This is a genomic window from Robertkochia aurantiaca (assembly GCF_020166495.1).
Taxonomy (GTDB): Bacteria; Bacteroidota; Bacteroidia; order Flavobacteriales; family Flavobacteriaceae; genus Robertkochia; species Robertkochia aurantiaca.
Genome location: NZ_JAINZS010000006.1, coordinates 173014 through 403699 on the forward strand (window position 1 = coordinate 173014; position 230686 = coordinate 403699).

General features: G+C 46.1%; 193 protein-coding genes, 4 tRNA genes and 1 riboswitch (2 of these 198 running past the window's edge). Of the genes, 94 read left to right on the forward strand and 103 right to left on the reverse strand.

The window, feature by feature from the left end:
* The 6 genes in view from K7R10_RS12000 to K7R10_RS12025 are tightly spaced (at most 31 nt apart) and all read right to left on the reverse strand, a layout consistent with a single transcriptional unit that may run on beyond the window.
* A protein-coding gene (locus tag K7R10_RS12000; protein WP_224484961.1) for a 3-keto-disaccharide hydrolase crosses the window boundary here: on the reverse strand, positions 1 to 5 show its 5' portion. 802 nt of this gene lie to the left of the window's left edge; only the first 5 of its 807 coding nucleotides appear in the window; it begins with the start codon at positions 3 to 5; its stop codon lies beyond the left edge, outside the window.
* Positions 6 to 7: 2 nt separating this feature from the next.
* Positions 8 to 766 carry a 3-keto-disaccharide hydrolase gene (locus K7R10_RS12005; RefSeq protein WP_224484962.1) on the reverse strand — a complete coding sequence of 253 codons (759 nt, stop codon included), beginning with the start codon at positions 764 to 766 and terminating at the stop codon, positions 8 to 10.
* Between the two features lies 1 nt (position 767).
* Entirely contained in the window at positions 768 to 1820 is a 1053-nt protein-coding gene (locus K7R10_RS12010) for a sugar phosphate isomerase/epimerase family protein (RefSeq protein WP_224484963.1), read from the reverse strand.
* A gap of 18 nt (positions 1821 to 1838) precedes the next feature.
* Positions 1839 to 2978: a Gfo/Idh/MocA family protein gene (locus K7R10_RS12015; protein WP_224484964.1), complete on the reverse strand. Its 1140-nt coding sequence runs from the start codon at positions 2976 to 2978 to the stop codon at positions 1839 to 1841.
* A 3-nt stretch (positions 2979 to 2981) separates the two neighbouring features.
* A complete protein-coding gene (locus tag K7R10_RS12020; protein WP_224484965.1) occupies positions 2982 to 4217 on the reverse strand; it encodes a nucleoside permease in 1236 nt (411 codons plus the stop codon).
* Positions 4218 to 4248: 31 nt separating this feature from the next.
* A complete protein-coding gene (locus tag K7R10_RS12025; protein ID WP_224484966.1) occupies positions 4249 to 5262 on the reverse strand; it encodes a sugar phosphate isomerase/epimerase family protein in 1014 nt (337 codons plus the stop codon).
* A gap of 140 nt (positions 5263 to 5402) precedes the next feature.
* Between K7R10_RS12025 and K7R10_RS12030 the strand changes: the two genes are divergently transcribed.
* From K7R10_RS12030 to K7R10_RS12055, 6 genes are all read left to right on the forward strand, one after another.
* On the forward strand, positions 5403 to 7118 hold the full coding sequence (locus K7R10_RS12030) for a GMC oxidoreductase (RefSeq protein ID WP_224484967.1): 1716 nt from the start codon (positions 5403 to 5405) through the stop codon (positions 7116 to 7118).
* Positions 7119 to 7130: 12 nt separating this feature from the next.
* Positions 7131 to 7772: a gluconate 2-dehydrogenase subunit 3 family protein gene (locus tag K7R10_RS12035; protein WP_224484968.1), complete on the forward strand. Its 642-nt coding sequence runs from the start codon at positions 7131 to 7133 to the stop codon at positions 7770 to 7772.
* A gap of 223 nt (positions 7773 to 7995) precedes the next feature.
* Positions 7996 to 10809, forward strand: a complete 2814-nt coding sequence (gene leuS / locus K7R10_RS12040; RefSeq protein ID WP_224484969.1) for a leucine--tRNA ligase — start codon at positions 7996 to 7998, stop codon at positions 10807 to 10809.
* Entirely contained in the window at positions 10810 to 11079 is a 270-nt protein-coding gene (locus tag K7R10_RS12045; protein WP_370631312.1) for a SemiSWEET family sugar transporter, read from the forward strand.
* 118 nt (positions 11080 to 11197) lie between these two features.
* Complete coding sequence (ald, locus tag K7R10_RS12050; protein ID WP_224484971.1) at positions 11198 to 12298, forward strand: alanine dehydrogenase; 1101 nt, start codon at positions 11198 to 11200, stop codon at positions 12296 to 12298.
* A gap of 96 nt (positions 12299 to 12394) precedes the next feature.
* Positions 12395 to 13087, forward strand: a complete 693-nt coding sequence (locus K7R10_RS12055; protein ID WP_224485276.1) for a zinc metallopeptidase — start codon at positions 12395 to 12397, stop codon at positions 13085 to 13087.
* Between the two features lie 51 nt (positions 13088 to 13138).
* On the opposite strand, the gene K7R10_RS12060 is transcribed toward K7R10_RS12055, so the two are convergent.
* Positions 13139 to 13609, reverse strand: a complete 471-nt coding sequence (locus K7R10_RS12060) for an Lrp/AsnC ligand binding domain-containing protein (protein ID WP_224484972.1) — start codon at positions 13607 to 13609, stop codon at positions 13139 to 13141.
* 57 nt (positions 13610 to 13666) lie between these two features.
* On the reverse strand, positions 13667 to 15037 hold the full coding sequence (locus K7R10_RS12065) for a saccharopine dehydrogenase family protein (protein ID WP_224484973.1): 1371 nt from the start codon (positions 15035 to 15037) through the stop codon (positions 13667 to 13669).
* 65 nt (positions 15038 to 15102) lie between these two features.
* Between K7R10_RS12065 and K7R10_RS12070 the strand changes: the two genes are divergently transcribed.
* The 3 genes from K7R10_RS12070 to K7R10_RS12080 all read left to right on the forward strand — a co-directional run bounded on the left by K7R10_RS12070 (position 15103) and on the right by K7R10_RS12080 (position 18305).
* Positions 15103 to 15489: a DUF423 domain-containing protein gene (locus K7R10_RS12070; RefSeq protein ID WP_224484974.1), complete on the forward strand. Its 387-nt coding sequence runs from the start codon at positions 15103 to 15105 to the stop codon at positions 15487 to 15489.
* A 72-nt stretch (positions 15490 to 15561) separates the two neighbouring features.
* Positions 15562 to 17169, forward strand: a complete 1608-nt coding sequence (gene pckA / locus K7R10_RS12075; RefSeq protein ID WP_224484975.1) for a phosphoenolpyruvate carboxykinase (ATP) — start codon at positions 15562 to 15564, stop codon at positions 17167 to 17169.
* 50 nt (positions 17170 to 17219) lie between these two features.
* The gene (locus tag K7R10_RS12080; protein ID WP_224484976.1) at positions 17220 to 18305 is read left to right on the forward strand and encodes an L-threonylcarbamoyladenylate synthase; all 1086 of its coding nucleotides are present in this window, start codon (positions 17220 to 17222) and stop codon (positions 18303 to 18305) included.
* A gap of 70 nt (positions 18306 to 18375) precedes the next feature.
* Here K7R10_RS12080 and K7R10_RS12085 read toward each other — a convergent pair whose 3' ends face one another.
* From K7R10_RS12085 to K7R10_RS12095, 3 genes are read right to left on the reverse strand one after another with little or no spacing between them, the layout of a single operon-like run.
* Positions 18376 to 19122 carry a uroporphyrinogen-III synthase gene (locus K7R10_RS12085; RefSeq protein ID WP_224484977.1) on the reverse strand — a complete coding sequence of 249 codons (747 nt, stop codon included), beginning with the start codon at positions 19120 to 19122 and terminating at the stop codon, positions 18376 to 18378.
* Between the two features lie 14 nt (positions 19123 to 19136).
* A complete protein-coding gene (locus tag K7R10_RS12090) occupies positions 19137 to 19793 on the reverse strand; it encodes a DUF4271 domain-containing protein (RefSeq protein ID WP_224484978.1) in 657 nt (218 codons plus the stop codon).
* The gene (locus tag K7R10_RS12095; protein WP_224484979.1) at positions 19790 to 21472 is read right to left on the reverse strand and encodes an ArnT family glycosyltransferase; all 1683 of its coding nucleotides are present in this window, start codon (positions 21470 to 21472) and stop codon (positions 19790 to 19792) included. Before K7R10_RS12095 ends, K7R10_RS12090 begins: the two co-directional genes overlap by 4 nt.
* A 129-nt stretch (positions 21473 to 21601) precedes the next feature.
* Between K7R10_RS12095 and K7R10_RS12100 the strand changes: the two genes are divergently transcribed.
* The 3 genes from K7R10_RS12100 to K7R10_RS12110 are packed head-to-tail and all read left to right on the forward strand — an operon-like array spanning position 21602 to position 24099.
* The gene (locus K7R10_RS12100) at positions 21602 to 22384 is read left to right on the forward strand and encodes a polyprenol monophosphomannose synthase (RefSeq protein ID WP_224484980.1); all 783 of its coding nucleotides are present in this window, start codon (positions 21602 to 21604) and stop codon (positions 22382 to 22384) included.
* On the forward strand, positions 22344 to 23681 hold the full coding sequence (locus K7R10_RS12105) for a dihydroorotase (RefSeq protein ID WP_224484981.1): 1338 nt from the start codon (positions 22344 to 22346) through the stop codon (positions 23679 to 23681). Before K7R10_RS12100 ends, K7R10_RS12105 begins: the two co-directional genes overlap by 41 nt.
* 4 nt (positions 23682 to 23685) lie before the next feature.
* The gene (locus K7R10_RS12110; RefSeq protein WP_224484982.1) at positions 23686 to 24099 is read left to right on the forward strand and encodes a DUF4296 domain-containing protein; all 414 of its coding nucleotides are present in this window, start codon (positions 23686 to 23688) and stop codon (positions 24097 to 24099) included.
* 1 nt (position 24100) lies between these two features.
* Here the strand turns inward: K7R10_RS12110 and K7R10_RS12115 are convergent, their stop codons facing one another.
* Positions 24101 to 25159: an NAD-dependent epimerase/dehydratase family protein gene (locus tag K7R10_RS12115; protein WP_224484983.1), complete on the reverse strand. Its 1059-nt coding sequence runs from the start codon at positions 25157 to 25159 to the stop codon at positions 24101 to 24103.
* 49 nt (positions 25160 to 25208) lie between these two features.
* Here K7R10_RS12115 and tyrS point away from each other — a divergent pair, with 49 nt between their 5' ends.
* Entirely contained in the window at positions 25209 to 26525 is a 1317-nt protein-coding gene (gene tyrS, locus K7R10_RS12120; protein WP_224484984.1) for a tyrosine--tRNA ligase, read from the forward strand.
* A gap of 252 nt (positions 26526 to 26777) precedes the next feature.
* On the opposite strand, the gene K7R10_RS12125 is transcribed toward tyrS, so the two are convergent.
* The 8 genes from K7R10_RS12125 to K7R10_RS12160 form a co-directional block, all read right to left on the reverse strand.
* Positions 26778 to 28544, reverse strand: a complete 1767-nt coding sequence (locus tag K7R10_RS12125) for a MutS-related protein (RefSeq protein WP_224484985.1) — start codon at positions 28542 to 28544, stop codon at positions 26778 to 26780.
* A gap of 66 nt (positions 28545 to 28610) precedes the next feature.
* A complete protein-coding gene (gene rpsU / locus K7R10_RS12130; protein ID WP_224484986.1) occupies positions 28611 to 28805 on the reverse strand; it encodes a 30S ribosomal protein S21 in 195 nt (64 codons plus the stop codon).
* A 116-nt stretch (positions 28806 to 28921) separates the two neighbouring features.
* On the reverse strand, positions 28922 to 29764 hold the full coding sequence (locus tag K7R10_RS12135) for a hypothetical protein (RefSeq protein ID WP_224484987.1): 843 nt from the start codon (positions 29762 to 29764) through the stop codon (positions 28922 to 28924).
* A 134-nt stretch (positions 29765 to 29898) separates the two neighbouring features.
* Entirely contained in the window at positions 29899 to 31155 is a 1257-nt protein-coding gene (locus K7R10_RS12140) for an NAD(P)/FAD-dependent oxidoreductase (RefSeq protein ID WP_224484988.1), read from the reverse strand.
* Positions 31156 to 31157: 2 nt separating this feature from the next.
* A complete protein-coding gene (locus K7R10_RS12145) occupies positions 31158 to 32168 on the reverse strand; it encodes a 4-hydroxyproline epimerase (RefSeq protein WP_224484989.1) in 1011 nt (336 codons plus the stop codon).
* Between the two features lies 1 nt (position 32169).
* Positions 32170 to 33912, reverse strand: coding sequence for a DUF885 domain-containing protein (locus K7R10_RS12150; protein WP_224484990.1), 1743 nt, complete (start codon positions 33910 to 33912; stop codon positions 32170 to 32172).
* Between the two features lie 2 nt (positions 33913 to 33914).
* On the reverse strand, positions 33915 to 35480 hold the full coding sequence (locus K7R10_RS12155; RefSeq protein WP_224484991.1) for an aldehyde dehydrogenase (NADP(+)): 1566 nt from the start codon (positions 35478 to 35480) through the stop codon (positions 33915 to 33917).
* A gap of 11 nt (positions 35481 to 35491) precedes the next feature.
* Positions 35492 to 36412, reverse strand: a complete 921-nt coding sequence (locus K7R10_RS12160; protein ID WP_224484992.1) for a dihydrodipicolinate synthase family protein — start codon at positions 36410 to 36412, stop codon at positions 35492 to 35494.
* 136 nt (positions 36413 to 36548) lie between these two features.
* On the opposite strand from K7R10_RS12160, the gene K7R10_RS12165 reads away from it, so the two are divergent.
* Complete coding sequence (locus K7R10_RS12165; RefSeq protein WP_224484993.1) at positions 36549 to 37412, forward strand: AraC family transcriptional regulator; 864 nt, start codon at positions 36549 to 36551, stop codon at positions 37410 to 37412.
* A 90-nt stretch (positions 37413 to 37502) separates the two neighbouring features.
* Here K7R10_RS12165 and K7R10_RS12170 read toward each other — a convergent pair whose 3' ends face one another.
* From K7R10_RS12170 to K7R10_RS12215, 10 genes are all read right to left on the reverse strand, one after another.
* Positions 37503 to 37871, reverse strand: coding sequence for an MmcQ/YjbR family DNA-binding protein (locus tag K7R10_RS12170; protein ID WP_224484994.1), 369 nt, complete (start codon positions 37869 to 37871; stop codon positions 37503 to 37505).
* Positions 37872 to 37874: 3 nt separating this feature from the next.
* The gene (locus K7R10_RS12175; RefSeq protein ID WP_224484995.1) at positions 37875 to 38531 is read right to left on the reverse strand and encodes a DUF4230 domain-containing protein; all 657 of its coding nucleotides are present in this window, start codon (positions 38529 to 38531) and stop codon (positions 37875 to 37877) included.
* Positions 38528 to 38881 (reverse strand): DUF4260 domain-containing protein, encoded by a 354-nt coding sequence (locus K7R10_RS12180; protein ID WP_224484996.1) that lies wholly within the window; start codon positions 38879 to 38881, stop codon positions 38528 to 38530. The genes K7R10_RS12175 and K7R10_RS12180 overlap by 4 nt, the downstream gene beginning before the upstream one ends.
* Positions 38865 to 39629: a cyclase family protein gene (locus tag K7R10_RS12185; protein WP_224484997.1), complete on the reverse strand. Its 765-nt coding sequence runs from the start codon at positions 39627 to 39629 to the stop codon at positions 38865 to 38867. Before K7R10_RS12185 ends, K7R10_RS12180 begins: the two co-directional genes overlap by 17 nt.
* Before the next feature lie 14 nt (positions 39630 to 39643).
* Entirely contained in the window at positions 39644 to 40801 is a 1158-nt protein-coding gene (gene hemW, locus K7R10_RS12190) for a radical SAM family heme chaperone HemW (protein WP_224484998.1), read from the reverse strand.
* Positions 40802 to 41157: 356 nt separating this feature from the next.
* A complete protein-coding gene (pdeM, locus tag K7R10_RS12195; protein WP_224484999.1) occupies positions 41158 to 41808 on the reverse strand; it encodes a ligase-associated DNA damage response endonuclease PdeM in 651 nt (216 codons plus the stop codon).
* A gap of 26 nt (positions 41809 to 41834) precedes the next feature.
* Positions 41835 to 44288, reverse strand: a complete 2454-nt coding sequence (locus K7R10_RS12200) for a ligase-associated DNA damage response DEXH box helicase (protein ID WP_224485000.1) — start codon at positions 44286 to 44288, stop codon at positions 41835 to 41837.
* A 9-nt stretch (positions 44289 to 44297) separates the two neighbouring features.
* The gene (locus tag K7R10_RS12205; RefSeq protein ID WP_224485001.1) at positions 44298 to 45887 is read right to left on the reverse strand and encodes an ATP-dependent DNA ligase; all 1590 of its coding nucleotides are present in this window, start codon (positions 45885 to 45887) and stop codon (positions 44298 to 44300) included.
* Positions 45884 to 46891 carry a ligase-associated DNA damage response exonuclease gene (locus K7R10_RS12210; RefSeq protein WP_224485002.1) on the reverse strand — a complete coding sequence of 336 codons (1008 nt, stop codon included), beginning with the start codon at positions 46889 to 46891 and terminating at the stop codon, positions 45884 to 45886. Before K7R10_RS12210 ends, K7R10_RS12205 begins: the two co-directional genes overlap by 4 nt.
* 77 nt (positions 46892 to 46968) lie before the next feature.
* Complete coding sequence (locus K7R10_RS12215) at positions 46969 to 47436, reverse strand: ferritin-like domain-containing protein (RefSeq protein ID WP_224485003.1); 468 nt, start codon at positions 47434 to 47436, stop codon at positions 46969 to 46971.
* A gap of 314 nt (positions 47437 to 47750) precedes the next feature.
* Between K7R10_RS12215 and K7R10_RS12220 the strand changes: the two genes are divergently transcribed.
* The 10 genes from K7R10_RS12220 to K7R10_RS12265 all read left to right on the forward strand — a co-directional run bounded on the left by K7R10_RS12220 (position 47751) and on the right by K7R10_RS12265 (position 60624).
* Positions 47751 to 48326: a 30S ribosomal protein S16 gene (locus tag K7R10_RS12220; RefSeq protein WP_224485004.1), complete on the forward strand. Its 576-nt coding sequence runs from the start codon at positions 47751 to 47753 to the stop codon at positions 48324 to 48326.
* A gap of 12 nt (positions 48327 to 48338) precedes the next feature.
* On the forward strand, positions 48339 to 48863 hold the full coding sequence (gene rimM / locus K7R10_RS12225) for a ribosome maturation factor RimM (protein WP_224485005.1): 525 nt from the start codon (positions 48339 to 48341) through the stop codon (positions 48861 to 48863).
* Between the two features lie 89 nt (positions 48864 to 48952).
* On the forward strand, positions 48953 to 49678 hold the full coding sequence (locus tag K7R10_RS12230) for a tRNA1(Val) (adenine(37)-N6)-methyltransferase (RefSeq protein WP_224485006.1): 726 nt from the start codon (positions 48953 to 48955) through the stop codon (positions 49676 to 49678).
* A gap of 124 nt (positions 49679 to 49802) precedes the next feature.
* Entirely contained in the window at positions 49803 to 51545 is a 1743-nt protein-coding gene (locus tag K7R10_RS12235; protein WP_224485007.1) for a GMC oxidoreductase, read from the forward strand.
* Between the two features lie 11 nt (positions 51546 to 51556).
* The gene (locus tag K7R10_RS12240) at positions 51557 to 52258 is read left to right on the forward strand and encodes a gluconate 2-dehydrogenase subunit 3 family protein (RefSeq protein ID WP_224485008.1); all 702 of its coding nucleotides are present in this window, start codon (positions 51557 to 51559) and stop codon (positions 52256 to 52258) included.
* Between the two features lie 78 nt (positions 52259 to 52336).
* Entirely contained in the window at positions 52337 to 53515 is a 1179-nt protein-coding gene (locus K7R10_RS12245) for an acyl-CoA dehydrogenase family protein (RefSeq protein ID WP_224485009.1), read from the forward strand.
* 360 nt (positions 53516 to 53875) lie between these two features.
* Complete coding sequence (locus K7R10_RS12250) at positions 53876 to 54727, forward strand: superoxide dismutase family protein (protein WP_224485010.1); 852 nt, start codon at positions 53876 to 53878, stop codon at positions 54725 to 54727.
* Between the two features lie 405 nt (positions 54728 to 55132).
* A complete protein-coding gene (locus K7R10_RS12255; protein ID WP_224485011.1) occupies positions 55133 to 55495 on the forward strand; it encodes a VOC family protein in 363 nt (120 codons plus the stop codon).
* A gap of 96 nt (positions 55496 to 55591) precedes the next feature.
* Positions 55592 to 56806 carry a DNA polymerase IV gene (gene dinB / locus K7R10_RS12260; RefSeq protein WP_224485012.1) on the forward strand — a complete coding sequence of 405 codons (1215 nt, stop codon included), beginning with the start codon at positions 55592 to 55594 and terminating at the stop codon, positions 56804 to 56806.
* Between the two features lie 854 nt (positions 56807 to 57660).
* The gene (locus K7R10_RS12265) at positions 57661 to 60624 is read left to right on the forward strand and encodes a DNA polymerase III subunit alpha (RefSeq protein WP_224485013.1); all 2964 of its coding nucleotides are present in this window, start codon (positions 57661 to 57663) and stop codon (positions 60622 to 60624) included.
* A gap of 1354 nt (positions 60625 to 61978) precedes the next feature.
* Here K7R10_RS12265 and K7R10_RS12270 read toward each other — a convergent pair.
* Positions 61979 to 62488 (reverse strand): DUF456 domain-containing protein, encoded by a 510-nt coding sequence (locus tag K7R10_RS12270; protein ID WP_224485014.1) that lies wholly within the window; start codon positions 62486 to 62488, stop codon positions 61979 to 61981.
* A 141-nt stretch (positions 62489 to 62629) separates the two neighbouring features.
* Between K7R10_RS12270 and K7R10_RS12275 the strand changes: the two genes are divergently transcribed.
* From K7R10_RS12275 to K7R10_RS12305, 7 genes are all read left to right on the forward strand, one after another.
* A complete protein-coding gene (locus K7R10_RS12275; protein ID WP_224485015.1) occupies positions 62630 to 63967 on the forward strand; it encodes an SgcJ/EcaC family oxidoreductase in 1338 nt (445 codons plus the stop codon).
* A 1-nt stretch (position 63968) separates the two neighbouring features.
* Positions 63969 to 64334: a BlaI/MecI/CopY family transcriptional regulator gene (locus tag K7R10_RS12280; RefSeq protein WP_224485016.1), complete on the forward strand. Its 366-nt coding sequence runs from the start codon at positions 63969 to 63971 to the stop codon at positions 64332 to 64334.
* The gene (locus K7R10_RS12285; protein ID WP_224485017.1) at positions 64331 to 65623 is read left to right on the forward strand and encodes a M56 family metallopeptidase; all 1293 of its coding nucleotides are present in this window, start codon (positions 64331 to 64333) and stop codon (positions 65621 to 65623) included. Before K7R10_RS12280 ends, K7R10_RS12285 begins: the two co-directional genes overlap by 4 nt.
* Before the next feature lie 33 nt (positions 65624 to 65656).
* Positions 65657 to 66814 (forward strand): tetratricopeptide repeat protein, encoded by a 1158-nt coding sequence (locus tag K7R10_RS12290; RefSeq protein ID WP_224485018.1) that lies wholly within the window; start codon positions 65657 to 65659, stop codon positions 66812 to 66814.
* Positions 66815 to 66870: 56 nt separating this feature from the next.
* Positions 66871 to 67347 (forward strand): hypothetical protein, encoded by a 477-nt coding sequence (locus K7R10_RS12295; RefSeq protein WP_224485019.1) that lies wholly within the window; start codon positions 66871 to 66873, stop codon positions 67345 to 67347.
* A 75-nt stretch (positions 67348 to 67422) separates the two neighbouring features.
* A complete protein-coding gene (gene ruvC, locus K7R10_RS12300; protein ID WP_224485020.1) occupies positions 67423 to 67977 on the forward strand; it encodes a crossover junction endodeoxyribonuclease RuvC in 555 nt (184 codons plus the stop codon).
* Positions 67974 to 68330, forward strand: coding sequence for a hypothetical protein (locus K7R10_RS12305; protein ID WP_224485021.1), 357 nt, complete (start codon positions 67974 to 67976; stop codon positions 68328 to 68330). Before ruvC ends, K7R10_RS12305 begins: the two co-directional genes overlap by 4 nt.
* On the opposite strand, the gene K7R10_RS12310 is transcribed toward K7R10_RS12305, so the two are convergent.
* Positions 68314 to 68847, reverse strand: a complete 534-nt coding sequence (locus K7R10_RS12310) for an outer membrane protein transport protein (RefSeq protein ID WP_224485022.1) — start codon at positions 68845 to 68847, stop codon at positions 68314 to 68316. The genes K7R10_RS12305 and K7R10_RS12310 overlap by 17 nt on opposite strands.
* A 106-nt stretch (positions 68848 to 68953) precedes the next feature.
* On the opposite strand from K7R10_RS12310, the gene K7R10_RS12315 reads away from it, so the two are divergent.
* Positions 68954 to 71758, forward strand: a complete 2805-nt coding sequence (locus K7R10_RS12315; protein WP_224485023.1) for a 2-oxoglutarate dehydrogenase E1 component — start codon at positions 68954 to 68956, stop codon at positions 71756 to 71758.
* An 82-nt stretch (positions 71759 to 71840) separates the two neighbouring features.
* Complete coding sequence (odhB, locus tag K7R10_RS12320; RefSeq protein WP_224485024.1) at positions 71841 to 73100, forward strand: 2-oxoglutarate dehydrogenase complex dihydrolipoyllysine-residue succinyltransferase; 1260 nt, start codon at positions 71841 to 71843, stop codon at positions 73098 to 73100.
* A gap of 236 nt (positions 73101 to 73336) precedes the next feature.
* Here the strand turns inward: odhB and K7R10_RS12325 are convergent, their stop codons facing one another.
* A complete protein-coding gene (locus K7R10_RS12325) occupies positions 73337 to 73792 on the reverse strand; it encodes a retropepsin-like aspartic protease family protein (RefSeq protein ID WP_224485025.1) in 456 nt (151 codons plus the stop codon).
* 52 nt (positions 73793 to 73844) lie between these two features.
* On the opposite strand from K7R10_RS12325, the gene K7R10_RS12330 reads away from it, so the two are divergent.
* The 9 genes from K7R10_RS12330 to K7R10_RS12370 all read left to right on the forward strand — a co-directional run bounded on the left by K7R10_RS12330 (position 73845) and on the right by K7R10_RS12370 (position 80228).
* Entirely contained in the window at positions 73845 to 74612 is a 768-nt protein-coding gene (locus K7R10_RS12330; protein WP_224485026.1) for a TatD family hydrolase, read from the forward strand.
* A 35-nt stretch (positions 74613 to 74647) separates the two neighbouring features.
* Positions 74648 to 75775 (forward strand): 1-acyl-sn-glycerol-3-phosphate acyltransferase, encoded by a 1128-nt coding sequence (locus tag K7R10_RS12335; protein WP_255610511.1) that lies wholly within the window; start codon positions 74648 to 74650, stop codon positions 75773 to 75775.
* A gap of 2 nt (positions 75776 to 75777) precedes the next feature.
* Positions 75778 to 76797: an asparaginase gene (locus K7R10_RS12340; protein WP_224485027.1), complete on the forward strand. Its 1020-nt coding sequence runs from the start codon at positions 75778 to 75780 to the stop codon at positions 76795 to 76797.
* 68 nt (positions 76798 to 76865) lie between these two features.
* Positions 76866 to 76953 (forward strand) — tRNA-Ser (locus K7R10_RS12345).
* Between the two features lie 75 nt (positions 76954 to 77028).
* Positions 77029 to 77829 carry a MotA/TolQ/ExbB proton channel family protein gene (locus tag K7R10_RS12350; protein WP_224485028.1) on the forward strand — a complete coding sequence of 267 codons (801 nt, stop codon included), beginning with the start codon at positions 77029 to 77031 and terminating at the stop codon, positions 77827 to 77829.
* 32 nt (positions 77830 to 77861) lie between these two features.
* Positions 77862 to 78290 (forward strand): hypothetical protein, encoded by a 429-nt coding sequence (locus tag K7R10_RS12355; protein ID WP_224485029.1) that lies wholly within the window; start codon positions 77862 to 77864, stop codon positions 78288 to 78290.
* Positions 78291 to 78297: 7 nt separating this feature from the next.
* Positions 78298 to 78918, forward strand: coding sequence for an ExbD/TolR family protein (locus tag K7R10_RS12360; RefSeq protein WP_224485030.1), 621 nt, complete (start codon positions 78298 to 78300; stop codon positions 78916 to 78918).
* 17 nt (positions 78919 to 78935) lie between these two features.
* The gene (locus K7R10_RS12365) at positions 78936 to 79418 is read left to right on the forward strand and encodes an ExbD/TolR family protein (RefSeq protein WP_224485031.1); all 483 of its coding nucleotides are present in this window, start codon (positions 78936 to 78938) and stop codon (positions 79416 to 79418) included.
* Between the two features lie 135 nt (positions 79419 to 79553).
* Positions 79554 to 80228 (forward strand): porin family protein, encoded by a 675-nt coding sequence (locus tag K7R10_RS12370; protein ID WP_224485032.1) that lies wholly within the window; start codon positions 79554 to 79556, stop codon positions 80226 to 80228.
* Here K7R10_RS12370 and K7R10_RS12375 read toward each other — a convergent pair.
* From K7R10_RS12375 to polA, 12 genes are all read right to left on the reverse strand, one after another.
* Complete coding sequence (locus K7R10_RS12375; protein WP_224485033.1) at positions 80223 to 80828, reverse strand: hypothetical protein; 606 nt, start codon at positions 80826 to 80828, stop codon at positions 80223 to 80225. The two genes, K7R10_RS12370 and K7R10_RS12375, sit on opposite strands and share 6 nt — an antisense overlap.
* A complete protein-coding gene (rpoN, locus tag K7R10_RS12380) occupies positions 80829 to 82289 on the reverse strand; it encodes an RNA polymerase factor sigma-54 (protein WP_224485034.1) in 1461 nt (486 codons plus the stop codon).
* Between the two features lie 94 nt (positions 82290 to 82383).
* Positions 82384 to 83817: an asparagine--tRNA ligase gene (asnS, locus tag K7R10_RS12385; RefSeq protein ID WP_224485035.1), complete on the reverse strand. Its 1434-nt coding sequence runs from the start codon at positions 83815 to 83817 to the stop codon at positions 82384 to 82386.
* A gap of 336 nt (positions 83818 to 84153) precedes the next feature.
* Positions 84154 to 86544 (reverse strand): efflux RND transporter permease subunit, encoded by a 2391-nt coding sequence (locus K7R10_RS12390; RefSeq protein ID WP_224485036.1) that lies wholly within the window; start codon positions 86542 to 86544, stop codon positions 84154 to 84156.
* 45 nt (positions 86545 to 86589) lie between these two features.
* Positions 86590 to 89106, reverse strand: coding sequence for a DUF5686 family protein (locus tag K7R10_RS12395; protein WP_224485037.1), 2517 nt, complete (start codon positions 89104 to 89106; stop codon positions 86590 to 86592).
* Between the two features lie 57 nt (positions 89107 to 89163).
* Positions 89164 to 89718, reverse strand: coding sequence for a ribosome recycling factor (frr, locus tag K7R10_RS12400; protein WP_224485038.1), 555 nt, complete (start codon positions 89716 to 89718; stop codon positions 89164 to 89166).
* A gap of 47 nt (positions 89719 to 89765) precedes the next feature.
* Complete coding sequence (gene pyrH / locus K7R10_RS12405) at positions 89766 to 90473, reverse strand: UMP kinase (protein WP_224485039.1); 708 nt, start codon at positions 90471 to 90473, stop codon at positions 89766 to 89768.
* A 145-nt stretch (positions 90474 to 90618) separates the two neighbouring features.
* Complete coding sequence (tsf, locus tag K7R10_RS12410) at positions 90619 to 91443, reverse strand: translation elongation factor Ts (protein WP_224485040.1); 825 nt, start codon at positions 91441 to 91443, stop codon at positions 90619 to 90621.
* A gap of 86 nt (positions 91444 to 91529) precedes the next feature.
* Positions 91530 to 92312, reverse strand: a complete 783-nt coding sequence (rpsB, locus tag K7R10_RS12415) for a 30S ribosomal protein S2 (RefSeq protein WP_224485041.1) — start codon at positions 92310 to 92312, stop codon at positions 91530 to 91532.
* 170 nt (positions 92313 to 92482) lie between these two features.
* The gene (gene rpsI / locus K7R10_RS12420) at positions 92483 to 92869 is read right to left on the reverse strand and encodes a 30S ribosomal protein S9 (RefSeq protein WP_224485042.1); all 387 of its coding nucleotides are present in this window, start codon (positions 92867 to 92869) and stop codon (positions 92483 to 92485) included.
* Positions 92869 to 93324 carry a 50S ribosomal protein L13 gene (rplM, locus tag K7R10_RS12425; RefSeq protein WP_224485043.1) on the reverse strand — a complete coding sequence of 152 codons (456 nt, stop codon included), beginning with the start codon at positions 93322 to 93324 and terminating at the stop codon, positions 92869 to 92871. The genes rpsI and rplM overlap by 1 nt, the downstream gene beginning before the upstream one ends.
* A 248-nt stretch (positions 93325 to 93572) precedes the next feature.
* Positions 93573 to 96398 carry a DNA polymerase I gene (polA, locus tag K7R10_RS12430; RefSeq protein ID WP_224485044.1) on the reverse strand — a complete coding sequence of 942 codons (2826 nt, stop codon included), beginning with the start codon at positions 96396 to 96398 and terminating at the stop codon, positions 93573 to 93575.
* 245 nt (positions 96399 to 96643) lie between these two features.
* On the opposite strand from polA, the gene K7R10_RS12435 reads away from it, so the two are divergent.
* Both K7R10_RS12435 and K7R10_RS12440 read left to right on the forward strand, forming a co-directional pair.
* Complete coding sequence (locus K7R10_RS12435; protein WP_224485045.1) at positions 96644 to 97876, forward strand: metallophosphoesterase; 1233 nt, start codon at positions 96644 to 96646, stop codon at positions 97874 to 97876.
* 98 nt (positions 97877 to 97974) lie between these two features.
* Positions 97975 to 98271: a thioredoxin family protein gene (locus K7R10_RS12440; RefSeq protein ID WP_224485046.1), complete on the forward strand. Its 297-nt coding sequence runs from the start codon at positions 97975 to 97977 to the stop codon at positions 98269 to 98271.
* Here the strand turns inward: K7R10_RS12440 and K7R10_RS12445 are convergent.
* Together K7R10_RS12445 and K7R10_RS12450 are read right to left on the reverse strand one after the other, a co-directional pair.
* On the reverse strand, positions 98268 to 98885 hold the full coding sequence (locus K7R10_RS12445) for a polysaccharide deacetylase family protein (protein ID WP_224485047.1): 618 nt from the start codon (positions 98883 to 98885) through the stop codon (positions 98268 to 98270). The genes K7R10_RS12440 and K7R10_RS12445 overlap by 4 nt on opposite strands.
* Before the next feature lie 72 nt (positions 98886 to 98957).
* Positions 98958 to 102284: a glycosyltransferase family 117 protein gene (locus K7R10_RS12450; protein ID WP_224485048.1), complete on the reverse strand. Its 3327-nt coding sequence runs from the start codon at positions 102282 to 102284 to the stop codon at positions 98958 to 98960.
* 188 nt (positions 102285 to 102472) lie between these two features.
* Here K7R10_RS12450 and K7R10_RS12455 point away from each other — a divergent pair.
* The 4 genes from K7R10_RS12455 (at position 102473) to infB (ending at position 107244) form a co-directional block, all read left to right on the forward strand.
* Positions 102473 to 102544 (forward strand) — tRNA-Gln (locus K7R10_RS12455).
* Between the two features lie 165 nt (positions 102545 to 102709).
* Positions 102710 to 103174, forward strand: a complete 465-nt coding sequence (rimP, locus tag K7R10_RS12460; RefSeq protein ID WP_224485049.1) for a ribosome assembly cofactor RimP — start codon at positions 102710 to 102712, stop codon at positions 103172 to 103174.
* Between the two features lie 9 nt (positions 103175 to 103183).
* Entirely contained in the window at positions 103184 to 104416 is a 1233-nt protein-coding gene (gene nusA, locus K7R10_RS12465) for a transcription termination factor NusA (RefSeq protein WP_224485050.1), read from the forward strand.
* A 29-nt stretch (positions 104417 to 104445) separates the two neighbouring features.
* Positions 104446 to 107244, forward strand: a complete 2799-nt coding sequence (infB, locus tag K7R10_RS12470) for a translation initiation factor IF-2 (protein WP_224485051.1) — start codon at positions 104446 to 104448, stop codon at positions 107242 to 107244.
* Between the two features lie 729 nt (positions 107245 to 107973).
* Here the strand turns inward: infB and K7R10_RS12475 are convergent.
* A complete protein-coding gene (locus tag K7R10_RS12475; RefSeq protein WP_224485052.1) occupies positions 107974 to 108375 on the reverse strand; it encodes an SPOR domain-containing protein in 402 nt (133 codons plus the stop codon).
* 213 nt (positions 108376 to 108588) lie between these two features.
* Between K7R10_RS12475 and K7R10_RS12480 the strand changes: the two genes are divergently transcribed.
* The 8 genes from K7R10_RS12480 to K7R10_RS12515 all read left to right on the forward strand — a co-directional run bounded on the left by K7R10_RS12480 (position 108589) and on the right by K7R10_RS12515 (position 120373).
* The gene (locus K7R10_RS12480) at positions 108589 to 109932 is read left to right on the forward strand and encodes a c-type cytochrome (protein ID WP_224485053.1); all 1344 of its coding nucleotides are present in this window, start codon (positions 108589 to 108591) and stop codon (positions 109930 to 109932) included.
* A 78-nt stretch (positions 109933 to 110010) separates the two neighbouring features.
* Positions 110011 to 113133, forward strand: coding sequence for a TAT-variant-translocated molybdopterin oxidoreductase (locus tag K7R10_RS12485; protein WP_224485054.1), 3123 nt, complete (start codon positions 110011 to 110013; stop codon positions 113131 to 113133).
* Between the two features lie 34 nt (positions 113134 to 113167).
* Positions 113168 to 114904 (forward strand): NrfD/PsrC family molybdoenzyme membrane anchor subunit, encoded by a 1737-nt coding sequence (gene nrfD / locus K7R10_RS12490; protein WP_224485055.1) that lies wholly within the window; start codon positions 113168 to 113170, stop codon positions 114902 to 114904.
* A 2-nt stretch (positions 114905 to 114906) separates the two neighbouring features.
* Positions 114907 to 115431, forward strand: a complete 525-nt coding sequence (locus K7R10_RS12495) for a DUF3341 domain-containing protein (protein ID WP_224485056.1) — start codon at positions 114907 to 114909, stop codon at positions 115429 to 115431.
* A gap of 8 nt (positions 115432 to 115439) precedes the next feature.
* A complete protein-coding gene (locus K7R10_RS12500) occupies positions 115440 to 116003 on the forward strand; it encodes a c-type cytochrome (protein ID WP_224485057.1) in 564 nt (187 codons plus the stop codon).
* A gap of 36 nt (positions 116004 to 116039) precedes the next feature.
* The gene (locus K7R10_RS12505; RefSeq protein ID WP_224485058.1) at positions 116040 to 117416 is read left to right on the forward strand and encodes a quinol:cytochrome C oxidoreductase; all 1377 of its coding nucleotides are present in this window, start codon (positions 116040 to 116042) and stop codon (positions 117414 to 117416) included.
* 31 nt (positions 117417 to 117447) lie between these two features.
* A complete protein-coding gene (locus tag K7R10_RS12510; protein ID WP_224485059.1) occupies positions 117448 to 118509 on the forward strand; it encodes a cytochrome c oxidase subunit II in 1062 nt (353 codons plus the stop codon).
* Positions 118510 to 118546: 37 nt separating this feature from the next.
* Positions 118547 to 120373 carry a cytochrome c oxidase subunit I gene (locus K7R10_RS12515; protein ID WP_224485060.1) on the forward strand — a complete coding sequence of 609 codons (1827 nt, stop codon included), beginning with the start codon at positions 118547 to 118549 and terminating at the stop codon, positions 120371 to 120373.
* 378 nt (positions 120374 to 120751) lie between these two features.
* Here the strand turns inward: K7R10_RS12515 and K7R10_RS12520 are convergent, their stop codons facing one another.
* From K7R10_RS12520 to ahcY, 3 genes are all read right to left on the reverse strand, one after another.
* Complete coding sequence (locus tag K7R10_RS12520) at positions 120752 to 121486, reverse strand: hypothetical protein (protein WP_224485061.1); 735 nt, start codon at positions 121484 to 121486, stop codon at positions 120752 to 120754.
* A 223-nt stretch (positions 121487 to 121709) separates the two neighbouring features.
* Positions 121710 to 123008: an O-acetylhomoserine aminocarboxypropyltransferase/cysteine synthase family protein gene (locus K7R10_RS12525; RefSeq protein ID WP_224485062.1), complete on the reverse strand. Its 1299-nt coding sequence runs from the start codon at positions 123006 to 123008 to the stop codon at positions 121710 to 121712.
* A gap of 119 nt (positions 123009 to 123127) precedes the next feature.
* Positions 123128 to 123253, reverse strand: a riboswitch (SAM riboswitch).
* A gap of 249 nt (positions 123254 to 123502) precedes the next feature.
* Positions 123503 to 124819, reverse strand: coding sequence for an adenosylhomocysteinase (ahcY, locus tag K7R10_RS12530; RefSeq protein WP_224485063.1), 1317 nt, complete (start codon positions 124817 to 124819; stop codon positions 123503 to 123505).
* Positions 124820 to 124926: 107 nt separating this feature from the next.
* Between ahcY and K7R10_RS12535 the strand changes: the two genes are divergently transcribed.
* Genes K7R10_RS12535 through K7R10_RS12555 form a run of 5 tightly spaced genes read left to right on the forward strand, consistent with a single transcriptional unit; the run spans position 124927 to position 128532 of the window.
* On the forward strand, positions 124927 to 125550 hold the full coding sequence (locus K7R10_RS12535; protein WP_224485064.1) for a 4'-phosphopantetheinyl transferase family protein: 624 nt from the start codon (positions 124927 to 124929) through the stop codon (positions 125548 to 125550).
* 19 nt (positions 125551 to 125569) lie between these two features.
* Positions 125570 to 125830 (forward strand): thiamine-binding protein, encoded by a 261-nt coding sequence (locus K7R10_RS12540; protein ID WP_224485065.1) that lies wholly within the window; start codon positions 125570 to 125572, stop codon positions 125828 to 125830.
* Positions 125814 to 126452, forward strand: a complete 639-nt coding sequence (gene pnuC / locus K7R10_RS12545) for a nicotinamide riboside transporter PnuC (RefSeq protein ID WP_224485066.1) — start codon at positions 125814 to 125816, stop codon at positions 126450 to 126452. Before K7R10_RS12540 ends, pnuC begins: the two co-directional genes overlap by 17 nt.
* Positions 126407 to 126976, forward strand: coding sequence for an AAA family ATPase (locus tag K7R10_RS12550; RefSeq protein ID WP_224485067.1), 570 nt, complete (start codon positions 126407 to 126409; stop codon positions 126974 to 126976). Before pnuC ends, K7R10_RS12550 begins: the two co-directional genes overlap by 46 nt.
* Positions 126973 to 128532, forward strand: a complete 1560-nt coding sequence (locus tag K7R10_RS12555) for a DUF4301 family protein (protein WP_224485068.1) — start codon at positions 126973 to 126975, stop codon at positions 128530 to 128532. Before K7R10_RS12550 ends, K7R10_RS12555 begins: the two co-directional genes overlap by 4 nt.
* Before the next feature lie 386 nt (positions 128533 to 128918).
* Here K7R10_RS12555 and K7R10_RS12560 read toward each other — a convergent pair whose 3' ends face one another.
* From K7R10_RS12560 to K7R10_RS12615, 12 genes are all read right to left on the reverse strand, one after another.
* Positions 128919 to 130070: a 1-acyl-sn-glycerol-3-phosphate acyltransferase gene (locus K7R10_RS12560; RefSeq protein WP_224485069.1), complete on the reverse strand. Its 1152-nt coding sequence runs from the start codon at positions 130068 to 130070 to the stop codon at positions 128919 to 128921.
* Between the two features lie 10 nt (positions 130071 to 130080).
* Positions 130081 to 131007 (reverse strand): bile acid:sodium symporter family protein, encoded by a 927-nt coding sequence (locus tag K7R10_RS12565; protein WP_224485070.1) that lies wholly within the window; start codon positions 131005 to 131007, stop codon positions 130081 to 130083.
* 138 nt (positions 131008 to 131145) lie between these two features.
* Positions 131146 to 131514: a VOC family protein gene (locus tag K7R10_RS12570; protein ID WP_224485071.1), complete on the reverse strand. Its 369-nt coding sequence runs from the start codon at positions 131512 to 131514 to the stop codon at positions 131146 to 131148.
* 3 nt (positions 131515 to 131517) lie between these two features.
* Entirely contained in the window at positions 131518 to 131826 is a 309-nt protein-coding gene (locus K7R10_RS12575; protein WP_224485072.1) for a DUF3784 domain-containing protein, read from the reverse strand.
* 183 nt (positions 131827 to 132009) lie between these two features.
* Positions 132010 to 133152 carry an alpha/beta hydrolase gene (locus tag K7R10_RS12580; protein WP_224485073.1) on the reverse strand — a complete coding sequence of 381 codons (1143 nt, stop codon included), beginning with the start codon at positions 133150 to 133152 and terminating at the stop codon, positions 132010 to 132012.
* 46 nt (positions 133153 to 133198) lie between these two features.
* Positions 133199 to 133405, reverse strand: a complete 207-nt coding sequence (locus tag K7R10_RS12585; protein WP_224485074.1) for a GDCCVxC domain-containing (seleno)protein — start codon at positions 133403 to 133405, stop codon at positions 133199 to 133201.
* Positions 133406 to 133415: 10 nt separating this feature from the next.
* Positions 133416 to 134762, reverse strand: coding sequence for a dihydrolipoyl dehydrogenase family protein (locus K7R10_RS12590; RefSeq protein WP_224485075.1), 1347 nt, complete (start codon positions 134760 to 134762; stop codon positions 133416 to 133418).
* A 199-nt stretch (positions 134763 to 134961) separates the two neighbouring features.
* On the reverse strand, positions 134962 to 135438 hold the full coding sequence (locus K7R10_RS12595; protein ID WP_255610512.1) for a GNAT family N-acetyltransferase: 477 nt from the start codon (positions 135436 to 135438) through the stop codon (positions 134962 to 134964).
* 71 nt (positions 135439 to 135509) lie between these two features.
* Positions 135510 to 135875, reverse strand: a complete 366-nt coding sequence (locus K7R10_RS12600) for a DUF2200 domain-containing protein (protein ID WP_224485077.1) — start codon at positions 135873 to 135875, stop codon at positions 135510 to 135512.
* A gap of 134 nt (positions 135876 to 136009) precedes the next feature.
* Positions 136010 to 136519: a hypothetical protein gene (locus K7R10_RS12605; RefSeq protein WP_224485078.1), complete on the reverse strand. Its 510-nt coding sequence runs from the start codon at positions 136517 to 136519 to the stop codon at positions 136010 to 136012.
* Positions 136516 to 138012: a YfcC family protein gene (locus K7R10_RS12610; RefSeq protein WP_224485079.1), complete on the reverse strand. Its 1497-nt coding sequence runs from the start codon at positions 138010 to 138012 to the stop codon at positions 136516 to 136518. Before K7R10_RS12610 ends, K7R10_RS12605 begins: the two co-directional genes overlap by 4 nt.
* 280 nt (positions 138013 to 138292) lie before the next feature.
* Positions 138293 to 138724: a hypothetical protein gene (locus tag K7R10_RS12615; protein ID WP_224485080.1), complete on the reverse strand. Its 432-nt coding sequence runs from the start codon at positions 138722 to 138724 to the stop codon at positions 138293 to 138295.
* A 463-nt stretch (positions 138725 to 139187) separates the two neighbouring features.
* Here K7R10_RS12615 and K7R10_RS12620 point away from each other — a divergent pair, with 463 nt between their 5' ends.
* Positions 139188 to 139502: a PepSY-like domain-containing protein gene (locus tag K7R10_RS12620; RefSeq protein ID WP_224485081.1), complete on the forward strand. Its 315-nt coding sequence runs from the start codon at positions 139188 to 139190 to the stop codon at positions 139500 to 139502.
* Between the two features lie 114 nt (positions 139503 to 139616).
* Entirely contained in the window at positions 139617 to 140981 is a 1365-nt protein-coding gene (locus K7R10_RS12625; protein ID WP_224485082.1) for a sigma-54-dependent transcriptional regulator, read from the forward strand.
* Positions 140982 to 140995: 14 nt separating this feature from the next.
* Here K7R10_RS12625 and K7R10_RS12630 read toward each other — a convergent pair whose 3' ends face one another.
* Positions 140996 to 143458 carry an ATP-binding protein gene (locus K7R10_RS12630; RefSeq protein ID WP_224485083.1) on the reverse strand — a complete coding sequence of 821 codons (2463 nt, stop codon included), beginning with the start codon at positions 143456 to 143458 and terminating at the stop codon, positions 140996 to 140998.
* A gap of 291 nt (positions 143459 to 143749) precedes the next feature.
* On the opposite strand from K7R10_RS12630, the gene K7R10_RS12635 reads away from it, so the two are divergent.
* Positions 143750 to 146131, forward strand: a complete 2382-nt coding sequence (locus tag K7R10_RS12635; protein ID WP_224485084.1) for a TonB-dependent receptor — start codon at positions 143750 to 143752, stop codon at positions 146129 to 146131.
* Between the two features lie 40 nt (positions 146132 to 146171).
* Here K7R10_RS12635 and K7R10_RS12640 read toward each other — a convergent pair whose 3' ends face one another.
* Positions 146172 to 146615, reverse strand: a complete 444-nt coding sequence (locus tag K7R10_RS12640) for a Rieske (2Fe-2S) protein (protein WP_224485085.1) — start codon at positions 146613 to 146615, stop codon at positions 146172 to 146174.
* Positions 146616 to 146734: 119 nt separating this feature from the next.
* Here K7R10_RS12640 and greA point away from each other — a divergent pair, with 119 nt between their 5' ends.
* The gene (gene greA, locus K7R10_RS12645; RefSeq protein ID WP_224485086.1) at positions 146735 to 147211 is read left to right on the forward strand and encodes a transcription elongation factor GreA; all 477 of its coding nucleotides are present in this window, start codon (positions 146735 to 146737) and stop codon (positions 147209 to 147211) included.
* A gap of 79 nt (positions 147212 to 147290) precedes the next feature.
* Complete coding sequence (locus tag K7R10_RS12650) at positions 147291 to 148211, forward strand: hydroxypyruvate isomerase family protein (protein ID WP_224485087.1); 921 nt, start codon at positions 147291 to 147293, stop codon at positions 148209 to 148211.
* A gap of 3 nt (positions 148212 to 148214) precedes the next feature.
* Here K7R10_RS12650 and K7R10_RS12655 read toward each other — a convergent pair whose 3' ends face one another.
* The 4 genes from K7R10_RS12655 to K7R10_RS12670 are packed head-to-tail and all read right to left on the reverse strand — an operon-like array spanning position 148215 to position 150263.
* Positions 148215 to 148709, reverse strand: a complete 495-nt coding sequence (locus tag K7R10_RS12655) for a YciI family protein (protein WP_224485088.1) — start codon at positions 148707 to 148709, stop codon at positions 148215 to 148217.
* A gap of 26 nt (positions 148710 to 148735) precedes the next feature.
* A complete protein-coding gene (locus K7R10_RS12660) occupies positions 148736 to 149203 on the reverse strand; it encodes a CYTH domain-containing protein (RefSeq protein WP_224485089.1) in 468 nt (155 codons plus the stop codon).
* Positions 149204 to 149208: 5 nt separating this feature from the next.
* Entirely contained in the window at positions 149209 to 149592 is a 384-nt protein-coding gene (locus K7R10_RS12665) for a VOC family protein (RefSeq protein ID WP_224485090.1), read from the reverse strand.
* Positions 149589 to 150263: an NAD(P)H-binding protein gene (locus K7R10_RS12670; RefSeq protein ID WP_224485091.1), complete on the reverse strand. Its 675-nt coding sequence runs from the start codon at positions 150261 to 150263 to the stop codon at positions 149589 to 149591. The genes K7R10_RS12665 and K7R10_RS12670 overlap by 4 nt, the downstream gene beginning before the upstream one ends.
* Positions 150264 to 150312: 49 nt before the next feature.
* Here K7R10_RS12670 and dinB (K7R10_RS12675) point away from each other — a divergent pair, with 49 nt between their 5' ends.
* The 7 genes from dinB (K7R10_RS12675) (at position 150313) to K7R10_RS12705 (ending at position 158188) form a co-directional block, all read left to right on the forward strand.
* Positions 150313 to 151413 (forward strand): DNA polymerase IV, encoded by a 1101-nt coding sequence (gene dinB / locus K7R10_RS12675; RefSeq protein WP_224485092.1) that lies wholly within the window; start codon positions 150313 to 150315, stop codon positions 151411 to 151413.
* Positions 151414 to 151542: 129 nt separating this feature from the next.
* Positions 151543 to 152058 (forward strand): PAS domain-containing protein, encoded by a 516-nt coding sequence (locus K7R10_RS12680; protein ID WP_224485093.1) that lies wholly within the window; start codon positions 151543 to 151545, stop codon positions 152056 to 152058.
* A 50-nt stretch (positions 152059 to 152108) separates the two neighbouring features.
* Complete coding sequence (locus tag K7R10_RS12685; RefSeq protein WP_224485094.1) at positions 152109 to 153521, forward strand: 3'-5' exonuclease family protein; 1413 nt, start codon at positions 152109 to 152111, stop codon at positions 153519 to 153521.
* 46 nt (positions 153522 to 153567) lie between these two features.
* Positions 153568 to 154812, forward strand: coding sequence for an MFS transporter (locus K7R10_RS12690; protein ID WP_224485095.1), 1245 nt, complete (start codon positions 153568 to 153570; stop codon positions 154810 to 154812).
* A 66-nt stretch (positions 154813 to 154878) separates the two neighbouring features.
* Positions 154879 to 154950 (forward strand) — tRNA-Arg (locus tag K7R10_RS12695).
* Between the two features lie 445 nt (positions 154951 to 155395).
* A complete protein-coding gene (locus tag K7R10_RS12700; protein WP_224485096.1) occupies positions 155396 to 155962 on the forward strand; it encodes a hypothetical protein in 567 nt (188 codons plus the stop codon).
* 153 nt (positions 155963 to 156115) lie between these two features.
* Entirely contained in the window at positions 156116 to 158188 is a 2073-nt protein-coding gene (locus K7R10_RS12705; protein ID WP_224485097.1) for a M13 family metallopeptidase, read from the forward strand.
* A gap of 512 nt (positions 158189 to 158700) precedes the next feature.
* Here the strand turns inward: K7R10_RS12705 and K7R10_RS12710 are convergent.
* The 3 genes from K7R10_RS12710 to K7R10_RS12720 form a co-directional block, all read right to left on the reverse strand.
* The gene (locus tag K7R10_RS12710; protein ID WP_224485098.1) at positions 158701 to 159417 is read right to left on the reverse strand and encodes a tetratricopeptide repeat protein; all 717 of its coding nucleotides are present in this window, start codon (positions 159415 to 159417) and stop codon (positions 158701 to 158703) included.
* Between the two features lie 106 nt (positions 159418 to 159523).
* A complete protein-coding gene (locus tag K7R10_RS12715; protein WP_224485099.1) occupies positions 159524 to 160366 on the reverse strand; it encodes a Rossmann-fold NAD(P)-binding domain-containing protein in 843 nt (280 codons plus the stop codon).
* Complete coding sequence (locus tag K7R10_RS12720; RefSeq protein WP_224485100.1) at positions 160363 to 162645, reverse strand: M28 family peptidase; 2283 nt, start codon at positions 162643 to 162645, stop codon at positions 160363 to 160365. Before K7R10_RS12720 ends, K7R10_RS12715 begins: the two co-directional genes overlap by 4 nt.
* A gap of 121 nt (positions 162646 to 162766) precedes the next feature.
* Between K7R10_RS12720 and K7R10_RS12725 the strand changes: the two genes are divergently transcribed.
* Positions 162767 to 163234, forward strand: coding sequence for a CBS domain-containing protein (locus K7R10_RS12725; RefSeq protein ID WP_224485101.1), 468 nt, complete (start codon positions 162767 to 162769; stop codon positions 163232 to 163234).
* On the opposite strand, the gene K7R10_RS12730 is transcribed toward K7R10_RS12725, so the two are convergent.
* The 4 genes from K7R10_RS12730 to K7R10_RS12745 all read right to left on the reverse strand — a co-directional run bounded on the left by K7R10_RS12730 (position 163231) and on the right by K7R10_RS12745 (position 168968).
* Positions 163231 to 163581, reverse strand: coding sequence for a hypothetical protein (locus tag K7R10_RS12730; protein ID WP_224485102.1), 351 nt, complete (start codon positions 163579 to 163581; stop codon positions 163231 to 163233). The genes K7R10_RS12725 and K7R10_RS12730 overlap by 4 nt on opposite strands.
* An 11-nt stretch (positions 163582 to 163592) precedes the next feature.
* On the reverse strand, positions 163593 to 166733 hold the full coding sequence (locus K7R10_RS12735) for a VPS10 domain-containing protein (protein WP_224485103.1): 3141 nt from the start codon (positions 166731 to 166733) through the stop codon (positions 163593 to 163595).
* 118 nt (positions 166734 to 166851) lie between these two features.
* Positions 166852 to 167397 (reverse strand): NUMOD4 domain-containing protein, encoded by a 546-nt coding sequence (locus K7R10_RS12740; protein WP_370631313.1) that lies wholly within the window; start codon positions 167395 to 167397, stop codon positions 166852 to 166854.
* Positions 167398 to 167441: 44 nt separating this feature from the next.
* Positions 167442 to 168968, reverse strand: a complete 1527-nt coding sequence (locus K7R10_RS12745) for a bifunctional GNAT family N-acetyltransferase/carbon-nitrogen hydrolase family protein (protein WP_224485105.1) — start codon at positions 168966 to 168968, stop codon at positions 167442 to 167444.
* A 192-nt stretch (positions 168969 to 169160) separates the two neighbouring features.
* Here K7R10_RS12745 and K7R10_RS12750 point away from each other — a divergent pair, with 192 nt between their 5' ends.
* Positions 169161 to 169502 carry a single-stranded DNA-binding protein gene (locus tag K7R10_RS12750; protein WP_224485106.1) on the forward strand — a complete coding sequence of 114 codons (342 nt, stop codon included), beginning with the start codon at positions 169161 to 169163 and terminating at the stop codon, positions 169500 to 169502.
* A 265-nt stretch (positions 169503 to 169767) separates the two neighbouring features.
* Here K7R10_RS12750 and K7R10_RS12755 read toward each other — a convergent pair whose 3' ends face one another.
* The 6 genes from K7R10_RS12755 to K7R10_RS12780 form a co-directional block, all read right to left on the reverse strand.
* A complete protein-coding gene (locus K7R10_RS12755) occupies positions 169768 to 170286 on the reverse strand; it encodes a ferritin (RefSeq protein WP_224485107.1) in 519 nt (172 codons plus the stop codon).
* Positions 170287 to 170344: 58 nt separating this feature from the next.
* On the reverse strand, positions 170345 to 172474 hold the full coding sequence (locus K7R10_RS12760; protein ID WP_224485108.1) for a Tex family protein: 2130 nt from the start codon (positions 172472 to 172474) through the stop codon (positions 170345 to 170347).
* A 10-nt stretch (positions 172475 to 172484) separates the two neighbouring features.
* Complete coding sequence (locus K7R10_RS12765) at positions 172485 to 173387, reverse strand: histone deacetylase family protein (protein WP_224485109.1); 903 nt, start codon at positions 173385 to 173387, stop codon at positions 172485 to 172487.
* Between the two features lie 449 nt (positions 173388 to 173836).
* The gene (gene metG, locus K7R10_RS12770; RefSeq protein WP_224485110.1) at positions 173837 to 175915 is read right to left on the reverse strand and encodes a methionine--tRNA ligase; all 2079 of its coding nucleotides are present in this window, start codon (positions 175913 to 175915) and stop codon (positions 173837 to 173839) included.
* A gap of 96 nt (positions 175916 to 176011) precedes the next feature.
* Positions 176012 to 177682, reverse strand: coding sequence for a DUF1501 domain-containing protein (locus K7R10_RS12775; RefSeq protein ID WP_224485111.1), 1671 nt, complete (start codon positions 177680 to 177682; stop codon positions 176012 to 176014).
* 6 nt (positions 177683 to 177688) lie between these two features.
* A complete protein-coding gene (locus tag K7R10_RS12780; protein ID WP_224485112.1) occupies positions 177689 to 179134 on the reverse strand; it encodes a DUF1800 domain-containing protein in 1446 nt (481 codons plus the stop codon).
* Between the two features lie 237 nt (positions 179135 to 179371).
* Here K7R10_RS12780 and K7R10_RS12785 point away from each other — a divergent pair, with 237 nt between their 5' ends.
* Complete coding sequence (locus K7R10_RS12785; protein ID WP_224485113.1) at positions 179372 to 179731, forward strand: YraN family protein; 360 nt, start codon at positions 179372 to 179374, stop codon at positions 179729 to 179731.
* A 74-nt stretch (positions 179732 to 179805) separates the two neighbouring features.
* Positions 179806 to 180462, forward strand: a complete 657-nt coding sequence (locus K7R10_RS12790; protein WP_224485114.1) for an aspartate kinase — start codon at positions 179806 to 179808, stop codon at positions 180460 to 180462.
* A gap of 11 nt (positions 180463 to 180473) precedes the next feature.
* Here the strand turns inward: K7R10_RS12790 and mfd are convergent, their stop codons facing one another.
* From mfd to K7R10_RS12810, 4 genes are all read right to left on the reverse strand, one after another.
* Entirely contained in the window at positions 180474 to 183788 is a 3315-nt protein-coding gene (gene mfd / locus K7R10_RS12795) for a transcription-repair coupling factor (RefSeq protein ID WP_370631317.1), read from the reverse strand.
* 185 nt (positions 183789 to 183973) lie between these two features.
* A complete protein-coding gene (locus K7R10_RS12800; RefSeq protein ID WP_224485116.1) occupies positions 183974 to 185245 on the reverse strand; it encodes a metal-dependent hydrolase family protein in 1272 nt (423 codons plus the stop codon).
* A gap of 30 nt (positions 185246 to 185275) precedes the next feature.
* Positions 185276 to 186292, reverse strand: a complete 1017-nt coding sequence (gene galE, locus K7R10_RS12805) for a UDP-glucose 4-epimerase GalE (protein WP_224485117.1) — start codon at positions 186290 to 186292, stop codon at positions 185276 to 185278.
* Positions 186293 to 186296: 4 nt separating this feature from the next.
* Positions 186297 to 187448: a DegT/DnrJ/EryC1/StrS family aminotransferase gene (locus K7R10_RS12810; RefSeq protein ID WP_224485118.1), complete on the reverse strand. Its 1152-nt coding sequence runs from the start codon at positions 187446 to 187448 to the stop codon at positions 186297 to 186299.
* A gap of 98 nt (positions 187449 to 187546) precedes the next feature.
* Here K7R10_RS12810 and K7R10_RS12815 point away from each other — a divergent pair, with 98 nt between their 5' ends.
* From K7R10_RS12815 to K7R10_RS12860, 10 genes are all read left to right on the forward strand, one after another.
* Positions 187547 to 188797 carry a 3-deoxy-D-manno-octulosonic acid transferase gene (locus K7R10_RS12815; protein ID WP_224485119.1) on the forward strand — a complete coding sequence of 417 codons (1251 nt, stop codon included), beginning with the start codon at positions 187547 to 187549 and terminating at the stop codon, positions 188795 to 188797.
* A gap of 107 nt (positions 188798 to 188904) precedes the next feature.
* The gene (locus K7R10_RS12820; protein WP_224485120.1) at positions 188905 to 189174 is read left to right on the forward strand and encodes a hypothetical protein; all 270 of its coding nucleotides are present in this window, start codon (positions 188905 to 188907) and stop codon (positions 189172 to 189174) included.
* A 105-nt stretch (positions 189175 to 189279) separates the two neighbouring features.
* A complete protein-coding gene (locus K7R10_RS12825; protein ID WP_224485121.1) occupies positions 189280 to 189921 on the forward strand; it encodes a hypothetical protein in 642 nt (213 codons plus the stop codon).
* A gap of 201 nt (positions 189922 to 190122) precedes the next feature.
* The gene (locus K7R10_RS12830) at positions 190123 to 190539 is read left to right on the forward strand and encodes a hypothetical protein (RefSeq protein WP_224485122.1); all 417 of its coding nucleotides are present in this window, start codon (positions 190123 to 190125) and stop codon (positions 190537 to 190539) included.
* A 325-nt stretch (positions 190540 to 190864) separates the two neighbouring features.
* Positions 190865 to 191056, forward strand: a complete 192-nt coding sequence (locus tag K7R10_RS12835) for a hypothetical protein (protein WP_224485123.1) — start codon at positions 190865 to 190867, stop codon at positions 191054 to 191056.
* A gap of 167 nt (positions 191057 to 191223) precedes the next feature.
* Positions 191224 to 191721 (forward strand): TlpA family protein disulfide reductase, encoded by a 498-nt coding sequence (locus K7R10_RS12840; protein ID WP_224485124.1) that lies wholly within the window; start codon positions 191224 to 191226, stop codon positions 191719 to 191721.
* Positions 191722 to 191943: 222 nt separating this feature from the next.
* A complete protein-coding gene (locus K7R10_RS12845; protein WP_224485125.1) occupies positions 191944 to 192384 on the forward strand; it encodes a hypothetical protein in 441 nt (146 codons plus the stop codon).
* A 208-nt stretch (positions 192385 to 192592) separates the two neighbouring features.
* Positions 192593 to 193153 carry a hypothetical protein gene (locus K7R10_RS12850; RefSeq protein WP_224485126.1) on the forward strand — a complete coding sequence of 187 codons (561 nt, stop codon included), beginning with the start codon at positions 192593 to 192595 and terminating at the stop codon, positions 193151 to 193153.
* Positions 193154 to 193285: 132 nt separating this feature from the next.
* Positions 193286 to 193504 carry a hypothetical protein gene (locus K7R10_RS12855; RefSeq protein WP_224485127.1) on the forward strand — a complete coding sequence of 73 codons (219 nt, stop codon included), beginning with the start codon at positions 193286 to 193288 and terminating at the stop codon, positions 193502 to 193504.
* A gap of 138 nt (positions 193505 to 193642) precedes the next feature.
* Positions 193643 to 194383, forward strand: a complete 741-nt coding sequence (locus K7R10_RS12860; RefSeq protein WP_224485128.1) for an SOS response-associated peptidase — start codon at positions 193643 to 193645, stop codon at positions 194381 to 194383.
* Here the strand turns inward: K7R10_RS12860 and K7R10_RS12865 are convergent.
* The 7 genes from K7R10_RS12865 to K7R10_RS12895 form a co-directional block, all read right to left on the reverse strand.
* Positions 194367 to 195152 (reverse strand): glycoside hydrolase family 16 protein, encoded by a 786-nt coding sequence (locus K7R10_RS12865; protein WP_224485129.1) that lies wholly within the window; start codon positions 195150 to 195152, stop codon positions 194367 to 194369. The genes K7R10_RS12860 and K7R10_RS12865 overlap by 17 nt on opposite strands.
* On the reverse strand, positions 195149 to 197422 hold the full coding sequence (gene bglX / locus K7R10_RS12870; protein WP_370631314.1) for a beta-glucosidase BglX: 2274 nt from the start codon (positions 197420 to 197422) through the stop codon (positions 195149 to 195151). Before bglX ends, K7R10_RS12865 begins: the two co-directional genes overlap by 4 nt.
* Before the next feature lie 45 nt (positions 197423 to 197467).
* Positions 197468 to 199120, reverse strand: a complete 1653-nt coding sequence (locus tag K7R10_RS12875; protein WP_224485130.1) for a glycoside hydrolase family 16 protein — start codon at positions 199118 to 199120, stop codon at positions 197468 to 197470.
* Between the two features lie 4 nt (positions 199121 to 199124).
* On the reverse strand, positions 199125 to 201263 hold the full coding sequence (locus K7R10_RS12880) for a hypothetical protein (RefSeq protein WP_224485131.1): 2139 nt from the start codon (positions 201261 to 201263) through the stop codon (positions 199125 to 199127).
* A gap of 22 nt (positions 201264 to 201285) precedes the next feature.
* Positions 201286 to 202749: a RagB/SusD family nutrient uptake outer membrane protein gene (locus K7R10_RS12885; RefSeq protein ID WP_224485132.1), complete on the reverse strand. Its 1464-nt coding sequence runs from the start codon at positions 202747 to 202749 to the stop codon at positions 201286 to 201288.
* A gap of 12 nt (positions 202750 to 202761) precedes the next feature.
* Positions 202762 to 205785, reverse strand: coding sequence for a SusC/RagA family TonB-linked outer membrane protein (locus K7R10_RS12890; protein WP_224485133.1), 3024 nt, complete (start codon positions 205783 to 205785; stop codon positions 202762 to 202764).
* Positions 205786 to 206407: 622 nt separating this feature from the next.
* A complete protein-coding gene (locus tag K7R10_RS12895) occupies positions 206408 to 209215 on the reverse strand; it encodes a triple tyrosine motif-containing protein (protein WP_224485134.1) in 2808 nt (935 codons plus the stop codon).
* Between the two features lie 164 nt (positions 209216 to 209379).
* On the opposite strand from K7R10_RS12895, the gene K7R10_RS12900 reads away from it, so the two are divergent.
* The gene (locus tag K7R10_RS12900) at positions 209380 to 211575 is read left to right on the forward strand and encodes a DUF5916 domain-containing protein (protein WP_224485135.1); all 2196 of its coding nucleotides are present in this window, start codon (positions 209380 to 209382) and stop codon (positions 211573 to 211575) included.
* A gap of 10 nt (positions 211576 to 211585) precedes the next feature.
* Here K7R10_RS12900 and K7R10_RS12905 read toward each other — a convergent pair whose 3' ends face one another.
* From K7R10_RS12905 to K7R10_RS12915, 3 genes are all read right to left on the reverse strand, one after another.
* Positions 211586 to 211966: a hypothetical protein gene (locus tag K7R10_RS12905; RefSeq protein ID WP_224485136.1), complete on the reverse strand. Its 381-nt coding sequence runs from the start codon at positions 211964 to 211966 to the stop codon at positions 211586 to 211588.
* A gap of 305 nt (positions 211967 to 212271) precedes the next feature.
* Positions 212272 to 212472 carry a hypothetical protein gene (locus K7R10_RS12910; RefSeq protein ID WP_224485137.1) on the reverse strand — a complete coding sequence of 67 codons (201 nt, stop codon included), beginning with the start codon at positions 212470 to 212472 and terminating at the stop codon, positions 212272 to 212274.
* A 194-nt stretch (positions 212473 to 212666) separates the two neighbouring features.
* Positions 212667 to 213725 (reverse strand): porin, encoded by a 1059-nt coding sequence (locus K7R10_RS12915; protein WP_224485138.1) that lies wholly within the window; start codon positions 213723 to 213725, stop codon positions 212667 to 212669.
* A gap of 293 nt (positions 213726 to 214018) precedes the next feature.
* On the opposite strand from K7R10_RS12915, the gene K7R10_RS12920 reads away from it, so the two are divergent.
* The gene (locus K7R10_RS12920; protein ID WP_224485139.1) at positions 214019 to 215440 is read left to right on the forward strand and encodes a hypothetical protein; all 1422 of its coding nucleotides are present in this window, start codon (positions 214019 to 214021) and stop codon (positions 215438 to 215440) included.
* 21 nt (positions 215441 to 215461) lie between these two features.
* Entirely contained in the window at positions 215462 to 215839 is a 378-nt protein-coding gene (locus K7R10_RS12925; protein WP_224485140.1) for a DUF2237 family protein, read from the forward strand.
* Between the two features lies 1 nt (position 215840).
* Here the strand turns inward: K7R10_RS12925 and K7R10_RS12930 are convergent, their stop codons facing one another.
* The 6 genes from K7R10_RS12930 to K7R10_RS12955 form a co-directional block, all read right to left on the reverse strand.
* On the reverse strand, positions 215841 to 217046 hold the full coding sequence (locus tag K7R10_RS12930; protein WP_224485141.1) for an FAD-dependent oxidoreductase: 1206 nt from the start codon (positions 217044 to 217046) through the stop codon (positions 215841 to 215843).
* Positions 217047 to 217053: 7 nt separating this feature from the next.
* Positions 217054 to 218193 (reverse strand): porin, encoded by a 1140-nt coding sequence (locus tag K7R10_RS12935; RefSeq protein WP_224485142.1) that lies wholly within the window; start codon positions 218191 to 218193, stop codon positions 217054 to 217056.
* Between the two features lie 908 nt (positions 218194 to 219101).
* Positions 219102 to 220022 carry an alpha/beta fold hydrolase gene (locus K7R10_RS12940; protein ID WP_224485143.1) on the reverse strand — a complete coding sequence of 307 codons (921 nt, stop codon included), beginning with the start codon at positions 220020 to 220022 and terminating at the stop codon, positions 219102 to 219104.
* A 690-nt stretch (positions 220023 to 220712) separates the two neighbouring features.
* Positions 220713 to 221069, reverse strand: a complete 357-nt coding sequence (locus tag K7R10_RS12945; protein ID WP_224485144.1) for a SpoIIAA family protein — start codon at positions 221067 to 221069, stop codon at positions 220713 to 220715.
* 57 nt (positions 221070 to 221126) lie between these two features.
* Positions 221127 to 221600: an ester cyclase gene (locus K7R10_RS12950; RefSeq protein WP_224485145.1), complete on the reverse strand. Its 474-nt coding sequence runs from the start codon at positions 221598 to 221600 to the stop codon at positions 221127 to 221129.
* Between the two features lie 803 nt (positions 221601 to 222403).
* Positions 222404 to 222485, reverse strand: a tRNA-Leu gene (locus K7R10_RS12955).
* Between the two features lie 96 nt (positions 222486 to 222581).
* On the opposite strand from K7R10_RS12955, the gene K7R10_RS12960 reads away from it, so the two are divergent.
* From K7R10_RS12960 to K7R10_RS12970, 3 genes are all read left to right on the forward strand, one after another.
* Positions 222582 to 223973, forward strand: coding sequence for a dipeptidase (locus K7R10_RS12960; RefSeq protein ID WP_224485146.1), 1392 nt, complete (start codon positions 222582 to 222584; stop codon positions 223971 to 223973).
* 145 nt (positions 223974 to 224118) lie between these two features.
* Positions 224119 to 225219 (forward strand): DUF4407 domain-containing protein, encoded by a 1101-nt coding sequence (locus tag K7R10_RS12965; RefSeq protein WP_224485147.1) that lies wholly within the window; start codon positions 224119 to 224121, stop codon positions 225217 to 225219.
* Between the two features lie 34 nt (positions 225220 to 225253).
* Positions 225254 to 225802, forward strand: coding sequence for a pyridoxamine 5'-phosphate oxidase family protein (locus K7R10_RS12970; protein WP_224485148.1), 549 nt, complete (start codon positions 225254 to 225256; stop codon positions 225800 to 225802).
* Here the strand turns inward: K7R10_RS12970 and K7R10_RS12975 are convergent.
* Complete coding sequence (locus tag K7R10_RS12975) at positions 225792 to 229484, reverse strand: BamA/TamA family outer membrane protein (RefSeq protein ID WP_224485149.1); 3693 nt, start codon at positions 229482 to 229484, stop codon at positions 225792 to 225794. The genes K7R10_RS12970 and K7R10_RS12975 overlap by 11 nt on opposite strands.
* A gap of 64 nt (positions 229485 to 229548) precedes the next feature.
* Here K7R10_RS12975 and K7R10_RS12980 point away from each other — a divergent pair, with 64 nt between their 5' ends.
* A protein-coding gene (locus K7R10_RS12980) for a Pycsar system effector family protein (protein ID WP_224485150.1) crosses the window boundary here: on the forward strand, positions 229549 to 230686 show its 5' portion. It continues 38 nt past the right edge of the window; the window shows 1138 of its 1176 coding nt (coding positions 1–1138); its start codon is at positions 229549 to 229551; the stop codon falls past the right edge of the window.

Sequence of the window (230686 nt, forward strand, 5' to 3'; positions counted from 1 at the left end):
TTCACGTTTATAGTTTTTTTATCTTGATATTTCTGTATGCTACTTTGTCATCATGGTCCTGTAAGGCAATTTTGCCGGTCCAGTCGCCTGCAAAGTCTTTCCAGTCGGCGAATTTTGAGTTAGCCACCATCGCTTTCCATGCTTCCTCATCTAACGGAAATTCGGTCACCACCACTCCGTTATGGGTAACCCGGCCTTCTTTGGTATTGTGATTGATTTCTATTTCATAAGTATTCCAGGATCCTAAGGGGCTGCTTACGTCTTCCGAGGGCGGAACCATATCGTAAAGGGCTCCGGCCTGGTGGGTTTTACCACCTACATTGGCATCGGGGTGCTTTTGATTGTCCAATACCTGTATTTCAGGACCGGTATAATAGGCTCGGTTATATTCCGGCATTTCCTGAACAGCCCACATAATTCCGCTGTTGCCACCTTCAGAGATCTTCCATTCGAGGCTCAGAATAAAACTGGTAAATTCTTCATCGGTTACGATGGTGTGATTTTCACCTTCCTTCGGATAAAAGACAAGGGCATCGCCCTCGACTTTCCAGTTTTCCGGGAACGTATCTTCCGGTTCATTGTATCCATGCCAGGCGTCGGTGCTGCTTCCATCGAAAAGCACCAGCCATTCATCGGTGTCTTCTGAAATCATTTCGGTCTTAGTATCTGCTGTGGCCGGGCTCTCTTTGACTTCTTTTTTTTCTTCCTTACAGGAAATGAATGCCATAAAAGAAAATATGGCAAGGGTGAAGGTTCTTGTTTTCATATTAGAGGTTGAGTATTTTTTTCAGTTTTTCTTCATCTGTGTCATCCCCGGCAAAATCGTCAAAAGCCTTTTCTGTGGCTTCTATGATATGCCGCTGAATAAAAGGTGCGCCCTCCCGGGCTCCCTGTTCGGGGCTTTTTATGCAGCACTCCCATTCCATCACAGCCCAAACGTCACACCCATACTGGGTGAGTTTCGAGAAGATGGTCTTAAAGTCGATCTGACCGTCGCCGAGGGAACGGTATCGTCCGGCCCGGTCTCTCCAGTCGTTGTAGCCACCGAAAGCTCCTTTTTTTCCCGTTGGGTTGAATTCTGAATCCTTAACATGAAATGATTTGATGAATTCATGATAGTGATCGATATAAGTGATATAATCAAGTTGTTGCAAAACAAAATGAGAGGGATCGTATAAAATGTTCACCCTTTTGTGATTTCCGGTGGCTTCGAGAAATCTCTCGAAGGTGTCACCATCATGAATATCTTCACCGGGGTGTACCTCGTAGCACACATCTACCCCCTGTTCGTCGAACTCGTTAAGAATGGGCAGCCATCTTTTGGCCAGTTCTTCAAAGCCCATTTCGACAAGTCCCGGAGGTCGCTGAGGCCATGGGTGCCAGGTGTGCCAGAGCAGGGCTCCAGAAAAGGTAGCATGAGCATTCAGGCCGAGACGACGGCTGGCCTTAGCTGCTTTTTTCACCGTCTCCACCGCCCATTCGGTACGGGCTTTCGGGTTGCCTTTCAGGTGGTCCGGAGCAAAATTATCGAACATGATATCATAGGCAGGATGTACCGCCACCAATTGTCCCTGGAGGTGAGTCGATAATTCGGTGATCTCGAGCCCGAATGAGTTGATCCTCCCTTTCAGGTCATCACAATAGGCCTGGCTCTCTGCAGCCTTATCAAGGTCAATCAGAAAATCGACCCAGGTCGGTATTTGTATTCCTTTATAGCCAAGATCGGCGGCCCATTTACACATTCCGTCAAGGGAATTGAAGGGCGCTTTATCGTCTACGAACTGCGCCAGAAACACGGCGGGTCCTTTGATGGTTTTCATAACGATGTTGTTTTATGGTTACAGGCTGACCCAGGAAGCGTTGTTCTTATCGCTTTCCACGGCAGCATAGATAAATTGTACTCCTCTCAGTCCGTCTTTGACGGTAGGGAATTCTGCTTCTTTCTCTTTTCCCTCTAACCGGGCCTGCAATACACCGGCAAAACTGCGGTAAACGGTTGCGAAAGCCTCCAGGTATCCCTCGGGGTGTCCGGCCGGTATTCTTGAGCTTTCGGCTGCTTCAGGGTAGAGATTATTCCCTCCCGGAGTGTAAACAGTCAGGCTCTTATCGAGCCAGCGGCTGTAAAGTTTGTTGGGTTCTTCCTGGTACCATTCAAGGCTTCCCCTGGTACCGTAAATTTTGATGCCAAGGTCGTTTTCTTCCCCGGTGGCGATCTGTGAGAATGACATGGTTCCTTTGGCGCCATTGCTCATACGCAGCAAGACATTGCCGTCGTCGTCGAGAAGTCTGCCTTCCCCGAAACGCCCCAGGTCTGCAGCCAGTTCTTTGATCTGTAAGCCGCTGATGAATTCCAGCAGGTTTTCGGCATGGGTGCCGATATCGCCAAGAGCACCGCCTACACCTGAACGGCTCGGGTCTGTTCTCCAGGCGGCTTGTTTGTTTTCGGTTTTTTCGACCTCTGTGGCCAGCCAACCCTGGTGATAGGTTACCTGCACCTTCCTGATCTCTCCGATATCACCTTCCCGTACCATTGCTCTTGCCTGTTTCACCATTGGGTAACCCGTATAGTTATGGGTGAGGGCAAAAATAAGCCCGGTCTTTTCAACCAGATCAACCAGGGTTTGTGATTCTTCCGGGGTCAGGGTCATAGGTTTGTCGCAAACCACATGAAATCCATTTTCAAGGGCCAATTTGGCGGGCTCGAAATGCATGTGATTAGGCGTCACTATAGAAACAAAATCCATTCGTTCTCCTTCGGGTAATTTTTGTTCCTGTTCGATCATTTCAGCAAAGCTGCCGTAACAGCGATCTTCCGGCAGATAGAGTTCCTTGCCTGATCGTTTGGACTTTTCAGCACTGCTGCTGAAGGCTCCGCAAACCAATTCGATCTGCCCGTCAATGGACGAGGCTTTGCGGTGAACATCGCCTATAAAAGAACCGATGCCGCCACCGACCATCCCCATTCGTAATTTTCTCATATACTAGATCTCTTCTTTATATTCCACTTTTTCATTCTTAAACAAAATAGCAAATATAATCATGACCACAAAGGCAAAACCGGCAGGGTACATCCATATGTCTTTCCATTGATGCGTTCCGTCTTCAAGAAGGAAGCTGTCTGCTACCTGTCCGGCGACCCAGAACCCGATAAGCATTCCCACTCCGTATGTTGCGAGGGTTATAAGTCCCTGTGCGGCACTCTTATATTTTTTACCCGCTTTCGAATCGGTATAGATCTGTCCGGATACGAAAAAGAAATCATAGCATATCCCGTGTAGTGCGATCCCGATAATGAGCATAAAGGCGAGTTCTCCGGCATCTCCGAAGGCGAACAGAAGGTATCTTACAGTCCACGCCAGCATACCGGCCAGAATGGTCAGTTTAAATCCAAAGCGCTTGAAGAAGAAAGGAAGCAGTAGCATAAAAAGTACTTCTGAGGCCTGTCCGATAGTCATCTTCCCGGTCGGATTGTTCACTCCAATCTCTGCGAGAAAAGGGTTCGTATACTGGTAATAGAAGGCCAGAGGGATACAGATCAGTACCGAAGCGATGAAAAATACCAGGAAATTTTTGTCTTTCAGAAGCTTCAGGGCTTCCAGTCCGAGAATGTCAGAAAGGCTTACCTTTTCATCTTTATCAACTTTCGGTGGTGTTTTCGGTAGGGTAAAGCTGAAAAGTCCCAGAACGGCTGAGGCTACGGCGACCATGAGAAAGGTGTTTCGAAGCATCCCTTGTTCCCTTGCCTCAGGAGCATCCCAAAGAAATACATAACTGATAGTAAGACCGGCTACGATCCAGCCGATGGTTCCGAATACCCGAACAAAGGAAAACTCCTTGGCCGGATCTTTCATCTGGTTGAAAGATACAGAGTTCACCAGAGCCAGTGTAGGCATATAGGCGATCATATAACCAAGCACGAGCGGATAAAAGGCGGTGAAATCGGTGCTTTGGTACATCAGATACATCAGTACCGCTCCGGTCAGGTGTAAGAAGCCCAGGATGCGTTCTGCATTAAAATAACGGTCAGCGATGAGACCTATAATGAAAGGTGCCACGATCGCGCCCCATGATTGGGTGGAAAAGGCCATGGCGGTTTGAGCTCCTGTTGCGTTAAGGTTGTCTCCCAGATAGGTTCCGAGGGTAACAAACCAGCCTCCCCAGATGAAGAATTCGAGGAACATCATCAGAGACAACTGGAATTGAACTTTTTTAGTCATAGTATGTAGCTTGTTAGTTAGGGTTTTGTGATTAAGATAGTTTTTCTGCCAGGGAAAGAAGCAGGTCTTTGGTCGCGAGAATGCCTTGTTCTTCCGAAACACCGGAGCCTTCGAACTCAACGCCTATGTATCCCGAATACCCGGAATCCTTGACGATCTTCAGCATACGCTCAAAATCGATAGTAGTCTCTCGTCCGGAAGTGTCGAATTCATATGATTTGGCACTGACACCTTTTGCCAGTGGCATTAGTTCTTTAACGCCTTTATACATGTCGTATTCCTCGATACACTCGCCACCCCAGTTTCCTTCTCCATCTCGCCTGGTACAGAAATTCCCGAAGTCAGGAAGCGTGCCTGCGTTGGGTTGGTCTACCGATTCGATCACCTCTGCGAGCAGTGCTGCATCAGAAGAAAGCCAGCCGTGATTTTCAACAATGATATTGATTCCCTGCTGATCGGCGTATTCACAAAGTTTATTGAGGGATTCGACCGAATATTCTTTCCAGGCCTCAGGTTCTCTGGAGCCGAACAGGTTTACCCTCATAGAGTGGCAGCCAAGGCCTGCGGTGGCATCTGCCCATATGTGGTGATTTTCAATGGCCTTGTTCCTGATGGCAGCATCGGGATGTGACAGGGCTCCTGAATCTCCCGGAAGGTCAACCATCATGATGACATTCTCCATTCCATGGTCTTTACTGCGCATGTTGAGCTCACTGACCATTTTTTGGATGCCTTCAGCCTGGTTGTCAAACTTGCCCAGGTAATCGTTATACAATTGACTCACGTATTCAAGACCGCTGAATCCCCATGAATTTGCCTTTTCAGCAAAGGCAAAAGGGTCCAAGCCCTGTTCCTGTATCATTCGGTGAATGGACCACTGCGCGAGGGACAATTTGAAGAAAGCTGCCGTTGAAGCAACCATTTCTGCCGCCTTCTCATCAGCATTTTCATTTTTGGAAGCATCGTTTTTACAGGCAGCCAGCCCGAGTATCGACAGGGCAACCCCTGCCTGTGAACTGTTTTTTATGAAAGATCGTCTTTTCATGTGTAGGTGTTTGCTTTAAATATTGCAGTAACTGTAATAATACAGCCCGGTTTATGTAATACCGGCAAAAAAAATGGTCAACTAATGTAGAAAATTAATTTATATATTTGAAAAACTACTATCTAAACAAGCGAGAATTAATGAGCACATTTTATTACAGCTCCCCCCAGGAAGAATACGATGCCATTGTTGTGGGTACAGGTATTTCCGGTGGATGGGCCGCAAAGGAACTTTGTGAGAAAGGATTGAAGACCCTGGTACTTGAAAGGGGTCGAATGGTGAAACATATCGAAGATTACCCAACAGCGAATCTTGATCCGTGGGACATGCCCAACGGTGGGGCGCCGACCCGGGAAACCAAAAGACGAAAATTCAAACAGCACCGAACAGGATATACCACCAATGAGGCGCATCAGCATTTCTTTGTAGATGATCTGAAGCACCCTTATAATGAAGAACGCAGGTTTGACTGGATGCGTGGGTACCACGTGGGAGGTCGTTCCCTGATGTGGGGGCGTCAAAGCTACCGTATGGGAGATGTTGATTTTGAGGCGAATGCCCGTGACGGGATCGCAGTCGACTGGCCGGTACGATATAATGAAATGGAAAAGTGGTATGATTATGTAGAGCAATATATCGGCGTAAGTGGCGTGAACCTCGGGCTACCACAACTTCCCGACGGGAAGTTTTTAAAGCCTATGGAGCTCAATTGTGTAGAGCAACATCTGCAGAAATCAATAGCCGGTAAATACAGTGATCGTGTATTGACGATCGGAAGAACGGCTCATATTACCGAAGGAACCAAACCGGGCTTAGGTCGAAGCCAGTGTCAGTACAGAAACCGTTGTATGAGAGGATGTCCGTTCGGAGCTTACTTCAGCAGTAATTCATCGACCCTGCCCGCAGCAGAAGCTACCGGCAATATGACCCTCAGACCCAACTCTATCGTGCACGAGGTGCTCTATGATGAAGATACGCAGAGAGCTACCGGAGTGCGCATCATCGACGCCGAAACCAAAGAGTCGATCGAGTTCAAGGCTAAAGTGATCTTTTTATGTGCTTCAGCCATTGCCTCGACCAGTATACTGTTGCAATCTAAATCTGACCGTTTCCCTGACGGAATGGGGAATGACAGCGGGGAGCTCGGGCATAACCTGATGGATCACCATTTCAGGGTGGGTGCGAATGCAAAGGTCGACGGCTTCGACGATATGTATTATAAAGGTCGCCGTGCTAACGGAATCTATATTCCGCGTTTCAGGAACCTGGGCGGCAGCACCGATTCTAAAGATTTTATCAGAGGTTACGGTTACCAGGGAGGCGGAAGCCGTGGAGACTGGACCGAGATGATCAAGGAAATGGGATACGGAAAAGACCTGAAGAAAGCCTTGCTGCAACCGGGAGGCTGGACCATGGGACTGCTTGGTTTTGGAGAAACCCTTCCCGATCACAGTAATCGTATGTTCATGGATTATGAGAAGTTAGATGAATGGGGTCTGCCTACGGTAACCTTTGATGCTGATTTCGGCGAAAATGAAAAGGCGATGAGGGAAGATATGAAGCAACAGGCAGCAGAAATGCTTGAAAGCGCCGGCTTTAAGAACGTGCAGACCTATGACGACATAGGAGGCATGGGGCTCGGAATTCATGAAATGGGTACCGCCCGTATGGGAAGAGATCCTAAAACCTCTGTGCTGAATAAATATAACCAGGTTCATGCCGTACCAAACGTATATGTGACCGATGGGTCGTTCATGACCTCTTCAGCCTGCCAGAATCCTTCGTTGTCATATATGGCTTTTACAGCTCGGGCAGCTGATCATGCGGTAAGTGAACTCAAAAAGATGAACCTGTAAAAAATTAAAGAAATGGACAGACGAAAAGCGTTAAAGAACATAGGTCTATCTGCCGGTTTTATGGCAGCCACTCCATCGATCTTCAGCCTGTTGCAAAGCTGTACTACTGAAGCTGAGAGCTGGGCTCCGGTTTTCTTCACCGAAGAACAGGGAATAGCAGTGAAAAAGATAGTCGACATTATTCTCCCTAAAACAGATACACCTTCGGCTACCGAAGTGAATGTGCCTGAATTTATCGATCGTTATGCAGATGAGGTTTTTCTTTTGAAAGAACAGGAAAATTTCAGAGAGTCGGTGCAGGGAATGGTTGATAAACTGAAATCGAGTTACGATGAAGACCTGAACGATATAAAACCAGAGCAATACGAAGAGCTGGTTGCCATGAATCTGAAGGCGACTCCCGAGCACGAAGAGAAGATGAACAAGCTCATTCGTTCTTACCAGGGGTCGATCGAAAAAGAAGAACAGATCACCAAAGATATAGATGCCCTGACCTTTTCTGCCATGGGCAGTTTACGGTCGATGGCAATCAATGCCTACAAGATCAGTGAGATGGTAGGTGAGAACGTACTGGCCTATGACCCGGTACCGGGAGGTTATACCGGCTGTGGTTCCCTTGAGGAGCTGTCTGGCGGGAAAGCCTGGTCACTGTAGTAGTTACTTAAATTTGCTGGTTAAGCCTCTTTAAGCGTCATTCCCGTGAAAGTTATCGCCGGACTGTCGATTAAAGAGGTTTTTTTATGCGTACTGTCTCTCCTGATTTAGCGTTTGGCAGCTTTCCTCTTTCGCTGAAGTACCGTATTTTTGCGCCATTGATCACAGGATCTTAAGACATGAAGTCATCACCTGTAAGCAGCAATAACCCTATTTTAGAAAGATGAAGTACAATTTCAACGAGATCGAAGCCAAGTGGCAGGAATACTGGGCAAAAAATCAAACCTTTAAAGCGGAGAATCATTCAGATAAACCCAAGTTCTATGTGCTCGATATGTTCCCTTACCCATCAGGAGCTGGACTGCACGTAGGGCATCCCCTGGGCTATATCGCCAGTGATATCTACGCGCGTTACAAACGTCATAAAGGCTTTAATGTACTTCATCCCATGGGATATGACAGTTTTGGTCTGCCGGCTGAGCAATATGCGATTCAAACCGGGCAACATCCTGCGATCACGACCGAAGCGAATATTAAAAGATACCGGGAGCAGCTGGATCAGATAGGCTTTTCATTTGACTGGAGCCGTGAAGTGCGCACCTCTGACCCTGATTTTTACCGTTGGACTCAGTGGATCTTCATTCAATTGTTCGATTCCTGGTATAACAAGGAATCAGATAAGGCAGAACCGATCAGCAGTCTTACGCAAAAGTTTGAAAAGGAAGGAAACGAAGCGGTGCAGGCTGCCTGTGATGAAAATACTCCGGTATTTACAGCTGAGCAGTGGCATGCATTCACTTCTGAGGAAAAGGAGGAACTCCTGCTGAAGTACAGGCTGACATATCTGGCTGATACCGAAGTGAACTGGTGCCCCGCCCTGGGAACCGTTCTGGCCAATGATGAAATCGTTAACGGAGTTTCTGAAAGAGGCGGGCATCCGGTCGAGCGTAAAAAGATGAAGCAGTGGAATATGCGTATCTCGGCCTATGCCGAAAGGTTGTTGCAGGGGCTTGATAAGCTTGACTGGCCTGAACCCTTGAAAGAAATACAGCGAAACTGGATCGGGAAATCGATAGGGGCACAGGTCACCTTCGACCTCAAAGATTATGATGAGACCATCTCTGTCTTTACCACCCGACCTGATACTATTTTCGGAGTCTCATTCATGACCCTGGCACCTGAACATGAATTGGTTGAAAAGATAACCACCCCTGCCCAGAAAGAGGCGGTTGATGCTTATGTGAAAGCCACCGCAAAGCGCAGTGAGCGCGAAAGAATGGCTGATGTAAAGACCATCACCGGTGTGTTCACAGGTGCTTATGCCGAACACCCGTTTACCAAAGAGCCTGTTCCTGTTTGGATTGGTGATTATGTCCTGGCGGGCTACGGAACCGGCGCTGTAATGGCCGTTCCCTGCGGTGACCAGAGAGATCATGATTTTGCCAGACACTTCAATTTGCCCGTGCCCAATATATTCGAGGGCGTAGACACTTCTGAAGAGGCGTTTGCAGATAAGGAAAATACGGTGATCACCAACTCCATGTTCCTGAACGGGATGGATCACAAGTCGGCCACCAAAAGAGTGATCAAGGCATTGGAAGAGATCGGGAAAGGATACGGGAAGATCAATTACCGGCTTCGCGATGCCGTTTTCTCCAGACAGCGCTACTGGGGGGAACCTTTTCCTGTTTATTATGTCAATGGCATGCCGCGAATGATTGATGAAAAGCACCTTCCGCTTCAGTTGCCGGAGGTCGAAAAATATTTGCCTACGGAAAGCGGAGAGCCGCCACTGGGGAACGCTGCCGAATGGGCCTGGGATACTACCAAAAACGAGGTGGTCTCTAATAGCCTGGTCGATAATGAACAGGTGTTTCCTTTGGAGTTGAATACCATGCCCGGATGGGCGGGAAGCTCCTGGTATTTTAACCGCTACATGGATGCCGGTAATTCAGAGACATTTGCCTCACAGGAAGCTTTGAACTACTGGAAGGATGTTGATCTGTATATAGGCGGAAGTGAGCACGCCACCGGGCATTTGCTTTACAGTCGCTTCTGGCAAAAATTCATGTTCGACAGGAACTGGCTTCCGGTAGATGAATATGCCCGCAAACTAATCAACCAGGGAATGATATTGGGTACCAGTGCTTTTGTCTACAGGCTCCCTGAGCAGAACGTATTCGTTTCAAAGAATCTGGTAGCAGAAAGAGAAGTACAGCCCATACATGTCGATGTTTCAATGGTCAATGCTTCTGATGAACTGGATATCGAGGCTTTCAGATCATGGAGGCCGGAATTTGCCGAGGCAGACTTTGAACTCGAAGATGGAAAATACGTGGTAGGCAGAGAAGTGGAAAAGATGTCAAAATCGAAATACAATGTGGTGAATCCTGATGATATCTGCCGCCAGTATGGTGCCGATACCCTTAGGTTATACGAGATGTTTCTCGGGCCTCTTGAGCAGGCCAAGCCATGGAACACTGCAGGAATTTCAGGGGTGCATAACTTCCTGAAAAAGCTCTGGAGATTATACTTCAAAGGCGATGAAATGATCGTTACCGACGAAAAGGCTTCTAAAGAGAATCTTAAGTCACTGCATAAAGCGATTAAAAAGGCAGAAGATGATATTGAGAACTTTTCGTTCAATACCACCGTTTCAAACTTCATGATCTGTGTGAATGAGCTGAGCGCACAGGACTGTCACAGCAGGGAAGTGCTGGAGCCGTTATCGGTGATCATCGCGCCTTATGCTCCTCATATCGCCGAAGAATTATGGGCCGCATTGGGCCATGACACTTCGGTGGCACATGCAGCTTTTCCTGAATTCAAGGCTGAGTACCTGGTGGAGGATACCAAGAACTATCCCATTTCATTTAACGGGAAGATGCGATTTACCCTTGAGTTGCCCCTCGATATGAGTCGGGAAGAGATTGAAAAGACCGTTCTGGAAAATGAAAAAACACAGGCTCAGCTCGAGGGCAGAACACCTGAGAAAGTGATCGTGGTTCCCGGGAAGATCGTTAATATCGTGGGATAAGTGGAGGTCGACGGTATAGAAATAATTGGATTAATGGCGGCTTGTCTAACGACAGCCGCCTTTGTGCCTCAGGTCTATAAGACCTGGCGTACCCGTGATGTTCAGGGAATTTCCCTGACTATGTACCTCGCTTTCTTTATCGGGGTGCTGCTTTGGTTTATCTATGGCTGGTATATCGACAGCCTGTCTATTTTGCTGGCGAACGGGATCACCGCCATACTGGTCCTGGTACAATTGATATTGCGCATCCGGTATCGAATAAAGCGCTGATATTCAGGGTTTGTTTCGCAAACGTTTGCGGTTTTTTTATCTGTGCTTTCCGGTGATTACCAGGAAAAATTTCAGAAATTGTGAGGGAAGACGCAAATCATAACCAAACCAGCACAGTATGATCATAGGAATTCCTCAGGAAATTAAGAACAATGAAAACCGGGTAGGGATGACTCCTGCCGGGGTATTCGAACTCACCAAACGCGGTCATCGCGTGAACTTTCAGAAAGGTGCCGGAAAAGGCAGCGGGTTTTCAGATAAGGATTACGAAAAAACAGGCGCCACCATTCTGCCTGATATTGAGAGTGTCTACGAAAGCAGTGAGCTGATTGTGAAGGTGAAAGAACCCATTGAAAAGGAATATGAACTGATCCGGCCGCAGCATACCGTTTTCACATATTTCCATTTTGCTTCAAGCGAAAAATTAACCCGTGCCATGCAGAATTCAGGTGCGGTTTGTATCGCCTATGAAACGGTTGAGGAAGAAGATGGCAGCCTGCCACTCCTGATACCCATGTCTGAGGTGGCGGGAAGAATGGCGATACAGCAAGGAGCCAAGTACCTTGAAAAACCTATCAAGGGGAAGGGAGTATTGCTCGGGGGTGTTCCGGGGGTGGCACCCGGAAAGGTGATGATACTCGGTGCCGGTACCGTGGGTATTCAGGCAGCCAAAATGGCCTCCGGTCTCGGCGCTCATGTCACTATTATGGACATCAGCATGAAACGCTTGCGCTATGTGAATGATATCATGCCCAGCCATGTGGTTACAGAATTCTCAAACGAATACAACATCAGGAAACACATCAAAACCCACGACCTTATAATAGGCGGGGTGCTTATTCCGGGCGCTAAGGCGCCCAGTCTGATAACAAGAGATATGCTGAAAGATATGCATCCCGGTACGGTGATCGTCGATGTTGCAGTAGACCAGGGAGGATGTATAGAAACCACCAGGCCCACCACGCACGAAGACCCCACGTATATCATAGACGATGTGGTACATTACTGTGTAAGCAATATGCCGGGGGCTGTACCTTATACTTCCACAGTGGCCCTGACCAACGTAACCCTTCCTTACGTGCTGCAGCTGGCAGACAAAGGCTGGGAAAAAGCATGTTCAGAAAGCAAGGCGCTGAAAAAAGGACTCAACATAGTAGGGGGAGAGATCGTTTACGAGGAGATCGCTGAAAGTTTCGACCTGTCAGCCTCTGCTTCCTGATGCCAAAAAGGCATCGGTATGACACCGGTGACCGGGCTGCATAATTTGGCCGGATTTTTGCTTATTATTGATGAATTAAAAGAAAATCACGAAAGAATGGGAATTGGATATTGGATAATTATTATTGGGATCGGACTGATAAGTATGCTGGTCAGCCAGCGTCTTAAGAGTAAGTTTAAGCATTACTCCAAGGTTCACCTGAGAAACGGGATGAGCGGGGCTGAGATAGCCAGGAAGATGCTCGAAGATAACGGTATCAATGATGTAAAGGTTATTTCCACACCCGGAATGCTGACCGATCACTATAACCCACAGAAAAAGACAGTGAACCTCAGCGAGGCGGTTTACAGTCAGCGCAATGCCGCAGCCGCTGCCGTGGCTGCACATGAGTGCGGCCATGCCGTGCAACATGCCAAAGGCTATGAGTGGCTTCAGATGCGTTCGAAACTTGTTCCTGTGGTTAGTGTTGCCTCCAGCATGTCTGTGTGGGTGATTTTCGGCGGACTGGTACTGGGAGCCTCTACAGGCCTGGGATATACAGTTGCGGTAATCGGGTTGATTATGTTTGCCCTGGGTACCTTATTCAGTTTTATCACCCTGCCGGTGGAATACGACGCGAGTAACAGGGCTCTTGTATGGCTCAAGAACAGGAATATGGTTTCACAACAGGAATATGATGCAGCCGAAGATTCATTGAAGTGGGCTGCCCGCACCTATGTGGTAGCCGCTATTGGTTCTTTAGCGACACTGCTTTACTGGGCCATGGCTGTTTTTGGTGGCAGAGAGTAATTCAGGATTATAAAATATATTGAAACCGGTAAATTGAATTTACCGGTTTTTTTATACACTGATCTGTCGGTCGATCTGCTGGTTGAGAGATATGAAGGTCTCCGTGCGGGAAACGCCGTCAATGGTCTGTATCTTATGGTTGAGCAGGTTCATCAAATGTTCATTGTCTTTACATAAGATCTTGATCAGAATTGACCAGTTTCCGGTGGTGTAGTGACATTCGAGTACCTCCGGAATCTCCTTGAGCTGTTTCACGGCTTCGGGATTCCGCATGGCCTTATCCAGGTAGATGCCGATAAAGGCCATAGTTGTATAACCCAGCAATCTCGGATTGATCATGAATTTAGAGCCTGTGATCAGGCCGGCCCCCTCAAGCTTTCTCAGACGCTGGTGAATCGCAGCCCCGGAAATACCGATCTTACGCGCTATTTCAAGTATGGGCTTTCGGGCATCGTCCATCAGGTTTCTTAAGATCTCTTTGTCGATACCGTCGATCTCAACTGTTTCGTTGACAAATTTCATATGTTGATAACGTATTGTAAGTAAAAGTAAGGAAAAAGCTTGAATAATGTTAGCATGCTATCCTGCTACGAAATCGGGATTATAGCCGAGATATGGCATTTCTTTTTCAACAAAACGAATCCCATGTTCCTCCAATTCATCTAATATGGGGTCATAAAGTTCTTTAATGATCGGAATATGTACTCCGCTGAGGTCGATCTCCTGGTTGAGGATCTTCAGGGCAGCGATAGCTACAGGTAGTCCCACTGTTTTTGCCATGGCCGTATAGGTGCGGTCTTCACCTATAACCACCAGGCTTGAATCGATCTGCCGTCTTTCGCTCCCGTTCTTGTACCCGAATTTGTGATACATGACGATCATGTCTTTATCGTGATCCTTTAACGTCCACTTGTCTTCCAGTATCTTTTGAAGGGCCTGGGCGGGGGTGGCATTCGGTATTTCGATTTTCTTTTCTGCGTTGAACAGGTCAAGTTCCTCCAGTTTTTCCCACATGATATCATCCTGGTCGATCTTCAGGTAATGCCTGAGTTTGAGTTCGACTGAGTCGGTAGGATGGTATGGAAGGAAGGCATTGATAAAATCACGGTAGCTCATGTTTTCAGAGTCTTCCAGTTCAAAGCTGTCATCGGTCATTCCCAGTTGCACAAACATATTCCAGGCCTTTGAAAAACCGATGCGTCTCATGGTTCCCCTGTAAAGGGTAAGCGCATCCTGCAATCCGTAAGCTTCCCGGTATTTAAGGGAGTCTCTGTTTGCATAGCCTTCAAACCGCCCATATCCCTCTATTTCGAGGAACTCGGTTCTTCTAAACAGCTTGTGATAGGGTATGTATTTGTATTTTCCTTCCTGAATGAACTTAGCCGTTCCGCCTTGTCCGGCTACAACCACGTTGCGCGGATTCCAGGTGAATTTATAGTTCCATAGGTTATCATCGCTCTCCGGTGCGACCAGCCCACCGGTGAATGATTCGAAAAGCAGCATCTTTCCTCCTTTTTCCCTGACCTGATCGATCACCCTCATGGCACTCATGTGATCGATTCCCGGGTCTACGCCCATTTCGTTCAGGAATAGTAAGCCTTTCTCCTTTACCTGTTTGTCAAGAGCAGCCATCTCCGGGCTTACGTAAGAAGCAGTTACCAGGTTCTTATTCAGTTCCAGGCAGTCTTCTGCTATATTGATGTGCAGGCGGGCAGGAAGCATTGAGATCACGATGTCGGCCTTTTCTATGATCTTTCTGCGACCTTCCAGATCGAAAATATCGATTTCCTGCAGGGATACATGTTTGTTTTGGGCAGCAAGGGAACGTGCGTTTTCCAGGTTTTTGTCGGCCAGAATGAGATGTAATTGTTCTTTTTCTGCCTTTTCGGTAAGATATTGAATAAGATAAGAGGTAGATTTGCCGGTACCAATGATCAGTATGTGTCGCATAAATAGATTTATTTAACACGAATGTATAAAAATGTTATTTCTATAACAATAATTCTTTATTTACTATGGAAAGATCACTCTTAATCGCCGGGGGTATACTCGGTATGCTATCGGTTATCATCGGGGCTTTTGGAGCACATGCCCTTAAGGCAGCTCTTGATACAGAGGCACTCAAAAGTTTTGAAACGGGAGTAAAGTATCAGATGTATCATGCTCTTTTTCTGATGCTGGTAGCACAGGTGCAGTTGCTGACTCCCGGGGCCAAACAATGGATTTTTTACCTGGTCATTATCGGAGTGCTCTTGTTTTCAGGATCTATTTACCTGCTCACCACCACGCCTGTAACGGGTATCAACATTAAAAAATTCGGTTTTATAACCCCTATTGGAGGAACCATGTTGATCGTTGCCTGGGGGGTATTCCTTTTTCAGTTATTCACCGGGAAAAAATAATCTACTCAAACGTTGTAGTTCTGAATTTTTCATACATTTGCTTCAAGAAATTCTAGCACTAAAAGCAAATTTATGTTGGACAAAACCATAAGTACGAAAACGATTTCGTTAAAAGATTATGGAATTCTCGATGCTGAGGTCAAATATCAGTTGGATCCTCAGGAATTACACGAAATTACAGTGAGTAAGGGGATGGGTGAAACGGTATCGTCAGGTGCCCTTGCGATTAACACGGGTGAATTTACAGGACGGTCTCCAAAAGACCGTTTCATCGTAAAAGATGATGTAACCAAAGACCAGGTTTGGTGGGGAAATATCAATATCCCCTTCGACCCTCAAAAGTTTGATGATCTGTATGACAAGGTAGTCGCCTACCTGAGTGGTAAGGAGCTCTTTGTAAGAGATTGTTATGCCTGTGCTCATGAAGATTATCGCATGAACATCAGGGTGGTCAATGAATACCCCTGGAGTAACCTCTTTGCGTATAACATGTTTCTCAGGCCTGATGAGTCTGAACTGGAAGATTTTGATCCGGAGTGGACGGTGATCAATGCCCCCGGATTTATGGCAGACCCTGAAACCGATGGTACCCGCCAGCACAACTTTGCCATTCTTAACTTCAGCAGGAAGATTGCGCTTATTGGTGGAACCGGGTATACCGGTGAGATCAAAAAGGGTATATTCTCAGCGCTGAACTTTATACTCCCCGTAGATAAGAACACCCTTCCTATGCATTGCAGTGCCAATGTAGGTGAAGAAGGTGATACTTCGATTTTCTTCGGACTATCGGGTACGGGAAAGACGACCCTCTCTGCAGATCCGGACCGCAAGCTTATCGGCGATGATGAACACGGTTGGACGGCAGATGATGAGATCTTCAATTTCGAAGGTGGTTGCTATGCAAAAGTGATCAACCTTAGCAGGGAAAATGAGCCTGATATCTACGACGCCATAAAACCCGGTGCCATTCTGGAGAACGTCATCACTAACGAAGACGGAGAAGTTGATTTTACTGATACTTCCATCACACAAAATACAAGGGTTAGTTATCCGATCTATCATATCAATAATATCAAGGAACCCAGTGTCGGAAAGGATCCGAAGAATATATTTTTCCTTACCGCTGATGCGTTTGGGGTTTTACCTCCCATTTCGAAGCTGACGCCCGGCCAGGCAGCTTATCATTTTATTTCGGGTTATACCGCAAAGGTGGCTGGTACTGAAGCCGGAGTCGATGAGCCCGTGCCTTCTTTTTCAGCTTGTTTTGGTGCGCCTTTCATGCCATTGCACCCTACACGGTACGCAGAAATGCTCAGTAAGAAGATGAAAGAAGCCAATGTAAACGTATGGCTGGTCAATACCGGTTGGACCGGAGGGCCTTATGGGGTAGGAAGCCGCATGAAGCTGAAGTACACCCGGGCGATGATCGCTGCAGCCATGGAGGGTAAACTGGGAGAGTATTCGAAGGAAGATTATCATATACATTCGGTTTTTGGTGTGGCTCAACCACGAACCTGCCCGAATGTTCCTACCGAAGTACTCAGTCCGCGACAAACCTGGAACAATGATGAGGCTTATTATAAAAAAGCACATCAGCTGGCTGATGCCTTTAAAGAGAATTTCAAAAAGTTCGAAGATTACGCTAATGATGAAATACGGGCCGGAGGTCCGTTGGTGTAACAATAAAGGAGGAGCAAACAGCCTCCTGCGCTTGCCAAATAGTTAGTTAAATGAAAGAGCCGCTCTGTTTCCTGCAGAGTGGCTTCTTCTTTTTAAGAACTGCTGAGGGACAGGGAATTTTGGCTAATTTTGCGATGGCCGTCCTGCACGGCACAGAAATAAGTCATATGGCCATTATAGATAAGGATATTGAAAAGGCGGCAGCCTTACTGCTACAGAACCAGGTGGTGGCGATTCCCACTGAAACGGTATACGGACTCGCAGGAAACGCCCTGAATGAAGAAGCCGTTTCACGTATTTACCAGGTAAAGAACCGCCCGGCTACCAATCCGCTTATCATGCATATCAAGGGCAAGGAAGAAATAGATACCTATGCTCATGATGTACCACAGGTAATATATGACCTCGCCGACCGGTTCTGGCCGGGACCTCTAACTGTGCTATTGCCCAAAAGATCGGTGGTTCCCGATACAACCACTTCCGGATCAGATAAGGTAGCTTTGCGAATGCCGGGTCATCCGTTGACTTTGGAACTGTTGAAAAGCCTGCCTTTTCCCCTGGCCGCTCCAAGTGCAAATCCTTTTGGATACATCAGTCCTACACGCCCGGAACATGTACAACAACAAATAGGAGAGCGTATCGAGATGATACTCGATGGAGGTGCTTGTGAAAGTGGAGTCGAATCTACCATAGTCGGCGTGGAAGGTGATACGGTTCTTATTTACAGGCTTGGCTATATTACTGCTGACGATATAAAGCGCGTGTTGCCTGAAGGGTATCAGGTGGCCCTGAATACCGATAGCAAACCGGTAGCTCCCGGGATGCTTCCTTATCATTATTCGCCCAATACGCCTTTGTTTCTTTTTGATGATATAGCAGAGGTGCGCAACAAGCTTACCAATGACCGCACAGGGCTTATCAGGTTTTCACATGCCACCGCGGGTCATCAGCCTCAGGTGGTGCTCAGTCAGAAGGGTGATCTGAAAGAGGCGGCAAGAAAGCTTTATGCCAGCCTGATCGATCTCGATGACCGTAAACTTGCGGCCATTTACTGCGAACGATTTCCTGAGACCGGCCTGGGACATACCCTTAATGAAAGACTTCAGAAGGCCTCCAGCAAGAAGCCTGATTCCTGATGGTTGGTTCTCGTATATAAAAAAAGGCCGCTGAATGCGGCCATTTTCTTTATGTGTAAGTGTATGTGATTTATTTTTTGTTCACTTTGGCGATATACTTTTCCAATGCCATTGTCATGGAAGGTGTATCGGGGGTCGGAGCTTCGATATCGATTCGCAGACCCGCCTGAGTGGCAGCCTTCACAGTGGTATTCCCGAAAACAGCGATACGGGTATCATTCTGTTCGAAATCAGGGAAATTCTTCATGAGCGACTCTATTCCTGACGGACTGAAAAACACAAGTATATCATAATATACGTTTCTCAGGTCAGACAGGTCGCTGATCACGGTTTTATAAAGAATGGCTCTTTTCCAATCAACCTTGAGTTCATTAAGAATTTCCGGTACTGAAGGCTTCAGCACATCTGATGAAGGTAAAAGAAATTTCTCGTCCTTATATTTTTTGATCAGTGGAGCCAGGTCCTGGAATGTGCGTTTCCCTACATAGATCTTACGCTTGCGGTATACTACATATTTCTGCAGGTAATAGGCGACAGCCTCAGACTGGCAAAAGTATTTCATGGTATCAGGAACCTTGAAGCGCATTTCTTCGGCTATCCTGAAAAAGTGATCGACCGCATTTCTGCTGGTCAGAATGATAGCAGTGTACTGATTGAGGTCGATCTTTTGTTGCCTCACCTCTTTTGCTTCCACGCCTTCGACATGAATAAATGGACGAAAATCAACTTTAATCTTTTGTTTTTCAACAAGTCTTGAATAAGGTGAATTTTCCACTTTAGGCTCGGGCTGGGAAACTAAGATGGTCTTAACTTTCATAGGGTTCTATTAGTTTAAGCCTTATCTAAAAATAAAAATTTGATCAAAATTAAATAAGGGGCTATTTCTAGCGCGCAAAGATACAAAATAAAATAAAAAACGTGCCTGGAAATTGATTTTTGATGATTTCGTAAAGTGAGTCCTAAAGTCAAGATATTTAGGCAGATAAATGCAATAATCCCTCCTGAAATTATGAATTTATCATTCAGCTCGCTATACAGATAAAAGGCTGAAAATGGGAGCATGATCAGGGCCAGAAGATTGCGATAAGTAAGCTTGTGAAACTGATAGCTCTCTGCAAATGAGCTGATACTGAAGATGGCTGCAATGGTCTTTTCAAGGTAGGTTTTAAACAGGATGAAAAGCATCAGAAATGCGATGATCATGAGCGGACCGTAGGCAATGCTGATATCGAAATAATCAAGGCAGCAATAGAAAAAGAGGCCGAAACTGACCACCTGTGCCAGGAAAAGCAGGAGATTGAACCGATCGCTTACGGTAGAGCTTTCCTTGCTGTACAATTTCAAAAAACGATAGGAAAGAAAAAGGCCTATGAATGAATTGAACTTGCTTTCGTTACTGCTCTTGGCAACTGCTATCAGGACCAGAGCTCCAACCAGAAGCAGGGTTTCAAGGGTGTGTGGTTCTATGTGCCGTATTGCCGGATTCATCTTACGGTATACTTTATGAGATTACCCTGAAAGCCTGCAGGAAACCCTAACTCTGCGATGCCAAATCTGAGAAATGCCGTTTCTTCGGGTACAGTTGATCCCTTAGGAAGCAGTGTAAAGGCTTTGCTTTCGCCGGGATTTAGTATGCCATCTCCTTCCGGGCTGACCGGGATAGACCGTATCGGGGTCTGGTACTGATTCAGGGCAACGAGCTGAATGTTGAGATCGCTGAGATTTACGGAGCGGTCGTACGGATTGGATACCACTGCCTCAAAGCTTTCAGGCAGGGATCCATTCGACCCTTCTGCCTCTTTGCTTTCGGTTACGAACTGAATTTTTTTATGGCTCTTAAAGTTAGTTATGACGGGGCCCTTCCAAATCGCATTTCTGAAATCTCTTTTCACGCCTATCATGCTGTCAAGAGACACGCGTCGGCTCAGGAGTACCACCTCACGTCCCTGCAATGCGAATTCACTGCTGTCAAGGTCATACTGGTTTTTTCTGAAGTGCATATCATTGAAAGAGACCGCCTCGGCTTGTGCGTAATAACCATACATGCTGGCATCACGGTATGAATTATGAAAGATGACCGGCAGCTCACCTGCCTGAGCTTTCAGTTCGCCGGTCCATTCTTTATTATGATGTGTTTCGAATGGGAAGAAGGATAAAGAAGGGAAGGCGATGGCTAGTCGTACGTAAAATAATATGATGACCGCTGCCAGACTGGTTCTCCAGAGCCATTTTCGATATCTGAGATGATCATAGGCATATCTGAAGCCAAAATAAATAAGGGGAAAGTACAACAGGTTCACCCATTGGGCCTGGGTTCTTCTTGAGAAGCTGGAGATCAGGAAAAAGACAAAGACCCCGTACCCCAGAAACCTCAGAGCTCTGTCGAATGCTTCTTTTCCCGGTTTTTTGAAAAACGCCCAGTATACCAAAGGAAAACTGAGACCGCCTATCGCGATGCAGTTCAACAGGTAATGCAGGGTATATTCGACTTTATAGCGGTTATTGGCGCGTTCTATGAGATGGTAGCGTACAGGGGCGAAATCATTTTCTATCAGCCACCAGAGATGGGGCAGATAGAGGGCAAGTGAAAGTGCTATGGCTGCCCAGAATTTGGACTTCCCAAGTATTTTAAGGTTTGAAAGTATCACCAGGCCTATCAACAAAACTCCGTGATATTTGCTGTACATCACCCCGGCCATGGCAATGGCGAGACAGATAACAGCTATTCGGTCTTCGGTTTGCAGGAACCTTTTGTAGCCGTACAGGAAAAGTGCGGCAAAGAATAATAATGGGGTATCGGGAACCATAAAGAAGCCGTAGGCAGCAAGCAACGCCTGACTGCTAATAAAAAAGACGAACAGCCAGATATATTTGTATTTTCGTTCGTCATCAAAGAGTTTCCAGATCAGAAATACAGTGGCGCTGTAGAGAAAAGGAGCCAGTAGCCTGATGCCTGTTTCTGCTTCAGAGAAAAGCCTTCCCAGCCATACCATAAAAGCGGTCATGGGAGGGTGATCAAAATACCCCCAGCTGAGGTTTTCAGAGAAATACCAGTAGTAGGCTTCATCGAACAAAAGTTCTGTGATGCCTGTTTGTACCAGGTTAACCAGGGTGGCAATCATCAGGAAGCCGTAGAGAATGAATTCGGCAGATTTCTTCGTGGGCATTTAACGCTTTTTAAGGGCAAAAGTACTCATTCTGACGTAATGGAAATCAGCTGAGGCTGTTGAAATTTTTAATTATGTAAGCCTTTACAGTGTATTAATGTTATTTTTGTGACGCAAATAATAACCGGAATGTCATCAGATAGTTTAGTCATTATTCCCACCTATAACGAAATTGAAAACGCCGAGGATATTATCCGGGCGGTGTTTAAGTTGAAGAAAGACTTCCATATTCTTATAGTCGATGACAATTCGCCTGACGGGACCGCCGCTAAGGTCAGAGAACTGCAGGAAGAGTTTGCAGGGCGTCTTCACCTGGAGGTTCGCATGAAAAAGGAAGGCCTGGGTAAGGCTTATATTCATGGATTCAAATGGGCGCTTGAGCGGGATTATGAATACATCTTTGAGATGGATGCAGATTTCTCGCACAACCCCGGAGATCTTCTGAGGCTATACCGGGCGATCATACAGCAGGAAGCGCATGTTGCCGTTGGCTCCAGGTATCTGAAAGGCGTGATCAATGTGGTCAACTGGCCTTTAAAAAGGGTTTTGTTATCTTATGGAGCCTCCTTCTATGTGCGAACCCTGACCGGTATGCCTGTTTACGATCCTACAGCCGGTTTTATTTGTTATCACAGAGATGTGATCGCTTCACTTGATCTTGATAGTATTCAATTCGTTGGGTATGCCTTTCAGATCGAGATGAAGTTCAGGGCCTATAAGAAGGGCTTCAAGATAATCGAGATCCCCATCATCTTTAAAGACCGCGAAAAAGGGCGTTCCAAAATGAGTGGGAAGATAATCAACGAGGCCATTTTCGGAGTGATCTCGATGAAATGGCATAGTATAATCGGTAAAAAATACAGTTGGAATCATGAGCAGCGTGCTGATAAAGAATGCGATCCTCATCAATGAGGGAGAAAAAAAGGAAGCTGACCTTCTCATTAAAGGTGAATATATCGAAAAAATTGGTTTGGGTCTCTCGGCAGAATCTGCCGACCGGGTGATCGATGCAGCGGGTTCTTACCTGATGCCCGGAATTATCGATGACCAGGTGCATTTCAGGGAACCGGGACTGACCCATAAGGGAAATATAGCCACTGAGAGCCGCGCCGCGGTGGGTGGAGGGGTAACCTCGTTTATGGAACAACCCAATACCAACCCCCAAACGGTAACCATTGAACGTCTGGAAGAAAAAATGGCCATTGCTGCCCGCACTTCCTTTGCCAACTATTCCTTCAAGTTCGGCGGAACGAACGATAATCTGGAAGAGTTAAAGCGCCTTGATCCTAAAGCCTGTTCAGGGGTGAAGCTTTTTTTGGGGTCTTCAACCGGAAATATGCTGGTCGACGATGAAAAGGTGATAGAAAGTATTTTCAGCAATACCAATATGGTGATTTCGGCTCACTGTGAAGATGAAGAAACCATCAGGAAGAATCTGGAATATTATAAGGAGAAATATGGAGATGACATCCCGATCGGGCTCCACCCGGTTATAAGAAGTCATGAGGCTTGTTACCTTTCTTCTTCAAGAGCCATTGCCCTGGCAAAAAAGACCGGAGCGAGATTACATGTATTCCATCTTTCCACGGCTGTGGAGACCGGTCTTTTTGACAACAGTATTCCACTGAAAGATAAAAAGATCACAGCCGAAGTATGCACCCATCATTTATGGTTCAATGACCAGGATTACGCTGATAAAGGCACCCTTATTAAATGGAACCCGGCAGTCAAGGGGGAAAAAGACCGCCTGGCCTTGTGGGCGGCTCTGTTAGATGACCGTATCGATGTGCTGGCGACCGATCACGCGCCCCATACCCTGGAAGAAAAACAGAATCCCTATACCAAGGCTCCTTCAGGCGGACCCCTCGTTCAGCATACGCTCAATGCGATGATTCAGAAGCATAAGGAAGGAGTGATCTCAATGGAGAAACTGGTTGAAAAAATGTGTCATAGCCCGGCTATCTTATTCGATGTTGAAAAGAGAGGGTATTTGCGGGAAGGGTATTTTGCCGACCTGGTGCTGGTAGATCCGAACAAAAGCTATACGGTTAGCAAAGATAATATCGCCTATAAATGCGGATGGTCACCTTTTGAAGGGGTCACCTTCGACTCTGTGGTTACACATACTTTTGTGAACGGACACCTGGCCTATGAAAACGGAAAATTCTCTGAAGAGCAGCATGGTAAACGACTAACCTTTGAACGTTAAGCTGATGAAACGATCGATCCTTTTAGGTCTGACGCTGATATTCGCCGCCTGTTCAGAACCTTTGGTGGAGAAACCGGAAAACCTGATTCCCCCCGATAAAATGACCGACATCCTGTACGACGTAGCCATACTCGATGCAGCAAAGGGTACAGGGCTTACCACTCTGGAAGAAAACAATATTGTACCTGATACCTATATCTATACGAAATACGATATAGACAGTCTGCAGTTTTCCAACAGCAGTGTTTATTACGCTTCGGTAAAACCTACCTTGTACGCCGGGATGTTCGAATCGGTCGAAAAACGGCTGGTTACTCTCAAAGACAGTATCGACCAGGCATCGGTGCAAAAAAGAGAAGAGAATCTTAAAAAGCGGGAAGAAGTGGATTTGCCCGAAATAAAAGATTCTTTACAATAAGCTAAGAATGGCCTGCGATACGACGCAGGGTAAATGACAGGGGATTAAAAACGATCCCCGTCGCTTTTTTGAGTTTGAGGGAATCGTAGGCACTGGTAGTACTGAGGGCTTTAGCAGTATTACTGCTTATTTTGCGTTTGGTTCCGGTGAGTTTACTTCGCAGCCAGTCCAGTCGCCACATTATTGATAACAGCCAGTCTGGCAAAGGTTTTTCAGGGGCAGGTTTCTCATATATTTCGGCTGCAAGGCTGAGGAATTCTTCGTAAGTACGGTTTTCACCAACAGCGATAAAGCGTTCATTTTTGATCTCAGATTCGGTACAGTTCACCATAGCCCAGACCACATCTTTCACATCGACAAAGCCGGTGCCTCCTTTTGGATAGTACCGAATTCTTTTGTGTATTACATTTAAAATTCTATCAGTGCTGCTGTGTTTTCTGAAACTTTCTCCCAATACCACCCCGGGATTGATGATCACTGCGGGCAGACCTTCCTGGGTACCGCGCCACACTTCCATTTCGGCGCCGTATTTTGTAATGGCATAGACGTTGTTTTCCTCCTCGGAGTTCCAATGCGATGACTCATCGATAAAATCGCGGTTGGCAAGCTTGCCGAGGGTGGCGATCGAACTTACAAAACAGAGTTTCTTCACCCCGGCATCGAGGCAGCAATTCACAATATTCGCAGTACCTTCGATATTGATCTTCCTAAGGGTATGATAGTCACCGGGATCAAAAGAAACAAGTGCGGCGCAATGGTAGCAATGGGTGACTCCCTGCAAGGCTTCCTGGAGGGTGATAATATCATTGAGATCAGCCCTGAACCATTCTACTTGTTGCAGGCTGGCTGTCTTTCCTTCTTTTTCGAACAAACGTTCTGTGTAGCTGATATGTTCGCTGTTGCGGTAGATCGCCCTGACAGGGATCGATTTCTCTGTAAGTTCCAACAGCAGATGCGAGCCAATAAGCCCGGTTCCTCCGGTCACTAGAATCATAGGAGCGAAAATACGAATATTTGTACGCATACCCAGCTCTAAAGGGAAGAAGTGAAACTTCTTCAATTGAGCAATTGTTTTATCTTTGCCCAAATTCAAAAAATCGATCGTATTCATGGCAGAAAATCTAGTAGAAGAATTGCGTTGGAGGGGACTGATTCACGATATCATGCCCGGAACTGAAGAATTGTTGAAATCGGAAGCAACGACCGCCTATATCGGTTTTGACCCCACCTCAGATTCTCTGCACATAGGGAGCCTGGTTCCAATTATTTTACTGGTGCACCTGAGAAAATTCGGCCATAAGCCTATCGCCCTGGTTGGTGGCGCTACCGGAATGATCGGAGATCCAACCGGCAAATCTGATGAACGTCAGCTGCTGGATGAAGCGACCCTTGCCAACAATGTAGAAGGTATTAAGGGCGTGCTTTCGCGCTACCTCGATTTTCAGGCTGAAGACGCCCAGGCGCCTGTGCTGGTGAATAACTATGACTGGATGAAGGAGTTCAGTTTCATAGACTTTGTGAGAGATGTAGGAAAGCGCATCACCGTAAACTACATGATGGCCAAAGATTCAGTCAAAAAACGTCTTAGTGCCGATTCCGGGGTGGGCATGTCGTTCACAGAATTCACCTATCAGTTGATTCAGGGGTACGATTTCTACCACCTGTACAAGGAATATGATTGTAAGCTCCAGATGGGAGGAAGCGATCAGTGGGGCAATATCACCACCGGGACCGAACTGATAAGAAGGATGACGGCTGCGGAAGAAGGAGAAGAGTCTGCCAAGGCTTTTGCCATGACCTGTCCGCTGATCACCAAGGCAGACGGATCGAAGTTCGGGAAGTCTGAGGGAGGTAACGTCTGGCTGGATTCCGAAAAGACCTCTCCCTACAAATTCTACCAGTTCTGGTTGAATACTTCTGATGAAGATGCAGAGAAGTACATTAAAATATTCACCTTTCTCGATCAGAAAACCGTTGAATCGCTTATTGAAGCTCACAGGGCAGAGCCGCACCTGAGACAATTACAACGCAGACTGGCCGAAGAGGTGACCACCTTCGTGCATTCGGAAGCCGATCTTGAGAATGCTGTCAAAGCCTCAAATATTCTTTTCGGAAAATCGACCTCCGAAGAATTAAAGACTCTGGATGAAAAGACCTTCCTCGATGTTTTTGAAGGAGTACCGCAAGCCGATATTGACCGTTCAGAGCTGGAAGAGGGGATCGATATGATCGCCGCTCTTGCGGTTAAAAGCGATTTTCTGAAATCGAATGGTGAGGCGCGAAGAGCTTTGAAAGAGAACTCTATTTCGGTCAATAAGGAAAAGGTGAAGGAAGATAAGATGCTTACGCCAACCGACCTGATCAACGATAAATTCATACTGCTGCAACGCGGGAAGAAGAACTATTTTGTACTTAGAACAGTTTAATGTTGCTGAGTGAGGTAGTAGGGTAGATACGTCTTTGCGAGCCCCGGACTTCCGGGGCGAAGCAATCTTTTTGAAGAATAACGATACTCCGCTCCTGCAGAGCTTTTGCTCCGTGGTAAGCTAAGCACAAAAGAGTTGTTCTAATCCAATTAAGCTTTCCTTACCGGTCGGAAGACAGGTTCCGGTATCCTATTCCTCATGGTATGCTGAGGCTGCGAAGTCGGAGACTTCGTTGAGCGAAAAGACGAATGATCAAACGATACCCATCTTACTGAGCAGAAAAGAGGCATTCATGTTGGTACAGATGCCTTTTCGCAATTTATAATCAAAAGACAGCTCGTCGTTCTTGATAGTGGCATCAAAGAAATAATTCTTTACTTCTTCCCGGTCTTTTTCGATCTCGCACAGGCTCAGATCATGAGTGGCGATGATACCTGTTGAATGCGTATCGGAAAGATACTCGACGAACTTGCGGGAGCCGATCGCCTTGTCCTTACTGTTGGTACCCTTCAGGATTTCATCGAGTATTACGAAATAATCCTGATCCTTCAGTTTTTCACGTATGCGTTTCAGGCGTTTGAGCTCGGCAAAGAAATAGGAGGCTTCGTCGCTGAGCGAATCACTGGTGCGCATACTTGTGATCAGTCTGATCGGATTATAGCTGAAGGAGCTGGCAAATACCGGCAGGCCTGTGTTAGCCATCACAATGGAAAGGGAGACGGTTCGCAGAAAGGTGCTTTTACCGGCCATATTGGCTCCTGTGATCACAAAGAATTCCCCGCGTTGAATCTCAATATCGTTCATTATCATTTTAGCTTCTGCTATCAGGGGATGTCCTAAAGTCGATGCACTTAATGTTATGGGTTCTCCGGTCAGTTCCGGAAAATGATAATGCTGATGGTTAAAAGCAAAGTTTCCAAAGCTGGAGTAGGTGTCGAACTCAGATACAGCTTCGAACCAGTTCAGTATCTCTTTCTGATGTTGCGATAGCCAGGACTCTATCCGGTAACCATTATAAAGGTCCATCTGGAAAAAAGCATTCCCAATGATTCCTACCAGCAGGTTGTTTCGCTGGTCAAGTGCATCAATGTATCGGGAGAGCTTTTTTAATAATATCCCGGCAGGATCACTTGCGTTCAGTTTTGCCTTCATTACAGTTAGTTTCTCAGCTTGGAAGCCGGTTTCTTCTATAAGGTTCAGCAGTTTGTAATACTGTGCAAAAATCTCCTGAGCAGCCGATACACGAAGGGATAAGGCAGTAATACGTCTGAAAAAGCTTCCTGAGATGAGGATACCAAAAATGAACCAGTAAACGACATAACTAGCAGGAAGAACGCTTGATATGGCGAGACTCAGCATCACGATACTTGCGATCGAGAATACCAGGGGAAGCCATTTGAGATTACCGGGCAGGGAAGGACTAAAACTTTTGATGCGCTCCAGAACTGCTTTCAGTTGCTCCTTGTTTTCCACCATCAGAGCAGTGGCCTGGAACTCTTGTCTCCAGTCTGATTTTTCTGAAAGTTCTTTTATGGCCTCCTGTCGATCAGCGATACCTGAGGGGTCATTCTTCAGTAAAAGTTCAGCCAGCCCTGATCTGCCGCTCAGGGTTGCGGTACGATTGAGATATTGAAAGAAGGAGGCTTTTCCGAAAAGATCGATATCATGACTGAAGTCATGAGAGGGGTCAATAAATTCCTCCCCGGCATCCAGATGGTGAAAGTTTTTCTGTAACACCTGCAGCTCGGTTTCATTGATGCGGATGAGATGGTCGGTTTTGTCTCTCTCGTATTTCTGGGATTGGTAGCGCTTGACAAGGTACAGAAATATGCCTAAGCCGACAACGGCTCCCGGGATCCAGAAAGCCGGTAGGTCAAAGAAATAATAAACAAAAATGGCAGTGCCTGCAAAAACGAACAGTCGGAGAACACTGGTATATCGCAATGCTCTTCCGACTGTTTGTCTTTGTTTTTTGTAATGTTCCAGGCGTTGCTGGTAATATTCAGCGGGTATTTGCATTCAGCTTTGGCTTTTTAAGGCCTTAAAGCTAAATAATTTTCAGAATGTCACACCGCCAAATGCAGCTTATTCTTCCTGGTTTCTCAGGTATTCAGCACGGTAAGCCGCTTTTTGACGAGTTTGTCTTTTTTCTTCAGACGGCTTGGTGTATTGCTGACGCTCTCGCAGCTGCTGCAATACCTTGGTGCGCTTATATTTTCTTTTAAATCTTTTTAAGGCTCTTTCTATGCTTTCGCCTTCTTTTACAACGGTTTTTAACATATACGGATATTTCTGTTTAAGCACATTATAAAAAAATATCTGAATTAAACTGTTAAAAACAAGCAAATTTTGATTTTGAAACTCGTAAACGAAGTCTTTACAGCCTGGTTTTCTCGCTATTTTCCTTCTTCAGTGGTAGATTGTAAAGGTTTTGATAGTTCATGTAAATATGAATAGAGATAGTCTTTATGTACTCCTGTGAAGTATTTTCTTCCCTTTTGATTCCAGGCTCTTCTTTCAGCTTCATCAGGCATAGCTTCCTCAAAAAGTTTTTCCTGATTTTCGGTAGCTTTATCCAGGTCAGCCATGGAAGCATATAGCCAGGCGTCTACCATTTCCCTTCGGTCGGCACCCCATGCATGCATGTGTGGGTAATAAGCCTTGACATAGTCGTTCTTTTTAACGAGGTTTTCGGTAAACCAATTGTGCATTTCCATGAATTCCTTTTGACTGCCATCCTCAGGGTAGGCCATATGATTAACGCGTACATACAAGACCATATCTTCTGTAGGGGCTGCACTCAGGAATTTGGCACCCGGCAGCATGGCATAGATCTCATCTGAATGAAAATCGTCATAATTGGAATTCAGCTCTTGCATAAAGGCTTTCCGTGAAGCTTCATCAGGCCAGGCCGTTTGTACAAGTTCATTGTTTTTCTTTTGGGCCAGGTCAATATCATTCCAATTATCGTACATGGTCACAAATACCAGTTCACGACTGTCGGGAGTGTAAAGATGCTGATAGACGGCCGTAGCTTTGATCAGATCATTTTTATTGATCACCTTATCGCGGTATTCTTTTTCCATCTCCATCCACTTGTCCATGCTAAAGTCTTCCTTATCCATGTTCCAATGCATGGTGGTAACCGTGATATACGGTTGATCCTGGGCCTTAATAAGGCCGGTGGCAGTGAACAGTAAGAACGCTGTAAGAGCTGCCAGATACCTGTTTGTTTTCATCTTTCTGAAATTATGGTTTGTTAAAACGATTAAGTTTCAGGAAGAATCGAGGGGTTCTGTTACAATTCAGAGAAGAAATTAATGCTTAAGGAATTCTTAAAATTACGAAATTAACAGTTATAAAAGACTCTAAATCAATAAAATGACCTTTCTGGGTGTAAGGCTTCCATGAAAAGAGGTGTTTCTTTATTATCGATGATCTCGCTTACCAGTTTCCCGGTGGCAGGCCCCAAACTCCAACCCATCATGGCATGTCCTGCAGCGACTACCAGGTTATTAATCTTACCGGGCCTCCCGACATAGGGGAGTCCGTCAGGGGTTACAGGTCGCAGTCCGCATTCAGCTTTATTCATGGCTTCCTGACTGATCTGTAATTCGGGATAATACCGTTTGATGGCATCGGCAATGGCTTTCACCCGCTCTTTTCGTATGTAATGATTGATTCCTGAGAATTCCATGGTTCCTGCCAGGCGGGTAAATCCTTTCATGGGTGTCAGCGCCACTTTTGATTCCATCAGAACGGCAGGATAATGAATAGAATCGATACCGGGTTCATTGATACGATAACCTTTTCCGGCCTGTACGAGCAGCTTGACGCCGGTTAGCGAAGCCAACTCCTGTGTCCATGCACCGGAGGCCAGCACGAATTCATCAGCCTCAAAGCGTAAATTGTTTGCGGTGGAGACCGCGGTAATGTTCTTTCCCGACCGTTCCATCCCGGTGACGGTCTCGTTTTTTACCAGGTTTACGCCCTTTTCTTCGAGATAGCTCGCCAGTTTTCCCATGATCTCACCCGGGGTGGTATGGGCGTCACATTCGTAATGTATCGCACCTTTTACATTCATCTCGGTGTCGGGTTCCAGGGCCTGGGTCTGCTCTTTGTCAAGAAGCCTGACTTCCAGTCCTTCATGGGCAGCTCTTTCAGCGACTTGTTTTTCTTTGTCACCAACTTCGTCAGATTGATAGAGCATCAACAGTCCTTTGCGTTCCCACTGAAAATCTCCCAGTTCTCCCGAGCTGTGCCATTGATCGTAGATCTCCTTGCTGAGAAGATTAAAATCTTTGATAACAGGGATAGAGCGTTCTACTTTATGCGGAGTTGATGATTTGTAAAAGGCCCAGGACCATTTGATGAATTCAGGGTCCAGGCGGGGTTTCATGTAAAACGGACTCGAAGAATTAAACATCCATTTCAATCCCTTGGTGATCATGCCCGGCGCAGCCAGGGAAATGATATGACTGGGAGTGATATACCCGGCGTTCACGAATGAAGCCCCCTGGTTTATCTCGCCTTTATCGATCACGGTCACCTGGTGTCCTTCGCGATTCAAAAAGTAGGCTGTAGAGAGGCCGACAATTCCGCCTCCGATAATGACAATTTTCTTTTGCATGGTCAGATCACTTGAAATCCCTCAGCAAAAGGATCATCATCGTCGATGATGATAGTGTTGAACCCGGTGATTCGGGCCCACCCCTTTATCGAAGGAATAATGGCTTTCTTTCCTGCTAAGATATATTCTTCTTTTATTTTTCCGGTAAAAACAGAGCCGATATAACTCTCATGAATAAATAAGTCTCCGGTTCTCAGCAGGTTGCGTTCATACCATTGTGCCATACGGGCTGAAGTGCCGGTACCACAAGGGGAGCGGTCGATCGCCTTATCGCCGTAAAACACGGCGTTTCTGCCTGATGAAGCGGTATCGAGAGGCTTTCCTGTCCACATGAGGTGGGTAACCGACCGAATCTTATCATGTTCTGGATGAACAAACAAATCGGGATATTTTTCATTGATGAGAGGTCGCAACTCCTGGCTGAGGTGTACTAATTGAGCTGCTGAATATGACTCGATCCCGCTAAATGAAGGTTGCGGATCAATAATCGCATAAAAATTTCCTCCATAAGCTACATCGAAACGCAGAGTTCCCAGTTGCGGACTTTCTACCTCCAGGTCGGCAGCAGCCAGAAATGAAGGCACATTTACAAGGGTGACACTGCTCACCCGGTCACCGTCCATTTCATAGGTGGCCTTCACCAGGCCGGCCGGCGTTTCCAGTCTTACCTGCCCCGGTATCTGTGGCCTGATGAGTCCCTCCTGAATGGCTACCGTGAGCGTGCCGATAGTGCCATGACCACACATGGGTAAACAGCCGCTGGTTTCAATAAAGAGAATTCCGGCATCATTCTCGTCGTGTTCCGGCGGATAGATCAGGCTCCCGCTCATCATATCATGACCCCGGGGTTCAAACATAAGTCCCTTTCTGATCCAGTCGTGGTGCTTCATGAATTCCAGACGCTTCTCACTGATTGATCTCGCCTTGAGGAAAGGCGCTCCCCCGGCAACCACCCTTACCGGGTTGCCACAGGTATGCGCGTCGATACAGAAAAATGATTTTTTATTCTTCACCTTAACCTTGTAATGGAGTTTGGGGTTGCTTTTTTTTGATGTAATCCTTCACCCGGTCTTCCAGGATCGGCAGCGTGACTGTGCCCTGCTCCAGGATGATCTCATGAAATTCTCTGATATCAAAATTCTCTCCAAGAGCTTCTTCGGCAGACTTTCGTAATTCCCGGATCTTGAGTTCTCCCATTTTATAGGATAGTGCTTGTCCGGGCCAGGCGATATAACGGTCGATCTCTGTGTTTACCTCATGCATGGAAAGGGCAGTATTTGAAGCCAGGTAATCGACAGCCTCCTGCCTTGACCATCCCATGGCATGTATTCCTGTATCGACCACCAGCCGGCAGGCACGCCACATCTCATAGGTAAGTTTTCCGAAATATTCATAGGGGGTTGTGTAAATACCCATCTCTTCAGCCAGGTTCTCGGTATACAGGGCCCAGCCCTCTCCATAGGCAGATAGGTACAGATTCTTTCTGAATTCCGGAATGCTGTCACCCAGTTCCCGGTTCAAAGACCCCTGAAGGTGATGCCCCGGTACCGCTTCATGAGCTGTGAGAGCTGGTAGTACGTACAGAGGACGACTATTCAGTTTATAGGTGTTGACCAGATAATATCCCGGTTGGGTGGGAGATGATGGCGGACTGTAACGACCGCCCGTATAGATCGGTGCCAGGGCGTCAGGAACTTTTTTTACCCCATAGGGCCTGCGGGGAAGTGTTTTAAAATAAGCCGGTAGTTTGGCATCGATGCGTTTTGCGATATCGCGTGCTTCCATTAACAGTGACTCCGGAGTTTCAGTGTAGAATTGCGGATCGGTGCGCAGCCAGGCAATGAACTGCTGAAGTCCTCCCTCGTATCCAAGAACGTTGATCACTGAATCCATGGCAGATCTTATACGGGCCACTTCACTGAGGCCTAATTGATGGATATCATCAGCACTATACTGCCGGGTTGTGGTGTAATAATCGATGCGGTTCTGGTAAAAACTTTTACCGCCGGGGGTTTCAGATATACCTACAGTGGTTCGGGTACCCGGAATATATTCTTCTTCAAAAAATTCCTTGATCAATTTAAAGGAAGGGACCACACTATCGCGAATCAGTTCCCTGGCTGCAGCTATAATGGAATCTTTTCTGACAGGACTTAAGGTGGACGGCAATTTTTGCACCGGTCTGAAAAAATCGCTGCTGTCAGGAATATCGACTATATGCCTGTCATAGGTAGGGGCGTAATTCTTAAAGATCACCTTTGGTTGTGAAAGACCCAGATGAAGTCCTTCTTTCAATAATACCAGGTGCTCTCTGGTAAATCTTGGAATGGCGGCAAGGACACTGAGGTATTCCTCAGCCTCCCCGGCTGTATTGATATCTCTGATGCGATAGTTGAGGTTCAGGTGAAATCCCTGGTCTGCCTGAATCGGATTCAGGTGCATATTATGAGTGAAACGGTCGATACGGTTCTGCAAAACAAAATGCAGCAGCTTCCATGATATCAGCTCGGTTTCATCCAGAGAAGCGGTATCGATCTCCTCCAGCCTTTTTAATTGTGTTCCGGCAAAATCAGCATCTTTTTTATAGATGACACTGTCAAAGCGACCCAGAGGATATTCGTCCCTTTCGTACAGTTTGAAGGTGTCGACCGTGGTGATCACACCTTTGAGCTCTTCTGCCGCATTGGAAGTTTTTTCAGCGTTGCAGCTGATGTATAAAAGGGTAAGAACTGCAAATGCAAAAACATATAACTTCATAATTAAACAGGATCTTTGGTTATCGTTCCATTGATATTTCTTAAAATTCCAAGAGGATTGGCATTCTTGAGTTCAGCAGGTAACAGTGAGTCAGGCCAGTCCTGATAGCTCAAAGGTCTTAGCCAGCGGTAGATGGCATCATGACCCACCGAAGTGAATTTATCATCGGTAGTGGCCGGGTAAGGGCCACCGTGGTGCATGGCTGCACAAACCTCAACTCCCGTAGGAACGCCGTTGAAAATGATACGCCCGGTACGGGCCTGTAATTTGCTGATAAGGTTTTTATGCTCGGCAACACTTTGTTCGGTTCCTATCACGGTAGCGGTTAATTGTCCTTCGAGTTTATCTACGACCGATTCCATCTCCTGAATGTCCGTACACCTGATCAGCAATGAACTGGGACCAAATACTTCATTATCGAGGATTTCATTTAGAAGAAAATCCCGGCCGGAGACACTGAAAAATGCGGGAATGCCGTCATTTGAATCCGGAGCTTTTCCCTTATCAGTTATTACTGAAACTCCTTTTTGCAGGGAAAGTAATTCCTTGTCAGATTCATAAGTGCGTTTGATGTTGGGGTGCAACATGGTTTGACGCCCTGCGTTTTCAAGACGGGAAGCCAGGGATTTGGCAAAGGTGTCGGTATGCTGACTGTCGGGAGCGATGATCAGCCCCGGATTGGTACAGAACTGGCCGCACCCAAGACTTACGGAGCCTGCAAGCAGAGAGGCCCAGTGTTCTGAGTCGTTCTCCCAGGCTCCCGGCAGCATTACCACGGGATTCACGCTTCCCATTTCGGCATAAACGGGAATCGGAGTGCTGCGCTTTTGGGCCAGTTCCTTAAGGCTTTTTCCGCCTTTGAAACTACCCGTAAATCCGACTGCCTTAATACCTTCATGGAGTACCAGTTTTTCGCCGACTTTATGACCTGAACTGTGCAGGTGTGAAAAAGTACCAAGAGGCAAGCCTGTTTCGGTGATGGCTTTTGAGATACAATGAGCCACTTTTTCAGAAGTGGCGGCATGGTACGGGTGACCCTTCACGATCACGGGACAACCGGCGGCCAGAGCGCTGGCTGTATCCCCGCCGGCCGTGGAAAAGGCAAAAGGAAAGTTACTTGCTCCGAATACAGCTACAGGACCAAGGGGAGCCAGGGTTTTTCTGATGTCGGGTTTTGATTCAGCCGTGTTGATGACTGCTCTTACCCAGGAACCTTCCCTTAACAATTCAGCGAATAAGCGAAGCTGGTTGATGGTTCGGTTCAGTTCGCCCGTGGCACGCCCTTCCGGCAGGCCGGTTTCCTGCATATACAGGTTACAGAGCTCCTTTTGTTGATCCTGTAATTCTTTCGCTATGTTCTCCAGCAGTAATGCCTTTTTCTCCCCGGTTGTTTCCCTGAGGATGTCAAAGGCCTTACCGGCCTCTTCAACGGCTTTTTCTATTTCGCTTTCCGTGGCTTCGCTGAACTCGTATTCCAGGGTGTCATTACTCGCCGCGTTTAGGGTTTGAAAACGAGTATTACCCCTGGCTGAAAGTTCTCCTGCAATATGATTTTTTCCCGTGATCATGTGTTGAATATTTAACTTCTAATGTAACGATAATCAGGTAATTCAGGTCTGGCTTTCAGCGCTGAATCGATAATGTGTTGTACCCGTTCTTTTTCAGGTCCTTCCAACGGCAGGCGGGGCGGTCTTACTGTTTCAGAACCCAACCCGACGGCTGCTTCTGCCATTTTTATGTTTTGAACCAATTGCGGATTGATGTCCAGTTCAAGCAGTGGGAGAAACCATCGGTAGATGGAAAGGGCTTCTTCATTTCTGTTCTGTTTAATAAGTTCGTAAATGGCTACGGTTTCCCGCGGGAAGGCACAGACCAGTCCTGCCACCCATCCATCGGCTCCCATCAACAGACTTTCCATCGCCAGGGTGTCGACACCACAGAGTATTTTCAACCGATCTCCAAACCGATTCTTGATGCGGGTGATGTTTGAGATGTCACGTGTAGACTCCTTTACTGCCTGTATGTTTTCCAGTTTCAGCAGGGTGTCGAACATATCAAGGGTCACTTCGATCTTATAATCGACCGGATTGTTATAGACCATAATGGGGAGGGAAGTGCATTGAGCAACCGCCTGAAAATAAGCAACGGTCTCCCGGTCGGTTGATTTGTAACGCATGGGGGGAAGCATCATAAGGGCATTGGCGCCTTCCTTTTCGGCTTTTTGTGCCGAATCGACGGCTTCAGCGGTGCTGGACTCAGCAATATTTATGATCACGGGAATCCGTTCACTTACCACCTCCAGAGTGGTTTCCAGAAGGGTTGATTTTTCATCAGGTCTCAGGGTGCTGGCTTCCCCAAGGGTACCTCCTAATATAATCCCGTGTACTCCTGCCTCGAGCTGCGCTTCGATATTTTTTCGGAACAAAGGGAGATCCAGTTTGTCATCTGTGGTAAACTTGGTGGTTACCGCCGGCATCACGCCTTTCCAATCGATCTTCATATTGTTGAGTTTTGTAATTACGAAATTAGGAGGGTGTAAGCCGAATTTTTGTCTTCAAATTAGCCATGAATGACTAAATATTAACTTGTTTGTTTGTGTTAAATCTTATATTAGTGTAATATTCAGATAGAGTTGAATGAAGATCTATCCCTTTAAAATCCCGAAACCCTCTGAGGAAAACCTGGTGATACAGGTTGATAAAGAGCGGGTGTTCTATGACAGGTTGCATCAGCACCCTGAGATACAGGTGAGCTACCTAAAGGAGGGGTACGGGAAATTATTGCTGAAGGATAACGTTCTCAGTTACCGTTCCGGGGACCTGTTTTTGATAGGAAGTGAGGTGCCGCACTTATTTCGTTCAGAACCCAGAGGTGATGAGGTATCTCATATGATCTCTTTTTTCCTGACGGAAGATGCTTTTGGAAAAGACTTTTTCAAGCAGTTGGAATTACGCGAACTCACGACCTTTTTTGAGAGAAGCAGGGAAGGTATGGTCCTGAGGAAGGAAGAGCACGAATTGGGAAGTGTTTTTGAAGGTTTGCCGGAAGGCGGTAGTCTCGATCAGTTTATAAATGTTTTACAGCTCATGAAGTCGCTAAGTAAACTGGAGGGAAAGCCGTTGAGTTTTTTGGGAAAAGGAAAGGGGCTTTCCAGTGTGGAAGGGAAGCGGCTTCAATTGGTTTTTGATCATGTGGTTCGTTATTTCAGGGAACCTATTTCACTCAGTGAGATCGCTAAGGTGGTACACATGACCCCTCATGCATTTTGCCGCTATTTTAAAAGCCGCACTAACAGGACCTTTTTTGAATACCTCATCCAGGTGCGTATTGAACACGCGCGGGAATTGTTGCTGGCAGGCGAGGAAAGTACGATAGCTGAGGTTGCTTATGCCTGTGGGTTCCGAACCCTGTCTAATTTCAATGGAAAATTTAAGGCACTCAATGGGATCACACCCCGGGAATTCCGAAGACGAAATTCCCATTTAAGAGGGGACGATTGATTCGCCTCTAAGTTGCTTGCTGCAGGCTCGGCATGGTTTTAACTGATAACCCTTTTAAGTTTCCTCTTTGGTTGAAATTCAATTTTGGATTCAAGGGGAAAATTCCCTGTTCTCCCGTATTTTTCGGGGAAGACTGTCTACTATGAGCCTGTAGGAGTGATCGATCAGCTCTAAAATGAGTTTCTGTGGAACATCAGCATTCAGGCTTACCGTATTCCAGTGAACCTTACTCATATGATAGCCGGGAACGATGCCTTCGTATTCCTCGCGAAGTTGCAGGGCTCTCTCCGGATCGCATTTCAGGTTGACCGATGCTTCTCCCGCCTCCCATTTTTTAAGAGAGGTCAGGGCGAACATCTTTCCGCCGACCTTAAAGACCAGGGTGTCGTTGTCAAAAGGAAACGATTCGGTGACTTCCTTTTTTTGCAGACAGTAGTCTCTGTAACTTTCGATGTTCATCTTCTATTCCTTTTCTATACTCTGAGCTTCTTTCCTGATCGCATCGATCTTCAGGTCGGTTTTTTCATCCAGCTCCAGGGCTGAATAATCGAGTTTCCATCCAATCGCCTGTACCATATTTTCGATCATCAATACCGCATCCAGGGCTTCCTTTTTGGCAGAATCGAGTAATCCGCTCTCAGGGATCTTGCTTAAAATATGTTCCTTGGCTTCCTGGTGCAGGGCCGACAGGTCATCGGTTTTGAACCAATTGAAAAGGCCTTCCTTGATATCATAATATTTTACATCGGGCTCGATGCTGATCACTTCAGGCTCGGGGAATGATTCCATGACGATGCGTTTTTGTGCCGCATCAGACCGCATTTCGATTTTCTTCAGATCAAAGCCTACATGAACCTTGGCGTTGATCACCACCAGGGCCTTTTTCTTGCTGCTGATGAGTCTGAGAAAACGTTCCTTTACATTTTCATATTGGTAGATCTCGGCAAACTCGCCCTCAACGGTGACCAGTTTACAAACGTTACGAATCTTTTCCAGCAAGATCACCGACTGCTTTTCGGTGATATCTCGTGAGCGTTTTTTTCTCAGCAACGAAAATAACCAGTACATGCCCAGCGCACCGAGCAGTAAACCGATCAGGATTTCTACTATATCATTCATTCACGTCCGATTTTCCCAAGATGGGTATTCTTAAAACTGTCGGGGTATTTGAGTCCGTAACCCAACATCCGGTCGAAGCAGCTATGACAGAAAATGATGAGTCCTGCCAGTTGCCATCCCCGGGATTCGAAATATAAACCTACGAAATATAGTAAAATGCCCAAACCTTTATGGTGCAGGATATTATAGGTAATGGCTCCTTTTCTGGTTCCGAAGGCATATCCGATCATTCCCATGTCGGGGAGCAGGAACAGTCCGGCGAACCACCACCAGGAGTAAGATAAGTGAGTGAAGAGGTACATGCCCAGGAGAAGCATGAACAGTTCTTCAATCTTAATGGTTGCTTTCATGGGTAAGGATTTTATATAGTAAAGGGCGGCTGGGGGCAGCATCGTTCTCGAAGGCTGCAGTCTGAAGGTTCAGCAAATAATTGCCGTCGATCACCTGGTCAGGCACAAAAACGAATTCAGTGATGGTGGCGTCCAGTCGCGGATTGCCCTCAACATCCCAGAATGCCTTATGCGCAACCAGCCTTCCTTCATCGCGTTCTTTATCTACTGAGGGAAGATCGACCAGGAGGTGTTTGATACCTTTTTCTCTTATAAATTCTGCGGCCGGACCTGAAAGGTAAGGCGGATTGGTATGAGAGTAGTGTCGTTGTTTTTTGTTTTCCTCGTTGGGCAGGGTACGGATGATCAGGGCTTCTGTCTCGACGTTTTCCAAAGCCTTCTTCAATTGGGAACGGGTAATGACTTTATCATCATCTTTGTTTTCCGGGGCAAGACTGATAAGCCGGGCTGTGAAGAAATACTGCTTCAGTAGCTGGTTGACCGAATAACTGGTCTCGGTAATGTGTCCGAGGCATTCTGTATGGGTGCCATGGGCGTGTGGATTGAACTTGATGCTGTTGAAATTGACAGAAGCTCCTTTTTTAACACTGCCTACAAAATCACCGTCGATCACCGGGCTGATCTCGGGAACCCCCACATACCAGGCGCTGAGGTTTTCATCTCCGTTCCTGATCGCGATCGAAATGTCGATAGGCTCTGAGAGGTCGGTTATAAATACTTTATTGTTGTGTTTGATGCTGGTTTTCAAGACGCTGCTTTTTCTTACTGTAAATTTAACAGAAAAAGATCAGAGGCGAGCCCGTCTGCGAGGAACTTTCCTTTGTCGGTGGTTTTAAGCACTTGTTCTCCCGCATTTTCTTCCAGTATTAACAAGTCTCGTTCAAGGTGCTCTTTGGCCTGTTCAAGCAGGTAAGCTTTGTAAGTGGGGCCGAATTCCTTTTCCACTCTTTCCAGTGAAACACCCCAGATGGTGCGCAGTCCGGTCATCAGGTATTCATTGTAGCGGTCTTTCGCACTCAGGATTTCCCGTTCCAGGGGCAGTTCTCCCTTGTTAAGTTGCCTGATATATGTCGGATTGTTGGCGATATTCCATGATCGGGTTGTGCCGTCATAGCTGTGAGCGGAAGGTCCGATGCCCAGATATTTTTTGCCCTGCCAGTATGCTGTATTGTTTTTGCTGAAATAGCCCGGCTTGCCGAAATTCGAGAGTTCGTAATGGATGAATCCGGCGGTTTTCAGTCGTTGTGTCAGTATATCAAACTGCCTGGCAGCCTGCTCTTCCCCGGGTTCTTCGATCAGTCCTTTTTCTATGAAGCTCTTCAAGGCTGTTTTGGGCTCGACGGTGAGGGCATAACTCGAGATATGCGGAATGCCAAACGAAAGGGCGGTTTCTATATTCTTTTTCCAGGCTTCATCACTGAGTCCGGGGATCCCATAGATCAGGTCAACAGAGATATTGTCGAAATAGCGGGTGGCGGTCTCCAGGCACTTTAAAGCTTCCGCTGAATTATGAGCGCGGTTCATCAATTTGAGATCTTCTTCCCTGAATGATTGTATGCCTATACTTAAGCGATTGATTCCTATATCGCGGTATTGCTGCAACAGGGCTTCTGTGTCTGTTTGTACCAGGTCGTCAGGGTTGACTTCGATGGTGAGCTCGATCTCTTCCGCAACCGGATGGTGATTATAAACTCCACGGATAAGTCCGGATAATTCTTCAGGGGTTAATCGGCTGGGGGTGCCGCCTCCAAAATAAATAGTTCTGACAGGCTCTTGCTTTAACTCATCTTTACGAAGTTCCATTTCGGTAAGCAGGGCACCGATCATCTCATCTTTCTTCTTCAGGGAGGTTGAAAAATGAAAGTCGCAGTAGTGGCAGGCCTGCCGGCAAAAAGGGATATGGATGTATATTCCGGCCATTTATAGTGATGGAGTTATGAGGTTACGAAGTTACGAAGAATCGGGTTTGTTAGTCGTCAGGGGTTAATCGGGAATTAGAAATTAAAAAGTACGGTGTCTTCGCGAGGCTTGTTCAAAAGCCGGGCGATCTTTCTGAAACTTTCAGAGGGTTATTTTTTGAATAAGGAATTGCCAGATGGATTTTACTGCATCAGGATTAAGGTGCTCCATTCGGCATCACCTTTTGATAGGTTATCAAAGATTTGTGTTTGGTCTTTTGGTCAATTTGCGAGAAAGGATTCATTTTACACGACTCACGACTCACGACTCACGACTCACGACTCACGACTCACGACTCACGACTCACGACTCACGACTCACGACTCACGACTCACCAAAATCACCTCCTCGGGGGTTACGGCAAATACCTTGTCTTTTTTACCGGGACGTAAAATGTATTTCCCGGTAAAATCACCAAAGGCAGGAAGGATCAAACGTTTTTCAGTTTTATAAAAGCAGGGCAGCCGGAGCTTTTGCCTTCCCAATCCCTTCAGGCTGATGCCGGGATGAACGTGACCACAGATATTAAAAAAATCCTCTTCCTCGGTGGGATGATGTGTCAGCAGGAAGCCTTTGCTGCGTATCTCTTCTGTAAGATTGAACCCCAGCGATTCCAGTTTGTGGTGGGGTACGATGTCGTGATTACCCACCACCAGGGTAAAATTAACAGGCGTATTTCTTACCCATGATTCGAACAGTTCGAACTCGCTGTTGATCACTGAGTGAAAGAGGTCCCCTAAAAAGCAAATATCTTCTGGCCGGAACAGGTCGAGCATGGCTGACAGCCGCTCATATGCTCTGAGGGCTGTGTCTCCCGGAACGGGAATCCCGTGTTTCCTGAAATGCTGGGTCTTTCCCAGATGCACATCGGCTACCAGCAGCTGTTTTTTTTCTTCCCAGAAAGCGACCCCACTGGGATGGAGTGTAAAATGTTGTCCGGATATCTCTAATTTCTGGGTGCCTTTCATCAGCGGCAAAAATAGTTAATTCCCGTCTATTTAAGCAGTTGCAGTTGCATGCGTTTGATGCGGTCTGCCAGTTTTTCTGAGGAGAGTTTTTCACGCAGGCGGTCGGTGATGATCGGAAAGGAGAAGGGGGTGGGTTTTTCGAGTGCCTTCCATATTATGGTCTGTTGCGCGATACGTTCCAGCGCCTGTATCAATCGTCCCTCTTCCAGTGAATGTTCAAAGGTTTCTCTGAAGGCCTGCAGGTAGAGCAGATTATCGGGCTCAAAATCCCTGAAGACATTGAAAAGGAGCTGGGAGCTGCTTTGCAGGTGTTTGCTTTTGAGCTGTTTGTCAGGATATCCCTGGAAAACCAGTCCGGCGATTACCGCGATATCTCTGAACTTCCGGCGAGCCATTTCGGTTGCGTTCAGACTTTTCTGAAGGTCATCGTGCATGTAAGCGGTGGTGAACAGTTCGTTGTCCAGTACCTGCTGCATGTCGATTTCCTGGTCAGAAAGCAGTTCAAATCCATAGTCATTAAAGGCAATGGAGAAGGTGATGGGTTGCAGCAGGCTGATACGATAGGCCAGCAGGCTGCCCATGGCTTCGTGTACGAACCGGCCTTCGAACGGATAAAAAACGGCGTGGTATCCCTCCCGGGTTTTAAAGGTTTCGATCAGAAATTCATCAGGGCCCGGAATTACCGAAGTCTCCCTTTGCTTTTCGAATACCGGGGCGAGAGCGGTGATCTCTTCTCCTTCATCTTGCCCACGCGCGGTGTAGAGTTCCTGTCTGAGCAATTCGCTCATCTGTGATGAAAGGGTCATGCGACCTCCCATCCAGCTGGGAACCTTGGCAGTTTTTCTTTTTGATTTTCGAACCAGTACCTGCATATTCTTGATCTTGAACAGTTCCAGGTTTCTTCCGGCAAAGGTGAACACATCACCGGGATTGAGCTTTGAGATGAACCATTCTTCTATGGTGCCGATATAGCCACCTTTCAGGTATTTGACACTGAGCATGGCATCGCTGACAATGGTGCCAACCGACAGGCGGTGTCGCATTGCCACCCCGCGGTTGTTCACTACAAAGCGACCATCTTCATCGATACTCACCTTGTGGTACTCATCGTAATGCTGCAGGGTCTGGCTGCCTTTGGTGATGAAGTTGAGCACCCAGTTCCAGGAATCTTCATCGAGCCCCTGAAAACAGAAGGTCGAACGCACTTCAGGATAGATTTCTTTCGGGTGGAAACCATTGGAAACGGCCAGGGTAACCAGGTATTGTACCAGGACATCGAAACTCATCAGGTAGGGGATGCGATCTTCTACCACCCGCTGCTCAACCGCTTTTTTCAGGGCCGAGGCTTCAACCAGTTCAATGGCATGGGTCGGGAGAAACCAGATCACACTTTCTTTCCCGGGTTGGTGCCCGCTTCGCCCGGCCCGTTGCATAAAGCGCGCCACTCCTTTCGGACCGCCGATCTGGATAATGGTTTCAACCGGAGCAAAATCGACCCCCAGGTCAAGACTTGAGGTGCATACCACGGCTTTAAGGCTTTCGTGTCGTATGGCATTCTCAACCCAGATACGGGTTTCTTTATTAATGGATCCGTGATGCATGGCGATCTCTCCGGCGAATTCCGGGTATTTGGCAAGGATCGCCTGGAACCAGATCTCACATTGAGACCGGGTGTTGGTAAAGAGCAGGGTGGTTTTGCTTTCCCTGAGAATAGGAATTACCGCATCGAGCAGATGCAGCCCGAGATGTCCCCGCCAGGGAAAGGTGTCCATCTTTTCGGGGATGATCGATCGAACGCTGATCTTCTTTTGTAATTCTGCGCGAATCAATACAGAATTTTCAAGGGCCGGTGAATCCGGTCCCAGTAATACTTCCCGTGCCTGCTCCAGGTTGCCGATGGTGGCAGAGATGCCCCAGATACGCAGCGAGGGTGCCAGGGTCTTAAGCCGGGAGAGGGCGAGCTCGGTCTGAACGCCTCTTTTAGAGCCTAAAAGTTCATGCCATTCGTCGGCGACCACCGCATAACAGTCTTTAAAGGTCTTGTCATAATTTTTGGAAGCCAGCAGCAAATGCAGACTTTCAGGGGTGGTGATCAAAAGATCAGGCATGGAGCGTTTCTGGGCAGCTCTTTCTTTTTGTGAAGTGTCTCCGGTACGTATACCCACCGTTAGCGGGATTTCCAGGTCGTCGCAAAGCTGCTGGGTGGCCCGTTGTATTTCGAGGGAAAGCGCACGCAGGGGTGTGACCCATACTGCTTTCAGTCCTTTCTTTTTTTTGGCATCCTTTCCCTGTTTCATCAGGTAAATCATCACGATGGGCACCCAAAGCGCATAGGTTTTACCACTTCCTGTAGGGGCATTCAGCAATCCGTTTTTACCCGACAGGAAAGCTTCCCAGGTCTTCCGTTGAAAGGGGAAGGGCGTCCATTCTTTGTGTTGGAACCAGTTCTCAACCAGTTTTAGAGCTTGCTTTTCATTCATGGGAATACGTTATTCAGGCAACAGGTCTTTCAGGTCATCAAGGGTGTTGGCTTCTTCTATCTTTTTGTCTTTCCGCCAGCGCAGCATTCGCGGAAAGCGTACGGCGATTCCGCTTTTGTGCCGGCTGCTTCGGGCGATTCCCTCGAAGGCGATCTCAAAGACCAGTTCAGGGGTGACCTGTCTCACGGGACCAAAGCGGTCGATGGTATTTTTCTTGACAAAGTTATCGACCTGTCTGAACTCTGCATCGGTAAGACCTGAATAGGCTTTGGCAAAGGTTACCAGCTCACCGTCATCCCACAGACCAAAGGTGTAATCGGTATAGAGGTTGGTGCGGCGGCCATGGCCTCTCATGGCATAGGTCAGTACAGCATCAATGGTAAGGGGATCGACTTTCCATTTCCACCAGTCTCCTTTTTTGCGCCCGACCAGGTAGGGCGAATCTTTCCGCTTCAGCATGAGTCCTTCGCTGAACTTGTCCCGGGAAATTTCACGCTCACCGGCAGCTTCTTCCCAGGTTTTAAAGCTCATCAGTTCTGAAAGATGCAGTATACCGGTTTCCCCGGCATGGTCTTTCATGAGTTGATGCAAGAGATCCCGCCGCCTGGAAAAGGCCTGATCCCTGATATCTTTGCCCTGCCATTCGATGAGGTCATAGGCTTTGAGAATGACGGGGGTGCGCTCAAGCAGTTTTTTCGTGATGTTCTTTCTTCCTATGCGGGTTTGCAATTCGTGAAAGGTGCCTATTACGCCGTCGGCATAAGGAAGTATCTCTCCATCGATTACGGTGCCATCAGGGATATGCCGTGTAAGCACTTCGAATTCGGGATATTTATCGGTTACCAGTTCCTCACCGCGGCTCCAGACAAAAAGCTCCCCGTTGCGTATGATCACCTGTGCCCTGATGCCGTCCCATTTATGTTCAAAAAACCAGTCTTGTATATCTCCCAGCTCTTCCGGTTCACTGTCTAGCGCGTAAGCCAGGTAAAAGGGATAGGGTTTGCTTTGCAGGTCTGCTTTATCTTCTTTCAATACCAGAGATTCGAAAGAGATCTCTGAAGGATCCCAGTTTCCCATGAGCTTATAGGCCAGGATATCTTCATCCATCCCGGTAGCCTGAGCCAGGGCCCGTGTCATAAGTTTCTGGCTTACCCCGATACGGAAGCCTCCGGTTATGATCTTATTAAAAACGAATCGTTCGTAGAAATCCATTTCCTTCCAACGCGCGGTGACATAGGCTTTTTTTTGAGGCTCTTCGAGCTCTCTGAGTTCTATCAGCTCTTCGATGATGTTTTGAAGGCTGCGGGTAATTTTACTTTCTCCTTCCCTCATCACCAGGGCTATGGTTTCGGCCAGGTCACCTACAATGTGATACGATTCTTCGAATAACCAAAGTGGAATTCCGGCTGCTTCAGCAGCCCATTCCCGAAGTAAGGTGGTGTTGACGGGTCGTTTCGGGCGTCGGTGAGAAAGCAGGGCAATGGCCCAGACCTTATCAGGGTCTTCTGCAGTTTTGAAATAGTCTCCAAGCGCCGCTACTTTGGCGTTGGTCTTATTGGTGCTGTCAAGGGTTTTTATGAGCTGTGAAAATCGTTTCATTCGGTTTCGTTTGCTTCCAGGTTCTCCCCTTCGTATTGAGTAGCTTCAGGGTGAGCATCGTAACCCTGTTCTCGGAGGTATCGGGAAAAGATCTCGGTATAGCCGTGAGTGGTGATCACTTTTTCGCATCCTGTGGCTTTAACGGCATCCAGCAGGCCGTGCCAGTCGGCATGGTCAGAAAGCACAAAACCTTTATCTACAGCCCTTCTTCGTCTTGCTCCGCGAAAGGCCATCCATCCGCTTGCCGTGCCAGTCACAAAGGGTGCAAAGCGGCGCAGCCAAACGGTTCCATGTGTACTGGGAGGAGCGAGTATAAGGTTGCCCTTCACCTCTTTCTTGTCGGTTTCCCTGGTGATGAGGTGGGTTTCCGGGAGTTCGAGCTGCTCCCGCAGCACGGCGGTCATTTTTTCCACCGCTCCATGGGTGTATATTTTTCCGATGGAAGTGTCAAGGTGTTTCAATACCCGCTGTGCCTTTCCGAGGGTATAGGCAAATATCACCGAGGTGCGACCCTCCTTTTGGTTGGCAGCCCACCAAGTGTTCATGTCATCAAAAACCTCTTTCTGGGGGCGCCAGTTAAAGGCAGGAATGCCAAAGGTGCATTCCGTGATAAAAGAATGGCAGCGTACCGGTTCAAAGGGGGTGGAGATGTGATCGTCAGTGACCTTGTAGTCTCCGGTAAAAACCCAGGTTTCTCCTTTATGGGATACCCTGATCTGTGAGGCGCCCGGAATATGGCCGGCGGGATGGAAAGAGAATTCGACATTGTTGATGCGAAAGCTTTCTCCATAATTGTATCCGCTTACCGAAATATCGCCTAAACGGTGTTTTATGATCGGAATATTGTTGTGCTGGGTGATATATTGCTTATGGCCCCAACGCGAGTGATCGGCATGGCCGTGTGTTATAAGTGCTTTCTTCACAGGCCGCCAGGGATCGAGGTAAACCCCTGCAGGTTTACAATAGATGCCGCGGGGTGTAAATGATAAAAGATTCTTATTCATAGCAGGCTGAAAATACGAATTTTAGCATAAAAAAACCCGGAATAAATCCGGGTTTCTTGCTGTTTATCTATACGAGGTTAGGATACCAGTTCCTCAAAGGTCTTCAATCTGTTCATCGAATTCCTTATCTTGTCTTTATGCTTTTCCAGTAAGGCTACTGTACTTGGCGGAAGGGTACTTCTATCTTCAAGGATTTCATTGTACTCTTCAATGGCTTTCTCTTCACCTCTTAGACATTCTTCTAAAACGGCCTCTTCAGAATTGCTGGATAACATACTCTTTAAGTTCATCCAGACTCTGTGGGTGTCTCCTTTGAGACTGCCGCTATCTTCGGGGATTTCGCCATAGCTGATGATTTCTCTTCTCAGATCTTTGGCGAATTCGCTGCGTTGGTCAGCTTGTCTTTTAAAGAACATTTTGATTTCGTTGTTCTCAATATTATCGATTGCCTCTAAATATCCTTTTTCGGCATCATACGATTTCTCAAGTAATTCATTTAGTCTTTTCGACATTTTCTCAGTATACTTCATAATATCTCTCTTCATTGTTTTGATTAGTTAGTAATCAAAGACTGTCGATTCTCAACAGTACATCTACAATATAGCAGAAAATACCTCTGAAGTCAAGTATTTACGGGGGTTTGTGCTGGATTTAACAGGAAATCTTAAAGCATGTTAAATACCCCTGTCATCAGGTCAGAACTCTTAATGAATTTTAACATTAACAGATCATTTCGGGGTGCTCAACGAAATGAGAAGAGAATATTACTAAGGCATTCAGTATCAAATCGGAAAATAATGTATATTTGCAGCCTTAAAAATTAATAATCGGGTACGCGTACCCACCTAATTAATGTCATATGCCTGTAAAAATCAGATTACAACGACATGGTAAGAAAGGGAAGCCTTTCTTCTGGATTGTAGCCGCCGACGCGCGTGCGAAAAGAGATGGTAAATTCCTTGAGAAACTTGGAATTTACAATCCAACTGTTAATCCTGCTCAGATCGAGCTGGACGTGGACAGTTCAGTAAAATGGTTGCAAAATGGTGCCCAGCCTACTGAAACTGCCCGCAGACTGCTTTCTTACAAGGGAGCACTTCTAAAGCATCACCTGCTTGGAGGGGTCGCTAAAGGTGCCCTTTCTGAAGAGGAGGCTGAAAAGAAATTTGCAGCCTGGCTGGAGGAGAAAACCGGTAAGGTAGAGGCTAAGAAAGAAGACCTCGCCAAACTAGAGGCTGAAGAAAGAGCCAAAGCTTTGGAAGCCGAAAAAGAGATCAACGAAAAGCGTAAGGCTGAGGCCGCTGCTGCTGAAGCTGAGCTGAAAGCAGAAGCCGAAGCTGAAAATGCAGAGGAAACTGAAGCAGCTGCTCAAGAAGGAGCTGCCGACACTGAGGCGTCTGCCGAAGGTGAAGAAGAGAAATCTGCTGAAGCTTAATTTTTTGTTCCCATGAAAAAGGAAGATTGCTTTTATCTGGGAACGATCGTTAAGAAATACAGCTTTAAAGGCGAGTTGCTGATCAAATTAGATACAGACGAGCCTGAACTCTACGAAAATCTGGAATCAGTGTTTATTGCCTTGGGCAATAACCTGGTTCCTTTTTTTATTGAATCTTCTTCCCTTCATAAATCAACCCTGTTGCGTGTTCGGTTCGAAGATGTCAATGATGAAGCCGATGCCGATGCGCTGTTGAAAAGCGAAGTATACCTGCCGTTGGAATTTCTTCCCGAACTCAGCGGAACCCAGTTCTACTTTCACGAGGTAATCGGATTTATACTTAAAGACAAGGAATTCGGAGAAGTGGGGGTGATCACCGGGATTAATGACAGAAGTGCCCAGGCTCTCTTTGAGGTAGACCGTGACGGAAAGGAGCTTCTCATACCGCTTCATGATGAATTCATCATTGGGGTAGACCGGGATCATAAGCGTATTATTGTCGACCTGCCGGAAGGGCTGATCGATATCTTCCTCTGAAAACCTGCCTTTCTTCATTTAAGAGCCCGTACCTGATCAATTCCGCTCTCTTTCAATAGCCATTATCTCACTATCTTTGAACCCTAAATATGATTGTTTTGGGGAATAAGCCTTTTCATTTCAAACAATTTACCGTTCACCAGGATCGCTGTGCCATGAAGATCGGCACTGATGGTGTATTGCTCGGAGCGTGGGCTTCGGTCGATCATTTTCCAGGCAGTGTGCTTGATATCGGAGCCGGAACGGGACTTGTCGCTCTCATGCTGGCCCAGCGTACAGAAGCGCCGGTCATCGATGCGCTTGAGATCGATGAAGATGCTTATGAGCAATGTGTTGAGAATTTTGAACGTTCACCCTGGAATGACCGCTTGTTCTGTTATCATGCCGGTTGGGATGAATTCGTGGCTGAAATGGATGAACAGTACGACCTGATCGTTTCCAATCCCCCTTTTTTCAGCGAAGACAATCCTTCAGATAACACCTCCAGAGCCCTGGCCCGATCTGATTTTGCTCTTCCTCTTCCGGAACTGATAGAAGGAGTTCCTGCTTTTCTGACTGAAACCGGTAAGTTCGCGCTTATCGTTCCCTTCCGCAGGGAAAATGAAGTAAGCGATCTGGCCCGGGAACAAGGTTTGTTTCTGCAACGTATTACCCGCATCAAAGGCAGTCCGCAGACCCCCTATAAACGCAGTCTGATGGAGTTTGGAAAGACCGGAAATGAAGCGGTGAAAGATGAACTGATCATCGAGCTGGAGCGGCATCGCTACACAGAGGCCTATACACGACTCACTGAAGCTTTTTACCTCAATATGTGACAGTGCTATGCTGTTAAATTCACAGACATTCTGTTAAAATACTGAAAGAGTTGTATCGGTCACTTGGTATGGCTTGGTGAAAAATCCTATTTTTAGTGAGTTATCTTATCAGAACTTACTAGATATGTCTTTTCAGATCAAAAAGAATGCCTCGGTTTATGATATCTGTATCGTTGGCTCAGGCGCGGGAGGTGGAATGGCCGCGAAAGTGCTTTCAGAAGCCGGTTATAAAATAGCCCTGATGGAGGCCGGTCCGCATTTCGACCCTGCCAATCCCGAACAGCAAACACAATTTAAATGGCCTTACGAATCGCCCCGGAGAGGAGCCGGCACCACCCGTCCATTCGGAGACTTCGATATGGCCTACGGCGGCTGGGAGATCGATGGCGAGCCCTACACCCAAAAGAATGGCAGTCGTTTCGACTGGTTCCGGTCGATCATGCTGGGGGGTCGTACCAATCACTGGGGCAGGATATCTCTTCGTTTTGGTCCGCTTGATTTTAAAAGAAAAGATTTTGACGGAAAGGGCGATAACTGGCCTATCGGTTATGATGATGTAAAGCCCTATTACGATAAGGTTGATAAACTCATCGGTGTATTCGGAACCAGGGAGGGCTTGCCCAATGAGCCTGACGGCTATTTTCTGCCGCCCCCCAAACCCAGGCTCCACGAGATGTATCTTAAAAAATACGGGGAGAAGATGGGGTTGCCCGTGATCCCATCCAGACTTTCGATACTTACCAAGCGTATAGATAGTCGCAGGGGAGCTTGTTTTTACTGTAACCAGTGTTCGCGTTCCTGTACAATTTACGGAGACTTTTCTTCATCCTCTGTTTTGGTGAAACCTGCCCTGGAATATGATAATGTAGATCTTTTTGTCAATGCCATGGTCAAAGAGGTCCTTACCGACAATGAGGGAAAAGCGACCGGGGTGAGCTTCATAAACAAGACCGATCTGCAGGAGTATGAGGTGAAGGCCAAGGTGGTGATCCTGGCTGCCAGCGCTTGCTCGTCGGCACGTATCCTGCTGAATTCCAAATCCGGTCGTTTTCCGAACGGACTCGCAAACAGCAGCGGGGTGGTAGGGCGTTACCTCCACGATTCGACCGGGGCCGACAGGGCAGCCCTGATTCCTTCCCTGATGGATCGTAAGAGATATAACGAAGACGGAGTCGGCGGCTTACATCTGTATGTTCCCTGGTGGCTCAATGACAGTAAAAAGCATGGTTTCACCCGGGGGTACCATATAGAATTCTGGGGCGGCATGGGCATGCCTTCCTATGGAACCGGTTTCGGAATGGAAAACCTTAACGGACTGGTACCGGGTGCCGATGGTAAGATGAAAAGGGCCGGGGGTTATGGTGCAGACCTCAAGAACGATGTGCGCAGGTTCTATGGAGCCGTCGTGGGCATGTCAGGAAGGGGAGAAAGCATTCCGCAGAAAGATAATTACTGTGAGATCGACCCCGATGTGGTCGATAAGTTCGGTATTCCGGTATTGCGCTTTAATTATAAATGGAGTGATGAGGAGCGCATGCAGGCGAAACACATGCATGAAACCTTTGAAGAGCTGCTGAGCAGCATGGGTGGGATCTTATTAGGCGATAAGCCCGGGAAAGAGCGAGATTACGGATTGCACAATCCGGGAAGGATCATTCATGAGGTGGGTACAACCCGCATGGGCGATGATCCTAAAGAATCGGTGGTCAACCGATATAACCAGGCGCACGATGTGCCCAACCTGTTTGTGATGGATGGTGGTCCATTTGTATCTCAGGCAGACAAGAACCCAACCTGGACCATCCTGGCACTGGCATGGAGAGCTTCAGAATATCTCGATCAGGAGATTAAAAAAATGAACGTTTAAATCAAGTAGTGATGGACAGAAGAAAAAGTTTAAAGGCGATGATCGCCGGAACAGTAACCTCCGGTTTTATGTTTTCAGGATGTCTCACTGACGGGGAGTCTGAGACTACAGGTCTGCAACCGGTGGCACCGACTCCGGGCTATGGCCGCACTCCGGAAGAAGCTTCCCGCGACCGTGAAATCATGAGCGGGCATTTCTTTAATCAGCACGAAATGGCTACCATCACCGTGCTGGCAGACCTTATCATCCCTAAAGATGAACACTCCGGTTCGGCCAGCGAGGCAGGGGTGCCTGACTTCATCGAGTTTATCGTTAAAGATATTCCTTCTTATCAACTGCCGCTCAGAGGTGGTTTGATGTGGATCGACCAGGAAAGTCGTAAAAGGTTCAATCTGGATTTCAAAGACCTGGAGGCTGCCAGGCAAAAGGAAATATTGGATGATATCGCCTATCCTGATGAGGTGAAGCCGGAATTCACACACGGAGCCCGGTTCTTTTCAAACCTTCGCAACCTGGTGGCAACCGGATTCTTTACCAGTAAAATGGGAATTGAAGACCTGGGCTATGTGGGGAATACCCCGAACGTCTGGGATGGTGTTCCTGAAGATGTGCTCAAGGCTCACGGACTGGCCTACGATGAGAAGATCCTGAAACAGAGCATCAAACCCGAAGAGCGCAACCAAATCATGGATTGGGAGGGATATGACCTATGAGAAAAGTTTTATGAATTTAACAAATCACCGTTGTTTTGTTATATTTCATTAATTACATTTGAGAACCAAATTTAGATTATGAAACCTGATTTATTCGAAGCTCCTGACTATTACAACATAGATGACCTGTTAAGCGATGAGCACAAGCTGGTTCGCGATGCTACCCGTCAATGGGTGAAGCGCGAGGTCTCTCCTATTATAGAAGATCACGCCCAACGTGCCGAATTTCCCAAGCAATTGCTGGGGGGGCTGGCTGAGATCGGGGCCTTTGGTCCGTATATCCCTGAGGAATACGGAGGTGCCGGCCTGGATCAGATCAGCTACGGTCTGATTATGCAGGAGATCGAAAGGGGTGATAGCGGGATACGTTCTACCGCTTCAGTACAATCGTCGCTGGTGATGTTTCCTATCTTCAAATACGGAAGTGAGGAACAAAAGAAAAAATACCTTCCCAAACTGGCATCAGGTGAATATATCGGTTGCTTTGGGTTGACCGAGCCGAATCACGGTTCGAATCCCGGAGGAATGGAGACTCGTTTTAAAGATGAAGGAGATCATTACCTGCTGAACGGGGCGAAACTCTGGATCTCCAATTCCCCTTTTGCTGATATCGCGGTTGTTTGGGCCAAGAATGAGGAAGGGCGTATACACGGACTCATCGTGGAAAGAGGAATGGAAGGATTTACCACTCCTGAAACACATAACAAATGGTCTTTACGGGCGTCAGCTACCGGTGAGCTGATCTTTGATGATGTAAAGGTGCCTAAGGAAAACCTGCTGCCCGGGCGCAGCGGACTGGGTGCTCCATTAAGCTGTCTGGACTCAGCGCGTTATGGAATTGCCTGGGGGGCAATAGGTGCTGCCATGGATTGCTATGATACGGCATTGAGGTATGCCAAGGAAAGAGAACAGTTCGGAAAGCCTATCGCGGCTTATCAGTTACAACAAAAGAAGCTGGCTGAGATGATCACTGAGATCACCAAGGCGCAATTGCTTGCCCTGAGGTTGGGTCAGCTGAAAAATGAAGACAAGGCGACTACTGCACAGATATCAATGGCCAAAAGGAACAACGTTGAGATGGCTATCAAGATCGCCAGGGAAGCCCGACAGGTATTGGGCGGTATGGGAATCACAGGAGAATACAGCATTATGAGACATATGATGAATCTCGAAAGTGTGATCACCTATGAGGGAACCCACGATATTCACCTGCTCATTACCGGAGCAGATATTACCGGAATACAGGCATTCAAATAAAAAAAGCGGCTTCTAAGCCGCTTTTTTTATGGTATGAGGTTACGGAGTTATGAGGTTATGACCCCTTCCGTCAGCAGTATACTGCTGGTGCCCTCCCCTTCCCCTTGCCAAGGGGAAGGAGATGTTCCCATTAATTGAATGTTGTAGAAATAACACCTTCTTGTAACTATTCCCATTCTGAAAATGTTATTATCCCCTCCTTCCCAAGGAGGGGTGTCTCATGGCAAGGACATGAGACGGGGAGGTTCTTAAGGGGGGGCACTTGCCCGAATGGAAGGCTTATTGTATATGTTTAAACCACAATACATTGATAATCAATACGTTTTTGTATATTATTATCAAACTAAAAATCAAAAAGTGATGAAAGCATGTAGTAACTATTTAAAAATTTCAACTCTGATTCTGGCCTTTCTTTTCCTGGGTTGTGACTCTGATGACGACGGCGACCTGGTCATTGATGACCCTGTTGAAGTGAATGCGATCGTATATGATCTCAATGAAGTGGGAGAGTCTGGTGTGAACGGAACCGCCACCTTTATCGAATTAAGCGATGGTACCGTAACCATAGAGCTCGATCTGACAGGTACCCCCGATGGCGGACAACACCCGGCACACATCCATTTCAATACCGCAGCTGAGGGAGGAGATATCGCTCTGACTCTCGGGACTGTCGACGGAAACACCGGGGAAAGCACTATAAACGTCACGGAGTTTGACGATGGTACCCCTCTTACTTACGAGGAGCTAATTCTCTATGATGGATATATCAACGTGCACTTAAGCAGTGAAGAATTGGCTACCATCGTTGCCCAGGGCGACATCGGACAGAACGATCTCACCGGGGATTTCGTAGCCTATGATCTTCTGGAGGTCGACGGATCAGGAGTTTCGGGTGAAGTGATCTTTGAGGAAAGAGTTAATGGTACAGCATTGGCGACCATTGCACTCACAGGAACCCCTGAAGGCGGAATGCATCCGGCACATATTCATGAGAACGACATTGTTGAAGGCGGTGGCATCATCGTAAGCTTCAATATGGTTGACGGAGATACCGGCATGAGCAAAACACAAATATCCCAATTCGATGATGGCAGTCCGTTGGGTTACCTGGACATCCTGGTGCTTGACGGCTACGTCAACATACACCTCAGCGCCGATCAGCTGGAGGTGGTTGTCGCCCAGGGGAACATTGGGATCAATGAAACCCTATAGAATACGTTGATTGTATATTACGAAAACCGGCCACCTGGCCGGTTTTTTTATTAATAGGTATTATATAAGATCTAATGGTCTTAAACAGGCGACCCCTCAGCTCTACCGATAAAAAATCGGTAGAGCAGCTCCCCCTGAAAGGGGAAGGTGGTTTTGCGGGGCAAAAGCGGAATGGGTTACTGTTGCTTCGTAGGTTGCTGATCCGGGGATGGAATGAGACCCATATGATGGCTGTTTTCGTAATTTTATAACCCATAACTTATAACTCATAACTCATAACTCATAACTCATAACTCATAACTCATAACCCATAACCCATAACCCATAACCCATAACCCATAACTCATAACCCATAACTCATAACCCATAACTCATAACCCATAACTCATAACTCATAACCCAATCATGAAACTCCAGCAACTCACTCCTAATCTATATACCCGTGAGATCGAGAAAACCATCGAATTCTACGTAAACAATCTGGGTTTTAACTGCACCGATTACCACAAAGATCTCGGCTGGGCCATGCTGGAACGGGAAGGCGTGTCCATCATGCTGAGCCTGCCTAATGATCACCTGCCTTTTGATAAACCGGCTTTTACCGGCTCTTTTTATTTCTATATGGAAGGGGTGCACAAATACTGGGAAGCTGTTAAAGATGAGGTGGAGGTGGCCTATCCCCTGGAAAGCTTCGATTACGGCATGACCGAATTTGCTATCTATGATAACAACGGGTATATGCTGCAGTTCGGGGAGGCAGCAGAATAGAGAATTGAATTTCTCCCATATCCCTATCATTTTTAACAAAATCTCCACTCTATCATATTGGAATAATTCCTAATTTTGGGAAAAATTCCAAAACAAATGAACAGGACCATTCTCCATCTCGATCTTGACACTTTTTATGTGTCGGTCGAACGGCTGATCGACAGCCGGCTCAAGAAGCGTCCGTTGCTGGTAGGCGGTACCAGCGACCGGGGAGTGGTGGCTGCCTGCAGTTATGAGACCCGGGCTTTCGGGGTGCATTCGGGCATGCCGATGAAGATGGCCAAAGAACTCTGTCCGGAAGCCGTGGTTATCAGGGGAAACGCCGGGGTGTACAGCAAGCATTCCGATAATGTGACCGAGATCATCAAAGAGAAAGTGCCTCTGTTTGAAAAGTCGAGCATCGACGAGTTCTATGCCGACCTGTCGGGCATGGATCGCTTTTTTGGCTGCTACAAATACGCCTCGGAACTGCGGCATACCATTATCAAAGAAACAGGGCTGCCGATCTCCTTTGGGCTTTCGGTGAACAAAGTGGTGTCGAAAGTGGCGACCAATGAGGCGAAACCCAATAACCAGCTGAAGATCGATTTCGGTTTTGAAAAACCGTTTCTGGCTCCGCTCTCAGTGAAGAAGATTCCTATGGTGGGCGATAAGACCTACCAGACCCTCCGCAACCTGGGGGTGAAGCAGGTGCGCACCATACAGGAGATGCCCAAGGATATGATGCAGCAGGTGCTGGGTGCTAACGGACTCACCATCTGGGACCGGGCCAACGGGATCGATACCACCCCGGTGATTCCTTTTTGCGAGCGGAAGTCTATCTCGACAGAACGTACCTTCGACCGGGATACCATCGATGTGGCACGACTGCGTGGTATTTTGGTGGCCATGACCGAGAACCTGGCCTACCAGTTGCGGCGGGGTGATAAACTCACGGCCTGCATTGCGGTGAAACTGCGTTATTCCGACTTCAATACCTATTCAAAGCAAATGCGTATTCCTTATACCTCGGCCGATCATGTGCTGATCCCTGCGATCCTGGAACTCTTTGATAAGCTTTATAACCGGCGACTGCTGGTCAGGCTGATCGGGATCAGGTTCAGCCACCTGGTCGGCGGACATTACCAGATCAATCTTTTCGATGATACGGAAGAACAACTGAGCTTATACAATGCTATGGATAAGATCAGGAATCGTTTCGGGGAACGCAGTGTGCTGAGAGCCTCTTCCATGGGCGCCAAAACCATCGGTCGCATGTACAATCCGTTTAACGGACAGCCACCGCCGGTGCTGGCGCACAGGAAGCAGTGATGTCGGTCTGGGGCAGGTTATGGAGTTATGAAGTTATGGAGTTATGAGGTTATGGAGTTATGAAGTTATGAAGTGATGGGGGTGGAGAATTGTGGATTGTGGATTGTGGATTGTGAATGATGAATGGGATCGTCTTTGCGAGGAGCGAAGCGACGAAGCAATCTTTTTAAGAGAGTAGAGAGTGGAGAATAGAGAGTAGTTTTAATGGTAATTATCATGCAGCTATTGTCACACTGAGCATGTCGAAGTGAGACTATCCCAATGCTGAATTATGAATTGTGGATTGTGAATGATGAATGAAAACGTCTTTGCGAGGAGCGAAGCGACGAAGCAATCTTTTTAAGAGAGTAGAGAATAGGGATTAGGGATTTGTGACTGGTTATTAGTTATTAGCCGATAATCCATCATACCCTCATACCACCATACCTTCATACCCTGTTTTGAGAATAGAGAGTAGAGAATGGGGAAGCCCGCGATGCGGGATTAATTGTGCATGATGGATGCCCTCCCCCTGCAAAACCATTGGTTTTGCTTCCCCCCTCCCAGAGGGAGAGGGGTTACTGCATATAGAGGATATGTGAAAAATAAAAGGAGCCAGCCGGCGCTTGAATGACAATGCCAACGGCGTTGATGGAAGGGGTGGATGGCATAGTCTCTTAAGACAACCCACTCCGTCAGCGATTTCATCGCTGTCACCCCTCCCTGACCAGGGCGGAGAGCCCGAAACCCGGAACTTTGGAGCTATCAAAAAAAATCAATTTCCTTAACCCTTAACCCTTAACCCTTAACCCTTAACCCTTAACCCTTAACCCTTAACCCTTAACCCTTAACCACTAACCACTAACCAGTAACCCATGTACCTGAATTGTCACACATATTACAGCCTTCGTTTCGGAACCTTTTCCGAGACCGAGCTTTTGGAGCTTGCCGTGGCCAATGAGGTCAGTTGCCTGGCATTGACCGATATCAACAACACTTCGGCCTGCCTGAACTTTGTGCGGAAAGCTCCGGAGTACGGGGTGCGGCCGGTGCTGGGAATCGATTTTCGAAATGGGGTGGAACAGGAATTCGTGGCATTGGCCGAAAATAACGAAGGGTTTTATGAGCTCAATAGTTTTTTGTCGGATCACCTGCACAGCAAGAAGCCTTTCGGGAAACGCCCGCCTGCTTTTGACCATGCCTTCGTGGTCTATCCTTTTGAAAAAGTGCTGGCGGAAGAGATGACCGACTTCAGCGAGCGGGAGTTTATCGGAATCTCGGTGGCCGACTTGCGTAAACTGCCCTTCTCCTGCTATATAAAGAACTACCGGGATCGCCTTGTGGTACAGCAGCCGGTCACCTTTCGAAACAAACGGGATTTCAATGCCCACCGGCTGCTTCGGGCTATCGACAACAATATTCTTCTCAGTAAACTATCAAAAGATGAAGAAGCCGATGAGAACGAGAAGATGTTTCCCGTAACCAACCTGGTGCAGGCCTTTTCAGAGTACAGCTTTATCCTGGAGAACACCGATCGCCTGCTGCGATCCTGCTCCATTGAATTCGACTTCTCTTCCGATGATAAGATGCAGAATCAGCGTACCTATACCGGAGATCCTGAAAAAGATGTACAGTTGCTGGAAGAACTTTGCGAAAAAGGACTTCCATACCGCTACCCCGATGCCGGTCCGGAGATCAGGGAACGTATTGACAAGGAACTTTCGGTGATCAGGCAGATGAATTTTGTCGCCTACTTCCTGATCAACTGGGATATTATCAGTTACGCCAAAAGGCAGGGGTATTTTCATGTAGGCCGCGGAAGCGGTGCCAACAGTGTGGTCGCTTACCTGCTGGGAATTACAGATGTCGACCCCATGGAGCTCGACCTCTATTTTGAACGGTTTATCAACCTGTACCGAACCAGTCCGCCGGACTTCGACATCGATTTTTCCTGGCGTGACCGTGAAGATATGACCCGCTATATCTTTGAGCGTTTTCCGAATGTAGCCCTGCTGGGGGCTTATGTCACTTTCCAGTACCGGGGAGTGATCAGGGAGCTGGGAAAAGTGTTCGGACTGCCTAAGGAAGAGATCGATAAGCTCAGCGAAGACCGGCTCCGTACTGATGAGCTGGATCAGACGGCCCTGCTGGTATTAAAATACGGGAAGCTCATACACGGTATGCCTAACTATGTGAGCATCCATTCCAGCGGAATCCTGATCAGCCAGAAACCCCTGCACTGGTTCTCGGCGACCAACCTTCCGCCCAAGGGATTTCCGACCGTACAGTTCGATATGCATATCGCCGAAGATGCAGGGTTGTACAAGTTCGATATACTCGGGCAACGCGGCCTGGCAAAGATCAAGGAGGCGATCGCCATTATTCATGAGAACCGGCCCGACGCAGCCGATTTTGATATTCATGATATACGGTCGCTGAAACAGGATCCAAAGATCAATGGGATCATAAAGACCGCCCAGTGTATGGGATGTTTTTATGTAGAGTCACCTGCTATGCGGATGCTGCTGAAAAAGCTGGAGGTCGATAATTATCTGAGCCTGGTGGCAGCCAGTTCGATCATCAGACCGGGTGTCTCGAAGAGCGGGATGATGCGGGAATATATACTGCGTCACCGTCACCCTGAACGACGCAAACAGGCACATCCGGTGCTGTGGGAGATTATGCCTGATACCTACGGGGTGATGGTCTACCAGGAAGACGTGATCAAGGTGGCTCACCACTTCGCCGGCCTGACACTGGGAGAGGCCGATGTGTTACGAAGGGGAATGAGCGGGAAATATCGTTCACGGGAAGAGTTCAAACGGGTGGAAGATAAGTTCATCAGCAACTGTCGCGAGAAGGGGTATGATGATAAACTGGTCAAAGACGTATGGCACCAGGTGGCGAGCTTTGCCGGTTATGCGTTTGCCAAGGGGCACTCGGCATCGTATGCGGTCGAAAGTTATCAGAGCCTTTTCCTGCGGGCTTATTTCCCACTGGAATATATGGTGGCCGTGATCAATAATGGCGGCGGATTTTACCGGACAGAGATCTATGTGCATGAAGCCCGTATGCTGGGTGCCGGGATACATGCGCCTTGTGTGAATCGAAGTGGGATAGCGCATCGCATTATAGGGTGTGATATCTACCTGGGACTGGCTGCTCTGCGGGAACTGGAAGAGCGTTCTGCCATGCTGATCGTGAAAGAGCGGCAGGCAGGAGGCGTGTTTCGGTCGCTTGATGATTTCGTAGACCGGGTGCGTATCGGGATCGAACAGCTGAGTATCCTGATACGTATCGATGCCTTCAGGTTTACGGGAATCGATAAATACGAACTGCTGTGGCAGGCACATTTCAAACTGGGAGTTAGCAAGAAACCCGAACCCCAGCAGAAACTGTTTCGTCCGCCTCACCGGAACTTTGAGATTCCGGCCTTGTCGACCACCCGGTTGGAGGCCGCTTTCGATCAGCTGGAATTGCTGGGTTACTGCCTCTGCAGTCCGTTCGAGCTTTTAAAGGAAGCGCCGCTCAATACGAACGGAGCGGCAGATCTGGAAGCTTACCTGGACCGGCACATCGATATCTATGGCTACCTGGTGACCGTGAAACGCACCAAAACCCACCGGAAAGAGGAGATGAACTTTGCCACCTTTATCGATCAGCGGGGGGAGGTCTTCGACTGTGTGCTTTTTCCGCCCGTGGCCCGTAAATATTATTTCAGGGGGAAGGGCATCTATCGCCTCTACGGAAAGGTCGTCAGTGAATTTGGTTTTTTGAGTGTGGAGGTCAAAAGGATGCGAAAGGAAGATTATATCGCAGATCCGAGGTATAGTGATTAGTTATTAGTTATTAGTGAGTCGGGAGTTGTGAGTTGTGAGTTGTGAATGGAGAGTGGAGAATAGAGAATGGAAAACCCTGAATTATGAATTATGGATTGTGAATGATGAATGGAAGCGTCTTTGCGAGGAGCGAAGCGACGAAGCAATCTGCTGAAGAGATTAGGGATTAGGGATTTGTCACTGGTTATTAGTTATTTGCCGATATACCAGAATCTCATCATACCCTCATACCCTCATACCACAATACCTCCATAGCACAAAATGTCACACTGCTCCGGAGGGTCGGGAGTCGGGAGTCGGGAGTCGTGAGTGGTGAGTTGTGAATGGAGAGTGGAGAATAGAGAATGGAATATCCTGAATTATGAATTATGGATTGTGAATGATGAATGGAAACGTCTTTGCGAGGTAGCGAAGCGACGAAGCAATCTTTTTAAAAGAATAGGGATTAGGGATTTGTGACTGGTTATTAGTTAGTTGCCGATATACCAGAATCTCATCATACCCTCATACCCTCATACCACCATACCTCCATAGCACAAAATGTCACACTGCCCCGGAGGGTGGGGAGTCGGGAGTCGGGAGTTGTGAATGGAGAGTGGAGAATAGAGAATGGAATATCCTGAATTATGAATTATGGATTGTGAATGATGAATGGATTCGTTTTAGCGAGAAGCGAAGCGACGAAGCAATCTGCTGAAGAGAATAGGGATTAGGGATTTGTGACTGGTTATTTGTTATTTGCCGATATACCAGAATCTCATCATACCCTCATACCACCATACCCTCATACCACAATACCTCCATAGCACAAAATGTCACACTGCCCCGAAGTATCGGGGTTGTCGAAGTGAGACTATCCGAATGCTGAATTATGGCTTGTGAATGATGAATGGAAACGTCTTTGCGAGAGGGGAAGCGACGAAGCAATCTGCTGAAGAGATTAGGGATTAGGGATTTGTGACTGGTTATTAGTTATTTGCCGATATACCCCCATACCCCCATACCTTCACACCCTGTTTTGAGAACAGAGAACAGGCTGATGCTGAATTATAAATAAGGTTTAAGTTCTGATTATTTCAACCATCATCAGATTAACAGAGTCATCCAGAACGGAGGTGGCTTCGCCACCGTAGTGAAGGATCTGCCGGATCGTGGAAGTACCGGACATATATTATAACTGCAAAATGATGGATTGAGAATCGCACAAAAATATGTTCATTTCCTTAATCCTTAATCCTTAATCCTTAATCCTTAATCCTTAATCCTTAATCCTTAACCTTTAACCCTTAACCCTTAACCCTTAACCCTTAGCCCTTAGCCCTTAGCCGCATAACCACTAACCATTAACCCCTAATCACCATGTAAATAATGCCTCCCGATACTCCCAGACGCGGTAGATAAAGATCCCCAGAAATGCCATAGCCACTATGAACTTTAGCAGGGTGCCGGTAAGAAACCCCATAAAGGAACCGAAGGCGGCACGCATGGCGGTTTTATTGTCGGCCTTATTGGTGTACTCGCCCACCAGGGCTCCGATAAAAGGCCAGATGATGATACCGAAGATCCCAAAAATGGGGAAGACCAGGGATATGATCAGGCCGATGGTGGTTCCTATGACGCCATTTCTGCTGCCGCCATATCTTTTGGTGCCGGCAGCCGGAATGATGTAATCAAGTACCACTACCAGCACCGCCAGGAACAAGGTAATCCCCAGTGTGACCCAATTGAAGGGCACTGCCTTGGTAAGGTACAGAAGTAAGAGGCCGAACCAACTGAGAGGCGGACCAGGCAGTACAGGGAGAAAACTCCCCAGTATACCCGTGATGATCAGAATAAATCCAAGAACAAGTAAAAGTATGTCCATAATTGGCAGGTTTTCTACGAATATAGCTAATCTTATTGTGGTAAAGTTCTCATAAAAACCACCTTTAGCAATATTTTAAAAACTAAAAGATTAGTTTAAACTAAAGTTTTAGTTATATTTATGATCTGAAACATTATATTCATGGGTTGCAGCAGTAAAATATGGAGCCGATTGTGGATTGTGGTCGTATTGCTATACGGCACGACCATGTATGCGCAACAACGGCCTGATACGACCTTTACCTACCAGCCAAGACAGGCTGCTTACCCTGCCGGCGAAGGTCCGCTGGTGTTGATAGATGAAGGGCATGAGAACCTTCATGCGGCGGGCGGAAATTTCGCTCCTTTCGCAAAGTTGCTTCGGGAAGACGGTTACCGTGTAGCGCCCCATAAAGGTGCTTTAACTGCCGGATCACTATCTGGGGCAGATATACTTGTGATCGCCAATGCATTGCATCCGTCCAATAAAGGAAACTGGGTTTTACCCAATCCATCAGCTTTTAGCAAAGAGGAGATTCAAGCAGCCAGAGATTGGGTCGCTGATGGAGGCAAACTATTGCTGATCGCCGATCATATGCCTTTTGCAGGAGCCGCCGGGGAGCTTGCTTCAGCTTTCGGAATAGCGTTTCTGAATGGTTTTGCCATGACATCTAATGCCTTTTGGCCCCCTTCTGTTTTTAGCCGCTCTGAAGCGGGACTTTTGGCTCATCCTGTGACCGAAGGGCTTCAGGAGTACGAAAGCATAGATGAGATAGCCACCTTTACAGGCTCTGCCTTTACGTTGCCGGATGGGGCCGAACCCATTCTTGCCTTTAAGAAAGAACACCGATCGCTTCTGCCCGACACGGCCTGGGCCTTCAATTCGAAAACTCCGAACCTCTCTTTGGATGGGTATTACCAGGGCGGTATTGTGCAGCATGGGAAAGGAAAAGTTGCTGTCTTTGGTGAGGCTGCCATGTTCACGGCTCAGGTGACCGGGCAGGGAATCAAAGCAGGTTTTAATTCTGAATTTGCCCCTCAAAACGCTCAGTTCATACTAAACTTGATTCATTACCTGGAAGGACCGAAAATTTACACCGGGGAACTTTCCTCAGCAGAAAAGGAAGAGATGTCAGGGATGGAGGCAGAGATTCTGCAAGTGAATCACGAAATGGAATCGGCTTTTAACAGAAAGGATTATAAGGCCGTGGCTGAATATTATTCAGATGATGCCGTACTTGTTTCAGAAGGGATAGAGTTGCATGGGAGAGAGGCTATCGATGCGTACTGGATGGCCATGGAAGACCGCGGCATCGCCTGGGAGCTTGAAAATACCGAGATCATTCCTGATGTCACCACTGCAGTTCAAAGAGGAATCTCCCGTCTTACCTATTTGGACTATTCAGGAACCGAAGTGGTTTCCAGGGTGAAGTTCACTCTGCTATGGGTGAAAAGCAATGAGCAATGGAAAATTAGAATCGATCATTATTCAAAACTATAAAATGAAACAACTGACCAAGGCAGAAGAAGAGGTAATGCAAATCCTCTGGAAGTTAAAAAAGGCCAATGTAAAGGCTGTTATCAAGGAACTGCCCGAACCCAAACCGGCATACAATACCATCTCTACGATCATCCGGATACTGGAAAGCAAAGGATTCGTCGATCATGAGCAGAAAGGGAAAGGTTATTTGTATTATCCAATGGTACAACGGGAAGAATACAGCAGCCAATCGATCAACTCTTTTGTAGATAAATACTTTCAGGGGTCTTTTAAAAGTATGGTCTCATTCTTTGTGCGGAAGAACGATCTAAGCCTGAAAGAGATGGAAGATATAATGAAAGACATTGAAAAAAATAATAAATCATGATACGGTATCTAATCATCATGTTGAGCTGCCAGCTGCTTTTTCTGCTGGTGTACGATTTGTGGTTGAAAAAGGAAACTTTTTTTAACTGGAACCGGGTGTATCTGCTGCTTACCCCCTTGATCTCAGTATTTCTGCCATTTATTAAGATGGATGTCCTGAGAACCACCGCTCCTGAGCCCCTGGTAAAGGCTGTTCCGGTAATTTTTCCGGAGCCGGCCCAGGTGGTTACAGCAACCGTGCCTCAGGCCGATGGCCTTTCCTTGACGCCTTGGGAATGGCTCCTGCTGTCTGGAGGGATTATTGCATTGGGATTCTTCTTTTACAAGCTCTTTCTGATCTTCAGATTGCGACAGAAAGGAGTGAAAAGATATTTCAAAGAATACCTGCAGATCGAAGTTGCTGACAGCGAAATTGCATTTTCATTCTTCAGGCAGGTTTTTCTGGGGCAAAGAATACTGGAGCGTAGTCATCGCCATATCCTTGATCACGAACTGGTGCATATAAGAGAAGGGCATTCTTGGGATCTCATTTATTTTGAAATATTGCGCATCCTTTTCTGGTTCAATCCCCTGGTGTATGTGTTCCAGGCCCGCATGACCGAATTACATGAATTCATAGCCGACGAAAAAATGTCGGGCAAGCACAAGAAAGATACCTACGAGCACCTGTTGCAGGAGGTTTTTCATACCCGTGAGATTTCATTCATCAACTCATTTTTTAATCATTCATTAATCAAAAAACGAATAATTATGTTACATCGATCAAGATCCAATCCGCTCAGAAAATTCAAGTACTTGTTTATTGCACCCCTTGTGCTGGGAATGCTCATGTATACTTCCTGCGAGGGTGAAAAGCCAGAAATTGAAAATTCTTCTGTCAATGCAGGTGAACACCTGGAAACTTCCGCCGAATCTAAAGGTCCCGGTCCTGCTAAAGATGTCGCTTTTAGCAAGATACCCGTTAAACCTGCATTTAAGTCACCCTGTGAAGACGGACAGGAAGCCTTCGCTTGCTTCCGGAGCAAACTCGATGAACATGTAATAGCGACATTCCGTTATCCCGCTGAAGCCCTGGAAAAAGGTATGCAGGGAAAGGTATATGTTAACTTCCGAATCAATACAGATGGCAGTATAACCGTAATGGAAACACGCGCAGAGCACGAATTGCTCGCACAGGAAGGTCGCAGAATTATCGAAGCCTTGCCGGAACTTCACCCCGGTGGTGATGAAGATGGAAACCCGGTACCCGTAACCTTTGCCTACCCTATTATTTTTAAACTTAAAAGCTGATGTCTGAAAATCCAATCAAGTAATAGAATCAATATGTGGAATTCTAAAAATCTCAACAGTATTTTGCAAAAGGCACTGGGGGTAGGGTTCGTGATTTGTACATTTTCCCTGTATTCTCAAATGGAAGTTCCCGGTTCTAAGGCGGATAGTTTGTTTGAATCAGGTAATTTCAGCGCAGCTATCAATGCTTATGCCGCTAATAATGATCTGTATTCACAGGAACGAATTGCCAGGGCATATCGCGCCCTCGGCAACTACGGCAAAGCGACCGATCAGTACGAATACCTGGTCGGAAGATTTCCGGCTAATCTGGAGTTTAAGCATGCTCTTGCATCCCTGCTTTACAAAACAAGGGCTTATGAAAGATCGGTTGCGGTATATGACTCCCTTTTGCTTTCAGATACCCTTAATCCCGGACCCTGGTATCAGCACGGACTGGCTCTTAAAAAAATGCGAAGAGACAGCATGGCCGGAAAGTCTTTCTTTCGTGCTTATCAGTTGGATAGCAGTCATGTAAAATCAATCATAGAATTGGGTGAGTATTACCTGAAGAGAAGGCAGTTGGATTCGGCACATTTCTTTGCAGAGAGAGGGCTGGCGATCGCGCCCGAACATGCAGAGCTGCTCAATATCAAAGCTCTTGCCTGGTATAATGATCATCAATATCGTCAGTCCATACCTTACTTTGAGCGGTTAATTGCTTCTAATTATAACGAGTTCTATATAGTCGCTTCTCTGGGGCATGCCTACACTGAAAACTGGCAGAAGGAAGAAGCCTTTGAATTGTATAAAAAATTTCTTCCTGTTTACAATGACCAGCCTGAGATCTGGTATGCTATTGGTAACTTATACCGGCACGAACGCAGGGAGCAGGATTCGGCAGATGTATGCTTTCGCAAGGCGATTGAATTAAAGCAAACCGACCTTAGCCGGGAATACGTGGCGCTGGCAGGATTGAAAAGAGAACAAAACCGGTTATCAGAAGCCTATGAATACTACCAGCAGGCTTTTGAAGATGATTCTGATAATATGTTGATCATGTACAATATCTGTGAGCTCACCGATCAACTCTACCGGGATCAGGACATAAAGAAGTCCTGTTATGAGAAGTTTCTGGAGCTTTTCTCTCAGAAGAATTACGGGAGAAGATATGTTAGAAGAGTGAAGGAGCGTGTGGCCGCACTGGAGTAAGATTCTCTTTGTGCCCTTGGCCAAAAAGTCGTATTTTCCCCGCGTAAATCTATGACATGCAACGATTCGGGGCTTTACTGTTGCTGCTTACACTGGTCTCCTGCCAGTTCTTCGGTTCCACTGAAACGGCAAAGAAAGAGCTGGTTCAGAAGGAGCTCGAGAGTATGAACTGGAATGAGGTAGACAGGTATCCCTTGTTCGAAGACTGTGACGAAACGGCCGATAAGGCAGCTCAGCGACAGTGCTTCCAAATGGCCTTTACTTCTCATTTTTTCTCGACCCTTCAACAGCATCGTATTGAAGTCAGGGGCAATCTGAACGATACGGTTAAGGTTGAGCTGCTGATCGATAAATACGGCAGTATCATTTACCTCGATTCTGATATTAATGAGAATGTCAAAAAGGAGATTCCCGAATTCGAAGATATGGTTGAACGATCCCTGCAGACGCTTCCGCAGGTGTATCCGGCTTTGAAACGCGATATTCCGGTGAGTACCAAGGTGGTGCTTCCCATCGTGTTAAAGGTCGATTGATGTCTTATCATTCTGATGAAAGCCTTTTAATTTGATACATTTGTCACGGGCAGTAGTGCTCAAAAATCCTTGTTTTTGAAAAAAGAAAAGATCATACTAGGGGTCGATCCCGGAACCACCATCATGGGATTCGGATTGCTGAAATGTACCGGGCAAAAGCTCGAACTGCTGCAGCTCGATGAATTGATCCTGAAAAAATACACCGATCATTACCTGAAGCTCAAAAAGATCTTTGAGCATACCGTGGCGTTGATCGATCAATATAATCCTGATGAACTGGCTATCGAAGCTCCGTTTTTTGGTAAAAACGTACAGTCGATGCTGAAACTTGGCCGGGCGCAGGGAGTGGCCATGGCGGCAGGGCTCTCCAGGGAGGTCCCTATCACAGAATATTCTCCGAGAAAGATCAAAATGGCCATCACGGGTAACGGAAATGCCAGTAAAGAACAGGTGGCCAAGATGCTTCAGAACCTGGTGGGTCTTAAAAAACTTCCCAAGAACCTTGACGCTACAGACGGTCTTGCTGTAGCGGTATGTCATTTTTATAACAGTGGGAAGCCCAGCAGCGATAAGAACTATACCGGCTGGGCATCTTTTGTGAGCCAGAACCAGTCAAGAATAAAGAAATGACCCGTTTTCACCCTCCAAACGATTTCAGCGGTCTGACACAACAGGCTCAAAAAGAGGATCTCTATGCAAAATTGCTGGAACAGCTCAATAAGGATCTGCAATTTGCAAACCTGTCGGAGCAGTTTTCTGAAAATACCTCACCCGAAAAGCTTCAAAGAGACTTGCATGAACTGGTCTACCGGCTTATCAGTGAAAAATTCGGGGATTATTTGAATCTCTTGTATATCATTGATGTTTCAGAGGCTCAGATAAGGTCGCTTGACGGATCAGATGTGGTCAGGTTATCTGAGCAGGTGGCATTTCTGATTTTAAAAAGAGAGTGGCAGAAGGTGTGGTTTAAAAATAGACTCTGACAAAAGGCATCAGGGCACTGCCGTAAATACTCCGGGCTTCGTCATAAAGTACATCATAGCGCGCTCCAATGGTTACAGGGCCGGTGTTATAACCTGCTCCCAGGAATAGTGCAGGGTACCAGTATTGTTCATCTTCAATGATCAGCCGGTCATCGAAGCGGCGGTTGACATGAAGTTCTTCAAGTTCGGCAGAGAGCTGTATTTCTCTTATGGGAGAGTACAAGCCGATCAGGGAACCACCTATAACGGTCGAGTTATAAAAATCCCGCTCACTGGCATAGGTGAAATTCAAACCCAGTCCGACTGCAAGCTTAGGGTTTACATTATATATGCCACTCGGGGCCAGGGTGGCGCTAAAGAAGTCATTCCCGAATCCCAGGCCAATATTACCTCCCCAGCTCACATTGCTCCATATAGGATGAGCGTCAGCCTGTTGAGCGCTGGTTTTTGAAAATGGAAGGCAGGTTAATAGAAGGGTGAGGGAAACGATTATGAGAAAAGAACTTTCTTTTTGCATAGCTGTCAATATCTTCTTATAAATATAATAAAAGCTCACGGCGTTTTTCTTAAAAATTGTACTTTTGTATAAATTTTGCCCTGTTGTGGGGTAGCTAACAAGAAACATGGATAAATATTCCTTTTTAAATGCGGCACACACCGCTTTTTTTGCGGAGTTATACGACCAGTATTTAATTAGCCCTGATAGTGTTGAACCGAGTTGGAGGGCGTTTTTTCAAGGATTTGATTTCGGGATGGAGAGTGCTTCATCAAACGGGTATACTGAAAACCACGAGAACGGAACCGTAAGCGTGGAGCTGCCTGAATTGGGCAAGACCGTAGAGATTTCCCAGGATGTTCTTAAAGAATTCCAGGTGGTGCGTCTTATTGACGGATACCGCAGCAGAGGTCATCTCTTTACCAAGACCAATCCCGTCAGGGAACGAAGACAATATTCGCCCACTCTTGACAAAGAGAACTTCGGGCTGGAAGATAACGACCTTGATAAAGTGTTCAAAGCCGGGGAGATACTGGGTATTGGGGCTGCCAGTCTCAGAGATATCATTTCTCACCTGCAGGCGATCTATTGCGATGCCATCGGAGTGGAGTACATGTATATCAGAGATCCTGAACGCATACAGTGGATACAGGATTGGCTCAATGTCAACGATAACCACCCCAGATTCTCTGAAGAACAGAAAAAACACATTCTGAGAAAACTTACCGAAGCCGTTTCCTTCGAAGCTTTTCTTCACCGGAAATATGTCGGGCAAAAACGATTCTCCTTAGAGGGGAACGAATCCCTGATTCCTGCCCTTGACGCGATGGTCGAGCAGGCTGCTGCCAAAGGAGTAAAGCAGTTTGTCATGGGAATGGCCCACCGTGGTCGTTTGAACGTGCTTACCAATATCTTCGGGAAATCAGCCCGTGATATATTCAGTGAGTTCGAGGGGAAAGACTATGAGCAGCCTATTTTCGATGGTGATGTGAAATACCACCTGGGCTGGACCAGTGACCGCGTTACCGATAACGGGAATAAGATAAGTATGAATATTGCGCCCAACCCTTCTCACCTGGAAACCGTAGGTGCCGTGGTAGAAGGTATCACCCGGGCCAAACAAGATAGAAATCACCCCGAAGATTTTTCAAAAGTATTGCCGATAGTTGTACACGGTGATGCTGCCATCGCAGGACAGGGCATCGCCTATGAAGTGGTGCAAATGGCCGGGCTGGAAGCATATAAAACCGGAGGTACCATTCATATAGTGGTTAACAACCAGATCGGTTTTACCACCAATTACCTTGACGGAAGAACGTCGACCTACTGTACAGATGTGGGTAAGGTAACCTTGTCGCCGGTATTGCATGTGAATGCAGATGATGTGGAGGCTGTGGTGCATGCTGCTACTTTTGCTCTCGAATATCGTATGCGTTATGGACGGGATGTGTTTATCGATCTGTTGGGATACCGTAAATACGGTCACAATGAAGGAGATGAGCCTCGCTTTACACAGCCTAAACTGTACAAGGCGATAGCCAAACACCAGAACCCAAGAGATATTTATGCCGAGAAGTTGCTGAGCGAAGGAGTTGTTGAAGAGTCTTTCGTGAATCAGATCGAGGCAGACTACAAGGATGTGCTGGAGGAGAATCTTGAAGATTCAAGGAAACAGGAGACTACGGTGATCACTCCTTTCATGGCAGATGAGTGGAAAGGCTTTAAAGTGGCGCTCGAAGATGAGATGCTTAAAACCGTAGATACGACCTATTCGAAGGAGAAGCTGGATAAGATCGCCGAGGTCATTACCAACCTGCCGTCCGATAAGAAGTTTCTGCGCAAGATAGAGAAGCTGATCGCCGACAGGCATGAGCAATATTTTGAAAAAGATAAACTCGACTGGGCCATGGGAGAATTGCTGGCCTATGCTACACTGATCGAAGAGGGTTATGATGTTCGAATGTCGGGACAGGATGTGGAGAGGGGTACCTTTTCTCACCGTCACGCTGTGATCAAAGTAGAAGATTCTGAAGAGGAGATCGTGCTTCACAACAAGATGGGTGAGATGCAGAACGGTCACTTCTATATCTATAATTCACTGCTTTCTGAGTACGGAGTAGTAGGATTTGATTATGGGTATGCCATGGCAAGTCCGAATACACTCACCATCTGGGAGGCACAGTTCGGAGACTTCAGCAACGGAGCTCAGATCATGATCGATCAGTATATCTCTGCTGCAGAAGATAAATGGAAATTGCAGAACGGACTGGTGATGCTTCTGCCGCATGGATACGAAGGGCAGGGTGCAGAGCACTCTTCCGCAAGAATGGAGCGTTACCTGCAGCTGTGTGCGAAAGATAATATGTTTGTAGCCGATGTCACCACGCCGGCAAACCTTTTTCATCTCTTCCGCAGACAAATGAAGGCCGCCTACAGAAAGCCGCTCATCGTTTTCACTCCGAAGAGCTTGCTGAGACACCCTAAAGTGGTTTCGACCGTTAAGGATTTTACCGAAGGAAAGTTCATGGAAGTGATCGACGATCAGGAAGTGAAAGCTTCCAAAGTGAAGTCGCTGGTGTTCTGTACAGGGAAGTTCTATTATGACCTGCTTGATGCCAGGGAAGAAAAGGAACGCGATGATGTCGCTCTTGTTCGTATCGAACAGTTGTTCCCGCTTCCTACACAGCAGATACGTAAGATCATAAAGAAATACAGCAAAGCTGAAGAGGTGGTCTGGGCACAGGAAGAACCCCGTAATATGGGAGCCTGGAGCTTTTTATTGCTTCATCTGGAGGAGGCGCGATCTTTCAGGGTGGCTTCACGAAGGTTCTATGCCGCACCGGCGGCCGGAAGCGCTACCCGTTCGAAGAGAAGGCATGAACAGGTGATCGAGTACGTATTTGACAAATCTAAAGACAATATGGTGCGTTGATACCATGCCGATTATAAATATATTTGTAGAGCTGATAGGAAATCAAACACAACAATAGCATTACCAAACTAAATTAAACACAATGGTTTTAGAAATGAAAGTCCCTTCGCCGGGAGAATCTATCACAGAAGTAGAAATTGCAGAATGGTTGGTCGCAGACGGAGATTATGTTGAGAAAGACCAGGCCATTGCAGAGGTAGATTCAGATAAGGCGACACTTGAATTGCCTGCGGAGGCCAGCGGGGTGATCACCCTGAAGGCTGAGGAAGGTGATGCGGTGGCCGTGGGTGAGGTCGTTTGTCTTATCGATACCGATGCCGCAAAGCCAGAGGGGACCGATAAGGCCGATAAAAAAGATAAAAAGGAAGAGCAGTCTTCTGATAAAAAGGAGGAAAGCAAGAAGGAAGCGCCATCTGAAAAGAAGGAAGAAAAGAAAACAGAGTCTTCAGACGATAAAAAGACCTACGCTACCGGCTCTGCCAGTCCTGCAGCCCGCAAGATTCTTGCTGAGAAAGATATCGATCCCAGTGAGGTGAAAGGTTCCGGAAAAGACGGACGTATTACCAAACACGATGCTGAGAACGCGGTTCCTTCCATGGGAACTCCGGGTGGTGGCAGTCGTGGTACCGAGCGCAAGAAATTATCGATGCTCAGAAGGAAGGTGGCCGAGCGCCTCGTTTCTGCTAAAAATGAGACAGCGATGCTAACTACCTTCAACGAGGTGGATATGAGTCCGATTTTTGCCCTCCGAAGCAAGTACAAGGAAGATTTTAAATCAAAGCACGGGGTAAGCCTCGGGTTTATGAGTTTCTTTACAAAGGCAGTGGTGAGAGCGTTGCAGGAGTACCCTGCGGTGAATTCGATGATCGACGGTAAGGAAATGATCACCTATGATTTCTGTGATATTTCTGTGGCAGTATCAGGACCTAAAGGCCTGATGGTGCCCGTAATGCGGAATGCTGAGAATCTCAGTTTCAGAGGTATCGAGTCTGAGATCAAGCGCCTGGCAACAAGGGCCAGAGACGGAAAGATCACGGTTGATGAGATGACCGGAGGTACCTTTACCATTTCGAACGGAGGGGTATTTGGATCAATGCTTTCCACTCCCATTATCAATCCGCCGCAGTCGGGTATATTAGGTATGCACAATATCGTTGAGCGCCCGGTTGCTGTTGACGGAAAGGTGGAAATAAGGCCGATCATGTATGTAGCCTTGTCTTACGATCACCGCATCATTGATGGGAAAGAGTCGGTTGGATTTTTAGTGGCAGTAAAAGAAGCTCTCGAGAATCCCGAAGAACTGCTCATGGATAACAATGTTAAGAAAGCCCTGGAGCTTTAATCATATCAAAGCAAACTTAATAAGCGCCCGGTTTTACCGGGCGTTTTTTTGCTATATGCATTGTACAAAGGCAAACACGGCTATGGCGAAAGCCATAAAACTCAGTATATACACAACTACTCCCAGCTTTGAGTCGTCAGGGTTGGTGGTGACTTTTTCTTTCTTTCTCATCAGGTTGGTATTGGACAAATAAAATTGATGAAAAGACCGGGTGGTTACAAGAGGGTTTTTCCCCTTTATTTTTTTCTTTTGGAATTTTTAAGGTAGAGCTTTTTGCCTTTATAGTCGATGATCGATCGGGATCTTGAGAGGATGTCGGCCCCCAGAATGCCGTGAACGGGCAGGGCGTTATGCATGGTAAGTGCTGCATTGACATGAGTAAGGTCGAAGAGTACGAACTTTACTTTTTTTCGCTGCCAATCGCCGATCTTAAGGCTGTTCTTTTTCGCGATTTGGGTAACCATATTAGTGGCCCCTGCTCCGGCTGCTCTGATGTCTGAATCTTCAGCGATGAGGTCGAAATGTTCGATACAATCTCTGCCGATACAGGTGCTGGAAGCCCCGGTGTCGACGATGAAGCGCCCCTGTATATCATTTATAATAACCTCTACTTCAAAGTGATTGGTATTCGTAAGAGTAAGGGGAACGGCTGTATATCCCTTTTCAAGCAGAAAATTTTTCAGGCTCGCCATGTTCTGTTGCGGTTTGTGCAAATATACTCAGTTAAACCCTTACTTTTGCGCCATGAATTTAATCGATACCCATACACATTTATATGTAGAGGCCTTTGATGAAGATCGTAAGCAGGTCATCGAGAGGGCTGTTGAAGAAGGTGTGCAAAAGTTTTTTATTCCTGCCATCGATTCAGCGTATGTTGCCTCTATGTATGAGTTGGAGCAATTATTTCCTGATCGCATTCACCTGATGGCCGGACTTCATCCGACTCATGTGAAAGAAAATTTCGAAGAAGAGCTTGAGCTGGTCGAGAAGCAACTCAGGCAAAGACGTTTTTATGGCGTTGGAGAAACCGGTATTGACCTGTATTGGGATGACACATTTATCGGGCAGCAAAAAATCGCTTTCGCCAGGCAGATCAGAATGGCAAAGGAGCATGAGTTGCCCGTGATCATTCATTGCAGGGATGCATTTGACGAGGTGTTCGAGGTTCTGGAGGAGGAAAAGAGTGACGAAATGTTCGGGATCTTTCACTGCTTTACAGGTAATAAAGAGCAGGCAGAGCTGGCCATAGGTTATGGATTAAAACTTGGAATCGGCGGAGTGGCTACCTTTAAGAACGGGAAGATCGATAAATTTCTCGATCAGATCGATCTGAATCATATAGTTTTGGAAACTGATGCCCCGTACCTGGCCCCCAAGCCGCATCGCGGAAAAAGAAATGAGAGTGCGTACCTTACTCTGGTGGCACAAAAGCTGGCAGAGATCTATGGGGTGGAAAAAGAAGAGATCGCAAGGATTACCACTGAAAATGCTTGTGAGGTTTTCAAAATTTAAGCAATTTTAAGTTGACACAACCAAAGCCAGCCCAATTGATAACAAAAGAAGATATACGTCCGTACCGCGACGAAGAGGTGCATGATGCTCTTATGCAATATGAGTCTCATCCTCTTTTTTCAGCCTTGTTGAACTTTACCTTTCCTGAAAAATCTTCAGAGGAGATCAGTGAGTTGCTCGACTCCTGCCGGTCGATTCACGATTTTCAGACCCGGGTGGTATACCACAGTATACAGGTCATTCTTGACAAGTCATCTGAAGGATTCAGTCACAGAGGCTTTAATAAACTCGACAAAGACCGGCCTTATCTCTTTATATCGAATCATCGCGATATCGTTCTCGATACTTCATTGCTGAATGTGGTATTGATCGATGAGGGAATGATCACCACGGCATCTGCGATAGGAGATAACCTGGTGCGCAAGTCATTTCTGATGGCTTTATCGCGGCTGAATCGCAATTTTCTCATCAAAAGAGACCAAAGCCCCAGAGAGCGACTTCGAAGTTCCATGGTGGTGTCTGACTATATTCGGGAGTTATTGCTTGAGAAGCAGCGTTCAGTTTGGATAGCACAAAGAGAGGGGAGAACCAAAGACGGCGATGATCGCACGCAACAGGGGGTGCTTAAAATGCTGGGTCTGGCCAATAAAGATCAGGCTGCTGCAGATTATTTCAGGGAATTGAGAATTGTACCTGTCTCCATTTCATACGAATACGACCCTACCGATATATTAAAGATGCCGGAGCTGATGGCCCGTCATTATGATCAGGAATATGTGAAATCTTCCAATGAAGACTTCAACAGCATACTGAAAGGAGCTGCCGGGAATAAGAAACGAATACACATCGAGGCCGGACCTGTATTGGATTCAGAGCTCGACCGGATCTTTCCTCAAAAGGAGGCAAGCAACGTGCAATACCAGGAACTTGCCGAGTATATCGATCATCAGATCTACCGGCATTACCGGCTTTGGCCTTCGAATTATATCGCTTATGACCTTCTGCACGATACCGCAGAATTCCAGGCCCGTTATGATGAAAAGGAAAAGCGGCAGTTCGAACGCAGAATACTACGAAGAGTTGACCAGGAGGATCCGGCTGCTATCAGGAATTTTCTGAGAATGTATGCGAACCCGGTTATAAATAAACTTCACAACGGCTGAAAATGAGCGTTAAGATACTTTTGATCTATACAGGGGGAACGATCGGAATGATCAAAGATTATGAGACCGGGGCATTGCGAGCCTTTGATTTTGATAAACTGTTAAGCCGTATACCCGAATTGTCCCATCTGAATTGTGATATCCAATCGGTTTCTTTTGAAAAGCCGATTGATTCATCGAATATGAACCCGCAGTACTGGGTCAGGCTTCTGGAGATCATAGAGTCTAATTATAAGGAATTTGATGGCTTTGTGATCCTTCACGGCAGTGATACGATGAGCTATACCGCTTCAGCCTTAAGTTTCATGCTGGAGAACCTGGGTAAGCCTGTCATATTCACGGGATCGCAACTTCCTATAGGTGACCTGAGAACAGATGCCAAGGAGAATCTTATCACTTCGATAGAGATCGCTTCCCTGCAAAAGAACAGACAGCCTGTTATCAGGGAGGTATGCCTGTACTTCGAATACAAATTATACCGTGCGAATCGCACCACCAAGATCAATGCCGAGCATTTTGAGGCCTTTGCCTCTCCGAACTATCCGCCCCTGGCAGAAAGCGGTGTTCATCTCAAGATCAATCATGATATGCTGATCAGGCCTGCCAGAAGAAAGATAAAGTTTCACAAAGATCTCGACCCTTCTATAGGTTTGATCAAGTTATTCCCCGGTATTGACCGGGAGTTCATGGCAAGTATTCTGTTAAATGAACGCATCAGGGCGGTGATCATAGAAACTTACGGGGCCGGGAATGCCCCTACCGAAGAATGGTTTGGGGAGGTAGTGCGACAGGCCGTAAAACAGGGCAAGCATGTGGTCAACGTCACCCAGTGCAGCGGAGGCAGGGTGATGATGGGTACCTATGAGACCAGTACACATTTAAAAAAGGCCGGAGTGATCAACGGTTCGAATATCACGACAGAAGCTGCCATTGCTAAACTGATGTACCTCATGGGGAATGGCGTCGGGGCCAAAGTCTTCAGGACCATTTTCGAAACACCGTTGCGCGGTGAGATGGACTAAAATTAGGAGTATAAATTTTTAGGACTAAAAAAAAATTCGTTATTTGCCGCTCCAAAGCTATAAGAATTAGAGAGGTGGCCGAGTGGTCGAAGGCGCACGCCTGGAAAGTGTGTATACGGTAACCCCGTATCGAGGGTTCGAATCCCTTCCTCTCTGCTGTAGTTTTAACTATAAATAACAATTTTTTTTTATCTTTAACCCTATTAACTAACAAATTTAAGTTTAGAAGAAATGAAAAAACTATTCTCTATTCTGGCCATAGCCGGATTATTGGCTTTTAATGCAACAACTGCAAGTGCAAAGGATTTTACGCCTGCTGATACTGATATGATATCAGAAATTGTTGCTTATGATGATGCAGCTGTAACGCTTCAGGAAGAAGCAGCCGCCGCTGAGGAGTCGAAAAGCTTTCACCAGGTGTTGAAAGAGCGTTTCATCGAAGGTGGAGCCGGTTTCATGGGAATCGTACTACTTTGTTTGATCCTTGGTCTTGCAGTAGCTATCGAAAGAATTATTTTCCTGAATATGGCAACCACCAACTCTAAGAAGCTTGCTCAGCAGGTTGAAGATGCACTTGCATCAGGTGGAGTTGAAGCTGCTAAAGAAGTTTGCCGAAACACTAAAGGCCCCGTTGCCTCTATCTACTACCAAGGTCTTGACCGTGTAGACGAAGGTGTTGACGCAGCAGAAAAAGCTGTAGTGGCTTATGGTGGAGTTCAAATGGGTCAATTAGAGAAAAACGTTTCTTGGTTGTCACTGTTCATCGCGATTGCTCCGATGCTAGGATTCATGGGTACGGTAATCGGTATGATCCAGGCCTTCGATAAGATTAGTGCAGCAGGTGGTCTTGATGCCTCTCTGATTGCAGGAGATATTAAGGTGGCACTTTTGACAACTGTATTCGGTCTGATCGTAGCTATTATTCTGCAGATCTTCTACAACTATATTATCGCTAAGATCGATAGTATTGTAAATGACATGGAAGATGCATCTATCATGTTGGTAGATATCCTTGTAGATCACAAAAAGTAATAGTTTAAAGAAGATCAAACCATTATAAGATTATGTATAAAATAGCAAAAATATTAGCCATTATACTCGGTGTTGCCGGGCTGGTTCTATGGGTTCTCATAGTGCAGCAAGGAGCAGAATCGGGAATGGTTGACGTAATGATAAACCTGGCTGTCTACATGACCCTGATAGTAGCTGCGATCGCATTACTAATGTCGATTTGGCAGTTGATCACACATCCAGACAAGCTTAAGAAGTCCTTGATTTCACTGGCGGCATTCGCCCTTGTACTTTTGATCAGTTATTTCGTTCTGTCTTCCGGTTCAGATATCGACCTGGAAGCCATGTCGCGAAGAGGAATTGAAGTTGATGAAGCTACCTCTAAGTTAGTAGGTGGTGGTCTGATCGCTTTCTATATCCTTGCTGGAGTCGCTGTACTCGCAATGTTGTTATCAGGTGCGAAAAAAATTATAAGTAAATAATAAGATTATGGCAAGAAGAGGAGGAGCACCAGAAGTAAATGCCGGATCCATGGCAGATATTGCCTTCCTACTCCTTATCTTTTTCTTGGTAACAACTACCATTGAAACTGATTCGGGGTTGGATCGTAAACTCCCACCCATGGATACTCCGGAGACCGACGTTATAATCAAACAGAAGAATATTTTTACTGTAGAAGTTAACAAGAATAACCAGTTACTGGTAGAAGAGGAATTGATGTCTCTCGATCAATTGAGAGAGGCAGCTAAAGCATTTCTTGATAACGGTGGTGGTCTTGGAGAAGACGGAGAACGTTGTGACTATTGTCAGGGCGCTCGTGACCCCGGATCTTCTGACCATCCGAACAAAGCGGTAATCTCATTGCAGAACGACCGTTTGACACAATACAGTACTTATATCGCTGTTCAGAACGAATTGGTTGGAGCCTATAATGACCTGCGAAACAGGGAAGCTGAACGTCTTTACGGACAGAAGTTCACCGAAATGGATGCCACGTATTTGGATCCAAAGACTCCAGAGTCTGTAAAGGATGAATTGAAGCCTAAGATTGAAAGAATTCAGTCCATGTACCCGCAGAAACTGTCAGAGGCCGAGCCTAAAAGTAACTAAAACTCAGACAACGTATTATGTCAAAATTTAAGAAAAAGAAAGAAGGAGATTTGCCAGCGGTTAATACCGCTTCACTTCCGGATATCGTTTTCATGCTGTTATTCTTTTTCATGACGGTTACCGTTATGAAAGACAGTTCACTGATGATCAAAAATGAACTGCCGTACGCAGATCAGATTCAGAAACTGGATAAGAAAGACCGTGTGATCTATATCTATGCAGGAAAGCCAAGTGAGCGTTACCAGTCTACGTATGGTAGTGCAGCAAAAATCCAGCTTAACGATAAATTTGCCGATGTTTCTGATGTTGCATCCTACATACTTGCTGAGCGTGCAAAGAAAAGGGAAGAACTCCAAAATGTTCTCACCACCGCTCTGAAAGTTGATGAGGAGACCAACATGGGACTGGTGTCTGATATTAAACAGGAACTGCGTAAGGTGAATGCCCTGAAGATCAACTATACAACTCGTAAAGGAGATGCTTTCAGAAATATGCAGTAATATTTTATCAGAAGAATAGAATCTAAACTGGAAAAACGCTTTTAACGTGCATCGTTGAAAGCGTTTTTTTGTATATAATATGCTATTAAACACATGATGATTTACAGGAAATATTTGTTTTCAGCTTTTTTTCTTGTGGCAATATTCAGCACGGCGGCCCAGGAAAAGGATAAGGACAGTCTTGATTTTGATTATCGCGATGACAGATATTTTGAAGATCAGTTCTACCTTGGACTCGGATATAACCTGATGCTGAAACTCCCGGAAGGATCCAGCCAAAATAATGTTTCATATAGCTTACAAGGTGGTTTTATTAAGGATATTCCGCTCAATGAGCAACGCAATATCGCTTTGGGCTTGGGTGCCGGAGTAGCCCTTAATGCCTACTACAGTAATTTTTACGCATTGAAAGACAGCCAGGGCAATATAGCGTATCAGAAGATACCAGACGATACCCAATATCAGAGAAATAACTTCAGCACCTTTACAGCCGATATGCCAATTGAGTTCAGGTGGCGTACATCAACAGCAACGAGGTATAAGTTCTGGCGGGTTTATGGTGGTGTCAAGCTTTCTTATTTACTTCAGGGAAGATCCAAATTCGTGGGTCTTAGTAACACAGAATCCTTTGAAAACCCCGATATTAATGATCTGCTTTACGGAGCATATATAAGCTTCGGTTACAATACCTGGAACTTCTATCTTTATTACCAGCTGAACAATATGTTCGAAGATGGTACAACAACCATTCAGGGTAATCCTTTAGATATTAAGGTTCTTAATTTCGGCCTTATATTCTATATTTTATAGCCAATAACCAAAAGTGAACAATTGGGTCATCAGGCCGATAAGCATGCCTGTAACGACCTCTGATGTATTATGAGAACGAAGGTAAAGCCTGGCGGTAGCTACCGCTCCAACAGAGGCGACCAGTACTGCGATACCGAGGGTGATGTTTATTTCATAATGTACCGCCAGTCCCAGCACAAAGGTGGCCAGGCCCGTGATTCCCATCATGTGCATGCTGGCTTTGAAATTGAGGTAAATGAGTATCAGACAGGTGACCAAAGCTCCTATGACCCCGACAAAAAAGTAATAGAGTTCCGGTGAATAGCTTCCCGGAATGATCTTCATAATCGCGATATAGTTCAGGATGATATAAATGAAAAGCGGGATCTTTCTTTCTCCAACCGATGGAAGACCGGCTGAAGTGATCCATCGCAGGTTCTTCAGCAGAAAATAAAACAACAGGGGAATGATCACCGTCACGATCAGTAAGGCCAGTAAGACGGTATGGCGATTTTCAGGCGGATTGTACTTTGGAGTGATCAGGTAGTAAGCCACGCCACCCGCAAGGGGAATGAAGAGTGGATTAAAGAGGAGGCTGATGATCTGGGAGAAAATTCGCATCTATATTTCCTTACGTAATCGGGCTACGGGAATATTGAGTTGTTCCCTGTATTTTGCCACGGTTCGCCGGGCGATCGGATAGCCTTTTTCTTTTAACATTTTTGCCAGCTTGTCGTCGGTCAGAGGTTTTCTTTTGTCTTCGTCTTCGACCATGTTCTCCAATATCTTTTTGATTTCCCGGGTAGAAACATCTTCTCCTTCTTCGTTCTTCATCGCTTCAGAGAAGAGCTCTTTGATGAGTTTGGTGCCATAGGGTGTATCGACATATTTGCTATTGGCTACTCTGGAAACGGTAGATACATCCATGCCTATCTTATCCGCGATGTCTCTCAGGATCATGGGCTTCAGCTTTCTTTCATCGCCGGTCATAAAGTATTCCTCCTGGTGATGCATGATGGCGTTCATGGTGACATACAGCGTCTCCTGTCTTTGTCTGATGGCCTCTATGAACCATTTGGCTGCATCGAGCTTTTGTTTGATAAACATCACCGCATCTTTCTGAGACTTGCTTTTCTCTTTTGAATCTTTGTAGCCTTTGAGCATATTGTTATACTCTCTTGAGACATGCAGTTCCGGGGCGTTTCTGCCATTCAGACTGAGTTCCAGCTCACCGTCGACAATGCGAATGGTGAAGTCAGGAACGATATGTTCCACCGGCTTGTTGTTTCCCGAATAACTGCCACCGGGTTTGGGATTGAGTCTTTCGATCTCATGCACGGCACTGCGCAATTCATCTTCAGTGACATCATGTCGTTGCAGCAGTTTTTTATAGTGTTTCTTGGTGAATTGTTCGAATGAACGTTCAAGTATGTCTATTGCCAGGCTTACTGCTGGCTGCTGTTCCTTGCGCTCGAGCTGGATCAGAAGGCATTCCTGCAGATTTCTGGCTGCTACACCCGGCGGATCCAGGTCTTGTACGGTTTGCAGTACTTTCTCGACCTCTTTTTCGTCGGTGAAGATGTTCTGGGTGAATGCCAGATCGTCTACGATATCGGCAACCGATCTTCTTATATATCCACTGTCATCAACACTGCCCACCAGAAAGGAAGCGATTTCTCTTTCCTGCTCGTTAAGTCTGAGGGTGTTCAGCTGTTGGTTGAGATATTGTGTGAAAGAGGTTCCGGAGGCATACGGTACCTGCTTTTCTTCATCGTCACTGCTGTAATTGTTGGAACGGAGACGGTAATCAGGAATTTCATCATCACTGAGGTATTCATCGACATTGATCTCATCGGCTTCAATACGTTCGTTGTCCTGATCGTCTGTATAATCTGATTCGAACTCTGTTTCATCGCCTTCTGCCGTTCTGTCTTTACCGCTCTCCAGTGCAGGATTCTCTTCCAGTTCCTGTTTAAGGCGCTGTTCAAACGCCTGTGTAGGCAACTGGATCAGCTTCATGAGCTGTATTTGTTGTGGCGAAAGTTTTTGCGATAATTTAAACTGCAGTTGCTGCTTTAACATGCTGAGTGCGCTTTACATAAAAATAAAAAAAACCAGTCACAATAAAGGTTATTCTGCAACTAGTTTTTCTTTTAAAAATATATGCTGTCAGGCTTTAGAATTCTGCGTTTTGCGGAGTTCTGGGGAATGGAATTACGTCTCTGATATTGGTCATTCCGGTCACGAAGAGTACCAGTCTTTCAAACCCGAGACCAAATCCACTGTGTACGGCAGTTCCGAACTTTCGGAGGTCGAGATACCACCATAGTTCTTCTTCAGGTATACCCAGGGCTGCCACCCGTTCCTTAAGAACGTCAAGGCGCTCTTCCCGCTGTGATCCACCGACGATCTCACCGATACCAGGGAAAAGTATGTCCATGGCCCTTACTGTGTTGCCATCCTCGTTCATACGCATGTAGAAAGCCTTGATCTTCGCAGGGTAATCGAAAAGAATGACCGGAGCGTTGAAATGCTTCTCGACCAGGTAGCGCTCGTGTTCGCTTTGAAGGTCGGCTCCCCATTCTTCGATGATATACTGGAATTTTTTCTTTTTATTGGGTTTCGATCTTTTCAGAATTTCAATTGCTTCTGTATAACTCACTCTTTTGAAGTTGTTATCAAGTACGAAGTGAAGCTTTTCGATCAGTGACATTTCACTGCGTTCATTCTGAGGCTTGCCTTTTTCTTCCTGAAGCAGGCGCTGCTCAAGAAATTCAAGATCTTCCCTGCAGTGATCGAGTACGTACCTGATCACGCTTTTGATGAAATCTTCAGCCAGGTCCATATTGCCCATCAGATCCAGGAAGGCCACCTCAGGTTCGATCATCCAGAATTCAGCCAGGTGACGAGAGGTGTTTGAATTCTCAGCCCTAAAGGTCGGGCCGAAGGTATACACCTTTCCGAGAGCCATAGCGTAAGCTTCGGCTTCCAGCTGTCCCGATACGGTCAGGTTGGTTTCCTTTCCGAAGAAGTCTTCTTTAAAATCGACCTTTCCGTCTTCGGTAAGGGGAGGGTTCTTGGCGTCAAGGGTAGATACCCTGAACATCTCTCCGGCTCCTTCTGCATCAGACCCGGTTATTACAGGGGTGTGAACATAGTAAAAGCCATTATCCCTGAAATACTGGTGAATGGCAAAGGACAGGGCAGAACGCACACGCATCACTGCACTAAAGGTATTGGTGCGTACTCTTAAATGTGCCTTTTCACGAAGGAATTCCAACGAGTGTTTCTTGGGCTGAATGGGGTAAGTTTCGGGGTCAGAAGTTCCCAGTACTTCGATCCTTTCAACCTGTACTTCATATTTCTGACCCTTTCCCTGGCTTTCAACCAGCGTTCCTTCAATGCAAACGGCAGCTCCGGTATTAAGTTTTTTAAGGGTGTCTTCAGGAGTGTCCTCGAAATCGACCACACACTGAATGTTATTCAGGGTGGAACCGTCGTTCAGGGCAATAAACCTATTGCTTCTGAAGGTTCTGATCCATCCGTTTACCTTTACCTGTTGCAGTAATTGCTCTCCCTTGAGCAGCTCGTTTACCGTATATGTTTTCATGCTAAGTTGCTTGTTCTTACAGCCAGCAAAGATATAAGTTTTAGCGAAGTTTTTCACGGCCTGAAAGCGCAAAATACCTGTGGGGAGTAAGGCCTTTGTCTCCTGCCGGGTGACCTGTAAGCTGTGAGATCATCAAAAAAGGGGAAAATCCCCCTAACATTGAATGACCTCTGATCATACCTTTGGAACGTAGTTAAGAATAAACACCCGGTCTGCTCACAGGCCCGGATCAAAATATTTAAAATGTAGGTTTGGGGGAACCTTGAAGTCTGTTCGGAATGTTTCATTTCGGCAGACTTTTTTTTGGCCCCATCCGATCCGGCTATGTTGTTTCGATCACTCGTCTTCTTCCTCCTCTTCGGTAAGTACGTTGATGTTAGGTTCTTTGAGTACCTGTTTGTTGGCGATATTTCGTTCCAGTGCCAACAGCAGGGAAGGCAGCAGGATCAGGTTGGCCAGCATGGCGAACAGCAGGGTGATCGAGACCAGGCCGCCCAGTGCCTTAGTTCCTCCAAAACTACTGATCATAAATACCGAAAATCCAAAGAAAAGTACGATGGAGGTATAAAACATACTTACACCTGTTTCCCGTAGTGCGTTATACACTGATTTTCTGATATGCCAGTGGTTGGCCGCCAGTTCCTGCCTGTATTTTGCCAGGAAGTGAATGGTGTCATCGACTGAGATCCCGAATGCAATGCTGAAAACCAGGATGGTTGATGGTTTGATAGGAATACCCAGAAAACCCATGACGCCCGCTGTTACGATAAGCGGCAACAGGTTGGGGATCAGGGAAACAATAATCATTTTGAACGAGCGGAACATATAGGCCATGAAGATCGAGATCAGGAAGATGGCCAGGGCCAGTGACATGATCAGGTTCTTTACCAGGTACCGGGTACCTTTCATAAATACCAGTGCTTTTCCTGTAAGTGTGACATCATATCGGTCTTCAGGCAATACCTTGGCGATCTCTTCACGCAGATCGGTTTCTATGCCTTCCATCTTATCAGTACCGATATCTTTCATGAAAGTGGTAATTCTTGCTATCTGGCCCGTCGAATCGGCAAAACTGTTGAGCAGGTTGGCTTCTCCCGAAGATTTTCGGGCATAACTCATTATAAAGGTCTTTTCCTGGTTATTAGGTAACTGGAAATAATTAGGGTTGTTGTTATAGAAGGCCTGTTTGGAGTACTTCACCAGATTGGTGACAGATATGGGGTCAGATAATTCGGGAGTTTCCCGTATCAGCTCCTCGAGTTCGTCCATGCGGCGAAGAGTAGCCAGGTTCATTACACCATTTCGTCTTTTAGTGTCGATCATGATCTCGACCGGCATGACCCCGTCAAATTCTTCTTCAAAGAACCTGATATCTTCAAAGAAATCAGCTCCCTTAGGCATATCCTCAATGATGCTGCCTGAGATACGTATCTGGTAAATACCGATAATACTGGCGATAAGGGCCGTGAGTGAAACTATAAAAACAGCTATCCGGTGATGACGTACGGTGTTTTCCATCCATCCCACAAAGGCGCTGATCCATCTTTTATTCAGGTGCTTAAGGTGCTTGGTCTTGGGCAGCGACATGAAGCTGTAAATGATGGGAATGATCAGCAGCGAGAGGGTGAATATCACCATGATATTTATCGAGGCTACGATACCGAATTCTTTCAGCAGTTTGCTCTGGGTGATAATAAAGGTGGCAAAACCGGCTGCCGTGGTGGCATTGGTCATAAGGGTGGCATTACCGATCTTGGAGATGACCCTTTGTAATGATTTTGCCTGGTTTCCGTGTTTTTTAACCTCCTGTTGATATTTGTTAATCAGGAAGATACAGTTGGGTATCCCGATCACTATGATCAGTGGAGGAATAAGGGCCGTGAGTACAGTGATTTCATAATGCAGCAGTCCCAGTATGCCAAAAGCCCACATCACTCCGATGGTCACCACGATCATGGAAATAAAGGTGGCCCTGAAGGATCTGAAAAAGAAAAAGAATATCAGGGAGGTAATCAGCAGGGCTGCTCCGATGAACATGCTTATCTCGTCGATGATGTTCTGTGAATTGAGGGTGCGTATGTAAGGCATCCCTGAAACCCTGACGTTCAGACCTGTTCGTTTTTCAAAATCCTTTATCAGCGGGATAAAATCATTAAAAATAAAATCTTTACGCACTGAAGTGTTCACGATCTCCTTATCCAGATAAATGGCAGACCGGAGGGTTTTGGTCTCTTTATTGAACAACAGGCTTTCGTAAAAAGGGAGCTTGTTGTAAAGTACCATTTTCAGGCTGTCGATCTCTTTTTGGGTTTCGACCGGGCCGTCGATAAAGGGAACCAGCTCAAACGAATTGGTTTCTGTGTTTTTCTGAAGTGTCTGCAGGTTTTCTGTGCTGATGGCCAGCGAAACTTCCGGCTTGGCTTTGAGCTGTTTGCTGAGTCTGTTCCACTCATTCAGATTGCGTTTGGTGAAAAGGGCGCTGTCTTCAACAGCAATAACGATCAGGTTGCCTTCTTCACCAAAGACGTCCAGGAACTTATTGTATTCCTGATTTACAGGGTGATTGTCAGGAAGCAGATTGGCCTCGGTATAGGTGAACCGCATATTTTTCCACTGCATTCCCAAAAAAATGGTGCATGCCAGTAAAATTCCAAGTATCAGAAAACGGTTTCGCAAAATAATGCGGGCTACGCGCTCCCAAAATCCTCGACCTATGTGTTGTATCATTTCAGAAAATTTCCGTGCAAAGGTAGAAAACTCTCTCTATCAACCCTAAATTCCAAGTGATAAATAGAAGGTAAATTTAAAGGAGATATTATCCTCTACCTTAGGCAGGTGGTAAGCTCCGTAGCGATACATGAAGTTTAGTCCGAAGCCATAAAAGATCTTATTGATTTCGAACCCACTTTCAAAAAATCCTTTATTGAGCGATTGAAAATCCAGGCCCTGGTGATAGGAGAGGTTATCGATGTCTCCCATCGCAAAACGGGAAATGATAACGAATTCGGGTGTGATCATTTTACTCAGCTTAACAGGGAGAAAAAAGTGTTTAGCCTGCAGGCTGAAATACCGGTCTGAGAAAAACTCATTGAAATACATGGTTTCAAAGCTGTCACGCCCTGCTACTGAAAACCGTCTCCAGAAGTCTTCGTTGTCGGGTTGGTTAGGAGAAGCGTGGAAGAGTTCTGTGACCGGAAGTGCTCCCGATGCGATCCCGCCATTAAATTGAAAGGTAAACCGGCCACTGTTAAGAAGTTGCCATTCATGCTTAATACGAAGCTGCAGTTTGCTGAAGTCAAAATCACTTTCGAAAAATCCTTTGAAACTTTTTGTAGCCTGCAGGGAGAGCTGCGGATAGCCTGCTTTTATCAGTTCAGTTCCTTCAGGGGTCTGCATGTATTCATTGAACGGGCTCCATTGCAACGCAACCGTCGCTGTACTTGCCTGATATTTGTTAAACGGGGTGATACCGTCTTCGAGATAAGTGTATGCATAGGTAGGTTCCACATCGGTCAGGCTGAACCTTCCTTTCGCCGTTAATTTGGAATTGATATCGTGGGAGAGGCTGGCGCTGATGTCTCTGGTTCGGTGAAAAAGACTGATATTGAAAAGCCGGGGTTCAAAGACATAGAACATTCGCCCGTCAGTTATAAATTTAGAACTTCCCGTTTCGGTAAGGTCGTCGGTATAATTGAGGCCTATGATGGTGTTTCGCATTTTGTCAAGTCTGAAGGCGGCTCCTGCGCCGTATTTGAAGTCAGCATCAAGGGTACCGTAAACGCCATAGGCATTAAGAGTAAAGCGTTGGGAAAAGTTTTCATTGGTCACAGCACCCATACCCGTTCTGAATCCCTCATAAGCATTGTATTTAAGCAGGTATTTCAGGTCAAAGTCGACGTATCGGGTTGCAAGGTACCCGGTAAAAAGCTTTTTGAGGAATGGAATACGCTCGTTCAGGCGTTGCGCTTTGGCCAGGCTATCCAAAAAAACATAGGTCTCCCGTTCTCTGCTCCCAAGGGTTTCGGTTCTGAAGGGATTCCAGTAGGTATCGTCTTTCAGGGCTGCTTCTTCACTGATGACCAGCTTTACATTGTTGCTTCGTTTCTCGATATCGCTGTTTAACTCAATATCATAGGCCTGCTCGGTGATATAAAGCCTGATCTCCTCACTGGCATCCTGAGCATTGGTATGAGCAACCCCTTTTTCAGGCGCCTCTGTTTCGGTTTCTATGGTCACGCGATCGAACAGGCTAACCGCCAGGTCATTTTCTCCTTTTCCCAGTTCCACCTGCTGTTCTATGGGGAACCATATTTTTTCATCTTCAAAGTACCGGTAGGTCTGGCTGGCGGTGATATCGATCGTTCCCTTCAATTCAGCTATGCCTTTTTGAACCGCGTAAGATTCCGTATTGAGATATAGTATGCCTTCAAGGAGGGCCCTTTTATCTGATTTCCGGGGAAAGAAATATACCATGAATGCTTCTTTTCCTCTATCGTTCAGCGTGTCCAGAATGCGGTATTTATAAAACTTCGTTGCATTATTTGCCAGCGGACTCAGGTATTCGGTGCCAAAAAGGGAATAGGTGTCGTCGTAAAAGGAAAACGATTGCAATTCGAGGGTCAGCAGCCGGTAGAGCGGTTCCTGCAAACCGGCCATCCGGTTTCCAAGAACTTTTTCCTGTTTCCCTTTACCTTTGATAAAAGTGATCTCTGAAGCTTTTTCAGCCAGGTAGAGGTGAGAGCGCAGTAATCTTTTTTTGAGCCGGTAGTTGGTCGAATCTACCCTAAGCAGTTCCCTTTCCTGATCTGTGACGGCGAAAACAGAATCAACAGCTCCTGAAATAGAATCGGGATTTGCCGTAATGACAGTTTTGGAATAAAAGTTAAACCGGTAACTCCCGAGGGCATTATCAGGATCGTTTTCGGTTTTACGTGCGATGGCTTCTTCTATGAGCTTCTCGGCAAGATCTTGCTGCTGGGTTATAAACACCGGTTGCAGCTCCTCTTCTTTAGTGTTGAGCCTGATGGTGAAAAAGTCAATAGGCAGAATTTCACGAGTTACCGATTCGTACCCGACATAACTCACCGTAAAAGTTTGAGTGTTCTCCCCGACCGAAAGCGAGAATTCGCCTAACAGGTTTGAAATAGCGGCTTCGCCTTTATCGGTGATGATGGTGGCAAAAGGCAGCGGATTATTGTCTTCTTCGCTGAGAATGACGCCCTTAATGGTTTGCTGGGCCTGGAGAGACAGGCACAAGGCAAGTAAACCTAGGGTTATCAGTATTCTCATAGTGACTGAAGCAATAAAAAAAAGCGACCCTGAAAAAGGTCGCTTTATTTGAAATTCTTAAACGGTCATTATCTCCTTTTCCTTTTGGGCCAGAATGGTATCGACCTTTTCGATATAACTGTCGGTGAGCTCCTGAATGTCGACTTCGGCATTGTTTTTCAGGTCTTCCGAGGCGTCAAGCCTCTTGATCTCTTTATTGGCTTCCTGCCTGGCATTCCTGATGGATACCTTGGCTTCTTCGGCTTCTGCCTTGGCCTGCTTTACCAGTTGTTTACGCCTTTCTTCGGTAAGAGGAGGTACATTTATGATCACCATTTCGCCGTTATTCATGGGGTTGAAACCCAGATTGGCGAGCATGATACCGCGCTCGATCTCCTGAAGCATCGATTTTTCCCAAGGCTGAATCGCTATGGTTCGCGCATCCGGGGTGTTTACGTTCGCTACCTGGTTCAGAGGCGTTTGAGAGCCGTAATAATCGACCATTACGCTGCCGACCATTGACGGACTCGCCTTTCCGGCTCTGATGTTTACCAGTTCTTTTTGCAGGTGTGAAATGGCTGCTTCCATCGACTCTTTAGTGCTGTCTAAAATCAGTTCAATTTCTTCGTTCATAACCGCTTTGCTGTTAGTATGGTATGGTTAATTTATTATCAATTTAGTTAAAGATTTACTTTCGTGCCAATATTTTCGCCTGAAACCACTTTAGATAAGTTCCCCTTTTTGTTCATATCGAAAACAATGATGGGCAGGTGGTTTTCCTGGCTTAAGGTGAATGCAGTGGTATCCATCACCTTTAATCCTTTTTTCAGCACATCCTCGAAGGTAATATCATCGAACTTGCGTGCGTCTTTATTCTTTTCGGGGTCAGATGTATAGATCCCGTCGACTCTTGTTCCCTTGAGTATCACATCAGCATCGATCTCTATAGCCCTGAGTACGGCCGCAGAGTCGGTTGTGAAGTATGGGTTTCCGGTGCCTCCGCCGAAAATGACCACACGGCCTTTTTCAAGATGACGTACCGCACGGCGGCGTATAAAAGGTTCTGCGACCTCGTTGATCTTGATTGCAGATTGCAGTCGGGTCTGAATGCCTTCATCTTCCAGGGCACTTTGCAGTGCAAGTCCGTTGATAACGGTGGCGAGCATTCCCATGTGATCTCCCTGTACGCGATCCATTCCGTTGCTGGCACCTGCCAGTCCACGAAAGATATTCCCGCCCCCGATCACAATGGCAACCTGTACATCCTGGTCGACCACTTTTTTTATCTCTTCTGCATATTCTTTCAGTCGTTTGGGGTCGATGCCGTATTGACGTTCGCCCATCAGCGCTTCTCCGCTCAGTTTAAGAAGTATTCTTTTGTATTGCATGAATGCCCCCGAAGGAATTTTAAGGTGAAATTTCTAGATCGCAGCAAAAATAAGCAAAAATATTCAGTCGGGATGCTTGTCGAAAAGCACAAAAAAAGCCCCTGCCAGTGCAGGAGCTTTTAAAATATTTCAATGTTCAGAAGTCTTAGCTGAGTGCTACACGCTCGAAACCAACGATCGTAAGATCCTTGTTAACCGATTTTACGTATTGAGCAACGCTTTGCTTACTGTCTTTGATGAAGTCCTGATTTACCAGGGTGTTATCTTTAAAGAATCGCTTCAGTTTACCTTTTGCGATGTTCTCCAGCATTTCTTCAGGTTTTCCTTCGGCACGGAGCTGATCTTTAGCGATCTCGATCTCCTTGTCGATGGTTTCCTGATCAACACCGGCTTCGTCAAGGGCAACCGGGTTCATTGCGGCAGCCTGCATAGCCACGTCTTTAGCAGCAGTTTCAGCGCCTTCAACCTGAGCAGATAGTCCTACCAGGGTAGCGATCTTGTTTCCGGCGTGAATATATGATCCTACGAAGGGAGCTTCAAGAGTTCTGAAGTCTCCGATCTCGATCTTCTCACCGATAACTCCGGTTTGCTCGATCAGTTTCTCTGATACTTTCAGGCCGTTCAGCTCAGCATCGAGAAGTTCTTCTTTAGAGTTGCAGTTAAGTGCCAGCTCGGCGATATCGTTAGCCAGTTCTACGAATTTTTCGTTTTTGGCAACGAAGTCGGTTTCGCAGTTCAGTGAAACGATAACACCTTTAGCGTTGCTGTCGTTTACCTTAGCGATAACTGCACCTTCAGAAGACTCACGGTCTGCTCTTTTAGCAGCTACCTTTTGTCCTTTTTTACGAAGGATCTCTACAGCTTTATCAAAATCTCCATCGGCTTCCACCAATGCATTCTTACAATCCATCATACCGGCTCCGGTAGACTTTCTAAGTTTATTAACTTCAGCGGCTGTAATTTTTGCCATTTTTTTCTTTCGTTTTACAGTGATTAATAAGATTCTAAACCCCGCCTGAAATCACAAGACGGGGCTTTATGAACTTTATCCTATTGTTATGATTCTTTTTCTTCAGTAGAAGCAGTTGCTTCAGCTTTAGCTTCTTTAGCCTTAGGCTTATCATCTTCTTTGTCAGCGTCTTTTTCTGCCTTTCTGGTTGAAAGACCTTCAGCGACAGCTTCGGTTACATGAGCAAGAATCTTTTCGATCGATTTAGAAGCATCGTCATTAGATGGGATCACGTAATCAACCTCTCTCGGGTCTGAGTTCGTGTCTACCATCGCAAAGATTGGAATGTTTAATTTCTGAGCTTCTTTCACGGCGATGTGCTCACGCATGGTGTCTACAATAAACAGGGCGCCAGGCAGGCGGGTCATATCGGCGATTGAACCAAGGTTTTTGTCAAGCTTGGCTCTGAGACGCTCCACCTGAAGTTTCTCCTTTTTAGAAAGGGTGTCGAAAGTACCGTCTTTCTTCATCCTGTCGATAGCGGTCATTTTCTTAACAGCTTTTCTGATGGTCACAAAATTGGTTAACATTCCACCAGGCCAGCGCTCAGTAATGTAAGGCATGTTCACATCTGATGCGGCTTTTGCCACGATGTCTTTTGCCTGTTTCTTAGTGGCTACGAAAAGGATTTTTCTGCCGGAAGCAGCGATTTTTTTCATCGCTTCGTTCGCTTCTTCAAGCTTAGCAGCGGTTTTATACAGATTGATAACGTGAATTCCGTTACGCTCCATGTAGATATAAGGAGCCATATTCGGATTCCACTTACGGGTAAGGTGTCCGAAATGAACACCGGCTTCGAGTAAGTCTTTTACTTCTATGTTATTTGCCATTTTTCTTTTTAGTTTACGTTCCGTTGAATTTAGCAATGCTGAAGTGGTCACCTGAAGGTTCGCCTTCATCATTTGGATGCTAAACTAGTTTCCGTTGTGCGGATCAACGACATGATTATTTTATAATAATATAATAAGCAGTACGGGTACTGCCATAATCGCCCATGGGATTAACGTTTAGAGAACTGGAATTTCTTACGGGCTTTCTTCTGACCGTATTTCTTACGTTCAACCATTCTAGGATCACGGGTAAGCAGGCCTTCTGGTTTCAGTGTTCCTCTGTTCTCTGCGTCTACCTCACACATTGCTCTGGCGATCGCCAGTCTGATTGCTTCAGCCTGTCCGGTTACTCCACCTCCGTAAACATTTACGCTTACGTCAAAAGCATCTTCATTCTCAGTAAGAGACAGAGGTTGCTTTACCTTGTACTGCAGGGTAGAGGTTTTGAAGTACTCTGCAAAGTCTTTGTTGTTGACGGTGATGTTTCCTTTTCCTTCAGAAAGATAGACCCGGGCAACAGCAGTTTTTCTTCTACCAATTTTGTGAATCACTTCCATTATTTAATGTCATTTAGATTAATTGCTGCAGGCTTCTGAGCTTCGTGATCGTGCTCTGAACCGGCATACACTTTAAGATTGCGGAAAAGATCTGCACCGAGTTTGTTCTTAGGCAGCATTCCCTTGATTGCCTTTTCTACCAGTCGAGCAGGGTCTTTCGCCATAAGTTCGCCGGCAGTTTGAATTCTTTGTCCACCTGGGTATCCGGTATAGCGAATGTATTCCTTGCTATCCCATTTTTTTCCGGTCAGGTTGATTTTTTCGGCGTTGATAACAATCACGTTATCGCCACAATCAACATGCGGGGTGAAGTTGGGCTTGTGCTTCCCTCTAAGGATCTTTGCCACCTTTGAAGAAAGACGCCCAAGCGTCTGATCTTCAGCGTCTACCAACACCCACTGTTTGTCAACAGTAGCTTTGTTCGCTGAAATCGTTTTGTAGCTTAATGTATCCACACTAAATTATTTAAAATTAAACATTCCATTCCCTACCCAATCAGTTCGGGTTAAGGGAGTGCAAAAGTACACATTATTATGATAATTGCAAACGTGTAGCTGCTTATAATTGAGTGTGATGTAGTTAGCGCCATGAATTTTGACAGCTTGCTGAGTTTCAGTAACAGAGCGACCCCGGAATTTCAAAACAGATTGAAATTCTTGGAACTTCACACAACCTGCCTGCCTGCTCCCGCAGGGCGATGTTTCTAATGCGCTTCGAGCCAGTTGTCACCATGGCCCAGTTCGACCTTCAGAGGTACACTCAGGGTGTAAGCCGATTCCATTTCCTGCCTGATCATCCGGCTTACCTTTTCCAGCTCCTCCTTGTGAGCATCGAATACCAATTCATCATGAACCTGCAATAACATGCGGGTCTGGTACTGCTCTTCTTCCAGGCGTCGCTGAATATTGATCATCGCGATCTTGATGATATCGGCAGCACTTCCCTGAACGGGAGCGTTCACCGCATTTCTTTCTGCAGCCCCTCTGACTACCTGGTTTCTTGAATTGATGTCTTTCAGATAACGTCTTCTTCCTAAAATGGTCTCCACATATCCGTGGTCCTGCGCAAAATGGATCTGGCTGGAAATATAGTCCCTGAGTTTAGGGTAGGTCTCATAGTAAGTGTCGATCAGCTCTTTGGCTTCGGTACGGTTCAGCGATGTCTGGTTGCTGAGTCCGAAGGCTGAGACACCATAGATGATTCCAAAGTTTACCGTTTTGGCATTGCTGCGCTGCTCCCGCGTTACCTCTTCCATGGGTACATTAAAGACCCTGGAGGCTGTTGAGGCATGAATGTCTTCTCCTTCCTGAAATGCCCTGATCATATTTTCTTCCTGGCTCAGAGCTGCTATGATGCGCAGTTCTATCTGTGAGTAATCGGCGGCAAGCAGGGTGTATGCTTCGTTTCTAGGAACAAAGGCTTTTCTGACCTGTCTGCCTCTTTCTGTTCTGATAGGGATGTTCTGCAGGTTCGGGTTGTTGGAGCTTAGTCTTCCGGTGGCTGCCACCGCCTGGCTGTACACGGTGTGTATGCGATGGGTCTTCGGGTTCACTTCGTTTGGAAGGGAATCCACATAGGTGCTCTGTAACTTGTTCAGTTGCCGCCAGTAGAGTATATCTGCAACGATCTGATGGTCTTTGGCAAGTCCCGATAAGACATCTTCTGCGGTTGAATACTGACCTGTTTTCGTCTTTTTCGGTTTGTCGACCAGGTTGAGCTTGTCGAAGAGTATCGGCCCCAATTGCTTGGGAGAGGCCAGGTTGAATTCTTCACCAGCGGCTTCGAAGATCTGTTTTTCCAGTTTTGCGATATCGTCGTTCAGGGCCTTAGACAAAGATCTCAGGTAGGTCTCATCAAGGTTGATCCCTTCTATTTCCATAGCAGCCAGCACCTTGATCAGGGGAGCTTCGATCTCCCTGAAGAGTTTGTCGGCATTGCGTTCTTTGAGTTCCTTTTCGAATAGCTGCTTCAGTTGCATGGTGATATCGGCGTCTTCTGCGGCATATTCCTTCTGTTCTTCCAGGGCGACACTTCGCATCGATCGTTGATTCTTCCCTTTCTTACCGATCAGTTTTTCGATAGGCATGGGTGAATAACGCAGATAGGTTTCAGCCAGCAGGTCCATGTTGTGGCGCATATCCGGATTGATCAGGTAGTGTGCGATCATGGTGTCGAACAAGGGCCCGTCTACCCTGATGCCGTAATTCGAAAGCACTTTAATGTCATATTTCAGGTTCTGACCCACTTTTTCGATCTCCTTATGTTCGAAAAAAGGTCTGAATTCCTCGAGTATGGAAAGGGTCTCTTCCCTGTCTTCGGGCAAACTCAGGTAGTATCCTTTACCGGCGCTCCACGAAAAGGCAATACCAACCAGTTCTGCCTCCAGAGATTTCAGGCTGGTGGTTTCTGTGTCGAAACAAGCGCTTTGACAGGCGAGCAGTTGTTGCAGCAATAATTTTCTTCCTACCTGAGAGTCGACCAGCTGATAGTGGTGAGGGGTGTTTTCGAGGGTCTTGAGTCCGCCCGGCTCTTCCTTGGTGGCCGGGGCTGCTTCTGAGCCTTTTGAGAAAAGATCGTACTGAACATTGAGATTGTCGTTGATGCCTTCAGAGCCGTCTTTTTCCACTTTCGTGGTCTCCACCTCCTGGTGAAAGGTTTTCATGAGGTTTTCAGAAAGCCTTCTGAACTCCAGTTCCTGGAAAATTTCCTTTACCTTTTCAAAGTCGGGGGTGTTTAGTTCGAAATCCTGCTCATGAAAGGTCACCGGTACATCGGTCATGATGCGGGCGAGCTTCTTAGACATCAGGCCTTGTTCGGCATGACTCTCGACTTTTTCCCTCATTTTACCTTTTAGCTTATCGGTGTTCTCAAGCAATTGCTCAAGGCTTCCGAATTCTTTGATGAATTTTTTGGCGGTTTTATCTCCTACTCCGGGAAGTCCGGGTATATTATCAACCGCATCTCCCATCATGCCCAGGTAGTCGACCACCTGCATGGGTTCATCAACCTCGAACTTCTTTTTTACTTCATCGATTCCCCAGATCTCGATCCCGTTCCCCATTCTTGAGGGCCGGTAGATCAGGGTGTTTTCGGTGACCAGTTGGGCAAAGTCCTTGTCAGGGGTCACCATATATGTTTTATATCCTGCTTCCTCGGCTTGTTTGGCCAGGGTGCCTATGAGATCATCAGCTTCATAGCCCGCTTTCTCGATGCAGGGTATATGCATGGCCTTTAAAATATCTTGTATGATAGGAACGGCGATGCGTATGGCTTCAGGGGTTTCGTCACGGTTGGCCTTGTATTCTCCGAATATTTCCAGCCGGTCTTTGCTTCCTTCCTTATCAAAGGCTACAGCAAGGTGGTCGGGTTTCTCTCTTTTTATCACATCAAGAAGGGAATTCATAAATCCCATGATGGCAGAGGTGTCCATTCCCTTTGAATTGATACGCGGATTCTTGATGAATGCATAATACCCCCTGAAGATCAGGGCATATGCATCTAGCAGAAAGAGTCTTTTTTGTTCAGCCATAATGGTGTGTGCGATTTAGGAAGTAAAAATAAGGAAGTTTTTACGTTTAAGCTGCTTTTAAGGTTGGTGAGTGCTGTAATAAATGGAACCTATTTTTTTGATATTTAGAGCTAAGAAAGAGTTCGTATGTTGCTTTATCTTATTGTGAAACAGAGGTTTTGCCGGTTTCGAAATCGTTAAATTATATAAAAAGAGCCCGCCGGATAGCTTGCAGGGGCTTACATTTGTTAAAAAAGAAAATTTACATGTCCCGATTTTTCATATTTCTCGGGCTGTTTTACCTCCTAGCGGCCTTCTATGGCTTTCAGGCATTCAGAACAGCGGTAAAGAGTCCGATACTTCAGATAGTCTATGCCTTCGCCTTCCTGGCAGTGCTGGCTAATATTTATTTTCATTTCAACGGTTATGACCGCTCTCAGGGAATGACTCCAGCTATGGGATGGTCGGTGGGTTTCTTCCTGGCCTTTATGTCACTGGGTTTTCTCTCGGGGGCCTTTATGCTGATCGAAGATATCTTTCGTTTCTTCTCCTGGATCTATCGTTCTATGATTGCTGATAATTCGGCTGCTTCGGAAGGTTTTCCCTCCCGGCGAAAGTTTATCAGTCAGCTGGCTCTTGGGCTGGCCGCCATTCCTTTTGCCTCTTTGCTCTATGGAATGTATAAGGGGAAGTATGATTACCGGGTGCTCAGGTATACCCTCGAATTCGATGACCTGCCCGAGTCTTTCGACGGGTACAGGATCACCCAGATCTCAGACATCCACAGCGGAAGCTTTGACGACCGGAATAAAATTAGTTATGCCGTTGACCTGATCAATGAACAGAATTCTGATGTTATTCTTTTTACCGGAGATATGGTGAACAGCGTTGCCAGCGAAATGCATCCGTGGGTCGATATTTTTTCACGGCTGAAAGCTAAAGACGGAATGTATTCTGTGTTGGGGAACCATGATTACGGTGATTATGCAGAATGGCCGTCGGAGGAAGAGAAGGAAGCCAACCTGGAGGAGTTAAAAAGGATACAGAAGCAGATCGGTTTCGATCTGTTGCTCAATGAGAATCGTTACCTGGAACGAAATGGTGAAAAGATCGCCCTGGTAGGTGTTGAGAACTGGGGTGCCGGAGGGTTTAAGAAAGCAGGAGATCTGGCCAGGGCATCTGAAGGGGTGCGTAGTGATGATTTCAAGATTCTGCTTAGTCATGACCCTTCTCACTGGGAATACGAAGTGCTGAAGCACCAGGATCACTATCACCTTACCCTGAGCGGACACACCCACGGGATGCAGTTCGGGGTCGAAATTCCCGGCTGGTTCAAATGGAGTCCGGCGAAATACCGGTATAAGTACTGGGCGGGTATCTATCAGGAACTCGGACAGTATATCAATGTGAATCGCGGATTGGGCTTTATCGGTTACCCGGGACGGGTGGGCATCTGGCCTGAGGTAACTGTGATAGAATTAAAAAAGAAGGTTGTCTGATCTGATTTTTCAGGTCGTTCCCCGAAATTTACCGGCTAATGACTGTTTATTGCTTTTTTTCTTACATTTGAGGTAACAAGTAGCTAAAATTCAATCATATGTCTAAGTTCGGTGAGTTAATCGATGTCAAAATTCCTGTTCTGCTGGATTTTTATACCGATTGGAGTGAACCTTCCACGGCTATGCATCCCGTTTTGCGCGATGTGGCAGCGGCTATGGGAGATAAGGCTAAAGTCATAAAGATCGACGTCGATAAGAACAAGGAGCTTGCCGAAGCTCTCAGGGTGAAGGGGTTGCCGACACTGATGATCTATAAGGGCGGTGAAATGGTCTGGAGGCAAAGCGGGGAACAGGATGCCAATACCCTGATTGGGTTACTACAGGAATACGTCTAAAGCACTTCACAGGAATATCCCTTATCCTTCAAAAATTTTAATACAGCCGGGAGCGTTTTCTTCAGGCGGTCAAAAGCCTTTATGCTGTCATGAAAAATGACGATGCTGCCCGGTTCGATATGTTTCATGCAATTTTCAGTGCATTCCCCGTGAGTGAGGCTTTGATCAAAGTCAGCACTGAGTACATCCCACATTACGATCTTCAGACCTGACCCCCTGATATTCCTTGAAAGGTTGTTGGTCAGCCTGCCATACGGAGGTCGGAATAATTTAGAAGGGGTGAAGTTTAACTCCCGATCCATGCTTTCAATCAGAACCTGCGTTTTTTGAACATTGTCTATATAGCTGGTGAAATCATGCTTCCAGGCATTCAGATGGTTAAAAGTATGGTTGCCTGTCTGGTGTTGGCTGAGGCGAATTCTGCGGTAGATCTCCGGATATTTACGCACATTGTCTCCAATGCAAAAAAAAGTGGCTCTTGCGCCGTATCGCTTCAGTTCTTCCAGTACAAAATCGGTTACCTCGGGTATCGGGCCGTCATCGAAGGTCAGATAAACCTGTTTGTTGTTGGCCGGTGGGACCCGCCATAGCAGGTTTGGGAAGATTCTCCCCATAACCGCCGGAGTTTTTACGATATAAGATTTCATACCCGTTAAAAAAAAGGGGGCTGCCGCAGCCCCCTGATATTATTCATTCAAAGTGTCCTGAAGGAGGGTGTCATCGGGTAAAGTGCCCGGAATGGCTTCCTCCAGCAGTTCTTCTCCCGGTTCTGTAGTGCCTCTGTTTCCTCCGTAAAAGTGGCTGAAAAGTTCCAGGTATTCATTGAAAGTTTCAGCTTCTTCCAGAGCAAATTCTTCATCGTCGTTTATTACCAGTACATCAACCAGCGCACGGTAGCGTTCGATATTGGTGATGATGTCTTCAGCACGGTTGTATTGCTCATTAACATTGAGTGAAGAATAATACTCCAGGTGCTCCTGGTATTTTCTGGCGATCTGTTCGAAAAGATCACGGGCTTTTTCGGTTTCGCCCACCTTGTAATATCCGTCGACATAAGGCTCCAGGAATACATAGTATCCGAAATAACCGAAAGGCATTTTTTCCATTGCCAGGTTGAGAATATCACGGGCTTTTTCAACCTTATTCTCGGCAAGAAGTTTTTCGACCAGTCGGGCCAGGTTTCCTCTGAAAGAAATGCTGTTCTTTCGGGTTTCCGGATCGTGGTAGATGTCAGGTGACTCTGAATTACCCCAGTCCCATTTCATGACGATATCATACATGAGGTCTGCATCGATTCTTCCCATTTCATACGGATTCTGCGGGTCGATGGCGGTTCTGATGGGAACCAGTTTGTAAACAAGTCCGTCCAGTTGCAGATAGTCTTTCATCCACATGTATTCTGCCTTATCGAAGCTTCCTCCGGTAAAATATATGGGTCGTTTCCAATCGTTGTTGGCCAGGATGTCGAGCATCAGGATGCGGTTCTTGGTAAGTGCGCTTTCAGGAAGATCAATATCGATATAATCAACGATCTTGTCTGTGTCTTTTCTGCTTACCAGGCCTGATTCCAGTACATTTTCCTTGTTAACCGGTACCCTGATCTTATTGGTCGGGTAGAAAGGCAGATCGAGGTAGCTTTCAGGATATTGTGAAAGATCGCCTCCCTGTCTTTTGATCAGCGTACGGAACGTGTTCTGGTCATTGGCTACCCAGTCCATAAAACGGTCTATATCCCAGCGCTCATCGGTGAGTTTCTGATAGTAGATCACGTCCCTCACTCCATAGGCATATTTATCATGGGTGAGCTGAGAGGGAATAGGATCGCTTTCGTACGCCTTTCGTTTCATCTGGTCTATATACCAGTCTGTAGCGAACAGGGAAGTGTTAACCGTTCTTACATCGGTTCGGTAGCCTTCTATCTCCTGTGCATACCAAAGGGAGAAGGTGTCGTTGTCACCGATAGTGAACATGATGGCTCCCGCATCTTCCTGAACCGAGTCGAGATATGATTTAGCCATGGCCTGTGCCGTGTAACGGTTCGAGCGGTCATGGTCATCCCAGTTGTTGTAGGCCAGTACAGCCGGAACGGCTAAAAGGCAAATGACAGTAATGGCCGGTGCCAGAATTTTGGGTGCCAGGAATTTTTTGAATTCGTCGAACAGGGCGTAAACCCCCATTCCGATCCAGATAGCAAATACGTAGAACGATCCCACCAGCGCATAATCTCTTTCACGCGGTTCGAAAGGTCTTTCGTTCAGGTACACCTTCAGGGCCAGTCCTGTGAAGAGGAAGAGGATGAAGAGTACCCAGAATTGCTGTTTGCTGGTCTTGAACAGGAATAATAAGCCGATAAGTCCCAATATCAAAGGAAGAAAGTAATAGGTGTTTCTCGCTTTGTTATTCAAAACATCAGAGGGCAGGTTGTCCTGTGATCCCAGTCGCATTTCGTCTATGAAGTCGATCCCGCTGAGCCAGTTTCCATGGTTGTCAAGCTTGCCTTGTATGTCGTCTTGCCGCCCTGTGAAGTTCCACATAAAATAGCGCCAGTACATGTACCCCATCTGGAATTCGAAAAGGTACTTCATATTCTGCCAGAAGGTGGGTTTTTCGATGATCAGGAATTCATTGAACTGCCTTATAAATCGTACATATTCATCGTTATCGATGTTTCCGCTTCTGATCTCTGACCTTAACTGAGACACCGCTTCAGACAGTTGAGGGTTGCCCCGGTATTCAGGCTTGATTTTGATCTCAATCGGGCCTGCTACGTTCATGTAGTTCGCCGCATGGTCACTGCTCCACATGCGGGGAAGGATTCCCTCGTGGTTGCTGTTCGGTGCGGGAATGGCATCTTTGTAGTTGTTTACGATCACGTATTTCCCGCTGGCATAATCCCTTTCATATTTGGGTTTCTCATCATCATAAGGATCTACGGGATCCTGGCCGGCAAACGCATCTGTATACATGGGTCCGTAGAACAAATGGGTCTCCGGATATTGCTCCAGGTTATAGTAAGCCAGCAGCTGTCTGGCATCTGTCGGGCTGTTTTCATTAATGACGGTACCGGCATTGGCTCGAATCGGGATCATCATCCAGGTGGAAAAACCTATGAGTACGAAGAGAATGCTCAGTACGATACTATTCAGTATGGGGTAGTGTTTTTTACGGGTGTACGTTAAGGCATACCAGAAAAGAGCCACTATAAGAACGGCCGCGATAATGGTTCCCGAATTGAAAGGCAGGCCGATACTGTTGATAAAGAATACTTCAAGGTAGCCAAAGAACCGCATCACATTCGGTAAAAGAAGCTTGAAGATGAACAATAGTATAGCTATCGAAATAATATTGGCCAGGATAAAGCTTTTGGCTGTCGGTTTTTCGGTGGTTTTGAAATAATAGATCATCCCTACCGATGGAATGGCCAGAAGGGCCATGAAGTGTACTCCGAAGGAGAGGCCTATAACAAGGGAGATCAGAACAAGCCAGCGGTTACCTCGGGGCTGGTGGATCTCGTCTGCCCATTTTAGTGCCAGCCAGAATAACAGGGATAGCAACAGCATAGCCATAGCGTAAACCTCTGCCTCTACGGCATTGAACCAAAAGCTGTCTGTGAAAGTGAACGAAAGCGCTCCTACCAGTCCGCTGCCGAGAACGGCCAGGTATTTCCCGGTGGAAGGCTCTCCGGTTTTCATGGCGAGCTTGGCTGTAATATTGGTAATGGTCCAGAACATAAACATGATCGCAAAGGCACTGGAGAATACCGACATATGATTCACGGTAACGGCGACGTTCTCAGGTTCAGAAGCGAACATGGCAAAAAAGGCACCCATCATCTGAAAGAACGGTGCACCCGGAGGGTGTCCTACCTGAAGCTTGGCAGAGGTGGCGATGTATTCTCCTGCATCCCAGAAGCTGGAAGTAGGTTCTACGGTCAGGTGATAAGTGATCAGAGCAATTGCAAAAACTATCCACCCAAGGATAGTATCCCATTTTTTAAACTGTAATGCAGTCATGAAACGAATTTCTATAGTGGTGGCGAAATTAACAATAAATATAAGACAGCCATGTATTTTTGACCTAAGTTCAGACTATAAAACGAAGAGGCTCTCAAATTATTTTTCAAAATATTTGCGCAGTAAAAAGTTTGTTTTAAATTTGCACTCGCTTTTGCAGATCAGATGATCAAAAAGCATACTGGTACTGGCCTATGGTGTAATTGGTAACACAGCTGATTTTGGTTCAGTCGTTCAAGGTTCGAGTCCTTGTAGGCCAACTCTGAAAAGCTTCTCCGGTGAGAAGCTTTTTTATTGCCGTAAATTTGAACGATTTAGCTCAAAAACAATTCCTCTGAGTAGAAATTATTCGTATATTTGCGGCGTTGAAAGGGAATAATTGATTTCAGAGGGGACCAGATAGTCCCCTCTTTTTATACTGAAATATGCTGAAGGAAAAGGTAGAAAAGCTGGTTGAAGAGTTGTTGGAGAATGATCCGGCTCTCTTTATTTTAGAGCTGAAGATCACGCCCGATAATAAGATTCGGGTGATCGTCGACAGCGATAAGGGTGTTGCCTTAAACGATATCATTGCGGTAAGCAGGCATATCGAGCATAACCTGGATCGCGAGGCTGAAGATTTTTCGCTGGAAGTGACCTCTCCGGGGGCTACCGAGCCTTTGACGCACCGACGTCAGTATAATAAGAACCTGGGGCGAAAGCTTAAGGTGAAGTCGGCTGAAGGTTCTTTTGAAGGTAATCTGGCCGAAGTGACTCCTGAAGGAATCCGTCTGGAATGGAAGGCTCGTGAACCGAAGCCTGTCGGAAAGGGAAAAGTGACAGTTAAGAAGGAAAAGCTGCTGCCTTTCGAAGAGATAGAAGAAGCTAAAGTTATGATAACGTTTAATTAGTGAAATGACATGGAAAATCTTGCATTGATCGAATCTTTTTCGGAGTTTAAAGACGATAAACTCATAGATCGTGTGACATTGATGGCTATTCTTGAAGAAGTATTCAGGAATGCGCTTAAAAAGAAGTTTGGGTCTGATGATAATTTTGACATCATCATCAACCCTGACAAGGGTGACCTGGAGATCTGGAGAAACCGTATCGTTGTAGCCGATGGAGAGGTGGAAGATGATAACCAGGAGATTTCCCTGTCTGAGGCAAGGAAGATCGAGCCTGATTTTGAAGTGGGTGAAGATGTTTCGGAAGAGGTGAAGCTGATCGATCTGGGTAGGCGTTCCATTCTGGCATTGCGTCAGAACCTGATCAGCAAGATCCATGAACATGATAATACAACAATATATAAGCAATTTAAAGATCTCGTAGGTGAGATCTACACGGCTGAAGTACATCATATTCGTCATAAAGCCGTAATATTGCTTGATGATGAAGGCAATGAGATCATTTTGCCAAAAGACAAGCAGATCCCTTCTGATTTTTTCAGAAAGGGTGAGAATGTCAGAGGAATCATCGAATCGGTAGAGTTGAAAGGGAATAAGCCAATGATCATTATGTCCCGTACAGCTCCCGAATTTCTTGAAAAACTGTTTGAGCAGGAGATTCCTGAGGTGTTTGACGGTCTGATCACCGTTAAGAAAGTGGTACGTATTCCGGGAGAGAAGGCCAAGGTGGCTGTTGATTCCTATGATGACCGTATCGATCCTGTAGGAGCCTGTGTGGGAATGAAAGGTTCCCGAATTCACGGAATCGTCAGAGAGCTTGGAAACGAGAACATCGACGTGATCAATTTCACGAATAATCCGCAGCTCTTTATCAGCAGGGCCCTTAGTCCGGCCCGGGTCACCCAGGTGTCGCTGAACGACGAAACCATGCATGCTGAGGTTACACTGAAGCCCGAAGAGGTTTCAAAAGCGATCGGAAAAGGCGGCTTTAACATACGTCTTGCCGGTCAGTTAACCGGTTATGAGATCGACGTACTACGCGAAGGCGTGGAAGAAGATGTCGAGCTGACCGAGTTCTCAGATGAGATCGAAAGCTGGATCATCGAAGAATTCAAAAAGATCGGATTGGATACTGCCAAGGCCGTTCTTGATAAGGATGTTTCAGATCTGGTGCAACGAACCGACCTTGAGGAAGAGACCATTAAAGATGTGATGGCGATCCTGAGGGCTGAGTTCGAGGACTAGTTTAAAATTTAAAAGATTATTATTACTATATGGCTGAAGGCACAAATATGAGGCTAAATAAAGTTCTGAGAGAATTGAATATCTCTTTAGATCGGGCGGTTGAGTATCTCTCTTCGAAAGGAATCGAAGTCGAAGCGAGACCGACTACCAAGATCTCGGGCGAGGTATATGAAGTTCTGTTAGACGAATTCCAGACCGACAAGAGCAAGAGGGTCGCTTCGAAAGAAGTCAGTGAGGAAAAGCGCAAAGAAAAGGAAGCGATCAGAATGGAGCTCGAGAAAGAGCAGGAGCTCAAGCGTCAAAAACAGGAAGAACAGGAAGTGGTTAAGGCCAAAGCCAACGTTGAACGCCCGAAAACGGTTGGTAAGATAGATCTCGAGCCTAAAGCCGAAAAAGAACAGGATAAGCCGGAATCTGAAGCGCCTAAAGCGGAAGAGAAGAAGGCAGAACCTCAGAAAGAAGCAGCAGCTCCGGAGAAAGTTGAAGAGAAGACTGAAAAGCCGGTAGAGAAGCCTGCAGCAAAAGCTGAAGAAAAGGCTGAAAAGCCCGAAAAGAAAGAAGAGGTCGCTGCTGAAGAGAAAAAGCCAGCTGCTGAAGAGAAAAAACCTGAAGAGAAGAAAGAGACCCGTAAGGTCTTTGTCGAAGGCGAAGAAGTGGATTCTGAAAAACTTCAGACCAACTACAAAAAACTTCAGGGGCCTAATTTTACCGGTAAGAAAATAGATCTGTCACAGTTCGACAAGCCGAAAAAGAAAAAAGAAACCAAAGGTGCAAAAGAGGGCGATAAAAAGGCCTCTGACGACCGTAAGAAACGCCGCAGAAGGATCAGTAAAGACACACGTCCCGGACAAACCGGAGGTGCTCGTCAGGGAGATCGCGGCCGTAAAGGTAAAGGCAGACGCCATGTAGAAAAGGTAGAGCCTACCGAAGAAGAAGTACAAAAGCAGGTACGGGAAACCCTTGAGAAACTGCAGGGTAAAGCCAGCAAATCAAGAGGTGCCAAGTACCGTAGAGAAAAAAGAGATATACACCGTCAGAAGACGGAGGAGGAGCAGGCGCAGCAGGAAGCGGCCAGCAAAGTACTGAAGGTTACCGAATTCGTAACCGTAGGAGAAGTGGCTACCCTGATGGATGTCTCAGTGAACGATATCATCTCAGCCTGTATGTCTCTAGGTATGATGGTGACCATGAATCAGCGTCTCGATGCTGAGACCCTTTCGATCATCGCCGATGAGTTCGGTTATGAGGTGGAATTTGCAACTGCCGATATCGAAGAATCACTTCCGGAATACGAAGACAGCGAAGAAGACCTGGAGAATCGCGCACCTATCGTTACTGTGATGGGTCACGTTGACCACGGTAAAACCTCGCTTCTTGACCACATTCGTGAAGAGAATGTAATCGCAGGAGAGAGTGGTGGAATTACCCAGCACATCGGTGCCTACGGGGTTACTCTTAAAAGCGGACAAAGAATTACTTTCCTGGATACGCCGGGTCACGAAGCCTTTACGGCTATGCGTGCCAGGGGTGCTCAGGTTACCGACCTTGCGATCATCGTGATCGCTGCTGATGATGACGTGATGCCTCAGACCAAAGAGGCGATAAGCCACGCGCAGGCAGCAGGTGTTCCGATCGTATTCGCCATCAATAAGGTTGATAAGCCTACTGCGAATCCTGACAAGGTAAAAGAATCCCTTGCCAATATGAACCTGTTGGTTGAAGATTGGGGAGGTAAGATTCAGTCACATGATATTTCTGCAAAAACCGGACAAGGGGTGCAGGAGTTGCTTGAAAAGGTTTTGCTGGAAGCAGAGATCCTTGAGCTGAAAGCGAATCCAGACCGCCTGGCTGACGGAACCGTGGTAGAAGCCTTCCTCGATAAGGGAAGAGGTTATGTAGCTACGGTGTTGGTTCAGAACGGTACGCTGAAGATCGGAGATTATGTACTTGCCGGTACCCATAGTGGTAAAGTGAAGGCTATGCAGGATGAGCGAGGAAAAGAGATCAAGGAAGCTGGTCCATCGACTCCGATCTCCATACTTGGTTTGGATGGAGCGCCTCAGGCAGGTGATAAGTTCCGTGTCTTTGAAGACGAGCGTGAAGCCAAGCAGATCGCTACTAAACGTACTCAATTACAGCGTGAGCAATCAGTGCGTACGCAGCGACACATCACTCTTGATGAGATTGGTCGTCGTATCGCTCTGGGAGACTTTAAAGAACTTAACATCGTCTTGAAAGGTGATGTGGATGGTTCTGTTGAAGCGCTTACCGACTCGTTCCAGAAGCTGTCAACTGAAGAGATACAGATCAATATCATACACAAGGCTGTTGGTCCGATCACCGAATCAGATGTATTGCTGGCAACGGCGTCAGATGCGATCATTATCGGATTTAACGTGAGGCCAATGGGTAATGCCCGTGCAGTGGCCGATCGTGAGGAGATCGATATCAGAACATATTCGATCATTTACGATGCGATCAATGACCTGAAAGATGCGATGGAAGGTATGCTTTCTCCTGAACTGAAGGAAGAGATTACCGGTACTGCTGAGATCAGAGAAACTTTCAAGATATCGAAAGTGGGAACTATCGCAGGATGTATGGTTACCGATGGGAAGATCTACAGAAGCTCCAGTATCAGGCTGATACGTGACGGAGTGGTGATCTTTACCGGAGAACTGGCTTCGCTGAAGCGTTTCAAAGATGACGTGAAGGAAGTATCTAAAGGTTACGACTGTGGTATACAGATCAAGAACTATAACGACATCAAGGAAGGTGATATAATCGAAGCCTTCCGTGAAGTTGAGGTGAAGAAGAAACTGAAATAAGTTTTTCCAACTCGATAAGAACAGGAAAGGCCTCCCGAAGTGGAGGCCTTTTTTTTGTTTATGGGTTATGGAGTTATGGAGTTATGGAGTTATGGAGTGATGAGGTGATGGGGTGATGCAGGTAATCCCGATTGAAAAAGAATACTCAATAAGTGGTCATGATACCCCCTCCTTGGTAAGGAGGGGTGGCTCAGGATGCAATCCTGAGACGGGGTGGTTGTTATTCCGGGTTATGGGGTTATGGAGTGATGAGGTGAAGGGGTGCAGCAGGTGACAGGTAATCGCGAATTCCTGTGACGCCCCCTTCCGTCAACACCTGTGGTGTTGCCACCTTCCCCCGGCAGGGGAAGGAGCCAGCGGTTCTTTTAAACGAATCGATCTGCCTGCTTTTTAATAAGTGTTGCACTGCTGCAGACAGAGTGGGGTGGTTGTTATGCTTGTAATGAAGTGATGAAGTTATGAGGTAATGAGGTGAACCAGGTGTCTCCCGGAATTAATAATTACGCTCCCCTTCCTAAGGGGAGCTGGCCTCCGCCTATAGCGAAGGGCTGAGGAGTTTGTGAAGTGATGAAGCAGAGTTTGTGTTAGTAATAAGAGATAAGTACACAGCTCCCCTTTCAAAGGAGGGCCGAACGATCAAAATAATGTCTGGCAGAGATTTTTCGTGAGGGGCCGGGTGGCGGGCAGGCGCTTCCGGTTATATAGCGAAGGGCTGAGGGGTTTCCTCGCTTAAGGCTTCAACAAAAACGCGCTCGGAAACTCCTTTTTAACCTCCAGTAAGTAGCGGTCTGCTTCCAGTCGGTTCCTGAATTTTCCTACTCTCACCTTGTAATTCGGGGTTTCGAAAGTGATGTCTGAAGGCAGGTCTTCAAATGCTTTTCTGAACTCCTTCAGCGCTTCCTGGGCATCTTTTAAAGTGCCGTTGTAGATCTGTATGCGGTAGCGTTTTTCATCCTTTTTGTTGATCTTTTTCTTCATTTCGATCAAACGGGTCAAACGCTCATCCTGTTCAATGCTTACACTGGCATCCTGAACAGTTTTATCAGCAGATGTTTGAGCTTTTACCGACTGGCATAACACCAGGTTGAAGGCGACAAAGGCAAAACAGGTCAATATTCTCGAAACTCTCATTTTTAAAGGGCTTTATGCAAATTTAATACTTATAAATTTAAGTGTTGAAATTATTTATTTAGAACTATTATAAATTAGATGTTAACGCTTCACTAACATTTCTCAAATCGAACCTAAGTCGTATTTTTGTGCTCGGATTTAAAATAACGGTCATGTGCTTTAACTATTGTGGCATGCCGTTCCCATTTTATGATAGAAAATATATATTCCAGCATGAAAAAGGTGACACGCCGAAATTCAGAATTCAGAATTTTTGGAATTGGATTAGCGCTTCTGTTTTTATTTACCTCATCACTTAACGCACAAGACGCTGAAGCAGCTGCAGAAGATGCAGCAGGACAGGACGCCGCGGCCGCAGCCGCCGGAGGTGATCCTGCAGCAGGTAAAGATTTGTTCAATACGTATTGTGCGGCCTGTCACAACCTGGACAGACCTATGACCGGACCGGCACTTCGCGGGGTAGGTGATAAGTATGAGCGTGAATGGCTTTACGAGTGGATTAAGAACAGTCAGGCTATGATCAAATCGGGTGACCCTCAGGCGGTTGCCATTTGGGAGGAGTATAAGCCGGCTGTAATGACGGCTTTCCCGCAGTTAAGCAATGATGATATCGATAATATCATCGCTTATACCATGCAGCCAAAGCAAGAGCCTAAAGTGGCTGACGCTGCTACGGCTGAAGGCGCTCCTGCAGGGGGCGGACAATCAGGTATTGGGAACGAGGTGATCCTCGCTGCCCTTGCTCTGGTTTTCGGATTGCTGGTAGTAATGCTGTTCCTTGTTAATAAAACCCTGCGTCGTATCGCAGAAGCGAACGGGGTGGAGTTTGCTGTTGCTGAAAAGGAGAAGCGCATGCCGATCTGGAAAGCGTTTGCTCAAAATCAGTTCCTGGTAATCGTGACCACTATCTTCCTGTTGTTAGGAGGTGCTTATTTTGCCTATGGGTATCTGATGCAGATAGGTGTTGACCAGGGTTACATGCCTGTACAGCCAATTCATTACTCTCACAGAATCCATGCCGGTGAAAACCAGATCGAGTGTAAGTATTGTCACTCATCAGCACGTGTTTCGAAGCATTCGGGAATTCCGTCGCTCAATGTATGTATGAACTGTCACAAAAGCATCGTAGAGGTTTCGCCTGAAACAGCTACCGCTGAATATTCAAAAGAGTTCTACGACGGAGAGATTCAGAAACTTTATAAAGCTGTAGGTTGGGATGTTCAGAATCAGGAGTATACCGGAGAAACCCAGCCTGTTAAATGGGTGCGTATTCACAACCTTCCTGATTTCGCGTATTTCAATCACTCTCAGCACGTGTCGGTAGCGGGTATCGCTTGTCAGAAGTGTCACGGTCCCGTCGAGGAAATGGAAGTGATGTATCAGCATTCTCCTTTGACCATGGGGTGGTGTATTAACTGTCACCGTGAGACCAATGTCAAAATGGAAGGGAATGAGTATTACGAGAAAATTCACGAAGAGCTTTCTAAGAAATACGGCGTAGAAGAACTGACCGCAGCCCAGATGGGTGGTCTTGAATGTGGAAAATGCCACTATTAATCCTTTTACGAGCTATAATCAATAATTGAATCAAAGTCGGTCTGCCGATGCAGACCTTTTAAATAAGTTAGATATAACATGGCATCAAACAAAAAATACTGGAAAAGTGTCGATGAGCTGGATGAAAACAACCCAGTGGTAAAGACGCTTAAACAGAATGAGTTTGTTGAAGAGATTCCGGTAGATGAATTTTTGGGCGATAAGGAATCGCTTGATTCTTCTTCAACTACCAGAAGGGATTTCTTGAAGTATGTGGGCTTCAGTACAGCTGCTGCGTCGCTGGCAGCATGTGAGGGTCCTGTTAAAAAGTCTATTCCATACGTGGTTCAGCCCGATCGTATCGTTCCCGGGGTGGCGAATTATTACGCTACGTCCATTGCGAACGGTTTCGATTTCGCCAGTGTGCTGATCAAAACCCGTGAAGGTCGTCCTATCAAGGTTGAGAATAACACAGATGTGGTTTATGGCGGAGGTGCTAATGCACGTGTGCATGCTTCTGTTCTTGATCTGTATGACAGCCTGCGCCTTCAGGGACCAAAAAGCGAAGGTGAATATATCAGTTGGGATGCTCTTGATGCCGGAGTGGTTTCTGGTATGACTGCTGCTAATGCTGCCGGAAAGCAGGTGGTGTTGCTCACGCAGACCTTTGCAAGTCCGTCGGTAAAAAGACTGATCGCTGCTCTAAAGGAGAAGTATGCGAACGTTAAGCACGTAATTTACGATGCTGTATCTGAAGATGCAGCTCTTGAGGCTTTCAGAACTGAGTTCGGTAGCCGTGCCCTGGCTGATTATGATTTCAGCAAGGCTGAAGTAATCGTGTCGTTCGGTGCAGACTTCCTTGGAGACTGGCAGGGTGGCGGATTTGATTCGGGATATGCTAAAGGACGAATTCCTGAGAACGGAAAGATGTCTCGCCATATCCAGTTCGAGTCGAATATGTCGCTTTCCGGGGCAAATGCTGATAAGCGAGTTCCTCTAACTCCTTCTATGCAGCGTAAGGCTCTTGCCAAATTCTATGGGTATCTTACAGGTACTTCGGTAAGTGCTGAACTTCCTGAGAATATCGATACAGCTGTGAAAAATGCCGCTGCCCAGGTCAAGATGGCCGGAAGCAAGGCGGTTGTGGTGACCGGTATTGATGATGTCAACGCCCAGCGTATCGCTCTCAAGATCAATAAGAATTTAAACAGTGAGGCTTTTGATGCAGACCGTCCGAGATATATCAGACAGGGTAACGCAGATGAAGTTTCTCAGCTGGTTAAAGATATGAATGCTGGTGAAGTGGGTGCGCTCATTATGAGTGGTGTGAACCCTGCTTATACCCTGGCCGATTCGGCTGCTTTTAACGAAGGTTTGAAAAAGGTGGCGGTTTCTGTTGCCTTTACAACCAAAGAGCACGAAACGGCTCTGAATGCTACCTATATCGCTGCTGCTCCTCACTATCTGGAGTCGTGGGGTGATGTGGAGTTCAAAAAAGGTTATTACGGACTTACTCAGCCGACTATTCGTCCGCTGTTCAATACAAGACAACTTCAGGACTGCCTGTTGAAATGGGTAGGGGATAACAGAAGTTACCCTGACTACCTGAAAGAAACCTGGCAGGAAAATATCCTGAAAGGAGCTTCCTGGAACCAGGCGCTTCATGACGGAGTTTATGATAATGTGTCTTCTTCAGAGGAAGAAGTGATGGCAGAAGACCAGCCTGCAGTTCAGGTGGGTGAAGGAGAAGGTGAGGTTGTTTCAGCTGTAGCCGGAGTGTCATCGATGCTTACCGCTCTTGCTAAGGAGCAGGGAGAAGGGATGGAGCTTGTGCTCTACACCAAGACAGGTATGGGAGACGGGCAACAGGCTAATAACCCATGGCTGCAGGAGTTCCCTGATCCTATCACCAGGGTTTCGTGGGATAACTACATCACTGTTTCCAAGGCTGATGCAGAGGCAATGGGTCTAGAGAACTGGAATGTGGCTAATGGCGGACTCAACGGTAGTTATGCCAATGTAACTGTGAACGGGGTGACGCTTGAGAACGTTCCCGTGATCATCCAGCCCGGACAGGCTAAAGGTTCTGTCGGAATGGCGCTCGGTTATGGCCGTAACGCCGGGATGAAGAGTGATATGAAAGTTGGGCATAATGCCTACAGACTATATAATAATTTCAACAGCGTACAAAAGGTAACCGTTGAAAAAGCAGCAGGTGAGCATGAATTCGCCTGTGTGCAGCTTCACAACACCCTGATGGGTCGCGGAGATATCATTAAGGAAACCACGCTTGAGATCTTTAATTCAAAAGATTCAAGGGTTTGGAACCATGTTCCTCAGGTTTCTCTGAACCATGAAGAGGTAGATGCGGTTACTGTAGATATGTGGGATGAGTTCGATCGTTCGGTCGGGCATCACTTTAATATGTCTATAGACCTGAACGCCTGTACCGGTTGCGGGGCATGTGTGATTGCGTGTCATGCAGAGAACAACGTACCTGTGGTAGGTAAAGCCGAAGTTCGTAAATCGAGAGATATGCACTGGCTGCGTATTGACCGTTACTACTCGTCAGATGAAACGTTCGAAGGTGATAACGAGACCAAAGAAGGAATGTCAGGTCTTGGAGACTCACTTAGTACTTTCGGAGAAATGGAGTCTGCTGCTGCGAACCCGCAGGTAGCATTCCAGCCGGTAATGTGTCAGCACTGTAACCACGCTCCTTGTGAAACCGTATGTCCGGTAGCGGCTACGTCTCACGGACGCCAGGGTCAGAACCATATGGCATATAACCGTTGTGTGGGTACTCGTTACTGTGCTAACAACTGTCCGTACAAAGTACGTCGATTCAACTGGTTCCTTTACAACAATAACGACGAGTTCGATTTCCATATGAATGATGACCTCGGTAAGATGGTGTTGAATCCTGATGTGACTGTTAGGTCAAGAGGGGTTATGGAGAAGTGTTCACTGTGTATTCAAAGAACACAGAAAACCATACTGGATGCCAAGCGTGAAGGTCGTACGATCAAAGACGGAGAATTCCAGACCGCTTGTTCGGCAGCTTGTTCCAGTGGAGCAATCGTTTTTGGCGATATCAATGATAAAGAGAGTAAAGTTGCCAAGCTGAAGGAAGACGATCGTATGTATCACCTTCTGGAGCATGTGGGTACAAAACCTAACGTGTTCTACCAGGTAAAAGTGAGAAATACACAGGAAGCATAATTAATTATCAATAAAGAAACAATATTTTAAGGATATGGCGTCGCATTACGAAGCACCTATACGTAAACCTCTTGTAACCGGAGAGAAGTCTTATCACGATGTGTCGGTAGACGTTGCTGCTCCCGTTGAGGGCCGTGCAAATAAGCACTGGTGGATTGTCTTTTCGATCGCCCTGGTCGCTTTTCTTTGGGGTCTGGGATGTATCATCTACACGATCTCTACAGGTATCGGTACCTGGGGTCTTAACAAGACAGTAGGATGGGCCTGGGATATCACCAACTTTGTATGGTGGGTAGGTATCGGTCACGCTGGTACACTGATCTCAGCGGTACTCTTGCTGTTCCGTCAGAAGTGGAGAATGGCTATTAACCGGTCTGCCGAGGCAATGACCATTTTCTCGGTGGTACAGGCGGGGCTTTTCCCGATCATTCACATGGGGCGTCCGTGGCTTGGTTATTGGGTACTCCCCATTCCGAACCAGTTCGGTTCGCTTTGGGTGAACTTTAACTCTCCGCTGCTGTGGGACGTGTTCGCGATCTCTACCTATCTTTCAGTGTCTCTGGTATTCTGGTGGACAGGGCTACTGCCTGACTTCGCTATGATCAGAGACCGTGCGGTAAAGCCTTTCCAGAAAAAGATCTATAGTCTGATAAGTTTTGGTTGGAGCGGACGTGCCAAAGACTGGCAACGTTTCGAAGAGGTATCACTGGTTCTGGCCGGTTTGGCTACACCTCTGGTACTTTCGGTTCACACCATCGTATCATTTGACTTTGCTACTTCGGTGATTCCCGGATGGCACACCACTATCTTCCCTCCATACTTCGTTGCAGGGGCGATTTTCTCAGGATTTGCCATGGTAAATACCCTGCTTATCATTATGAGAAAGGTTTGTAACCTGGAAGATTATATCACTGTACAGCACATTGAACTGATGAACATTGTGATTATGATCACAGGTTCTATCGTGGGGTGTGCCTATATAACAGAGCTTTTCATCGCCTGGTATTCAGGTGTTGAATATGAGCAATACGCCTTCCTTAACCGGGCAACCGGACCTTACTGGTGGGCTTACTGGAGTATGATGACCTGTAATGTGTTCTCTCCTCAGTTCATGTGGTTCAAGAAACTGCGTACAAGCATCATGTTCTCATTCTTTATTTCGATCGTGGTTAACATCGGAATGTGGTTCGAGCGTTTTGTGATCATCGTGACCTCGCTTCACCGTGATTACCTTCCGTCTTCATGGACCATGTTCTCACCAACCTTTGTCGATATCGGGATCTTTGTGGGAACCATCGGTTTCTTCTTCGTGTTGTTCCTGCTGTATGCAAGAACCTTCCCTGTAATCGCTCAGGCAGAGGTGAAGACCATTCTGAAAAGTTCCGGGGAGCGTTACAAAAGACTTCGTGAGTCAGGTGTGAGCCTGGTAGGTACCGGTGCTGATGTTCGTACATCAAGCCCTGCGGCTGAAGGTGATTCTCCCATAGTTGTGAGAGCAGACGGAACGATAGATACCGATAAGCAGAACGCTCTTTTAGATCAGGTAGGTGCATTTAACCCCGGAGCGGAAGAGGCAGATGACCTGAAGAAGATCAACGGTATCGGGCCGATGATTGAAAAGGCATTGAACCGAATCGGAATATTCAAATTTGAACAGATAAGTAGAATTTCTGAAACAGAATACCATCTTCTTGATGCACTAACGGGTAACTTCTCGAAAAAAGCATCTAATGACGATTGGGCAGGTCAGGCTAAAAATTTAATAGGATAATTATGGCTTCTAGAGTTATTCACGCAATATACAATGACGATGATGTGCTGATGGCTGCTGTCAAGAAAGTGAAGGCAGCAAGACATCACATCGAAGAGATCTATACTCCTTTCCCTGTACACGGTCTGGACAAGGCCATGGGTCTTGCGCCTACCCGGATCGCGATAACCTCGTTCCTTTACGGGTGTGTGGGGTTAACCGTAGCCATTACCATGATGAACTTCATTATGATACAGGACTGGCCGCAGGATATCGGAGGTAAGCCAAGTTTCAGCTACCTGGATAATATGCCTGCCTTTGTTCCTATCATGTTCGAGCTTACCGTTTTCTTTGCAGCTCACCTTATGGTGATCACCTTTTACCTGAGAAGTAAGTTATGGCCATTTAAAGAAGCTGAGAATCCTGATGTGCGCACTACAGACGACCACTTCCTGATGGAGCTGGCTATTTATGATAATGAAAAGGAATTAACCGAGTTGCTGGCAGAAACCGGGGCCGTAGAAATAAAAATCACAGAAAAGCATTAATTGGTACAATGAGAGTTTTTTATAAAATAGCGACCGTATTAAGTGCAGTTACCCTGATGGTTTCCTGCCAAAACAAATCAGAACGCAATTACCAGTTCTTCCCGAACATGTATCAGGCCGTTGGATATGAGACCTATGATGAAACCGATGCTTTTCGCAACGGAAAAGAAGGTCAGCTTCCGGTGGAAGGAACCGTATCAAGAGGATGGATGCCTTATGATTACAATAATACCCTTGAAGACTACCAACAGGCAAAACTTGACCTTAAAAGTCCGTTAGATTCACTAAACCGTGAAACGAACCTTGAAAAGGGAAGAGAGCTTTACAATATTTATTGCGCTGTTTGTCACGGAGCTCAGGGGAATGGAAAAGGAATTTTGGTAGAGCGTGAAAAGATCCTGGGTGTGCCCAGCTATGATGATGCAGGACGTGCTATTACAGAAGGTAGCGTTTACCACGTGATCTATTACGGTCTGAACTCAATGGGTTCTTATGCCAGTCAGTTGAGTGCCACCGAAAGATGGCAGGTGACCGAATATGTCATGCAATTGAAATCAGATCTAGAGAATTAATCGATAAATCAACTATCTAAACAGAAGATTCAGGATATGTATACGTTTTCAAACAGATTAAGAACCGCAGCTTTCGTATTAATGATAGTTGGTGCTCTTGGTTTAGCATACGGGTTTTTAACGGCTCCTTCTACCGTAGATGAGGCTATGGAGATGGTCGCTGATCAGCACCATGATGAAGGTGGTCACGAGGCTGCCGGAGCTCACGGTGAAGAGAGTCACGCCGGTGAAGAGCACGGGGTGGCTGCCGGTCTCGAAAGTGATGCCGCAGATATGCTCGAAGAGCCTTACAGTGAAGAGCATGGAAATCCTCATGGAGAGCATTTGTTACACCAATTGCAGAATAAGCCATGGGCAGCTCTGTATGTGGCAGCATTCTTCTTTATGATGATTTCGCTTGGTGTTCTGGCATTTTATGCCATTCAACGTGCCGCTCAGGCAGGTTGGTCTCCGGTACTTTTCCGTGTGATGGAAGGTATCACCGCATACCTGTTACCCGGTGCGCTAATCGTATTTGTGATCCTGTTACTTTCAGGACTTCATTTGAACCACCTGTTCGTGTGGATGGATCCTGAAGTGGTTGCTGAAGATGAACTTATACAAGGTAAATCAGGTTACCTGAACGTGCCTTTCTTTTTGATACGTGCCCTTATCTATATTGGAGGTTGGGTGGCTTACCGTCACTTTTCGCGTAAGTTTTCCATCGCTCAGGATACGGCCGATGACAATTCGAACTTTAAAAAGAACTTCAGAATTTCTGCTGCGTTCCTGGTTTTCTACCTGGTATCTGAGTCTATGATGGCCTGGGATTGGGTGATGAGCGTAGATCCGCACTGGTTTAGTACCCTGTTCGGATGGTATGTTTTTGCCAGTATGTTTGTATCGGGAATCACCGTCATCGCCATGGTAGCTATCTACCTGAAGTCAAAAGGATATCTGGAGTATGTGAACGACAGCCATATTCATGACCTTGCGAAATTTATGTTCGGTATCAGTATTTTCTGGACCTATCTATGGTTCTCTCAGTTCATGCTGATCTGGTACTCGAACATTCCTGAAGAGGTAACCTATTTTGTTACCCGTATAGAAGATTATAAATTGCCTTTCTTCGGAATGCTGGTGCTGAACTTCATCTTCCCGCTTCTGATACTCATGAACAGCGATTACAAACGTTTGAACTGGTTCGTGATTATGACAGGTATCGTGATCCTGATCGGTCACTATGTAGATGTGTTCAATATGATCATGCCTGCCACTGTAGGTGACCAATGGTTTATTGGAGTGCCTGAGATAAGCGGAGTGCTGTTCTTTGCCGGTCTCTTCATCTATGTGGTGTTTAATGCCCTTACAAAGGCTCCATTGCTGGCGAAAGGCAATCCATTTGTGGAAGAGAGTAGACAATTCCACTATTAATAAATAATATAAGTAAAACGGGAGATATAAAATGACTGCTTTATTAACGATTATTGTTCTAGTTCTTGTTGCCATAGCCATTTGGCAGATGACCAAAATGTTCGAATTGTCGCAAACCAGTACCGACGATTCGCAGGTCGCCAATGATTCTGATAACAAGCTGAACGGTTACCTGATGTTTGGATTTCTGGTTTTCATTTACCTGCTTACCATTTTCTCTTTTGTTCAATACGGAGATGTGGTGCTTGGAACCCCTGCTTCAGAGCATGGTTCTGACTATGATAACCTGATGTTTATCTCTATGGCGCTGATCTTTTTCGTACAGATCGTCACCCAGGCACTGCTTCATTACTTTGCCTATAAATACCGGGGACAAAAGGGTAAACGTGCCCTTTTCTATGCCGATAACGATCGTCTGGAGTTTATCTGGACCATCATCCCGGTGATTACACTGGCAGGACTGATTCTTTACGGTTTATATACCTGGACCACACTGATGGATGTAGATCCTGACGAGGGAGATCCGATCATCGTTGAGCTTTATGCTCAGCAATTCAACTGGAAGGCGCGTTATGCCGGAGAGGATAATGTGTTGGGTGAGGCTAACGTTCGCTTGATAGAGATCGATAAGAACAATGTTCTGGGAGTTGATGAGTCTGACCCTTACGGTCAGGATGATATCGTTTCACAAACAGAACTGCATTTACCCGTAGGAAGAAAGGTTATCTTTAAGATGCGTTCTCAGGATGTGTTGCACTCTGCTTATATGCCTCATTTCAGAGCGCAGATGAACTGTGTTCCCGGAATGGTTACCCAGTTTGCATTTACACCTGTAATAACCACAGAGGAGATGCGTGCAGATCCCGATATGTTGGAAAAGGTACAGAAAATTAATAAATTACGGGCCGAAAGAAGTGCATCCGGAGAGGATGCTGATCCCTGGCAATTCGACTACGTATTACTGTGTAATAAGATCTGCGGTTCTTCCCACTATAACATGCAGATGAAGATCGTTGTGGAGGAAGAAGATGAGTTCAATGCTTGGCTGGAGGCGCAACAAACCTTTGGTGAGCAAATGGCCGCTGCAGAATAAAAAAAGCTATTGAAAGAAAAAAATTAAAAGGAAGATTATGTCAACAACAGCAGTTAATGTACCAGCGGAGGATCATGCACATGATCACGGGCATCATCATAAAGAAATTTTCTTAACAAAATATATTTTCAGTCAGGATCACAAGATGATCTCTAAGCAGTACCTAATCACGGGTCTGATCATGGGATTCATCGGGATCGCTATGTCATTGCTGTTCAGAATGCAGCTGGCATGGCCGGGAGAGTCCTTCAAAATCTTTGAAGTACTGCTCGGTAAATGGGCGCCTGAAGGAGTAATGGATCCCAATATTTACCTGGCACTGGTAACGATTCACGGTACCATCATGGTATTCTTTGTACTTACCGCAGGATTGAGTGGTACGTTTAGTAACCTGCTTATTCCATTGCAAATCGGTGCACGTGATATGGCCTCAGGTTTCCTGAATATGATCTCTTACTGGTTGTTCTTCCTGTCTAGCGTTATCATGGTATTGTCTCTGTTTGTAGAGGCAGGTCCTGCAGCAGCCGGTTGGACGATCTATCCTCCATTGTCTGCTTTACCTCAGGCTCAGCCTGGTTCCGGTATGGGTATGACCCTGTGGCTGGTATCGATGGCGATCTTTATCGCTTCGTCTCTGCTTGGTTCACTGAACTATATCGTGACCGTGATCAACCTGAGAACAAAAGGAATGTCGATGACCCGTCTTCCTCTGACCATCTGGGCGTTCTTTGTAACTGCTATTATCGGTGTTGTTTCTTTCCCGGTTCTGTTATCAGCTGCCTTACTGCTGATCATGGACAGAAGCTTCGGTACATCTTTCTTCCTGTCTGATATCTTTATCCAGGGAGAGGTACTGCACTACCAGGGAGGTTCACCGGTATTGTTTGAGCACCTTTTCTGGTTCCTTGGGCACCCTGAAGTATATATCGTATTATTACCTGCATTGGGTATCACCTCTGAGGTGATCGCCACCAATGCCAGAAAGCCGATCTTTGGTTACAGAGCGATGGTAGCGTCGATCCTGGCGATTGCCTTCCTTTCGACCATTGTATGGGGTCACCACATGTTTATCTCAGGAATGAATCCGTTCCTTGGATCGGTGTTCACCTTTACAACCCTTCTGATCGCAATACCATCAGCGGTTAAGGCATTTAACTATATCACCACGCTCTGGAAAGGTAACCTGCAAATGAACCCGGCTATGTTGTTCTCAATCGGTCTGGTTTCTACCTTCATCACCGGAGGTCTTACAGGTATCATTCTTGGAGACAGTGCCCTTGATATCAATGTTCACGATACGTATTTCGTAGTGGCTCACTTCCACCTGGTAATGGGTATCTCAGCTTTATATGGACTTTTTGCTGGGGTGTACCACTGGTTCCCTAAGATGTTCGGCCGCATGATGAACAAGAACCTTGGATATGCTCACTTCTGGATCACTGCAGTCTGTGCCTACGGGGTATTCTTCCCGATGCACTTTGTGGGAATGGCGGGGGTGCCAAGACGTTACTATACCAACACGAACTTCCCTATGTTCGATGACCTTACCGATATACAGGTAGTTATGACTGTATTTGCCCTGATAGCCGGTGCAGCTCAGTTGTTATTCGCATGGAACTTCGTTTACAGCATTTTCTACGGGAAGAAAGCGACCCGTAACCCATGGAACTCCAATACCCTGGAGTGGACTACTCCTGTAGAGCACATTCACGGTAACTGGCCCGGAGAGATCCCTCATGTACACCGTTGGGCTTACGATTACAGTAAAACCAAAGAAGACAGTGACGAGTATGTGATCGCCGGTCAGGATTTCGTTCCGCAGACCGTTCCTTTACAGGAAAACGAAGAAGAACTCAACCATTAATTTGGTCTTTGATAATGCTTATTAGAAACTGCTTCCTGATTGGAAAGCAGTTTTTTTTTGATCTCGGTCGGTTTGGATGGAGGGTGTGGAGTTATGAGGGTATGGAGTTATGAAGGTATGAGGGTATGAGGGTATGAGGGTATGAAGGTATGATGTGCTGGCTGGATTTATTGAAATCAGCATCTTCGCTTCTTCGCTCCTTTGCTCCTTTGTTCTTTCGCTTCTTCGCTCCCAACTCCTTTTCACCCGGTGATGGTGGCTTTGCAATCGAAACCGGCGATCAAACCATGCTGAGACCAACTTAAAGGAGCTTTAATGGCTTCCTTTTGATTTAGTGGTATACCGGTATAAATATTAAAGAAAGTCGCTACAGCCCTCTTATTTTCCCTCTGAAATATAATGAAAGACAACATCGTCGGGCATATTATCCATGGTGCTGTAACGAATCACCCTGGGCATATCCGGACCATCAGGATCTGAATAGACTTCTTCCACCTGGTAACGTACCAGATTCCAGCCTGCTTTAAAATCGAGGTCATAGATGGTTTTAACCTCGTAGACGTCTTCCTGGTTGTAGGCATACCGTTCAAAGACACATTCAGTGTCTACTGTGAACGGCTGTTCGAAGTAATACCAGTCCAGGTAATACCCGGAAATCATATCTTCCTGTCCTATCATGCTGAAAGCCCTTGCGAACTCGGGGCTGTCTACGGCCATAAATGCGCCTAAGGGTTTTTCTTCGTCTACATCTGCTATTCCGTAACTCCCCTGGAAGGCCATAGTGAAAAGTGTTTGTTCAGGATGTGCAATGTCAAGGGTGTCACCGTTACAGGTGTAATGTCCTCCGGTGGTGCGCAAGGTAGCGGTCCACCCGTCTTTTTCGGCCGTATCAAAACTGGCGAGCGATTTTTCAATGATGGTTTGGTCAAGCGGAATTTCAAAGGCCCCGGAAGCGTCTATGGTTCCGACCACGACCGGATCCATAAAGCCGATATAGATGTCTCCGGCTTCCTGATCGTATTTGTCGAGTTTACCTTCGAACTTTTCCTGGCTAAAGCCGCTGAGGCTTATAAGCAGGAGGGGAATTATCAATAGTTTGGTTGATAGATGCATATGCGATGAGTTTTAAGTGGTTTATAAGTTTCATCACATGTAGTCAGGTTGTCATAATAATATAGTAAAAATCTGCATAAAATATAAAAAGTCAGTAAGTTAATTCCCTTACCATAGTGCGTAACGATACCTGGCTCGTTCCCGGGAGGATTTCGGTACCTATAAAGAAAAAGCACCCTGATCTGTATCAGAGCGCTTTTTGATCCTGGCCGTTCCAAAAGTATTAAACGGTAGATTGTTTAGGCTGACCGATCAGGCTGAAGGCTTCTTTCAGATCATCTTTCAGGTCATCGATGTTCTCAAGACCGACCGAAAGACGAATCAGGTCTTTGGTTACCCCTGTCTGAAGCTGGTCTTCATCGCTCAATTGCTGGTGCGTGGTACTGGCCGGGTGAATGATGAGCGATTTCGTATCACCGATGTTAGCGAGCAAAGAGAAAAGTTTGGTTTTATCTGCGATGGATTTTGCAGCCTCATAGCCACCCTTCACACCAAAGGTCACGATTCCGCTTTGGCCTTCGGGTAGGTACTTTTTCGCAAGTGCGTGATATTTACTTGAAGACAAGCCGGGGTAGTTCACCCAGGTCACTTCGGGTTGCTCCTGCAACCAGGCCGCCAGTTCCAGGGCGTTCTCACTATGCTTTCTGATTCTCAGTTCCAGGGTTTCCAGACCCTGTATGATCTGAAAAGCATTGAACGGGCTAAGGGCGCCTCCGTAATCGCGCAGGCCTTCGATGCGTACCTTTGCGATAAAGGCAGCTTCTTCAAGCGCTTCACTGTAGACCAGTCCGTGATACCCCGGGGAAGGCTCTGTGAACTCCGGATATTTCCCGTTGGTCCAGTCAAAGGTTCCCGCATCAATAATAACACCTCCGAGGGCAGTGCCGTTACCATTGATATATTTTGTCAGTGAATGTATTACGATATTGGCGCCGTGAGCGATAGGGTTCAGGAGATAGGGAGTGGCCACTGTATTATCTACGATCAGCGGAACCTTATGTTTTTTGGCCTGACCGGCAATGGCTTCGATGTCAAGTACATCCAGTTTCGGATTGCCCAGTGATTCGATGAAAAACACCCTGGTATTCTCCTTTGCGGCTTTATGGAAGTTTTCCGGATCTGAAGGGTCTACAAAGGTGGTGGTGATGCCATGCCGTGGCAGGGTAACGCTTAACAGGTTGAAGGTACCTCCGTAGAGGCTGTTGGAAGCGACGATATGATCACCTGCACGCAACAGGGTAAGCAGGGTGGTTGATATGGCAGAGGTACCCGAAGCGGTGGCTACGGCTGCGATACCACCCTCCAGCGCTGCCAACCGTTGTTCGAGTATGTCATTAGTGGGGTTGTTGATACGGGTATAGATATTTCCCGTTTCCGCCAGCGAAAACAGATTGGCCGCGTGGTCTGAATCATTGAAGACATAAGCGGTAGACTGATAGATCGGAACCGCTCTGGTTCCTCCGTTGGCCGATACGTCATGGCCGGCATGCAATGCTTTGGTAGCGAATTTTTGTGTACTCATTTTTCTGATTTTTTGAGTTAATAAATAATTAAACCCAAAGTCAAACAAGCTTCCTGAGAAGCCTACTTAATCGAAAAATGTTATAAGAAATAAGGTGAAAGCCGCGGGGTCTTCACTTTGGGTTATCTATCTGAAGTCGTAACTGTACTCAGCACGTCTTCATGTAGAACGTAGCACCTTCTTAAAGGGATTAAGGGTTGCTAAGGTTTCACAGGGTCTATTCCCTCCACCTTTCTTGATAACATTTCAGTAAGTTATTGAACTTTGTGAGCTCACAATATTCCTAATAAATATGAAATAATCCAAGCTTTTTCATATAAATCTACTAAATCAATAGGGTTTTCTTAAAAACCTGGGAATCATGCGGCCTTTATCCCACAGCAGTTGCTGCAAGTGACCGGCTTATTTCAGGCAAACTTGATGAAGCTTAAGGTATGGACAAAAAAAAACCGCCGGAAAGCCCGGCGGTTTTATCTGGATGTATGTTGGTCTTATTAATAACGGTAGTATTCAGGTTTGAATGGTCCTTCGACCTCCACACCTATATATTTGGCCTGATCTTCACGAAGTTCCGTGAGTTCCACTCCGATTCTTTCCAGGTGAAGTCTTGCAACTTTTTCATCAAGATGTTTAGGCAGCATATATACTTTATTCTCGTACTTATCGCTGTGATTCCAAAGCTCGATCTGAGCCAGGGTCTGGTTGGTGAAGGAGTTGCTCATCACAAAGCTGGGGTGTCCCGTGGCGCATCCAAGATTCACAAGGCGCCCTTCAGCTAGAAGAATGATATCATTACCATCAACATTGTACATGTCAACCTGTGGTTTGATGTTCACTTTCCCCTCTCCATGATTCTTTTTCAACCAGGCAACATCGATCTCGTTATCGAAGTGACCGATATTGCACACGATGGTCTTATCTTTCATGGCCTCGAAATGCTCACCTCTTACGATGTCTTTATTCCCGGTAGTGGTAATAACGATGTCTGCTTTTCCGACAACGGTTTCAAGACGTTTTACCTCGTAACCGTCCATGGCGGCCTGCAGCGCACAGATAGGGTCGATCTCGGTAACGGTAACGATAGAGCCGGCTCCTCTGAAAGAAGCGGCTGTTCCTTTTCCTACATCACCATAACCACAAACCACCACGCGTTTACCGGCGAGCATTACATCGGTGGCTCTGCGAATAGCGTCGACCGCACTTTCGCGGCAACCGTATTTATTATCAAACTTCGATTTAGTAACCGAATCATTCACATTAATGGCGGGCATCACCAGGGTGCCCTTTTTCATGCGTTCATACAGACGGTGAACTCCGGTAGTGGTCTCTTCGCTCAGACCGCGAATACCTTGTGCAAGCTCAGGATATTTATCAAAGACCATATTGGTCAGGTCACCTCCGTCATCGAGGATCATATTCAGCGGCTTTCTATCTTCCCCGAAGAACAGGGTTTGCTCGATACACCAGTCGAATTCTTCCTCTGTCATATCCTTCCATGCGTAAACAGGAATGCCGGCAGCAGCAATGGCAGCAGCAGCGTGATCCTGGGTTGAAAAGATATTACATGAACTCCAGGTTACTTCAGCTCCCAGGGCTACCAGGGTCTCGATCAGCACAGCTGTCTGAATAGTCATGTGAAGACAACCCGCAATACGGGCACCCTTGAGGGGCTGCTCGTCTTTATATTCCTCGCGCAGGGCCATAAGTCCGGGCATTTCAGCCTCGGCCAGACCGATCTCTTTCCGGCCCCAGTCGGCCAAAGAAATATCCTTTACTTTATAAGGTACGTAGGGAATTGTTTTAGTACTCATCTTAACTTTTATATTTTTACGTTCGTTACCAGATAAAACAAACCGGAATACTCAGTCTTTCCGGTGTTTTTAACGTTTGCAAAGGTACATATTTACATTCATAATGCATGGGTCTTTATAAAACAATAACACTTCGCCAAAACACTAAGGTGCTGATATGGAGCATTGAAGAGAGCGAAGAAGAACTTCAGAAAGGCATTGTGATCACCGATTATTGCCGGGAGCGTATGGGCCGGATGAAATCAGAATTACACCGAAGAGGCTTTCTGAGTATCAGGCACCTGTTAAAGGAGGCGGGTTATACCACCCATCAACTCTATTATGACGAACAGGGAAAGCCTCATCTTACAGATGGGAAATTTATTTCCATCACCCATTCATTCGGGTATTGCGGGATCATTATCAGCGATATTCCGGTAGGGATCGATATAGAAAAGCAACGGGAAAAGATCAGGCTGATCGCCCATAAGTTCGTTGATTATGAATTTTCATATCTCACTGAAGACGAAATAAGGCGGCTGACCCTGGTCTGGTGTTCCAAAGAAAGCCTGTATAAGGTTTTTGCCACCCCCGGTCTCAGTTTTAAGGATCATACCAAGATCATTCCCTTTGACCTGGAAGATTCGAAAACCACGGGCTGGGTCTTTTACGAATCAAGGCTGTCCAGGTATGACCTGGAATTTCTTGAATTCGACGGGTTCAGCTGTGCCTGGGCATTGCATACCAACTAACATAAGATCAAATAACAACATGGATATATCAGTAGAATTAACCCTGAGTCCCTTACAGGACGATTTTGAACCGGTGATAACCGACTTTATTAAAAAACTGAGGGCTTCGGGCCTGACCGTAAAAGAAAATCCGCTCAGCACTCAGGTTTACGGGGAATACAGCAAGGTGATGAGCCTGCTTACCGATGAAGTGAAGACGGCCTTTGAATCGATGGATAAAGGACTGCTTTATATGAAGATCGTCAAATCAGATCGAAGCGATTATGCTCCAGATTTCTGATTGGTTCTTTTCCCAATATGAGAATACACCGGCCAGTTTCGTGATCCTGGAGATCATCGGGGTGGTTTTTGGTTTCCTGAGCGTCTGGTATTCCAAACGCGAGAACATCCTGGTGTATCCCACCGGCATCATCAGTACGGCCATATTTGTCTACCTGCTTCTGCAATACGGACTGGTGGGCGATATGCTCATCAATGCCTATTATTTCATCATGAGTATTTACGGATGGTATTTCTGGACACGAAAGGTGGATCCCACCCATTTCATTCCTATCACCAAAACGAACAAAAAGGAAAAGATCATATCGGTGGTGCTCTTTTTCGGTACCATGATCTTTGTCACAGGCATTTACGAGATATTTGATAAATGGGAAGGCTGGGTTTCACGCGTCGATATAGTGACAACAGCCATTTTTTTCGTTGGAATGTGGCTGATGGCCAAAAAGAAACTGGAAAACTGGATCTACTGGATCGTTGGAGACATTATTTCTGTTCCCTTATATCTGTATAAAGGACTGGCATTTACCAGCCTTCAGTATTTTGCATTCACCATTATTGCTATTTACGGTTACCGATCATGGAAGAAAAACTTGAACAAAAGCCCTCAGACCTTATTAAAATAGTTTTATACGGACCTGAGTCTACAGGGAAGACAACACTTGCCCGCGAATTGTCTGAACATTTCAATACCCGATGGGTGCCTGAATATGCCAGGGAATATCTGCAGGATAAATGGGAGCGGGAAGGAAAGGTATGCGAGCTCGATGACCTGCTGCCCATAGCTGAAGGGCAGATAGCTCTGGAAAACGCCATGAGCGTAAGTGCAAATGAGATTTTGATCTGCGATACCGATATACTGGAGACCAAGGTCTATTCAGAGGCTTATTTCAACGAATATTGTGACCCCCGGCTTGAAAAATATGCACTGGAGAACCAATACGATTTATATTTATTAACTTATATCGACACTCCCTGGGTTGCTGATGATCTGCGCGATAAGCCAAATGAGCGGGAAGCTATGTACGACCGTTTCAGATCTGCCCTGGAATCTTATGACAGGCCTTATATCGTATTGAAGGGTGACCGGGAGGAACGTAAACAGATAGCTATCAACGCCATTAATCAACTGAAAGCCAAAAAAATATGACATTGACCGAAAAGGACCAGAAACTGATTGAAAATAAAGGTATCAGCGAGGAGCAGGTGATGCGCCAGATAGAAACCTTTAAACGGGGGATACCTTTTGTAAACCTGCAGGCAGCTGCCACTATCGGAAACGGGATCATGCAGTGCAATGAGAAGGAAAAGACAGAGTTTATTACCCATTTCGAAAAACGTAAGAATGAACTGGATCTTCTGAAGTTCGTGCCCGCCTCAGGAGCGGCAACCCGAATGTTTAAAGCATTGTTCGAATTTATACTGGATTATGATCCTGAAAAGGAAACCGTTAATGCCTATGTGAACCGCACCAAATCAGAATTGATACGTACCTTTTTCATCGGGATAGAGAAATTTCCCTTTTATGAACAGGTCATGGAAGGCTTGAAGGAAGAACACCAAGATTTTGATTCGCTGCCTGACCATTATCAGAAGTTTTATTTTGTGAAGATGATGCTCGATCAGGATCATTTTAATTTCGGTGATTATCCCAAAGGGCTGCTGCCTTTTCATAAATATAAAGATCATGTGGCAACGGCCTTTGAAGAACATCTTTATGAGGCCGCCCTGTACGATGCCTCGAACGATAAGGCAAAGCTCCACTTTACCATTTCAGAAGACCATTCCAACCGCTTTGATGATGAATTCGACCAGATAGAAAGCAGGGTTGAAAACAGCACCGGCGTTTCATTCGATATATCATTCTCATATCAGAAAGAATCGACAGATACCATTGCTGTGACTCCGAACGACGAACCTTTTCGTCTTGACAACGGAGAGATTTTGTTCAGGCCCGGGGGGCACGGAGCTCTTATTGAGAACCTGAACGAACAGGATGCTGATGTGATTTTCATCAAAAACATCGACAATGTGGTGGTGAAGAAATACAAGCAGGAAGTGGCAGACTATAAAAGAATGCTGGCCGGAATCCTGTTGTCATTGCGCGAGAAGGTCTTTCAGTATGCTGCTCAGCTGGAAGAAGAACTGGTGACAGCCGAAACGATCAACGAGATCAGAAAGTTTCTGGAAGAACGACTTAACGTTTATGTTAAACCTGAATTCTATAAGTTTAAGGAGGAATACCAGGTCGAATTTTTAAAAGACAAACTCCATGCTCCCATCAGAATCTGCGGAATGGTTAAAAATGAAGGTGAGCCGGGGGGAGGTCCGTTCTGGATCAAAGATGAAGATGGTAACATATCTCTACAGATTATCGAATCTGCACAGATAGACACCCAGAATAAATTTCAGAACGATATTCTGAAGGCGTCTTCACATTTCAATCCCGTTGATATCGTTTGCAGTGTAAAAGATCATAACGGGAAGAAATTCGATCTGCTGGAATACATCGATGAAAAACAGGCCTTTATTACCAATAAGACCAAAGAAGGACGGGAGGTTAAAGCTCTTGAGAAACCGGGGCTTTGGAACGGTGGAATGGCGCACTGGAATACGGTTTTCGTCGAAGTGCCGCTGATCACTTTTAATCCGGTTAAAACCGTGGTTGACCTTCTGAAGCGAACTCACCAGGTAAAGGATGAATAAGCAGTGTAAAATTTACACATACTTGAATATACAGTAAACACTTTTTACACAGGTATTCCAGGAATTTAAAGAGCAGAAACCGACGTTTTTTATTGTTTGTCGCAGATTTTTGCAGTTAGTCGATATCGGTACACTTTTTTCTCTTAAAGAGATGAATAGAAAAATAAATTGTGATTTTACATTGGTAATGAAATTCTATTCAATGTTCTGAAATCAAGTGTTATAATAGAAAGTTTTCCTGAAATCAAAAGCAATGTCCATAGTGCTTAGTATTTTACCCAGGACCAACATCAAAAATCATATCTAAGGTCTGACAGGAAATTAAAGTTAGCTTCATTTATTTTCATTACCAGTTAAAGGCCTTCCGTATCAACGGGGGGCCTTTTTCATTCTTCGGGAAGAAAGTTGCCTGCCAGTTCCTTTGTGAGTACAGGGCTGTCTTTCTTTAAAACACCATACTGATAATCGCAGGCGATAAGACCTGATAAGGGTACAAGGATGAGGAAAGGCCAGAACCAACCGGTAAAGTGACAGAGTATATAAGAGGTTATAAGGGTACAGGCAGGCAGTAAGACCATCACACACAGGAATTTTACCGACTGTATAAAATGCGGATCTTCGACCACGTATCTGATCAGAAGCTTCACGGTGACGATCCATAAAATGTTGAGAACGATGCCTGCAATCCAGAAGGGGAAGCCAACGATAAGCCTGATTATATGAAGGAGATTGCTTATTCTGTTGTCTTTTTGTCCGGGTATTGTGCTGCCCGAGCGCAGATTTTCGATGAGCTCTTTATCTTTTTCAAAGCGCATAACCAGGTCAGGTGACAGGGTGCGATGCGATTGCCAGGCCGACTCAAGCTCATCATAATTCTTTTTAGGGGTGATGTCGATCATGAGCCTGCTGACCTTTTTCGCGATAAGTTCCCTTAGCTCTTTCAGTTCTGCCGGTTTGGTGTCTTTACTGTCTCCCACGAATTTTCGCATGCTTACCGGGCGTCCGAAATTGATCAGTAAATCGGTTCGCATACGGGTGGGATGTTCGTAGTTTATTCCCACGGGAATGATGAGAACATCATCTTCAGGGGGCAATGTTTTGACAGCTCTGAGTGCAATTCTCCCAATTCCCTTTTTCAATGGGGTCCGCAGTCTTTTTTGCATGCCGTGATTTCCTTCGGGAAAGATCATCAATGCCCCTTTGTTGAGCAATATTTCCTGGCAACGATCAAAGGTGTCGTTATTGGCAATTTTCAGATCTACCTTGTCTCTCGGACGATAGACAGGTATCATGTGTAACAGGTTCAGACAACGGCTTACAAAACCCTTTTTAAATACACTGGCCCTGGTGAGGAACCACGGATTTCTTTGAGTATGTACCGCGATTACAATCGGATCGAGGAAGGCACTTTGGTGGTTAGGAGCAAAAATAACCGGCTGATCACCCGGAATATCTTCCTGATATGTAACCTTCACCTTGCGAAAAAAGAAAAATGCAGTTATGCGTGCCAGTATCCTGATAATTCTGTAGACGATCATAATACACGGTTTAAGTGTGTATACTCAAAGCCGGCCACCTCCGGTATAACTGTGCCACCAGCAGGCCTGCCAGAATGTTCCAGACACCCCACCAGGCAACCAGGAGAACCAGGCCTCCCCTTGGTTCAAAGAAAGTGAATACCAGTACCAGGGCGAGCCCGGCATTTTGTACACCTGTTTCTATGGAAATGGTTTTCATGTCTTCAGATTTTCCCGTTGTAAACCGGGCAAGGTAATAACCGCTAGCCAGGGCGATCAGATTTTGGGCGAAAACGAGAAAGACAAAATGTTGCCAGTACTCGGCAAAGATCTCACCATTGCCATTAAAGGCGAAAATGATGAAGCTGATCAGGATGAGCATGCTCAATACCTGCATGGGTTTGAAGATTTTTTGTGCCAGATTTTCAAATCTGTGGGCAAACCACATTCCCAATAAAAGAGGAATTACCAGTATTTGCAGAACAGTAAATCCAAGATCGAAATAATTGAGTGAAACGCTTTGAAATACCGGCTGAAGGTAGGTAAGTCTGGATGTCCAGAATTCAAAATTGAAAGGGGTCATGACGGGAGCCAGGATGGTCGCAATTATAGTCAGACAAACGCTCAGGGCCACGTTACCCCCGCACTGCATCGAAAAGAAATTGGAAATATTCCCACCGGGACATGCAGCGACCAGTAACATCCCCATGGCAAGACCGGCCTCAGGCTGAACAATGTATACCAGCAGAAAGCTGAGCAGAGGTAACATCAGGTACTGAGATAAAAGTCCGGTCAGCACCGATCCCGGGGTTTTTAATAAAACCTTCAGGTCACCTGGCTTGACAGATAAGGCTACACTGAACATAACGATAGACAGGCATAAGTTTATGAGCCAGAGATTATCATCACTGAAATCAATACTTACATCCTGTAAGGCGATAGGTGGGGTAACTAGCATGGCGGCAAAGTAAGAAAAAAATACCTTTATCAGCCTACTTAATGAACCGGTAAGAACAATTGAGATCGGTTTCCGAAGAATGCATCAAAACCCTGGTAAATACTATTGTGAAAAGGGTAATACAAGCTTTACAAACCGTTACGAATCATGAAATTTGCCTATATGCCAAATTACTCCTGAAGGGTCATGAACAAAGAACTCCCTCCCCCATTCAGCGTGGTGCATCTCAGTGATACGAACCACCTTATATTTTTTGTCAAGCTTTAAAGAATTTATGTATTCCAAGGTACGCTCCGGATCTGACACCTCCAGAAAGACCATAGAATTTTCAATCCAGTCCTTTACATAATAATCCTGAAGGTAAAAACCGAAATCCCCCTGACTGAAGTATGACATCTTGGTAGAGGTTCTGAGTTCTTTGAATCCGAGCTCGTTATAGAATTTCCTTGAAGTTTCGAAGTCCTGAGCTCCGATAAAGGTTCTGATCGATCTGGCATTCAATTTCATGAGTTACTCTTTTTTTCTGAATTTCTTCGAATTGGTTCTTATCAGGAGATAAGGTAATCCTGTTACAATGGCCATTATCAGGGCATAGAGTTTCAGTCGGGGATCATCCAGATACAGGCTTAAACCATATCCCAGGATAGTTATGGTTGCCATATAGAACATGACGTTGCCAAATATGTGAGCGATGGCTTCGATGTCATAGCGGGCTTTTTCTTCTTCATCCATAGAATTGTATCCGGCGATCAGGTTGTACATTTTCGCATACCTGACCAGTATTCCCAGGAGAATAAAAATTGCTGCCGCGAAGATCATATTATCAAAGATTGAAGTGAAAATAAATACCAAAACAGATATTCAGCCAACACTAAATTAATATTCCCCGTCAGATTCAGCAAGAGATCTTTAGAACACATTTTCGTATAAGAGTTCGTCTCTGTTTTCATTTGGGGCTTAGTGTTGTTTCGTTTGTGATTTCAGATGTTGATGGTCCGGGGGTCAATCTTCTTTGCACTTATCATGAATCCAGCTTAAGTAGGTGTTTTCATATTGATCTGCATAAAAGGGAGGAGGCACCCCTTTTCCTAAAGGCCAGGTGAGCATGGCGTGATCTCCCTCCTCTAAAATCACTGTTTCGACCCCCTTATATTTTTGAAAGTTCTTCACGGTTTCTTCCGGGGGGAAACTCTCATTTTCCCGGCCAGAGATAACAAGTATTTCGGTATGGCTTGCCTCCAGGTAAGTTTCGGGCTGAAAGTACATAACCTGGTTCCACCAGGGATAGAAATACAATTCCTCTGAAAATTCTTCTCCGGCCTTAAACCAGTCTTTATCTCTTAATACCGCAATTCGTTCTTCGATTAGCTTTCGTGCTGCAGGATCATTTTTAAAAGTCAGGATGTCGGTATACAGGTTTTTTGCTTCTTCGATCTCATTTTCGGTGAATCCTTTCCGCTCTAACCGATAGGTCATTTCGCGCACTGTCTGTTTCAATGGTGAGGTTCCGGAGGGTGAGACCATTACGATAAAATCGACCGGAATGAGAGAGTCGATGATCAGGCTAACCCATTCGCCTTCACTGAAAGCAAACAGGCCTGTCTTTTCGAAAGGATAGGTCTTTCTTATTTTTTCAATAGCAGCGACAGCATCTCCGGCATAGCCCTGGTAACCGGTTTCATAGGTGTCTCCCTCAGATCTGCCGCTTCCTCTCTTATCATAGGCAAAGGCCGCTACTCCCGATCGGGCAAGGTTTCTTGCATGAAAGGCGTATTCACCTCTGTCTTCGCTTCCTGATCCATGTATGAAAACCACCAGACAACGGGCTTCTTGTGACTTCGGTTGGTATAAGGTTCCGTATAATTGATTGCCCTCGTTTTCGAACATTACTTCTTTTTCATCATAAGTGAAGAAATACTCTTTAACCGAAAGCACGGTGATGATCAGGGTCAGAACCGTAAAACCCATATAAATTTTCTTTCTTTTCTTTATCAAGGCAAACAAGGAAAGTATCAAAAGGCTGATGGAGACAACTACCACCTCTTTTCGCGTATCTAAAACCGCCCCGATAGCGCCGAAGTTAGAATAATAAAGAACGAAGGTTATCGGCGTTAGTATCAGCAGGGTTATCAGTAATCCTTTCATCTTTTGAAAAGTCGATTAAAATAAGATAAACAGCTCCTTCTATAATTCAGCAGCATTTCCGGTCATTTTGTACGGGAGGGCAGGGTACCGATCCGTAACTGCAAAAAACACAGCAATCACCAGTAAGCGGCTTTAAAATCACATTGCAATTTTCGCATTTATAAAAGTATTGACAGGAATCGGCAGGCATAACTTCCTTTTCTTTATGTGCGCATTCCGGACAGGTGATCTCGCAAATCGTAATTGTTTCCATAGAGGTTAATTTAAATCATACTGCTTATATCTGATGCCATTGAGGGGTAAGAGTACAACATTTTCTTTAGGTCATGGGTTTTTAAGTCGGCGTTCATGGCCATGGCGAACAGATTGATGGTTTCTTCTGCGTGGGGTCCGATAAGATGAGCGCCCAGGATCCTGTCTGATTCTTTGTCGATTAAGGTTTTAAAAGCATATTCATCCTGATTGGTTCTTTTCGCATTAAACCATCCCGGTACCGATTCGTATTTTGTTTCAAAACTAAGGTCTTGATCGTTGGCTTCCCTCTCGGTCATGCCAACCATGGCCACGGGTGGAAGGGTGAAAACAACGCTTGGGATGGCAGGATACTTCATTTTTTTATGATTGTTTCCGATCACATTTGAAGCTACCACATGCCCTTCCAAAACTGCTACAGGTGTCAGGGGAAGACCATTGGTAACTGCGCTGTCTCCTGCGCTGTATATGTGTGTATTTGAAGTGCTTTGCAAGTAATCGTTTACTTCGATCCCTTTTTTGTTGTAAGCGATGCCGGCTTTCTCGAGATCCAGATCGTCAATGGCCGGTACCCTTCCTGATGAATTAAATACCGCTGAGACCGGGTAACTGTTCTTACCGTTTTTGTTTTCTACAGTGACAAGAAAGCCCTTTTCTGATTTTTGAACTTCTGTTACCTCTGTGTTCAGCACGATATCGATACCCAGTTTTTCAGTAGCGGAAACAAGATGCTTGACAATATTATGGTCGAATTTGGCGAGAGGGTGTTCTCCCCTGTGCACAATAGTGACTTTGGCTCCGAATCGGGCAGCGATATGAGCAAATTCGAAAGCTATGTATCCACCTCCTATAAATAGCAGAGACTTCGGAAGTTCTTTCAAATTCAAAAAGTCTGTGCTTGTAAGTGTATATTCACCTCCGGGGATGTTCAAGGTCCGTGGCCTGGCTCCTGTGGCAAGGATGATCTTTTTTGCCTTAACCCGGGTTTCATTGAGCTCTATTGTGTTTGGGTCCAGAAATTTGGCCTGAGAATGAAAGGTAATAATTCCGTGGTCTTTATAGTCTTTTTCAATCTTCCCGGGCATGGAGTCGGTGAAAGTGCTCTTAAACCGCATTAGATCCTTCCAATTTAAGGAAGGGATCCCTTCCAGGCCTTTGTGCTGAAGATTCTGAGCAGACCGGAACACTTCGGTAACCCCTGTTAACACCTTTTTTGGGTCACAGCCCCTGAGGGCACATGTTCCTCCGTAGGGCCGCTCATCGGTAATTCCCACTGACAAGCCTTCCGAAGCGCATTTTTTGGCAACGGTCATTCCCGCCATTCCGGATCCTATTACGAAAACATCGAACTCTTTCATGTTGTGTTTCTATCTCTATATCTTCAATAGTCAGCAGCTTTTCGTGAGCGCTGAACGTATTTAATAAGATACTAAGAATCTGATAAATCACCCGGTATGTAAATAACAGATCATTATTGCCTATGTATTCATAAGGGGCGGAGGATACAGGTATCCGGCTACTGCACAGATTTCACAATTGGATATCAAAAGCCGGGAATTATTCCTGTCCCACGATATTGCTGCGTCTTTCCAGCAGGAAATTATCTTTCCACTGACCATTTCTTCTGGCAATTCTTTCCCTGAAACCTACAACTCTGAAGCCAACGCTTTTATGCAGGCTGATACTGGGGGTGTTTTCGGTAAAGACCGAAGCCTGGAGTGTCCAGATTCCGTTTTTTTCGCTTTCAGCAATCAGTTCTTTCAATAAAAGTTGTCCGACTCCTTTTCCACGGTGATGTTCAGCAATATATATGCTTACTTCGGCAACGCCCGAATAAACCGCTCTTCCTGACACCGGGCTCAAGGCTGCCCAACCGGCTATTTCATTATTAATCGTGGCGACCAACCTGCCAAACTTTAAATGTGAAAGGTCAAATTTTACCCGATCCGGTGCCGCTGTTTCAAAGGTGGCTATTCCTGTAGCGATACCGCTTTGGTAAATGGCTTTAACGCTTTCCCAGTCCTCTTCAGACATGAACCTGATTTTAACGGCCACCATTATGGTAAGGGTGTTAGAGTCAATGTATGTTGTTTAGTGGATGACATTCAGTTTTTTCTGAGTATTTTCTCCATTTTCCTTCCTTTAGCCAATTCATCGACAAGCTTATCCAGGTACCTTACCTTTTTTGTAAGAGGGGTCTCGATCTCCTCTATCCGGTAACCACAGATCACGCCTTTTATCAGATGAGCATGGGGGTTGAGGTCAGCTTTGTCAAAGAAGGTTTCGAAAGTGACCTTATCCTCTATGAGTTTATTACTCTCATCGTCATCGAAATTTGTGAGCCATTTTATCACCTCATGGAGTTCCTCCTTCGTCCGGCCTTTTTTCTCCACTTTAGTTACATAGTGCGGATACACAGAGGCGAAAGTCATCCCTGCGATTTTTCTGTCGTGTTCTGGTGTGGTTGCCATAGATGTTATTTTTGAAGATTTTCGTCGACTTAATTTAAAATATTCAATCGCTGAAGAATGATGTTAAAATACTAAAAATCTGATATGCATTTATAGTTGTATCAATCGCAGCCATGCATTATTCATTGATTTTACTAATGATCATCCAGGAATCTGCTGACCAAAGAATCATTCTCTGTTTCCATCTGAACGGTCCAGCTATCGATGAACCATCTTCCTTTTTCAAAATGAAGCCTGATACTGTTCAGTCCTCTGACATCTGCAGGTACCCCGGGATCGGCACGTATCTCGAAAGCGCTCCAGACATGGGCAATATCGCCGTAGGTCTGTACTGAACGACCGAGTTCCTTTTCGAAAAGATCTTCTCTTGGTGACAGTGCCAGGGGGATGTATTCAGCCTCCAAAGATGAATAGGATGCGTTGCCCTTTTCATCAAGCCTGATAATGACTGCATCTGTTGAATGAATGAATTTGTCTCTTTCAAATTCCCAGGGGTCTGTGCCCGAACCTGAAATGACATCATAATAAGCGTTGATTATGGCGTCGATCGACGCCACGTCTTTATCATGGGTATTGCCGGAATTTTGAGCAAAAGCCGGTAAACTGAAAAGCAGGTTTACCAGGAGGAATATCAATTTTTTCATTGGAATGCGATTAAAGTCAGAAATATCATGATCACTATGGCGAGTATCAGTATTAAGGGCCAGACGAACCTGAGATATCGGTCATATCCGATTTTGGCGACTCCGAGAAAGGCAAGTAACAAACCGGTGGGATTGATCAGATTAAAAAGTCCGTGCCCGAACTGATAGGTGCTTACGATCACTTCCCTGCCGATATTGACCGTGTCGGCCAGCGGCGCCAGTATGGGAACGGTAAGCACGGCCGTACCTGATGTTGACGGTACAAAAAAGGCGATGAAATTATAGACGATAAAAAGTGCGTTCACAAAAATCCCTTTATCCATGCCCTCTGTTATACTTCCGGCCTCATAAAGTATGGTGTCACTGATCATTCCATCACTCATAAGAATCGATATGCCGCGGGCGAGGCCGATAATAAAGGCGACACCTAATAACGAACCGGCCCCTGTCATGAAGGCCTGTAAAAAGGTTTCCTCTTTCATACGGGCCAGTAAGCCTAAAACGACAGAGCCGAAAAAAAATACAGCCGTCATTTCGACCAGCCACCAATCCAATGCTACCACCCCATAAACCATGATCACGAAACACAGCATGAAAACCGAAAGAATCAGTTTCATATTACCCGAGAGACTCGGGATTCTTAGTTCCGGATCCACTGCAAAATTACTTTCGATCTTTTCTTTTTGATCAGATATCACCGAATAAGCGGGATCGGCCTTTACACGTTTCGCATAACGCAACAGAAACAAGATTGTCAGCGTGATGCATATCAAAAACATAACCATTCTTTCCTGAAGACCATTGGTCCACACAATACCTGCTGCATCGGAGGCGATGATGGTAGAAAAGGGGTTGGTGGTAGAAGCCATGACCCCCACCTGTGATCCGAGAAAGACACAGGCCACAGCTACCAGGGCATCGTATTTTGCGGCTAGAAAAACGGGGATCAGAATCGGCAGGAAGGCGATGGTTTCTTCTCCAAATCCGAAGGTGGAGCCCCCCAGGGCGATTAACAGGGTAGTGCTGATGATCAGGATAAATTCGCGACCCTTCAGGAATTCTGAAAGCCACTGAATACCGGCACTGAAGGCTCCGGATCTTTCAACAACACCCACCGTTCCTCCAATGATAAGAACCAGGAATATTATATCTGCTGTCTCGATGATCCCTTTGACAGGTGCCTGCAGAAATTGAAAAAGACCTTGCGGCTTTGCATCCACATGTTTATACGTGCCTGGAATGCTGATGGGTTTGTAAATGGCTCCGGAGGTGAAATTTTCCAGGGGGATTTGAATATTTAGAATATCCAGAGTCTCAGGGGTGGGAGGTAACTTTTCGGTTCTATCATTCCTTTGAACTATAAAGGCATCTTCAGAGGCATTATAGGTGAGTTTCGCATACTGACCTGCGGGAATAACCCAGGTAAGAACCGCAACAAGTGCCGCAATGATCAGGAGAATGGCCTGAGCCGAAGGGAAAGATCTTATTTTCATTTCAGAGGTACGCTTATTTGCAAAGCGCCTGTTTATATTACGTCTATGAAAGTATGAATATTTTCTGAGTTAATGCCGTCAGATGGGTCGCTATATGTCTGATAATGAATGACTCTATGTGCTCTGGCAGATCGATTTTTTAAAGTTGCGTCTATTTCTACCTTAAATGACTTTAGTTAAGGCGGGGATGTAGAGGAATATCTTATTGCCAAAAGAATTACATGATCTTGCGTTTTGTGGGAAGTACGCAGAGTTTACCAGGAATCATAAAACAAAGAGATCAACCGGAGGTGATTTTTCGTTCACCGGATCTGTTCTTAAATATGGCATTGTAAAGGAAGTAACTGAAAATCCCTGTGATGAAAGTGGCGGCAATATCCCAGACATCGATAGGTTTGCCCAGCAGGGGATGTGCCAGCTCATACACTATAATGCTCAGGGTTCCAAGCTTGATCAGGTAATTCCCTTTGTCACGCTCATGAGAGAAAATAGCGATTAAAATAAACAAGGTGGTTAAAGTTCCGAAGGTATTCCCTAAGGTGTCTGCTAAATGAAAGTCATTGATGTCATTGCGATAAACATATGGTCGGTAAATAGGTCGTCCTATGAATTCGTATATAAGAAGTGAAGAAAGGCCGATGGCAAAATTGATGATTTTGTACCAGGTTAATTTCCATCCTTTCAGTTCATCTAAAAATTCGTTCAATTCCATATAGAAAACATAGTGATTAGGCGATAAAAGTGTTTATGACTGGTATAATGAGGCTGAATGACCTGAAAGTCCTCGGGCCGGCATGTTTACTAAAGCAGCCTCCATAGAATACATGGCTTCTATAATCAGTCAGGTGATTCGTTATTGCTCCGATTCTTTCTTTAAATATAGCATTTATAAATGCTGTAATTCTATAAATATACCCGGAAAAGCCTTCAATAGCATGTAACCAACTGATAGACAGTATGTAATATGTGCCTTTCTTTGTGTATTTATTACACACTTTGCTCTTCAATTACACACTATTTGGGAACTCTGTTGTTTTTTGGCATGGATCATATATCTCTGTGAAGCCTTATTATCGCTGGGATCAGTGAGGATTAAGGCCGGAGTCGTATGTTTTGGTACAATAGTTTCTATATAACTAACAAACAATTAAACTTAAAAGTTAAAATCAATCATTATGAAAAAATTAGTTTTAGTATCAGCAGTAGCATTAGGTGGATTCGTTTCATTTGCAGCAACCCCCGTAGTATTTCATGACGGGATCGCTGAAGACATCTACGAAGATGTATACATGGTACAGGAAGAATATACAGAGGTTTCGGTAGATGAAGTGCCTCAGGCCGTTAAAGATGCCCTGGCAAATGATTTTCCGGGAGCTGAAATAGCTAAGGCACACAAGAACGAGGCCAATGAGTATAAGCTTGAAGTAACCATGGGTGAAGAAACAGCCACCCTTTACGCGAACGAAAATGGCGAGTGGATCCAGAAGTAAGATCCTGTCATAAATTTGTTAAAGAAAAGGATAGCCTGGCTATCCTTTTTTTTATGCTTTTTTTCATCCAGCTGTTGACTTAACTTCCTATTTTTGTGTAAATTAAGTCAACAGATGCCGAAAATCCTGATCATCGAAGACGATGTTTCCTTCTCTGCTATGCTGGAACGTTTTCTCTCAAAGAATTCTTTTGAGGTGGATACCTGTTATTCTGCCGGGGAAGGGTTAGAGCACCTTAAATCCGGAAACTATGATCTGGTGTTTGTCGACCTGAGGTTACCCGACCTCGATGGCATCGAATTGCTGTCGCGGGTAAAGGAGATGAAACCGGAAACCCCGGTTATTCTGATGACCAGTTATGCTGAGGTCACCACAGCGGTGGAAGCGATGAAAAAAGGCGCTTTCGATTATATTTCAAAACCTTTTAACCAGGACGAGGTCCTGTTGGTGATCAAAAATGCCCTGAAAGGAAAGGGGCATGATGTATCACGTACAGATACTGCTAAACCTGTTTCTTCCCTTGACAGAGATACCTCCTCTCAGGGAAATATGGTGAGAGGTATCAGTAAGGCTTCCAAAAAACTTCAGGAATATGTGCAGTTGGTGGCTCCGACCGATATGTCTGTGCTGATAACCGGGCAGTCGGGAACGGGGAAGGAAGTAGTTGCAAGGAGTATTCACAACAACAGCAAGAGGAAGAATTTTAATTTTATTGCAGTCGACTGCGGTGCGATACCAAAGGAAATTGCTGCCAGTGAATTTTTTGGTCATATCAAGGGTTCGTTTACCGGAGCGGTCACTGATAAGAAGGGTCATTTCGAAGCCGCCAATAAAGGAACCATCTTTCTTGATGAGGTGGGGAACCTTAGTTACGGGAACCAGATTCAGTTGCTCAGAGCCCTTCAGGAGCGAAAGATCAAGCCCATAGGGAGTAATAAGGAGATCGAAGTCGACATAAGGCTCATCACAGCTACCAATGAAGATCTTCTGAAAGCTGTCAATGAAGGTGGTTTCAGGGAAGATCTCTATCACCGGCTTAATGAGTTTTCCATCCAGGTGCCAACCCTGCATGAGCGTAAGGAAGACCTGATGATTTATGCCGATCATTTTCTGGATCAGGCAAATCTGCAACTGGAAAAGAAGGTGGTGGGTTTTTCAGATGAGGTGCTCGATATTTTTCAGAAGTACTCCTGGCCCGGGAATCTCAGAGAGCTTTCCAACGTCATCAAGCGATCTGTCTTGCTCACACAGGGCGACTATGTTGAAAAGTCGGTGCTGCCGGCTGAAATCGTGAGGCCGAGGACTCATGAAGACCCGGAAAGAACCGTCAGGTCTTTTTCGAAGAAAGACAATGAAAGGGAGTTGATCATGAACGCCCTTGCTGAGGTGGATAATAACAAATCTCAGGCGGCCAGGTTACTAAACATCACACGAAAGACGCTCTATAACAAGATCAAGGAATACAATATCGATTCCTGATTCATTCCCCGTATTTAGCCAACCTCTGCCAGCTGCGTGAAGATGATCTCGATCTCGCGTTTTAATTCCTGAACATAGGCATGCAGGTGGTCAGTATCTTCAGGATCCAGGTGTTCGATTTTGTTCAGGATAGGTATGATGTTCACGGCGTTTATCTGTCGGTACATGGTTTGCATTTTATGTCCCAGTTCCCTGGCTCTCTCATACTCTCCTTTACGGGCACTTTCTTCAAGTAAAGTGAGATCTTTGAGGGTGTTTTCCCGAAACAGGTCAAGAATTTCCTTTAAAGCCGATTCGTCATTATTCAGAAATGACATCATACTGCTGAGGTTGTAGGCCTCATCTCCGTTGAAAGGCTTTAACTGTTTTTGACTTCCTTTACCGGTACCATTTTCTGTGAATTGCGTTTTTCCACTCATTACCTGATCGATCATACTGAGTATGGCAGCAGGCGTATAGGGTTTATTCAAAAAACCCGAAAACCCGGCATCCAGGTAATCTTTTGCTGGCAATTCCTTTCTTCCCGTGACAGCGATAATAGGTTGCCCTGAATAACCGGTATAATCATCTGCCCTGAGTAATTCAGCAAAATGAAAACCGTTCATCGAAGGCAGTTGAATGTCGGTTATTATAAAATCGTATTCCAGTTCTTTCAATTCCAGCAAAGCTTTATTGGCATCTTTAAAAGTATGGGTGGTCATACCCTCTGCTTCCAGAATTTCACGAAGAAGACTGAGCAGGGTTTCGTCATCGTCGATCAGTACTCCTGTTAAGGCAGGCATGCTTTTCAGTGCTTCTGCCGGTTCGATTTCCTGGCTCTTATCGCTGAGCCTGGCGGGAATGGTAAATGTAAATGTGCTGCCTTTATCTTTTTCGCTTTTCAGATAGAGTTCTCCACCCAGGAGTCGTACCAGTTTCTTTGAAATGGTGAGTCCGAGTCCGGAGCCGCCATATTTTCGTTCTATCGAATTCTCAGCCTGTGTGAATTCTTCGAAGATCAGTTGCTGCTTTTCCTCGCTGATCCCGATACCAGTGTCGCTTATACTGATGGCTATCATGGCTTCTTTTCCTTCCTTTCTGGTTATGACGGCTTCGATGGTTATCTTTCCTTCTTCGGTGAATTTATAGGCATTTCCGATTAGATTTGAGAGCACCTGCTTAAGGCGGAAGGGGTCGCTGACTACGGGCCGGTCGATCTGCGGGTCGGTTCTTACTTCCAGCCGTATGGGTTTGTCTTTATACAGACTACGCACGCTTTCTGCGGTTTCAGAGATCAGATTTTCCAGATGGAAGGGGATTTTATCGACGAAGATCTTACCCGACTCCAGCTTGGAGAAATCAAGCAGATCATCTACCAGCTGAGTGATGAAGGAGGCCGCCTTACTAACCCTGTCGGTATAGTAAGCCTGTCGGGACCCCAACAGCGATTTTCGCAACAGTTCCGTATACCCTACGATAGTACTCAGCGGGGTTCTCAGGTCATGACTTACCATGGAGATCAGCTGCTCCCTGCTCTTCAGCAGAGACCGTGTCAGCTCATTTGATTTCTCCAGTTCTTCCCGGTATCGCTGACTACGGAAGAAGTCGTTGAGGATCATGATCGAAAAGAGGATCATCAGTACGGCGGCAGCGATCGCAGCGATTGTGATCACGTTAATGCTTCTTTTAAGAACAGCCTCCCGTTTGGCATTGGCTTCGATTGAATTCTCGATAAATTCATTTTCAAAGGCCGTAAGTATCTGTCTTAATTGCTGGGAGGTATTCAGGTCGTTCCGAAGCAATTGGTTCTCTTTTATGGCCATCGACAGTCGCTGCCGGGAGTTTTCTTTCCTGATATTTTCCAGCATGGTACGGGTGGCGATAACCATCGAGTCAAGTACTTTCTCATCTACGGTGTTCGAAGAGTCACGCGGAATGTATTTGTTCCATATCCCGATGGCTTCCGACAGGTTTTCGCGTACACGCGGACTCAGCTGATCAGGGTTTTCTGAGAAATCGGTGATCGATAGACGACCCAGGCGTTCTTCAATATTCGAAAACTTTTCTATGGCTGTTTGTATCGACCGGTCTGCATTGTTGTTGTGCCTGATGGTTCTCAGGTCTTTTATGTTTCTGATCTTTTGATCGACCAGTTCCCTGACACTGTCGAGAAGACTGCTTTGATAGTCATTGGTGATCTTCATTTGCAGGGAATCCAGTTCCATGGCGATGGAATCGTTCTTTTGAAGATACTGTTCGAAGGGAATCTGTTTATTCGATTGAATGGCTGCCCTTGCGAAGCTTTCACTCTCATACATGAGCGTGAGCAATTTTCCGATACTGAAGATCTTTGATCGCTCAAGGCTGTCGTCCTGCTGGGCTTTGGTAAAGCTGTTGATCTCTCCATAAACCACCCAGCCAACCCAGACCACCAGCAATGCCAGGATCAGGTAGCTTACAAATACTTTCAGGGTGATCTTTTGTCTGGATGAGTTCATATTTCGATTGTAAACTTCTGTGATTCAATCATGTACTAATTTAAGTATAAATTTTTTCGCGTATGTCTCTTCTAAACTATACTTTTGCAGCGTCTCATAAGGGGTGCCTTGCCGGAATGCCGGTGTAAAGGCTGAGATTATACCCATTGAACCTGGAACAGGTAATGCTGTTTAGGGAGTAAGGTCAGAATAACTGACCTGGCGGCCGGGATTATTAAAAGGCCGTATTTTTTCAACATTTTAAGAACCGATGAATAATGACCCCTTTTATTCGTAAAAATTTTATTACGAATGAAATCGTTATTTGTTTTTTTACTGGCTATGCTGCTTTCAGCAACGGCCATGAGTGCGCAGGAGTACAAAGTCTATGGTACTTTCAGCGATCCGGAAGGGAATCCCATGCCCGGTGTGACCGTCATGCTCAGGAATGCCAACCGTGGAACCCAAACCAATTTTGAAGGCTACTATGAGCTTACCGTTCCGGAAGGGGAGCAGGTGCTGGTGTATCGTTTTCTGGCACCCGATGCCCTGGAGAAGCGCATCGATGTCTCGGGAGACATGCGTCTGGATATCAATCTCGAGGAAGAAGATATTCTTTTAGACGAGGTGCTGGTATCGGCGATCAGGGCCAACCCTGAGAATCCCGTAACCTTTTCGAATCTTACAGCTGAAGAGATCAAACCCCGTAACCTCGGGCAGGATATTCCGATACTGATGAATTATATGCCGGCTGTGGTAACCACTTCAGATGCAGGAGCAGGAGTAGGTTATACCGGGATACGTGTAAGGGGTAGTGATGCGACCCGGGTGAATGTAACGATAAACGGGATACCCTATAACGACGCAGAATCACATGGAACCTTCTGGGTGAATATGCCTGATTTCGCCACTTCTGTAGAAAACCTGCAATTGCAGCGGGGGGTAGGAACATCGACTAACGGTGCGGGAGCTTTCGGTGCCAGCCTGAACCTGCTCACCGACGGGGTTAAAGATGAGGCCTATGCCCAGGTAAACGGATCTGCCGGAAGTTTTAATACCCTTCGTACCAATATAAAGTTCGGTACGGGTCTGATGAATGACCACTTTTCTGTTTCAGGCCGCCTTTCACGCATTCAGTCAGACGGCTATATCGACAGGGCATCTTCTGATCTTGAATCATATTTTCTGCAGGCAGCCTATAAAGACGAAAATACCCTGGTAAAAGCTCTGCTGTTCGGAGGGCATGAGATCACTTACCAGGCCTGGTACGGTATCGAAGATGAGGAATTGCTGAGAACCAACCGAACCTTTAATATCGCCGGAGCTATTTATGGCGACAACGGTGAGATCGTTGACTTTTATGACAATGAGGTTGATAATTACAAACAGGACCATTTTCAACTGCACTGGAACCAGGAATTCGGTCAGCACTGGAATACCAACCTGGCCGTTCATTACACTTACGGGCGTGGTTTTTTTGAGCAATTCAGACAGGACGATGATTTTGCCACCTATGGCCTGGAGCCGCTAACGGTAAACGGCAGCCTGGTCAACACTACCGATCTGATAAGGAGACGCTGGCTGGACAATGATTTCTACGGAACCACCTTCTCTGCGATCTATGAGCAGAATAATTTCGAACTCATCCTTGGGGGAGCATATAATATCTATGAGGGAGATCATTTCGGAGAAATTATCTGGGCCCGGTTTGCTTCCGACAGTGAGTATCGCGACCGGTATTATAACGATGACTCCCGCAAAACCGACCTGAATACCTATGCCAAGGTGAACATGAAGCTTACCGATGGGCTGAGCCTTTACGGTGACTTGCAATTCAGAAAAGTGAATTATGAGGCCAACGGAGAAGACACCGGTCTGGTCGACGACGAGTTTAATTTTTTAAACCCCAAGGTGGGGCTTACCTACCGTATGAACGCCAGCAATCAGCTATATCTTTCGTATGCAAGGGGAAGTCGTGAACCCAACAGGAACGATTATGAAAGCGGATCTCCCAAACCGGAATTCCTTAACGACTATGAGTTGGGATGGCGGTTTTATAACCAAAAGCTCCGGATTAATGCCAATGCCTATTATATGAGGTATAAAGACCAGCTGGTACTCACCGGAGCTCTCAATGATGTAGGAGCGCCATTAAGAGAAAATGTGGGCGACAGCTATCGTCTCGGACTTGAACTGGATGCCAGTCTGATGCTGGGGTCAAACTTCGTATGGCAGCCAAACCTGGCGCTGAGCAGCAATAAGAACATCGATTATATTTTCAGCCGTGACGGGGAACTGGTCAACCTCGGTAACACCAATATTTCGTATTCACCCGAAGTGGTTGCCGGGAACGTGATCACCTGGTTACCGGGCGAAAGAACACAGATCTCGGTGCTGACCAAATATGTCTCAGAACAGTACCTGGGGAACATCGATGCCCCTTCATCAAAACTGGATGCCTACACGACCACAGATCTCAACCTGCAGTATGAGATCAGGCCGGAAGGTTTCATACGATCAGTGGTTTTCAGTGGCCTGCTCAACAACGTCTTCGATGCGAAGTATATTTCGAACGGTTACTATTACACCTTCGATATACCCGATGGCAATAACGGGGTTACCACCCTTGACGGGACAGGTTATTATCCGCAGGCAGGTATAAATTTCCTGCTGGGCGCAAGCATCAGTTTCTAAGAAACCCGCTCCCTGTGGCTTGAATGCCGCAGGGAGTTATTTAATTGAATACTCTCAGGATATTGGCATTGGCCGTTACGCGGTAGTTCAAAAGAGGATATACTCTTTTTTCTTCCTCCAGTTCACTTACCAGGGCGCCGTTGGCCAGACTGTATCGGTAGTCGTCACAACTGCATACCGAGAACACCCCGTCTGTGATGGTCATGGTAGAACAGCTGTTGGGCTGATGGTTCGGGCAACTGGCTTCCCACGCCAGGTAATTTCCGAAACCCGAATTAAACACGATGACTCCCCGAATTCCAACGCCTTCACTACCGATGTAGATGGCATTTCCAGGAGTGCTCAAAGAGCCGAATTGCGGCAGGTTCAGGTTGATGTCGTAGGAGAAGGAGCGCTCGATCAAAAACGGATTGCGTTCGATATCGCTGTTATCGCAGGCAACGAAACACAGCAGGCTCAGGAACAGGAGAATTCTTATTTGCATGAGAAGAATTTATATCCGGCGAAGTTAAGACAAATAAATACTTGCTTAAAATTTTGTATATTTGATGAAATCCTCTTGAGCAAAAAAGGGGATTTTTTGTATTTATAAATGATGAAGTTATGAGTAACGTATCATATTACACAGAAGAAGGAATAAAAAAATTACGAAAGGAGCTGGATCATCTTAAGAGTGTTGAAAGACCCAAGGCGTCGCAAGCCATAGCCGAGGCCAGAGATAAAGGTGACCTCTCGGAAAATGCCGAATATGACGCTGCCAAAGAGGCCCAGGGATTGCTGGAGATGCGTATATCAAAATTGGAGGAAACCCTCGCCAATGCCCGTGTAATCGACGAATCCCAACTGGATACTTCAAAGGTGCTGGTGCTTTCAAAGGTGAAGATCAAGAACCAGAACAATGGTATGGAAATGACCTATAAACTGGTGGCCGAAAGCGAAGCCGATCTTAAAACGGGCAAAATCTCTGTTAACTCCCCCATCGGGAAAGGACTTTTGGGAAAATCTGTGGGTGATGTAGCCGAGATTAAAGTTCCCAACGGGATCCTCAAATTCGAAATTCTCGATATCAGCCGCGAATAATTCTTCCTGCCCGCCTGCGGCTGCGGCTAACAGGTACAAATAATTCCTTATCTTTCCTTGACATCACAGTATTTCACTCATGGAAAGAAGACCATTTTTAAAAAATATCAGTATTGGTGCATTAGGGGCTTCGGTAATTCCTGCCGAAGCCTTTTCCATGCATGACGGCCCTCTGTCGCAGAATGCCTTTAAGCTGGCCTTTGCGCCTCATTTCGGGATGTTCGACACCCTGGCCGGCCCTGATTTGCTGGATCAATTACGATTTATGAAAGAGGCGGGTTTTCAGGCTGTTGAAGACAATGAAATGGCCAAAAGGCCTGTAGAAATGCAGGAGGAGATCGGAGAAACCATGAGGGAGCTCGGTCTCAGTATGGGTGTCTTTGTAGGCCACAGTATTTCCTGGAACGAGCCTGACCTTGCCAGTGGTGATGATGAAAACCTCGAACGCTTTCTGGAGGAGATCAAATCTTCAATAGCAGTGGCAGACCGGGTTGATGCGAAATGGATCACCGTGGTGCCCGGAGCCAAAGACCCTTCTCTCGATATGGGATATCAGACCGCGAATGTGATATATGCTCTGAAGCGGGCCGTTCAGATACTGGATCCTTATAAGATTACAATGGTGATCGAACCTCTGAACTTTTATGATCATCCGGGGATGTTCCTGACAGGTTCTGCCCAGGCTTATGAGGTCTGTAAAGCCGTTGGTTCTCCTTACTGCAAGATACTCTACGATATTTACCACCAACAGATACAGGAAGGGAATCTTATCTCTAATATTACCCGCTGCTGGGACGAGATAGCCTATTTTCAAATGGCCGATAATCCCGGTCGTAAGGAACCCGGCACCGGAGAGATCAATTACGCCAATGTGCTTAAGTTCATAGCCGGGAAAGGTTATACCGGGTTAGTGGGTATGGAGCACGGAGTGAAGACCGAGGGAAAAGATGGAGAGCTCCGGGTAATCGAAGCCTACCGGGAAATTGACCGAACCTTATAGATCTTATCTCAGGGGGAAGCCTTTTGCCGCCCACCACGGATGCACTTCGATGACAAGACGCCCCGCTTTGACCATAGGGTCAGCGTTGGCCAGGCTGTCTGCCATGGCCAGGGTAGGCACATTGTAAATCGTGATACCGCGAATCTCACCATCATCGCCAAAGGGACCTGAAATACTTGCATAACCCTTTTCATACATTTCCGAAAGGTGAGCCAGATGCAGACGCTGCAGGCTGTCGGCCTCTGTTCTGGTTTGTGACCGATTGGGTCCTGACTTCAGGAAAGCCATGAAATATTGTTGCATCAGAATCGTGTCTTTGGTTTTCTCATCGATATAATCGAAAACCTGGTACCCTTCTTCCTCTAACTTCTTCTTCGTTTCAAGCGATGTTGTCTGAACGGTATCAGAATCCACCTCTGTTGGCAGTTCTTTATGATCGGGTTGTTGCTGGCACGAGACCAAAAGCAGCAGCGTAAGGGTAGTAATGATCGTACGCATAAGATTGAGTGTTTTACCAGATAAAGTTACCATTTTTTATAAGGGTTTTTGCTCAATTGCGAATTGTAGTATCTGATGTCACCGGTAACCTCTTTGCCAAGCCACACTGGTTTGACGAAGACATCGTCTTCGTGTTCAAGTTCTATTTCTGCGACTATCAGACCCTCGTTCTCTCCATGAAACTCGTCGACTTCAAAAATATGTTCCCCCTGCCTTACAAGGTAACGTGTCTTTTCAAGTTTACCGGGTTCACAAATGGCCAGCAGGTTTTCGGCTTCTTTGGGGTCTATTTCAGTTTCCCATTCAAAGCGGGTTGTTCCACTGGAATTCCCGATGCCTTTTACGGTAAGGAAGGCTTTCCGGTCACTTACCCGTACCCTGACGGTTCTTTCCGGATGGGTGTTCAGAAACCCCTGTTTGATCTGTTTTTGGTCAATGGCCTCTTCTTTGAAGTCCTGAGAGCTGACCAGGAATTTTCTTTCTGTTTCTTGCATAGATATCAGCTGTTGGTATTGATTCGCCAGGGTGGATATTTCCGGTTCTCCCCGGCGTGGTAAATGATCAGGTTATTTCCGGCAGGGTCCTGTAGAGAAGCTTCTCTCCACAGCCATCGCTTATCTTCGGGCTCTGCTGTTATTTCTATACCCTTTTTTTTCAGTTCCTTTATCACCCTATCAGGGTCGTCAACCTCGAAATAGATGGTTATGTCAGAGGGTTGAAAATTTTGTTCTTTTTTTGAAAGAGAAAGCGTCGCATCTCCTGCAGAACATTCGAAGCGCGCGTAGGTGTCTGTTCTCACGATCAGCAACAGCCCCAGGTTTTGGTAAAAAATCACACTCCGGTCCAGATCCCGGCAAGGAAGGGTTACCTGGTTCAGATTCATAGCATTTTATTTAATTTTCTGATACTGTCGCTTTCCATGCATCCTGATTTTTCCTCGTGGTTCGCCAGCCAAACCATGGCATTGGCGATCTCTTCGGCATCGATGAGACGGTATTTCTTAAGATTCCCCAGGAATAAAGGATCAAGTACCTGAAAGAGACGCTTAAAAAACCATTCTCCCGGACGGCTCTCAGTACGTTTTCCGCCTATGATACTGGGTCGTAACAAATAGATGTTCGGTATGTCTTTGGCCAGGACACTTTCTTCCATTTCTCCCTTAGTACGGTTATAGAAAACCCGGCTTTTACTGTTCGCGCCCATGGAAGAGATCACTATGAAATTCTCCACTCCCATTTCGACGCTGATCGATGCCGCAGTAACCGGGATTCCGTAATCGATCTTTTTGTAAGTCTCTTTGTCAGGTGTCTTTGCCCGGGTGGTACCGATACAACAGAATACGTCATGAGCCTTAAAATCTTTTTTATGTTCGTCGAGTTTGAAAAGGTCTGTTCGTATCTCTTCTATTTTTTTATGGCTGATATTCAGGGGGCTTCGCGTGAATACCCTGATCTGTTCATACCGGTCATCTTCGATAAGTTTTTGCAGCAGGATGGAGCCTGTAAGGCCCGTTGCTCCCAGAATAACTGCTGTTTTATGGGTTGTTCCTTCCATTCATGATTCCTTCTTAGCAGGATGCTCTAAATTAAAGTAATTTTGTTGCATGACCACCTCAGACCTTAAAAAGATCATACATGTTGATATGGATGCTTTCTTTGCTTCCGTAGAGCAGTTAGACCATCCTGAACTTAAGGGGAAACCTGTGGCTGTTGGCGGGGGTGAGAAGCGGGGTGTGGTGGCTGCGGCCAGTTACGAAGCCAGGCGATACGGGGTAAGGAGTGCTATGAGCGGGGCGCAGGCCAAACGTCTTTGTGGGGATCTGATATTTGTGAAGCCCCGATTCGAACGGTATCGGGAAGTTTCGATGGTGATACGCAACATCTTTTTTGAATATACAGACCTGGTTGAGCCTTTATCTTTAGATGAAGCCTACCTCGACGTAACCGAGAACAAAATGGGAAACCCGTCGGCGACCAAGATCGCCACGGAAATCCGGGAACGTATCTTACAGGAAACAGGTCTGACTGCCTCAGCAGGAATATCGGTGAATAAGTTCGTGGCAAAGATCGCGAGCGATATCAATAAGCCGAACGGACAAAAAACGGTTGCTCCTGAAGAGGTGATCCAATTTCTGGAGGTGTTGGAGATCAGGAAATTCTACGGGGTGGGAAAGGTAACCGCCAAAAAGATGTACGACCTGGGAATCTTCACGGGAAAAGACCTGAAGGGGAAAAGTCTTGATTTTCTGCAAAAGGAATTCGGAAAGGCCGGGGAACATTACTTTAAGGTGGTCAGGGGTATTTACGACTCTCCTGTACGTCCTCATCGAACTCCGAAATCTATAGGCGCTGAGCGTACCTTCAGTGAGAATCTGAGCAGCGAGATCTTTATGCTTGAAAAATTGAAAAAGATAGCCGGAGAATTACAACGGAGGCTGCAAAAGAAAAAGACAGCAGGAAAGACACTTACCCTTAAGATCAAGTATTCAGATTTCAAAACACAGACGCGCAGTAAGACCCTTGACTATTTTATAAGTGATGAAAGCCTGATATTAGAGGTGGCTAAAGAATTACTCTACCAGGAGCGCCTGGAAAACTCGGTTCGGTTGTTGGGTATTTCGGTCAGTAATCTCAACATTTCACACCTTGACGAGGAGGCGGATGAAGAGGGCGCTGTAGCGGTCCAGCTGCGGTTTGACTTTTAAATACTGTTTAAGTTTTCACCCCTTTAAACCGGCTGCATCAGCAAAAAGATTTAACAAGAATGTTAAGGTGCGTTTCAGATTTTTACCGGGAATAGTTTTTTATTAATTTTTACGGTTAAAATACTGTTTATGGGTGAATTAGCACAATATGATGCTGGAGTGAGACGATATTATGAGAAGCGCGGCCCCCTCATTTCCTTTCCACTGAAATCTTTCGATTTTCATATGCAGCAACTGTTACAATGGCAGTTAAGCGGGCAGGATCTTGAAAGATTGAGAATGATCTCATCGAACTGGAACCGTGAGTGGGATTTTGAGGCCTCCCTTCGCAGGAGGAAAGAAGTCATCGTGATCACCGACACCTCTCTGAAGATCGTTTTTTCTTCCTATAATATGCAGGAGATGAGTGGATATGTTCCGCAGGAGATCATTGGGAAATCACCAAAAATGTTCCAGGGGGAGATGACCTGTGAAGCCACTTCTTCCCGAATAAGAGAAGCCATACAAAACAGGACGTCTTTCAGGGAAAATATCGTTAACTACAAAAAAAACGGAGCTCCTTACAAGTGTGAGATCAAGGGGTATCCCGTTTTCGATCAATCGGGAAAGCTGGTCAACTTCATAGCCTTTGAAAAGGCTGCCTGAGAATTTTTTAATACCTTTCACTCCCTTAATGCTAGGTGAAAATTCAGGTGATGCAGTACGCGGTAGTTGATGTGGAAACCACAGGTATGGGAGTGGCTGGTAACCGGGTAACCGAGATCGCGATCGTGGTTACCGACGGGCAGAGTTCACTGCACGAATATCATACCCTGGTGAATCCGCAGACCCCTATTTCACCTTATGTTAGTGCCCTTACCGGGATCGATGATTCCATGGTTCAAAATGCTCCGACTTTCGGTGAGATTGCGGGTGAAATCAGCCAAATACTTAAAGGAAAGGTGTTTGTGGCACATAATGTGAGCTTTGATTATAATGTGCTGCGGAAGGAGTTCGCTCAGACCAAATTTGACTTTAATCTGCCTAAAATCTGTACCGTTCGCCTTTCCAGGGCCCTTATTCCCGGCTTGCGTTCCTATTCCCTTGGAAAACTTTGTTCTGCACTTCAGATACCCCTGCATGACCGGCACCGGGCGCTGGGTGACACTCTGGCTACCGTGAAGCTTTTCCAGCTGCTGGTCAGCAGAGATACTAACGGACTTATTCCCGAGCAACTGAACCGCAGTAAGGGGTATCAGAGTCTTCCATCCCTGCTTTCAAAGGAAACCGTTGACGGGTTGCCTCAAACTCCCGGCATTTATTATTTCAAAGATGCAAGTCACCAGATCATCTACGTGGGTAAAGCTAAAAATATCAGGAAGCGGGTGATCGGTCATTTTTATGATAAAAAACCCAGTGAACAGGCAATGTGCCGGGAGACCGCACATATTGATTTCGAAGTGTCAGGTTCTGAACTTCTCGCCTTACTTATGGAATCGGTGGCCATCAAGAAGCATTATCCGAAGTTTAACCGGGCACAGAAACGAAGAAATAAAGGATTTGGCATCTTTTCATACACCAACAGGCAGGGAATTCTTCAGGTAGCTTTTAATGATCTGAAGATGGTCAAAGATCCTTTGCGGGTATTTTACAATCAGCAGGAGTGCCTGGCCTTCCTCGAAGCGATATGCGAGGAATTTGAACTTTGCCCGCGTTTTACCCAGCTCCAGACCGGACAGGCAGGCAGATGCCGGCATTACAGGATTAAAAATTGCCAGGGGGTTTGCTGCGGAGAAGAGACCTTCGAGACATACAATGGCAGGGTATTGCGAGCCCTTGAGCAAATTACAGAGAACAGCAGCAGTTTTGTGATCTGTGAAAAAGGCAGATCTCCCGGAGAGACAGCTTTCGTTTTCGTTGAAAACGGTCACTATGCCGGTTATGGTTTTGTAGATCAGGAACAGCCTATAGAACGCCTTGAAGATTTCAGAAATTTTATGACCCCGCAGCCTTCCGACAGAGATAACAAACGCATCATTCATCAATATCTGAATTCGGCAAAAAAGATCCGGATGATCGGTCCTGAGGGAGTCATGGAGAGCGATCAAATTACCTCCGCTATTATTTAGCTTTCTGCGCACTTCTGCTTAGTTTTGCGCAAATCCTGTCTTGATTTTGAAAAGTTTATTCAGTTTTTTACAACAAAACAGGGCTCCGGTCTCTTTTGCCTGGAGCCTGACCTTCCTTTCCAGTTTCGGACAAACCTTTTTACTTTCCTTATATGTTCCGGAGTTGCTCAAAGCCTTTGAACTTTCTAAAGCAGGTTTCGGAAGCGTCTATGCGGTCTGTACCGTGATCGCTTCGGTGGTGATGCTCACCGTAGGTCATACCATTGATCATAAACCTGTGAAAAAGGTAACAGCATTTGCGCTTCTGGCCCTGGCCATTTCCTGTTTTCTTCTGGGTTTCTCAGAGTATCACATCGCTTTGCTGTTCGTGGCTGTAACCGGGTTACGTCTTAACGGACAAGGAATGCTGACACATATCGGGTTTACCCTGATGTCGAGATATTTCAACAAAGACCGCGGGAAGGCATTGAGTCTGACCTCCCTCGGATTTTCTGTTGGGGAAGCAGTATTTCCGCTTATCATCTCGCTGCTGATACTCCGCTTTGATTATAGGGTGGCGGCTTTCGCAAGTGGCGTTTTATTATTGGTTTATATGATCGCCCTGCGCTTTATGGATCTCAGAGGTTTTGACCGGCAACGGGCCGTTACCGGTAAACAGAACTGGAGCAAACTGGCAGCCACCTTTGGTGAACTGATCAGGGACAAACGGTTTTTCATCATTGTTTCGCCCAGCTTTGCGCTGGGATTCGTCTCTACAGCGATCTTCTTTTATCAATATGTTTTCGTTGAAGATAAAGGATGGTCAGTCGCCCTGTATGCCACTTTTTTTACGGTATATGCGGTCACCCGATTTATGTTGTCTGTTCTGGGCGGTGTATGGGTCGACCGGTTCGGTGCCCGAAAATTGTTCTCTTTTTATCTCTTTCCGATGAGTCTGGGGTTACTGGCCTTTGCCTTTATCAATCATATCGTCGGAGCCCTGGTTTTCCTGATCATGGCAGGTGTTACCATGGGGATAGCGGGTACGGTAAAGACCGCCGTTATCGCAGAGGTGTACGGTACGGCCAAAATGGGAACCATCAGGAGTCTTTTTACCATGTTTATGGTGCTGAGCACCGCCCTTGGGCCTCTGTTGGTGGGGGGTATGCTGGATAAGGGAATAAGCTTTCCCTATGTGATACTGAGCCTTATGGTTTTGATGATCCTGGCGCAGTTCAATGCGATGAGAATCAGAAAGGTGCCCCTGTTCAGGGAGAGTTATGAGGTCAGCCGGGTGGAAAAAAACGTTTAAAAAAAGTACAAACTTTTAAAAAGCCTTTATTTTTGCAGGAGGTTGTTTAAAACAAATCGGGTTATTGGCCCCGTAGTTCAAGGGATAGAATAGAAGTTTCCTAAACTTTAGATCCAGGTTCGAGTCCTGGCGGGGCTACATCAAGCAGAAAACCCATCGCGAAGGCGATGGGTTTTTTTATTCCCCGGGAACGTCAAGTGCTTGCACTTGTAAGTGAAAGGGGAATAAAAAATACAGCCTGCAAAGCAGGGTGAGGGTTTTGTATTTGCAGGAGTGGGCCCATACAGGTCCACGCAGTACTCCTGGCGATTTATGGTCACCATGCAAGCATGCTTGCAAATGGTGGAAGGGCATTAAAAAAACAGCAGGCGAAAGCCTGGGTTTTGTATTTGCAGCAGTGGGTCCATTCAGGTCCACGCAGTATTCCTGGCGTGTAAAAGTCACAGGTTTAGCCGTAATTGCTAAACCGTTACCGATTATTCAAATTTCCCTTCTTTTTATTCCTTTAGCTGAGCCGTAATTAATGGTATGTACTCTGCATACATTGATTACATTTGCAATTATAATTACCAATGCTTCAAACATGTCACTGATATCTCGTTCCGATAAAAAGGTTTTCAGATTAATGTCTTTACTGTCATTAGGACTTCTGCTGTCATTCATTGTGTTTTCCTGCGGAAGGGAAGAGAAGACCGAGGAAAATGCCGAGGATCAGGAGCAGGAAGTTCGCACCTATGCTGAACTCCCCGAGATCAGACCATTAGAAGGCATCGATGAAAGTCAGATAGATTCATGGATCAATTTCAGGGAACTTGAGGCTGAAATGCGAACCTTCAGAAATAAGAATTCGGGAGACCTTACCTATACGGTCGATCAGCTTATTCAGATCGAGAATAAGATACATGCCGATACCATACCCGATAAATTCAATACCCGCGGTATTAAAAGCCGACTCAACCTGATGAAGACCTTTCTCTATCAGCTTAAGTTCAGACTGCAGGATAACGATGACGTAAGTGAGGTCAATGCTTCCAGAACCAAGGTGATGGAAGCCTATAATGCCCTGCGATTCCAGATCAGCGAAGTGCTGCGTGAAAAGATCTATGAAGACTTTCTTGAAAAGAACCGCGACTCGGTTGCAGGAGGTTAAAAATCAGTGTTTTTCCTGTCTTTGAAAGCGACGTGATTTCGTACATTTTTCTGCTATTCTTAAAAAAAACCTAAATGCGTTCGGGTCGGTATTTCCTGACGACTATATGTCTTATATTGCATGAGTTAATCTCAAACCTAAATAACGAATACAATGAATGTTAATTTGAAAAAGTCGGCTTATGTCGGACTCCTTTCACTTGCCGTTGTGTCATGTAAGACCGAAAGTGAAAAAGATCTGGCTCAGACCGAGGAAATTCCGGGGATCAATCTGGAATATATGGATACCACGGTTCGGGCACAAGACGACTTCTTCCGTTTCGTCAATGGGGTGTGGCTGGATAGTACCGAAATACCTTCTGACAGAACCATATGGGGAAGTTTTAATGAATTGCGCAAGCGAACCGATGAAGATGCCCTGAGCATACTTAAGGGCGCCATGGATGACCCACAGCTGGACCCTGCCTCTGACCAGGCCAAAGCCGTACGTCTGTTCGAAAGTATCATGAATACCGATGCCAGAGACAGTATCGGAATGGCGCCAATCATGCCTTACCTGGAAAAAGTTGAGCAGATCAGCAATGTTGAAGAACTGCAGCAGTTCCTGGTTGAAATGGGCCCAAAAGGCCTTGGAAATTTCTTCGGGATCGGTGTTAGTGCTGATAAGAAAGACAGCAATATCAATGCAGCCTATCTTGGGGTAGCAGGTCTGGGTCTTCCTGATCGTGATTATTACCTTGAAGAGGATGAGCGCTCGGTGGAGATACGCGAGAAATACGTTGATCATGTGAGCCGTATGCTTCAAATGGTCGGTGTTACCGCAGAGGAAGCCGATGCTCAGGCAAAAAACATACTGGCTTTTGAAACCAGACTGGCTGAGGCTATGCTGGATAAAGTAGAACGCAGAGACCCGAAAACCACCTACAACCCGATGGCTGTAAGTGAACTGCAGAATATGACACCGGCTATTCAGTGGTCATCTTATTTTAACGAAATGGGTGCGACTGATCTCGATACCATTATCGTGTCCCAGCCAAAGTATATGAAAACCCTCCAGGAAGTACTGGCCGAAGGGAAAGTGGAAGACTGGAAAGACTTTCTGCGCTGGTCGGTAATCAATGATGCTGCCAGTAATCTTACCACTGAGATGGATCGTGCCAACTGGGAGTTCTACAGCAAAGAGCTGAGAGGTGCCAAAGAGCAACTTCCTCTGGAAGAAAGAGCACTGAGCTCAATCAACTGGACTGTAGGTGAGGCTCTTGGTAAGTTGTATGTAGATAAGAAATTCCCGCCTGAAGCGAAGGCTAAGGCTCAGGAAATGATCGCCAACATCATCAAGGCTTATGAGAACCGCATCAATAAACTCGAGTGGATGGATGAGGATACCAAAAAGAAAGCCATTGAAAAGCTGAATAAGACCACTATCAAGGTAGGATATCCTGATAACTGGAAAGACTACTCAGAGCTTGAGATCGTATCTGTAGACGAGGGAGGTTCTTACTTTGAGAACACCCTGAATATCGCTCAGTATAACTACCGCGATAATATGGAAGACCTTGGGCAGCCGGTTGATAAATCTGAATGGTTCATGGCGCCGCAGGTAGTAAACGCATACTATAACCCTTCATACAATGAGATTGTATTTCCCGCAGCGATCCTGCAGCCGCCTTTCTATAACTTCACCGCTGATGCAGCAGTGAATTACGGAGGTATCGGTGCGGTGATCGGACATGAGATCTCTCATGGATTCGATGATAGCGGTGCTGATTACGATGCCGAAGGGAACCTGGTGAATTGGTGGACCGATGAAGACCTGGAAGAGTTTAACAGGTTGGGAGACTCACTGGCTTCTCAGTACGACCAACTGGAAGTACTGCCCGGAGTTAGTGTAAATGGGAAATTTACTTTGGGTGAGAATATCGGAGACCTCGGTGGTGTAAGCGCTGCCTATGACGGACTCCAGATCCACCTTACAGAACACGGAGACCCCGGTCTGATAGATGGATTTACACCTGAACAACGCTTCTTTATGTCCTGGGCCACCGTCTGGAGAACCAAGGCCAGAGACGAAGCCCTGAGAAACCAGGTGAAAACAGATCCGCATAGCCCGGGAATGTTCCGCGCGGTTCAGCCTTTGAAGAACGTTGATGCCTTCTATACAGCTTTCGATATCAAAGAAGGCGATGCCATGTTTCTTGAGCCTGATAAGCGGGTGAAGATCTGGTAATTTATATTTCATATCACAACAAGGCCTCCAATTGGGAGGCCTTTTTTTTTGTAATGAAGTTATGAGGTGATGGGGTGGCAGGTAAATAGGTAAGTAGGTAAGTAGGTAAGTGGGTAAGTGGGTAAGTGGGTAAGTGGGTAAGGTTTAATGGCGAGAGACGTCTTTGCGAGTCCCGATATTTCGGAACGAAGCCATCTTTTAAAGTTTAGTGCTACTGCCCCCTGTCGTTATTATAATCAGCTATCTGAAAGGAAAATAGGGAAATAGGAAAGTGGGAATAAGTAGTAGCTAAAGACATTTCTCAGGATTCCCTCAGACCTGGAGTAGAATCTAATTACTATGAAATAAAAAAGCAGCCCACCGGGCTGCTTTTTAAATATTTTTGGATGTGATCCTTGTTAATTCATTATTGTATCACAGTATCACGAAGACGCTATTTGACTTTGTAAATTTCTTACTTCGACAGCGCCGATACTATGAGGCAGTTTGACAAAGTTATAGTCAGTTCCTCACTACTTCCCTCCGTCTTCCCCGGTGGCAGGTTGCTGGGCAGCTTCCTTTTGCTTGAGAAGAAGTTCTTTGATCCTTTTTGCGAGAGCAAAATTAGGAGCCATCACTATCGCCTCATCGATGAGAGAGATGGCCTGGTCAAAGTTAGTTTTATCCTGGTTGTATTTTAGCAGTCCTTCCTGGTATTTAAAGGCGGCCTTGATAGGTACCTGGTAAGGAGGTTTGGCCTCGTAAAAAGGCAGCATTTCATCATCCTTAGCGTTTTCAAGTCCGTATTTGATATAGGTCTCAGCTTCTGCGATCTTTCCTATCTGCAGATTGAGGTCGACCAGTTCGTAAGCCTTGAATACGTCGGGTTGTCTGCTGAAAAGAATATCGAATTGCTGTACGGCCAGTTGTGGCTGATTCAGTGATTTCAATGCTATAGCCTTTACCTCGACCGCCAGATCTGAGGCATCGGTGTCTTTTTCCGCTCCCAGCACATTAATCGCCTGGTTATGCATATTGGCATTCAGGTAATAGTAAGCCAGGGTGTCTTTTCTTGCCTGGGTAGGCTCCAACACAAGGAGGTGGGTGAGGCCGTCAATGGCTCCCCTGATATCTCCCTGTGATTTCATTTGCTGATAAAACGATTCGTAATGATTTTTAATACTCGCGTCAGACTGAGCTGCAGCCGTCAGGGAAACCATTCCGGCCAGGGCAAATGCGATTTTTTTCATGGTATAAATAATCTGGTTCTTATTCTCATTCTGCCGGGCGAGATCGGTCTGGCCCGGGCTGAGGCCAAATCTATTAAATTTATTCAATTAAAGGTTAAAATAAGTCTTAAAGCTTTTGGTTCTCAGGCATTATCCAGTCCAGCTTTTCATTTAAAAAACGGTATTGCAGCGCATCGCATGTATTGGCTGAGGAGATGCGTTTGCCGCCTCTCTGATCATTCTGATCAAATTCGGGGGGTAAGAGCCCGTTCCGGGCAGCTATCTCACCATAATAAGACGATTTTTCAGGATGGTAAGGAGACACGCCATGACAGACAGAGACGGACTTTTCTGACTCAATCAGGGAAGTAATCAACCCGATACAATCCTGACGATCGATTAGGTTGACCGGAGCATGCGGGGAGGCGAGCCCCTGTTTACCGGAAAGGAATTTAACCGGGTGACGATCCCCTCCAAACAGCCCCCCGAATCTCAAAACTGTGCCTCTTATTTGCTGAAGCCCTGTAACCAGTTTTTCAATTTCGGCCAGTTGTCTTCCCGAATCAGAGTCGGGTTCCGGACTGGAAGCTTCATCAAAAGTCATCTCCCGGTCAGGAAAGACAGAGGTGCTGGAAATGTAAATGAGCTTCCTCAGGCTGGCAGCTTCCTGTAAACTATTCAAAAGAGAGCCGATCTCAGCGACATGGTCTTTTTGCGGATCACTGCGAAGTCCGGGAGGAACTGCGATAACAAGAAATTCAACATGGTTGAGAAAAGCGTGAATATCCCCGACAGGTCCTTTCGGATGAAGCCGTAGCTGAAAAGGTTCTGCACCGGCCGACCGCAAAAGGGGAAGTTTATGTTCGGAGGTAGTGGTGCCTTTCACCCTGTACCCCTTCCTGTTAAGATGTTCTGCCAGCGGAAGGCCGAGCCAGCCGCAGCCAAGTATGCCTATGGTTCTTTGACTCATAGCGATATTTTCTTTTTAACGATGATAGCATCATTGAGAACGAAGGGCATGGGAATGCTGTTCCCGGGTCTTTCCGGTACGGAAAGATCCTCATGCCGTAACAGGTCATAGGAGCTTTCATAAAAGATCAGTTCTGCTTCGGCTTCCGGGTCAATGACCATTTCTATAGTGGTATAATCGTTCTGTGTGATAAAATGGGTAAACAGGCGCTCCCTGCGCTGATGCAGATAACCCTCATCATATGCAACGCCGTTAGTTCTTAGCGAATGTATCTGAAGTCCGGGGGCCAGAACTTCCAGCCGGTTCACATCCCGGTGAGGTACCACACAAAGCTCAAGGTGTCTCAGCCCTGAAATAAGGGTGTCTTTTTTGATGCTGATATCCGGTGGCATCAGGGATATGGATGTTGCCGGAGCTGTAAAAGTGAAACTGCTACCGTATTTGCTGCTGAAGTTCTGACCCTCATCGGGCTTGTTGTTTTTGGTGGGGATGAAACCTTTGACCCATTCGTCCGGTTCTTTATTATAGGTGGCCCAGATCGATTCATTACTGTCGGCGTCATGCAGGTAGACAAGGCTGGTGGGTCGGGGTCTCTCGGGGGTGAAGGCAGCATCAAAATGGGCGCTGATAAAACTGAAGGCCGCAACTATCGCGAAAAGAAATGCGAGCGTTTTCTTCCACCTGTATCTTAACAATAGCGGCAAACAGAGCGAAAAGATCAGCACTGTGAAAATGCCGCTAGCCACCAATATTTTAAGTCCGAGGCCTATCGGGAACATTTTTACGAAGGGGCCCAGAATCCAAATTGCAGGAAGCGCCAGAAAGAGCATCAGGAACAGGCTGGGTTTCTCCTGTCGCAAATAGATAAAATAGGCTGCCACCGTACCCAGTGCCGGTATAACAAAGAAGCCTGCTCCCGGTAAATATACCGCCAGGATGATGCATAGTGCAAACCATAGCAAGAGGGGAAAGAACAGTAGTGCGGGTGCCGGGATCTTTCTGAACCGTGCATAGGTATAGAAACAGATAGCCAGTGCGAAGGCTGCTATGAAGGCGATATAGTCATGACCATTATAGGTGAATCCGTGCAGCATATCACGGTATCCGGGGTAGAGCCACAGCAGCAGAGGCCACAGGAGGTATCCTGTAATACCAACGACCGTTAAAGAGATCAGCAATGGGAGACTTCCTTTTCCGATATCTTTCAGAATTAGTTTATTGCTGCTGAACCCGTATATGGTAACAGAGAGAAAAACAATGAAAAGACCCAGGATCATCGGCCATATCCATGAGAAGGGAAAAAATACCAGCCTGTAAAACGGAAAGTCAAAGTAGACATGATCCCCGGAAGATGACAGGTTTCCCAGATCGGCCTGGGCAAAATAATACAGCAGAGGCATCAGATAGGATGCCTGGTGCTGAAGCGTAGCGGGATCGAGCCTTTCGACGCGGTCCAGGGCCGTATGATAATCAAAATGATCGTCAATAAAGGCAAAGTTGAAACCATCGATATTTCCGTCTTCGCGAAATACGGTCAGGTCTGTATCGTTTGGTAAGAGTTTATAAATGCTGTAAGCCAGAGAATTTGCCACCGGGTGGGTGGGGTTGGCGTCAGAGAATGATTCGATCAGTTTTGCATTTCCTCCATTCGTTTCTATGAGCATATATCCGGGTCCACCGCTACCCCGGGCCTCGAAATTCAGCACAAGTGCAGCTTTTTGTCTGAGCTCATGCTTCTTGACAAACAATTCAGCACCGTTCAGTCCGAGCTCCTCGGCATCGGTAATCAGGATGATCACATCATTTTCAGGGATGTTTCCCTGGGCGAGGTAGGCCCTGATGCCTTCCAGAATAACAGCTACACCGCTGGCAGCATCACCGGCTCCGTGTGAAGAGTGGGGCTGACTGTCGTAATGACTCATTAAAACCAGCGCCTCTTCCCGGCTGTCATCGCTTCCTTCAATAGTGGCGATGATATTTACAGCCTTACTGAGGCTTCCCCAATCTCCGGCCGTGTAACCCTCCTGGGTTTCGACCTGCAACCCCATTGCTTTGAGTTCCCCTATAATATAATTGCGAACAGAATCATGAGCCCGCGAGCCTACATAATGAGGAGCTACAGACATGGCTCTGACGTGGTCAAAGGCACGCGTATTTGAAAAGCTTTCGGCAGGGATTTGCACTGAAGGGTCGTCGGGATTCGGAGTAAGTTTCTGGAAGCGCCAGATCACGGCTAAAATCAGTAGTAACAGGGTGGCTGCCGCCGCAATTCTTTTCATGTCAGGAGTTTGGTTTAAACTTACGAAAAAGCAGAAAATTAACAGTTCCGCTGAGAATTATTTATTTTAGTTTTCCAATATTCTGTATATTTATAAAGGAGCAACACTAAAAACGAACATTATGGGGATCAAGAGTTTTCAAGGAGAAAGAGAAGAGATAAAAAAGGAATTTAATGCGCCTGTGCTGGTAGAAGACTATATGACCAAAAACCTCGTAGTCTTCAAACCTGAGCAGTCTGTGCTGGAGGTCATGGAGTTGTTCATAAAGCACAGAATTTCAGGGGGTCCGGTTTGTGATGATGACGGTCACCTGGTAGGTATTATTTCAGAAGCAGATTGTATGAAGCAGATATCTGAAAGCCGGTATTTCAATATGCCGATTCTGGATAAAAGCGTCAAAAAATTCATGAGCACAGAAGTGGAGACCATCGAGCATGACAAGGACATCTTTGATGCGGCCTCACAATTCTATAAAGGTAACAGGCGACGACTTCCGGTAATGGAAGACGGTCGACTGGTCGGACAGATCAGCCGGAAAGACATCGTATGTGCGGCGCTGAAACTCAACAGTCAGAACTGGGGTCATTAACGCTCCCGGCGTACGATCATTATAAAATCATTTTCCAAAGGCAGGTAACCAAGATCATAGATGAAATAATAGGTGCTGCCTTTTTTTGTGGTATATACACTGGTCAGGTGGTCAAAATCAAAACCCTCATCAAGCAGGCGTTTACGAGTGGTTTTTACCTTATCACCCGGATTGATCTGATCAAGAATACGGTAATTCTTCCGCAGGCGGTTATTTACGTTTCTTATAAGGTTCTTCGTGTCTTTGTTCAGTTTATTGTTATAGGCGTTCCGACAATAATCAGAACAGAATTTCTTGTCGGAACGTCCTATTACTTTTTCTCCACACTCAAGACATGTCTTTTCCATGATGCGAACAATTATGGTTTCTCAGACATGATAATTGCAGGCACCCCTTTTTCACGATACATGCGATTGAAGGTCTCGAACCCTTTATTGACAATTTCATCATAGCGTTGCTGCTGTTCTTTCCAATTCAGAAGGAGATCGTCCAACCGAAGGCGGGCGCCCTGAGTGAGTTTCGGATCTGCACTGCCGGTATAGTTCTTCAGGTACATTAGCTCGGCATTGAGCTGATTGTTAAAGTTGATCACATCCTGAAAGGTCTTCTGCTCGGGTTGTATGAGTTCACGCTCCCAGGCATCGATAGCGCTTATGAGTGTGTCGGCCTGCTTTCGGAGGTCTTCCCAGCCATCTTTATCCTGCATAAGCTTGCTGTAGTTTTCCAGTTGCTCCCTGGTAGTTCGCATCCCGTTGACCGTTTCATGAATTTCGGTGATCAATGAATCGATCTCGTCTGTAAAGCGTTCCTGTTCGCGATAATCTTCCATCGAGGCTTTGATGTTCGGGTTGGGCCTGATAGTGACCGGGGTACTTACCGTATCGCTTTCAGTTATGAGTCGTAACTCGTAGGTTCCCGGAATCACGTAATTACCCCGGTAGTCTCCGTAAACAAAAACTTTTTCTACTGCAGGAAGCGTGGATTTTCTGAAATCCCAGGTGAATCGGTTAAATCCGGGTTCAGCAGGCAGTACAGCAGGTTTGGAAGGTCCGCCGGGCCATGACGCGAAGGCTTCGGGTGCTTTGCTACCGATGGTTCTGATGATATTGCCCTGATCGTTGATCACTTCGAGTTTCAGCTCGATACTGTCTTTGGTTTCAGGAATAAAATAATCAAAAGTGACTCCCGATTCCGGATTCTGCCCCACATTGTTGCTGAGATCATTTTGTCTGCCTCCGACAAAGAGATAGGTTTCTTTCGGACTATAAATGGTCAATTGTTCCGGCTTTTCCAGCATGGATTGCTGCAGGGGAGAAAGGTCATCAAGAATCCAGAAGGATCGTCCTGCCGTTGCGGCGATCAGGTCATTCTGCCTGATGGTCAGATCGTTTATAGGTACTACCGGAAGATTGAGCTGGAAGGGCTTCCAGGTTTTACCGCCGTTCACCGATACATACATTCCTGTTTCGGTACCGGCGTAGAGCAAGCCTTCGCTTACCGGGTCTTCACGTACCACCCTTACAAAAGTGTGCATCCCCTCAATACCTTCGGTTATAAGCTTCCACGACTTTCCGTTATTGGTGGTTTTATAGATATAGGGTTTAAGGTCGTTTTGCTTGTATCGCATTACGGTGATATATACCGTTTCGGGATTGTGGGGTGATATCTCTATACTGTTGATAATCCCGTCTTTCACATCTCCCGGCGTAACATCGGTCCAGTTTTTTCCTTCATCATCAGTGCGGTGCAGCAGTCCGTCGTCGGTTCCGGCCCATAGTACACCGGCCTGTTGTGGTGATTCGGCCAGGTACATGATGGTGTTGTAATTCTCTCCTCCGGCAGCTTCGTTGGTGAAGGGTCTGCCGCCGGGCCCCTGTTTATCGGCTTCATTTTTAGTCAGGTCACCGCTGATGGCTTCCCAGCTGATGCCTCCATCGGTGGTTTTGAGGATCACATTCCCCGCATGATAGACCGTATTTGGCTGGTGTTGGGAAAAGATGATAGGAGCGTTCCAGTTGAAACGGAATTTCATTTCTCCCGGTTCATTACCCAGGGAGAGTTCGGGGTAGGCCTTGATCTGTTTACTTTCTTTAGAGATGCGGTTCCATGCGTCTATGATTCCCTGGTAGCAACCTCCATAGACCACTTCGGGATCGTTCGGGTCAAAAGCCAGGTAAGCGCTTTCGCAACCTGCTACTGAGAACCAGTCTTTCCAGTCGATCCCGTTATCGTTGGTGCGGCTCATAATAGCGATAGCACTGTTGTCCTGTTGTCCGCCATAGACCATATAAGGTACCTGGTTGTCTGCTGATACCCGGTAAAACTGTGCGGTGGGTTGGTTTTCCTGTGTAGACCAGCTACGGCCTCCGTTGAGCGATACGTTAGCACCTCCGTCGTTGGCATTGATCATGTATTTGGTGTCAAGAGGATTGATCCAGAGGTCATGGTTGTCGCCATGCGGGGTGCTTACAGGAGTGAAGCTTCTTCCACCGTCGATCGATTTCAGCATGGGGGCATTGAGTACATATACCGTGTTGAGGTCGGCCGGGTCAGCGAAGATCTCCATATAATACCAGCTTCGGGCGATATTGATACGGTCGTTGTTTACCTGTTGCCAGCTTTTTCCGGCGTTATCAGACCGATAGACCCCTCCTTTTTTGCCCTCTGCCTCAATGACGGCCCACAGCCTTTCGCTGTCGGCTCCTGAGACGGTGATGGCAGATTTGCCCATCGTTTCGGGAAGACCCTCAGTCATGGGTTCCCAGCTGTCTCCTCCATCGGTACTTTTATAAAGTCCCGAATGTTCACCCCCCGATTCCATAACCCACGGATATCGTCGGTGTTCCCAGAGACTGGCATAGAGTATTCTCGGGTTGGCGGGATCCATCTCCAGAGAAGAAGCCCCTGTTCTGTCATGGGTGTAAAGAAGTTTTTCCCAGTTCTTCCCTCCGTCACGGCTGCGGTAAACTCCTCTTTCTTCAGAAGGTCCGTATTGTGCGCCCTGCACTGCCACGTAAACGATATCAGGGTTTTCAGGATGGATGATCACATCTGAGATATGCCTGCTGTTGTCGATGCCGATATGAGTCCACGTTTTACCGGCATCGGTAGAACGATAGACACCGTCACCGGTTGAGGTCATCACTCCTCTTGCTGCATGTTCTCCCATGCCGACATAGATCACATTCGGGTCGGAAGGAGCGACGGCGAGGGCACCGACGGTTCCGGTTTTGAAAAATCCATCTGAGATGTTCTTCCAGGTGATCCCGGCGTCGGTTGTTTTCCAAACCCCACCTCCCGTGGTTCCCATATAATAGGTAAGGGGATCTGAAGGCACCCCGGTGCAGGCGACACTTCGCCCTCCGCGGAAGGGTCCGATATTACGCCATTTCAGCTGTTTGAATTCAGGCAGTGATTCCGGGTCCTGCTGTGACCGCAGCTCGTTGGTTCCCGTTGCAAAAAACAACAGGGTAAGGAATACATAAAAGCTTGTTTTCATAGTAGTAAAGGTCTTTATGTTTCGGTATGGTTGGTGAACCCGGCCCGAAGGCCGGGTATTATATTCATTCAGGTGGTGAGGCCTGAAAGTTTTTTTCGGTTTGGAATCCGGTTTGTCGTCATGGCTTCACGCTCCCCCAGTTCTCACCTGATTTGATCCGGTAAAGCTGCATTTCAGAGATTCCGAATTGTTTGGCGATCATCTTCATACGGGTTCTTCGGTTCGGATCATTGATCTTTCTTTTAATCAGTCTGACCTTGGCTTCGGTAAGCTTGGAATAACTGCGATGGGTTTTTTTGCGTTCCTTGGCCTCGATCACCCTTGGGTTTTTACTGTTGTGTTTTGTCAGTTCTGAACGGTTGGCCCATGCCAGGTTATCGGCATGATTGTTTAGCTTGTCAAAATCACGATGTATCACAAAACGTTTTTCTTCCTTTTTCTCCAGGAATAATTCGGCAACCGCACGGTGAATGTAGACCAGGTCGTTCTTCTTGTTCTTCTTGATGGCTGTAACCACGCTGTATCCGCCTACTTTGCCCGGGTCCAGCAGCTGGCCTTCGGGTTTATGCTTGAAGCTTATAACCCTGCCGAAATTGGAGATTCTGTAATGTTCGTTCTCGCGCCATTCCGGACGCCTTAAGTCTTTCCAGACTTCGTCTTTCAAATTGATAATCATTATAATATATAGGTTGGGGAGTTAATAGATTCTCAGGTTTTTTTGATCACGTCATAGAGGTCTTTTCTACGGTCTTTCAGCGTTTTCACACTTCCGTGTTCATGTAATTCCTTCAGCAGGTCCAGGTCGACATCTACGATCAGCGTCATTTCTGTATTGGGGGTAGCTTCCGCCTTTACACCATTAGTGGGAAAGGCAAAGTCGGCCGGAGTAAAAACAGCCGCCTGGGCGAACTGTATATCCATATTGTTGACCCGCGGGAGGTTTCCCACGCAGCCTGCAATGGCCACATAACATTCATTTTCAATGGCTCGGGCCTGGGCACAGTGTTTTACCCGGGTATATCCGTTCTGGGTATCGGTAAGAAAGGGAACAAATAGTAATTGCATACCTTCTTCAGCCATCAGTCGGGGTAGTTCTGGGAATTCCACATCATAACAGATCATGATTCCGATCCTTCCGCAGTCAGTGTCAAAGGTCTGAATAGTGTCTCCGCCGCTCATACCCCAGTGAGCTATCTCGTTGGGGGTGATATGGATCTTGGTATAGATCTCTGAGGAGCCATCTCTTCTGCAAAGAAAACCAACATTTAACAATTTCCCATTTTCATCGATATACGGCATACTTCCCGTGATAATGTTGATATTGTAGGAAATAGCGAATTCCTGGAACTTCTTTTTGATGGTATCGGTATAACCCGCCAGCTCCCTGATGGCATCGGCTTCGTTGAGATAATTGAAATCGGCCATTAGGGGTGCGATGAACAGTTCCGGGAACAGCGCAAAATCACTTTCATAACCGCTTACCGCATCGATAAAGAACTCAGCCTGCTCATACAGGTCTTCCAGGTTTTTCAGGGGCCTCATCTGCCATTGTATCAGGCCAAGCCTGACTACCGACTTACGGGAATTGATGAGTTTTCTGCTGGGTTCGTAGTAGATGTTGTTCCACTCCATCAGGACGGCGAAGTCCTGGGAACTGGTATCTCCTTCAAGGTAATTCTTCATCACCTTTTTAACGTGAAAATCATTGCTGAGCTGAAAGGCGAGAACCGGATCGAACAACTCTTTCATACGCACTTTTTCGATGTATTCCTTCGGACTCAGTTCTTCAGCATATTTGCCGTAGTTAGGAATGCGTCCCGCAAATACAATCCCTCTGAGGTTCATCTGTTCACAGAGTTCCTTGCGTTTGTCGTAGAGTCGTCTGCCAAGTCTCAGACCCCTGTAGGCAGGGTGTATGAACACATCGATCCCATAGAGTATGTTACCCTTTGGGTCATGAGTGGAAAATGTATCGTTTCCGGTGATTTCTTCGTAAGTATGGTTGTCATCGATATCGTCTGCGTTTATGAGCAGCGATAAGGCGGCTCCAACGACCTTTCCATCTGCCAGGATCACGAACTGTCCCTGACGGAATATGGAAAGCAACCGCTCGATCTCATGCTTCCTCCAATACATTTCCTTCAGCTCCCTGTAAGCTTCGATCATCGAATCTTTCAACTCCAGGTAATCCTCGACCTGCAGATTTCGCAGCTCGATCTGGTTTATAACTTCCATAAATATGAGAATATTACTACAATGATACAGATAATTTTTAAACGATTACAAATGATTATAATCGATTATAAACGAAAGTAACCATGTATCAACCGAATGGGCCGGGGGTACCTTCAGATCTTGAGATCAGAATTCAGGGTAAATCCAATTTACGAATTATTCAAGGAACATTAATTTTTAAAACTTGTAATTATGAATGCATTAAGAAACAAAGTGCAACTGATCGGCAACCTGGGCAACGATCCCGAGATCATCGAATTGGAAAGCGGCAAGAAACTGGCCCGTATTTCTGTGGCTACCAACGACAGTTACCGCAACAGTGCGGGTGACCTGGTAAAAGATACGCAGTGGCACAATGTGGTGGCCTGGGGCCGCCTGGCTGAGATCATTGAAAAATATCTTCGGAAGGGTAACGAGGTGGCAATTGAAGGGAAGTTGTCTTCCCGGAGTTATCTCGATAAGGAAGGCGTGAAAAAGTACATTACCGAGGTGAATTGTCACGACCTCCTGATGTTGGGCGGGAAGCCGCAATAAAAAAGGCGATCTCTTTAAGATCGCCTTTCAGGCAGCAGTTTTTTTGATCAGGTCGAAGCAGGGGCATCTTTTGCAACGCTTCGATTCTGATTTTTTATACTTATTGCAGCATTTGGACTTGTAGGTAAGAACTTTATCTTTCTTCGCCTTCTTGTCTTTTTTATCCTTCTTTTCCTTTTTCTTCTTTCCCAACCTTAGATGGTTTTTGAGTTTCGAGAAAACAAAGATATGCTATTTATAATTAATCTAAATAAAATTTAACATCCTAAACAGCAGAAGAGGAAGCCGAGCTGGTTACCGTAAGCTGCTGAATGTCCCGGTCGAAAAGGTAGAGTCCGCCCTTATCGTCACCGATGAGATTGATCTTATCCAGTATGGACTTGGCCATGGCTTCTTCTTCGATCTGTTCAGCCACATACCATTGCAGGAAATTATGTGTGGCATAATCTTTCTCCTGCAGAGACTGGTGAACCAGTTCATTGATGCTTTCTGATACCAGTACTTCATGATCGTGCAGCATCTGGAACATTTCCTGGAAGGAGTTGAAGGTGACATTCGGTGCTTTAAGGGCCGATATCTGGGCATGACCTCCGCGTTCGTTGATGAATTTGATCAATTTCAACATGTGTTCTCTTTCTTCATCTGACTGGTCGAACATGAAGCGGGCAACGCCTTCAAGTCCTTTTACCTCTGCCCAGCAGGCCATTGCCAGGTATATCTGGGAGGATTCTGCCTCAACCCGAACCTGGTCATTAAGTGCTTTCTCTATTTTTTTGGATAACATATGATATTTCCTTTTCAGTTAAAGTTAATGAATTCGTGATAAAGAACGGGATTCTTTATCATGCGTCAAGTTTCATAGACAGCTGTATGCGATTTCGCTCCTTATCGATGTCGAGCACTTTCACCCTGATATGCTGGTGCAAATGAACGATCTCATTGACATCGCTGATATAGCGGTCGGCCATGTTAGATACGTGAACCAGTCCGCTTTGTTTGATCCCTATGTCAACAAAGCATCCGAAATTGGTGATGTTGTTTACAATGCCCGGCAACTCCTGCCCGGGATACAGATCATCAATGGTTCTTACATTTTTGTCAAATTCGAATACTTCGGCTTTCTCCCGGGGGTCGAGGCCTGGTTTTTCGAGCTCAGCCAGGATGTCTTTCAGGGTAAGCATTCCTGTTTTATCATCGACATATTTCGCAGGTTCTATCTGAGCCACCAGCTTTCGGTTTCCGATGAGCTCCCTGATGCTGACACCCAGATCTTTCAGTATCTTCTGTACCACCGGATACGATTCGGGGTGTACTCCTGAATCGTCGAGCGGATTCTCACCGTCTTTGATGCGCAGAAACCCTGCAGCCTGTTCGAATGCCTTGCCTCCAAGTCTCGGAACCTCGAGAAGTTGCTTCCGGTTTTCAAAACCTCCGTTTTCACTTCGCCATGCGATGATATTTTCTGCCAGCTTTTCTCCGATCCCTGATACATAGCTCAGCAAGGGTTTACTCGCTGTGTTGAGGTTCACCCCGACTTTGTTTACGCAGCTTCCGACCACCCGGTTCAGTTCTTCTTTTAGTTTATTCTGATCCACATCATGCTGATATTGTCCGACCCCGATCGATTTCGGATCTATCTTAACGAGCTCGGCCAGCGGATCGGCCAGCCTTCGTCCTATGGATACGGCGCCCCTTACGGTGACATCGTAATTCGGAAATTCTTCCCGGGCCACCGAAGAGGCTGAGTATACAGAGGCCCCTGCTTCATTGACCACGAATACCTGCAGGTCCCGGTCGAAGCGAATGCGTTTCACCAGTTGTTCGGTTTCCCTTGAAGCGGTACCGTTACCGATGGCGATGGCTTCGATCTTATATGAGTTCACCAGGGAGCTGATCTTTTTCATCGCCATGGTGCTTTCCTTTTGAGGAGGGTGCGGATAAATATTTTCGTTATGGAGTAATTGTCCATTTTCATCCAGGCAGACCACTTTACAACCGCTTCGGTAACCCGGATCGATGGCCAGGATGCGCTTTTCGCCCAGCGGGGCTCCCAGAAGTAACTGTTCCAGGTTTTTGGCAAAAACAGCAATAGCGGTTTCCTCTGCTTTTTCCCTTGCCTGGTTGAGGGCTTCTTTCGAGAGCGCAGGCTCCAGAAGTCGCTTCCATGCATCTTCGGCAGCTTTACGAACTTCATCGGCTCCACCGTGTTGAGCGCGAATCACCCGCCTTTCAATCTTTTCAAGGGCCTGATCCGTATCGATCTTTACAGATAGTCTGATCACACCTTCCTTTTCAGCTCTTAAGATGGCCAGCAGCCGGTGAGACGGACAGCGGTTCAGGGGTTCAGACCAGTCGAAATAATCCCTGAAACGGGCAGCTTCTTCACTGTCTTTTTTCGAACTGATTACCCTGGTGGTCAGCAGGGCATGTCTTTCGTAGATCTTGCGTAGGTCATTCCTGATGGCGATTCGTTCGTTGATCCATTGAGCGATGATGTCACGGGCTCCCTGAAGTGCCTCTTCCACACTGTTCAACTCGTCGTTAATAAACCGCAAAGCCGCCGCTTCCGGGTCGGGTGTGTTCTGGGCCATGATCATCTTCGCCAGGGGCTCCAGTCCTGATTCCCTGGCCTTGTCGGCCCTGGTTTTCCGGGTCTTTTTATACGGAAGGTAAAGGTCTTCGAGTTCGTTCAGGTCGTAACAGGCTTCAATCTGTTTCTTCAGTTCAGGGTCAAGAGCGTCCTGCTCTTTGATGGCCTGTATGATCGTTGTTTTTCGCTTTTCGATTTCTTCATAGGACTTCTTGAGCTTTTCGATCTCAGTGATGGCCACTTCATCGAGATTTCCGGTTGCTTCCTTTCGGTATCTCGCGATGAAGGGAATGGTGCTGTCTGCATTGAGCAGGTCGACCGTATTCGACACAGCCTTTTCAGGGGCATTGACCTGTTTGGTGATAAATTGTATAAGGGTCATACTTGTGTTTTTAGAAATATAGTTCGCGGGCAAGCCTGAAGGTATTGGCATGGGCCTCGACGATCGTCTTGATCTCAGGAGAATAACCGCCTCCCATGCTACACTGAACGGGTATGCCATGGCTGAGACAACTGTTCAGTACCATGGCATCCCGCTCTTTACATCCTTGCAGGCTGAGTCCCAGTTTTCCCAGTTTGTCTCCTGTGATCACGTCAACTCCGCAAAGATAGAAGATGAAACCGGGTTTGACCTTCTCTATGAGTTGGCCCAGATGGTTCTCCAGGATCCTGAGATAAGTCCCGTCATCTGTTCCGTCTTCCAGGGGGATGTCGAGATCGCTTTTTTCCTTGCGGAAGGGGTAGTTGTTCTTTCCGTGCATGGAAAAGGTGAAAACTCTTTCCTCCCCTGCAAATATTTCTGCCGTTCCATTACCCTGGTGTACATCGAGATCGATGATAAGGATCTTTTTCGCCTGTTGCTTTTCCAACAGCTCATAGGCTGCGATCGCCTGGTCGTTGAGCAGGCAGAAGGCTTCTCCGTGCCCGCGGTATGCATGATGGGTGCCACCGGCAATGTTCATGGCAATACCATGATCTCTGGCGTACTCGGTTCCTTTGATGGTTCCACCGGCTATGGTGATCTCTCTCTCCACTAGTTCGGCAGATAGGGGAAATCCCGTTTTGCGTACTTCGCTGGGTTTCAGTTCCAGCCTGGTAAGACGCTCAAAATAGTCACGGTGGTGAGCCCTGAGTATTTGTTCACTTTCAGCGGGTTCAGGTTCAAAAAAATTCTCTTCCTCACAGGTTCCCTCATGAATCAACTGCTTTGGCAGGAGTTCGTACTTGATCATGGGAAAGCGGTGACCCTCGGGTAGGGGATGCTTGTAGATGGGATGGTAAGCGATCTTGAGCATAGATAAAGCTGAGTTTCCGCGATGGTTACGCGAAGATAGCCGTTTAAGGGCGGTTATAAAAGAGGAAAAACTGTAATCCGGTTTACTGATCTGAAAGGGTTATTTATTACGACGGCCCATCCGGAAGTGGGATGTTTTTTGGTACAGACACGATGTTAACGACCCCTTCCGCTTTTGCCTTTGGCAAAACCACCTTCCCCTGACCAGGGGAAGGAGCTTGTATTATTATATTGCCGGGTACGTGATTTTACGCTATGATATTGCTTTTTCAGAAATAATCTTCCTCTATCAAAGGATAAGGAGTCGCACGAAATTCAATTATAACCATCTGCTTATTTTCTGAGGTTATAACGAAATCACAGCCACTTATGCCATTCAAAAAGCAGGTCGACTACCTTCCTTGAAAAGGTGAGGGTAGTCATACCTTTTAAAATAGGATTGGATATTTTTTAACTGATGATGGTCCCATTGGTAACTCCGGCTTCGTCAGGATTTACGAATACCAGTTTACCCTCCTTGTTTTCGGTCATCAGGATCATTCCCTGGCTTTCGACACCTCTGAGTTTGCGGGGTGCCAGATTCACCAGAACGGTAACCTGTTTTCCGATGATGTCTTCGGGTTTGAAGCTCTTCGCGATACCTGAAACCACCGTGCGGGTGTCTATTCCCGTATCAACCTTTAAAACCAGTAGCTTATCGGCCTTGGGCATTTTTTCGGCTTCGATGATCGTGCCTACCCGCAGGTCCATTTTAGTGAAATCATCAAAGGTGGAGGTTTCTTTTTGAGGTTCAGCGGTTTTGTTCGCAGCTTCGTTCATCTTTTTGGTGTTTTCCAGTTTTTCGAGTTGTTCACTAACGTCTTTGTCTTCTATCTTACTGAAGAGCAATTCAGCTTTTCCGAGCACAGTACCTGATGGGATCAGGGCTTCTGCCTCAGTAACAGCCTTCCAGTCGGGAGTGAATTCCTTTTCCGGACTGAGCATGGCTTTCAGTTTGGCTGAGGTAAAAGGGAGCAGGGGTTCGCTGACCACGGCAAGTGCGGCAGTAATCTGAATGGCGACATACATAATGCTTTGTACCCTTTCAGGATCGGTTTTGATCTGTTTCCAAGGCTCTTCATCGGCCAGGTATTTGTTTCCGAGGCGGGCAAGGTTCATCAGTTGCTGACTGGCCTCTCTGAAGCGATAATTTTCTATGGCCTTTCCGATCAGGGCGGGTGCCTTTTGCACCTCTTCCAGGGTTTGCCTGTCGATCTCCTGCAGGGAACCGGCTTCGGGAACCTTCCCGTCATAGTATTTCTGAGTCAGTACCATCACGCGGTTCACGAAGTTTCCGAAGATGGCTACCAGCTCGTTGTTGTTCCTGGCCTGAAAATCCTTCCAGGTGAAATCGTTGTCTTTTGTCTCCGGGGCATTTGCAGTGAGAGTGTACCGAAGTACGTCTTCACGCCCGGGGAAATCTTCCAGGTATTCATGCAGCCATACCGCCCAGTTCTTGGAAGTTGAAAGCTTTTGTCCTTCAAGATTCAGAAATTCGTTGGCCGGTACATTCTCAGGCAGCACATAGTCGCCATGGGCATGAAGCATGACCGGGAATATCACACAGTGAAAAACGATATTGTCTTTTCCTATGAAATGAACAAGTTTGGTGTCTTTATCTTTCCAGTACGGCTCCCAGTCTTTTCCTTCTCTCTCTGCCCATTCTTTGGTAGAGGAGATATAACCGATAGGAGCATCGAACCATACATATAAAACCTTGCCTTCTCCGCCTTTCACCGGAACGGGAATCCCCCAGTCAAGGTCACGGGTAACCGCCCTGGGTTTCAATCCCTCATCGATCCAGCTTTTAACTTGTCCGTACACATTGGGTTTCCAGTCTGCCTTATGGCCAACCAGTATCCATTCTTTCAGGAAGTCCTGGTAACGGTCAAGCGGTAAAAACCAGTGTCTGGTTTCTCTGAGTACGGGCTTGCTGCCGGTAATGGTCGATTTCGGATCGATAAGATCGGTGGCGTTCAGCGAGCTTCCGCAGCTTTCGCACTGATCACCGTAAGCCTCGGGATTGCCGCATCGCGGACAGGTACCTGTAACAAAACGGTCTGCCAGGAATTGATGGGCTTCTTCGTCATATAACTGCTCGGTAACCTCTTCAATAAAATCATCCTGACCATGCAGTTTGGTGAAGAAGTCTGAAGCGGTCTTATGATGAACCGGAGCTGAGGTGCGTGAATAATTGTCGAAAGCGATACCAAAACGCTCAAAGGAATCCTTTATCAGGGAATGGTATTTGTCGATGATCTGCATGGGGGTGACCCCTTCTTTTTTAGCCTTCATCGGAATGGCGACCCCGTGTTCGTCACTTCCGCATATAAAGGCGACATCATGACCTTTTAGTCTGAGGTATCTTGCGTAGATATCTGCCGGCACATAAACCCCGGCCAGGTGTCCTATGTGTATGGGCCCGTTGGTGTATGGCAGGGCAGCAGTGATGGTATAACGTTGATGGTTCTGCGTGCTTTCTTTTGACATTATGCTTATCGATTAAGCCACAAAAATACACAATTTACGGGCAGAACTGCTAACGGGAAAGCTTCGAAGTTTTACAGGGTTCTTCCTCAGGAAAATCTAAGAGATCACCACCGATTTGCTGTAGATCTTACCTCCCATCGAAATGCTGTAGATATACTGTCCGCGGCTCAGTTGGGCACCGGTCGCCTGTTGCAGGTCCAACTTATGCCTTCCTTCTGTGACCATCTCATTTCTAAGGGTTCCGATATTTTGCCCCAGTATATTGAATAAGCGTACCACCAGGTGTGCTGCCTGCGGTACTGTATAATTGATATATACAGCTTTATCAGGTCCGTAGGAAGGGAAATGCTCGAAAGTGATCCCATCTTCCTGTGGAAGGGGTTCTTCGGCCAGATCGTCTTCCGACGGAACTTCACCACTTTCAATAATGGTATTATCATCGGTGGAGCAGGGAAGTCCCAGTCCGAGTAGGGTGGAAGGCCGTCCTAAAAGGGCTGTTGAGACCAGGTTGCGATCGATGCAGAGCCACTCTGCCATTACAGAGGCGTAAACGTCTCTGAAGTCGACGGTGTGCTGCATGTTCCCGCCCCGAATGAGTTGATCGAGCGCCGGATGCTCCCCGATAAAGCCCTGACCTTCTATTCCGGGTCCGAAGAGCATAACCGGTGCGGCTGTACCGTGATCGGTACCATAAGAGCCATTTTCGAATACCCTTCTTCCGAATTCAGAAAAGGTCATGCTCAAAGCACGTTTCTCCATCCCGGTGGCAGCCAGGTCCTGGTAGAAGGATTTTACGGAATCAGACAGTTCAGTAAGAAGCGCCTTATGACGCTCCGGTTGCGCAGAATGAGTGTCAAAACCTGAAATACTGACCATGTATATCTTGGTTCCCAGTCCGCCCTTTATGAGTCTGGCAACAGTTGCGAGCTGCCTTGCGAGTGATCCCTGGGGATATTCCACAGCATTGTTCGCCGGCTGGAAAGCATTGAAAATAGTACCGGAATATTCATAGGTAGTATTTATGGAACCACGCAGAAAATACAGTTGATCTTCGTAAGTACAATCGGGTATCAGATCGGTCAGGCTGTGTACCACACCTTCCTCTGCGATACGCTCAAGCTCCGTGACATTATTGATGGTAAAGGCATAATTGACATCGTCACCCTGAAAGATCAGGTTCCCGATATTTCCAACTTGTATCGCTGCAGGGTCGGGCGGCGGATTTAACAGGTAATTGCTGAAATCTCCGTGATTGTCAAAATACCTGCCGAACCACCCGGTCTGGGTATCATTGTTCGTATCGGTAGAGGCGAAGATATCTGAGGAACTGAAATGAGAAAGATTGTGATTCTCATAACCGACCCCGTGTACGACCTTCATGCCCCCTTCACCCCATAACGGCTGCAGGCCTTCCATGAAATCGGGCATATAGAAATCATCATTCAATCGCAGCAGGTTGTTGAAGGGAATATGGATCTTTGGTCGGAACTGGGCATATCGGTCAAAATCGTAGACCGGAACAATGGTGTTGAGCCCGTCATTCCCGCCGTTCAGTCTTATAAGGACTAATATCTTATCGTTTTCTGAAGTATTCAAAGCGGCAGTCAGTGGAGAAGGTCGAGAGGCAGAGAGCGCATTTCCTCCCAATAGCATAGAGCCTGATCCTGCCAGTCCGAGGGCTTGTAAAAAGGCTCTCCGGCTCCATTTTTCATGCTCTTCATCATGTTTCTGCCTGTTATTGTCAGGGGTGAAATCGGAAATACACATAGCCGCTTATTTAAGTTGAAATTCTGGTTGTTTGATCAGGTGTTGCAACAACATGAACACCTGTGAGGGAACTTCCATCCAGGTAAGGTTCCATGCGCCGCTTTCGAAGTACTGGGGTTGTATGATGCTTTTAAATATATCTGAGGTGATACCGTAATCTTCTTCAGAGTGAAAACCTTTCGGCAACAGGCTGTCGGTGATCGTTCGGCTGATCAGGTCGGGGTCGTTATTGCTGTATCCGCCCATCAGGTCTACTACAAAGGTTCTGAATTGCTCTTCGTCGGCAGCAAAACGGTCGTTAAGGTAAAACTCCAGCATTTTCCAACGTCCCAGCAGGGTGCTGGGTCCGATCCATTTTCTGTCCCGCTGCCAGCCGGCCACATCGACAGGGTTAAAAAAGTCCTGCCCGATAATTCTGCAGATATTGGCCCCGTCGTTCAGGGTGAGGTCGTCGTAGGCAAACCCCGTTTCCCTTATGAATCCGAGAAAGATATCGTAATGGCTTTTGATGATAACGCCCCTTGCTTCAGGGTCATAGAAATGAGCTGAAGCGAATAACTGCTCTAAAACGGGGGCCAGTTCAAAGTTTGCACTGACCATGGTGTTTGCCAATGCATTGGTGATCTCAGGTATCTGCGTCGGATTCACAAAGAATTCGTAAAGCTTTCCGCAGATAAACCCGGCAATAAGTTCTCCCTTTTGAGCGAACAGGATATCTATCACATCGTCATAATTCCAGTTTCCGGTTTGTTCGAATATGGTCTTGGTGCCGGTATCAAAGCTGTTCTCGTTAAAGACGATCGCTCCGCATCCCTCCTGCCTGTCTGTATAACCGGTGAGGGCCCTGGCTGTTTCCTGTATGTCTGCTTCGGTATACCCGTTTCCTTCTCCCAGGGTGAACAGCTCATAGAGCTCGCGGGCATAATTTTCGTTAGGTCTGCCTTTCCCGCTCTGTAAACCATTCAGATATACCAGCATGGCCGGTGAAAGACCGATCTCATGTACAAAAGTCTTGAAGTTTCCCAGCGAATGGGTTTGCAGGGTTTTGAAATATTGATAGAGGTAAGACGGACAGTTATACTCTCTGTATTCTGTTACGAAGTGATTGAACCAGAAAAAGCTCAGCCGGTCTCTGAGGTCATTGCTGATAAGCTGGTTCAGGTATGTGGTGCTGAAGTCATTGTAATGCTCCCTTTTCAGAGCGCCGTTGTCATCGGGATAAAAGGTATTATCCCAGAATGCCCATTCAGGTTCTGGTAATAGTGGCTTTGAGATGGCTTCCTGTATTTTTTCGGCAGCGAGCTGTGAGGCATTCTTTCCCAGGTGTTGCTGCAGGTTGTTATGGTTGTCTCCAAATCCCGTACGTCTGAAAAAATGTGCCAGGTCGTCAATAGTTAATGCTTGCTGGTACGGAGCCAGGGAACTCAGATTACAGTTGGTAGTCTCAAACATGGGCAGGTCAGCTTCTTTGGGTTGATCGGTATAAGGGACTTCAGTTATTTCTTAGTTATATACGGCCGCAAACCGCCGGTCAGATGGCAGTTAAAGTAAATAATATTTGTCGATTATTTGTATGGTTCCAACGTTAAATTACTAATATTCTGATCATTGCATCTATATTTGTTGTGAATTCCTTCAAAAAGTATATAAACTTTCTTCCTGTTGGGGTAAGACTTTTTTAAAAGATCTATGGCTGTTCACAACCAATACGGAAAACTGGCTGAGTCCCTGGCCTGTGATCTGGTGATTCAAAAGGGGTACACTGTTCTGGAACGGAATTACAGATTTGACCGTGCGGAAGCCGACATCATTGCTCGCGACGGTGACCGCCTGGTTTGTATCGAGGTGAAGGCACGCTCAAGGTTGAAATACGGACTTCCTCAGGAAGCTGTCACGCGCAGCAAGATCAGGCAGCTGGTAAAAGTTATGCACCATTTTGTCACCGAACGTGATATCAAACAAGAGGTACGTTTTGATATCATTGCGGTGTCGGGGAAGGGTAAAACCCTGGAGATCGAGCATATAGAAGATGCATTTTATTACTTTTAATTGTTGTATTTGTAACTTTAAGTTTGAAATTTACCATACTTTTGTGTTTTAAGTGATAAAAATCCTGAGATACCATGAAAACCATCTCTTCTGTTGTAGAGAATTACATCAAATCGAAACCTTTTCTTCAGAGTGCTCTTTCACAGGGTATTATTAATCTTACCTCGCTCTCAAGAGTGATAAAGCCGGATATTGAAGTGAAGCTGGGCAAGGAAGTGAGGAACGGTGCTATTGTCATGGCACTAAAAAGGCTTTCGAGCGATCTTGAATTCAGAAGTACACACAGGATCCTGAAAGTGCTTAAAAATCTTGGGGAAATCACAGTGAGGTCCTCGCTTACCGATTATACATTCCTGATCTCAGACACCATTATGAGCCGGCAGGCCGAATTGCTCAAGCACATCGATAACCAGGATGTGTTCTATACGTCTTCACGCGGGGTGAATGAGATCAACATAGTGGTGAGTGATACCATGAATAAAACGGTCGAAAAGATCTTCGAAAAGGAAAAATGCACCCGCAAGGAGAGCGACCTGTCTTCTATAAGTGTGAAGCTTCCGGAAGATAACGTCAATGTTCCGGGGGTATATTACTTCATTTTCCAGCGACTTGCATGGGAAGGGATCGGTATCAATGAGGTGATCTCGACCACTAATGAATTCACCATTATCGTACAGGAAGCTCAGATCGATAAGGCCTTCCGTGTCATCAAAGACCTGAAGTCGCTGTAGCGTCTGCCCGATCAGGAACTTTCCGTTACTCCGACCTTTCCGGTGACCATCTGCATCACTTCGAGAGCTTTGTCTATACTGGTGATCTTATCGAAAGTCAGCAATAAGCGCAGTCCGTTTCGGGTCTGCTTTTCTTTGATGCGGCAAAGATCAGGTCTTGTCTGGACAAATTGCAGTACACGACTGAAGGTTTTTCCCTGGTAGAAGGAGCTTTGCTGATCAGCTACGAAATATCCCACCAGTTTCCCTTTTTTCAATATGATCTTTTCCAGTCCGCAGTCGGCGGCCATCCATTTGATCCTGACGCTGTTCAGCAGATCGACCGCTTCTGGAGGCAGCGGACCAAAGCGATCGGTAAGCCTGTTTTCGTATTCCTGAAGAGCTTCTTCGTTATCGATGCTGCTCAGTTCATTGTAGAGCTTCAGTCGCTCGGTGATGGAGTTGATATAATGATCAGGGAATAGCAGTTCGAAATCGGCATCTAGCTGAGTGTCTTTTACGTAGACCTTCTGGTCTTTGTCTGTCTCATACAGTTCAGCAAATTCGTTCTCTTTAAGCTCTTCTATGGCCTCCTGCAGTATCTTCTGGTAGGTATCAAAACCTATCTCGTTGATAAATCCGCTCTGTTCTCCTCCCAGAAGGTCTCCGGCACCCCTGATCTCAAGATCTTTCATAGCGATATTGAAGCCGCTTCCCAGGTCGGTAAACTGTTCAAGGGCCTGAATGCGTTTCCGGGCCTCTTCGGTCATGGCTGAATAGGGAGGGGTGATAAAATAGCAGAACGCTTTTTTATTGCTTCGACCCACCCTGCCACGCATCTGGTGAAGGTCGGAGAGTCCGAAATTATTCGCGTTGTTGATGAAGATAGTGTTGGCATTGGGTACGTCAAGTCCGCTTTCCACAATCGAGGTGGAAACCAGTACATCAAACTCTCCGTTCATAAAGGCCAGCATCAGTTTTTCCAGTTTTTTGCCGTCCATTTGTCCGTGCCCTATCCCGATCTTGGCATCGGGAACCAGCCTTTGGAGCATCCCGGCCACCTCTTTGATGTTTTCTATTCGGTTGTGAATAAAGAATACTTGTCCGCCCCGCTGTATCTCATACACCACGGCATCTCTGATGCTTTCTTCACTGAATCGTATCACATGACTTTCGATAGGATAGCGGTTAGGCGGGGGAGTGGTAATGACAGACAGGTCTCTGGCGGCCATCAGGCTGAACTGCAGGGTTCTTGGAATAGGTGTTGCCGTTAGGGTAAGCACATCGACATTCTCTTTGATGGTCTTGAGCTTGTCTTTAACCGCCACACCGAACTTCTGTTCTTCATCGACCACCAGCAATCCCAGGTCTTTGAATTTTACATTCTTGTTCACCAGTTGGTGGGTGCCAATGATGATGTCAACTTTTCCTTCGGCAAGCCGCTCGAGTGTTTCTCTTTTTTCCTTGGCGGTTCTGAACCGGTTGAGGTATTCGATAGTGACCGGCATATCGCTCAGTCGCTCGCTGAAGGTTTTGTAATGCTGGAAAGCCAGAATGGTGGTGGGTACAAGTACAGCCACCTGTTTGTTATTGTCTACGGCTTTAAAGGCTGCCCTGATTGCGACTTCGGTCTTTCCGAAACCTACATCACCACATACCAGCCGATCCATGGGCTGTTCCTTTTCCATGTCTGCCTTTACATCATCGGTAGCCTTGCTTTGATCGGGGGTGTCTTCGTAAATGAACGACGCCTCCAGTTCATTTTGAAGGTAACTGTCGGGAGCATACTGAAAACCTTTTTGAAGCCTGCGTTTGGCATAGAGCTGTATGAGATTGAAGGCGATCTCCTTGACCCTTGATTTGGTCTTTTTCTTCAGGTTCTTCCATGCAGCCGATCCCAGTTTGTAGATCTTGGGTGGCTTGCCATCCTTGCCGTTATATTTCGATATTTTGTGCAGGGAGTGAATGCTCACGTAGAGGATATCGCGATCACCATAGATCAGTTTAATAGCCTCCTGAATTTTTCCCTCAACCTCGATCTTCTGTAGTCCGCCGAACTTGCCGATCCCATGATCGATATGGGTGACATAATCGCCCACCTCCAGGTTGTTGAGTTCCCGTAGGGTGATCGCCTGCTTTTTAGCGTAGCCGTTCCTGATGTGAAATTTATGGTAGCGTTCGAATATCTGGTGATCGGTATAGCAGGCAATTTTTAGGTCCCGGTCAATAAATCCCTGGTATAGCGAGAACACCACGGTTTGATAATGTACGTCTTGTTCCACATCTTCAAAGATGTCGTGAAAGCGCTTCGCCTGCTGTTCACTCACACAGAACAGGTAATTGGTATAGCCCTCCTCATGATTCTCGTTCAGGTTATTGATGAGCAGTTCAAATTGCTTGTTGAAAGAAGGTTGGGGCAGGGTGTTGTGCCTGATCTCGGTTTTCACCGAGCCCGGAGTGGTGCCGGTTCCGAGATAGACCAGGGAAAAGGCCTCAAGGTCTTGTTCCATCTGCGGACCATGGCAGAACAAGGCTTCAGGGGCATCATGCTTCAGAGTGTCTGACAGTTCCCCGAAGGCTGTTTCGGCTTTACGGAAAAGGGATTCAATGCGGGCCAGTAACATCTCCCTGTTCTGTACGAAGACCACGGTCTCGTTCTTGATGTATTCCAGAAAGCTCACACGGGATTCCTGGGTGAGCTTGTCTTCGACATTTGGTATGAGATTGATCTTTTTATGTTGCTCCTTTGATAACTGTGTTTCCACATCGAAGGTTCTGATACTGTCGACTTCATCTCCGAAAAATTCGATACGATAAGGTTCGTCGTGAGAGAATGAAAAAACATCAACGATCCCACCCCGCACAGAGAACTCGCCGGGTTCGGTTACAAAATCAACTCTTCTGAACCGGTATTCGAACAATACCTCGTTCAGGAAATCGAGCGAAAGCTCATCGCCGACCTTTATTTTCTGGGTGTTCTTTTCCAGTACCTGTTTGGTGACCACCTTTTCGAAAAGGGCGTCGGGATATGATACGATTATGGCCGGCTTACGACGGGAATTGATGCGATTGAGCACTTCTGCTCTGAGCAACACATTCGCATTATCGGTCTCTTCGATCTGGTACGGCCTTCTGTAGCTGCCGGGGTAGAACAGCACCCGGTCTTCTCCGAGGAACTGTTCCAGATCATTGAGGTGGTATGCAGCCTCTTCCTTGTCGTTGAAAAGAAGCAGAAACGGCTTTTCAACTTCTTCGAAGGTATTGGCGATCACCATGGAGAGTGATGATCCAGCCAGACCTTTAAGGTTGGTTTGGGTCTTGCCTTCCTCCTTAAGCCTGTTGAGCAGTTGTTGGTGGAGGGGAGCGTTCTTGTAACGTTGTAAAATAGATGCTACGCTCAAAATATCATTGATTTGTGCAAAGATACCATACTCAGACGAATCACGGGAAAAATGATAGCTGCCGGGATATCAAAAAAAAAGCCTGTTGCTAAAAACAGCAACAGGCTTTTTTTGTGATCTGGTATTCAGGATCATTCTTTGATGACCTGTCCGTCTTTCATGACGAAAACCACATTTTCCAGTGTTTGTATGTTTTCGGTGGGGTCTTCTTCCACAGCGATAATGTCTGCGAGGAATCCTTCGCCTATCTGCCCCAGATTCTCAGATTCATTCAGGATCATGGCATTGGTGGTGGTTGCCGACTGTATAGCTTCCATCGGAGACATTCCTGCCTCTACCATAAAGCCGAATTCCCTGCCGTTGGTGCCGTGTTCAAATACCCCTGCATCGGTACCAAAGGCGATGCCTACTCCTTTTTCATAAGCCTTTTTAAAAGTGGCCTGGATTTTAGGCCCTATCTCCAGAGCTTTCTTAGCGATCACTTCCGGGAAGTATCCTTCTTTTTTTGCGTTCTCGGTTACCACTTTTCCGGCTGTCATGGTCGGAACCAGGTAAGTGTCATATTCCTTCATCAGGTCCATGGTCTCTTCACTCATCAGGGTTCCGTGTTCTATGGTCTTTACGCCTCCTTTGATCGCCCGCTGCATACCTTCGTCACCATGGGCATGTGCAGCTACATGAAAACCGTAGTCAGCGGCCGTCTCGCAGATCGCTTTGACCTCCTCGAGGGTGAATTGAGGGTTTTGGCCGTTCTTGGCAACACTAAGCACACCTCCCGTTGCGGTGATCTTGATCAGGTCTGCCCCGTTCTTATATCGCTGCCGTACCGCCTTGCGGGCATCGGCCACGCCGTTGATCACTCCTTCCTTTGGTCCCGGATCACCTGCCAGGTCGGCGCGGTATCCGTTGGTCGGATCGGCATGACCTCCGGTGGTTCCTATCGCCTTTCCGGCAGTATAGATGCGCGGACCAGTCACTTTTCCTTTGCTGATGGCGTCGCGAAGTGCGATGTTCACTCCCGAACCACCCAGGTCCCTTACGGTGGTAAAGCCGGCATTGAGCGTGCGTTGGGCTATCTCCTGAGCGTTGTATGCCACATCGGCCTGGTTCAGGGTGAATGTCTCAAGGTACTGCCGCGGATTGGTCTCCCCTTCGATATGTACATGAAAATCGATAAGCCCCGGTAATACCGTTTTGTCTTTCAGGTCGATGCCGGTGTCGGCATCAGCGGCATTCAGATATCCCTTTTTGACCCCGGTGATGCGGTTTCCTTCAACGATTACCGTTTGTTCGTTCAGCACTTTTCCGTTACGGGTGTCTATCACCTTTCCACAGTGCAGATAGGTCTTTTGGGCAAAGGTTGTGCTGCTGATAAGCAGCAGGAGTAATAAGAGTCGTTTCATAAGTTTGGTTTAGGTGGTTATGCAGATGGTTTAATTTCTGATCTTTTGCTCCCAGAGCCAGGCAGAGGCCATGGCTTCATCGAGGGTTGATTCAGCCTTCCAGTTCAGTTGTTTGTTCGCGAGCGAGGTATCGGCAAAGGCAGCAATAACGTCTCCCGGTCTTCTGTCGGCAATCTGGTAATTCAGCTTGTTTCCGGATACCCGTTCAAAGCTTTCGATGACTTCCATTACAGTACTGCCGGTACCGGTCCCGATGTTGAAGACCTCATAATTCGAATCGGATTTTTTCTTCAGCAATCGCTCAAGGGCTGAAACGTGCGCTTTGGCAAGGTCGACCACATGAATATAATCCCTGATACAGGTACCGTCGCGAGTCGGGTAATCATTGCCGAAAACCGAGAGTTTCTCCCTGATACCCGCGCCGGTCTGCGTAATAAAAGGTACCAGGTTCTGAGGCACTCCTATTGGCAGTTCCCCAATAGCGGCTGAAGGATGAGCTCCTATCGGGTTAAAATATCTCAGGGAAATAGCTGCGATCTGTTCATTTACGCGGGTAGTGTCTCTGATGATCTCTTCCCCGATCTGTTTGGTGTTTCCATAGGGTGATTCTGCCGCTTTTACCGGAGCATTTTCTGTAATGGGCAACTCATCTGCCTGTCCGTAAACCGTGCAGGATGAACTAAAGATAAAATTAGCCTGTTCCAGCTTAGACAGCTCCTGTAATACGTACACCAGGGTGTTGATGTTGTTTTCGTAATACAGAAGGGGGTTTGCTACGCTTTCTCCCACAGCTTTGGAAGCTGCAAAATGAATGACCCCATCGAGGTCTTTGTGTTTTTTAAACAGGGCAGAGACCGCAGACTTGTCACGCAGGTCTGTTTTTTCAAATTCCGGTGCTTTTCCAGTGATCTCTGTGATGCCTTCCAGTACCTTCAGGGAAGAATTGGAAAGGTTATCGACTATCAGTACTTCAAAACCTCTTTGCTGTAGTTCCACAACGGTATGTGAGCCGATAAAGCCCAGTCCGCCGGTAACGAGTATCTTCATGTGATCAGTTTAAGAAATTGCGTATGGTCTGCGCAATATAGTCAATTTGTTCATCATCCAGTTCACTGTGCATGGGCAGGGAGATCACCTCTTTTACCAGTTGGTTGGTCACGGGGAAATCTTCTTCCCGGTACCGCTCATCGCGATAGGCCTTCTGGCTGTGAAGCGGGATGGGGTAATAGATCCCGTGAGGGATGTCTTTTTCTGCCAGGTGCGCAGCCAGTTCGTCTCTTTTTCCGTTGGTGATACGAAGGGTGTACTGATGAAAAACATGGCAGTCGCAGGTATCACAGATAAAGGTACAATTGTTGGCCAGCTGCGGAATGATAATATCCTGGTGTCCGTTCAGGGCTGCATTGTATTTTTTGGCGGCATTTCTTCGTCGTTGGTTGTAGGCGTCGAGCTTCGGAAGTTTGGCCCTCAGTACTGCTGCCTGCAGGGAATCCAGCCGGGAGTTCACGCCCACCACATCGTGATGGTATCTCTCGTACATTCCGTGGTTTACGATACCTCTAAGGGTATGCGCGAGATCGTCATCATTGGTGAAGATTGCTCCTCCGTCTCCGTAGCATCCGAGATTCTTGGAAGGGAAGAAGGAGGTCGCAGCTACATGACCTATGGTGCCCGATTTCTTTTTTGAACCATCGGCTGAGGTATAGGTTGCCCCGATACCCTGGGCATTGTCTTCGATCACGTAGAGATCGTGCTCCCGTGCGATTTCCATGATGCTGTCCATATCGGCACACTGACCGAACAGGTGTACCGGCACGATGGCCTTGGTCTTAGGGGTGATGGCTTTTCTGATCGCCTCCGGATCGATATTGAACGAATCGGGTTCGACGTCGACCAGAACCGGGGTGAGTTGCAGCAGTGCGATCACTTCGACTGTCGCGGCAAAGGTGAAGTCTGCCGTAATGACCTCGTCACCGGGTTTAAGTCCAAGCCCCATCATGGCTATCTGTAGGGCGTCGGTTCCGTTGGCGCAGGGGATCACGTGCTTCACACCCAGGTAATCTTCCAGTTCCTTCTGAAAGGAACGCACCTGGGGGCCATTGATGAATGCTGCTGATTCGAGTACTTCTTCAAAGGAATTCTGTACTGTGTCTTTTATTTCTTCGTATTGACTTTGGAGGTCAACCATTTGTATCTTCCTCATGCAACTGGATCTTTTCGAAATTAGTTTGACACAAAATTACGTAACTGCGGGTAATGAAATAGCAGAAAGAGCCTTATTTTAGCGTCAAACTCACAAAAGTGTTGCTGATCTACAACTTCTTTATACGGGTGGTGGCGGTCTTTTTACCGGCCACTTCTCTTTTCAGCCGTAAGATGAAACTTTTTAATGATGGTCGCCGCACGGTACTGTCTTACCTGCGTGCCAATGTGCGTGCAGGCGACAGGATCATCTGGTTCCACGCTGCTTCTCTGGGAGAGTTCGAGCAGGGTTTGCCCGTTATGGAGCAGGTGCGAGCTGATTTTCCCGAACACAAGATCCTGCTGACCTTCTTTTCTCCATCCGGGTACGAGGTGCGTAAGAACACCAAAGCCGCCGACCTGGTCACTTACCTCCCACTTGATACGCCGGGAAGGGTTCGTAAGTTTCTGGACCTGGTGAACCCTGATATGGCCATCTTTATCAAGTACGAGTTCTGGCCGAACTACCTGAAAGCTCTTGATCAGCGAAACATTCCGGTACTGCTGGTCTCGGCCATCTTTCGTTCTTCCCAACCGTTTTTTAAGTTTTACGGCGGAATGTTCCGAAGGTCTTTAAGAGCCTTCGAGCAGATCTTTGTGCAGGATAAAAACTCCGAAGACCTGCTTCAGGAGATCGGGTTCGACAATGTAACCGTCAGCGGGGATACCCGTTTCGACCGGGTTACAGAAATTCTGGAAAGAGATAATCATCTCGGTTTTATGGAGCGCTTTAAAGGGAAAAGACGATGTTTCGTGGCGGGCAGTACCTGGCCTGAAGGCGAAGATATGCTGGTGTCGTATATCAATGTTAGGCAGGATGAGGAAATATGTTTTGTGATCGCACCGCATAACATCAAAGATTCGGCGGTTGAGAATCTTATGCGACGTCTCAAAGTACCTGCCGTCTGCTATACCCGTATCGAAAAGCAGGAGCTCTCAGAATACCGGGTGCTCATACTGGATACGGTCGGGTTGCTCACCCGTGTTTACAGCTATGCAGACCTTGCTTATGTAGGGGGCGGGATGGGAAATACCGGCCTGCACAATACCCTGGAACCCGCCGTTTTTGGAATCCCGGTGCTGATAGGACCTAATTATTCCGGATTTCGCGAAGCGGAAGAACTGGTTCGTCTGGGAGGGATCACCGTGGTCGACGGAGCCGATTCATTAAAAATTACGGCAGATTCTATGTTGTCTAATGAGTTGGAAATGAAACGAAAAGGAGCATTGTGTTCAGATTATGTGAAAAAAAACGGGGGTGCCATAATCCAAATCGGGGATTATATACGTAATTATTTCAGTAATTTTTAACTTTTTCTCATAAAATACTCAGAAAAATTGTTAATGATTATTTGCGAAGAAAGGAAATATATCGTTTTTTCGTACAGCAACATTTAAGTAAAACTAAAACACAAACCATGAAAAAAGTTATTTTAAGCCTTGCCCTTGTTTTTGCAATGGGTATGTCATTTACTTCTTGTAGAGAAACCAAAGAAGAGAAAGCAGAAGATGCGATCGAGCAGGCTGCTGAAGACACAGAAGACGCTCTTGAAGATGCAGCTGACGAAACAGAAGAAGCTGTAGAAGAAGCAGGAGATGCTATTGAAGAAGGTGCAGAGGATGCAGAAGCAGCTGCTGAAGAAGCAATGGAAGAAACTGAAGAAGCAGTAGACAGCATGTCTAACTAAGATAGTTTAAATGCTTACGAAAAGGCTCGTCATGATGACGGGCCTTTTTTGTTTGCAGAGGTTTTAATTTTTAATGAATAAATTGAATACCGGTATTTTTAATTTATGCTCAGGATTCTAAAGTGTATAGCGGCATTTATTGTCATTTCTGTTAATGTAAATGCACAGTTTTCAGGCGATTATGAAAAGCGGGAAAACGGGGTTATCAGCAAATTGACGTTAAAGGATTCCTTATTTAATTATTCAGAATTTGTAGTCGGTTCTCACGGAGCATTTCATAGCAATGGGGAAATTAAAATAGAGGGAGACACATTAGTCCTTGTTCACCAACCCTATGTATTACCGGATCCCATCATTGATATTTCGAAACGGGTGGAAACATCGGGAGATATCGCGATGGAGATTTATTCATTGGATTCTACAGCGCTTGGAGATTCAGACATTTTCTTTTTAAAAAATGATGAAGTGATCGCTCATCAAAGAAGCAACCTAAAGGGTGGCCTTAAAATCAATTTTGATCCTGCGATTTATGATGAAATAGCTATAGGTCATGTGCTTTCAAATAGCGAATTGATCATTCATAAAAGCCGGATTCCGGAAGACAGTGGTAAAATTAAAGTCTATTTACCAGTGGAGAGTGCTGATTCTTACAACAGGATAAGGAGGGAGGAGAGGTTTCTGATTAATGGGGTGAAATTAATTTCCCTTGACAATGGTGAGGTCTTTTTCGAAAGGATTAAATCCTGAAACCTGGACAATCTATCTTTCTTAATCCATTATCACTCTTACATATTTCGAAAATATTCCATACCTTAGTCAGGCTATAAATAATTAGTTCCTGTGATCTTTCTGCCTGAGTTACATTCCCATTATCAGTTATTTTTTTAGAACTTAAACAAATTTTGCTATCGGGCCGTGGAATTTTTACCATTTTGAATACTGAAGGCAATGGTGCAGGAAAAAACAAATTTCTCAGTAATGATAACTCTGGTCAGACCAAGACAGTACGGTGCTGGTATTATGAAGTATAAAGTTTTCGCAAACGATCAATTGATTTGTGAAATCGAAGATGATCAGACTTTAGAAATTGATTTGGATTCGGGAACGTATGTCGTCTTTTCAAAAGTCCTTTGGTTTAAGAGTAAAGAGTATAAGATGAATTTAGAGAATGGCGATACTTTAATGATAAGAACTAATAAATATATAATCTGCCTACCTGTTTTGCCAGTGCTTATCTACGGTCTGATCGTAGGTTTAGATCTCGATTCCAAAACTTTGGTTTATTCTGTCTTGATTCTTGTCGTCCTGATCTTGATTAATGTGCCAATTGTAAAGCGAAATTATCTAAAACTTTCAAAGCTATAATCTAAAGGAAGCATGCGCCGCTTTATTAAAATACGAGAACCCCGGAATGGAAACGTTTTATGAAAAACGTAAAGCCCAGATGGCCGGTAATAAGGATTCAAGGGATTGATGTATATCAATAGTATAAATGGAAATAAGGATAAAAAGAAAAAGGCTCATATTATTTTACTTAATGACATTCTTGTGGAGTCTCTTATTGATTTTGAAATTCGTTTATGGCGGTTTCGAAGATTGGTCTGACTACCTTTTAGTTTTTATCGCAGTTATTTTTATTTTTCAATATTCCCACAAAGTACTTACACCGTACGTAACAATTGCAAAAGGTATGATCTCGACCCATGAACTCTTTTCACCTAAAATAGACCTGACCCAGATAAAGCAGGTTAAAGAATTCGCCGGGGAGCTAATAATTAAAACCGATAAGGAGGAATTGCGAATAAACGCCGAATTGATCGAGCAAAAGGAACTGAACAGTTTGAGAACAGAATTGAATCAAAAATGTAATTTGACTTACTGATCTCTGTCATTCCGGAAGGTCGGGGATCAGGTTCAGTGGAATTAAAACTGAGCAGAACATAGCTAAGGTTATAGTAGTTATCTAATAAAATGAAAGCAAATACTGTTTTAATCACATTTCTTCTCCTTGGTGTTTGCTCCTTCTCGCAAAGAAAAGATTCTTCTGAAATGGACTTGCAGTCAGGATTGATTAAAATGAATATGGCGGAAGAGGGCATGCGTTTCACCGATGGGAAAATAACCACCTTTAGCAATGATGTAATCTCAACAGAGCAATTCAGAGGAAGTTATCTGGTGATAGATTTTTGGGCCACCTGGTGCGCACCCTGTGTGAAAGAAGCGCCGGTTTACAAGGAAATAGCAGAAGCATTCAGCGAGAAAAATATCGTATTTATTTCTGTTTCACTTGATCATGATTTTGAGGTCTGGAAGTCATTTCTGAAAGATAGAGAATGGAACCCGACCCACCATTACTGGTATGGTAAATCGGGGGATGATCCTTTTTTGTCTATAGCCTATTCAGCTATAAAAATGACCGGTAAAACATTTTATGGGATTACCCTCCCAAAATATGTCATAATCTCTCCGACAGGCGAAATACTGAGCAATTCAGGGATCAGACCCGGCACCCCTGATTTTATAAATGAATTGCGAAATTACTTCTAGATAATCCGCTCTGGGCCCTAATTGAAAAAATCTGTTCTGTACTACAAGATTTAGAATATATTCCTATATTGATCTTTTAATTTTTTGTCGGAGCTATTCTGAATAATGGCCAAATTGCATCATAAGAGGAAGCGAGGCATATAACTTAATCCTCTATTGACAGCTGCGGTTAGTCAAACAGCTTATTCATCAAAAGCAGCAGATATTTAATTTCAAATAATCATGAAAAAAGCATCCTTTCTTTTATTAGTCTTAATCTCATCCCAATTTTCTTTCTCACAACTTTCTCCTCAGGAAATAACATTTAATTTCTTCGAAACTTATAAAGCCAAGGGGGCATCCACAGCATTGGAGGATTTATATGAAACCAATCCCTGGATGTCCAGGTCTGCCGATGCCATCACCAATCTAAAAAGTCAACTTGAGGGACTAAATAAAGATTATGTAGGAGCATATCATGGTTATGAAAAAATAACGGAGAAAACGCTTGGAAATAGTTATATGCTGTTAAGTTTCATGGTGAAATATGACCGGCAACCTATTCGATTCATATTTCACTACTATAAACCAAAGGATAAGTGGGTCATTTATGCATTTAAGTTCGATGCGAATATTGATGAAGAGCTGGATGAATCTGCCAAGGTTTATTATCAGGACTTATAAATAAAATCAGGGTTCAAAAGGACATGACGGACCTAACCTTATTTGACAATTTTCGAAAATATTTCCCAGATCAGATAAATCGTAAAATTGAGGCAGGTCTTTCAATAGCTCGTTTTTGCTACTGATAAAGCCCAAATAGGGACTTTATTCTTTAAGTCTCTAGCCATTGGCACGAAACGGCTTAGAAATCTTCATACCAATAATCTGAATGAACAAGTTTGCTGCAATAATTTTACTATCAATCAATATGTTTTATTGTAATCGATATGAAAAAGAAATTGATCAACTGGCCATAGCCAAAAGGCACTTCACGGTACTCGATGATTCTAACTATTCGAAGGTGGATTTCTGGTTTTCTGATAGCTTAATTATAGAGGAAGGGAGTTATAAGCAAGTCTATTCTAAAAACGAATACATAGAATTATTAAAATGGGACTCAGTCTTTGATCCAAGCTATGAAATAATTGAGCTGCTGAAACTTGAAAAGGGCGTAAAGGCAAGAATTTCAAAATTGGATAAAAGAATAGCGTTTCTTCATGGCAAACCATTCATAACGAATCAGACACTGAGATTCGAGAAAAGTAAAATAGTAAGTATTGAGATTGAATATTCGAATTTCAATGATTCAATATGGTCGGCAAGGAAAAATGAACTTTTACGTTGGATTGAAAAGAACCATCCCGAGTTAAATGGTTTTATTTATGATCAAACAGAAAGTGGGGGCGAAAAATTTTTAAGAGCCTTAGAGTTATATCAATTAAGGCATTAACTGGCAAAACATATTTTGCAAGATCCGGGAAGGTTTAATAATATTACCTATCTTAAATTTTCGCAATGATCTGAATCGCTCGTGCATGTACCATTAACGTTCATGTTCTTAAAATCCTAAAATCAACAACCGATGGGAATCACCATACTAATCGCCACCTTACTATTTTTAACCACCAATTTCCTGTTTTGGAAATTTACCCATACGCATTTCGAAAAGGAATACGGCAAGAAGGTATTTCAGCATTGGCGCACCAAAACCTATTACTGGCAGGGAGCCATTTTCGTGAGTACGGGGGTAACTGCCGTGATCATTTTTCTGTTGCAGGGGGCCGATATACTGACCTTCTGAAATTCTTTAATAAGAATAAGCTTCCCGCGATTATAAAAGCAGGCCTTATCATTATTAGCCTCCCGTAAAATTCATTAATTTAGGGGAATAGCATTATTTGAATTTCCCGAACCCCACCAGGCTTTTAGCAACTAACAGATGTGTTACCATACCAGCCAGACGAAAACTACCTCTCAGCTTGAGAAACGATTCAATGTCTCACGTGACAAACGTTATGATATCGGGGAGCTGGATTTTACCTTTTACCATTCGAACGGGTTTGCGCATCAGAACATCCTGATCGTGCCCCAGCAAGAGCCTGATACCCTCACCCCGGCTAAATGGGGGCTGATACCCCCGGATCAGCCGGGTGCCGATCATGAGAGCTATTACAAGAAGAGCATACGCTATGGCAGCGGACTTAACGCCCGTTCAGAGAAGCTTTTCGATCATTTCGTTTACCGGCTTTCCGCCTATGAGCGCAGGTGCCTGGTGCCGCTCGACGGCTTTTTCGAGCCACATGAAAAGGCCGGAAAAAAGTTCCCTTATTACATACATCGCAAGAATAAGGAATGTTTTGGCGTGGCGGGTATCTATACCATAACGCCCGATAATTATGTCACCGTATCCCTGCTAACCAAAGAAGCCTCTCCGTTTATGGCTGAGATCCATAATAAACGCAAGAGGCAACCTGTTTTGTTAAAAGCCGAAGATGAAAACGCCTGGCTTGACCCCGCAGCAAACCGGGAACAGCTTGAAGCGATCATCGCTTCTGCTTATAAAGACGAATCGCTCGAGGGATGGGCTGTGAGCCGTGATCTTTTCAGAACCGGTGTTGACTCAGACAGACCTTCAATCGTCGAGCCCTTTCCCTATTCGGAACTTAACGCCTTGTTTTAGAAGTGATGTCTTCCGCCTGGTAGACCTTGATATAGTCGATCACATACCGGGCCGGGAAAATGGCATCGTTTACTTCAGGCCCTCCAAAGTTTCCGCCAATGGCCATGTTCAGCAGCAGATAGAAGGGCTGATCATAGGGCCAGGTCTCCTCATTCTTTTCTTTGGGCGCGTAGGTATACACTTTTTCACCGTCAACACTGAAGGTGATACTTTCAGGAGTCCAGTCTGCCCTGAATAGGTGAAATCCTTTTTCGATGTTGTCGATATAGGTTTTTTGGGTATTGATGGTATTCCCATGGCTGGAAGCGGTATGCATAGAGGTGAACACCATACCGGGTTCCCTGCCTACATATTCCAGGATGTCGATCTCTCCGCATACGGGCCATCCGACTTCATCGATATTGCTTCCCAGCATCCAAAAGGCAGGCCATAAACCTTTACCCTCGGGGATGTTAGCGCGGATCTCCACCGTTCCGTACCTGAATTCAAATTTATCTTTGGTGTTTATCCGGGCAGAGTGATAAGCATCGCCCTCTTTTCTGGCAGTGATCACCAGGTTTCCGTCTTCGAAACCGATGGATTCATCCCCGTACAGCTGCAGCTCATTATTCCCCCAGCCGCAAAGATCAGGGCAACCGTTTCCCTTTTCGATATTCCATAAGGTCGAATCAAGGCTGCTGCCTTCAAAATCTTCGAACAGCACGAGTTTTTGAGCCTGCAAGGATACCAGTCCTGCAAGAAAGCATACTACTAAGGCGATTTTTTTCATTCTGACAGGGTAAATTCGGTTTCCAGCAGTTTGTCTGAACTTCCGCCCACGAATACTTTAAAGTCACCTGCTTCGGCTTCCCAGGTATTGTTGGCGGTATAGAACTTCAGGTCCTCTTCGGTCAGCTCGAAAGAGACCGTTACCGATTCACCCGGTTGCAGCATATGCTGGCTGAACTTCTTGAGTTCTTTCACCGGCCTTGTTCTGCTGCCTGTGAGGTCACGTATGTACAATTGCACGGTTTCTGTTCCTGCCACATCTCCGCTGTTGGTAAGGGTTGCTGTTACATTTAAAGCACCGTCACGAGCCATGGTGGCACCGGAAGTCTTAAGGTTGCTGTATTCAAAATCAGTGTAACTCAGCCCATACCCGAAAGGGTAGAGCGGTTCATTGCTCTCATCGATATAATGTGACCAGAAAACCAGGTCAGGTGCGGGAATTTCAGGTCTTCCGGTATTCTTGTAATTGTAATAGATCGGCACCTGCCCGACACTTTTCGGAAAGGTCATCGGCAGTTTTCCGTTAGGGTTATGATCACCATACAGTACCTGGGCGATCGCGTTTCCGCTCTGGGTTCCCAGATGCCAGGCTTCGACGATGGCAGGGATGTTCTCATCTGCCCATTCGATGGCGAGCGGACGTCCGTTCATCAATACCAGTACGATGTTCTTATTGACCTCGTATACAGCTTCTAGCAGTTCCTGCTGCAGACCCGGAAGGTCCAGGCTGGTTCTGCTTCGCCCTTCTCCAGACTGGAAACCGTGTTCTCCTAGCACCATGATCACTACATCCTTGTCACGGGCCATTGCCACAGCCTCTTCAATTCCCGTGCGGTCTGTGGTGTTGATGCGGGTTTCCATGGTGAAGCTCGGTTGACCTTCGACCAGTTTTACTCCCTGCTCGTGGGTGAGTTCATTATCTGCATATTGCTGAAGACCTTCCAGTACTGAAATTGCGGTCTCATCGTCTGCAGCGATGCGCCAGCTACCCAGGGGAGAGGTTTTGTCGGCTGCCAGCGGACCGATGAGTGCGATGTCAAGGCCTTCCTTTTTAAGCGGAAGCAATTTGTTTTCATTCTTGAGCAACACGATCGACTTTTTAGCCATGTCGAGAACAGCCTGCTGGTGTTCTTCGCTGCCAATCACCTCTTTTTCTCTCTCAGGATCGCAATAGCGATAAGGGTCATCGAACAATCCGAGTTCGAATTTCACTTTGAGTATACGTCTCACCGCGTCGTCGATAAGGGCTTCATCTACCTTGCCTTCCTTTACCAGGGCAGGCAGGTGATTCAGGTAATGATAAGACTCCATATCCATATCGCTTCCTGCGGTGACAGCTTTATAGGCGGCATCTTTTCCGTCTCTGGCATAGCCATGCGGAATCATTTCATTGATAGAGCCCCAGTCGGAAACCACAAAACCCTCGAACTGCCAGTCGCCTTTCAGTATATCACGTTGCAGGAATGTATTTCCGGTGGCCGGAATACCGTTCAGGTCATTAAAGGCGTTCATAAAGGTTCTTACCCCTTCTTCCTTAGCTGCCTGAAAGGGAGGGAGGATCTCGTTATACAAGGTAGCGGTTCCGATGTCAACTGTGTTATAGTCTTTTCCCGCTATGGCAAAGCCGTAGGCGGCAAAGTGCTTGGCACAGGCCGCAACGGTAAGCGGGTCTGACAGATCGCTTCCCTGGAATCCTCTGACCCTGGCACGGGCGATCTGACTTCCGAGGTAGGAATCTTCTCCTGCTCCTTCCATGACGCGCCCCCATCGGGCATCTCTTGAAATGTCTACCATGGGAGCAAAGGTCCAGTTGATCCCGCTGGCAGCAGCTTCTGCTGCTGCTACCTGGGCCGATCTTTCGATGGCTTCCAGGTTCCAGCTGGCCGCTTCGGCCAGCGGGATTGGACTTACTGTTTTATAGCCGTGAATGACGTCGAAACCGATGATCAATGGAATCCCCAGTCTTGACTCCTCTACGGCGATCTTTTGTACTTTCCGTACTTCTTCCACACCGCGCACATTAAGCATTGACCCGACACGGCCTTGTTTCAGATCTTCGTACTTGTCGGCGGCATCTCCGTCCTGGGGAGCCGGTCCGGTGACGTTCCAAAACCCGTTATACTGGTTCATCTGTCCGATCTTTTCTTCCAGGGTCATCAGTGACAGGAGGGAGTCTACTTTCTGATCGGTATCTGACATGGCTGATGTCGTTTGAGCCCGGGCTGAAAGCGTCATAAATAACGCCGCTGCCCAGATGATTGAATTTTTCATGCTATTGTGCTTAACCGGTTGGTGTTATGTGTTTTACGTTTAAATTTACTGATATACTCTCACATAATCAATTTCCATCGTTGCAGAGGTGAAATCGGGATCTATATCACCTCCGAGTGTTCCTCCCATCGCCATATTCAGGATCAGGAAGAAATCTTTGTTGAAGGGAAGATCAGCATTGTTCGAAACACTGTGATACATCTCATCGTCAACATAGAAATCAATGCTGGTTTCACTCCATTCCATCGCATAGGTATGGAAAGCTGTGGTGGCATCGGCTACCGTGGTGCTTCCAGTTCTGGCATTCCCTGCGAAATTGTTGGGATCATGGGTGGTTCCTAAAATGGTTTCCGGATTGTTTCCGGTGAACTCCATGATATCGATCTCCCCGGCGCCCGGCCACGGATTGGTATCGATATCGCTTCCTAACATCCAGAAGGCCGGCCAGGTTCCACCGCCCTGAGGCATTTTTGCCCGTACTTCAACTCGCCCGTAGGTAAAGCTGAAATTATCTTTGGTAGTGATTCGTGCCGAGGTGTATTCCTTTCCACCTACAGCCTCTTTGATGGCTGTAATCTTCAGGTACCCGTCTTCAATCCTGATATTGTCAGGAGAATCGGTATAGTACTGGGCTTCGTTATTACCCCAGCCGCAAAGGTCAGGACAACCATCACCCAGCTCGTAATTCCAAACGGTGGCATCAGGAGCCCCCGGGGTATCGAATTCACGCGCCCAGATCAGTTCGTCGAAATTGTTTCCTGAAGGCTCGCTTCCCCCTCCGGCACCTGCATCGGTAGCGATCAGGATGAACCACCAGTCGAATTCATTATTTCCGTCTGTGGTCTTAACGATCATTTCATCGGCCGAACGGCTGAAGATCTCATAACGGTGGTCTCCGCCGGTATAATAACCAAGGAAACCGGTGCCTGACAATGAGAGGGTTTCGACTCCATTCGGTTCGCTCAGTGCCCAAACCTCCTGGTAGTCATTGTACGGGTAATTGATGATATCTGCTCCCTGTGCTTCCCCTCCTGGACCTGCCAGTTCTTCGATAAGCACTTCACGTCCGAAAACTGTTCCTTCAGGAGTGTCTGTAGTCTCATCAGTAATATGGGTGAAGGTTCCATCTGCGTTGAAGATATACCGGTCGTCGTACATACCGACTCCTGTTTTCTCCTCAGGGCCTGCGCCATACCATTCTGTCGGGATATTCCCTCCTACGGGTCCGAGACCGAAGTGACCGGAGGCTTCTGACTTGATCCTCCAGGTTCGACTTCCGTCGCCCACTAACATCTGCAACAGGTCGGCCGGTGGCTGATAGGTAACCAAAACTTCAACGCCTACGTTCTTACTGGTTGAAATACCGCCGGTTCCCACCGCAACCACACTTACGTTATAGGTGAAAAGTCCGGTATTACTAAAGTTAAAAGTGGTCTCTCCGGAAGGGACAGCGCGGGTTTCTCCGTTAAAAATAAACTGGTATCCCAGGGCGTCATCTGCAGAAGCAGTAAAGTGAACGCTTCCGCTTCCGTCTCCGTAAGGGTTATCGGCATCTGCACCCACGATATCTACCGCCACTTCCAGGTTAGAGGGGGTAATGATCGGGTCCAGTTCGGCCAGGTCTTCTTCGCATGATACCAGGATTATGGCGAGTAGCCATAATCCTGATAAGCGGTATATAAGTTTGAAAATATTCATAAGATTATTGTTTTACGATGTCGTCGATATAGAAATCTCCGGCGGTAGTGCCGGGACCGTCGATAAATATTACCATGGTTCCGTATTGTCCGGTGGGTATGAAAGGTTCACCGGCACCCTGGGTTCCGTCGATATAGCTTTTGATCGCATCATTTGCGAAATCAAAGGTCAGGGTTTCCCATCCGCTTCCGCTGTGATTGGCGGTTACCTCGGTTTGTCTTTCACCATTCAGTCCACCTTCGAACTTCAGTAGTACGGGAACTGCCGCATTCGACCATACCTTCATGGTGATCACCTTGTTTCCAACGCTGAAATCAGCGGCGTTGTCAAGGTTAAAGAATCCACCTTCCCAATTCACACCTGAGTTGGTGATCTGTCCGACCATTGAAGCTTCTGTATTGGTTCCTGACAGATCAGGATTCTCAACAACCTGATAAGAAGCACCGTTAAAGGTACCGAAATCATAGGCTACATATGGATTGTCAAAATCAATTGGCAATGACAGGGGTTCAGAGGTGAATGCCAGGTGAGCAACATCATCGATGTAAAAATCACCTGCAGTGGTTCCCGGACCATCGATAAAGAGGGTCATCACACCATATTGTCCGGTTGGCACGAAAGGTTCACCGGCACCCTGGGTACCATCGATATAACTTTTGATCGCATCAGTAGCGAAGTCAAAGGTGAGAATTTCCCAACCGCTTCCTGAGTGATTGGCAGAAACCTCGGTTTGTCTTTCACCATTAATACCACCTTCGAATTTCAATAATACCGGAACAGGGGTGTTCGCCCAAACCCTCATGGCGATGGTTTTGTTCTCAACCGAGAAATCAACTGGTTCTCCCAAAGTAAAGGCTCCACCTTCCCAATTCACTCCTGAGTTGGTGATCTTGCCCACCGTGCCTGTGCTGGTATTCGCACCTGAAGCGTCAGGATTGGCAACCACCTCGAAAGAGGTTCCGTTAAACACAGCCATTTCATAATTAACTCCCGACTCGTCAAAAGTCATTGGTAATTTCAGTGCCGTAGCTGATGCATCAGCCAGCATTATATCATCAAAGAAGAAATTCTCTCCTTGTCCGTTGGTTCCGAAATCAGGGAATACCACCACCACGTCATAGGCGTTGGCAGCATCAAAAGCTCCTACAGTAGAGGTAGCCATATCAAAACTGAGGGTTTCCCATGTATTCGCCTCCGTAGTGGTTGCGGTTACTTCTGCTGCGATATCGGGATTCGATGAATTTTCGATCTTAAAGAGAACCGGAACACCGGCACGTGGTGACCATACTTTCATGGAAAGAACCGAACCGGTTGAGAAATCAATTGGCTCGTCCAGTCCGAGAGCACTTCCTGCCCAAACTTCAGATCCTGCGGTCTTTTCGATCTGCAGCACTTTGGCGCTGGTGTTTGCTCCGCTTGCATCAGGATTATCTATGATGGAAGGATTGGCTCCTCCAAAACCTCCCCAGGCATAGGCAAGTACTTCTGACTCAAAATCAAGCGGCAGGGAAAGCGTCTCTGAAGTGGTGAAGCTCACAGTGATGCTTACCACGCTTTCGACGGTTTCTGCACTGGCTCCGCGAGCGATCACTCTGATGCTGTACGTACCTTCTGCCTCGTAGGTGAAAGTAGCGGTCTCTCCGTCCATCACTGTTACAGGCTCTTCATCCTGACCCAATCCGAAATAGATATCATATGCGGCGGCATCGGCTGCACTTGGGGTAACGTTCACAGTCAGGTTGGAGGTTGCAATATCAACCACCAGGTCTGATGGCTTGGTAAAGGAAATGTTTACCACGCGAACCAGTTCGCTGGTCAAACCTGTAAGACCTACAGCTACCACACGAAGGTTGTATTGACCCTCTGCATAGGTATGGTCGGCAGTTTCACCGGGACTTACCTCAAGGGGAGCTTCGTTTTCCTGGTCCCCGAAATAGATAAGAAAGCTGGTAGCCCCCTTAGCGGTCGGGGTAACCGATACCTCACCGCTGCCATCCTGGGCAATGTCAAAGGCTACATCGAGTTCAGTCGGAGCTGATACGTCCTGCAGCGCATAAGAGATCTCTTCTTTTTCGCACGAGCTTATCACCATGAGGGTGGCCAGCGAAAATATATAAGTTAATACTAGTTTTAGAGTTTTCATAGGTACGTCGATTTGTTTTTAATTAATAACCAGGATTTTGCTCCCAACGGTTCCCCGCCAGTTCGATTTCTATTGAGGGTATCGGGAATAGTTCGTGTTTACCGGGGGTAAAGCCATTAATGGCTGAAGCGGCTCTTCCGGTTCTGACCAGGTCGAAGAACCTGTGACCTTCGCCGATAAGCTCCAGTCTTCTTTCTTCGTAAATAGCCTCGGTAAGCTCGTTGCCCGATGCGGTAACCGGATCAAGACCCGCCCGGTCACGAACCTCATTCAGGTAGGTTCGGGCCCTGTCGTCACTGATGCTTCCCCTGTTAAGGGCCTCAGCTGCCATTAGCAGCACATCGGCATAGCGAATGGCGCGGTAGTTGTTCGGGTTGGTCAGGTTCTGGTCTCCTGTATTGAGATCTCCCTGACGAGGTATGTACTTGCGATTGTAGAAGCCGGTATGTTCAAAACCTTCTACGTAAGTAGCGCCTGTTTCCTCAGCCCATGCTTCGATATTCAGAATGGCAATATCTCTTCTTAGATCCTGATCAGAGAAGGCGTCATAAGCTTCCTGAACAGGTACGTTAAAACTAAATCCAGAGTCGAACAGGGGACCGGTATAATTTCGTGGCCCGTTAAATCCAACAGCTACATTTCCTTCACTACACTGAAGGCAACCGAATCCGGCACCTTCCTGATCGGTGTACTGCACTTCGAAAACAGATTCTGCACTGTTCTCGCCTTCCTGTTCAAAAATGATGCTGTAGTCTTCAAGAAGTCTGTGCGGACCGTTTTGGATCAGTGTCTCCAGCACGGCAGCGCTTTCAACGAATTTATCCTGGTAGAGATAAACTTTACCAAGCAGCGCCTGGGCAGCGCCCTTGGTTACTCTTCCATCCTGACTTTGCGTATAGGGAAGAATGTCGGCTGCATATTGCAGATCAGCTTCGATCTGGGCATACACTTCACTTGTGGGTGTTCTTTCAACTACGTCCTGATCTCCAAAGAGGAAGCGTTGATCAACAGCCAGTGGCACATCGCCGAACCACTTTACGAGTTCGAAATAATAATAGGCTCTTAAGAAAGTTGCCTCTGCCAGGATCTGTTCTTTTCCGTCGAATTCAATCTTGTCTTTAAACTCCAGGATGTAGTTCGCCCGATTGACACCGGCAAACATCCAGGTCCAGATATCGCGCAATTGCTGGTTAACCGGAGTATGCCTCATGTCATCCACTTCCTGTATCCCGGGAACGTCGGTGGCGCTTTCTCCACCGGCGAGGGTGTTATCTGAAGCGATCTCGCCCAGCATTACGTTCAGGTAGGTGGAATGCAGCAGGTCATAGGCAGCCACAAGAGCGTCCTGGTAATCCTGTTCTGTATTGAAGAAGTTTTCAGAATCTTCGTCGAAAGAATCAACTTCTACGAAATCATCGGTACATCCGACAGCCACCATGGCTGTAACAAATGCGATTATGAGGTAGGTAGTCTTTATAATTTTCATTGCAGCAACATTTTAAAATTTAAGATTTACACCCAGCAAATAGGTTCTGGGTACAGGATAGAATCCCTGGTCAATACCACCTCCGATGGGAGCTCCGTTAGAAGCCGCAGGGTCATATCCCAAATAATCGGTAAAGGTGTAGATGTTATTTCCAGACAGGTAGAATCTGAGCTTGGTTATACCAGCCTTTTCTATCACACTGGCAGGAAGTGAATACCCAATCTGAACATTTTGGATTCGCACAAAAGAACCATCTTCCACGTAGAAGTCAGAGAACAGGATGTTCGAAGTGGCTCCTGTAGTGACTCTTGGGTATTCGTTAGTCGATCCCGGTCCTGTCCAGCGGTTTAGTACGTAGTTCATTTTATTAACCAACGGCTGGTTACGCTCATAGTTTCGAACGATGTCATTACCTACAGAGGCAAAAGCATAGGCTGTCAGGTCAAATTGTTTATAGTTCATACTGAGGTTCAGACCCATGGTAGCATCCGGGATTGGATCACCGATATATGTTCGATCATTACTATCGATCACACCATCTTCGTTAATGTCTACGAATCTCAGGTCACCTGGGTTGGCATTGGTCTGAGTAGCATGGGCATCAACCTCAGCCTGGTTCTGGAAAACCCCGTCGGTTTTCAATCCGAAGAAATATCCAAGTGGGAATCCATCTTCCATTCTTGAAGGCGGATCCTGTCCGACACCAAACGATCCGCCGGGTATGAACCCAACTCCATTATTCACTGAGATCACCTCATTCTCAAGGAAGGTAGCATTATAATTAATGCCAAAGCTGAAATCCTTCTCCGCGTCGCTATTGTAGCCGATAACAAATTCAAAACCGCGGTTTTCAACGGTACCGGCATTCACGACAGGCGATCCCGATCCTGGCGCTCCGGCACCCAGAATACCTGACACCGGTGGTGAAACCAGAAGGTTCTCAGTGCGTTTCTGGAAGTAGTCTGCCGTGATGTTCACGTGACTGTTGAACATTCTGATATCGGTACCGATATCAAGTGTTTTTTGTTCTTCCCATTGGATCTCAGGGTTAGACAACTGTCCGGCAGCCGAACCAAAGAAAAGGGTGTCGTCGAATACATAGGTTCCTTCCCCTGAAAGAACCGATCGGAAAGCGTTAGCTGCGATACGGTCGTTACCTACAATACCGTAACTACCTCTCAGCTTCAGGAAGTTCAGGACTTCGCTTTCTCTCAGAAATTCTTCTTCGCTGATCACCCAACCGGCAGAGAAGGATGGGAAGTAACCGAAACGGTTTTCAGGACCAAAGGCGGTCGAGCCGTCACGTCTGATGATGGCAGATAATAGGTATTTGCTGTCGTAATTATATTGCACACGGGCAAAATAGGACAGGAGTCGGCTATCAAATTGATCTCCCCCGTTGATGAAGTTGTCTATAACGTCTGTTGCGTTATCGATATCTGCATTCAGGAATGAATTACCGGGAATGTCAAAGCCGGTGAAGCCTGAGAGCTGTCCCTGTGTTCTGAAAACAGACATACCAAGGGTAGCTTCCACATTGTGAACATCAGCGAATGTTTCGCTGTAATTGAGGAAGGTATCCCAGGTGTAATCCTTGAAGATATTGTCGTTTTCGGCCACCAGGTTACGGTCTACGTTAAACACCTTACCTGACCCGTAAAATACTTCCGGCAAGAAGACCAAGGAACTGGTTTCGGCATAGTTGAACTGCAGGCTAGTTTCAAAGCGAAAGTTGTTTAAGAAGGTGTAATTACCTCCGATCTTACCTGATATCCTGTTAATTTCATTGGAATTAAAGGTATTGGCGATCTGAGACGCGGGGTTGATAACCTCGTTCCCTAGTCCTTCAGAAATACTGAAAGCTCCGTCGGCCTCTCTGACATTCAGAGTAGGAGCATTGTTGGCAGCGTTGAACAAAACCGATCCCAAAGCGTTCTCGGCAAGTGTCTTTCTGTTCGTATTGGTATAAAGGAAATTCGTGGTGATATTGAGATCTTCAAAAAGTGTGGCATTAAAGTTTCCTCTGATCGTACTACGGTTAAAGTTGGCTTTTTCAGCACCAACGATACCGTCTTGCGTCAGGAATGAAGCACCCACAGAATAGCGGGTGTGCTCAGTACCTCCTGAGGCTGTCAGGTTATGATTGATGATGGGGGCTTTTCCGAATACCTCATCCTGCCAGTCGGTTCCTTCTCCTAATCCGGCAACGTTCGGAAAAGGAAGCTGATCACCTCCAGCAGCGTAGGCCTCATTGACGATAAGTGCATATTCTGTGGCATTTAAAACAGGTAATTTTCTGCTTGTTTCCTGGAAACCGCCATAAGCATCATACGAAAATTGCAGGGGGGTGTTCTTGCGACCTGTTTTGGTGGTGATCAAAATCACCCCATTCGCCGCACGCACCCCATAGATACCCGCTGTAGCATCTTTCAATACGTTAATGCTTTCAATGTCGCCGGGGTTAAGTACCGAAAGGTCTTCGATCACGTTCCCGTCTACCAGGATAAGCGGACGGTTATCGCCGTTGGTCGAGATACCCCTGATACGAATATTGGAAGCGGCACCGGGTGAACCGGACTGGGTGGTTACCTGAACACCGGCTACCTGCCCCTGAAGAGCCTGTTCCACACGCTGGGGGTTGAGTTCTTCAATCATCTCTTCACCCACTACAGAGACAGCACCGGTGATCTCTTTCTTTCTTTGAGTACCATAACCCACTACCACCACTTCTTCAAGTGACTGGGTGTCGGGTTTAAGGCTGATATTTAAAAAAGTATCATCAGTAACGGTTATTTCCTGGGGTTGAAAACCTATATAGGAAAAGACCAAGGTGGTTCCCGGTGAGATACCACTAATCTGAAAGTTTCCGTCAAAATCGGAGCTGACTCCTTTGGTAGTATTCTTTACCATGATATTGACGCCGGGCAGCGGGGTCTCGGTCTGATCATCTGTGACCTTCCCGCTTACGGTAAATTCTTGACCGTATCCTGCCGTAATAAACAGGCATAGCATTAGGAAAATTAATTTGTGACGCATAGGTATAGTTTTGAAATCTAAAACTACTCGTATGCATTATGAAATCCTCAAAAAAGACCTCAACAAAATTCATACATCGTAATAATGGGTGTTAATTTTTAGGAAAGAGATACTGGGTTTCCTTTAAAATAAGCTGTTAAGAGAGTGTTAACGAATTATAAATAATCTGTTTTAACTGGTTGTTTATAAGCTAAAAAACGTTTTCGTTGAGGTAATGTTGAGGTAAAATAGCTCAGCGTAGAGGTATTTTATAAAAGCCTGTGCGATTTAAAAAGGCATTTTTGATCTTAGTTGAAAGCATTTCTTCGAAAACGATATCGTAATCAATGGGAAGGTATAGGGTGAGAAAATTATTCATAATAATATTATCGGGTTGATTTTCTCCATGAAGACCACCTTCAACCGAATGTGATTTTTCAGGTCTTTTTTGGTGAGCTTACATTAAAGGTGATATTCACTTTGGAAACGAATATAATTATGGACTGACGAAAGGATTAAGGAGGTTGGTTACTGCCTGATTTAAGCAGGTAATGAAGTTTGATGAGTAAAATAATCAAGTAGCGCAGGCGACCTGAAATTGAAATTCGTGTTGAGCGGAGTCAGGTAGATCACATGCCAGTGATCAGATGTCTAGTATGTATTCCACAAGGCTCTGTTCGTGTTCCAGGTCCATCTTCTTACGCAGGCGGTAGCGTTTGATCTCCACACTGCGCACCGAAATGTTGAGCAGGGGTGCTATCTCTTTTGAAGACAGGTTCAGCCTTAAGTAGGCACACAACCTGAGATCGTTGGGGGTGAGAGTGGGGTGCTTTTCCTTCACCTTTTTGAGAAAGTCTTTGTCGGCATTGTTAAAGGCATCTTTAAAGAGATTCCAGTTATCTTCTTCGCTGATGTCATTGTTAATGCTGCTGATGATGGTTTTAAGGTCTTTTTCTGACTTCCCGTTTAGTTTTTTGAGACGGTCTCTGACCTCGATCAGAAATTCATTCTTCTTGATCAGGTTCATGGTTGATGCAGCCAGTTCCCTGTTCTTGCTCTCCACATCTTCCCTGAGCTTTTCATTTCGCAACCTGATGATCTCCTGTTCGTTCTGCAGCTGCTGCAGCCGCATTTTCTCTTCATTCTCCTTGATGAGTCGGTACTGCTGCCGTGTATAATAGCGCTTGTATTGCCGGTTTATAAAATAGGCTGAAATAACCAGTAAAATAAAATAGACCGTCAGGGCCCAGTTTGACAGATACCACGGGCGCAGGATCACAAAACTGAAAGAGGCAATGTTTTCACTTTTCCGGTTTCCGATTCGTCCCTCCACTTCAAACCGATACTCTCCGTAGGAAAGGTTTTCGAAGCTGGCTATCGGATCTTTTGTCCAGTCGGTCCATGCATCCTGATGCCCCATTAATCGGTATCTGTAGGTGGCCTCGGTAAATTCCCGGTACTCAGGAATATAATATTTGAACCCTATATTGTTATTATCAGAACTCAGTCTTGCCGATACTTTGTGATTCAGTAAAGAATCTTTTTGGTTGAAACTGTGAATAAACGCCCTTTCCAGTTGTACCTGGTAGGAACGGGTATTGGCCTCTGAAAGGTCCATTTTCAGGTAACCGTCTTTGGATGCGATCAGGTATTTTTCTCCTCCGAGATACGAAATATGCTCATATCCTGATTTAGACCTGATCTTTTCATAGGGAATGCCTGTTTTTTCTATGGTATAATAACTGCCCAGGTCGTTGGTGCTGATACGGTTCAGGTTGTCTTTGGTAAATACCCAGAGGTTGCCGTTCCGGTCGTTGATCATTTTTCCGGATACATATTTATCGTTCTGAAAGAGTTCGCTAAGCAGTGTATCCCTGGTAAAGCCTTTTTGTTCCTGCAGATCTAACCGGTAAATTCCTTTCTGGTTGGCATAGATGATATCACGATTAAATCTGGTCAGTCCTGCGTTCTTTCCTTTCTCCGGGAGTTCCAGTTTTTTAAAGTCTGATATAAGCTTCAGGCTTTTATCAAGCTGCAGTTCAAATACCCCTTTATATTCATGACTCATGAAAATTTTAAGATCATCGGTGATCTCGAAGTGTTTCGATGAATAATTAAAACCTTCCACGGGGCCTGCATATTGCCATTTTCCGTTTCTTTTCTCAAGGAGGTTGAAACCGTTATAATTCCCCTGCAATAATTTTGAATCCTCGCCCGGGATAACCCTGAAGTCCCAGGTGCCCGGAATATTCGCCAATAGTTCAGCCTCGCCTCCCTTAATGAGAAAGGTGCCGCTGTCATGACCGCAAAACACCTGATCATCATGGATGAAAAGAGACCATACCTGTGATTTTGTACCTTCAATCAATCGAAAGTCTTTATCGTTACCCTCTCTGTAGAACAATCCCTGGTTGGTTCCCAGGTATAAAATGTCATCTTTAATAGCCGTGGTATAAACCGTTCCCAGTTCCCCGCCATTGTCCCTAAAGATCCTGAAGGGAGAGTTGAGATTGATGCAGTTGATCCCGCTGTCAAGAGCCAGCCAGATATTGTGGTCCCGGTCTTCCTTCAGCGAAAGAACCGTGTTGTTCGAAAGACCCGAATACTGATCAAGCCGGTACAGGATCTCCAGATCTTCATTTATGATTAAGACTCCTGTGGCAATAGTACCCAATGCGATGTTTCCTTCGGAAAGTTGAGAAACGCTGTATATTCTGAGGCTCTTAATCCTGTCGTCTAAGGGAACCTCCTCGAGAAGTTTATCGCGTGTATTGTAGCGGTAAAACCCGTTTTGTTCACTCAGGATCAAAAGTTCGTCATCCTGCTGCAGGATGGAAACGATACGGGAATTCGCTATGTTCTGATTCGTAAGGAAGGGTGTGGCCTCTCCGTTAAGGACCTTAAAAATACCCAGGCCAAAAGAATGAAAATAGATATCGTCACCTACCAGGAACATTTTGGTGACTCCGTTTCTGGCACCAACTGAACTGAAAGTCTTTCTCAGGGTATCGAAGATCAGAATTCTGTTCAGTGACTGAAACAGTACATAGTGATCAGACTTTTGGATATCCCAGAATTGTTCGTCTTCGATGAATTCCAAGGAGTATTCTTCTGCCAGTGACTGGTATTTCAGGGTGTTGGTATGGTCTGCTGACCAGAAACCAATATCCATATAACAGCCGGTGTAGACCAGGTCGTCGATCACCTTTACAGATCGCATGATGCTTTTATTGGGGGTGGGGTAATGATTCCAATAGGCGCCGTTGTAAACCAGCAGGCCGTCGTTATTGGCCACAAAGATCTTCCCGTCTGCACCCTGGTCGATCTTCCAGTTCTGATTGCCCGCCTGATAATCTATCGGATCGAATTCCAGAACAGGAGGCAATTCCTGGGTAAAACCCGAGAAAGCGCCAAAAAAGAACAAAAGTAACAGTAAAGAAACAGGTCGCATGAGGCAGCAATTTTTCTGGGTCTAAATATAACGGTTTCTGCAAAAAGTCGGCATAAAAGCTTCAGTCCAAACAGCTTGGTCATGAAGGATTACTTTTTTTAGGATTTCTTTAACGGCATAATACCTTAACTTTGATCACTCCTGACTAACCCTATGCTTGATCGATGAAGTTTCTTTTATCTCTTTTACTACTTATTACATTTTTTAGCCTTCAGGCTCAGACCTCTGATAAATCATTCACGGTTAAATATACCAGGGAGCCATTTAAGATTGATGGGATACTCGATGAAGAAGCCTGGAAGGATGCCGAGAGTGCGCGTGATTTTATGCAGTATTTTCCGTCTGATACCGCCCTGGCGAATAAGCAGACTGATATCAAGATGTTGTATGATGATACAACCCTCTACCTGGGGCTGACCATTGAGACTTCAGGCGATGAATATGTAATTCCTTCCCTGGAAAGAGACTTCAGGGCAGGGGGCAATGACAATATCAGCCTGCTGTTCGATACTTTTAACGACGGGACCAATGCTTTTCTGTTTGGTATTAACCCTTATGGAGTACGCAGAGAAGCGCTGATCTCGAATGGCGGTGCTGACAACAGTGGTTTTACCACTTCGTGGGACATAAAATGGCAGGGCGAAACAAGGGTCTATGAAAACTATTATACAGCAGAGATCGCTATTCCTCTTACTTCGGTAAAGTATAAAAGTGGGGAAACGAAGTGGCGATTCAACAGTTATCGCTTTGACATGCAAGATAACGAGCAGAGTACCTGGGTTCGCATACCTCAAAACCAGGTAATATTCAATCTCGCTTTTATGGGCGATATGAATTTTGAATATCCCCTGGGTCGCTCCAGAACCCCTGTGGCGATAATTCCTTATGTTAACACCAGGTTGAGCAAAGACTATGTAGCAGATAACAGTCAGACCGATTTTAAGTTTGGTGGGGATGCGAAGATCGCCGTTGGAGGAGGTATGAATCTTGACCTTACATTAAATCCTGATTTCTCGAATGTGCAGGTTGATAATATAGTGGTTAACCTGACCCGTTTTGAAATCTCCTTACCTGAACGAAGGCAGTTCTTTATAGATAACAGTGATCTGTTCGGAACATTTGGGGATGAACGGGATATGAATCCTTTTTTCTCAAGACGTATAGGAATCGCTACCAATGCCGATGGGCAAACGATTGAAAATCCTATAATCGCCGGTGCCCGACTGAGCGGAAAGATCGATGAGAACTGGAGGCTGGGGTTACTAAACGTACAAACGGAAGAAGATCCGGAAAATGAGATCCCATCCAATAATAATACGGTGGTTGCTCTGCAGAGAAAAATGTTTTCCCGGTCTAACCTCAGTTTACTGTTTGTGAACCGGCAGACATTTGAAGATTACGATTTCCTGGAAACGGGCGAGCGGTATAACCGGGTTGTTGGCCTGGATTACAATCTTGCTTCAGCAGACAATACCTGGGTTGGGAAGTTCTTTGCCCATAAGGCCTTTGCTCCTGAAATCGGTGATGAGAGTTACAGTGCGGGAGTAAACCTTCGTTATAACTCGACTAATCTTTCCTATGGGATTCGCGGAAATTACGTCGGTGATGATTTCCGGTCTGATCTGGGATTTGTAAGGAGAACCGATATTATTGCCGGCAGGCCTTTTGCCCAATATACTATCTGGAAACGTACCGATAAGATCAATAATTACAGTTTCAGGGTGAACCCGAATTTCATCTGGCGCCCGGGACTGGATTATCAGAATACAGACTATGCCATCTTTAGTACATGGAACGTGGAGTTCACCAATCAATCGAGATTTTCGGCACGTCTTATAAACCGGTTCACCTACCTGACCGACCCATTTGATCCAACCAATACCGACGGAGCGGTTGAATTACCAGGTGATGAAGGATATTATTACAACAGTTTTGAGGTGGAATACGGCTCTGACAGGCGGAAGATATTCTCGTATAATATACAGCCGAATTATGGCGCTTTTTTTAATGGAGAACGGTTTTCAATTGAGGGTGGAATGAACCTCCGGGTACAGCCTAAAATGTTTTTTTCGGTCGATGTGAATTACGACCATATTGATCTACCTGATCCCTATCCCGATGCAGATATCTGGCTGATCGCTCCCAGGGTGAATATTACTTTCAGCAAATCTGTCTTTTGGTCAACCCTGGTCCAGTACAGCAATCAGATCGATAACCTGGGAGTCAATTCACGGCTCCAGTGGCGATTCGCTCCCCTTTCAGATCTTTTTCTTGTATATAACGATAATTATTTCGTTAACACCATCATGCCCAAAAGCAGGTCGATAAACCTGAGGGTGTCTTATTGGCTGAACATTTGATCATTGTCGGCTAGAAAGCTTCCCCGATTCTGAAGTGGATACCCCAGTCGCCGTCACCGACCGCGGTATCCAGGCCGACCTTAAGCTTATTCTTTTTAATTGCGGTATAGCGAAAACCGGTGCCGATTCCGGGGTAGAGCTTCCAGTTGTAATCATAGTTGTCAGCTCCGTAAAGGGTAGCTAACCCGAAGAAACCTACCAGCCCGAGCCCTGAATCGCAGTTCTTGTGATACTCGGTATGTACGGCGATTTTACCATCACCTCTGAATTCTCCTAGAGAGTAGTCTCTTATGTCTTTATTGCCGATTACCACCTGCTGTTCAAAATCTACATCTCCCAGTCCTGCGTTTAGATGTGCCCTTACTGCCAGAACATCATCATTGGCTACCATTCCGATGTATCGGTTGTATTCTGCTTTAACCCTGTTGGCAGGGGTGTCGTTGGCCAGCCATTCAGGGAAAATACTCAGCTTTATCTTCGCCAGGTAGCCTGAATCGGGATATCATATCAGGTCCCGGGTCTCTGTGGTGAGTATAAAACTCAGTGCGTTTTTCATATTGTTGGTGGGGGGGGTGCGATATCACCTTCAAAAGTGGTTTCTGCCACTGATCGGGTAAGGGCAAGTTCGCCGTACCAGTAACCCTTTATATTTCTTTGTACCCCCAGATGCACTATTTTAAAGGCTGAACGGAAATCCTAAATGCCCGGTGGTATGTCGATCGACTCAAGCCCGGTTTGTGAATTCTGATCTCCGGTTCCCGCGACTGCTGATCTCCGCCAGCGGTCATGATCGAGAAAAAGCCTGGTAAAGGCAAAACCGAAAAAGGAGCCGTTGGTGGGAAATACGATCATGGTGCCGGCCATGGTCGGGGGTGAAACGGTATCTTGCTTACTCATGGGAAACATAATCATAGGTACGGCACCAAACTCGAACTTCAGATTTCTGCTGCAATTCAGTTAAGGTACCGGAACGAATTTAAGATCTGATTTTGGTTTGGCTGATTCGGAAGATTCCTGAGCGAAGGAACAGGAAAGGAAGAGAAGCAGAACTACAATGCAAACAGTTTGTTTTGTCATTTTGATAGCAGATATCAGTTAAACAGGTCGATACTTTTATTGAGGTCAAAACTGAGGCCCAGCAAGATGACATCTGTGTTGTTGGGAAAGACCACTTTTCTGGATTGGTCCAGTCTGCCCTGGAGATAGATCGAGAACATATTTCCGAAGTAATAGTTCAGTCCGGCATAGAATTGCAGCAGGCGATAATTTTCATCTAACGCTGCTACGTCACCTCGTTGCCATTTGTAATTAAAGCCACCTTCGATTTTTACACGCGCATGAATGGCATAGCGGTTCAGGAATTCTACACCGCAGACAGGGAATGCGATAAGTGTTTCGTCGTCAATACGAAGATATTCATGTTCGATGACTGCAAAGGTAAGGCCGGAATACAATTTATCATCGTTATATCCATAGCCAGCTATAAAGGTGTTTGAATTGCCATTCAGTCCATTGACCAATTGTCTGAAGTTACCGGGAATCTCGGCATGATTAAAGGCTACGCCAGCTTTCAGCCGGTCGCTGAAAGCATAGGTCAGTGAACTTCCGAAATTCGTGTGAGAACCGAACAACTGGGTTTGCAACCCTATCTGAAACTTCCCAATACGGTTGCGATAAACCACGGCTTCATCTGCGCGTCCGGTTCCTTTCCAACCTCCGTCGGTATTTCCGGCATAGACGTCGGCAGCACTGCTTCCGAACACGGTGAAATTATCGGTGAATTGACCCACATCATAGTATACACCCCATTGTTTTCCGAGCGAAATAGCCCCCAGGATTTCATGAGCGATTCCTAAATACGCCAGTCGCAGGCTGAAGGGTTCAGGTTCTTGAAACGGGTCTGAAACGAATTCTGAAGGGCTATTGGCATTGTTGTTGAACTGGGTTCCCCGGGCCAGGTTCAGGCCGTATTCAAGTTTTCCAAAGGCGGAGGTTTTATTTCCAACCTTTCTTGAGATGAGAGTACCGAATCGTGGTACATTCTCACCCAATTCTGCCTGCCCGGAGAAGTAGGCCGTATGCACCTGTAGATGAAGGTTGAATGCGATCGAATCTATAATGCGTATGTTCTGAGCATGAACTTCTTTCACAAATACACATAAGAAAGCGATACTTAGAAAGCAGAAAAAACGGGTTTTCACTGAAGCTTTATTTAGTAAGCGGGTGGCTACAGGGGAAGGTGAGGGACGGAATTTATCGTGAAATTATAGCTTTATGACTGATAATGAAACTAAAAAAACGCCTGTTTACTTTACTTTCTTAAATTTAAGAAAGAATGCAGATACATGATGTGTCAGCTTCAATAAATACGAAAACCCAACATTGTCTTACCTGGGGCTTTTTTCTCTTTTTAGATACATGTCAAATGAAATGCTTCATGTTTTTGAGGTTGATTTTTGTGCTATTGCCATTATCAGTATTACATGCTCAGGATACCCATTACTGGACCCAGCAATTCGGAAACCGATCAGCGTTGATGTCTGGTGCCGTAGTGGGTGGTGCCAGTGATAACACAATGCTGTTTTACAACCCGGGTTCCCTCGCCTTTCTGAAAGACGCTTCTGTTTCTGTAAACGCTAACGCCTACAGGGTTGAAGCCATTCGTATTAAAAATGCTTTGGGAAATGAGGCTGACTTCCAAAGTGATCAGTTAGGTTCGGTGCCTTTGTTAGCCGGCGGAATGATCAATTTGCAAGACCAAAGATGGAAGCTGGGCTATGGATTTTTGGCGCCGGTCGATTTCAATTTTAAAGGGATAGCCCGTGCAGACGGTAATTTCAATATAATCGATGATGCTGAAAGTCCTGGTGCGGAAGAAACCGTGGGAGAATCCAGTATCTCGAATAAGGTTAAGGAGCTACTATTTGCCTTTGCAGCTTCCTATAGGTTAGATGAACACTGGGGCTTTGGAGTCAGTAGCTTTTTTACGGTTCGGTCACACACCTATAACAGGACTTTGTCTATTTATAGTTTTGCCAATGATGAAGCTGTAGGTTTGGTCGGTGGCAACCTGATTCAGAATGTAGACTATTACAATGTTAGATATGCGCTAAAAGTGGGGATAAACTATCAAAAGGAGCCATGGGGTGTAGGACTAACTCTTACCTCCCCTTCGTTGAATTTATTTGGGAAGGGTACCACTGCCTCTAATATTGCCGCCAGGAATCTTAAGTTAATTGGTGATGACCGGGTAAGCGGGGTAGCTACTGACCGACAGGCTAAATTAAAAACCACCTTTAAATCGCCGTTTTCTGCCAGTTTCGGAGCTAACTATGCTCCTGGCGCATCTACTTATGCGGTTACTGTTCAGTATTTTTCAGGTATCGATATTTATAATATCATGAATCCTGCACCGGGATCTTTTGTAAGACCGGTGAGTATTGCTCCGGCTTTAGGTAGTAACCAGTTTTTGCAAGTGGGTGCCGGAGCCCGTTCGGTTTTTAACGTGGCATTGGGGTATGAATACGCAATTGATGAAGATTTCACATATTATTTTAGCGGGCGGAACGATATGTCATATTTCGATGAAGACCTTAATGATCGAAGCGGAATTCAAGTGACAACCAGTAGCTGGGACCTGTATCATTTCGCTTCGGGATTTACTTTTGACAAGGCTAACAGCAGTCTAAGCCTGGGTCTTTTATTCAGTACCGGAAAGAACGACAGATATGAGCAAAGTGGAAGTATAAATCCTTCCCTTCAGGAAGGAGATCTTTTGAGAGGAGCCGTTACCATTACCGAGGCAAGTTATACGAGTCTGGGGGTTTTATTTGGTTTTACATATTATTTCAGAAAATTTAATTGATCAGAAAGGAGAACGACGAAGATGGAAACGATCACAAAGACTAAGGAAAAAAATGTTTTAGGGACCGAATTAAAGCCTTGTGGCTTTGATCCTGTTGCAGGGTATATGCGGGATGGATATTGTCGCCTTGTTTACGGAGATTCGGGAACGCACCTGTTGTGTGCCGTGATGAGCGAGGAATTCCTGGAGTTCAGCCGCTTAAGGGGTAATGATCTGGTCACTCCCATCCCCCAATGGCGTTTTCCGGGTTTGAAGCCCGGAGATCACTGGTGTTTATGTGTTAGTCGCTGGATTCAGGCGGAACGCAAGGGAGTAGCACCAAAGGTGGTGCTGGAATCAACCCATCAGGATACCTTAAAATACATAGACTTCGAGTTGTTGCTCGATTACAAGTATTGAGTCACTTAGCCGGGTTTATTTGTGAGAGGGCTTCCTCTGCAGCTTTTCTTCCCGAATACATGGCAGCATTGAGAGAGCCGTTAAAAAGGTAATCACCGGCCTGGAAAATACTTGTGGATGACTGAGTACCTGACTCTTCCGAATACATACTGAGATTGCTGATATCGGGAAGGGCCTGTTTAATGTGAAACAACTTTATGAATGATTTCACTTGTATCCCGCAAACATCAGATAATTCCTTTTCGACCTTGTCGATCAGTTCTGCATCGCCATAATTATGATCCTTTACAACGGTTACAGACAGAAGATCTTTTTGATCGAAGGGATAAGCGATATTATTAATGATGCTATTCCCCGGTAATAGTGCGATCAGGTCATTGGAAAGATGTTGGTTCTCTGTCTGAAAATAAAGATTGGTGCAGTTTTTCCATTGCAGGTTGATTTCCGGGTTTAAGCCGGGTACGGTATTAATGATCAGGTCAGATGTGATGGTTTTATCACCAGGAAGGTGGATCTCATTTCCGGAGATCTTCTGTACAGGGCAATTAAACTCAAAACGGGTGTTTTGAAGCTTCAGGGTAAGCTGTTGTGCAATTCCGGCGATGCCTTTTTTAGGAATGGCCGCTTTTCCCTCGCTGAACATTTTAAAGACGAACTCAAACATTCTGGAAGAGGTTTTCAGCTCGGGTTCGAGGAAAATACCGGTAAAGAAGGGTTGGAAGAAATTGCTGATCACTTTTTCAGAAAAGCCATAGTTCTTCAGGTATTGCAGGGTGGTAAGCTCAGGGCTTGTAAAGATGGTGGCCAGGTCGGTTCTCTTTAACTTTTCACTCAAACGAAAGATGAGCCATTTATCGGTGAGAGTTGCCACTTTGCTTTTCAGGGTTGGCCAGAGGGAACCAGGATCTCTCAGGGGATCACCGATTCTCTCCTTTTTACCTTTTTGAAATATGATGGCTCCCGGTTTGAAATATTCCAGTTCCAGGGCATGAAAGTCAAGATATCTTTTTGCTTCAGGATAAGCGGTTAGCAGTACCTGAAAACCGTGGTCCAGGTAATACTTTCCGTGCATGTCTGTTCTTACTCTGCCTCCGGTGCGATCGGTAGCTTCATAAATGACAGGGCTGTAGCCTTCTTCTTCGCAGGTAAAGGCAGCAATGAGTCCGCTGACACCCGCTCCGATAATGCTTATAGAAGGTTTTTGCATAGGTTTTCTATTGAAAGTTAATATTCTTTTTTGCCCGGTGACTGATATCTATGCGTATGCCAAGAGTGAAGAGATCCGGGTTTGAAATTCCGAATTGGTCATAGCCGCGTGCGTGGCGGTATTCGGTATAGAAATAACTCAGTTGAAACGGCCGGTACTCCATTCCCGCAATGAAATGCAGGGTTTTGAAATCGGGATGAAGAGGCAGGTTTTGGGTATCGGGTTGGGCGTAATTGATGCCGCCCAGAACGCGGAATTTTCGCTGTTTATATTTGAAGTAAAATTCAGTCCCGTAATTGTCGTAAACAACTGTAACGGTTTCCTCCTCATCGATGATGGTATCTGCCAGGTCGCCATTGGTCTGAACGGCATAGACCAGGCCGGCCTCAAAAGTATCACCAAGGTATTGTATTCCCGCTATGAAATATTTCGGGTCATCATCGAAACCGATGGTATTGTTGATGATGGGGTCTGCAAAAAGCGCGGTGGTGAAGGAGGCTCCTATGCGAAAGCCGATAAAGGGTGAGTATTGTAAGGAAGCTCCGTAACCGTCAATAAAACGGTTATTGGTGGTGGAGCGTAACAGCATTTGGGTTCCCAGGGTAAAACGGCCTATGGAATTTCTGTATATCAGCGCCTGGTTCGATCTGCCTGTCCCGATACCTCCATCGGTACCCGCAACATAGGTATTGCTTCCCCGGCCTCCGAAGACATTGAATTGATCGGTATAGCCTGAAACATCATAATACGTTCCCCATTGCTTCCCCACACTTATTTTTCCGTACTTATGAAGGTCGATTCCGATATAACTGAGACGGTTTCCAAAGACTTGCCCTTCCTGATCGCGATCGAATACAAGAAATCCGCTGGACGTCTGAGCATCAGCGTTAAAGGAAAACGTGCTTTTTATGAAATTGATGCTGAGTTCAGCATGAATAAAGAAGGAAGCTTTATCGGTTTTGGTTCCCAGGTGGAAGCCAATCCGGCTGGCGTTATCCTGAAATTCGGCTTCGTTCCTTATAATCCCCAAATGCGACCTCAAACTGGTATAGGGTTCAAAGGAAATCTCTATGCTGTCATTTGCCGACTGGGCATTTATTTCCGCGGTCAGCAGACACAGTAAAAGAATAATTGCTCTATTATACACAGCAGAATGTACTAACGGGCTTTCTAATAAAGTTATGAAAGATTCTGCTATGGTATAAAGGTTTTAAGATGAAGGGTATCAACTTCCCTGTATAGGGTAAAATTGATAAACTACCATTGAATCAGCAGATCAGGCAGCCTTTTTCTTTTGGGGTTGTGGTATTTTTTCTACTCTGGTGTTATTACCCATAAAATGGATCAGACCGACGGCGACGATAATAGCTAGTGAAGCGAATAAATAGATATACAAAGTTTCCATGAGAAATGATTTTTCACCAGCAAAGTTCTTAAAAAGAACACATATTGTTTTATTTATATTTAGAATGTATAGCATAAGTTATTTTAATGGGTATGCGGTCAGATGGTGAGATGGTGAGATGGTGAGATGGTGAAGTGGTGAGATGGTCAAGTGGTCAAGCGGTCAGAAAGTACGTCTTTGCGAGTCCCTAATGGGATGAAGCAATCTTTTAAAGAGATATTCGAAATTGGACCAGATACTCAAGTATCCACGTACCACCATACCTTCATACCCCCATACCTTCATACCCCCATACCTTCATACCCCCATACCTTCATACCCCCATACCTAACTGGCAGATTCTTCGCCCCGAGCTGTCGGGGCTCTGAATGACGGTTTTAGTGTGGTGGTCAAGTGGTCAAGTGGTCAGAAAGTACGTCTTTGCGAGTCCCTAATGGGATGAAGCAATCTTTTAAAGAGATATTCGAAATTGGACCAGATACCCATGTGCCTTTGTACCCACGTACCCACGTACCCACATACCCATGTGCCTCCGCACCCACGTACCCACATACCCATGTGCCTCCGCACCCACGTACCTGCATACCATCCACCTAATAAAAAAGCCCCTCATTTCTGAGGAGCTCTTTAAATCATTATTTTGACTTGCCTTAAGATTTAGAAAGGGAGTTGTATTTTTCCCTGAATGAAAGAATCGCTTTGGTCAGGTCTTCCTTTTGCTCCTGAAAAGGAATATGACCGCCTTGGTTCTCCCATAACAGCATCTTAGGGAAGCGCACCTCCCTGTAATGTTCCGGGCCTACCATATAGTCTTGCTTCCCATAGAAAAATAAAACAGGGATGGTTATCTTTTGGGTGTCCGGCAGATAGTTGTACCAGTAGTCATCAATGGAAAGTGCTGCGTTTCCAAAATCATAGTTCCAGTTTTCTATTTGCTGGTAGGTTGCATTCATAATAGCTTCACTTTCCTTTTGGGAATAGGCCATTCTCCAGAAAATATCTTTTTCTCTCAGTTTATTTCCCAGATATCTCATACGTTCCATCAGGGAAAGGCTGTCTTGTTCGCAACCCGGGTAGGTCTCTTCTAAAAATTCAGAAGCCTTTGGAGCCCAGCTCTCGCAAAAGCTCTTATTGAGATGCAGGGTAGTGTTGATCATCAACATCCCTTTGTTCGACCCGGGATAGGCCTTGGCGTAGGCCATTTGAAGGATTCCTCCGAAAGAGTGACCTAGGGTATACCAATTGTCATAACCAAGGGCGGTTCTGATTTCTTCAAAGTCCTTTGTCATTCGCTCCAGGCTGTAATCCTGATTTTCAGGGCTGGATGATCGTCCGACCCCACGCTGATCAAGATAGATAACGGTAAAGTTTTCTTCCATGGTCTCTCCGTAGAATTTCTCGAACCAATAGCTGCCCGATCCCGGTCCGCCATGCAAATAGAGCACGGGGTCACCGTTTCCTTCAACTTTTACATATAGATTTACCCCATCTGAGGTGGTGATTTGTTTTTCCTCTGCCCGGAGATTGTTACCGATCAGAAGTATGGCCAGGGTGATGATTAGTTTGTTCACTATTTTGATTTTAGTTTGAAGGATAGACGATCATATCGAATTTCCGTTACAGAGGGAAATTGATTTTGTGTACAGCGAAGTAGCGAAGGGGCAAAGAAGCGAAGAAGCGATAGGACGAATGATGAATTGTAAATGATAAATGACGACAGGTGAAATAGTGAGGTAGTGAGGTGGTCAAGTGGTCAAGTGGTCAAGTGGTCAAGCGGTCAAACGGTCAGGTAGTCAGTAGGATCGTCCTTGCGAACCCCATGAATTGGGGTAAAGCAATCTTTCACAGGGTTGTCGAAATCTAATCAGAAATACCCATGTACCTTTGTACCCATGTACCCATGTACCCATGTACCCACGTACCTCCATACCTCCATACCCTCATACCTCCATACCCTAATTGGCAGATTCTTCGCTGCGCTCTGAATGACGATTTTGTGAGATAGTGAGGTGGTGAGATAGTCAGATGGTCAAACGGTCAGGTAGTCAGTAGGATCGTCCTTGCGAACCCCATGAATTGGGGTGAAGCAATCTTTCACAGGGTTGTCGAAATCTAATCAGAAATACCCATGTACCTTTGTACCCATGTACCCAAGTACCCACGTACCTCCATACCCCCATACCCCCATACCCCCATACCTCCATACCCTAATTGGCAGATTTTTCGTTCCGCTCTGAATGAGGACTAGGCAAGAGCTTTTTTCAAAACTGTATCCAGATCCTGGCTGTGTCCTTTTTATCTTTTTCGAAGAATCTCACTTCCGAATCGGTAAAAAAATCGGTTATCCGGGCTGCCCATTCCTGCCATTTTTTATCTCCGACAAAAGCCATTCTTCCATAATCGCTTAAATGCGAAGTGTCGATTTTGATATCTGCGATGAACCCTTCAAGAGTATAGCCTTTAAAATTTTCAAACTCGAAATAGAAATCCACTTTCCGGCCTTTCTCTGTAATCTGATGAATGCGCTTGTGCACCGATTCGAGATCTTCCTTACTCAGTTTTCCGGAGATCTTTAATGCGATGAGATTGTCTTTTTTACTGTCTATATGTTCTATCATAATTTTTTATTTACGTTGCCTGATATCCTCCGCGTGCAGCTGCTATTGATTCCGGTTTTAGTTCCCGTTCAATTGTCTTTCGTAATCTTCAGCGTCATAGATTCCGATTGATTTCTGAATAAGTCCGTTGTTGTTTATGGTCCATTCCTCAAACCCGCTGAAATCGACTTTATTTCCCGTTCCGTTGGGTCCGTTGTTGGTTCCTCTAAAGGTCCAGTAATATCTATAGGCGTTATTATGAACCGTCAAACTATCCATGGTTAATTTCATATCCGGAAATGCTGACATGTAGGATCCCGCCGTTTCTGCTAATTCCTCCCTTCCGACGGCTGGGGTACCGTTGTTTACGGTCAGCTCGCCATCTTCGGCGTAAAATGAAGCCATCTTTTCCGGCTGCTTGCTGTTCCAGGCAGCAGTATAGTTTTCTGCGAATTCAACCATTTTGTCGTAATCTGATTTTTCAGTTTTACACCCAGTCAGTACAGCAGAGAATGCCAGAATCACCAGCATAAATAAATTATTGATTTTCATGTTATTTCGCTTTTAGGATTAGGAACCTTTAAGTTACGGATTTCCGGCGGGTAATTTGAGAGGTGAGGTGGTGAGGTGGTGAGGTGGTGAGATGGTGAGATGGTCAAATAGTCAGGTAGTCAGTAGGATCGTCCTTGCGAACCCCATGAATTGGGGTGAAGCAATCTTTCAAAGACTACTTGGAAATTCAATTAGAGATATCCACGTACCCACGTACCTCCATACCCTCATACCTCCATACCGTCATACCCCCATACCCTAACTGGCAGATTCTTCGCCCCGAGCTGTCGAGGCTCTGAATGACGGTTTAGTGAGATAGTGAGATGGTCAGACGGTCAGATGGTCATATAGTCAGGTAGTCATTAGGATAGTCTTTGCGAGTCCCTTATGGGACGAAGCAATCTTTTAAAGAGATATTGGAATTTGGAGCAGATACCCACGTACCCATGTACCTCCATACCCTCATAACCCCATACCTCCATACCCTCATACCTCCAAACCCTAATTGACAGATTCTTCGCCCCGAGCTTTCGGGGCTCTGAATGACGGTTTAGTGAGATAGTGAGGGGGTCAGGTAGTCAGGAGGTCAAAAGGTGAATAACCCAAGGAGCTAAGCAGCAACTGATTAATTTTAGAGGATATGTAGATATGACGGCTCCTTCCCCTGTTGGGGGAAGGTGGTAACGTCAAAGACGTTGACGAAAGGGGGGGCGATCTTGGAGTACCTGAAACGGTGTATGGAAAAAAGTATTAACACCTAAAAACCCAATAAAAAAAGCTCCTCATTTCTGAAGAGCTTTCTGTGCGGGTGAAAGGACTCGAACCTTCACACCTTGCGGCACTAGATCCTAAGTCTAGCGTGTCTACCAATTCCACCACACCCGCGAATTGTGGGTGCAAATATAAATCAATTTTCGAATATTGAAACGGTATTCGCCAAAAAAGTTCTTTTTGTATTTTTGAGGTAAGAAATAAAATTTCATGGAAAACATAAAAGCGTATGTCGATACGCATAAGGAACGATTTCTGGACGAACTTATACAATTGTTAAAACTTCCATCGGTGAGTGCCGACCCGGCCTTTTCTCAGGATGTACTGAATACAGCAGAAAAGGTAAAAGATGCCCTGCTGGATGCGGGTTGTGATCATGCTGAGGTATGTGAAACTCCGGGCTATCCCATTGTTTTTGCCGAGAAAATCATCGATACTTCCCTTCCCACGGTGCTGGTTTACGGGCATTACGATGTACAACCACCTGACCCGGTAGATCTATGGAACTCTCCGCCTTTTGAACCGGTGGTGAAAACCACCGATATTCATCCCGAGGGTGCAATATTCGCAAGGGGCGCCTGCGATGACAAGGGACAGATGTATATGCATGTGAAGGCTATGGAGTTTATGACGGAAACCGGGCAGCTTCCCTGTAATGTGAAATTCATGATAGAGGGGGAAGAAGAAGTGGGGTCTGAAAGTCTTGAATGGTTTGTAAAGAACAACAAGGAGAAACTGGCCAATGATGTGATCCTGATCTCAGATACGGGAATGATCGCTAAAGATGTTCCTTCCATCACCACAGGACTCAGGGGTCTTACCTACGTAGAGGTTGAGGTGACCGGTCCGAACCGGGATCTGCACAGCGGTCTGTATGGAGGGGCGGTGGCAAACCCCATCAACATCCTCTCAAAGATGATCGCCTCCCTGCACGATGAGAACAATCACATCACTATACCCGGTTTTTACGACAAGGTCGTTGAACTTAGCCGGGAAGAGCGGGAAGAGATGGCCAAAGCTCCCTTTTCACTCGACAGTTATCGCAATGCCCTGGGCATTAAGGATGTTTACGGGGAAAAGGGATATACCACCAATGAGAGAAACTCCATACGACCAACTCTCGATGTAAACGGTATCTGGGGCGGTTATACCGGGGAAGGTGCCAAAACAGTGATACCGGGTAAAGCCTACGCCAAGATCTCCATGCGATTAGTACCTCACCAGGAATGGCAGGAAATAGCCGATCTGTTCCAGGCGCATTTCGAATCGCTCGCTCCTGAAGGAGTGACCGTAAAGGTGAAGCCGCATCACGGAGGGTACCCCTATGTCACGCCAATCGACAGTGATGGTTACCAGGCCGCCAGCAAGGCTTATGAGGAAACTTTCGGGAAGACGCCTATTCCCCAGCGCAGCGGTGGAAGCATACCTATCGTATCGCTTTTTGAAAAGGAACTGAAGAGCAAAACGGTACTTATGGGATTCGGTCTTGACAGCGATGCCATCCATTCCCCGAATGAACATTTCGGCCTTTGGAACTTCTATAAGGGAATCGAAACCATCCCATGGTTCTATCATTATTTTACAGAACAGAAGAAATCTTAATCTAAATTTCTTTCGCGCCGGAGCTTTACATGCTCCGGCGTTTTTTTTATTATGAAGGTCTTTTACAGCTAAATAGTGCCCGAAATAATGTAACATCCGGTAACATTTTGCGTTATATAGATTGATTCATCAATAAAACGCAGTTATGTTACAATCTTTCTTCTGGATGTGTTCAGGCGCCGATCCCAAATTGCTGAAGGAATGCTCGGGTTCTGAACAGATCAAACAGGCCGGAATCGGAGGTACTGTATTCTTCACAGCCCTTATGGCCTTTATTGCCGCTGCCTATGCGCTCTATACCGTGTTCGATTCTGTTTTTATGGCTGTTGCCTTTGGTCTTGTGTGGGGTTTACTGATCTTTAATCTCGACCGTTTTATCGTCTCTACCATAAAAAAGCAGGGTAGTGCAGGGAGTCAGTTTCTACAGGCTGTTCCCCGAATCCTGCTGGCTGTGATCATTGCTATAGTGATCGCCAAACCCCTGGAGCTGAAAATATTTGAAAAGGAGATAGATCGGGTGCTACTGGAGGAAAAGAATCAAATGACACTTGATAACCAGGATCAGCTGGCCTTACAGGTGCAGCCTGAGATCGATCGCCTGGAGACTGAGGCCAACGCTCTTAAGGAAGAGATACGTACCAAGGAAAGCGAAGTAAACGCGCTTTACGATACCTATATTTCAGAGGCTGAAGGCCGTGCGGGTACTGGTTTGCTTGGGAAGGGCCCTGTGTACAAAGAAAAACGTGAAAAACATGACCAGGCACTGGCAGAACTGCAATTGCTGAGGAATGAGAACAACGCGCAGATCACGGCCAGGGAACAACAGATCATGGAGTTGCGGTCTTCCTTTCGGGAGAATGTTTCCCGAACGCAGCCTGTTATCGATGGCTTCGACGGACTGATGGCCCGGATCAATGCGCTTGACAAACTGCCTTGGCTTCCTTCCTTTTTTATATTCCTGTTGTTTCTCGCTATAGAAACCGCACCGATAATATCGAAGTTATTGGCTCCGGTAGGTGAGTATGACCTGAGGTTGGCTGACAGTGAAAAGACCGTGGCGACATGGACCGCCCAGAAGGCACACCAGATGCAACGCCAAAAAGAAGCCGATGCGGCCATTTATGACCGGGTCTATACCGAGTTGGCCGAAGAGGAAGAGTTATATGCTTACAAACGACAAAAGGCCAGGGAAGTAATGCAGTTGCAGGCCGACGCATTTTATCGCCAGCAAAAGGCCGGATTGTGATCAAAAGAATATCTTTGAAACATAGTTCTACAGTATGGGTAAGAAATACGACCGTATAAACCAGAGGCTTCAGGATTTTATCGAACGCCAGAAGATTTTCTTTACGGCCACGGCTGCAAGTGAAGGCAGGATCAACCTGTCACCCAAAGGAATGGATACTTTCAGGGTGCTTGATTCGAACCGGGTCATGTGGTTGAACCTTACCGGCAGCGGTAACGAAACTGCCGCACACCTTCTTCAGAACGACCGTATCACTATTATGTTCTGCGCTTTCGAAGGGGTGCCTATGATACTTCGCCTTTATGGAAGGGCTGTTGCCTATCATCCCGGTGATGCCGAATTTGATAAGTACATAGGGCTATTCCCGGAGATCGCCGGGACCCGTCAGCTTTTCGATGTTGCAGTGGAACTCGTTCAGACCTCCTGTGGCATGGGGGTGCCTCTTATGGATTTCAGGCAGCACCGTGATGAACTCAGAACCTGGGCCGAAGAACTGGGTGAAGATGGAATCGCAGACTACCAGGAGCGGAAGAATCAAAGCAGTATCGATGGGCTGCCTACCAGGCTACCCGTTAAAAACTGATCCCGAAACCAAAGGCGAAACGGTTGCCTTCGTCTGAGTTAAAGAAAGATACATCCAGATAGATCAGGTTGCTGGCTGCTACATAAATACCGCCACCGATTGAATCATGCCAACTGTTTTCAGGATCTCCTGACGCCCAGACCCTTCCGTAGTCATAGCCCAGATAAATACCCGGCTGCATCGGTAAAAGTCGTGTTCTGTATTCCCTGAAGTTGTACCTGAGGTCTCCGTTGAAAACCAGGCTGTGTTTCCCTGTAAACCTGTTTATTCTGTATCCCCTGAGTCCGTTGTTTCCTCCCAGGAAGGCTCCCTGGTAAAACTCAAATCCGTTCCCGAAATTCAAATGACTGGCAACCCCGGTCTTCAGTACCAGCTTTTTATCGGAGGTGAGGCGTGAATAATACAGCAATTCCGGTTTGAGGTAGGCAAAATCTTTGCTCCCGTTCTTCAGGTTCCGGGTATAGCCGGTCTCTATATCGAAGCGCATACCCCTGGATGGATTGATGTCACGATCATAACTTTCATACAGAAATCCGAATTCGAGGCTCATGAAATATTTCCAGTCATAGAATTCGGGATCGTCACTGAAGGTAGTGATGAACCGACCTTCAGTCTCATCGACCTTTACGCCTTCGAAACGAAGCAAGGCTCTCATGTCGTTCCCGTAGTCGGAGCGTCTCACAATTCCTGTTTCCAGGCTCATATTGCTGAGGTTGACCCGGTTGTAGTCAAGTCCCAGTTCTTCGTCGGGGTTTTCAGATTCCGTTCCTAAACCAAAGAAGTTATGCGCGAAGGTCGGACTGTTATAGCGGGCGCCTACCCAAAGATTCGAAGACTTGAACCAACCCGCAAACTCCCCCTGGTATTGAACTTCGACTCCTTCGGTCGCAAAGTGATATTTGAGACCGATATCATGACTGCTGGTGAAGGGATTCCGCTCGAATCCATAACTGGTGATATTGTAATTAACGCCTGCGATGACCCCCGCATCAGGATTAAACCCGATTCCCGGAAGCAACATATTGGTCGAATATTTGTTCTTGCTGAAGGTGAACAGGTTGTTTTCATAGATATCGGTAAAGCGCTTGGTTCCGCCATCGTTTCTGATTATCGTATTCTTTTTAGATTTATGGTCGTAGAACCTAAGTCTGTGACCATTTTCAATATCATAGCTGTCGTTGTTTTGTCCGCCGATAAGCCTTACGAGGATTTTTGATTTGTAATCGCCTGTAACGGTAAAGGTATCGGTATCATCCAGGCCGTAGATCCATATCTCCTCGGTCTGCTCAGGGTCGAAGGTCTTATCCAGTAAAAGGTCTGCACGTTCCCCGTCTTTATTCCGGTAGATCTCTACGCGGGTGAACCCGTCTTCGAGTCTTTTCACATCGATATAATCATCTTTGTCTGTACCGCGAAGCACCACCGTTTGGTTGAGAATGTCATAATAGTTTTCTGCGATCTCCTGAAGCAATGCTTTTCGGCCGATCAGGGTCTTTTTGATCTCTTCCATGCTTTCATCCTGAACCTCCAGTGGCATTTCCCTGAAGGCCGAATCGATGACTTCTTCTGTAAGGGTGTTCTGTAAGTGTTTTGCTTCCCTGATAAAGTCTTCGAGTCTTGCGTTCTGTATCAGAACACGGTCCATGGGCAGGGGTTCTGTGTTGAACCATTCAAGGTTTTTCAGTTCGGGTTCATAGCGCTGCATCATTCGGGCCGGAGCGACAAGCGTACGTATGGAGCTGAGGAAAGCTCCGTCAAAGTCAGAAAAAGCCTGGTCTCTGTCGCGGGGCACCGGTCTGTATATATCGAGCTCGCCTTCTTCAAATTTAGCCCATCGCCACTGATCGGTGTGCCTGTCCCAGTCTCCGATGAGCATATCGAAGAGCCTGGCCCTTACATAGGCATTCTCATCCAGGCGGTTTTCTTCATCTTCCCTCAGATCGGCGAAGAGATCATCGGTACTGTCGATGTCATTGGCATAACCGAACCCCGGGTTGTTGTTGTGCTCATCGGCCGGACGCTCCTCGATCATATAGAGTTCATCTCCATAGAGTTCATTGTATTTGCCCAGGGCCGGTTGTTTCGGAATGTAGTAGAGTTGTGGGTGGGTGTGAAAAACCCCGGCTGCCTTTGCGAGTACTGTTATGGGGTAAGCCGCATAGGGGTGGGCTGTGGTATAGAAGTCCTGCAGAAATTCTTCAGGAAGTGTCCCGGTAAGGTCTTCCTGTTCCAACACTTTGTCTTTCAATACGACTGTCTGCAGGAACTGGGCGCCACTCTTTTTGAGTCCTCTCATATTGAACTCACGTCCCTCGCTGTCGACCAGTCTTAATGTCTTGGTCTGATGACCTCCTCCCATACGAATCGGTGTAAGGCCGCCATAAAGGGTGTCAAGCAGGGCAACTTTTGCTTTTATCTTTCTTCCGTACAGTTCGCGGTAGTGATCCCCCCAAACCCCTGCGTAGAGATTTGAGACATCGATCTCTCCTGGCTCATATACCGAAGATTCGATCTCCCGGGGATACTCTGCCGGAAATACAGGTTCGCGATATGCGATTCTCGGCGGGAATACCTCTGTCTGAAATACCGGTTCACCCGGTTTTTCGGCATCGTAATAACGAATCCATGAAGAGCCATCGGTAAATACATCCAGTACGGCATACCCCTGGTTTCCGTAGGTGAAAACCGCATCTCCGGTTAGTTTGGTGGCTGAAATCTTAGATCCTGAGCCTGAAACCACCTGCCTGAAATTCTCAGACTCCGTGTATTGAAGGGAGTGCTCGTGACCTGATACAAATATGACCCTTGCGGGTGCTTCTTTCACAATGGATTTTATACGGGTGGTGAATTCCCTGTATTTCTCGTTTTGAATATCCTGAATCGAGATACCTCCTGACTTGCGTGTGATCGTGATCAGGGAACCAAGTCCGGGAAGGGGTATCTTTTTCTGAAAGGGAAACAGGTGCTTCTCTGCAGCGTAGTAACCTCCATGAGGCCCGTAAGAATATAGCGGGTGATGAATGGCTATGAGCACGGTCTTGCCTTCTGCTTTCTTGAGCATGGTTTCCAATTCTATAAAGAATTGACGGCGCGTCTTTATCTCACAGTCATCATTGATGGTCGGGTGGTCATCCCAATCTTCGAGAAACAACTGAGAATCAATGATGATGATGTGCGTCTGATCATCGATATCAACTTCGTCCAGGCCACATGCATCACTGGGGAGGAAGCCGTGTTTTAAGTCGAGCCTGTCTTCTATAAAATCTTCCTGTCTTTGTAAGCCTTTAATACCGCCGCTGTACCAGTCGTGATTCCCGGGAATAAAAACACTGCGGCCGGGAAAACGTGCTGCAGCTTCCACCTGCACCTGCAGCCTGTGAGCCGCAAGTTCATAATCGGGGTCTTCTTTTTTTGGGAGGCCGTTGGGATAAATATTATCGCCCAGGTATAATGCAAAATCATCTGCTTTTCCTTCAGCCATGGCATCGCTCCATGCCTTTATGGCCCGGCTGGGTTCTCCGGCGGGAGAATTCCCGGCATCTCCAAGGAGATAGAACCGTTTGTGAAGGGTTCGGTCTTCTGGATATAACTCGTAGGCTTCTTCGCGGTATTGAACCTCGTAAGACGCACAGGCGGTGAGGAGAAAAAAAATAAGAAAGGGAGAAAATTGAGTAAGCCGCATTATTTAGTTGGCAATTTTATATTTCGTAATATTATAGTACTATATGAAAGCAAAGCAAAAGATCATGAACGATAAACTTGTAGAAGAAGCCGCAGCATATGTCAGTGAGCTGTTATCTACAAAGCTCGATAAGAAGTACCTCTATCACAATCTACGTCATACCGAGCGGGTAGTTAAAAATACGAAAGTCCTGATTGATAACCACGAACTTTCCCCAAAAGAGCAGGAAAACCTGCTGCTGGCCGCCTGGTTTCATGATACCGGATATATTCACGGAAGCGAGAACCACGAAGAAAACAGTTGTGAAATAGCCAGTGACTGGTTAAAGGAACGGGAGGTTGATGTGAACCGGATCGCCCAGGTCTGCGAGGTCATTCTGTCTACAAAAATGGAAGCCGAACCTGAGAACGAATTACAAAAGATACTGAAAGATGCAGATTCATCTCATCTGTCTAAACCCAGCTATATCAACACCTCAGAGATTCTAAGGCAGGAGCTTAAACTCACCGGGGTAGCTGAATATTCACTTGAAGAATGGCGAAAGGAGAACATACAGTTGCTGGTCAACCGTCATAAATTCTACACAGACTTTGCAAAGAAGAACTGGAACAAAGGCAAGGAAGAGAATATTGAAGAGCTGGCCAAGCAGCAACGAAAAGCCAAAAGGAGGCAGCATAAGGAAGAATTAAAAGTGCATCTTAAAGGCAAGAATCCTGACAGAGGGATACAGACCCTGTACAGGGTGACCCTGAGGAACCATCTGAAGCTGAGTGATATTGCAGACACCAAGGCAAACATTCTTTTGTCGGTTAATGCCATAATTATTTCCCTGGCACTGGCAAATCTGATACCAAAACTGGATAATCCTTCGAACAGTCACCTGTTATTGCCCAGTCTCATCCTGGTGCTTTTCAGTGTGGTTTCTATCATATTTGCCATACTTTCCACCAGGCCTAATGTAAGCAGTGGTGAGTTTTCTGATGAAGATGTAAAAGACCGCAAAGTCAACCTGTTGTTTTTCGGCAACTTTCACAAGATGCCTTACATGAAATATGAATCGGCACTCAGGGAGATGATCGTAGACCAGGAATATATCTATGATTCGTTGACGAAAGATCTCTATTATCTGGGGGTGGTGCTGGCGCGCAAGTACCGGCTTTTGCGTATTACCTATACTGTGTTTATGATCGGGATCATACTTT

What these genes read in the sequence shown, in the direction of transcription:
- metG (WP_224485110.1), bottom strand. Translation starts at nt 175,915, where the DNA reads ATGTCAAAAGAAAGCACGCAGAACCATCAACGTTATACCATCACTGCT.
- K7R10_RS12555 (WP_224485068.1), top strand. Translation starts at nt 126,973, where the DNA reads ATGACATTGACCGAAAAGGACCAGAAACTGATTGAAAATAAAGGTATC.
- K7R10_RS12150 (WP_224484990.1), bottom strand. Translation starts at nt 33,912, where the DNA reads ATGAAGTTATATGTTTTTGCATTTGCAGTTCTTACCCTTTTATACATC.
- K7R10_RS12890 (WP_224485133.1), bottom strand. Translation starts at nt 205,785, where the DNA reads ATGCGTCACAAATTAATTTTCCTAATGCTATGCCTGTTTATTACGGCA.
- K7R10_RS12280 (WP_224485016.1), top strand. Translation starts at nt 63,969, where the DNA reads ATGAAACAACTGACCAAGGCAGAAGAAGAGGTAATGCAAATCCTCTGG.
- K7R10_RS12785 (WP_224485113.1), top strand. Translation starts at nt 179,372, where the DNA reads ATGGCTGTTCACAACCAATACGGAAAACTGGCTGAGTCCCTGGCCTGT.
- K7R10_RS12065 (WP_224484973.1), bottom strand. Translation starts at nt 15,037, where the DNA reads ATGCGACACATACTGATCATTGGTACCGGCAAATCTACCTCTTATCTT.
- K7R10_RS12615 (WP_224485080.1), bottom strand. Translation starts at nt 138,724, where the DNA reads ATGGAATTGAACGAATTTTTAGATGAACTGAAAGGATGGAAATTAACC.
- K7R10_RS12085 (WP_224484977.1), bottom strand. Translation starts at nt 19,122, where the DNA reads ATGAAAGTTAAGACCATCTTAGTTTCCCAGCCCGAGCCTAAAGTGGAA.
- K7R10_RS12790 (WP_224485114.1), top strand. Translation starts at nt 179,806, where the DNA reads ATGAAAACCATCTCTTCTGTTGTAGAGAATTACATCAAATCGAAACCT.
- polA (WP_224485044.1), bottom strand. Translation starts at nt 96,398, where the DNA reads ATGGCTGAACAAAAAAGACTCTTTCTGCTAGATGCATATGCCCTGATC.
- K7R10_RS12730 (WP_224485102.1), bottom strand. Translation starts at nt 163,581, where the DNA reads ATGGAAAAGACATGTCTTGAGTGTGGAGAAAAAGTAATAGGACGTTCC.
- K7R10_RS12965 (WP_224485147.1), top strand. Translation starts at nt 224,119, where the DNA reads ATGTTACAATCTTTCTTCTGGATGTGTTCAGGCGCCGATCCCAAATTG.
- pnuC (WP_224485066.1), top strand. Translation starts at nt 125,814, where the DNA reads ATGCTCCAGATTTCTGATTGGTTCTTTTCCCAATATGAGAATACACCG.
- K7R10_RS12505 (WP_224485058.1), top strand. Translation starts at nt 116,040, where the DNA reads ATGTATACGTTTTCAAACAGATTAAGAACCGCAGCTTTCGTATTAATG.
- K7R10_RS12485 (WP_224485054.1), top strand. Translation starts at nt 110,011, where the DNA reads ATGGCATCAAACAAAAAATACTGGAAAAGTGTCGATGAGCTGGATGAA.
- K7R10_RS12200 (WP_224485000.1), bottom strand. Translation starts at nt 44,288, where the DNA reads ATGAATGAAAAGCAAGCTCTAAAACTGGTTGAGAACTGGTTCCAACAC.
- K7R10_RS12170 (WP_224484994.1), bottom strand. Translation starts at nt 37,871, where the DNA reads ATGAACATCGAAAGTTACAGAGACTACTGTCTGCAAAAAAAGGAAGTC.
- K7R10_RS12650 (WP_224485087.1), top strand. Translation starts at nt 147,291, where the DNA reads ATGGAAAGAAGACCATTTTTAAAAAATATCAGTATTGGTGCATTAGGG.
- K7R10_RS12445 (WP_224485047.1), bottom strand. Translation starts at nt 98,885, where the DNA reads ATGGGGAGAATCTTCCCAAACCTGCTATGGCGGGTCCCACCGGCCAAC.
- K7R10_RS12305 (WP_224485021.1), top strand. Translation starts at nt 67,974, where the DNA reads ATGACCCGTTTTCACCCTCCAAACGATTTCAGCGGTCTGACACAACAG.
- K7R10_RS12720 (WP_224485100.1), bottom strand. Translation starts at nt 162,645, where the DNA reads ATGAAAAGAATTGCGGCGGCAGCCACCCTGTTACTACTGATTTTAGCC.
- K7R10_RS12925 (WP_224485140.1), top strand. Translation starts at nt 215,462, where the DNA reads ATGGAAACGATCACAAAGACTAAGGAAAAAAATGTTTTAGGGACCGAA.
- K7R10_RS12070 (WP_224484974.1), top strand. Translation starts at nt 15,103, where the DNA reads ATGGAAAGATCACTCTTAATCGCCGGGGGTATACTCGGTATGCTATCG.
- K7R10_RS12310 (WP_224485022.1), bottom strand. Translation starts at nt 68,847, where the DNA reads ATGCAAAAAGAAAGTTCTTTTCTCATAATCGTTTCCCTCACCCTTCTA.
- K7R10_RS12840 (WP_224485124.1), top strand. Translation starts at nt 191,224, where the DNA reads ATGGACTTGCAGTCAGGATTGATTAAAATGAATATGGCGGAAGAGGGC.
- K7R10_RS12780 (WP_224485112.1), bottom strand. Translation starts at nt 179,134, where the DNA reads ATGTTTGAGACTACCAACTGTAATCTGAGTTCCCTGGCTCCGTACCAG.
- K7R10_RS12350 (WP_224485028.1), top strand. Translation starts at nt 77,029, where the DNA reads ATGAAAAAACTATTCTCTATTCTGGCCATAGCCGGATTATTGGCTTTT.
- K7R10_RS12875 (WP_224485130.1), bottom strand. Translation starts at nt 199,120, where the DNA reads ATGAATATTTTCAAACTTATATACCGCTTATCAGGATTATGGCTACTC.
- K7R10_RS12700 (WP_224485096.1), top strand. Translation starts at nt 155,396, where the DNA reads ATGTCACTGATATCTCGTTCCGATAAAAAGGTTTTCAGATTAATGTCT.
- K7R10_RS12270 (WP_224485014.1), bottom strand. Translation starts at nt 62,488, where the DNA reads ATGGACATACTTTTACTTGTTCTTGGATTTATTCTGATCATCACGGGT.
- K7R10_RS12295 (WP_224485019.1), top strand. Translation starts at nt 66,871, where the DNA reads ATGCAACGATTCGGGGCTTTACTGTTGCTGCTTACACTGGTCTCCTGC.
- K7R10_RS12500 (WP_224485057.1), top strand. Translation starts at nt 115,440, where the DNA reads ATGAGAGTTTTTTATAAAATAGCGACCGTATTAAGTGCAGTTACCCTG.
- K7R10_RS12095 (WP_224484979.1), bottom strand. Translation starts at nt 21,472, where the DNA reads ATGCCCACGAAGAAATCTGCCGAATTCATTCTCTACGGCTTCCTGATG.
- K7R10_RS12885 (WP_224485132.1), bottom strand. Translation starts at nt 202,749, where the DNA reads ATGAAAATTATAAAGACTACCTACCTCATAATCGCATTTGTTACAGCC.
- K7R10_RS12835 (WP_224485123.1), top strand. Translation starts at nt 190,865, where the DNA reads ATGATCTCGACCCATGAACTCTTTTCACCTAAAATAGACCTGACCCAG.
- K7R10_RS12480 (WP_224485053.1), top strand. Translation starts at nt 108,589, where the DNA reads ATGAAAAAGGTGACACGCCGAAATTCAGAATTCAGAATTTTTGGAATT.
- K7R10_RS12010 (WP_224484963.1), bottom strand. Translation starts at nt 1,820, where the DNA reads ATGAAAACCATCAAAGGACCCGCCGTGTTTCTGGCGCAGTTCGTAGAC.
- K7R10_RS12550 (WP_224485067.1), top strand. Translation starts at nt 126,407, where the DNA reads ATGGAAGAAAAACTTGAACAAAAGCCCTCAGACCTTATTAAAATAGTT.
- K7R10_RS12440 (WP_224485046.1), top strand. Translation starts at nt 97,975, where the DNA reads ATGTCTAAGTTCGGTGAGTTAATCGATGTCAAAATTCCTGTTCTGCTG.
- asnS (WP_224485035.1), bottom strand. Translation starts at nt 83,817, where the DNA reads ATGAAAACATATACGGTAAACGAGCTGCTCAAGGGAGAGCAATTACTG.
- K7R10_RS12135 (WP_224484987.1), bottom strand. Translation starts at nt 29,764, where the DNA reads ATGAAAACAAACAGGTATCTGGCAGCTCTTACAGCGTTCTTACTGTTC.
- K7R10_RS12180 (WP_224484996.1), bottom strand. Translation starts at nt 38,881, where the DNA reads ATGAAAGCAACCATTAAGATTGAAGAACTGTTCATGCTTCTCCTGGGC.
- K7R10_RS12855 (WP_224485127.1), top strand. Translation starts at nt 193,286, where the DNA reads ATGGGAATCACCATACTAATCGCCACCTTACTATTTTTAACCACCAAT.
- pdeM (WP_224484999.1), bottom strand. Translation starts at nt 41,808, where the DNA reads ATGAAAGGCACCCAGAAATTAGAGATATCCGGACAACATTTTACACTC.
- K7R10_RS12850 (WP_224485126.1), top strand. Translation starts at nt 192,593, where the DNA reads ATGAACAAGTTTGCTGCAATAATTTTACTATCAATCAATATGTTTTAT.
- K7R10_RS12845 (WP_224485125.1), top strand. Translation starts at nt 191,944, where the DNA reads ATGAAAAAAGCATCCTTTCTTTTATTAGTCTTAATCTCATCCCAATTT.
- K7R10_RS12895 (WP_224485134.1), bottom strand. Translation starts at nt 209,215, where the DNA reads ATGCGACCTGTTTCTTTACTGTTACTTTTGTTCTTTTTTGGCGCTTTC.
- K7R10_RS12960 (WP_224485146.1), top strand. Translation starts at nt 222,582, where the DNA reads ATGGAAAACATAAAAGCGTATGTCGATACGCATAAGGAACGATTTCTG.
- K7R10_RS12390 (WP_224485036.1), bottom strand. Translation starts at nt 86,544, where the DNA reads ATGATACAACACATAGGTCGAGGATTTTGGGAGCGCGTAGCCCGCATT.
- K7R10_RS12620 (WP_224485081.1), top strand. Translation starts at nt 139,188, where the DNA reads ATGAAAAAATTAGTTTTAGTATCAGCAGTAGCATTAGGTGGATTCGTT.
- galE (WP_224485117.1), bottom strand. Translation starts at nt 186,292, where the DNA reads ATGAAGATACTCGTTACCGGCGGACTGGGCTTTATCGGCTCACATACC.
- K7R10_RS12025 (WP_224484966.1), bottom strand. Translation starts at nt 5,262, where the DNA reads ATGAAAAGACGATCTTTCATAAAAAACAGTTCACAGGCAGGGGTTGCC.
- rpoN (WP_224485034.1), bottom strand. Translation starts at nt 82,289, where the DNA reads ATGTTAAAGCAGCAACTGCAGTTTAAATTATCGCAAAAACTTTCGCCA.
- K7R10_RS12760 (WP_224485108.1), bottom strand. Translation starts at nt 172,474, where the DNA reads ATGACCCTTATACAATTTATCACCAAACAGGTCAATGCCCCTGAAAAG.
- K7R10_RS12570 (WP_224485071.1), bottom strand. Translation starts at nt 131,514, where the DNA reads ATGAAATTGAATGCCAGATCGATCAGAACCTTTATCGGAGCTCAGGAC.
- K7R10_RS12860 (WP_224485128.1), top strand. Translation starts at nt 193,643, where the DNA reads ATGTGTTACCATACCAGCCAGACGAAAACTACCTCTCAGCTTGAGAAA.
- K7R10_RS12315 (WP_224485023.1), top strand. Translation starts at nt 68,954, where the DNA reads ATGGATAAATATTCCTTTTTAAATGCGGCACACACCGCTTTTTTTGCG.
- K7R10_RS12125 (WP_224484985.1), bottom strand. Translation starts at nt 28,544, where the DNA reads ATGCAAATACCCGCTGAATATTACCAGCAACGCCTGGAACATTACAAA.
- rimM (WP_224485005.1), top strand. Translation starts at nt 48,339, where the DNA reads ATGAAAAAGGAAGATTGCTTTTATCTGGGAACGATCGTTAAGAAATAC.
- tyrS (WP_224484984.1), top strand. Translation starts at nt 25,209, where the DNA reads ATGGCAGAAAATCTAGTAGAAGAATTGCGTTGGAGGGGACTGATTCAC.
- K7R10_RS12255 (WP_224485011.1), top strand. Translation starts at nt 55,133, where the DNA reads ATGAAACTCCAGCAACTCACTCCTAATCTATATACCCGTGAGATCGAG.
- K7R10_RS12630 (WP_224485083.1), bottom strand. Translation starts at nt 143,458, where the DNA reads ATGAACTCATCCAGACAAAAGATCACCCTGAAAGTATTTGTAAGCTAC.
- K7R10_RS12080 (WP_224484976.1), top strand. Translation starts at nt 17,220, where the DNA reads ATGAAAGAGCCGCTCTGTTTCCTGCAGAGTGGCTTCTTCTTTTTAAGA.
- K7R10_RS12250 (WP_224485010.1), top strand. Translation starts at nt 53,876, where the DNA reads ATGAAAGCATGTAGTAACTATTTAAAAATTTCAACTCTGATTCTGGCC.
- K7R10_RS12165 (WP_224484993.1), top strand. Translation starts at nt 36,549, where the DNA reads ATGAAGATCTATCCCTTTAAAATCCCGAAACCCTCTGAGGAAAACCTG.
- pckA (WP_224484975.1), top strand. Translation starts at nt 15,562, where the DNA reads ATGTTGGACAAAACCATAAGTACGAAAACGATTTCGTTAAAAGATTAT.
- K7R10_RS12105 (WP_224484981.1), top strand. Translation starts at nt 22,344, where the DNA reads ATGAGCAGCGTGCTGATAAAGAATGCGATCCTCATCAATGAGGGAGAA.
- K7R10_RS12110 (WP_224484982.1), top strand. Translation starts at nt 23,686, where the DNA reads ATGAAACGATCGATCCTTTTAGGTCTGACGCTGATATTCGCCGCCTGT.
- K7R10_RS12325 (WP_224485025.1), bottom strand. Translation starts at nt 73,792, where the DNA reads ATGGCGAGCCTGAAAAATTTTCTGCTTGAAAAGGGATATACAGCCGTT.
- frr (WP_224485038.1), bottom strand. Translation starts at nt 89,718, where the DNA reads ATGAACGAAGAAATTGAACTGATTTTAGACAGCACTAAAGAGTCGATG.
- K7R10_RS12685 (WP_224485094.1), top strand. Translation starts at nt 152,109, where the DNA reads ATGCAGTACGCGGTAGTTGATGTGGAAACCACAGGTATGGGAGTGGCT.
- ahcY (WP_224485063.1), bottom strand. Translation starts at nt 124,819, where the DNA reads ATGAGTACTAAAACAATTCCCTACGTACCTTATAAAGTAAAGGATATT.
- bglX (WP_370631314.1), bottom strand. Translation starts at nt 197,422, where the DNA reads ATGAAAAATTCAATCATCTGGGCAGCGGCGTTATTTATGACGCTTTCA.
- K7R10_RS12605 (WP_224485078.1), bottom strand. Translation starts at nt 136,519, where the DNA reads ATGAAAAAATTGATATTCCTCCTGGTAAACCTGCTTTTCAGTTTACCG.
- K7R10_RS12660 (WP_224485089.1), bottom strand. Translation starts at nt 149,203, where the DNA reads ATGCAAGAAACAGAAAGAAAATTCCTGGTCAGCTCTCAGGACTTCAAA.
- K7R10_RS12495 (WP_224485056.1), top strand. Translation starts at nt 114,907, where the DNA reads ATGGCTTCTAGAGTTATTCACGCAATATACAATGACGATGATGTGCTG.
- K7R10_RS12635 (WP_224485084.1), top strand. Translation starts at nt 143,750, where the DNA reads ATGAAATCGTTATTTGTTTTTTTACTGGCTATGCTGCTTTCAGCAACG.
- K7R10_RS12655 (WP_224485088.1), bottom strand. Translation starts at nt 148,709, where the DNA reads ATGCGTACGATCATTACTACCCTTACGCTGCTGCTTTTGGTCTCGTGC.
- K7R10_RS12735 (WP_224485103.1), bottom strand. Translation starts at nt 166,733, where the DNA reads ATGAAAACAAGCTTTTATGTATTCCTTACCCTGTTGTTTTTTGCAACG.
- K7R10_RS12475 (WP_224485052.1), bottom strand. Translation starts at nt 108,375, where the DNA reads ATGAGAGTTTCGAGAATATTGACCTGTTTTGCCTTTGTCGCCTTCAAC.
- K7R10_RS12365 (WP_224485031.1), top strand. Translation starts at nt 78,936, where the DNA reads ATGTCAAAATTTAAGAAAAAGAAAGAAGGAGATTTGCCAGCGGTTAAT.
- pyrH (WP_224485039.1), bottom strand. Translation starts at nt 90,473, where the DNA reads ATGCAATACAAAAGAATACTTCTTAAACTGAGCGGAGAAGCGCTGATG.
- K7R10_RS12575 (WP_224485072.1), bottom strand. Translation starts at nt 131,826, where the DNA reads ATGATCTTCGCGGCAGCAATTTTTATTCTCCTGGGAATACTGGTCAGG.
- K7R10_RS12710 (WP_224485098.1), bottom strand. Translation starts at nt 159,417, where the DNA reads ATGAAAAAAATCGCATTTGCCCTGGCCGGAATGGTTTCCCTGACGGCT.
- K7R10_RS12800 (WP_224485116.1), bottom strand. Translation starts at nt 185,245, where the DNA reads ATGAAACGACTCTTATTACTCCTGCTGCTTATCAGCAGCACAACCTTT.
- K7R10_RS12680 (WP_224485093.1), top strand. Translation starts at nt 151,543, where the DNA reads ATGGGTGAATTAGCACAATATGATGCTGGAGTGAGACGATATTATGAG.
- K7R10_RS12525 (WP_224485062.1), bottom strand. Translation starts at nt 123,008, where the DNA reads ATGAGTACACAAAAATTCGCTACCAAAGCATTGCATGCCGGCCATGAC.
- K7R10_RS12290 (WP_224485018.1), top strand. Translation starts at nt 65,657, where the DNA reads ATGTGGAATTCTAAAAATCTCAACAGTATTTTGCAAAAGGCACTGGGG.
- K7R10_RS12015 (WP_224484964.1), bottom strand. Translation starts at nt 2,978, where the DNA reads ATGAGAAAATTACGAATGGGGATGGTCGGTGGCGGCATCGGTTCTTTT.
- K7R10_RS12330 (WP_224485026.1), top strand. Translation starts at nt 73,845, where the DNA reads ATGAATTTAATCGATACCCATACACATTTATATGTAGAGGCCTTTGAT.
- K7R10_RS12665 (WP_224485090.1), bottom strand. Translation starts at nt 149,592, where the DNA reads ATGAATCTGAACCAGGTAACCCTTCCTTGCCGGGATCTGGACCGGAGT.
- K7R10_RS12450 (WP_224485048.1), bottom strand. Translation starts at nt 102,284, where the DNA reads ATGACTGCATTACAGTTTAAAAAATGGGATACTATCCTTGGGTGGATA.
- K7R10_RS12060 (WP_224484972.1), bottom strand. Translation starts at nt 13,609, where the DNA reads ATGAAATTTGTCAACGAAACAGTTGAGATCGACGGTATCGACAAAGAG.
- K7R10_RS12155 (WP_224484991.1), bottom strand. Translation starts at nt 35,480, where the DNA reads ATGATCACGGGAAAAAATCATATTGCAGGAGAACTTTCAGCCAGGGGT.
- K7R10_RS12565 (WP_224485070.1), bottom strand. Translation starts at nt 131,007, where the DNA reads ATGCTAGTTACCCCACCTATCGCCTTACAGGATGTAAGTATTGATTTC.
- K7R10_RS12745 (WP_224485105.1), bottom strand. Translation starts at nt 168,968, where the DNA reads ATGGAAGTTATAAACCAGATCGAGCTGCGAAATCTGCAGGTCGAGGAT.
- K7R10_RS12055 (WP_224485276.1), top strand. Translation starts at nt 12,395, where the DNA reads ATGGGAATTGGATATTGGATAATTATTATTGGGATCGGACTGATAAGT.
- ald (WP_224484971.1), top strand. Translation starts at nt 11,198, where the DNA reads ATGATCATAGGAATTCCTCAGGAAATTAAGAACAATGAAAACCGGGTA.
- K7R10_RS12360 (WP_224485030.1), top strand. Translation starts at nt 78,298, where the DNA reads ATGGCAAGAAGAGGAGGAGCACCAGAAGTAAATGCCGGATCCATGGCA.
- leuS (WP_224484969.1), top strand. Translation starts at nt 7,996, where the DNA reads ATGAAGTACAATTTCAACGAGATCGAAGCCAAGTGGCAGGAATACTGG.
- K7R10_RS12140 (WP_224484988.1), bottom strand. Translation starts at nt 31,155, where the DNA reads ATGCAAAAGAAAATTGTCATTATCGGAGGCGGAATTGTCGGCCTCTCT.
- K7R10_RS12595 (WP_255610512.1), bottom strand. Translation starts at nt 135,438, where the DNA reads ATGTCTGAAGAGGACTGGGAAAGCGTTAAAGCCATTTACCAAAGCGGT.
- K7R10_RS12975 (WP_224485149.1), bottom strand. Translation starts at nt 229,484, where the DNA reads ATGCGGCTTACTCAATTTTCTCCCTTTCTTATTTTTTTTCTCCTCACC.
- K7R10_RS12640 (WP_224485085.1), bottom strand. Translation starts at nt 146,615, where the DNA reads ATGCAAATAAGAATTCTCCTGTTCCTGAGCCTGCTGTGTTTCGTTGCC.
- K7R10_RS12970 (WP_224485148.1), top strand. Translation starts at nt 225,254, where the DNA reads ATGGGTAAGAAATACGACCGTATAAACCAGAGGCTTCAGGATTTTATC.
- K7R10_RS12510 (WP_224485059.1), top strand. Translation starts at nt 117,448, where the DNA reads ATGACTGCTTTATTAACGATTATTGTTCTAGTTCTTGTTGCCATAGCC.
- dinB (WP_224485092.1), top strand. Translation starts at nt 150,313, where the DNA reads ATGACCACCTCAGACCTTAAAAAGATCATACATGTTGATATGGATGCT.
- K7R10_RS12670 (WP_224485091.1), bottom strand. Translation starts at nt 150,263, where the DNA reads ATGGAAGGAACAACCCATAAAACAGCAGTTATTCTGGGAGCAACGGGC.
- K7R10_RS12285 (WP_224485017.1), top strand. Translation starts at nt 64,331, where the DNA reads ATGATACGGTATCTAATCATCATGTTGAGCTGCCAGCTGCTTTTTCTG.
- K7R10_RS12810 (WP_224485118.1), bottom strand. Translation starts at nt 187,448, where the DNA reads ATGAGGAAGATACAAATGGTTGACCTCCAAAGTCAATACGAAGAAATA.
- K7R10_RS12945 (WP_224485144.1), bottom strand. Translation starts at nt 221,069, where the DNA reads ATGATAGAACATATAGACAGTAAAAAAGACAATCTCATCGCATTAAAG.
- K7R10_RS12625 (WP_224485082.1), top strand. Translation starts at nt 139,617, where the DNA reads ATGCCGAAAATCCTGATCATCGAAGACGATGTTTCCTTCTCTGCTATG.
- K7R10_RS12240 (WP_224485008.1), top strand. Translation starts at nt 51,557, where the DNA reads ATGGACAGAAGAAAAAGTTTAAAGGCGATGATCGCCGGAACAGTAACC.
- rpsU (WP_224484986.1), bottom strand. Translation starts at nt 28,805, where the DNA reads ATGTTAAAAACCGTTGTAAAAGAAGGCGAAAGCATAGAAAGAGCCTTA.
- K7R10_RS12715 (WP_224485099.1), bottom strand. Translation starts at nt 160,366, where the DNA reads ATGAGTCAAAGAACCATAGGCATACTTGGCTGCGGCTGGCTCGGCCTT.
- greA (WP_224485086.1), top strand. Translation starts at nt 146,735, where the DNA reads ATGAGTAACGTATCATATTACACAGAAGAAGGAATAAAAAAATTACGA.
- nrfD (WP_224485055.1), top strand. Translation starts at nt 113,168, where the DNA reads ATGGCGTCGCATTACGAAGCACCTATACGTAAACCTCTTGTAACCGGA.
- K7R10_RS12395 (WP_224485037.1), bottom strand. Translation starts at nt 89,106, where the DNA reads ATGAGAATACTGATAACCCTAGGTTTACTTGCCTTGTGCCTGTCTCTC.
- K7R10_RS12825 (WP_224485121.1), top strand. Translation starts at nt 189,280, where the DNA reads ATGCTCAGGATTCTAAAGTGTATAGCGGCATTTATTGTCATTTCTGTT.
- K7R10_RS12235 (WP_224485007.1), top strand. Translation starts at nt 49,803, where the DNA reads ATGTCTTTTCAGATCAAAAAGAATGCCTCGGTTTATGATATCTGTATC.
- K7R10_RS12210 (WP_224485002.1), bottom strand. Translation starts at nt 46,891, where the DNA reads ATGAATAAGAATCTTTTATCATTTACACCCCGCGGCATCTATTGTAAA.
- K7R10_RS12205 (WP_224485001.1), bottom strand. Translation starts at nt 45,887, where the DNA reads ATGAAACGATTTTCACAGCTCATAAAAACCCTTGACAGCACCAATAAG.
- rimP (WP_224485049.1), top strand. Translation starts at nt 102,710, where the DNA reads ATGCTGAAGGAAAAGGTAGAAAAGCTGGTTGAAGAGTTGTTGGAGAAT.
- K7R10_RS12005 (WP_224484962.1), bottom strand. Translation starts at nt 766, where the DNA reads ATGAAAACAAGAACCTTCACCCTTGCCATATTTTCTTTTATGGCATTC.
- K7R10_RS12900 (WP_224485135.1), top strand. Translation starts at nt 209,380, where the DNA reads ATGAAGTTTCTTTTATCTCTTTTACTACTTATTACATTTTTTAGCCTT.
- K7R10_RS12775 (WP_224485111.1), bottom strand. Translation starts at nt 177,682, where the DNA reads ATGTGTATTTCCGATTTCACCCCTGACAATAACAGGCAGAAACATGAT.
- infB (WP_224485051.1), top strand. Translation starts at nt 104,446, where the DNA reads ATGGCTGAAGGCACAAATATGAGGCTAAATAAAGTTCTGAGAGAATTG.
- K7R10_RS12275 (WP_224485015.1), top strand. Translation starts at nt 62,630, where the DNA reads ATGGGTTGCAGCAGTAAAATATGGAGCCGATTGTGGATTGTGGTCGTA.
- K7R10_RS12375 (WP_224485033.1), bottom strand. Translation starts at nt 80,828, where the DNA reads ATGCGAATTTTCTCCCAGATCATCAGCCTCCTCTTTAATCCACTCTTC.
- K7R10_RS12905 (WP_224485136.1), bottom strand. Translation starts at nt 211,966, where the DNA reads ATGGTAGCCAATGATGATGTTCTGGCAGTAAGGGCACATCTAAACGCA.
- K7R10_RS12755 (WP_224485107.1), bottom strand. Translation starts at nt 170,286, where the DNA reads ATGTTATCCAAAAAAATAGAGAAAGCACTTAATGACCAGGTTCGGGTT.
- K7R10_RS12540 (WP_224485065.1), top strand. Translation starts at nt 125,570, where the DNA reads ATGGATATATCAGTAGAATTAACCCTGAGTCCCTTACAGGACGATTTT.
- rpsB (WP_224485041.1), bottom strand. Translation starts at nt 92,312, where the DNA reads ATGGCAAATAACATAGAAGTAAAAGACTTACTCGAAGCCGGTGTTCAT.
- K7R10_RS12355 (WP_224485029.1), top strand. Translation starts at nt 77,862, where the DNA reads ATGTATAAAATAGCAAAAATATTAGCCATTATACTCGGTGTTGCCGGG.
- K7R10_RS12520 (WP_224485061.1), bottom strand. Translation starts at nt 121,486, where the DNA reads ATGCATCTATCAACCAAACTATTGATAATTCCCCTCCTGCTTATAAGC.
- K7R10_RS12265 (WP_224485013.1), top strand. Translation starts at nt 57,661, where the DNA reads ATGTACCTGAATTGTCACACATATTACAGCCTTCGTTTCGGAACCTTT.
- K7R10_RS12215 (WP_224485003.1), bottom strand. Translation starts at nt 47,436, where the DNA reads ATGAAGAGAGATATTATGAAGTATACTGAGAAAATGTCGAAAAGACTA.
- K7R10_RS12585 (WP_224485074.1), bottom strand. Translation starts at nt 133,405, where the DNA reads ATGGAAACAATTACGATTTGCGAGATCACCTGTCCGGAATGCGCACAT.
- K7R10_RS12175 (WP_224484995.1), bottom strand. Translation starts at nt 38,531, where the DNA reads ATGAATGATATAGTAGAAATCCTGATCGGTTTACTGCTCGGTGCGCTG.
- K7R10_RS12035 (WP_224484968.1), top strand. Translation starts at nt 7,131, where the DNA reads ATGGACAGACGAAAAGCGTTAAAGAACATAGGTCTATCTGCCGGTTTT.
- K7R10_RS12830 (WP_224485122.1), top strand. Translation starts at nt 190,123, where the DNA reads ATGGTGCAGGAAAAAACAAATTTCTCAGTAATGATAACTCTGGTCAGA.
- K7R10_RS12515 (WP_224485060.1), top strand. Translation starts at nt 118,547, where the DNA reads ATGTCAACAACAGCAGTTAATGTACCAGCGGAGGATCATGCACATGAT.
- K7R10_RS12865 (WP_224485129.1), bottom strand. Translation starts at nt 195,152, where the DNA reads ATGAAAAAAATCGCCTTAGTAGTATGCTTTCTTGCAGGACTGGTATCC.
- K7R10_RS12535 (WP_224485064.1), top strand. Translation starts at nt 124,927, where the DNA reads ATGGGTCTTTATAAAACAATAACACTTCGCCAAAACACTAAGGTGCTG.
- K7R10_RS12020 (WP_224484965.1), bottom strand. Translation starts at nt 4,217, where the DNA reads ATGACTAAAAAAGTTCAATTCCAGTTGTCTCTGATGATGTTCCTCGAA.
- K7R10_RS12340 (WP_224485027.1), top strand. Translation starts at nt 75,778, where the DNA reads ATGAGCGTTAAGATACTTTTGATCTATACAGGGGGAACGATCGGAATG.
- dinB (WP_224485012.1), top strand. Translation starts at nt 55,592, where the DNA reads ATGAACAGGACCATTCTCCATCTCGATCTTGACACTTTTTATGTGTCG.
- K7R10_RS12725 (WP_224485101.1), top strand. Translation starts at nt 162,767, where the DNA reads ATGGGGATCAAGAGTTTTCAAGGAGAAAGAGAAGAGATAAAAAAGGAA.
- K7R10_RS12580 (WP_224485073.1), bottom strand. Translation starts at nt 133,152, where the DNA reads ATGAAAGGATTACTGATAACCCTGCTGATACTAACGCCGATAACCTTC.
- K7R10_RS12090 (WP_224484978.1), bottom strand. Translation starts at nt 19,793, where the DNA reads ATGAATCCGGCAATACGGCACATAGAACCACACACCCTTGAAACCCTG.
- K7R10_RS12590 (WP_224485075.1), bottom strand. Translation starts at nt 134,762, where the DNA reads ATGAAAGAGTTCGATGTTTTCGTAATAGGATCCGGAATGGCGGGAATG.
- K7R10_RS12910 (WP_224485137.1), bottom strand. Translation starts at nt 212,472, where the DNA reads ATGAGTAAGCAAGATACCGTTTCACCCCCGACCATGGCCGGCACCATG.
- K7R10_RS12880 (WP_224485131.1), bottom strand. Translation starts at nt 201,263, where the DNA reads ATGAAAACTCTAAAACTAGTATTAACTTATATATTTTCGCTGGCCACC.
- K7R10_RS12220 (WP_224485004.1), top strand. Translation starts at nt 47,751, where the DNA reads ATGCCTGTAAAAATCAGATTACAACGACATGGTAAGAAAGGGAAGCCT.
- K7R10_RS12030 (WP_224484967.1), top strand. Translation starts at nt 5,403, where the DNA reads ATGAGCACATTTTATTACAGCTCCCCCCAGGAAGAATACGATGCCATT.
- K7R10_RS12750 (WP_224485106.1), top strand. Translation starts at nt 169,161, where the DNA reads ATGAATGCATTAAGAAACAAAGTGCAACTGATCGGCAACCTGGGCAAC.
- K7R10_RS12600 (WP_224485077.1), bottom strand. Translation starts at nt 135,875, where the DNA reads ATGGCAACCACACCAGAACACGACAGAAAAATCGCAGGGATGACTTTC.
- K7R10_RS12230 (WP_224485006.1), top strand. Translation starts at nt 48,953, where the DNA reads ATGATTGTTTTGGGGAATAAGCCTTTTCATTTCAAACAATTTACCGTT.
- K7R10_RS12950 (WP_224485145.1), bottom strand. Translation starts at nt 221,600, where the DNA reads ATGAAAATCAATAATTTATTTATGCTGGTGATTCTGGCATTCTCTGCT.
- odhB (WP_224485024.1), top strand. Translation starts at nt 71,841, where the DNA reads ATGGTTTTAGAAATGAAAGTCCCTTCGCCGGGAGAATCTATCACAGAA.
- rpsI (WP_224485042.1), bottom strand. Translation starts at nt 92,869, where the DNA reads ATGGAAGTGATTCACAAAATTGGTAGAAGAAAAACTGCTGTTGCCCGG.
- K7R10_RS12765 (WP_224485109.1), bottom strand. Translation starts at nt 173,387, where the DNA reads ATGCTCAAGATCGCTTACCATCCCATCTACAAGCATCCCCTACCCGAG.
- hemW (WP_224484998.1), bottom strand. Translation starts at nt 40,801, where the DNA reads ATGGCCGGAATATACATCCATATCCCTTTTTGCCGGCAGGCCTGCCAC.
- K7R10_RS12560 (WP_224485069.1), bottom strand. Translation starts at nt 130,070, where the DNA reads ATGATCGTCTACAGAATTATCAGGATACTGGCACGCATAACTGCATTT.
- K7R10_RS12100 (WP_224484980.1), top strand. Translation starts at nt 21,602, where the DNA reads ATGTCATCAGATAGTTTAGTCATTATTCCCACCTATAACGAAATTGAA.
- K7R10_RS12610 (WP_224485079.1), bottom strand. Translation starts at nt 138,012, where the DNA reads ATGAAAATAAGATCTTTCCCTTCGGCTCAGGCCATTCTCCTGATCATT.
- K7R10_RS12820 (WP_224485120.1), top strand. Translation starts at nt 188,905, where the DNA reads ATGAAAAAAGTTATTTTAAGCCTTGCCCTTGTTTTTGCAATGGGTATG.
- K7R10_RS12160 (WP_224484992.1), bottom strand. Translation starts at nt 36,412, where the DNA reads ATGAAGATCGATTGGAAAGGCGTGATGCCGGCGGTAACCACCAAGTTT.
- K7R10_RS12245 (WP_224485009.1), top strand. Translation starts at nt 52,337, where the DNA reads ATGAAACCTGATTTATTCGAAGCTCCTGACTATTACAACATAGATGAC.
- K7R10_RS12435 (WP_224485045.1), top strand. Translation starts at nt 96,644, where the DNA reads ATGTCCCGATTTTTCATATTTCTCGGGCTGTTTTACCTCCTAGCGGCC.
- tsf (WP_224485040.1), bottom strand. Translation starts at nt 91,443, where the DNA reads ATGGCAAAAATTACAGCCGCTGAAGTTAATAAACTTAGAAAGTCTACC.
- K7R10_RS12705 (WP_224485097.1), top strand. Translation starts at nt 156,116, where the DNA reads ATGAATGTTAATTTGAAAAAGTCGGCTTATGTCGGACTCCTTTCACTT.
- nusA (WP_224485050.1), top strand. Translation starts at nt 103,184, where the DNA reads ATGGAAAATCTTGCATTGATCGAATCTTTTTCGGAGTTTAAAGACGAT.
- K7R10_RS12930 (WP_224485141.1), bottom strand. Translation starts at nt 217,046, where the DNA reads ATGCAAAAACCTTCTATAAGCATTATCGGAGCGGGTGTCAGCGGACTC.